Origin of the sequence: Pseudomonas sp. MWU12-3103b (assembly GCF_023100615.1) — a bacterium.
Classification (GTDB): Bacteria; Pseudomonadota; Gammaproteobacteria; order Pseudomonadales; family Pseudomonadaceae; genus Aquipseudomonas; species Aquipseudomonas putida_A.
In genome coordinates, this window is sequence record NZ_JALMEY010000002.1 from 225,777 (window position 1) to 456,462 (window position 230,686).

A 230,686-nucleotide genomic window follows, 5' to 3' on the forward strand; every position below is an offset into this window, starting at 1 on the left:
CCCAATCGGTTGGTGGTGCTGGCCTAGAAGCCCCTCACCCCAGCCCTCTCCCGGAGGGAGAGGGAGCCGACCTAGATGTCTTGCGCTCGACATCGGCCTTAGAAACCGAGTCGATTATGGATTCAAAGGCACTCTTTCAAGTCGGTGAACCTCTTCAATATCCCCCAATCAGTCCCCTCTCCCTCCGGGAGAGGGTTAGGGTGAGGGCGCTTTTAAAGCCGTTGGGTAAATAAGAACGTGTCCCCAACCCCCATCCCCCCTAAAATACTCGCCATTCCCGTTTCGCCCCGCCCGAGGCCGCTTGTTCATGTCCGTTACCGCCCCATCCGCGCCGTCTGCCAAACCCGCGCCCGATCATCACGCCCAGTTCATCGAGCTGCTGCAAACCAGCCTCGAACACAACGGCTTCATCAAACTGGTGCTGGCCAAGTACGTGGGTGAAGAGGCGGATCTGCAGCGGATCATCATCAAAGCGGTGACGGTCAAGGCGCAGCCACACCTGTCGTTTGTCTATCGCTACAAGACCCGCGACATCACCAAGAATCTGCCGCTGAGCGAAGGCGTGGCGGTGATTGCCGAGCTGTTGCCGGCCGCGTTCAAGAATGCGCATTTGCTGACCGTGACCGACGAAGCCCAGCTCGAATACAGCAAAAAGGGCAAGAGTTCACTGTTCAAGAGCAAACCTCAGCAATTGCGTGAAGCGCCGTCCGCCGAGCACAACCGTGAGAAAAACCGTTTTCTGGACTTGAGCCGACCGTTCCTCAAGGATCTGGGCGTGACCAACGCGCAGCATGAGCTGATCCCGGCGATGTCGCGCAAGTGGAAGCAGATCAACAAGTTCATCGAAGTCTTCAGCCACGCGCTGACCTCGTCACCGCTGGCGCTGGACAAACCGGTGCGGGTGGCGGACTTCGGTTCGGGCAAGGGCTATCTGACGTTCGCCATCCACGATTACCTGCGCAACACGCTCAAGGCCGAAGGCGAAGTCACCGGCGTCGAGCTGCGCGAAGAGATGGTCAACCTGTGCAACGCCGCCGCGGCCAAGTTGGAGCACCCGGGGCTGGTGTTCAAGTGCGGTGACGTGCGCAGCGTGGCGCCGAGCGAACTGGACGTGATGATCGCCCTGCATGCCTGCGACATCGCCACCGACTACGCGATTCACACCGGCATCCGCTCGGGCGCGTCGATCATCATGTGCTCGCCGTGCTGCCACAAACAGATCCGCCTGCAGATCCAGAGTCCGGCGCTGCTCAAGCCGATGCTGCAATACGGTCTGCACCTGGGCCAACAGGCGGAAATGGTCACCGACAGCCTGCGTGCACTGTTCCTCGAAGCCTGCGGTTACGAGACCAAAGTGTTCGAATTCATCTCGCTGGAACACACCAACAAGAACAAGATGATTCTCGCGGTGAAACGCGCCGAGCCGGTGGACCCGGCTCAGTTGCTGGTGAAGATTGCCGAGTTGAAGGCGTTCTACAACATCAGCGAGCACTGTCTGGAAACGCTGCTGCGTTCGGATGGCTACCTCTGATCCTGTGGGAGCGGGCTTGCTCGCGAAAGCGGACTGACAGTCAACGATGATGTCGACTGTTACGGCCCCTTCGCGAGCAAGCTCGCTCCCACATTTGATTTTACTGCGGTCTTGCGCCCTAGCATCACAGTGGCAATCACCCCGCAGGCAAACACCCAGGTAATCGGCTCGACATGTTCACCAAAGAACAGCGCCGAAAACGCTATGGTGAAGAAGATCTGCAGCAACTGGATCTGACTGACCCGCGCGATCCCGCCCATCGCCAACCCGGCGTACCAGGCGAAGAAACCAAGAAACTGCGAAAACAGCGCCACATAGCCGAACGCCCACCATGTCCTGGCCGATACCGCACCGTGATGCTGCAGCGCCAGATACAACACCGGGCCGATCAGCAGCGGCGTCGACAGCACCAGCGCCCAGCAGATCACCTGCCAGCCGCCCATCTCCTTGGCCAGCCGACCACCCTCGGCATAGCCCAGACCGCCGACGGCAATCGCCCCGAGCATCAACAAGTCACCGGCCTGAATGCTCCCGGCTCCGGTGTACAACGCGTAGCCGAGCACCAGCGCACTGCCCAGTGCGGCGCAGGCCCAGAAGGCTTTCGACGGCCGCTCGTGGGACAGCCACGCCGCATACAGCGCCACGCACAGCGGCTGCAACCCGTTGACCAGCGCGCCGTGGGACGCCGGCAAGGTCTGCATGGCCCACGCCGACAGCACCGGGAAGCCAAGAATCACCCCGGCGATCACCAGGCTCAGGCCTTTGATCTGCTGCCAGCTCGGCCACTTCTCGCGTCGCCATAACAACAACGCTGCCGCGGGAATCGCCGCGAACAGCGCGCGGCCGAGGCCGTTGAGCAGCGGATGCAGTTCCTGCACCACGATCCGGGTGAAGGGCAGGGTCAGGCTGAAAATCACAACCCCGAGCAGGCCGAGGGCCATGCCGGTGTTTTCGCGCGAGGACATGATGGGGAACCAGAATAGAGGGTGGCAGGGGATTGCCTTAATCAAGCCATAAACCGGGGCGCTCGGGCTGGTACAGCCAGGCACAGAGTTATCCATACAGTTGGATCCCCTGTGGCGAGGGAGCTTGCTCCCGCTGGGCTGCGAAGCGGCCCCCGCTTTTTTCAGGAAAACTGTGCAAACAGGTTTTGCGCCTGCTGCGCAGTCGAGCGGGAGCAAGCTCCCTCGCCACAAAGGCGGGGAGGCGTAGTAGCCGGTTGTTACCCGGCCCAACCGATAAGGTCTACCTTGAATACTCCTGCAAGCCCATTCCCAGAGGAGTCCTCCCCATGGCCGCGAAAAAAATCCTGATGCTGGTCGGCGATTACGTCGAAGACTACGAAGTGATGGTGCCGTTCCAGGCCTTGCAAATGGTCGGTCACACCGTGCACGCCGTGTGCCCGGACAAGGCTGCGGGCAAGACCGTGCGCACCGCGATCCATGACTTCGAAGGCGACCAGACTTACAGCGAGAAACCGGGTCACCTGTTTGCCCTCAACTTTGATTTCGCCAAGGTCGCCGAGGCCGATTACGACGCGCTGCTGATCCCCGGGGGACGAGCGCCGGAATATCTGCGCCTGAACGAAAAAGTTCTGGAGCTGGTGCGCGCCTTCGACAAGGCTGGCAAACCGATTGCCGCTGTGTGCCACGGCGCGCAGTTGCTCGCGGCGGCGGGTGTTCTGGAAGGTCGCGAATGCAGCGCCTATCCGGCCTGTGCGCCGGAAGTACGCCTGGCCGGTGGCACGTTCATCGATATCCCGGTGACCGACGGCCACGTTCAAGGCAATCTGGCGACTGCGCCAGCGTGGCCGGCGCATCCGAACTGGCTGGCCGGTTTCCTCGGCCTGCTCGGCACCAAGATCACCCTGTAACGAGGATCCGCCGATGTGCGAGCTCTACGTCAAGGCCGACCCGATTCTCTACGAATCCCGCTCGCGCTCGCTGCGCATCTGCGGCGTGGTGACGACGCTGCGCCTGGAAAACCAGTTCTGGGACATCCTCAGCGAAATCGCCGAAGTCGATGGCATGACCACCAATCAACTGATCGCCAAACTGTATGAAGAGGTGATGGATTATCGCGGCGAGGTGGTGAATTTTGCCTCGTTCCTGCGGGTGAGTTGTACACGCTATCTGAGTCAGCGGCGGGTGACGGAGCCGCAGTTGTCGGTGGTGCGGGCGGGGGTGAAATAGCCCCGACCGAGTTGACCCCATCGCGGGCAAGCCCGCTCCCACAGGTTTCTCTGGTGCTCACAAGTTTTGTGGCCGCTGAAGAACCCTGTGGGAGCGAGCTTGCTCGCGAAGAGGCCATTACAGGCGACAGAAATCTTGGGCTGGTCTTTACTCATTGGCGCAAAACCTTTCAACCGCCAAGGAGAAACGAGCATGTCCGGATGGTACGAAGTGAGCAAAAGCAGCAACGGCCAGTTCAGGTTTGTGCTGAAGGCCGCCAACGCCGAAACCATTCTCACCAGCGAGCTCTACACCACCCGCGCGGCAGTCGACAACCGCATTGCTTCGGTGCAGAGCAACAGCCCGCTGGATGAACGCTACGAGAAGAAATCGACGAAGGATGGCCACCCATACTTCAACCTCAAGGCCGCCAACCATCAGATCATCGGCAGCAGCGAGTCGTACTCCACGGACGCCGCGTGCGCCAAAGGCATCGCCAGCGTCAAGGCCAACGGGCCGAGCAAAGTGATCAAGGACAAGACGTTGCCGGTGCTTTGAAATAACTCCACGACTCAGTCGCCAAAACAATGGCGACTGAATTCTGGCTATGTGCCACTACATCGCTTATCCTTCGCGACCAATCCATGGAAGGGGCGGCGTTCAATACTCTTTCGTGTGTTTTTCAATGTTTACGCGAGAGTTTTTCCTTTGATGATTCGCTTTTTCGCTGTTCTGACGGCGCTGCTCGGCCTGAGCGGTTGCTACAGCATGTCACCCACCCACATTGACGATGAACTCAAGCCAACCGCCGATTCCGGCGTGGCTTATGTGGTAGGTGTGGTCGGCATCTGGCCCAAGACGAGGTTTTCAGCGAAGGAACAAATGCTGATGATCCGTAAGCGTGGAAGCGATGATTTCGCCACTGCACGCCTGCACAACGAGTTTTACGCCCGAACCGAGCGAGATGTACGCGAGACCGATCACGGCATCGGCACGTTGTTTGTGATGCCGCTCAAACCCGGTCGTTACGAGATCTACAACGTGCGTTTCGATCATGGGCAGTCGGTGACGTGGAGCCGTGAAGACTTCACCATCGGCATGCAACTCGAGGCGGGCAAGGCTTATTACATCGGCGATTTTCGCGCCGGGTGCCTGATCGGTCTTCAGCTGTCATGCCTGTTCCTGCACAGCGATCATCTTGAACGTGATGCGGCGCTGGTTCGTGCCAAATACCCGCAAGTACCAGGATTGCAGCGTCTGGACATGCCGAATCTGGACACCGCCACGCCGTTCATTCGCGAAGAAAACGGCCCCAGCGCCTCTGTCTATAAAGCCATGTTGTCAGGAAAACTCTAATGCGCCTCAAGCTTCTGTTTCTGGGATTGCTCATGTTGCTGGGTGGTTGTCAGGCGACCCACAGCCTCAAGGCCCCCGACGTCGACTACAGCCAGCAACTGCCGGCGATCAACGTCAATGTGCTCGGTCTGCCGAGCTGGATGTTGCGAGACGAACTGCGTCGGCGCGGCACTTTCGACGAAGTTCGCGCCGGTCGAAGCGAGGATGGCTACAACGTTCTGGTAGTCGCCAACAGCGATGTCGGCGCGCTTCAGCCTCAGTTGTTCCTGAGTGCCTTCACGCTGTTCCTGGTGCCGGTACCGGTGAGCTTCGACAGCACAGTGGTGTTCAGTCTCAGCCATGGCAAGGAGATACTGGGTGTCTATGCCGTGCACAATCACACTGAATCCTGGCGGGGCGCCTTTAACGCCTCGGGCGGGCAGTTCGAACATGTGCGCTTGATCACTGACACGTTCATTGCGCAGGTCCTGAAGGATCAGCCCTTCCACCGCGAAGCGATGAAGCACGCCGCCAGTCTTTGACCGACAGGCAGGAAAAATCCCGCCCGGAGTGTTCCGGGCGGGATTTTTTTCATCAGCGCAAAACGTCGAGCAGCGCTTTGAGGTGATGTCTGCCGGTGTCACTCAACGGAAACACTGGCAACCGCGGATCGCCGACCTCCAACCCCGTCTCGCGCAGCCCGGCCTTGATCGTCGCTGGCAAACCGCCCTTGAGAATGAAGTCCAGCAGCGGCAACTGGCGGTAGAACAACTCACGCGCCCGTTCCAGATCACCGGCCAGAGCGGCCGCATACAGATCCAGGTTCAACTGTGGGATCAGGTTCGGCGCAGCGGTGCACCAGCCCTTCGCCCCGGCGGCAAACGCCTCCAGCGCCAGCGGATTGCAGCCGTTGTAGAACGGCACCTGGCCGTCACCGAGCAATTGCAGTTTGTGCATGCGCTGAATATCGCCGGTGCTCTCCTTGACCATGGTCACGTTTTCCACGCCATTGACGATGCGCAGAATCAGCTCGACCGACATGTCGGTGCCGCTGGTGGCCGGGTTGTTGTAGAGCATGATCGGCACGCCGATGCTGTCGCCGATGGCGCGGTAGTGCGCGAGGATTTCCGCTTCAGTCAGCTTCCAGTACGACGCTGGCAGCACCATCACCACGTCAGCGCCGTGGGCTTCAGCGAAGCGTGCGCGGCGTACGGCTTTGGCGGTGGTCAGGTCGGACACGCTGACAATGGTCGGCACCCGTTTGCCCACGTGCTTGATGCTGAACTCGGCGACCTGATCCCACTCGGCGTCGCTGAGGTAAGCGCCTTCGCCGGTGCTGCCGAGCGGGGCTATGGCATGGACGCCGCTGTCGATCAGACGATCGATCGATTGGCCGAGGGCCGGCAGATCGAGGCCTTCGCCGTGGGTGCCGAACGGGGTGATGGTGTAGCCGATGATGCCGTGAATATTGGACATGATGAGTCTCCGGGAAAGGCTGAAATCAGTTCAGGCAATCGGCGTGTTGGCGCAGGTTCTGCCGGGCGTAGTAGTTGAAGGCGGCGGCGTGGCGTTTGGGTTTCGACACCCAGTCATGGGCCTCGCGCCCCAGTTCCGGGATGATCGGTTTGATCGTACCGGCGGCCATCGCCAGCAGCTGCAGTTTGGCGGCGCGCTCGATCAGTTGGGCGATGACACACGCTTCTTCGATCGTGCTGCCGGTCGACAGTTGGCCGTGGTGCGACAGTAGAATCGCGCGCTTGTCGCCCAGTGCACCGGCAATCAGTTCGCCCTCTTCGTTACCCACCGGCACGCCCGGCCAGCCTTCGAGAAACGCGCAGTCGTCGTACAGCGGGCACAGGTCCATGTGGGAAATCTGCAGCGGCACCTCCAGCATCGACAGCGCGGCAATGTGCGTCGGGTGCGTATGGATGATGCAGTTCACGTCCGGCCGGGCGCGGTAGACCCAGCTGTGGAAACGGTTGGCCGGGTTGGCCATGCCGTGGCCTTCGAGCACTTCCAGATCTTCGTTGACCAGCAGCAGATTGCTCGCGGTGATTTCATCGAAACCCAGGCCTAGTTGTTGAGTGTAATAGGTCCCCGGTTGTGGGCCGCGAGCGGTGATCTGTCCGGCCAGACCGGAGTCATGACCTCTCTCGAACAGGATCCGGCAGGTCAGCGCCAGCTTTTGCCGGTCAGTCCACGTATTATCCGCCAGTGTGTTCTGCATCTGGGTCAGCGCTTGCTTGACCAGTTGCTCTTTGGGTAGTGCTAATGTCTTGGCCATGTCTGTGTCCTTTGGGTGATTGCAAATGACACTAAAGAGCCTATATGACACAAAGTGTCATAAGCAAGCATCAATCGTCGTTTCCTTGATGGAATAACTGCTGCGCATGTCTATCCGTTTGAAATTGTTGAGAAAAAAACTTGGCGTGACACTTGAGGCGCTGGCGGAAAAATCCGGCATGACCAAGAGTTATCTGTCGAAGGTCGAGCGCGGGCTGAACACCCCGTCGATTGCGGCCGCGCTGAAACTGGCGAAGGCACTGAACGTGAAGGTCGAGGAATTGTTCTCCGAAGACAACGTCAGCCTCGACAGCTATAGCCTGGTACGCAGCCACGAACGCCAGTCACTGGCGGCCAACGATCAGAGCCCGGGGTATGCGGTGCTGGCGCATCAGGTCAGCGAACGCAATCTGCTGCCGTTCATCATCTACCCGCCGCGCGAGTTCACCGACAAGACCTTCAAGGAGCACTTGGGCGAGGAGTTTCTGTTCGTCCACGAAGGGCAGGTGGAAGTGGATTTCATGAACGAGCGGGTGCTGCTGGAGCGTGGCGATGCGCTGCACTTCAATGCGCAGAAGCCGCACCGGATCAGATCGGTGGGCGAGGTGCAGGCGCAGTTGCTGGTGGTGGTGCACAGCAGCGAAGAATGAGTTGGCCCCAAAAGCTTCGCGAGCAAGCTCGCTCCCACAGTAGTTCGCGTTCCAATGTGGGAGCGAGCTTGCTCGCGAAGGCGTCAGTCCGGTTACATCAAACCTCGACCGGCACCGAAAGCTTCGGATCCCCCAACGCATGCGTCTTCGCATCAAAAAACCGCAACGCAATCCCGGTGCCCTCGAACACCTTGGCGTAATGGCGTTTCTGATGCTGAATGAACGCCGCACTGCGCGGATAGATCGAGATGGCCACGCTCGCCGGTTTCGCCAGGCGCAGCGCCCTCACGATGTGAGCATCCTGCTCGCCCAGCGCATGCCCGAAGATGCACAGGTTATCCGCGTGTCCCAATAACTGCTCATAACAGAACGACAGATAATCCGAGCTGCGAATGGTCTTGAGCTTGTCTGCGCTCGGCCCTTCGTTGACGAACAGCGGCACGTCGTCGAGCGTCTTGATCGTGTTGTTGATGGCAAAACTGCCGAGCAGGGTGCCCTCGGTCGAGGTCAGTTTGCGCGCGGTGCCGTCCTGATTGCGCACCAGGTGCAGCCCGCCGTGCAGATACAACAGACGCGGTTTGGCGCTGCTGCTTGCGCTCAGATCGAAACTGGCGTCGGGACCGTTGAACAGGTCGTCGATCGCCTCGCTGCGGTGCTGGATCGCCCAGTAGCTGAGCAGGTCGTAATTGGTGGTGAACACCGTGCGATACCGCGCCAGTTCTTCATTGAGCGTGGCCAGAGTCGGGGCCTGCACCAGGCGCCAGGGAATGTGCACGGCGTGTACGGTGTTGATCAGCGCTTCCTTGATCGCGTAGTAGCGATTGCGCGGTGCCGCCGAACTGACGGCCAGGGCCTTGTTGACCCGGCTGGTGGTTTTCAGCGCACCGAGCACCTGCTCGAAGCTGCGCGTCTGCATCGCGTCGAACACGCTCAGTTCCGACGGGCTCAGTGGTTTCTCTTCCACGGTGCGCGCGTTTTCGAATAGCGAGTCATAGCCAAAATCGTCCCACACCGCGCGACTGGCGCCATTGCCCACCAGCAGACCATTGAAGTCGGCGGTGGCGCGCAGGGCGCTCCAGTCTTCGAGGGTGGCATCGACGTCCAGAAAATCGGTCATTGCGTGGGCAGTCTCAAAACAAAGGGCGGATGGACGGCGACTTTATCACGAGCGGGCATTGAGCCAGATCAACATCGGTGGTGACCGATCGGTCGATCCTGTGCACATCCGCCGGATCGGAGCAGTCGATTCGGCCCCAGTCAGGAGACGCGCATGAGCAGCACCTTTTTCATTCCGGCCGTAAACATCATGGGCAACGGATGCCTCGACGAGGCCATGGTTGCGATCCGCAACTATGGGTTTCGCAAGGCGCTGATCGTCACCGACGCGGGGCTGGCCAAGGCCGGCGTGGCGACCATGCTTGCCGAAAAACTGGCGATGCAGGACATCGATTCGGTGATCTTCGACGGCGCCAAACCGAATCCGAGCATTGCCAATGTCGAGGCCGGGTTGGCGCTGCTCAAGGACAGTCGCTGCGATTTCGTGGTGTCGCTGGGCGGCGGTTCGCCCCATGACTGCGCCAAGGGCATTGCTCTGTGTGCGACCAACGGCGGGCAGATCCGCGACTACGAAGGCGTTGATCAATCGAGCAAGCCGCAATTGCCGCTGATCGCCATCAACACCACCGCCGGCACCGCCAGCGAGATGACCCGTTTCTGCATCATCACCGACGAATCGCGCCACGTGAAAATGGCCATCGTCGACCGCAACGTCACGCCGCTGCTGTCGGTCAACGACCCGGCGCTGATGGTCGCCATGCCGAAAAGCCTGACTGCCGCCACCGGCATGGACGCGCTGACCCACGCCATCGAGGCCTACGTCTCGACCGCGGCCAACCCGATCACCGACGCCTGTGCGCTGAAGGCCATGGCCCTGATCAGCAACAACCTGCGCCTGGCCGTGCGCGACGGCAGCGACCTCGCGGCGCGGGAGAACATGGCCTACGCGCAGTTCCTCGCCGGCATGGCGTTCAACAACGCATCGCTCGGCTACGTGCATGCGATGGCCCACCAGTTGGGAGGTTTCTACGACTTACCCCATGGCGTGTGCAACGCCGTGCTGCTGCCGCATGTGCAGACTTTCAACGCGTTGATCTGTGCCGAACGCCTGACTGACGTCGCCCACGCCATGGGTGCGGACATCCGTGGTTTCAGCCCGGAAGAGGGCGCTCAGGCGGCGATCAACGCGATCCGTTGTCTGGCCAAAGACGTCGAGATTCCGGGCGGCCTGCGTGAACTCGGCGCCAAGCTCAGTGACATCCCGGTGCTTGCCACCAACGCGCTGAAAGATGCATGCGGCCTGACCAACCCACGGGCGGCGGATCAGCGGCAGATCGAGGAGATTTTCCGTAATGCGTTTTAAGGGCTGACGCGCGTCGGCGTGAATGTCACACAGAGCATCGCGCCGACTGCAAGCAAACTGCATAACAGTGCCAGCGGCCACGCCGAAGGGCTAGCGACAAGACTGGCAATCGCGCCGATCATTGCCGCCATCAGTTGATGAATAAATCCGCTCAACGCCATTGCGTAAGCACCCGCAATCGGTGCGCCATCGTTGGCCCGGGACAGGCTGATCGGGTAGTTCAGCGATTGTCCGAACACCGCTACGCAATAGGGCAGCCACAGCATCAGCGCGACGGAACTGGCTGTCAGACTGCCCAGCAGCATTACTCCGCACCCCGCCATCACCAGCACCACGCCCAACGTCATCAACCGGTGTTGACCCGTGCGCAGAACGAAGCGATTGACCACCAGTGCCCCGAGAAAGTATGCCGCACTGATCGGCCAGCCGAGCAGACCGTAATCCACCGTAGACCAATTGAACGGTCCTTGCAGGATCAGTGGCGCAGCCGTGTTGAAGGCGATGATCACCCCGTAGCCGAGGCCTCCGGCCAGTGCCGGCAACAGGAACGCGCGATGGATCAGGATGCGCCGGTAAATCAGCCATGCCGAAGCATTGGTTTGCGCCTCCTTCAATGTCGCAAAATTGACCCGGAATACGATCATGGCCATCAGCAGGCACGTGATGCCGAGCAAGTAGAAGATTGCCTGCCAGCCCAGCGTGACCTGAATGATCGAACCCAGGTACTGGCCGATGCCTAGAGCCACCACGAACGAAATCGAAATCCATGACAATGCCTTGGCCAGCAGGTCGCCGCGAAAACTGTCGCGAATCAGCACCCGTGCCATCACCGAAATCCCGCTGGCGCCGACGCCCTGAATCAGGCGCAGTAACAGGAACGACTCCAGCGTCGAACCCAGCGGCAACGCCAGGTTCGCCGCGCCATACAGCCCCAATGCTGCGAGTAACACAGGTTTGCGCCCGATACGCTGGGCCAGTGATCCCCAAAGCAGCATTGGCAGCGCCATGCCGACCAGATAAATCGATAAACCCCACGCCACTTGCGCAGGCCCTGCATGCAGATGGCCGGCAATCTCCGGCAGCGCTGGCAGGTAAATACTCATGCCCAACTGTGCGAGGAACACAGTGCAGCAGGTGATAAGAAGGGTGGCGCTGGCGTTCATCGATCGTCCCTGGCTCAGATGTCGAAATCGACGCGGTGTGTGCGCAACAATTCGCTGACTACATCGCAGAAACGTCGGATCAGCGACGGCTCCATATCAGCACGCAAGGTTACCCGAATGGCCGCTTTACCTTGGGCAACTACCGGGAAAAATACTGCGCTGGTGAAAAAGCCTTGCTCGGCCAGCTCGCTGGCGATGCGATTGGCCAGATCCGCCTGGCCGCAGTCGATCAAGCGGATTGCCATCGCGCTGTGGCATTGCTCTGTACTGATCAAACTGTCGAAGAGGCGGATATTAGCCTGGAGGCAGGCCTGTAGAGCGGCGAATTCGGCGGTGTAATGTAGACGAATTGACGCTCGTCCGGCGCCGATTGCCGCACAGTTGAGACTTTGTGACCAATTGCTCGGGCCGCCATAACGCTGGATGATTTTTTTCTGGCGCTGGTTGCCAAGCATCACCAGTCCACCACTGGCGCCAAATGACTTGGCCAGCGACGCGACGATCACGCAGTCATCTTCCAGCGTCTGGATTCTCGGGCGTATCAGACCGACGCCGTTATGGCCCACGGCTGACAACGCGTGTGAATCATCCAGATAAAGAAACAGCCCGTAACGATCCTTGAGGTACAGCAGGCCTTCCATGTTGGACACACCGCCCATGCTGTAGGCGCCATCGCCAATATAGGCCACACGACCATATTGCTGGCAGATCTTTTCTAGAAAATTCATATCGTTGTGCGGACAGGTCATCACACGGGTTTCGTCGGCGCATGCAGCTTTCAAGTGATTCATCGAGTAATGCGCCTGACGGTCAAAGACCATCACTGGCGGGCGATTCTCGGTCAATACACCGCTGGCCAGCAGCGGCAAGATCCCCGCACTTGCAGCGCTGCAGGACAGGGTCGTCAGGCACACTGCATCGAACAACTGCGAAAGCTCGGTTTCGTATTTTTCGAGAATCCCCAGCTTGCAGCGATTTTTCGAGTTGGCGACGCGCAGGGTGCCAGTTTCCTGCAGTGCGGCGATTGCACCTTGGAGCAGGGCTGGGTGGTGATCAAGGCCAAGGTAGGACGTGGTACAGAAGTGTTGTAACTCCCGTCCGTATTGATCGAGCAGGTGGTTGGAACCCATGACCTCGACATTGAGCCCGGCGACTTTGCCGAGCTCGGCGTTTTCCCAGTCCTGGTTCGCCAGGGCGATGACTTTTCGATAGTTGGAATAAAGGTTTGGTGCTTGCTGTATATGGTTCATCAGGGCATCCCTTGAGCGTGGCAATCCGTGGGTCGTTGCAATTTGTGTGTATTGCCAGACTTTACGGAACACGACTTCGGGCCTGAATCAGACACTTCCTGCAATACTGAGCGGAATTGGATATTTGCTTGTAGGGCGATGTTCTGATGCGGTGTCGGGCGCCTCCGAATCCTACCCGGCAGGTGCCAGATTCCTGCTCGCCGCCCCACCAAACTGAATCAACACCACCCCGCCAATCAGCAACAACGCGCCCAACACCCGCGACATCGACAGCTGTTTTTCCACCAGCCCGAACAACCCGAAGTGATCGAGCAGCATCGAAGCAATCACCTGCCCGGCCAACGCCAGCGCAACAAACCCCGAAGCGCCGAGCTTCGGCAGCAACATCACCGCCAGCGCCACAAAGCACACGCCGAACGCACCGCCAGCCCACATCCACAACGGCGCCTTGCTGATAAAACCCAGCGACGGCAGCGGCAGGCGCAACGCCAGAATCACCGGCAACAGCACCAACACACTCACCAGCAACGAGGCCAAGGTTGCCCATAGCGGATGGCCGAGGCCCCGCGCCAGATTGCTGTTGATCGCACTCTGAAACGGCACCACCGCCCCGGCAAACGCGGCCAGCAGCAAAAAGCCAACCCACTGCAACGTACTCATGCTCAGTCTCCAACAGGTTTTTCTGGACTCTAGAGTATTCGTCGCGCAGATTTAAATTCCGTTTTGTCATCCAGAACATGCACGAGATGAATGATCTACGCCGTATTGATTTGAACCTGCTGGTGGTCCTCGATGCCTTGCTCAGCGAGCAACACGTCACCCGCGCTGCTGAGCGGCTGCACCTGAGTCAACCGGCGGTCAGCCATGCGCTGGCGCGGCTGCGCGACTTGCTCGGCGATCCGCTGCTGGTGCGCGCCGGTTCGACCCTGGTACCCACGGCGCGGGCGCTGGAACTGGTTGCGCCACTGGCCGAAGCGTTGGCCCAGGTGCAGTCGCTGCTGGCGCCGAACACGTTCGATCCGGCCACTGCGCGGCGAACCTTTCGTGTGGCGATGTCCGACTACGGCGCGGCCATCATCCTGCCCGGGCTGATCCGCATCTTGCGCCGCGAGGCCCCGGGCATCGACCTGCAAATCAGCCACGCCAGCCGCGAGGGCATGTTGGAGGGTGTGCTCAACGGCGACATCGACGTGGCCGCCGGAGTGTTCCCGGAAATGCCCAACGAATTGCGCAGCACGTTGCTGTTTGAAGAACGCTACGTCTGCCTGCTGGATCGCCGCAGCTTGCCGGCCGACGGGGTTCTGGATTTGCCCACCTACCTGTCGCGCCCGCATGTTCTGCTGGAAATGCGCGGCAGCGGCACCCCGGAAATCGAGCGGGCGCTGACCTCATTGCGCGAACGCCGCCGCGTCGCCATCAGCCTGCCGCACTGGAACGTCGCGCCGCAGTTGATCAGCGGTACGGATCTGATTCTCACGGTGTCGTCACGCAGCGTGCGCGAGATTGATCAGCAGGAGCTGATTGTGCTGCCGCCACCGTTCGAGATTGCGCCGTTCACCTTTGTGCTGGCGTGGCATAAGCGCCGGGGTGGGGATCAGGCGTTGAACTGGTTGAATCGCCGGATTGAGGAGGGGATAGTGCGCGGCTGAAAACGTTATCAAGGAGTGGGATGTGACAGTGAAGTCTGGATGGATCGGCTGGGTGGCCCTGAGTGGGTGGTTGATGGCAGGTCAGGTATTGGCTGATTGCGTGCCAACACCGATGGCAGGAGATCTGGATCTTTCTGTCTGCAAGGAGTGGCCTGCATATCCAGGATTAACCATCAACGCCACTGCACAGTTTAAGCGCGGATCCCCATCTGATGACCCAGAAGCGCTGAGTACCTACGATTTCGACTTGTCCGTTCTGGACACCGCTCAATCGAAGCCCCTTGCGACTTATTACAAAGCGGCTGCATTTGTATTGGATGGCGTCAGTTTGCGAGAAATAACGCTCGATACGGCTCGCTACACACTGACTACCGATCTTCGTGCCTTTGGCGTACGTGCGTTATCCACTAACGGATCCCGGATCAATCCGATGGAAGAAAACCTGCTTTCGCTCTACGTGAAAGAGGGCGAAAAATTGCGCCCGGTATTGGATAAATTAGTGGTTTATCGGTATGGCGGCGAGTGGGATGGTGACTGCGAAGGCGAGCGATATGAGATTTCAAGAACGGTAGAAATCGCTAAAACGAGCTCTCACGGCTATGCAGATCTGATTGTCAAAACCTTGGAGAAAGACACAACAAGTGTGGGGACGGGAGACGCATGTAAAACTGAAACCACTGACAACAAACCCGTTTTGACAACATTGCACTACGACGGAAAATCCTACGTTTTGCCAAACGGTTTCCAAGGCCTGTAACCCGCCAGCCCAACACGACACTTATCAAGGAAGAACCATGCTTAACCCCACCAGACTCCTGATCGCCCTCGGTTTGCTGGCCATCACCACCCAAGCCTACGCCGCCTGCACCACCAAGAGTTTCGACGGCAAATCCATGTCGCGCTGCAACGTCTGGCCGGCGTTTCCGAGTCAGGCGATTTCGGTCAAGTCCACCTATCTGGCCGATTCTGGTGGTGACGATGCCGGGGCGTTCGATCTGGATCTGGCGCTGCTCAATGCGAGCAACGCCAAACCGATCGCCACTTACCACAAACCGGGCGCCTACAACTCCGATGCCGTACGCCTGGATGATGTGCGCATCGACACTGCGCGCTACCGACTGACGCCGGATGTACGGGCTTTTGGGCTGCGAGCCAAGTTCGTGCACAGTTCCCATGCCATTCCCTACGAGAAAACCGATCTGGCGCTGTATGTTCGCGAGGGGGACGGGTTACGTCCGGTGCTTGAAGGCCTGGTGGTCTTCAAGGACAACGGTGAGTTCGTGAATGACTGCGAGGGCTACAGCAAAAAAATCCGTCGGACCCTCGAGATCGCTCCAACGAGCCACAATGGTTTCGCCGATCTGATCGTCACCACCACCGGCAGCAAAATGAAAAACACCAAGTCCGGCAATCAGTGCGTTTCGACAAACACCGACCTGAAGAAAAAACAGATCACCCTGACGTACGATGGCCAGCAGTACAACGTTCCTGAAGACCTCAGAGGTTACTGACCCCATGCTTACCGGCCTCAACCACCTGACCCTCGCCGTCATTGATTTGCCCCGCAGCCTGGCGTTCTATCGCGATGTATTGGGTCTGCGCGTCGAAGCCTCGTGGGACGCCGGTGCCTATCTGTCGCTGCCGGGGCTGTGGTTGTGTCTGTCGCTGGATGCGCAGCGCACCACCGAGCCGTCCGTCGACTACACCCATTACGCATTCAGTCTGGCCGAGGCGGATTTTTCGTCGTTCGTGCAGAAGCTAAAAGTGGCGAACGTACGGGAATGGCGCGACAACCGCAGCGAAGGTGCGTCGTTCTACTTTCTTGACCCTGATGGCCACAAGCTTGAGGTTCACGTCGGTGATCTGGCTTCGCGACTGGCAGCCTGTCGGTTGAAACCGTACACGGGCATGCGTTTTTACGACGCGTCGTGATCAGACACATTGGGCTGATATAGACTGGCCATCATTTGTACTGGCGCCAGCAGGTTTTCCATGACTCCATCGCTGCTAATGGCCGTTCTGGCCTCGGGTTTCATATACGGCATCACGCCCGGGCCGGGTGTTCTGGCGGTGTTCGGCATCGGTGCGGCGCATGGGCGACGGGCCGGGGCCGGGTTTCTTTGTGGGCATTTGCTTGGCGATGTGGTCTGGTGCAGCACCGCGCTGATCGCCATCGTCGGTGCCCGCGAGATCGGCAGCACCGCATTCGATGTGCTGGGTGTGCTCAGCGGTTTGTACCTGTTCTGGCTCGGCTGGCGCGCAGTGCGAGCCCAGCGGCGCAGCGCTGATGAGCCACAGGGCGCCGCGCGTCAGCCGTTCTGGCACGGCATCCTGTTCGGCCTGACCAATCCCAAGGCGTATCCGGTAGCGGTGGCGACGTTTACCGCGCTGCTGTCGAGCCGCGCCGAACTGCTCAACTGGTCGATGTTGCCGACGCTGATCGCCCTGAGCTTTCTCGGCGGATTGCTGGCTTACGCTATCTTGATCGGCGTTGTCGGCGCCCGACGGGTGCGCACGCTGTATCAGCGCCACGAGCTGATGATCACGCGTTTGTGTGGCGTGATGTTCATCGGTTTTGCGATCAACGCACTGATGCACGCACTACCGGGATTGCTGCCGAACAAGGCTTGAAGTTGTGTGCAGGGATGCGTGAACAAAGGGTCAGGGATGGTTGAACAGTGCTGCATTGTCCGGACACCCACGCTGAACCATGGAAAGCCGAAATTCCGCGCCGTTGGCGAGTTATATGGACCTGTTGCTCGATGCCGTCTGCGCGGTGGACAGGCAGGGCCGTTTCGTTTTTGTCAGTGCTGCCTGCGAGCGTATTTTTGGTTATACGCCTGACGAGTTGATCGGCCGGTCGATGATCGAACTGGTGCATCCCGCAGACCGCCAGCGCACCTTGGCCGCCGCCCACGACATCATGAGCGGCGAACCCAAACACAACTTTGAAAACCGTTACGTGCGCAAGGATGGCCGCATCGTCAACATCCTCTGGTCGGCGCGCTGGTCGGAGGTCGATCAACTGCGCATCGCCGTGGCCCGCGACATCACCGAGCGCAAGCAGGCGGAATCGCGTCAGGCTGCGCTGTACGCGATTTCCGAGGCGGCGCATGTCGCCGAAGACTTGCTGGCGCTGTTCAAACGCATCCACCTGATCATCGGCGAATGGCTGCCGGCGCTGAATTTCTCCGTGGCGCTGTACGACGAGCACTGTGCGCAGCTGAATTTTCCCTATCACGTCGACGATCACGAATTGCAGCCCGAGCAACCTGGCACCGTTACCGGGCGTTTGTGTGCGGAGGTCATCCGCAGCGGTCAGCCGATTCTGCTGACGCCGGACAGCCCCGACGCCTCGCCCGACTTCGCCGCGCTGGTGGCGGGGCAGGACTCACCGTGCTGGCTCGGTGTGCCGCTGAATTCGAAGAACGGCACCATCGGTGCGCTGATCGTCAAAAGCCTGCCGGGCGGTGAGCGTTATACCGAGCAGGACAAGGAACTGCTGCAATACGTCTGCGCCCAGGTCGCCACCGCCATCGAGCGCCAGCAACTGCACGCGCGGCTCAAACGCATGGCGCAGTACGATCAACTGACCCAGTTGCCCAATCGCGGGTTGCTCAAAGACCGCCTCAAAGCTGCGCTGGCCGCTGCCCGCGAAACCTCGGGAAACATGGCGCTGCTGTACGTCGATCTGGATCGCTTCAAACAGGTCAACGACACCTTTGGCCATGCGGTCGGCGACATGCTGCTGCAAACGGTGGCGAGTCGGCTCAAGGGCTGCGTACGCGACACCGATACCGTGGCGCGCATCGGTGGCGACGAATTCGTGGTGCTGTTGCACAGCGTTCACGCCGCTGAAGACGCCGACATCGTGGCCGGAAAAATCCGCCATGTGCTGGTGCAGCCGATGCGCCTGGACGGTCACAACCTGTACATCGAACCGAGCATCGGCGTGGCCCGTTATCCCGAACATGGCAGTGAGGAGCAACAATTGTTCCGGCATGCCGACCAAGCGATGTACGCCGCCAAACGCCTCAATCATCGGGCGGTGGATAGCTGAAGCAGTGCGCGCCGTTCGTCGCGGCGCGGGCAACTTTTCTAAACCTTTGGCAGTCCGGCAATTCTCAATCTAGGCGGGCATCTGCTCGCCAACGATCAACACCAAGAGGAAGAGAATCATGCCTAATTCAAGAAACTCGAACTCGGGAAACTTCGCCAACGATCGAACCAAGGCCTCTGAAGCCGGTCGCAAAGGTGGGAAAACCACCACCACGACGGTCGACAAAGAGCCTGCGAAAACCGAAATGGGCCGCAAGCCAGCTCAGAAGTCGAAGTAGTCGGTGAGGTAGTTTTGATTGAGAGGCGGGGGCGCAAGCCCCCGCTTGAATTTGCAGAGATAGGAGGGCGCGACCATGAGCCGGATGGCCACCCAGATACGTCGTTTCAGTTTTGCCACGCTGTTGGGTTTGTTCGCGGGCACAGCATTCGCCCAGTCGCCTGCCGACTTCATCAACGATGCGTCCGCCAAAGGCATGGCCGACATTGAAGCCAGCCGGCTGGCGCACCAGAAATCCGAATCCAAAGAGGTCAAGGATTACACCATTGTCGTGATCAATGACCGCACCACGGCCAACCAGCATCTGGCGAAGATCGCGAAGAAACTCGATCTGCCGGTCGCTCCCCGTGAAGAAATTGCCGACAAGGCCAAGACCATGATCCCTCAGGTCAAGGACGGTGAAACCTTCGACCAGGCCTACGCCGCGAGCCAGGTGAAAGCGACCGAAGAGGCCATCCAGCAGATTCAGCAGGAAGCGCAGTCTACCGACGTGCCGGAAATCAAGGCATTTGCCGACGAGACGCTGCCAAAACTGCAAAGCCATCTGGAAATGGCCCGAGCTCTGCAAGCCAGTCGCTGACACCAACTGCCAATCAAAAGATCGCAGCCTGCGGCAGCTCCTACATAGAACGGTGTAGGAACTGCCGCAGGCTGCGATCTTTTGCTTTGTTCAACTTTACTTAGCAGTCATTCAAATCCTGCTTCGGCTTGCTCTTCTCCCCCAGCCCTTCAAGGTTGAACACCTCACTCTCGCCCAAGCTGCGGTAATGCTTGCGCAGCGCCTCGAGTTGTTTGAGATCCAGCGATTCCAGGCCGAGCATTGCGTTCTGCGCTTCCTTGTTCACCCGCAATAACTCATCGAGCTTCAGATGCAGGATGTCGGTATCACGGTTCTGCGTATTCTGGATCAGGAATACCATCAGAAAAGTGATGATCGTGGTCGAGGTGTTGATGATCAGTTGCCAGGTGTCATTGAAATCAAAAATCGGCCCACTCAAACCCCACAGAAAAATCAGGATCAATGCGCCCATGAAGGTTTTCGGGCTACCGGCCCAGAGGGCCAGGGTCTGGGAGATTTTCGCGAATTTCATTGCGGTGTTCCTTATTGGGAGAGCTTGAAATTCAGACATTCGGGGCGCGGTGAAAATTCTACTTACAAATGACGTCTGCCAATAATTGTGAGGGTGAAGACATCCCTTGCAATAAGCCTGTCTGGAACTGCGCGCAGCGCTGCCTGTATTGTGAGGAACCGCACGAATGTCCCGACAGGAGAACGCAATGAGTTGGTCCGCCAGACAATACGTCGCTTTCGAAGATGAACGCACCCGCCCGGCACGTGATCTGCTGGCGGCGATTCCCACGGTTCAGGCGCGATCGGTGGTCGATATCGGTTGCGGTCCGGGTAACTCCACCGAACTGCTGGTGCAGCGTTTTCAGCAGGCCCAGGTCAGGGGGCTCGACAGTTCGCCGGACATGGTCAACGCCGCGCGCAAGCGCCTGCCGCAGTTGCAGTTCGAGGTCGCAGAAATCGATAGTTGGGCGGATCAAGGGCCGTTCGATGTGATCTTCGCCAATGCAGTGCTGCAATGGGTGCCGGATCACGCGACATTGCTGCCGGCGTTGGCGGCTAAACTTTCGGACGGTGGCAGTCTGGCGATCCAGATGCCGGATAACCTCAACGAGCCTTCCCACCGACTGATGCGTGAAGTCGCCGCCAATGGCCCATGGTCCGCCAAACTGGCTGGCGCCGCCGGGCAGCGCACCGACATGGTGAGTGCCAGCGAATACTTCTCGATGTTGCGTCCGCACTGTTCGCGGGTCGATGTGTGGCGTACTACCTATCACCATCAGTTGTCAGGTGGAGCGGCGGGGGTGGTGGAGTGGTTCAAGGGCAGTGGCTTGATTCCGTTTCTGAGCCCGCTGACTGAAGAGGAACGGGCGCAATATCTCACGCAGTATATGGCGGTGGTTGCCGAGGCTTATCCGGCGTTGCCGGATGGTTCGGTGCTGTTGCCGTTTCCGCGGCTGTTCATCGTCGCGACTCGGTGAAGCCAGCCTTCAGCCACCTGTAGTGAGGGGATTTATCCCCGATGGACTGCGCAGCAGGCCCTTTAAGCGGTTGCTACGCAACCATCGGGGATAAATCCCCTCACCACATATTGTTTGCTCAGCTCAGATTAGCGCTGCACCGCCACCAACATCATCATCGGCCGCTCCCGCTCTTCAGCCAGCGCTGGTTGCGCCGCCACCTCCGCATCGCTCGGCCCCCATTCATTGACATGGCGAATGGCAAAACCCGCCGCGATCAACGAATTCAACAGCGTGCCCATCGTGCGGTGCTGCTTGATCACCCCGTCGGCCAGCCAGTGGGTCACTCGCTCGCCTTCCATCTGATAACTGTCCAGCGGCCAGCGCTTGCGACCGTCGCTGTCGACCAGCCAGCCTGGATTGCGCGGGGCCATGAAGATCGGGTGCTCGATGGAGAACACAAAATGCGAACCCGGTTTCAACGCCGCGTACAGACGAGCGAACAGCCCTGGCAGATCCTTGATGTAATGCAGCGCCAGTGAACTGTAGGCGAGATCGAAACTGCACGCTGGGAGATCGAGATGCTCAAGATCGGCGCGTTCATAGCGGATGTTCGCCGCCTCAGTGGTTTCGCGCGCGCGCTCCAGCATCTTTTCCGAGACATCCAGCCCCAGCACATTGGCGGCGCCGTGCTCACTGGCCCAGCGGCTGAACCAGCCATAGCCGCAGCCGAGGTCGACCACGTTCAAGTCGTGCATCGATGGCAGCAACGCCTTGAGCGCCGGCCACTCCGGCGCGGCATCGAGGCCACCGATGGAGCGGTTCATCTGGCTGTAACCCTGGAAAAACTCCGGATCGTCGTAAATATTTTGCGTCATGGGGGAAATACTCTTTTGAGTTCGGTCATCAGCGGCACAGAGGCCGCGCCATGGAGTCCCTCGAAAGTCAAAACGCGTATTCGTCGATGGCCGCGCAGGGGGAGGGTGGTGGGTGATGGGGAAATGCTAGCGGGTCGTGGGGAAGGTGAGAATCGTCGGTGTGTTGTGGATCTGTAATGTCGGAACAGTGAGAATAAAAAAGCCCGGCAAAGGGCCGGGCTTTTTGAATATCAGTGATGTGATCAGGTCTGCTTTTCACGCGCCGCCAACATCAGATCATTCTGTTTTTTGGTGGCTTCGCTCAGCACTTCGCTGTAAACGCGCTTTTTTTCTTCCGATTTCGCATTGCGAATGAAATCTGCGAATGGACTCGTGGACTCCTTTGTGGATCCGAGTTTCATGCGGTTGCTCCGTAATTGATCCCAAGCATGACCATCAGTTCGTGTCTCGTATGCTTCTCGGGGATATGGTAGTCAATCTTGTCGACACCAGCCTTGTAGAGGCGTCCAGAATTATCAATATGCATCACAAGCAGATCGACATGCAGGTCTTTGCCAAACTCTAGCTTAAGCGTGTTTACCACGTCACGCGCTGCAAAGTATTGGTCGACGAAATGCTCCGGTCGAATCCTGCGTCCTTCAACTTCCTCGCGGGCTCTGACAAAGGACCAGGCCAGGCTAGGGTCTTGGTAGACGTAGAGAATTTGCACAAATCTCCCTTTGTGGAGGCACCGCTGCACATTTTTCCTTGCGATTTCGATATTCGAAAGTGTTCCATCCAACAGGAAGGATTGCTTTCGATCCAGAGCCAGATCAATCAGCTTTCCAACCAGAATCGAAACGGCGCCTTGGAAAAGCCAGGCATTGCCACCTTGATAGGCTTCAAATTCATATCTGAGTTCGTCTGGATCAATTCGCAAGATGGGCGTATCGGAGAAAAGGTTCAGCAGAGCTAATGACGCCTCCGTTTTGCCAGCGCCCGGCGACCCCGCCATGAAAACCGAAACAGGTTCTTCTTCGGGTGGATACTTGGTTTGCGCCGTGAGCCGCTTGCCAATCGCCTTCTTGTTTGATCGAGCAAACCTGATCGCATCATTCCAGATAGCCTGCTCTTCCCCCGTCATTCCAGATTTTTTGTTTTCCTGCACTGATGGAAACCCTCTTGAGTGAAAGGTGATTTACCGGCGGTGCTTCGGACTTACCGAACTGCCGCGCCTTCCAATCAGTCAAAGCCCAAGAGCGGCTCTGCTAATACCGATTGGGAAGCCCATGCATGGGGATCATCCCTTTGAGCAGGCAGCGCTTCGTCGTTAGTAACGATCAAAGCGTAAAGAGGGCTGGTGCATCTGCAATAAACGGTGTGTTGCATAATGGTTCGGTGCCGACCAAGTAGCCGACATCAAATCCCGGACACAAAAAAACCGGCCCTGTAGGCCGGTTTTTTCTGTTCCTGCATCCCCCGTGATAACACGACGTGGGACCTGATTGAGTGGAGCGGGTAGAGGGAATCGAACCCTCAACTAAAGCTTGGGAAGCTTTCGTTTTGCCACTAAACTATACCCGCTCAGAGCGGCTGACTTTGTACCAGAGTCGGGCGCAGATTTGAAGTTTTTCTTTTGCTCGCAGCGCGTTACAGCATTGAAAACGGTCATTCGCGGGCAAATCTGCAGGGCAATCAATGCTGGTTTTTCAGCCCCACAGACTCGCTCGCGACGACGCTTTTTCAAATGGCCAATGCATGGTGATCCTGGACGAACGCGTAGCGCGTTCGGCTCGACTGCGGTGAGGGTTTCAGGAAACCCAGCAGGGCGTTCTGGCTATCGCGGCACGCAGCCTTGTGTTCCATGTCGAGGAAGTGGCCGGTGGCCTGCAGCGTGGTGAAGGTGCTGTGCGCCACATGGTTGCCGAATATCCGGGCGTCTTCGGCGGCGGTGTATTCATCCCATTCGCCGTTGAGGAACAGCACCGGCACGTTGATCTTTTTCGCCGCATTCAAATAGCACTGGCGATCGCTGTGCAGCACGTCACTGATGTGGAAGTGCATCTGCCCGTATTCGTGTTCGGCCAGGCTGCTGACGTGGCGATAGTTAAAGCGCTTGAACAGTGACGGTAGGTGTTTGCCGATAGTGCTGTTGACCAGGTGCCCGACGCGGTCGCCATCGCGCTGGCCGAGATAATCGACACCGCGCTCCAGGTAATCAAGCATGTGTGCGTTGATCACCGGCGAGAACGAGCTGATCACGGCTTTCTCGATACGCCGCGGCTGATGGGCCAGGGCAACCAGGGTGGCTGCGCCGCCCCAGGAAAACGACAGCACGTGTTCGGCGCCGAAGTGGTCGATCAGCTCCAGCAGGATCTGCCCTTCGACTTCCTTGGTCAGATGTTTCTCGTGACGGTTGTGGATTTTCGACCGGCCCGCGTAGGGCTGGTCGTAGCAAACCACGTTGAATTGCGGGTGCAGGTTTTTCACAGTCTGTGCAAACGACGCAGTCGTGGCCATCGAGCCGTTGACCAGGATGATGGTCTTTTCTGCGGCGTCTGCGCGATAGAACTCCGTGTAAACCCGATACTGACCCTGTATATCCAGCACAGCGATTTCTGGCCTCATGTCATAAGACTCCTGGCAAGCAAGCGGGTATGCGCGCAAATAGAGATTGCACGAGCTTTGTGACAGGTAGGCATACGCCTGGAATTTGCTTGGCCCATGTCGATCCATGACTGCGGTCGACGGGTGTTGTTATTGGCGGGCAGTCTGCCGGCTGAGGCGCAACCCAAGGGGCTGACGACCGGCAAAAAGTTTCTTGGAAGTATGTGGTGACTCATCGGTCACAATTTGGCCGACGTCCTGATTCAAGCAGTGGGATGGGGATCGCGCAAGTGCCGTTGGTAAATTGTTCGACAACTTCTGCTGAGCGGTCGCCGGCTTAGAACAAATGGATCTCTTCGGTGCGCAAAGCGCGGTACTCGCCCGGTTTTAGCGCGTTATCCAGCGACAGCGGGCCCATGGATTCGCGGTGCAGGCGCAACACTTTGTTGTTGAAGTGACCAAACATGCGCTTCACCTGATGGTAGCGACCCTCGACGATGCTCAGACGCGCCGCCCTCGGGCCGAGCACTTCGAGTTGCGCCGGTTGCGTGGTCAGGTTTTCGAAGGCGAAGTAGATGCCCTCGGCAAACCTCAGCGCGTATTGCGGCCCGATCTCCTGTTCGGTCTCGATGTAATAGACCTTCGGCAGTTTGGTCTGCGGTTGGGTCAGGCGTCGCGACCAGCTGCCATCGTTGGTGATCAGCATCAGCCCGGTGGTGTTGAAGTCGAGGCGCCCGGCGATGTGCAGGTCGTCCTTGTCCGGTTCATCGATCAGATCAAGCACGGTCGGGTGCTGCGGATCGCGAGTGGCACTGACGCACCCCGGCGGCTTGTGCAGCATGAAGTAGCGTGCCGGTTTGCCGAGTTGCAGGATTTCTTCGTCGACTTCGACGCGGCTGAATTCCAGCACCTCGCTGTGCGGGTCGCTGACGACTTTTCCGTCGATCCGCACACGCTTTTCCACCAGCAACAGGCGAACCTGCTGACGGTTGTAGCGGGGCAGGTTGCTGAGGAAACGGTCGACGCGCATGGTCAGGAATCGGCGGATAAAGGGGCGCGTATCTTACGGGATTGGCCGAGCCGCTGCTTGCAGTTGCGCTTCGACCTGAGCGCAGCGCGGGCACAGACAGGATTGATTGCGCAGCGCTGCGGGCAAGGCTTCAAGCACTGCCGGATCGATGCTCACGGCATAGCACCAGCAGGCCTGGTCGGCGGTGCGCGGGTCAGCCAGGCTGCAGTCGTTGCGCGCGCCGCAGGCCGGGCAGAGGTCGGGTTTGATGTCGGAATCAGGCATAGGACGAGTAAGGCATTTCCACGCAATTGCGGTTACGGCCAGTTTGTCTGGCCTGCTACATCGCATGATCGGCCCGAGACAGCAGGGTATGCAAGGTGTCATCAGCATGTACGGTGGTGGCACCGATGTATTCCTGGGCATTACGCAGGTCAACAGTGGGAGCGGGCTTGCTCGCGAAGGTGTCCTGTCAGTCAGTGATTCATCACTGACCCACCGCTTTCGCGAGCAAGCCCGCTCCCACAGAGGATTTTCAGTGTGACTGACACCGCTGATCTGAAGCCTTTGCGCGCCCGGCACTTGCCCCGGACCTGACAGTCAAAACTGTGTCGGCTGCGCTGTCCTGCTGCGGCCGTGGGTCTTTCAGGAGGCCGTCATGGGTATTTCAAAACTGTTACGTCGAGTGCTGCTGGGAGCGGTGCTCGGTTCATGCCTGTCCGGGTGTTATTACTATGCCGGTCCCTACGATGCTTATCCCGCCACGTCTTATTATCCCGGCTACTACTCGCCTTATTACTACGGCGGATATTACGGACCGCGTTACTACGGCGGTGCTCATTATTACTACGGCGGCTACGGACGCGGTTATCACGGTGGCGGCTATCACGGTGGGCACCACTGATCAGTAGCTGAATGACAGTGGTTTCCAAATGAACAGGATTTCATCAATCACATGTTTCAACTTGTTACGGAAGCGCACCAGATTCGGAAAACGCTGTCAGATGTTTCGTCAGTCACCGAATAAACGACTGATGCCTGCCAGCGTCGCTGGTGTGGCTACCCGCGGTCCAGGAGGCCGCCATGTATCGACGAATTCTTCTACTTGCTGCGATGATGTTTTCCGTTGCCGGTTGCGCTCCCTACTCCTACGCAGACAGTTATTACAGCTCGGAGGTCTACACCTCACCCGCTCCGGCGTACTACAACACTGGCGGCACCTATTACAGCGGCGGCAGCACCTACTACTCGGCCCCGCGCTACTACCAGGCGGCCCCGCGTTACTATCAACCGGCTCCGCGTTACTACTCGGCGCCGCGTTACTACCAGCCAGCGCCACGCTACTACGAGAGCCGCCGCTGGCACGACAACGATCGTGGCCGTTGGGACGGGCACCGTGGTGGGGGTTGGGATCGTGACCGGGGTGGCCGTGATCATCACGGTAACCGCGGTGACCACGGCGGTCGAGGCGGTCGCTGGTAATCATCCGCAAACAAAAAAGCGGCGCATTGAGCGCCGCTTTTTTTGTGCCTGCGATTTACCGGGCGTTCAGTATTGCGTCAGATCCGCCAACGGATGCCGACCTTCCCAGACCTTGTGAAAATGCGCCTCGACCACCGCGTCCGGGACGTTATTGATGTCCGGCCAATGCCAGTGCGGTTTCTGATCCTTGTCGATCAGCCGTGCCCGCACCCCTTCGCTGAATTCCGGGTGCCGACAGCAATTGAGGCTCAGTGTGTATTCCATCTGAAACACTTCGGCCAGCGACAGATAGCGGGCGCGGAGGATTTGTTCCCAGACCAGATGCGCGGTCAGCGGCGAGCCTTCGCTCAGGGTTTTCGCGGCGCGGGCGATCAGCGGGTCGCTGCTGTCGCGTTGCAGGCTGATGGCTTTCCAGGCACAGGTGACGTCGCTGACGTCGAGCAGTTCGTCGATCTGCTGGCGGCGCGGCAGCCATTGCGCCTCGGGCATCTGCCCGACGGCTTCCTGTTGCAGGGCTTTGAGCAGACTGTTGAGCTGCATGTCGGTCTGTTCCTGCCAGTTGAGTTGCAGCAGGCCTTCGATCAGTTGCGGTTGCTGCTCTTCAAGCAGGAAACGGTCGGCCAGATCCAGATCGATCGCATCGCGGCCGTTCATGTGCGCGCCGGTCAGTCCAAGAAACAAGCCGAGCTTGCCCGGCAACCGTGAGAGAAACCAACTGGCGCCGACGTCCGGATACAGACCGATGGTGATCTCGGGCATCGCCAGGCGACTGCTCGGCGTGACGATCCGCGTGCTCGCGCCTTGCAACAGGCCCATGCCGCCGCCGAGCACGTAACCGTGGCCCCAGCAAATCAGCGGTTTGGGGTAGGTGTGCAAGCTGTAGTCCAGGCGATACTCGGCGGCGAAAAACTGCGCCGCCAGTGGCGGGACTTCACCGGGGTGGGCCCGGCAGGCCTCCACCAGGCTGCGCACTTCGCCGCCGGCGCAGAACGCCTTGGCGCCATTGCCGCGCAGCAGCACGCAGACGATTTGTGGGTCCTTGGCCCAGGCGTGCAGTTTGTCGCTCAGGGCGTTGATCATCGGCAAGGACAGTGCGTTGAGCGACTTTTCAGCATCCAGGCTGGCGATCCCGAGGCGGGCGCCGTCGGTGCCGGTGAGTTCTTCGAAGTGCAGATTCATCGTGACCTCGATCGGGAATTTGAACGATCAGTATGATCGCTGTGTGGGAAAGTGCCGGATCTGTGTCAGATCAATTGACAAGCGTGGTCGGCTTTCCTAGGGTTCGCCCCATTGTTTTTGCCGGGTATGACCATGACTGCTGACGACCGTATCAAACTCGAACCAAGCTGGAAGGAGGCACTGCGTGCTGAATTCGACCAGCCTTATATGGCAGAGTTGCGCAATTTTCTGCAGCAGGAGCGGGCTGCCGGCAAGGAAATCTATCCGCCGGGGCCGCTGATTTTCAACGCGCTGAATTCGACGCCGCTGGATAAAGTCAAAGTGGTGATCCTCGGCCAGGACCCGTACCACGGTCCGGGCCAGGCCCATGGCTTGTGCTTTTCGGTGCAACCCGGCGTGCCGGCTCCGCCGTCGCTGGTCAACATCTATAAAGAGTTGAAGCGCGACCTGAACATCGACATTCCCAACCACGGCTACCTGCAGAGCTGGGCCGATCAGGGCGTGTTGATGCTCAACACCACCATGACCGTCGAGCGCGCCAATGCCAACGCGCACAAGGACAAGGGCTGGCAGTTCTTCACCGACCGGATCATCGAACTGGTCAGCGAACGCCAGCCGCATCTGGTGTTCATGCTGTGGGGGGCGCATGCGCAGAGCAAACAGAAGCTAATTGATGCGACCAAGCATTTGGTGCTGACCTCGGTGCATCCGTCGCCGTTGTCGGCTTATCGGGGCTACCTCGGTTGCGGGCATTTCAGCCGGACCAACAAGTTTCTCGAGCAAAATGGTGAAGCGCCGATCGAGTGGCGGTTGCCGCCGGTCTGATCGGCAGACCGGGCCGGCCCCTTCGCGAGCAAGCCCGCTCCCACATTGGTTTTGCGGCATGCACATAACCAATGTGGGAGCGGGCTTGCTCGCGAAGAAGGCAACTCGGTCTATCGGTGTTACTCGGGATTACGGTTCCAGTACTTGAACAACGGCTCCGCCAGAAACAGCACAAACAGCAACCGCATTACCTGCATCGCCGTCACCAGCGGCACCGACAGTTGCAGGGTCTCCGCCGTCAGGCTCATCTCGGCAATCCCCCCGGGCATCATGCCCAACGTCAGCGAACGCAGATCCAGATGGGTCAGTGCACTCAAACCTAAAGCCGCCAAGGTCGCGATCAACATGGTCAGCGCCGTGCCGATCAATGTACGCCCCATGAATGACGGCGCGCGGCGGAAGAACTGTCGATTGAAGTGACAGCCCAAGCCGCTGCCGATCAGCCACTGGCCGATCTGGCTTCCACCGTCCGGCAGGCCGATGTGCAAATCCCAGGCAATGCTCACCGTGGCACTGACCAGCAGCGGCCCGAACAGCCACGGATTGGGCTGACGCAAACGCTGCCAGAGCCAGGCGAGCAGGGCGCCCGTGGGAAACAGAATCGCCAGCCAGCGCCAATCGACGTTGCCGGCGTGGGAAATCGGTGTGCCATCGCCCAACAGATACTTGAACGCGGCCGGCACGCACAGCACCACCACCAGCACCCGCAGACTCTGCCCCGCCGCGACATGGCTGAGCAGCGCGCCATTGCGCGCGCCGAGGTTGACCATCTCCCCGGAGCCGCCGGGCATGCTTGAGAAAAACGCCGTGGCGCGATCTTCGCCGGTGCGGCGCATCAACCACACCCCGACCACCGCCGACAGGCTGGTGACCAGCGCACCGAAGAAGATCAATCCGAAATGACTCAGCACCTGCTCCATCACCAACGGGGTGAAGTGCAGGCCGATGCCGATGCCGACAATCCATTGGCCGCATTTGCGCCCGCCGGGGATTTCCGTGAGTTGCCACGGGGTCAGGCAGCGCACCAGGATGATCGCCAGCAGCGAGCCGACCATCCACGGTAGCGGCCAGCCGATCTGGCTGGCGATAAAACCGCCAAGCAGACCGACCAGCGGGGTCGCCCACCAGCTTCTGAGGGAGGAGCGATCAGACATCGGCGATGGCGCGTTGCGCCGCCGAACGTTTGCGCCAGATGCGCAGCAGCGGCATCAGCAACATGAACGCGGTCAGGATCCACACGCCGAAAGTGATCGGGCTCGACCAGAGGATTTCCAGCGCACCGTTGGAAATCGACAGCGCACGACGCAGGTTCTGCTCCATCAGCCCGCCGAGAATGAACCCCAGAAGCACCGGCGACAACGGGAAATCCAGCTTGCGCAGGATGTAGCCGAAGATACCGATGCCGACCATCAGGAACAGGTCGAAGGTGGTCGCATGCACGGCGTAGACGCCGATCCCGGTGATGATCGCGATCACCGGCACCAGTGCCCAGTTCGGCACGGCGAGGATGCGCGTGAAGATGCGGATCATCGGGATGTTGAGGATCACCAGCATGATGTTGGCGATGAACAACGACGCGATCAGGCCCCAGACGATGTCCGGTTGCTGTTGGAACAGCAGCGGCCCCGGGGTGATGTTGTACAGCGACAACGCGCCGATCATCACGGCGGTGGTGCCCGAACCGGGTACGCCGAGGGTCAGCATCGGCACCAGCGCGCCACACGCTGAAGCGCCGATCGCAGTCTCAGGAGCGGCGAGGCCACGGGCGTCACCCTGACCGAATTTGCCGCCGGCACCGGCGATGCGTTTTTCGGTCATGTAGGCCACGGCACTGGCGAGCGTCGCGCCGGCACCTGGCAACACGCCCATGATGAAACCCAGCAGGCCGCAACGGATGTTCACCACGAACACCGACGCCGCTTCCTTGAAGTTGAACATCATGCGCCCGGTGGCTTTCACCGCTTCCTGGCCGCGATGGGTTTTTTCCAGCAGCAGGAGGATTTCACTGACCGAGAACAGACCCAGTACCAGCACCACGAACTGGATGCCGTCGGTCAGGTGAATGTTGTCGCCGGTGAAGCGGTATACGCCGCTGTTGGCGTCGATGCCAACGGTCGACAGAAACAGCCCGATCAGCGCCGCAATAAAGGTTTTCAGTGGTCGATCGCCGGCCATGCCACCGAGGCAGACAATCGCGAACACCATCAACACGAAGTATTCCGCCGGGCCGAAGGCAATCGCCCATTTCGCCAGCAGTGGGGCGAACAGCACCATGCCGCAAGTGGCGATGAACGCACCAATGAACGAGCTCCACGCCGACAGCGACAGCGCCACCCCGGCCAGGCCCTGACGCGCCATCGGATAACCGTCGAGGGTGGTCATCACGGTGGAAGCTTCGCCCGGGATGTTGAGCAGGATCGAACTGATCCGCCCGCCGTATTCGCAGCCCAGATACACCGCCGCCAGCAGAATCAGCGCCGACTCCGGTGGCAGGCCGAGGGCGAAGGCGATCGGGATCAGCAGGGCCACGCCATTGATCGGACCCAGGCCCGGCAACAGCCCGACCACGGTGCCGATCAGCGTGCCGGTCAGGGCCGTGACCAGGTTGTACGGACTCAGCGCGACGCCGAAGCCCTGACCCAAATAACCGAGAGTATCCATATCAGTTCTCCAGAACGTCGAGCAGGCCCAGAGGCAGTGGAACGTCCATCAGACGGTCGAACAGCAGGTACAGACCGATGGCCATCAACGTTGTCACCACAATGCTCGGCAGCCAGCGACCGCCATACAGGCGCGCCATCGGGATGCCGATCAGGATGCTGCTGAGGATGAAGCCCAGCGGTTCGAACAGGCCGGCGAACACCAGCAGCAGGACGACGCAGATGCCGATCTTGGTCAGGGTTTGGCGATCCAGCGGTGGCTCGTCTTCGCTGTGTTTGATCGGTGCCGGGCGGAACACCATGTACAGCAGCGCCACGCCCATCAGGCCGAGCATCAGCAGAGGAAAGGCGCGCGGGCCGACCGGTTCATAAGAAAAAGCCGCTTGATACGGCCACGCCATCAGCGCCAGGCCAACGCAGGCCAGCAACAGCACCGAGGCGAAAATGCGTTGTAAGAGCATGGGAAACTCCTGTGCCGAGGCCTCGATGCGCGAGGCCGCAGCCGCTAGACAGAGACGATCACTGAATCAGGCCGAACTCTTTGGCCAGCACTTTGTAGTCCGCGACCTGCTTCTTCACGTAGGTGTCCAGCTCCGGGCCGGTCATGGCGAACGGGAACAGTTCACGTTGATCGCGCAGCTTGGCGAAGTCGTCCGAGGCCAGCAGTTTGTCGAAGGCGTCTTTCCACCAGGCGTAGTCTTCGTCGCTGACTTTTGGCCCGAGGTAGAAACCGCGAACTACCGGCCAGACGATGTCGTAGCCCTGCTCGCGCGCGGTCGGGATGTCCTTCATTTCCGGCTCGTCGATGCGCTTGTCGGCGAACACTGCCAGCAGGCGCATGTCACCGCTCTGGATGTGCGGCATGGAGTCGGAGATGTCGGTACTACCCACCTGGATGTGACCGCCGAGCAGTGCAGTAGCGATTTCGCCGCCGCCTTCGAGGGCGACGTAACGCAGGTCACGCGGGTTGATCCCGGCAGCCTTGGCGATCAGTGCGGTCTGCATCCAGTCCTGGCTGCCGACGGTGCCGCCGGAACCGATGACCACGGAGCTCGGATCTTTCTTCAGGGCTTTGACCAGATCGTCGAGGGTCTTGTAGGGCGAATCGCTTTTCACCGCGATGGCGCCGTAACTGGTGCCGACGGCGGCCAGCCAGCGCACATTGGTTTCATCGAAACGACCGAACTTGCCTTGCGCCAGGTTCAGCAACGAACCGCTGGACCACGCCACCAGCGTGCCTGCATCGGCCGGACGCTGGGCGACGACCGCGTTGTACGCCACTGCGCCGACACCGCCGGGCATGTAGGTCACGCGCATCGGTTTGGTCAGCAGTTTTTCGTTGACCAGCGCGCTTTGCGCCAGTTTGCAGGTCAGGTCGAAACCGCCGCCGGGGGAGGCCGGGGCGATGCATTCCGGACGTTTCGGTTCGGCCATCAATTGGCCGGCGAACAGCATGACGCTAGCGGCCAGAGCAACTTTACGCAGTGATAAGTTCATCTATGTCTCCTTGGGAGTTGTTGTTATGGACGTACTGAATTACCAAAGGGCAACGCTATAGCTCACCAGCAGACGCACTTCATCGGCATCGCGAGCGGAGTAGTTGGAACGGTAGGTGGCATTACGCAGGCGTACGGCAACGTCCTTCAGGGCGCCGCTTTGTACTACATATTTGATCTCGGTGTTGCGCTCCCACTCTTTGCCTTCTTCGCCATTCTTGAGCTTGATGTTGTCACCGCTCAGGTAACGGCTCATGAACGACAGGCCAGGGATGCCGAGGCGGGCGAAGTCGAAATCGTAACGCGCCTGCCAGGAGCGTTCTTCGGCGCCGGCAAAGTCGTTGATCTGCACGAAGTTGACCAGGTACGGGTCGCTGCCATCGACATAGGGGAACGCGCTGTCGCCGGACATGTGCTGATAACCGGCGCTGAACTTGTGGCCGCTCAGGGCGTAGCTGACCAGACCGTTGAGCGAGCGGTTGTCGATCTCGCCACCACGGGCCGCGCCCTGATCGTCACTGACCGCAAAGCGCAGGTCGGTGGCGAAGGTGCCCGGGCCCATCGGCCGCGAGGCGACCAGACCGAAGAAGTGCTGGTTATAGACTTCGTCGAGCTGGGCGAAGTGGTAACTGCCGGTGATCTTGTCGGTGAACTTGTAGTCCACGCCGGCAAAATCGAAATGCTTGCCGGCCACGGTGCCCGCGAAGCGGCTGTTCTTGTTGTTGAGGGCTATGTCCTCGAAATCGGTGCTGTCGCGATCCTTGGCTTTCTCCAGACGCCCACCGGTGAAGGTCAGGTTCTTGATCTCTTTGGAGGTCAGCAAACCACCTTCGAACGTCTGCGGCAGGATGCGCCCGTCATTCGGTTTGAGGATCGGCAGTTCGGGAATCAGGCTGCCGATTTTCAGTTCGGTGGCGGAGATTTTCACTTTGCCGGTCAGGCCGACTTTCGAGTATTCGTTCGCCGCGCGCCCGTCATCGTGGGTCGGCAACAGGCCGGTGCCGGTACGATCCGGGCTCGAATCAAGTTTGACCCCGAGCATGCCCAGCGCATCGACACCGAAGCCCACGGTGCCGTCGGTGTAACCCGATTGCAGGTTGAGCATGAAACCCTGCGCCCATTCATCACGCTTGCTTTGCTGGGCACTGGTGCCGTCGCGAAAGTCGCGGTTGAAGTACATGTTGCGGGTTTCGAAGGTGGCGGAACTGTCTTTGATGAAGTCGGCGTAGCTCAACGGTGAGAAACCGGCGAGGGCAGCGGTGCTGGCGAGGGTGGCGTGGCGCAAACGAGAAGGACGAACAGGCGTAGAAGCCTTGGTCTGCAAGGACGGCATGCGGGTGTACTCCGTTTATTGTTCTTATTGGTCGAAAACGCTTCGAGGCGTTTTTCGTATCGCTGTGTGGCAGCAGCGACGGCAGTCGAAACTGTCCGTGACCGGACTCTAACGGGCTAACCTTTCACTAACCTTTCAGCTGGATTTCGCGGGTTTCGGGCTTCACAGCGGCGGTTGCGGCTGTAAACTCCGCGGCAAAGAGTGGCGTCGGCCATCCCTGAATGAGGTAGAGATCCATGCGTGTTCTGCTCGTCGAAGACCATTTGCAACTGGCCGAAAGCGTCGCCCAGGCGCTCAAGAGCACCGGTCTGACCGTGGACGTGTTGCACGATGGCGTGGCCGCCGACCTGGCGCTGGGCAGCGAGGAATACGCGATGGCGATCCTCGATGTCGGCCTGCCGCGCATGGACGGTTTCGAGGTGCTGGCACGCCTGCGCGCACGTGGCAAGAACCTGCCGGTGTTGATGCTGACAGCGCGCAGCGATGTGAAGGACCGCGTACACGGCTTGAATCTCGGCGCTGACGATTACCTGGCCAAACCGTTCGAACTGACCGAGCTCGAAGCCCGGGTCAAAGCCCTGTTGCGGCGCAGTGTGCTCGGTGGCGAGCGTCAGCAGCGCTGCGGCGTGCTGGCCTACGATCTCGACACCCGGCGCTTTAGTCTCGGCGAAGAACTGCTGACTCTGACCTCCCGCGAACAAGCCGTGCTCGAAGCGTTGATCGCCCGCCCGGGCCGGGTGATGAGCAAGGAGCAACTCGCCGCACAGGTGTTCGGTCTCGACGAAGAAGCCAGCCCCGATGCCATCGAAATCTACGTGCATCGCCTGCGCAAGAAACTCGACGGCCAACCGGTGGCGATCGTGACCTTCCGTGGCCTCGGTTACCTGCTGGAAAGTCGCGATGCATAAGCCCAGCAGCCTGCGCTGGCGGTTGCTGTGGAACCTCGCGTTGTTGCTGGTGGTGTTGATGCTCGCCAGTGGTCTGAGCGCGTACTGGAACGGGCGCGAAGCTGCCGACACGGCTTACGACCGAACCCTGTTGGCCTCGGCGCGAACCATTGCCGCCGGCCTGTCGCAGCGCGACGGCACGCTCAGCGCCGACGTGCCCTACGTGGCGCTGGACACCTTCGCTTACGACAGCGCCGGGCGGATTTACTACCAGGTCAACGACATCCACCAGAAGCTGATTTCCGGCTACGAAAACCTGCCCGGACCACCACCCGGTACGCCAAGAACTGACGATTATCCAGCGCTCGCGCGCTTCTATAACGCGACCTATCGCGGGCAGAACGTGCGCGTGGTCAGCCTGCTCAAAGCGGTCACCGAGCCGAACATGAATGGCATGGCGGAAATCCGTGTCGCCGAAACCGACGAGGCGCGGGTCAGCATGGCCCGCAGTCTGGCGGCCGATACGCTGCTGCGTCTGGGCATGCTCGCGATCGGCGCCCTGTTGCTGGTGTGGTTCGCGGTGAGTGCCGCGCTGCGCCCGCTGGAGCGTTTGCGCACGGCGGTGGAGGAGCGTCAGCCCGATGATTTGCGGCCGCTGCCGCTGGTGGAAGTGCAACATGAATTGTGGCCGCTGGTGCGCGCGCTCAATCACTTCACCGAACGCTTGCGCGGGCAGTTCGAGCGGCAGGCGCAGTTCATCGCCGATGCCGCCCACGAACTGCGCACGCCACTGGCGGCGTTGAAGGCGCGGCTGGAACTGGGGCTGCGTTCGACTGAAGCGGAAACCTGGCGCAGCACGCTGGAATCCTCTGCGCAAAGCACTGATCGCCTGACCCATCTGGCCAATCAACTGCTGTCGCTGGCGCGGGTGGAAAACGGTGCCCGGGCGATTGCCGAGGGCGGCGCGCAATTACTGGATCTGAGTCAGTTGGCCCGCGAGCTGGGCATGGCCATGGCGCCGTTGGCTCATGCACGCGGGGTCGCGCTGGCTCTGGAGGCGGATGAGCCGGTGTGGCTGCGCGGTGAGCCGACGTTGCTCAATGAACTGCTGAGCAATCTGGTGGACAACGCACTGGCGCATACGCCACCGGGCGGCAACGTGATTCTGCGGGTCGCGGCGCCGGCGGTGCTTGAAGTTGAAGATGACGGGCCGGGCATTCCGCTGGAGGAGCGGGATCGGGTGTTTGAACGCTTCTATCGGCGCAATCAGCAGGTTGCGGGCTCAGGGTTGGGGCTGGCGATCGTCGGAGAGATCTGCCGGGCGCATCTGGCGCAGATCACCTTGCACGATGGAGAGCAGGCCGGTTTGAAGGTTCGGGTGAGTTTTATTGCTGGATAAATGTGGTGTTGGTGCGGGCCTCTTCGCGAGCAAGCCCGCTCCCACAGGGAATCCACGCCGTACACAAATCCCCTGTGGGAGCGGGCTTGCTCGCGAAGGCCGCGCCGCGGTTCCGGATCAGTAAAACATCGTCCGCGATTCTTCCAGATCCGCGCACAACTCCTTGTTCTCCGGATCGATCCCAAGCTTCCTGAACGCCGGCACGCTGAGTGGGTCAATCCGCGCAATCGGATGATCGCTGTCCTTGTGACAATACAGACTCGCCACCTGCACCAGATCGACGTAATCGAGGTGCGCCGAGTCGCGTTTGAAATCCAGATACAGCCCCGGTAACGCCACCAGTTGCTCGGGAAATTCCCAGACCCGCAACAGCTTGTCGCCCAGCAACGGGTGGATGTGGTCGATCACATGGTTGAGGCTGACCGGGTCTGACAGCAGTTCGTAGTGATCTTCGGCGTATGTGAGGATCGGCAATACGCCGATCTGATGCACCAGTCCGCCCAGCGCCGCCTGATCAGGTTTGAGTTGGGTGTGCCGACGGCACAGAGCGTAGCTGACGCCGGCGATCTCCAGGCTCTTGCGCCAGACTTCGCGCATCTTCTGTTCGACCACCTCGGAGCGGGCGTGGAAGATCTGTTCCATCACCAGGCCGATCGCCAGGTTGCTGCTGTAGTTCACCCCCAGTCGGGTGATCGCGGTGTGCAGGTCGGTGACTTCCTGGGTCGCGCGCAGCAACGGACTGTTGACCACTTTGATCAGGCGTGCCGACAGCGCCGTGTCGCGGCCAATCACTTTGCTCAGGTCGCTGACACTGATCTCCGGGTCTTCGGCGGCCTTGCGAATTTGCAGGGCCACTTCCGGTAACGTTGGCAGAACCAGGTCATCGTTATCGATGGCCTCAACCAAATCCTGTTGGACCTTATCCGCCAGCTCGCTCATGTAGATTCTCTAGGGTGTTGCAACAAAAGCTGCGATCAGCGCTGGATTTCGCGGTCGCGATCCAGTTCGTAGGGCAGGTCGAGCAAATGCAGGGCTGGCCCTTCAAGGGCGCCCAGGTGCAGATCACCCGCTTCGGCAGCTTCGGCCTGCAACACCGCCAACAGTTCAATCTTTTCTGCGGCGCGGGCGGCAATCACCACTTCGCCGATGGCGCTGCTGTGGCTTGGGGCGAACAGCGGGGTGCCCGGCTCTGGCAGTTCAGTCGCGTCAAGTTCTACGCGATAGAGGCGACGCTTGAGCTTGCCCAGGTACTGCATGCGCGCGACGATTTCCTGGCCGGTGTAGCAACCTTTCTTGAAACTCACGCCACCGACGGCCTGCAAGTTGAGCATCTGCGGGATGAACAGCTCGCGGGTGGTCGGCATGACCTGACCGATACCGGCGCGAATCTGCCCCAGCAGCCATTGGTTCAATTCGCCTTCAGGCAGGGCGGTGGCCAACTTGGCTTTGATGGCGTCGGCTTGATCGGCCGGTACCCAGAGTTCGGCGCGTTCCGGCGAGACGCGAAGCGCAATCAGGGCTGCGCTGCGCACTACGCTGTCGGTTTCGCTTGGCAGGCTCAGACCCAGGCTGGCCAACGCGGCGTCGCCGTGCTCCAGGCCAAAACGCACCCAGGCGGCGCTTTCGTCGGTCAGTTTGGACTTGGAGAACACCGCGTACTTTTTCAGATCCGCCAGTTGCGGCTCCAGCAGTTCACTGGCCATTGCCAGCAGCACGCCGTCACCTTCGAGCAGAATGCGGAAGCTCGACTGCATCCGGCCTTTTTGCGTGCAGCGCGCGCCCAGGCTGGCCTGGCTGTCGCTGAGGTAATTGATGTTGCAGGTCAATTGGCCTTGCAGGAATTTGCCGGCATCCACGCCGCGAACCGCGAGTACGCCTTCATGAGACAGGGTGCAGAAAAAAGCAGAATCGGCCATGGGTCATCGCAGGGTAAAAAAGTCTGGGGCACATCATAAGGGCGCGTTGTTGAAATGGGTAGTTGATAAAGGATCGGTGGTGCCCGACCAAAGCCGACTGTGCGACCCGCGCCGGGGCTGTATACTGCGCGCCTATTTGAGGAGGGCTCCATGGTCGAACAAGTTGAACTCAATCGCCTCTTCTGGCACAGCCGCCGCGGCATGCTGGAACTTGACGTACTGCTGGTGCCGTTCGTGAAAGAGGTCTATCCGCACCTCAACCAGGTCGATCGCGACTTGTATGTCCGTCTGCTGACCTGTGAGGATCAGGACATGTTCGGCTGGTTCATGGAGCGCAGTGAGTCCGAAGACCCTGAGCTGCAGCGCATGGTCCGGATGATCCTGGACCGTGTTCAGCCCAAGTAATACGTTCGAATGCCGCTGGCATGCCTCTCGGCAGTTGCTGGCGGCGTATCTGTTGACCCAGGCGTTCGCGCTGGGTGTGTTGTTTCTCCTGTCGATTCCACTCTGGGCCTGTCTGCTCGGGGCTTTCGCCTGTCTGCTGCACGCCGTGTGGGTGTTGCCACGGCAGATTCTGCTGACGCATCCGCAGGCTTTTTGCCGATTGCGCCGCGATGCCGATGGCTGGCAATTATGGAATCAGGCGGGCGGCTGGCAAGCAGTCCAGCTGCGCCCTGACAGCCTGGCGTTGCCGTTGATCGTGGTGCTGCGCTTTCGTTTGCGCGGGGAGCGGCGGGTGCGCTCGATCTGTGTACCGCGAGACTCGCAGGCAGCGGATGTGCACCGACGCCTGCGAGTGCGGCTCAAGTTCAGCCGGCGTAGGTGGGCGGCACCAGAATAGTGTCGAGCGCCTCGGGCAGCAGGTTCGGGTAGTCGAGGGTGTAATGCAGACCGCGACTTTCCTTGCGCTCCATGGCAGAGCAGATCATCAGTTCGGCGACTTGCGCCAGATTACGCAGCTCGATCAGGTCGCGGCTGACTTTATAGTTGCTGTAGAACTCGTCGATCTCGTCCAGCAACAGACGCACGCGGTGCTGCGCTCGTTGCAGGCGCTTATTGGTGCGCACGATCCCCACGTAGTCCCACATGAAGCGGCGCAGCTCGTCCCAGTTGTGGGCGATGATCACGTCCTCGTCGGAATCGGTGACCTGGCTGGCGTCCCACTCGGGCAGGGCGGTTGGCGCGGTGACGTCATCCAGTTGTGCAAGGATGTCCGCTGCCGCCGAGCGGGCATAAACGAAGCATTCGAGCAGCGAGTTGCTGGCCATGCGGTTGGCCCCGTGCAGGCCGGTGAAGCTGGTTTCGCCGATGGCGTACAGCCCCGGCACATCGGTGCGACCGTGTTGATCGACCATCACCCCACCACAGGTGTAGTGCGCCGCCGGCACGACCGGGATCGGCTGTTTGGTGATGTCGATGCCGAAACCCAGGCAACGTTCGTAGACGGTCGGGAAGTGGTTTTTGATGAAGGCTTCAGGCTTGTGGCTGATGTCGAGATACACGCAGTCGACGCCCAGCCGCTTCATTTCATGGTCGATGGCGCGGGCGACGATGTCGCGTGGCGCCAGTTCGGCACGTTTGTCGAAGCGCGGCATGAACCGTTCGCCGTTGGGCAGCTTCAGGTGCGCGCCTTCGCCACGCAAGGCTTCCGTGATCAGGAAACTCTTGGCCTGCGGGTGATACAGGCACGTAGGGTGGAACTGGTTGAATTCCAGGTTCGCCACTCTGCAGCCCGAGCGCCAGGCCATGGCGATGCCGTCACCGCAAGCGCCGTCGGGGTTACTGGTATAGAGGTAGACCTTGGCGGCGCCACCGGACGCGAGGATCACGAAGCGTGCGCCGTAGGTGTCGACTTCGCCGGTCGCGCGATTCAGCACATAGGCGCCGAGGCAGCGCTCGCCACTCATGCCCAGACGGCGTTCGGTGATCAGATCAACGGCAACTCGCTGCTCCAGCAGTTCGATGTTGCTGCGTTCTCTGGCCTGGGCGAGGAGGGTGGTGAAAATCGCTGCGCCGGTTGCGTCCGCGGCATGGATGATGCGCCGATGGCTGTGGCCGCCTTCGCGAGTCAGGTGGAATTCGAAACCGCCGTCTTCGGTGCCGGACTGTTCGTCGCGGGTGAACGGCACCCCCTGGTCGATCAGCCACTGGATGGCTTCGCGGCTGTGCTCGACGGTAAAACGCACCGCGTCTTCATGGCACAGACCGCCGCCGGCGTTCAGGGTGTCGTCGACGTGGGATTCGACAGTATCGGTATCGTCCAGCACGGCAGCGACGCCGCCCTGGGCCCAATAAGTCGAGCCGTTGGCCAGATCACCTTTGCTCAATACGGCAATGCGCAAATGACCCGGCAAGGTCAGCGCGAGACTCAAACCGGCAGCGCCGCTGCCAATGACCAGAACATCGTGTTGAAACTGTTGGCTCATTTCAGGATTCCGCTCAAAGCGACCCGGATCGGGGGTGGCGCAGGACAGCTGGATCGGCGAGTCAAGACAGCCACACAGCCCACTAGTATATAGAGGGGTGGAGCGGCACAATAGCCGAGCTCGTATGGCATTGTGAAACTACTGTGACGACAAAAGCTTGACGCTTCGTCGGACGTTTTTTTCTGTCGTTTTGGGAAAAGGCGACTGTATCGAGGATGAAACAGGCTTTTTCAGCGCACGGTTGCTCGATGTCGCTTCAGCGCGGCTATAAATAATTGGAACTTTTGCCAGAGGCCCAAGATCAATAGTCAGTTGCCAGAAGCACGGGACAGTGTCGGCTTCAATGCAGAACCTGCGATTGGGTTTTTGCCGGCGAACCGATGACAAGATTATTCGCGCAGCCGGTTTATCCCGCGCTGCGTTTTTCGTGCGTGCCAAATCAGAGCCCGCAGGAAACTTGCCTGGAGGGGGAGAACTTTTGCGAAAAGCCCGAGTCTATGTTTGCAAGTCTGGTCGTTTAGTTATGCAAGCCTCCTCCATGCTTATCGAGGAGTGTTCATGCTAACCCAGGAAGAGGATCAGCAGCTGGTCGAGCGCGTTCAGCGTGGCGACAAGCGAGCTTTCGATCTGCTGGTGCTGAAATATCAGCACAAAATTCTCGGGTTGATCGTGCGTTTCGTGCACGACACCCATGAAGCCCAGGATGTGGCTCAGGAAGCCTTTATCAAGGCCTACCGAGCGCTAGGAAACTTTCGCGGAGACAGCGCGTTCTATACGTGGCTTTACCGCATTGCCATCAACACGGCAAAGAACTATCTGGTTTCACGCGGCCGCCGGCCGCCGGATAGCGATGTAAGTTCCGAAGATGCAGAGTTCTACGACGGCGATCACGGCCTGAAGGATCTCGAATCGCCGGAACGCGCGTTGCTGCGGGATGAGATCGAAGGCACCGTCCATCGAACCATTCAGCAACTGCCAGAGGATTTACGTACGGCTTTAACTTTACGTGAATTCGATGGTCTGAGTTACGAGGACATTGCGAGCGTCATGCAGTGTCCGGTGGGTACCGTGCGCTCCCGGATTTTCCGCGCCCGGGAGGCCATCGATAAAGCCCTGCAGCCGTTGTTGCAGGAAAACTGAGACAGCGGCGACAGCCAAGAGAGGAACGCCATGAGTCGTGAAGCCCTGCAGGAATCGCTGTCCGCAGTGATGGATAACGAAGCGGACGAACTGGAATTGCGTCGAGTGATCAATGCACTGGACGATGTTGAAACCCGTGAGACCTGGGCTCGTTATCAGATCGCTCGGGCAGCCATGCACAAGGATCTGCTGCTTCCGCGTCTGGACATTGCTGCGGCAGTTTCTGCTGCGCTGGAAGACGAAACGGCTCCAGCCAAAGTATCCCGCGGCCCTTGGCGCAATCTGGGTCGTCTGGCCGTTGCGGCTTCGGTGACCGTTGCGGTACTGGCTGGTGTGCGCCTGTACAACCAGGACGAGATCGCTGGCGTCGAGCTGGCCCAGCAGTCCAATCAGCCTTCGCTGGTTGCGCCGCAGGTCAAAGGCCCGGCCGTCCTGGCTGGCTACAAGGAAAGCTCGGAAACTACGGGGCCGATGGCCAACGGCGTTCTGCAAGGTCAGCCAGGCTGGCACGATCAGCGTCTGCCAGGCTATCTGCGTCAGCATGCCCAGCAAGCTGCGTTGAAAGGTACTGAAAGCGCTCTGCCTTATGCGCGTGCAGCAAGCATGGAAAACCGTTAAGGAGGATCATGCGCGCCATACCTCTACTTTCGCTTCTGCTTAGCGGCTGGTTCATTGTTCCAGCCCATGCCGACGAGGCCCAGGACTGGTTGATCCGCCTGGGTCAGGCCGAGCAGCAGCAAAGCTTCCAAGGCACTTTCGTATACGAGCGTAACGGTAGTTTTTCTACCCACAATATCTGGCATCGTGTCCAGAGTGGTCAGGTCCGCGAGCGTTTACTTCAGCTCGACGGCTCGGCTCAGGAAGTCGTGCGTGTTGATGGGCATACTCAATGCGTCAGCGGCACTCTGATTGCGGGGTTGGGAGACTCTCCCAACTCGACCGCTCGTTCGCTTGATCCCCAAAAGCTGAAAAACTGGTATGAGCTTGCCGTCATCGGCAAGTCGCGCGTGGCCGGGCGTGATGCGGTCATCGTATCGTTGACGCCTCGCGACCAGCATCGTTATGGTTTCGAACTGCATCTGGATAAACAGACCGGATTGCCACTGAAGTCGTTGTTGCTCAACGATAAAGGGCAGCTACTCGAGCGTTTCCAGTTCACCAGCCTCGATACCGCTGATGTCCCGTCGGACAAAGACCTTCAAGCTGGCGCCGAGTGCAAGGCCGTCACTATTGATAGTGACAAGGCGTCTGCCGTGAAAACGGCTCAGGTCTGGCATTCCGACTGGCTGCCTCCGGGTTTCGTGCTGACCAGCAGTACTTCACACAAAGATTCCGAAACCAAAACTCAAGTCAGCAGCCTGATGTATGACGACGGGCTGGCGCGGTTTTCAGTGTTTCTTGAGCCGTTGAACGGTGCAACAGTGACCGATACCCGCACGCAGTTGGGGCCGACTGTCGCAGTTTCCCGCCGCCTCACTACGCCTGAGGGTGAGATGATGGTGACGGTGGTCGGCGAAATTCCAATCGGCACGGCCGAGAGGATTGCTCTTTCGATGCGTAACGATGGCGCTGCAACCAGCAAGCAGTGAGCTGATTTCAGTCATTTCCACTTCTTCTTTGAGACGTAGATGAAATGTTTGCTCAGCATTTTCATTTGCAAATCACCCGAAAGTTTTTTATAGGTCAGAGCCTCACGGCTCTGGCCTTGTCTGTTGTTCCCGGAACAAAAATACCGGCCCGCGGTTCCCGGTGTTCCTTGCTCCATATCGCTTAACCCTGCTCGTCGTAACGGGAGCTGTATGTCGATACTTAGCTTGAAGTCTTATCTCTCCATTTTCGCCACCGTGCTGGTGCTGGGTCAGGCTGTCCCCGCTGCCCAGGCGGCCGACCTGCCGGATTTCACCCAACTGGTTGAACAGGCCTCGCCTGCAGTGGTGAACATCAGTACCACGCAGAAGCTGCCGGACCGCAAGGTGAACCAGCAGATGCCTGACCTGGAAGGCTTGCCGCCGATGTTGCGCGAGTTCTTCGAGCGTGGCATGCCGCCTCAGCAGCGTTCGCCGCGCGGCGATCGTCAGCGTGAAGCGCAATCGCTCGGTTCGGGCTTCATCATTTCCTCCGATGGCTACATCCTGACCAACAACCATGTGATTGCCGATGCCGACGAAATCCTCGTGCGTCTGGCTGATCGCAGTGAAATGAAAGCCAAGCTGATCGGTACCGACCCACGTTCCGACGTGGCCCTGCTGAAAATCGATGGCAAGGATCTGCCGGTGCTCAAGCTCGGCAAGTCCCAGGACCTGAAGGCGGGTCAGTGGGTCGTGGCGATCGGTTCGCCGTTCGGCTTTGACCACACCGTGACCCAAGGTATTGTCAGCGCCGTCGGCCGTAGCCTGCCGAACGAAAACTACGTGCCGTTCATCCAGACCGACGTGCCGATCAACCCGGGTAACTCCGGTGGCCCGCTGTTCAACCTGAACGGTGAAGTGGTCGGGATCAACTCGCAGATCTACACCCGTTCCGGTGGCTTCATGGGTGTGTCGTTCGCCATTCCGATCGACGTGGCGATGGACGTTTCCAATCAGCTGAAAAGCGGTGGCAAAGTCAGCCGCGGCTGGCTGGGCGTGGTCATCCAGGAAGTGAACAAGGATCTGGCCGAGTCGTTCGGTCTTGATAAGCCGGCCGGTGCGCTGGTTGCGCAGATTCAGGATGACGGTCCGGCAGCCAAGGGTGGCCTGCAAGTGGGCGACGTGATCCTGAGCATGAACGGTCAGCCGATCGTCATGTCCGCCGACCTGCCACACTTGGTCGGTGCGCTGAAAGCGGGCGCCAAGGCCAACCTCGAAGTGATCCGTGACGGCAAACGCAAGAATGTCGAGCTGACTGTCGGTGCGATTCCGGATGAGGACAAAGAGCTGGCTGCACTGCCGAAGTCGGGTGCGGAAAGCAGCAGCAACCGCCTCGGCGTTTCGGTGGCGGAACTGACCGCTGAGCAGAAGAAAACCTACGACCTCAAGGGCGGAGTGGTGATCAAGGAAGTTCAGGACGGTCCTGCGGCTTTGATCGGTCTGCAACCGGGTGACGTGATCACTCACCTGAACAACCAGGCCATTGGCTCCACCAAGGAATTCGCCGAGATCGCCAAGGCGCTGCCGAAGAATCGTTCGGTGTCGATGCGCGTCCTGCGTGAAGGTCGCGCGAGCTTCATCACCTTCAAACTGGCTGAATAACCCGGTTGCGGTGAAATAAAAACCGCCTCGAAAGAGGCGGTTTTTTTATGCCTGAAATTTTTATGTCGCTGATGAAAACTCAGCCCATCATGTCCTTGATCATGCGTTCCTGCTCCATCAGCTCGCGCTGGCGTGCATCGATCCGCGAGGACAGCGGGAAGTTGCTGCCCGCCTTGCGCTTGGCAAAATCAAGCTGCTGGATCGCCTGACGATAATCGCCGACCAGCGCGAAGTACTCGGCGCGGGCCTGATGCAGACCAATGATGTTGCCAGAGAGGCCACGGGTTTCGGCGACCTGATACCACACGTCCGGATCATTCGGACGGGATTTGAGCAAGCTGTCGAGGGCTTTCTCGGCGTCGGCGGTGCGATTCTGTTTCAGCAACAGATCGACCCGAACCTGATTCAGTGGGTAGTTGCCCGGATACTGGGTGAGCATGCGGTCAACCCGCGTTTGCGCATCCGGCAGGCGGTTGTTGGTGATGTCCAGGTCGATCTGTGCGAGGTTGTAGATGATCTCGTTGGGTGACTTGGCCAGCAGCTGTTTGAGATTCTCCCTGGCTTCATTGAGCTGGCCGCCCTTGATCTGGGCGATCGCCAGGCCATAGCGCGCCACGTCGTTCTTCGGGTTCTCGTCCAGTTGTGCACGAAAGCGCTTGGCGCCCAGTCCCGGGGTTTCTTCGTAGATCAGCTGTACGCGGGCGCGGATCAACTGATAGCGCATGCTGTCTTCAATGCCGCCCGCTGGCGCTTGTTCTGCGCGGTTACGGGTGTCGGCGATACGCGATTCGGTCACCGGGTGAGTCAGCAGAAATTCTGGCGGCTTGGCGTCGAAGCGATACTGGCGCATCAGGCGTTCGAACATGGTCGGCATCGAGCGCGGGTCGTATCCGGCCTTTTCCAGATTGAGGATGCCGATACGGTCGGCTTCCTGCTCGTTCTGGCGCGAGAAGGTACGCTGCGACTGAATGGCTGCGGCCTGAGTACCGGCGATGGTCGCGATCCCGGCATCACCGCCACCGGCGGCGGCAATCACGATCCCGGCGAGCAGCGCCGCCATCATCGGCACCTGCATGCGCTGCGAAGCTTCGACGCCGCGCGCGAAGTGGCGCTGTGACAAGTGCGCCAGTTCGTGGGCCAGTACCGAGGCGTATTCGCCTTCAGTCTGCGCGTTGAGGAACAGGCCACCGTTGACCCCGACCACGCCACCCGGCGCCGCGAAAGCGTTGAGTTGCGGGCTGTTGATCAGAATGAATTCCAGGCGACGATCGGTCACCTGGCTGGTTTCCACCAGCTTGTAGACGCTGGATTCGACGTAGTCTTTGAGCTGCGGATCGTTGAGCTGTGCAACCTGACTGCGCAACATGGCCAGCCAGGCGCGGCCCAACTGGTATTCCTGTTGCGGAGAGACAATGGCAGAACTGGCGTCGCCAAGTGACGGCAGATCGTCGGCAAAGCCCGGTGAGGCGAGCAGGCAAGCGAGCGTCAGCAGGGTAGGGCGCAGAAATGTCATGCACAAAGCCTTAGAAGACAAAGACCTTACTGTAGCCGGACACCGGGCTTGCGACCAGATATTCTAGGCAGCTCAACCACCTGAACCGGAGTGACGCAATGACTGACGCTGTAGCCCATGACTGTGAATTGGATGCCAGTGGCCTGAATTGCCCGTTGCCGTTGCTCAAGGCCAAGATGGAACTCAACAAGCTGCCCAGCGGCGCGGTGCTCAAGGTGATCGCCACGGACGCGGGTTCGCAGCGTGACTTCCGCACCTTTGCCCGTCTGGCCGGTCATACGCTGCTGCGCGAAGAAGACGAAGCGGGCGTCTACCGTTACTGGTTGAAAAAAGCCTGAACCGACAGCGTAAAAGACCTAAGGATTATTGATGTTCAAAGTGTTACGCGACTGGATTCAGCGCTACTTTTCCGACGAAGAAGCGGTGGTGCTGGCGGTGCTGCTGTTTCTCGCCTTCACCGCGGTGCTCACGCTCGGTGGCATGCTCGCGCCGGTATTGGCGGGGATGGTGTTGGCGTATCTGATGCAGGGGCTGGTGCTCGCTCTTGAACGCATGCGCTTGCCTGGTGCGGCGGCGGTGGGGCTGGTGTTTGCGCTGTTCATGGGCGTGTTGCTGGTGTTCATCGTGGTGGTCTTGCCGTTGCTGTGGCATCAGTTGATCACGCTGTTCAACGAACTTCCGGGCATGCTCGCCAAATGGCAGTCGCTGCTGCTGTTGCTGCCGGAGCGCTATCCGCATCTGGTCTCTGACGAGCAGGTGCTGCAGGCCATCGAAGCGGCGCGTGGCGAAATCGGCAAGTTCGGCCAATGGGCGCTGACCTTTTCCCTGTCGAGCCTGCCGCTGCTGGTCAACATCATGATCTATCTGGTGCTGGTGCCGATTCTGGTGTTCTTCTTTCTCAAGGATCGGGCCATGATCGGCGAGTGGGTGCGCGGCTATCTGCCCCGTGAGCGAGCGCTGATCACCCGCGTGGCGCAGGAAATGAACCGGCAGATCGCCAACTACATTCGTGGCAAGGTCATCGAGATTGTGATCTGTGGCGGCGTGACCTACATCGCGTTCGTCGCGCTCGGCCTCAACTATGCGGCGCTGCTGGCGTTGCTGGTCGGGGTGTCGGTGGTGGTGCCGTACGTCGGCGCGGTGGTGGTGACCGTGCCGGTGTTGCTGATTGCGTTGTTCCAGTGGGGCTGGAGCGATCAGTTCATCTATCTGATGGCGGTCTACGGGATCATTCAGACCCTGGATGGCAACGTGCTGGTGCCGTTGCTGTTTTCCGAGGCGGTCAACCTGCACCCGGTGGCAATCATTTGTGCGGTGCTGTTGTTTGGCGGGTTGTGGGGGTTCTGGGGCGTGTTCTTCGCAATTCCGCTGGCGACGCTGTTCAAGGCCGTGCTGGATGCGTGGCCGCGCAAGGAGCCGGTTGTCGCTCCGTTGCTTTAAAGCCGGATTACTCGTTGCGGCTTATGGCCTCTTCGCGAGCAAGCCCGCTCCCACAGTTGACCGAGGTCTATGTGGGAGCGAGCTTGCTCGCGAAGGCGTCAGTGAAAACGACGCAGAAATATCAGGCCTTGTTCAGCGCCTGAGCCGCAGTCAGCACAGCATCCACATGTCCCGGCACTTTCACGCCGCGCCATTCCTGGCGCAGCACGCCATTCTTGTCGATCAGGAATGTGCTGCGATCAACGCCCAGATATTCCTTGCCATACAGTTTCTTCAGCTTGATCACGTCGAACAGCTGGCAGACGGCTTCATCCTTGTCGCTGATCAGCTCGAACGGAAATTCCTGCTTGCACTTGAAGTTCTCGTGAGACTTCAGGCTGTCGCGGGAGATACCGAAAATCTCGGTATTAGCGGCCTGGAACGCCGCGTACTGGTCACGAAAACCCTGGCCTTCGGTGGTGCAGCCGGGGGTGCTGTCCTTCGGATAGAAGTAGATCACCACTTGCTTGCCCTTCAGGGCGGACAAGCTGACGGTCTGCCCGCTGGTGGCAGGTGCTTCGAAATCCGCAACCGGTTGGTCGATGACAACGGCCATGAAAGCTTCCTTACATTGGGTTTTGTGGGCGCCAAGGTTCGATCAGCGCATCCAGGTTCATCGCGTCGGCGAAGTCCAGGAACTGGTCGCGCAGCCAGCTGATCTGGGTGCCGGCCGGCAGCGTTACGGTGAACGTGGCGTTGAGCATGGTGCCGCCAGTCTGCGGGGCCTGATAGGTATCGCAGGTCAGGTTTTCCAGCTCGACGTTGTGATCCATGAAGAACTGGCACAGCTCATTGATGATGTCCGGGCGATACGCCGAGCTGACATAAGCCACGTACGGCAGGGCCTGTGGACGATTTTCCAGGGCCGCGCTGCGTACCACGTTGACGGTGAATGCGTGGCGCTTGGCCAGGGTCGGCAGGCTGCCTTCGAGGCGGGCCAGCGCGTCCCAGCTGCCGGAGATTTCCAGCACCAGGGCGCTGCATTCGCCATGGCGAGTCAGGCGGGAGGTGACGACGGCGCAGCGATTTTCATGGCTGGCGCGGCACAGGACGTTAGTCAGCTCCATGGGGTTGGCGCCAAGGGCACTGATGACAAGGAATTGTTCGCGAACTGTGGGGGTGGACATGCAGCATTCCTAAAGCGATGAGCGGTCGGTAGGTCGATGGGCGTTGGCCGTCGGGAAGCGTCTGCGCGTGCCCGTTCAGAAAGCCCCGGGCCGTGGCTCGCAATTCGCTCCAATAAAGGCGGAGCGTGCAGCAGCGACACTGGAACGGGGCCTGGGAGGCCGAAAGGGGAGGCTGGAACCCGGCGTACAAGCTGATCTGTACCGATCAAAGTCTGAAGGGTAGCGAAAACCGACGCCAAGGGGAATGGCGGCGCAGTACTTCGCTTGTGCAAGCATCTTGGCGCCAGTACCATTACCGCTCTCTTTTTCCGGCAGGAGCGGTTTCATGATTGCGGGCAGTATGGTGGCACTGGTCACTCCCATGGATGCACAAGGGCGTCTTGACTGGGACAGCCTCAGCAAACTCGTGGACTTCCATCTCAAGAACGGCACCCATGCCATTGTCGCGGTCGGTACTACCGGCGAGTCGGCGACCCTTGATGTAGAAGAACACATCGCCGTCATCAAAGCCGTGGTCAAACAGGTAGCCGGGCGCATTCCGGTGATCGCCGGTACCGGCGCCAACTCGACCCGCGAAGCCGTCGAGCTGACCCGCAACGCCAAGGAAGCCGGCGCCGACGCCTGCCTGCTGGTAGTTCCGTACTACAACAAGCCGACCCAGGAAGGCCTGTACCAGCACTTCAAGCACATTGCCGAAGCCGTCGACATTCCACAGATTCTCTACAACGTTCCCGGCCGCACCTCCTGCGACATGCAGGCCGAGACCGTAATTCGCCTGTCCAGCGTGCCGAACATCATCGGCATCAAGGAAGCCACCGGCGACCTGAAACGCGCCAAAGCCATCATCGACGGCGTGAGCAAGGACTTCATCGTGCTGTCCGGCGATGATCCGACCGCGGTCGAGCTGATCCTGCTGGGCGGCAAAGGCAACATCTCCGTAACGGCCAACGTCGCCCCGCGCGAAATGGCTGACCTGTGCGAGGCCGCGCTGAACGGCGACGCCGAGACCGCACGGGCGATCAACGAAAAATTGATGCCGCTGCACAAGGACCTGTTCATCGAAGCCAACCCGATTCCGGTGAAGTGGGCTTTGGTTGAAATGGGCCTGATGCACGAAGGCATCCGCCTGCCGTTGACCTGGCTGAGCGCTCCTTGTCATGAAACGCTTCGCACGGCCCTGCGCCAGTGCAGCGTCCTGGTTTAATTGAGGAAGTACAACGCATGAAGCGAATGGCCGGACTTTCCGCACTTGCCTTGATTATCTCCAGCACCAGTGGCTGCGGATGGGTCTGGGGCCCGGAAGGTTATTTCCGTGACCGTGGTAGCGATTACCTGGAAGCGCAACAGACTGCACCGATGCAACTGCCACCGAATGTCAGCACCTCCAAGCGTCTGGATCCGCTGTTGCCGATCCCGCGCAACGTGGCCGATGACACGGCGAAGGGCGAATACGTGGTACCGCGCCCGCAACCGCTGACGGCGGTTGCCGAGGCGACCGACTACTCGCTGCAGAAGAGCGGTGACTCGCGTTGGGTCGTGGCCCAGCACCCGCCGGCCGAAGTCTGGCCAGTGGCGGTACAGTTCTTCCAGGACAATGGTTTTCGGCTGGATGAACAGCGTCCGCAAACCGGCGAATTCACCACCACCTGGCAGCATTCCGACGAACTGTCCGCCGCCATGGCCAAGCGCCTGAGCGCCGCCGGTGTCGGTGCCGACAGCGAAACCCGCGTGCGGGTGCGTATCGAGCCAGGCGTGCAGCGCAACACCAGTGAAATCTACGTGGTCAGCGCCGAGCGTCCTGCCGGCAGCACCGCCGACGTCGATTTCACCAACCGTTCGGTCAACACTGGCCTGGACGCCGCGCTGGTCGACGACATGCTCGCGAGCATGAGCCGGATCTCCGAGAAGGGTGGTTCGGTGTCGATGCTGGCTTCGCGCGATTTCGATACCCCGAGCCGTGTCAGCCTCAGCGAAGACGGCAGTGGCAACCCGGTACTGAACGTCGGTCCTGACCTGGATCGTGCCTGGTCGAGCGTCGGTCGTGCGCTGGAGCAAGGTCAGTGGCGCGTTGAAGACATCAACCGCAGCCTGGGCCTGTACTACATCAACCTGGCCGAGAAAGCCGAGAAGAAAGACGACAAGCCTGGTTTCTTCAGCAGCCTGTTCGGCAGTGCGCCGACCAAGGAAGAAGTTGAAGCCCGCGCCGAGCGTTATCAGGTTCGCCTGAGCAAGGTCGGTGAGAACGTTCAGGTGACCGTAGAGAAGAACATCAATACCGTTGCGCCGGCCGATGTGGCGCGCAAAGTGTTGAGCGTGATTCAGGACAACCTGGGCTGATCACATGCGCTTTGCCGTTCTCGGCAGCGGTAGCCAAGGGAACGGCACGCTGATCGCCAGCGCTGATACCTATGTGCTGGTGGATTGTGGTTTTTCCCTGCGGGAAACCGAAAAACGCCTGTTGCGTCTGGGGATTCACCCGGCGCAACTGAGCGCGATACTCGTAACCCACGAACATGCCGACCACGTGCATGGCGTGGGTTTGCTGTCTCGGCGCTACAATCTGCCGGTCTACCTCAGTCGCGGCACACTGCGCGGGATGCGCAAACCGATCGAACCCGCAGGCTTTCTGGCCGGCGGCGAGCAGCTGCAGATCGGCGCACTGAACATCGGGGTCATTGCCGTGGCCCATGATGCGCAGGAGCCGACCCAGTACGTATTCAGTGATAACGAGCAGCGGCGCTTCGGCCTGCTGACCGACCTGGGTTCCTATTGCGAGCGGGTGCTGGACGGCTATCGGGATCTCGATGCGTTGATGATCGAGTCCAACCACTGCCGCGACATGCTGGCCCGTGGTCACTATCCGTACTTTCTCAAGCAACGGGTGGGCGGCGAGCTGGGACATTTGAACAACCATCAGGCGGCATTCCTGGTGGCCGAGTTGGGGTGGCAGGGCTTGCAGCATCTGGTTCTCGCCCACCTGAGCAGCAAGAACAACCTGCCGCAGCTGGCCCGGCAATGTTTCGTCGACACCCTCGGGTGCGACCCGGACTGGCTGCAACTGGCCGATCAAGATTCAGGGCTCGACTGGCGCCATATCGCCTAGCCCATCTACTTAGCAAGCGGAGCCCATCATGGAAAAACGTGAAGAACTCTACCGCGGCAAAGCCAAATCGGTTTACAAGACCGACGACGCTGACCGTTTGATCCTGCTGTTTCGCAACGACACCTCGGCGTTCGACGGCAAGCGCATCGAGCAGCTCGACCGCAAAGGCATGGTGAACAACAAGTTCAACGCCTTCATCATGCAGAAACTCGAAGCGGCCGGCATTCCGACCCAATTCGACAAACTGCTGGGCGACAACGAGTGCCTGGTGAAGAAGCTGGACATGATCCCGGTCGAGTGCGTCGTGCGTAACTACGCCGCCGGCAGCCTGGTAAAACGTCTGGGCGTCGAAGAGGGCATGAAGCTCAACCCGTACACCTTCGAACTGTTCCTCAAGGACGACGCCAAGGGCGACCCGTTCATCAACGAATCCCACGTCGTGGCATTCGGTTGGGGCACCGCCGAGCAACTGGCACGCATGAAAGAGCTGTCGCTCAAGGTCAACGAAGTCCTGAGCAAACTGTTCGACGACGCAGGCCTGCTGCTGGTGGACTTCAAGCTTGAATTCGGCGTGTTCAGCGACGGCTCGATCGTCCTCGGCGACGAGTTCAGCCCGGACGGCTGCCGCCTGTGGGACAAGGACACCAAGAAGAAGATGGACAAAGACCGCTTCCGCCAGGGCCTCGGTGACGTCATCGAAGCCTACGAAGAAGTCGCCAATCGTCTGGGTGTACCGCTTTAATCGACGCAAGCATCTGATAGCACGAAGAAAATTTTCGAAAGAGGGTTTGCTTTCGGCAGAAGTGTTGTTATGATGCGCGCCGTTGGAGAGATGCCAGAGTGGCCGAATGGGACGGATTCGAAATCCGTTGTACCTTCACCGGTACCTAGGGTTCGAATCCCTATCTCTCCGCCATATATAGAAAAAGCCCCGTAGCTGAGAAGCTACGGGGCTTTTTTGTTTCTGCTCGCTTGAGTAATCAGCAAATCCTGTCGCCGGAACCCGAGGTTGAAAACTCGATAATCGGATGTGACTCGATTGATGCCGGTTCGTACGTAACTCTCGGAGTCTACCTACAGCTCTATTTCCAATCACTCCTTATCCTGACCTATGTGCCCAATATTGACCGGATTCGGATAAAAAGACGCCGTTTTCAAGCTTGGAGGGTGGCGTTGTCCGCTTGTTCAAGGGGGCGCTTCATGGATCAGCGATATGAATCGCGATTGTCAATTTTTCCTGCGCGGTATCATGGTGTAATACTATGAACAACAAACAACTCGGTACGCTCGCAGCTATATTTTCACGACCCACACCCGCCACGTTGGAATGGGCGCGCATCGAGTCTCTGTTCAATGCGGTCGGGGCCAGAACCGTGGAAGGCAATGGTTCGCGAGTTCGGTTTGAATTAAGAGGTGTGGTTGCTACGTTCCACCGACCTCACCCGGATAAAGAAGCAAAGCCCTATCAGGTTCGTGATGCTCGGGCTTTTCTTGAACAAGCAGGAGTCATTCCATGAACGTGATGAATTACAACGGGTATGCAGCCCGAATTGAATACAGTGATGAAGACGGTCTTTTTGTTGGTCATATCGCTGGGATCAAGGACGTTGTAGGTTTTCATGGCGAATCTGTAAAAGAGCTTCGGTCAGCGTTCGAAGAGGCTGTTACTGACTATCTGGAGACTTGCGCAAAACTGGGCCGTGCTCCTCAAAAGCCTTATTCGGGCAATCTCAGTCTGCGTTTGGCGCCAGCTCTTCATGCGACTGTTGCCGTAAAAGCGCAATTGGCTCAAAAAAGCATTAATCAGTGGGTTGCGGATGTTCTTGACCGAGAGGCCCATGCCTAGCTTGATTCTGGTCTGGAGGTTGTACGTCGTTCCCGAACAGAGCAAATAGCCCCGTAGCTGAGAAGCTACAGGGCTTTTTTGTATCTGCGAGTTTTACCGAGCACCCGCCTCAGCCACTCACGGCTGCGGATGCCCGAGCTTCTGTTTGATCAGGTCATACACTTCCTTGTGCGTCGAGTTGCGCAGGGTGTTGTCCTTGCAAGCCGAGGCCAGGAAGGTTTTCACTTCGTCCTTGGCGTGCGGATAGAGGCTGGCGACGTAGTCGGCTTCGTGTGTCTGGGTGCAGTTGAAGTGCTTGTCGTCTTTCGCTTTGTCTCTAGCCATGGTGCGGCTCCTTTTGAGTTTGAACGTCATTTGGCGAAACAGGGCTGGATGGCCCCGTACGCTGAACAGCGTAGGGGCGCAAAAGTGCTTTGCCAGTGCTTCAGACGAAAAAGGAAGAGGCTGTAGGACGCGGCGCCATCAGATTTCCTTCACCGGCGTCTCCCCCTGCACACCCTTGATCAACTCGATCACGTGTAAACAATCGGCCTTGTTCACATACGACTCGCCACTGGCAATCGTCTCGTGGTTCCCCGCCCGCAGCCTCCAGCGCCATTGGCCTTTGCCGGTGCTCGGGGTGCCTCGGGATTGCCTGTAGATCTCGAAATACATTCAGTTCGCTCCTTGCGATGGTGTTTGCGACAACCTGTGTGGCGCATCGTCGCAAGCCTAGCGGAGCGAGTTTTTTTCGCTATCGGGTATTTGTTTCCAATCGTTGGCAGATGTTTCTGAAGAGTGCGGGCTAGAGCGCACGCATCGGCGTCTGGATTGGCCAGAATGTCGCCCTTTGCACCTTGCAAGGCTATCGACGCTACTGCTTAATACGGGACGGCTCATGGCGTTGAAAATGCTTCGACGACCGACAAACACTATAAAAAGAGCACTCCATTGACTGAGCATGGAACGGCACAGGCCACACGGGCCACGTTATCGCTGGTTGTCCCGGTTTTTAACGAGGAGGACAGTCTCGACGCGTTCATTCTGCGCATCGATGAAGTCTTCCAGCACCAAGCCTCAATTGCTTTGGAGCTGGTGTTCATCAATGACGGCAGCACTGATGCCACACTTGAGCGGCTGCTGGATCGTCAGCGGCACGACTCGCGGCTGCGCATCGTCGATCTGAGCCGTAACTTCGGCAAAGAGGCGGCGTTGTCTGCGGGATTGCAAATCGCCAATGGGCAGATTGTGGTGCCTATCGATGCCGATCTGCAGGACCCACCCGAAGTCATTCTGCAAATGATCGAGCGATGGCGCGAGGGCTATGAAGTGGTGCTCGGTCATCGTGTCAGCCGCCGCAGCGACACCTGGGCCAAGCAGACGTCGGCGCATTGGTTTTACCGCCTGCACAACAAGATCGCCGAGCAACCGCTGCCGGAAAACGTCGGCGATTTCCGCCTGATGGACCGTTGTGTAGTCGATGCCTTGCTGACTTTGCCCGAGTCCCGGCGCTTCATGAAGGGCCTGTTCGCCTGGGTCGGTTTTCGGACTACCCACGTTGATTACGAGCGGCCCGAGCGCGTGGCGGGGCAGAGCAAATTCAACGGCTGGCGGCTGTGGAATTTTGCCCTGGAAGGCATCACCAGTTTCAGTACCGAACCGTTGCGGATCTGGACTTACATCGGCGCCGCGGTGTCGCTGGTGTCCTTTGCCTTTGCCATTTTTATCGTGTTGCGCACGCTGATCCACGGCGTCGACATGCCCGGTTATGCCTCGCTGATGGTGGCCGTGACGTTCCTCGGTGGCCTGCAATTGATTGGCATCGGCGTACTCGGCGAGTACCTCGGCCGCACTTATATCGAATCCAAACGCCGGCCGGTTTTTCTGGTGCGTCGCGTCTACGACCCCAAGGACTGAAACATGGATCTCAAGGAAACCGATATCCTCGGCGACAGCATCGGTGAGCATTGGTATTACTGCTCCAAAGCGGCGGCGACTCGTCGTCTGCTCGGTGATGTACCGATTACGCGGATTCTCGACGTGGGCGCCGGCTCGGGTTTCTTCTCCCATCACCTGCTGACTCAAACCGATGCGCGCGAAGCGTGGTGCGTCGACATCAGTTACCCCGCCGATTCCGATACGACCACCGTCGGCAAACCGGTGCATTACCGCCGCGATATCGACGCCATCGACGCTGATCTGGTGCTGCTCATGGATGTGCTGGAGCATGTCGACGATGACCTCGGTCTACTCAAGGCTTACGTTGACAAGGTGCCGTCCGGCAGCCGTTTCCTGATGACCGTGCCGGCGTTTCAGTTCCTGTGGAGCGGTCACGACGACTTCCTCGAACACAAGCGCCGCTACACCCTGCCGCAGTTTGAAACCCTGGCCCGTGATGCCGGTTTGAGCGTGCAGCGCGGTGCCTACTATTTCGGCGCGGTGTTTCCGATCGCGGCGGCGTTGCGTTTGCTGCCCAAAGGGCCGCAGGCCGCAGCGCCGCAGTCTCAGCTCAAACGCCATCATCCCATGGTCAACGGCGTGCTCAAGACGTTGTGCAGCCTCGAACTGCCGCTGATGAGCCACAACCGTCTGGCCGGGCTGAGCGTGTTCGTGCTGGCGCAAAAACCGTGACTTCAGTTGAAAGGAAAACGCTGATCCAGCGCGGTCTGCGCTTTGCCGTGACCGGTCTGTTCGTCACCGCGCTGCATGCGCTGGTGGCTGTGCTGTTCATCAATTTCGTTGCGCCGCAACCGCCGCTGGCCAACGGAGTGGCGTTTGCCGTGGCAACGGTGGTGTCCTACGTGATCAATACCACTTGGAGTTTCTCGGCTCGGTTGCACGGCAGAACGTTGCTGCGATTTCTATTGGTATCGGCGTGCGGTTTTCTGTTGGCGATGTTTGTCGCCTGGGCCGCGCAGGTGGCCGGGTTGAATTATCTGTTGGGCATTGTCGCGGTGGCGCTGACGATTCCGGCATTCACGTTTGTCTTGCACAACTTCTGGACGTATCGATGAAGCTCTCCGCAACACATCGGGCGACTGCGCTGCTGCCCGTGCTCTTGGGAATTCTGGCGTTTTTCATTGTGGTCGGCCCACGTGCCTTGAACCCGATGAACATTGCATGGCTGGGCGACGGCGACCCCGCCACGCACTATCAGGGTTGGGTTTTTTTTCGTCATTCGCCCTGGACGTTTCCACTGGGGCTTAACCCGAGCTATGGGCTGGAGTTGGGTAACGGGATAATTTTCTCGGATTCCAATCCGTTGTTCGCCTTTATCTTCAAACCGTTCTCAGCCCTGTTGCCTGAACCCTTCCAGTATTTCGGGCTGTGGCTACTGACGTGTTTCATTCTGCAGAGCTGGTTTGCCTGGAAGCTGATTGGCCTGTTCAGTCGCGACGTGGCGTTGCGTTTGCTTGGTGCCGGAATGTTTTTGTTCATTCCGGCGATGATCGTCCGCATGAGCGTACATCTGTCTCTGGCTGGGCATTTTCTGTTGCTGGCAGGGTTATATCTGGCATTGCGCCCCTTTACGCCGAAACGCCGCCTCGCCTGGGGCGCGCTGCTGGCGGCGGCTGCGCTGGTGCACGCTTATTTGCTGGCGATGGTTGCGTTGATCTGGCTTGCCGACCTTGCCGCGAAAACCCTTCAGCGGCGCCAGACGCCGGGTAAGGCCTTGATCGAGTTGATCGGTCTGTTTCTGCTGGTCAGTGTCTGCTGCTGGCAGGCGGGTTATTTCAGCATAGGCGACAGCGGTCTGGCGTTGATGGGGTATGGCCTGTTCCGGGCGAATGTGCTGACCTTTTTCGATGCGGGTGTCTGGTCCTATACCTTGCAGGACATGCCGGGTGTACTGGGCGACGGCGACGGGTTCGCATTTCTGGGCCTGGGCGTGATCTGCCTGGGGATCTTTGCCTTGGTGCCGGTGCTGCAAGGGACGACTGACCTGGGAGCCAAGGCTCGCCGTTACCCGTTGGTTTTGCTCGCGCTGGCAGGGCTGGCGATATTCGCCGTTTCCAACAATATCGGCATAGGGCCATTCGAATTCAGGATTCCGCTGCCGGATGCGGTGGTTGCCGTGGCCACGATTTTTCGTGGCTCGGGGCGAATGATCTGGCCGCTCATGTACATGGCCATTTTTGCGATCCTTTATGTGGTGATTCGCGGGCACTCCTCGCGCGTGGCGTTGATGCTGCTGAGTGTGGCGCTGGTGGTTCAGGTGGCAGACACGCGCGCCGGCTGGGCGGTGTCGCGCGGTTTCTTCATGGCCACGCCGTCGCCCACATGGAAGACGCCATTGGTCGACCCGTTCTGGGAGCAGGCGGCGAAGCGTTATCAGGCAGTGCGCTGGCTGCGACCGGAGAATTATCCGGAACAGTGGATGACCCTGGCCGACTACTCGGGTCGCCATCACTTGCCGACCAACGCGGTCTACCTTGGGCGCGCCAGTACGGTTGCCACTGAAGCCGCTCAAGCGGTGTCGGATCGAATGGTCAGTTCTGGAAACTATGCAGCCGATACCCTGTACGTGCTCAGTAACCGTACTGTGCTGGAAGCAGCTCTGACCTTGAATCGCGACACCGATGTGCTCGCCAGAATTGACGGGTTGAACGTCTTGGCGCCGGGCTGGAAGCGTTGCACCGACTGCCTGCCGATATCGGCCCCGGACCCATTGACGCTGATCCCGCCACTCAAGTCGGGCGAGAGAGTCGTGTTCAATCCCAGCAGTCTGGCGACGTTTTTCCTCGGTAAAGGGTGGGCGAACAATGAACCGTGGGGCACCTGGTCCGAGGGGAATGAGTCGCAAATTGCCCTGCGGCCGACTGCTCGGGTGCACTCGTTCTTGCTGGAAACCACTGCGCTGCTGGCCCCTTCACACACCGAGCAAGCAGTGGAAATTTTCGTAAACGATGTACGCGTGCTGTCCACCCGGCTGGTCAAGCCTGAAGCGAATCGCCTGAATGTCGAGTTGCCGGTCGAAGTGCAGCAGCGTGTCGAGCAACAAGGTGTGCTGAATATTCGTTTCAAATACGCCAACGCTATCAGTCCGGGGGAGTTGGGCATGGGCAAGGACATGCGCAAGCTGGCGATCGGGATACAGGCGTTGACGGTGAATTGAGCCGGTGTTGTTCCTTTCGCCCATAGACGCTGTCCATGGGCCTTTCTAAACTGCCCGCAGACCGGGGAGTAGGGGCAATGGATGAATCGAAATGAATTACGCAAGGCCGACATCAATCTGATGGTGGTGTTCGAGACCTTGATGCTCGAACGCAACGTGACCCGGGCGGCGGAGAAGCTGTTTCTCGGCCAGCCGACCATCAGTTCGGCGCTCAATCGCTTGCGCGCGATGTTCAACGATCCGCTGTTCATTCGCGTCGGCCATCGCATGGAGCCGACTGCCCGGGCCGAAGAGCTGTTCAAGTACCTGTCGCCGGCCCTCGACTCACTGTCGGTGGCGCTGAGCCTGACTCACGATTTCGACCCGGCCGTGAGCAACATGACGTTCCGGATCGGCCTGTCCGATGACGTCGAATTCGGCCTGCTGCCACCGTTGCTGCGGGCGCTGCGTCAGGAAGCACCCAGCGTAGTGTTCGTGGTGCAACACGTCGACTACTGGCGCATCCCCGACCTGCTGGCCGCCGGCGACATCACCGTCGGTATCAGCCAGACCCGGGGCCTGCCGGCCAATGCCAAGCGCAAACTGCTGCGGCATATCCAGCCAAGCATCCTGCGCGCCGACGCCTCGGATTCGCCGCTGACTCTCGATGAATACTGTTCGCGCCCACACGTACTGGTGTCGCACACCGCCAACATCAGCGGCTATGCCGATGAGTGGCTGGCGGAAATCGGCCGCACCCGGCATGTGGTGTTGTCGGTGCCGCAATACAGTGCGCTGCCGGCATTGCTGGCCGGCACCGACCTGATCGCCAGCCTGCCGGACTACACCGCCGAAGCCATGGCTGCCTCCGGGCTGTTGTTCAAGGAACCGTTTCCGTTCAAGACGCCGATGCTGGATCTGTCGATGGTCTGGCTCAGCCACGTCGACAGCGACCCGGCCGAGCGCTGGCTGCGTTCGCGGCTTGAGGCGTTCATGAGCGAACGGCCACTGACCGCCCCCTGAATCCCACCACAAATCTCCCCTGTAGGAGTGAGCCTGCTCGCGATGAGGGTGTGTCAGTCGACATTGATGTTGTCTGACACGACTCCATCGCGAGCAGGCTCACTCCTACAAGGGTTTGCGTTCGTCTGGTCGGGCTGCTTTGCTCAATGGCAATGACCCCGGCTGGAGACTTGTCCGATGAGCATTTCCCGATCGTTGCTGCGTGGGCGCGGCAGTCTCGACAGTGGCAAGGTCGGCATGGTCGAGTTGTTTTTCGATCTGGTGTTCGTGTTTGCCGTGACTCAGCTCTCGCATTCGTTGCTCGCGCAGTTGTCGATTCTGGGCGCGGTGCAGGTGGCGCTGTTGATGGTCGCGGTGTGGTGGGTGTGGATTTTCACTTCGTGGATCACTAACTGGCTCGACCCGGAAAAATTGCCGATCCGTCTCGGCCTGTTCGGGCTGATGATCGCCGGTCTGTTGCTGTCGTCCTCGATTCCCAAGGCTTTCACCGAGCGCGGGCTGATGTTTGCTTCGGCGTTCGTGTTCATGCAGGTCGGGCGCACGTTGTTTGCGATCTGGGCGGTGCGTGGCGAATCGCTGAGCATGACCCGCAACTTCCAGCGGATTCTGGCGTGGTTGATGTGCTCCGGCGTGTTCTGGATCGCCGGGGCCTTTCTCGACGGGCAGCAACGTCTGCTGTGTTGGGCGCTGGCGCTGCTGATCGAGCTGATCTCGCCTTCGCTGTATTTCTGGGTGCCGGGGCTGGGGCGTTCGTCGTTGAGCGACTGGAACGTCGAAGGCAATCACATGGCCGAGCGTTGCGCGCTGTTCGTGATCATCGCCCTGGGCGAATCGTTGCTGGTCACCGGCGCGACGTTCGCTGAACTGACGCTGAGCGCAACCGGGATCATGGCGTTTCTGGTGGCGGTGCTGGGCAGCATCGGCATGTGGTGGGTGTACTTCGACAGCGGCGCCGAGCGCGCGCATCACCGCATCGCGCATTCGAGCGATCCCGGGCGCCAGGCGCGCATCGCCTACACCTACCTGCACGTGCTGATTGTTGCCGGGGTGATTGTCAGTGCGGTGGCCGACGAACTGGTGCTGGTGCACCCGGATCACGCCAGTGACGCCGGGATCCTGGTGATCGTGGGCGGGCCATGGCTGTTTCTGTTGGGCAATGCGCTGTTCAAGTGGGTCATGTCCGACCGACCGCTGCCGCCGTTGTCGCATCTGGCGGGGCTGGTGTTGCTCATGCTGGCGCTGCCATTGGCGTTGAATCACTGGTTTTCGGCGCTGGTACTCGGGGCGCTGACCACGGCGATCGTGGTGCTGGTGGCGCTGTGGGAAAGCCTGGCATTGCGTCAGGCGTCGGCCTCGATAACCTCGGAAAAAGCCGCAGGAGAGTAGGGCAGCGCTGTGGTATATGTACGACCTTTCTGCCGACTGACTGGAGCACCCCATGCCACACCTGCACATGGAATACACCGCCAACCTGCCGCAGTTGAACGCTGATGTGGCGTTGATCCGGCTCAACAACGCCCTGGTGGGTTCCGGTCAGTTCGCTGCGGAGTTCGATATCAAGAGCCGGGCGGTGAAGGTCGAGACCTTCAAGGTCGGTACCGGCATGGGTGAGCGTGCTTTCATCCATGTGAAACTGGCGCTGCTCAGTGGTCGCTCGCCGCAGATCAAGAAGCAGCTCTCGGATAGCCTGCTGGCGGTGTTGCAGGATCTGTGCGAGTGGCCGGCCGGAGTTGAAGTGCAGTTGTGTGTGGAGTTGCTCGATATCGACCGCGATTCCTACACCAAGACCGCCATCGGCATGTAGGACTCAGGCCGTTTCCAGCTCACTGCACACCTTGATCACCTGCTCGCGCAGCCAGACGTTGGCGCTGTCCTGATCGGCGTTCTGGCTCCATTGCATGTCGAGGGTGAACCCCGGCAGGCCGTTCGGCGCCTCGCAATGATTGAACACCGCGTCGTTGGTCAGCAGGCGCTGGATGCGCCGGGGCAGGGTGAGGATGAAATCGGTGCCGGTGATCATCTTCAATGCCGCGCTGTAGCTGTTGGAACGCGCGACGATCTGCCGTTTCTGCGCCTGACGCGCCAGCCAGCCATCGACCATGTTGGTGGTGGAAGTCCACGGTGTCGGGAACACATGGCGCCGCTCGGTGAAGGCCTGCAGGCTCAGGCGCGGTTCCAGCGGCGTGGCGCGTTTGTCGAAGACACAGACCAGATCGTCCTCCAGCAGCATCCGCGATTTCAGGTCGGTGTGGCTGCGGTGGAAGTTGGGGCCGAAACAGATCACCAGGTCGAGGCTGCCGTCGCGCAGTTCGTCGGCGGGCACATCGGTCTCGAACTTGTGCATGTTGACCACCACCGGCAAATCGTCGAAGTCGAAACGCTTCAACAGCCGTGGCAGCACCAATTGCTCGAAGTATTCCGGGGCGCAGATATTGAAGGTCACCGCTTGCCGGGTCGGATCGAAGGCCGGGGCGCCGGCGTGGCACAGGTTGATGCTTTCGAGGATCTTCTGCACATGGCCGTACATGGTGCCGGCCTTGTAGGTGGGACGCATGCCCGTGCGGGTGTTGATGAACAACTCGTCTTCGAAACTGGTGCGCAATTTTTTCAGGCAATAGCTGACAGTGGACTGGCTGACGCACAGCGTCTCCGAGACATCCGTGACGCTGCTTTGCTCATACACGGCGATAAACACCATGAGGTCCTGCATGTCGAGCTTTCGAAGCAAGTTACTGTTCAGCATCCGTTCCGTCCCGCTGTGCTCCTTGCGCTGAATCCGCGCAAACGTGTGCGCATGATCGTAGCGGAACGATGGTGCCAGGACAAAGCCCTGTAGGACGTTTCGATGTCGCTAGTGGGACAGAAAGTTTTAGTAACACGACGTCGACAAATAAACCGCAAAAAGATGGCAACAGGCCTCTAGCCCGGCGGCGGCATTCGGCTTCAACGGATGTGTCGGGCGTACAGCCGAGGGTCGAAGCGCAGCACTATCAGCAGCATCACCACCATCACTGCGGTCAGCGACCACCAGGCCCATTCAAAGCTGCCGAGCCGGTCGCGGATGATTCCGGCCAGCAGCGGCGAAAGCCCGGCGATCAAGTAGCCGATGCCTTGCACGAACGCGGTCAGGCTGCCGGCGCGCTGCGGGTTGTCGAGGTGATCGAGCGAGACGATTAGACTCATGGGGAAGAGGCCGCCAATCCCCAGCCCCAACAGGCATGGCCACAACAGGCTGAGGTGTTGCGGGCTGAGGATCAATCCGCAGAAGCCGCCGATGATCAGCAACAGCAACGCTACGAGGACGGCACGGCGATCACGGCTACGGTTGGCGATGGCCGGCGTCAGCAGCCCGGAAATCACCTCCATGGCGGTCAGAAAACCTAGCAGCAGCCCGGCCTGCTGTTCGCTCCAGCCTTGCTCCACGTAGTACGGCGCCAGCCACGCGAGTACGCAGGTGTAGGACGCCGTGCCGAGGCCGAAGAAGATGGCGAGCAGCCAGGCGCGGGAATTACGCGTGAAGGACTCTTTTCCTACAGGCGTGATCTGGAGGGATGACGGGATCGACTGTGTCCACCAGACCAGCAACGCGAGCAAGGAAAGTGCCGCCCAGATCGCCAGCCCGATGCGCCAGCTGCCGGTCTGCCCCAGCACCAGCGGCGAAAATGAGGCGGCCAGCGCGGCGCCGCCCATGATCGATGTGACATACAAGCCCATGCACAGCGCCACATGGTCGGGGAAGCGTGACTTGATCAGCACCGGCATCAGCGCCTGAATCAGGGCGATACCCATCCCGGCCAGCACTGCGCTGCCAATCAACTGCGGTGCCGAATCGAGCACCAGCCGCGACAGCGTCGCCAGGCCGATGATCAACAACGACAGGATCACCGTGCGTTGCTCGCCCAGGCGCCGGCTAATGCCAATACCGAAAAACATCGCCAGCCCCATCGCCATCACTGGCAGCATGGTCAGCAGCGAAGCCACGCTGAAACTCAGCGGGATATCGCCACGAATTGCCGACAGCAACGGCCCGACGGCGGCCATGGATGGGCGCAGATTGAGTGCGACGAGAATGATCCCGAACATCAGCCAGGCAGCGGGGCGAGCGGGGGCGCGGACGTGTTCCATCGGCAGACTCTGGATTGCGGAGGCTGTCGATTAGGCGGCGCGCAGCACTTATCGGCAAATCAGATTTCCCGAGCATTATTTAAAAATTAAATATGGCTCTCCTACATGGGGAGGTTCGGATTCCTCTTGCTGACCACGCTGTAAGACTATTCTTTCTTTCTGGCAGGACATTTCGTTACAGCTCTGGCCCAGCGCAGGCGCGTAAAACGCCGGCGGCGATATATACTGCGCGCCATTCTTCAAGGGAGAGCCGTGTGGCCATCGATATTCACTGGATTCGCGACAACGAAAGCCTCGCGCAGTTTTGCGCCGAGTGGCAGCAACTGCCGTTCGTTGCCCTCGACACCGAATTCATGCGGGTCGACACCTTCTACCCGATTGCCGGTTTACTGCAGGTCGGCGACGGCAAACGCGCCTACCTGATCGATCCGCTGACCATCGACGCCTGGCAACCGCTGGCGGCGTTGCTGGAAAACCCGGCGGTGCTCAAAGTCCTGCACGCCTGCAGCGAAGACCTCGAAGTGTTGCTGCGCCTGACCGGCAGCCTGCCGGCGCCGCTGTTCGACACACAATTGGCAGCGGCCTACCTGAACCTTGGGTTCTCGATGGGCTATTCGCGGCTGGTGCAGGAAGTGCTGGGCATTGAGTTGCCGAAGGGCGAAACCCGTTCCGACTGGTTGCAGCGTCCACTTTCCGACACACAAATCAGCTATGCCGCTGAAGACGCAGTGCATCTGGCGGAAGTTTTCGTACAGCTGCGGCCGAAGCTGTCCGACGACAAATTCGCCTGGGTGCTGGAGGACGGCGCCGAACTGGTCGCCAACCTGCGCCGCGAGACCGACCCGTACGAGGTCTACCGCGAAGCCAAACTGGCGTGGAAACTGTCCCGTGCGCAACTGGCGGTGCTGCGTGAACTGTGCGCCTGGCGTGAAAAGGAAGCGCGTGCCCGTGATCTGCCGCGCAACCGCATCGTCCGTGAGCACTCGCTGTGGCCGCTGGCCCGCACGCAGCCGGACAACCTCGCCGCGCTGGGCAAGATCGAAGACATGCACCCGCGTACCGTGCGTCAGGACGGCCAATTTCTGCTTGATCTGATCAAGCGCTCTGGCAGTGTGGGCCCTGATCAATGGCCGCCGGCGGTGCCGGAGCCATTGCCGGTCGAAGCGGCTGCGCTGATCAAGCAACTGCGCGCCCTCGGCCAGGTCGAAGCCGAACGCCTGGGCATCGCCCCGGAACTGATGCTGCGCAAGAAAACCCTCGAAGCGCTGGTTAAAAGTGGCTTCCCCGAGGGTCCTTATCAATTGCCTGAGTCGCTGCGTGGCTGGCGCCGCGAACTCATGGGCCAGAAGCTGCTGGACAGCCTGGCCACCGCCGGAGAACAGCCTTGAAACGTATTTGCTCCATTTACCAAAGCTCGAAGAAACCCGGGATGTATCTTTACGTGCTCAAGAGCGATGCTCTGGAGCGTGTGCCGGAACCCCTGATGCTGGCGTTCGGCAAGCCGAAACATGCCTTCGATCTGGTGCTGTCGCCTGAGCGCAAGCTGGCCAGCGAGGACATCGTCGTGGTCCTGGAAAACCTCGACAAGCAGGGCTATCACCTGCAGATGCCACCGGCCGAGGACGAGTACATCGAACACCTGCCCGAAGAATTGCTACGACGCAACGACCCGGTCTGATCTGCGAGGCCCTGTTCTGGGCCTCTTGCCCCCCTGGAACTGATTTTACGGCGACGACCGCCACGAAGGAGCGCGACTCCTTCGGCGGTTGCCTGCACGGTTTGCGAAAGGTTTGAAGATGCGCGTTCTGATTGCTGAACACGACCACGCGGTGTACGCCCGGCTGCTGCGTCAGGCGGCCCCCGAGCTTGAAGTACTGACCAGTGGCGACTCCGCCGAACTGGCCCGGCAGGCGGCCGATTGCCCGGTGTGGCTGGGGCAGCCGGATCTGCTGGCGACCCTGCTGCGTCAGGGCCATCAGCCGCAATGGCTGCAATCGACCTGGGCCGGCATCACGCCGCTGCTCGCTGACGGCTTGCGCCGCGATTACCGCCTGACCCGCGCGGTGGGAATCTTCGGTCAGGTGATGGCCGAATACGTGCTGACCTACATGCTTGGCCACGAGCGTGAAGTGCTGGCGCGCCTGGTCAGCCAGGTCGAGCGCAAGTGGGACAACCGCACCGGCCAGAGTCTGGTCGGGCGCAAGGTGCTGATCGTCGGCACCGGCGATATCGGCCAGAGCGTGGCGCAGTTTCTGCTGCCGTTTGGCGTCGAGCTGTACGGCATCGCCAGCAGCGCGCGCGAGCAGGCGCCGTTCGTCGAAGTCGGCTCGATGGCGGATCTGCCACGGCTGGTGGGCGCGGTCGATTACGTGGTCAATCTGCTGCCGAATACCGAGCACACCCACGACATTTACGACGCGGCGCTGTTCAAGCAATTCAAGCCTACCGGGTTGTTCATCAACGTCGGGCGCGGCGTGGCAGTGGTTGATGCGGATCTGGTGGAAGCCCTGAAGGAAGGGCATCTGGCGGGCGCGGTGATCGACGTCTGCCGTCAGGAGCCGTTGCCGCAACGCCATCCGTTCTGGACCGCCTGGGGCCTGCTGCTGACCGGACACAGCTCGGCACCGACGTCGCCGGCGTTGATGGTGCAGTTGTTCGTCGAGAACCTGAAGGCGTATCAGGCGGGAGAAGCGTTGCGCGGGGAAGTGGATTTCAACCGCGGATATTAAATCCACCGCGATACCTGTAGGAGTGAGCCTGCTCGCGATGGCGTAGTGTCAGTCGACATTGATGTTGTCTGACACTACGCCATCGCGAGCAGGCTCACTCCTACAGTGGTTTTTGCATGGTGGCTTAGAGGGTGAAGTTGCCTTCTGCGGCCAACTCGCTCAGCGGGCGACGCGGGCTCGGCACTTCACGAGCCTGCAGGTATTCGGCCAGGGTCACCTTGTCACCCAGCTTGCCGATAGCGACCGCCGCATGCAGCGCATAACCTTGCGGAATGTTCAGCTCCTTGCGGGTCAGCTCCTGATCGAAACCGGCCATGCCGTGGGTGTGCCAGCCGCTGATGCTCGCTTGCAGCGCCAGGTGGCCCCAGGCCGAGCCGGTGTCGAAGGTGTGCCACAGCGCCGGGGACTCTTCGCTGGCACCGGGGGCGGTGAAGGTGGTTTTCGACATCACGATCACCAGCGCCGAAGCGTGTTGCGCCCAGCTGCGGTTGAATTCATTCAGCAGGCCCAGGAAGCGCTCCCAGTTCGGCGTGTCACGGCGCGCATACAGAAAGCGCCACGGCTGCGAGTTGTACGCCGAAGGCGCCCAGCGTGCGGCTTCGAAAAAGCTCAGCAGGGTTTCTTCCGGGATCGCTTCGCCGGTGAAGGCGCGGGGCGACCAGCGGTCGGTGAACTGCGGGTGAATGGCGTAATCGGCGACGCGAGGGTTGGCACTCATCGAAAGATTCCTTGCTGTGTTTGAGTCATGAATTCGTGGCAAAACCCTACTGGGCGGCGATTCGGCTGACAAGCGCGATTTACCGACAGTCGCCAGCGCTTGGCCCGCAAGGCCTTGGGCACTAGACTGGCGGCCTTTTCACCACCTGATGTTGATGCTTGAGCCATGGCCGCCAAAGTCGAACCGTTCTGGAAACGCAAAACCCTCGAGCAACTGGATCACGAGGAATGGGAATCGCTGTGCGACGGCTGCGGTCTGTGCTGCCTGCAGAAACTCGAAGATGAAGAAGACAACAGCGTCTATTACACGCGCATTGCCTGCAAACTGTTGGACCTGAAAACCTGCCAGTGCAGCGATTACCCGAACCGCATCAAGTTTGTCCCGGACTGCATCCAGCTCACTCCTGGCCAGGCCGAAGAATTCAAATGGCTGCCGCCGACTTGCGGTTATCGTCTGGTAAGTGAAGGCAAGGATCTGCCGCTGTGGCACCACCTGGTGTGCGGCGATCGTGACGCCGTGCACCACGAACGGATTTCCCAGTCCGGGCGCATGCTCGCCGAAGGCAGCGTGCCGGAGGACGACTGGGAAGATCACCTGATTTTCCGGGCTGGTTAAGCACCAAGGGTTTCCAGGATTCAACAAGGAGTGTGTATGGCTGGGGGATTGCTGCGGGCATCGCTGATCGGCCTGCTGGCGCTAAGCGCACCAGTGTGGGCGGCGAAAAAAGTCGACCTCGATTACCACGTACGCCTGTTGCCGCAAAGCGATCAGGCCGAAGTGCGCCTGACCCTGGCCAAAGGTGAAGCGGTGCGCAGTCTCGACTTTGACCTCGGTGACGGCAGCCATTACAGCGACTTCAAGGCCGATGGCCAGTGGCAACTGACCCCGGGCAAACAGACCCGGGGCCTCTGGCGCCCGATCGGCGACAAGCCCAGCCTGACTTATCGCGTCACCATCAGCCACGGCCGCAAGAGCGGTAGCTTCGACACGCGCATGACCCCGAGCTGGGCGCTGCTGCGTGGTGATGATCTGGTGCCGCCGGCCAGGCTCGATCAGCAGGATGGCATCGAGCTGGTGTCGCGTCTGCAATTCGAACTGCCCAATGGCTGGCAAAGCGTTGAAACCGCCTGGCCGCGCATCGGCAAGAACAAATTCCGCATCGACAACCCGTCACGCCTGTTCGACCGCCCGACCGGCTGGATGCTCGCCGGTCACCTCGGCAGCCGCCGCACGCGCCTGGGCGAAACCGAAGTCACCGTGGCCTCACCGCAAGGGCAGGGCATGCGGCGCATGGATGTGCTGACCTTGCTGACGTTCGTCTGGCCGCAGGTGCAAGCGGTCTATCCCCGGCATCCGAAAAAACTGCTGATCGTCGGTGCCAACGACCCGATGTGGCGCGGCAGCCTCGGTGCGCATGAGTCGATTTACCTGAACACGCGTTTGCCGCTGGTCAGCGAGAGTGGCAGCAGTGCGCTGGTGCGTGAGCTGGCGCAGGTGTTCGGGCGCATCAATGACGAGCAGCGCAGCGACTGGATCAGCGAAGGCTTTGCCGAGTACTACGCGATCGAACTGGTGCGCCGTGCCGGTGGCATGAGCGATGAGCGCTATCAGGCGTTACAGGCGAAGCTGAACAGGGACAGTCAGAAAGTCACGACCCTGCGCGGCGAGCAGATCAGCCCGGCGCAAATTGCCAAAGCGGTGGTTGTGCTGCAGGAACTCGATCGCGAGATTCGCTTGAAGACGCGCAACAAGCGTTCGCTGGATGATGTGTTGCGTGGGGCGATGCATCTCGGGACGGTGGACACCAAGGCGTTTGTGCAACTGGCCGAGAGTGTTCTGGGCGAGTCTTCCAAAGTCCTCGATAGCGCATTACTTCAGTAATACCGCCTTCGCGAGCAAGCCCGCTCCCACTTTTGATCGCATTCCAGCTTTCAATGTGGGAGCGGGCTTGCTCGCGAAGAGGCCAGAAGCCTCACCGAAAATTCAGGCTCAAACCCCGGCCTTCGGCGATTTCACCGAATCATTGCCGGTCACTGTCGCGGTGCTGGTCGCCGCCTCGGCATTGGCCTTGAGCTTGCTCAGTTCTTCCCCGGCCCGTTCGATCTTCGCCCGCACGTTATTCATGTCCTCACGGCTTTTCTCCAGCAGGCTTTTCACCGAGCTGTGCCCGGTGATGCCACGGGCCATCGCCACGCCGCCAATCGCCACCTGAATCAGACCGAACACGCCGCCACGGCGCAGGCCCTTGCCGACCATGATCACGCCACCGGCCAGCGAGCCGATGCGCTCCCAGCCCTGGACGTTCTGCTCGGTCTGGCTCTGGAACGGGGTGGAATCGATACGTTGGACGCGTTTGAGTTCGGTCATGATCTGTCTCCCAGGCAATGTGCAATAGATAGATAAGCTGACTGCCGCAGCGGCCGGCTCGTTCCATCGGATGTGCGACGTTTCAGCGGAATTTCGGCCCGGAGCGGGTATTCAGGCCCTTGGCCATGCGGTCGTAGAGCACGACGTTGACCGTGGCTGCCAGATTCATGCAGCCGGTGGTCGGGATGTACACGACGTCTTCGCACCAGTCGCGGATCTCTTTATCCAGCGAGCCGTCTTCCGGGCCGAAGATGTAAAGGGCGCGATCCGGATGGGTGTATTCCGGCAGCGGGCGGGCGCCCTCGACCAGTTCCACGGCGACCGGGACGCAGTTGAGCGGGAGGATCTTTTTCAGGTCGTCGATGCCGATCAGCGGAATGTCGTAGTGCACGCGCTTGGTGTCGGTGACGAAATCGGCGGCGCGCTCATAGCGCTTGCCGGTGTAGAACACCGACGCCACGCCGTAACAGCCTGCGGCGCGCATCACCGAACCGACGTTCTCCGGTGATTTGGGGTTGTACAAACCAATGCAGCTGTAACGTTTGTCTGCCACGAGCGGGGTGCCTTCGGGAAAAAGAGGGCGATTATACGGGGATTGGGGGAGAGCGGGCAGATTCGAGATCTGTTGTGTCTGGCCGGCCGCCTTCGCGAGCAAGCTCGCTCCCACAGTGGTTTTGTGTATGACACCGATCCAGTGTGGGAGCGAGCTTGCTCGCGAAGGGGCCAGTCGGGCCAATGAAGAACTTCAGTCTTCTTTTTTCATCAACCCGGCGAGGGCAGCAAACGGGTTATGCGTGGCCTTGGCGATTTTCGGCGTGCTCAGCGAGCCGTCGCCGAAATATTGCTGGTCGGTGTAGCGCGAGTGTTCGTTGTCGTGGCAGTACAGGCACAACAGCTCCCAGTTCGAGCCGTCCTGCGGGTTGTTGTCGTGGTTGTGATCGCGGTGGTGCACGGTCAGTTCGCTCAGGCGCTTGCCGGAAAACTCACGGGCGCAGCGGCCGCAGACGTGCGGGTACATCTTCAGGGCCTTGTCGCGGTAGCCCATTTCCTTGTCGCGCTGGTTGTCGGCAAGGATGCGATCGAGCTTCGACGTGTTGGTCGGGGTGGACGAACTCATGGGTTCACCTTTGTAAAAAGACTAATGACGGTTATGTGCAGAGTTTAGCTCAGCCCTTGAGCTTCTCGGCAATCCAGATCGTGTGGCGGGTGCCCTTGTTGCCGTGGGCGAAGACCTGGACTTCTTCGGCCTTGAACCCGGCCTTCTTCAATTTGTCGGAAAACTGCCGGTCAGCACTGGCCGACCACACCGCCAGCACACCTTTGGGTCGCAGGGCCTTGGCGCAGGCGTTGAGGCCAGCGGCGGAGTACAGCCAGCTGTTGGCCTTCTGGGTCAGGCCTTCGGGGCCGTTGTCGACGTCGAGCATGATCGCGTCGAAGCCGTTCGGCTCGCTTTGCAGGACCTTGGCCACGTCGTCCTGACGGATCACTGTGCGCGGGTCGAGCAATGGTCGTCCGGACTTTTCACCGAGCGGCCCGCGATTCCACTCGACCACGCCGGGCACCAGTTCGGCGACCACCACCTCGGCACCCTTGCCCAGATGCTTGAGCGCCGAGGCGAGGGTGAACCCCATGCCCAGACCGCCGATCAGCACCCGTGAATTCGGCCGGCCGGCGACCTTGCGGCAAGGGATTTCGGCCAGCGCATCTTCGGAACCGTGCATGCGCGTGTTCATCAATTGCCCGCCGTCGCCACCCTGGATCTTGATGACGAAATCCTCGCCATACTCGAACAGGCACAGGGCGCCACCGTTGTCAGGGATCGGCGTGGTGTCGAGCAGAACGAAACGTTTCATGGAAATCTCTACAAGGGGGAAGGCAAGCAGGCCCGTTGGGAGTAGCCTGAGCGCAGACTAAAGGCCAAACGGAGCCCTTGATGAAGCGCACCATTCTAACGGTCATTGCCCTGGCCGCGCTCTCGATTACTGCAGTGCAGGCGCAGCAGACCATTCCGGTCAGCCCGACGCCGCAACCCGGCTCGCCGGGAACCGCCACGCCGACCCCGTATCCGCAAATCACCCCGATCAGCGCACCGAAGGCCGGTGCCGGCAGTGGTAGCCCGCCGCTGGTGCCGATCGAAATGCCCAGCCCGCCGAGCAAGGATCAACCGGTGCCGGGCATCGAGCCGAGCGGCACCAAGGTCAAATCCCCCGGCGGTTAAACCTGTTGCGCCGCCAGTTGGCCGTCGGCCATGCGCAGGCGTTTGGAGAGGGACACGGCGAGGGCGCGGATGATCTTGGCGGCGATCTTCGGCGCGTCGTTGAGCATTTTTTCCAGCGAGTCCTTGCCCAGGTTGAGCAACTGACAGTTGCTCGCCGCGACGCAGGTCGCCGAACGGCGCTCACCATCCAGCACCGCCATTTCGCCGAACGCCCGACCGCTGCGCAGGGTGGCCATGGTGATGACCTGGCCGTCGGGGCCAGTCTTTTGCACCGCGACCTGGCCGCTGTGGAGGATGCACATGAAACTGCCGGCATCACCCTCACGGAAGATCGCTTCGCCCTCCGCCACGGTGCTGATGCTGAAGTAGCCCGAGGCTGCGGCAAAGTCCGCCAGTTGCAATTGATCGAACAGGCCACAGTCCATCAGCCAGTCGCGAATTTCGTTGTTCAGCAGGGTGGGTTCTGACATGTCGTTGCGGTCTTTATTGTTTTCACGGTTTTCAGGCACTACACGAACCCCTGTGGGAGCGGGCTTGCTCGCGAATGCGGTGGTTCAGTCAATATCAGTGTCGACTGACCCACCGCATTCGCGAGCAAGCCCGCTCCCACAATGGGATTTGTGGTGTATCGACCACCGGGGTCTGGAATTAAGACCCAAGTGACCGACGGAGTTCCTCAGGCCAGGCCCAAAACCTTGAACACAAATGCATATTCGAGCGCTACGTCACGTAATCCCTGATAACGCCCGCTCATCCCGCCATGCCCGGCGCCGAGTTCGGTCTTGAGCAGCAGCAGGTTGTCGTCGGTCTTGGTCGCGCGCAGTTTCGCCACCCACTTGGCCGCTTCCCAGTACTGCACGCGGCTGTCGTTGTAGCCGGCGATGACCAGGGTTGCCGGATAATCCTGCGCGGTGACATTTTCGTACGGTGCGTAGGCCTTGATCCGCTCGTAGACGTCCGGCTCTTCGGGGTTGCCCCACTCGTCGTACTCAGTGACGGTCAGCGGCAAGTCCGGGTCGAGCATGGTGTTGAGCACGTCGACGAACGGCACTTCGGCAATCGCCACGCCGAACAGGTCCGGGCGCTGATTGAGCACCGCGCCAATCAACAAGCCGCCAGCGCTGCCGCCGCTGATCGCCAGTTTCTCGGCGGTGGTGATGCCGTTGAGGATCAGGAATTCGGCGCAGGCAATAAAGTCGCTGAAGGTATTGTGTTTGTGTTCCTGTTTGCCGGCGCGATACCAGGCTTCGCCCAGCTCACCGCCGCCACGCACGTGGGCGATGGCGAAAGCCATGCCGCGATCCAGCAGGCTCAGGCGTGCGTGGGAGAACCACGGGTCGAGGCTGGAACCGTAAGCGCCATAACCGTACAGGTACAGCGGCACTGGTTTGCCGACCATTTCGCGTTTCATCACCAGACTGATCGGCACCTGCGTACCGTCCGGCGCGGTGGCCCACAGGCGTTGGCTGACGTAGGCGTCGGCGTCGAACGGGCCGAGCACCGGGGTTTCTTTCAGGACGGTTTGCTCGCCGCTGGCCAGCAGCAATTGGCGCACCTGTGCCGGACGATTCAGCGCCTCGTAACGCAGACGGATGCGGTCGCTCTCGAACTCCAGGCTGTTCTGCACATAGAGGCTGTAGGCCGCGTCCGGCAATTGCACGCGATACGGCGTCTGGCCCTGTGGGTGAACTTCGATGATCGGCAGACCGCCTTCGCGCAGGCTCAGGGTCATGGCCGCGGTGTTCAGCGTCACGCCGTCGAGCATCACCGTGTCGCTGTGCGGGATCAGGTTCTGCCAGTCGGCTTCGCTCGGTACCACACCGGTGTCCGGCGCCTGATACAGGGCGAAATTGATGCCGTCACGGTTGGTGCGGATGAACCAGGTCCACACGCCATCCAGCGCGCCGTGATCGACATCGTATTCGTGATCCTCGACCCGTGGCGCCAGGCAAGTGAAGGGCAGGTGCGGCTGATGCGCGTCCAGTGCCCAGACTTCGCTGGTGGTTTTGCTGCCCAGGGTCAGCAGCAATTGCTGCTCGGAACTGGAGCGGTAGCAATGCAGGAAGAAGCGTCCGTCCGGCTCGTGGAATACCTCTTCGGCAGCGGTGCCATCGAGGCGATAGCGAAACAGCTTGTGCGGGCGGTGAGTGTCGTCGAGCACACCGAAGAACAGCGTCAGGCTGTCGTTGGCCCAGGTCATGCTGCCGTCGCAGTCCTGAAACTCCAGTTCGCTGACCTTGTCATTGGCCAGTTCCTTGACGAACAGCGTGTAGATCTCGTCGCCCGAGGCGTCGACGCTGTAGGCCAGACGCTGGTGATCCGGGCTGATGCTGAACGCGCCGAGCGAGAAGAAGCCGCCATTGGCCAGCACGTTCGGGTCGAGCAGCAGTTGCTCGCGGCTTTCGTCGAGGGTCAGGCTGTCGTCGGCCGGACGCGGGCAACGGTAATGGCGGGCGTATTCGTCACCCGCCGTGGTGCGCGTGTAATACAGGTACGGGCCCCATGGCGAGGGCAGGGACAGATCGGTTTCGAGGATCCGGCCCTTGATCTCTTCGAACAGGCTCTCGCGCAGGCCGGCCTGATCGGCGGTTTGCGCTTCCTGATAGGCATTTTCGGCCTTGAGGTAGTCGAGCACCGCGTCGGTGTCGCGTTCCTGCAGCCAGGCATACGGGTCGGCACCGGCTGCCTTGCGGGCGATCGGGGAGCGGATGACGTGGGCGGATTCGGGCATGGAAGGCTCTCGGACAAATGACGGAATAGGTTTTTCGCAGGTCTCGCTGGCACCGCAAATCCTGTGGGAGCGGGCTTGCTCGCGAAGGCGTCCTGTCAGTAAAGACTTATTTGGCTGACACACTGCTTTCGCGAGCAAGCCCGCTCCCACAATGATTGCGGCGGGCCGTCTGGCATTGGGACAAGCCTGACGGGCGAAAAGTCGTTACTATAAGCGCCTCTTTGCCTGCCTTGCCATGGACACCATGACCGAGAACGACTATCTGATCGCCTGGGGCCTCTACGCCTTTGCCGCTGTGGGCTGCCTGTTGGTATGGATGCGCCTGACCCGCTGGATGTGGCGCTGGCTGCGCGAGCCGCTGCGGGTGCTGATGGCCGTGTTGCTGTTCAGCCCGACCATCATTGACCCGGTGAAAGCCAAGGTCGCGCCGTCGATCGCCATCACCGCGCTGGATCTGGCCTTCAAGGTCGGCAACAACGCCTGGCGGGCGATTTCCGATCTGTTCATGTACGGCATGATTGCGTTCGGCATCTACCTGATTTTCGTGCTGATCCGCTTCCCGATCGAACGCGCCTCGCGCGCCCGCCGCGAGCAGGCCGAGGCCGCCAAAGCGGCGGCGCGTGCCGATGATCGCGACGACGATCAGCCGTTCGGCGCTGCCGGTGATGACCGTTACGGTCGCCCGCCATTGCCGAACAATCCGCAGCGCATGCGCGTCGAGCCGCGCCTGTAATCACGAGAGTCAGCACATGTGTGAACTACTGGGCATGAGTGCCAACGTGCCGACCGATATCGTGTTCAGCTTCACCGGCCTGATGCAGCGCGGCGGGCGTACCGGCCCGCACCGCGACGGCTGGGGCATCGCCTTCTATGAAGGTCGTGGCTTGCGCCTGTTTCAGGATCCGGCCGCGAGCAGTGAGTCGGAAGTCGCCAACCTGGTGCAGCGCTATCCGATCAAGAGCGAAGTGGTCATCGGCCACATTCGTCAGGCCAACGTCGGCAAGGTCTGCCTGTCCAACACCCACCCGTTCGTGCGCGAACTGTGGGGGCGCAACTGGTGTTTTGCGCACAACGGCCAGCTCGCCGATTTCACCCCGATCAAGAGTTTCTACCGCCCGGTGGGCGATACCGACAGCGAAGCGGCGTTCTGCGATTTGCTCAACCGCGTGCGTGCAGCATTCCCGGAACCGGTCGATATAGAAGTGCTGCTGCCGGATCTGGTCGCTGCATGTGCCGAATACCGCAGCAAAGGCGTGTTCAACTGCCTGCTCAGCGACGGCGACTGGCTGTTCTGCTATTGCTCGACCAAACTGGCACAGATCACCCGGCGCGCACCGTTCGGCCCGGCGCGACTCAAGGATGTCGATGTGATCGTCGATTTCCAGGCGGAAACCACGCCTAACGACGTGGTCACGGTGATCGCCACCGAGCCTTTGACCGAAAACGAAACCTGGACCCGTTACCAACCGGGCCAATGGAGCCTGTGGCGACGCGGCGAATGCGTCAGCCAGGGCACGACCGAATAAAGGATCTCTCCCCGATGTTGCTCAGTTATCTACGGCTGGTGTTGTTTGCGGCGGGCCTGTTGATCGGTGTCCAGGTGCCGGGTTTCATCAACGATTACGCCAAACGCGTCGAAGCCCATCTGATCGAAGCGCAGACCGGTCTGCGCGGTTTTCAGGGCACCGCCGAGCAGTTCTTCAAGGGCGACTTGCAGGCGCTGGTCGCGCATTACCGCGCCAGTGACGACCCGGTGTTTCGCAGCGATGCCGACAGCCTGAGCACTTTGCTCAACCGCCAGATAGCGCTGGATAAACAGTTCCAAGCGATGCAGGGGCCGTGGTACATCCGCTTCCTGCAAGTGGTGCTGGCCGCCGACCCGGACATTCGCAAGGAAACCTGGAACGGCTACAGCTACCAGATCCTGCTGACTCCGGAAGCGATGATCTGGGGCATGAGCGGCGCGTTGCTGCTGTCGTTCGGCATCGAGTGCCTGATTCGTCTGATTGACTGGGTGGTGCTCGGCGGCCGGCGTTTGCGCCAGAGCCGGCCGATTGAAGACCGCGACGTGCGCGGCTTGTAAGGCTGGCCAAATTCCGTGGCGAGGGGATTTATCCCCGATGGGGCGCGAATCGGCCCTCAATGGTGTGTCAGATCATCCTGATTGCTCAGGTTTCAGGACTGCTGCGCAGCCATCGGGGATAAATCCCCTCACCACAGGTGTGATTACTGAGTGAGGGTGATGTACTTTTCACCGACCTTGCGCGCATACCCCTCCAGCACCTGCTGACACAACGTCACCATCTCCTCGACCCACTCCACGCCAACTCGCCACGACACCACCACCTGCAGATTCGGCGGTCGTTGGTCGATGTCGAGCAAGGTCAGTTCACCCCGCGCCAGTTCCTCGGCCACCAGCACCGGCGGCAGCACGCCGATGCCAAAACCATCGCGCAACAGCCGAGTGATCGCCGACACCGAATTCACGCAGTTCAGGCGCGGCGCCAACACACCGTTGGCCTGCATCAATGCCAGCAGATCCTGATGCGGTCGGGAGTTCTTCGAGTAGGTGATGATCCGCTCCTGCGCGAGTTCGCCGAGGTCAGCGTACTCGCGGTTGTAGATCGAATTGCTCGCAACGATCCAGCCCAGCGGATGGCTGGCCAGCTCAAGGCTGCGCACACTTTCGTGGCGCACCAGATCGGTTTGCAGAATGATGTCGAGAAAGCCTTTTTGCAGCTGATCGCAGAGGTTCAGCGAGGTATCCGCCACCAGCTCGATCTCCACCCGCGGATACAGATCGGTCATCTGCGCCACCAACGGGCTGAGCCAGGTGTGGATCACCGTGTCCATTACGCCGATGCGCACCCGCCCGACCTTGCTCGAACGGGTTTCGATCGATTGCTTGAGCGCCGACATGGTGTCGAGCATCTGCTCGGCATAATCCAGCACTTTCAGGCCTTCGGGCGTCAGGCTGACGCCGCGTGAATCGCGCAGAAACAGCTTCACCCCCAGCTCGCCTTCGAGCACCGCGATGCGGCTGGAAATCGACGCCTGGGTAGTGAACAGCTTGTCGGCGGTCAGGCGAAAACTCTTCAGCCGGGCGACCCAGACAAAGGTCTCGAGAAACTTCAGGTTCATGGCAACGGCTCGGGTGACAAATTTTTCTTATGCCTAAGGCGGGTTTTTATTCGTTGGACGCAGCAGGGCCGGGCGACGAAAAATCGGCGCATCCGGTTCCCACGATAGGCGTCGTCGGAACTTCGAACAAGACCAATAAAAGCCTGCGGAGACTTGCCATGCGTGCGCCCGACACCCTCGACCTCCCCAAGAACACGGCCCGCCCCGGACCGTTCGACTGGTATCGCAACATCAATCAGCAAGAGCGTCGCACCTTCTGGAGCTGCAAGATCGGCTATGGCCTGGACGGCATGGACACGCAGATGCTCAGCTTCGTGGTGCCGACCCTGATCGCCATGTGGGGCATCACCACCGGACAGGCCGGGCTGATTCACACCAGCACCCTGATCGCCTCGGCCATCGGCGGCTGGGTGGCGGGGATTCTCTCCGACCGCATCGGCCGCGTGCGCACTCTGCAACTGACGGTGCTGTGGTTCGCCTTCTTCACGTTCCTCTGCGGTTTTGCGCAGAACTACGAACAACTGCTGATCGCCCGCACCCTGATGGGCTTCGGTTTTGGAGGCGAATGGACCGCCGGCGCGGTGTTGATCGGTGAAGTGATCCGCGCCAAGGATCGCGGCAAAGCGGTGGGCATGGTGCAGAGCGGTTGGGCCTTGGGCTGGGGGCTGACCGCGATTCTGTATGCGCTGCTGTTCTCGGTGTTGCCGCCGGAAGATGCCTGGCGTGCGCTGTTCATTCTCGGCATCGTCCCGGCAATTTTCGTGATCTTCGTCCGGCGTCTGGTGAAAGACCCGGAGATCTATCGCGAAGCCAAGGCTGCACAAACTCCGCAGAATCCGGCGAAGTTCTACGAGATCTTTGCCCCCGGCATGCTGTTCACCACGTTCCGTGCTTCCTTGCTGACCACCGGTGCGCTCGGCGGTTACTACGCGATCACCTCGTGGCTGCCGACCTTCCTCAAGAATGAACGCGGCTTGAGTGTGCTCGGCACTGGCGGGTATCTGGCGATGGTGATTGTTGGCTCCTACGTCGGCTATGTGATCAGCGCTTATCTGACCGATCTGCTGGGACGTAAAAAGAACTTCATCCTGTTTGCGGTCGGTTCGTTCACCATCGTCTTGCTGTACACGCAGATGCCGGTCAGCAACGGGGTGATGCTGTGGCTGGGCTTTCCGCTGGGCTTCTTCGCCTCAGGGATTTTCAGCGGCATGGGCGCGTTTCTCACCGAGCTGTTTCCAACGCGGATTCGTGGCTCGGGGCAGGGCTTCTGCTACAACATCGGTCGGGCGCTGGCGGCTTTGTTTCCGCTGCTGATCGGCTTGCTCAGCCAGAAGGTGCCGTTGAGCGTTGGGATCGGTGCGTTTGCTGCGGTGTCCTACGGCGTGGTGATTCTCGCGGCGTTGAGCCTGCCGGAAACCCGTGGCAAGCAACTGGATGCGCAGTAACTGATAACCTGCCGGGCAAGCGTCCTACAGACAAAAAGACAAGAAGCTACAGGAGTGTTCACCGTGAGCCGCCTGCTATTGAATTGCGACATCGGCGAGAGTTTCGGCAGCTGGACCATGGGTCTGGACGCCGAGGTCATGCCCTTCATCGACTGCGCCAACGTGGCCTGCGGCTTCCATGCCGGTGACCCGAGCATCATGCGCAAGACCGTCAGCCTGGCCCTGAGTCACGGCGTGCAGATCGGCGCGCACCCGGCCTATCAGGATCTGGTCGGTTTCGGCCGGCGTTCCATGGCCTATTCCGCCCAGGAACTGCAAGACATCCTGCATTACCAGATCGGCGCGCTGGACGGCATCTGCAAGGCGCAGGGCGGGCGAGTCAGCTACGTCAAACCGCACGGCGCGATGTACAACGACATGATGGCCAACCCGGCGCAATTGCGGGCGGTGATTCGGGCCGTTGCCGCCTACGATCGCAGCTTGCCGTTGATGCTGATGGCCACCCGCGACAACTCGGCGGCGCAGCAGCTCGGTGACGAATACGGCGTGACCCTGTGGTTCGAAGCCTTTGCTGATCGCGCCTACGACAGCGCAGGTCGGCTGGTCTCGCGGCAACTGCCGGGTGCGGTGCATCACCAAGCAGAAAAAATCATCGAACAGGCCCTGACCATCGCCCGTGGCGGTGACCTCGTCGCCAGTGACGGCAGCGCGCTGCACCTGCAGGCCAACACCTTGTGCGTGCATGGCGACAACGCCAGTTCGGTGGCCGCCGTGCAGCGCATTCGCGAGGCCCTGAATCAGCAGAGCGCGCCATGAACCCACGGATTGAAGTGGTGGCCCTCGACTGCCTGATGCTGCGCCTGTTCGATGAAATCGCCGAATCCAACATGCCGTGGATGCTCGCCGCCAGTGAGCGCTTGCGCGCGGTGTTTGCCGCGCAGTTGATCGACTTGGTGCCGTCCTACACCACGTTGATGGTGCATTACGACCTGACTGCGTTGAGCCCGAGTCAGGCCCGTGAATTGATCGCTGAAGCCTTGATCGACCTGTCGCCGAATGCGCGCACCGGCGGCCAGTGCCATGTGTTGCCGGTCTGGTACGACCTGAGTGTCGGCCCCGAACTGAGCCTGCTGGCGCAGCGCAGCGGGTTGGCGGTGGAGGAGGTGATTCGGCGGCACAGCGCTCGTGAATATCAGGTGTTCGCCCTTGGCTTTGCACCGGGATTCGCCTTCATGGGGCTGGTGGAAGAAATCCTCGCTGCGCCACGCCTGGACACCCCACGCAAGAAAGTTGCGGCCGGCAGCGTCGGTATCGCCGAACGGCAGACCGCTGCTTATCCGGTGGTGTCCCCCGGCGGTTGGAACCTGATCGGCCGCACCCCGGCGAAACTGTTCGACCGCCATCGCGACGGCTACAGCCTGATGCAACCCGGCGACACCGTGCGTTTCGAAGCGGTGAGCCACACCGAGTTCGTCAACCTGGGCGGCGATGACACACCACTGGAGGCGCTGGCATGAGCCGACTGACGATTGAAGCCAGCACGCCGCTGTGTTTGTTGCAAGACGCCGGGCGTTTTGGCGTGCGCCATTTGGGCGTGACCCAGGGCGGTGCCGCGGACTGGTGTTCGATGAGTTGGGGCAATTGGTTACTCGGCAATGCGCTGGATCTGCCGGTGATCGAAATCACCCTCGGCGGGTTTGCCGTGGTGGCGCAGGAGGATTGCCTGCTGGCACTGGCCGGCGCTGATCTTGGTGCGCAGATCGATGGGCAGGCGCTGGCGCCGTGGCGCAGTTTCAAACTGGGCAAAGGCCAGACATTGAAGTTCACTCAACCGCTGCTCGGCGCCCGGGCTTATCTGGCGGCACCCGGCGGTTTCGACGCGCCGCAGGTGCTGGGCAGCAGTGCCACGGTGGTGCGCGAAGAACTTGGCGGGTTGGATGGCATGGGGTTACCGCTGACCAAGGGCGCGACATTGAGTTATCGCGGTGCGGCTCTGCAGGCGCGTGAAGTGCCGCTGGCGCATCGACCTGATCTGCGCCTCAATGCGCCGCTGGATCTGGTGCTTGGCGCACAGATCGGCCAGTTCAGCGGGCAGAGTCTGTTCGATGTGTTCAACAGCCCGTGGACGCTCGACAGTCGCGCTGATCGCATGGGCATTCGGCTGTTGGGCAAGGCGTTGCAGTATCAGGGCCGGCCGATGATTTCCGAAGGCATTCCGCTGGGTGCGGTGCAGGTGCCGCCGGATGGACAGCCGATTGTGCTGCTCAATGATCGGCAGACGATTGGTGGCTATCCAAGGTTGGGAGCGTTGACGCCGTTGGCGCTGGCGCGACTGGCGCAGTGTCTGCCTGGGGCGCAGGTGCGGTTGAGGCCGGTGTTGCAGGACGTGGCGCACCGGGAGCATTTCGAGTATTTGCAGCGCTTTCGAAATAGCTGAGAGCTTCGCGAGCAAGCCCGCTCCCACAGGGGAATGCATTCCAAATGTGGGAGCGGGCTTGCTCGCGAAGGGGCCATCACGGCTAACGAAGATTATTTCGACAGAAATCGCATCCCTTCCTCAAGCCCACGCAACGTCAGCGGATACATCTGATCCTCGATCAGATCGCGCACGATATTGGTCGACGAGGTGTAGCCCCAGGTGTCCTTCGGGTACGGATTGATCCAGATAAGCTTCTTGTACTTCTCCATGAAGCGCTGCATCCACAGGTAGCCCGGCTCTTCGTTCCAGTGCTCGACGCTGCCGCCGGCCTGGGTAATTTCGTAGGGCGCCATGGCGGCGTCGCCGATGAAGATCACTTTGTAGTCGGCGCCATACTTGTGCAGCAAATCCTGCGTCGAGAAACGCTCGGACGTGCGGCGCAGGTTGTTCTTCCACACCGACTCATAAATGAAGTTGTGGAAGTAGAAGTACTCCAGATGCTTGAACTCGGTCTTGCAGGCCGAGAACAGTTCCTCGCAGATCTTCATATGCGCGTCCATCGAGCCGCCGATGTCGAACAGCAGCAACAGCTTCACCGTGTTGCGCCGCTCCGGGCGCATCTGAATGTTCAGCAGGCCGGCGTCCTTGGCGGTGTGGTCGATGGTGCCGTCGATGTCCAGCTCTTCCGCCGCACCCTGACGGGCGAATTTGCGCAGGCGACGCAGGGCGACCTTGATGTTGCGCGTGCCCAGTTCCACCGAATCGTCGAGGTTCTTGTACTCGCGCTGATCCCAGACCTTGACCGCTTTGCCCTGACGCTTGCCGGCATCGCCGACCCGAATGCCTTCCGGGTTGAAGCCGCCGGAACCGAACGGGCTGGTGCCGCCGGTGCCGATCCATTTGTTGCCGCCGGCATGGCGTTCCTTCTGTTCTTCCAGACGCTTCTTGAACTCTTCAATCAGCTTGTCGAGACCACCGAGGGACTGGATCTGCGCGCGTTCCTCGTCGGTCAGCGAACGCTCGAATTCCTTGCGCAACCAGTCTTCGGGAATCAGCGCCTGCAAGTGATCGTCGAGCTTTTCCAGGCCATTGAAGTAGGCGCCGAACGCACGGTCGAACTTGTCGAAATGCCGTTCGTCCTTGACCAGAATCGCCCGCGACAAGTAGTAAAACTCGTCCATGTCGGCGAAGGTCACGCGCTGCTTCAGCGCGTTGATCAGGTCGAGCAGCTCGCGCACCGACACTGGCACCTTGGCGGCACGCATTTCATTGAACAGGTTGAGCAACATGGCATCAGCCTCTTAGCGAGAACCGCGACGGCTCATGAACGCCAGGCGCTCAAGCAACTGCACATCCTGCTCGTTCTTCACCAGCGCACCGGCCAATGGCGGAATGGCCTTGGTCGGATCGCGCTCGCGCAGCACCGCTTCGCCGATGTTGTCGGCCATCAACAGCTTCAGCCAGTCGACCAATTCGGAGGTCGACGGCTTCTTCTTCAGGCCCGGCACCTTGCGCACGTCGAAGAACACGTCCAGCGCTTCGCTGACCAGATCCTTCTTGATGTCCGGGTAGTGCACGTCGACGATTTTCTGCAGAGTGTTACGGTCGGGGAAGGCGATGTAGTGGAAGAAGCAGCGGCGCAGGAAGGCGTCCGGCAGCTCTTTCTCGTTGTTCGAGGTAATGATGATGATCGGGCGTTTCTTGGCCTTGATGGTCTCGTCGATCTCGTAAACGTAGAACTCCATCTTGTCGAGTTCTTGCAGCAGGTCGTTAGGGAACTCGATGTCGGCCTTGTCGATTTCGTCGATCAGCAGAATCACCCGCTCTTCGGACTCGAAAGCCTCCCACAGCTTGCCCTTCTTCAGGTAGTTGCGCACGTCGTGGACTTTTTCGTTGCCCAGTTGCGAGTCGCGCAGACGGCTGACCGCATCGTACTCGTACAGGCCCTGATGGGCCTTGGTGGTGGACTTGATGTGCCAGGTGATCAGCTTGGCGCCGAACGATTCGGCCAGTTGCTCGGCGAGCATGGTCTTGCCGGTGCCGGGTTCGCCCTTGACCAGCAGTGGCCGCTCCAGGGTGATGGCGGCATTGACCGCCAGCTTCAGGTCATCGGTGGCGACGTAGGCCTGGGTGCCTTCGAACTTCATCTGCTAATCCTCGAACGGTAACGCCGACCTGCACGGGCAGGGCGGGGGCGAAAAAATCGGATGCCCCGACTATAACGCGCAGCCCGGTCGACTGTGAACGCAGACGGCTTATTCAGTCTCTGAATGGGGCGTCACATGTTGACTCGGTTTCGGCCAGAGGCCAGTATTCAGGTATCGCCGATTTGGCGATAGCCTGTCGGGCATGACGACTAAATACCGATTTCGCGACAAATACCGCATTCAGTTACGTGAGAAGGATCACCCGCCACCCCATGTCCACTTGATCGGTGGCGGAGTGGACGTGATGCTGAGCCTTGAAACCGTCGAAGTCATGACGGGCAAGGCACCGCCGCTGATTATCAAGGAAGCGCTGGCTTGGGTTGCGGCTCATCAAGTGCAACTGCTGGAGGACTGGAAACGATGTTACCCATGAAAAGGCCTCGTCTGACGGCTGTGCAGGCGCTGTCAGGTTTTCGATTGAAACTGACCTTTATTGATGGTCAGGATCTGACCCTTGACCTGAGCCGAGACATCCACGCTTATCCAGGTCTGCAACCATTGCTTGATCCCGAAGTGTTTGCGGCTGCGACCCTTGACGACAATGGCTGGACGGTCGAATGGCTTGAGCCCGATATACAGATTGGCGCAGACACGCTTTATATGGATGCGCTGGCCCAAAACACTGTCGATGAAAACACTCGGATTTTCATCGATTGGCGTGCACGTACCGGACTCTCACTGAATCAGGCAGCCGAGGCGCTGGGTGTCAGTGCCCGCAGCATCAGCCGATACAGTAATGGGCGGGAGGCGGTGCCAAGGTCATTAGCCTTGGCTTGTCTTGGTTGGGACTCATTGCAGCAAAAGTCCACGCTGGCGGCTGAAGAATCTGGTCGATATGTCGTTAATCGTAAGAATTAGCCCGCATCCGGCTTCGGCCGCTCATACCGCGCATTGAAAGCCTGAATGAAGCCATTACGCAAAATCTGCAAAAACGCTTCGAACGCGCTGATGTTTTGCTGATGCACGTTGCCACTGAGTTCGACCTTGGTGGCGAACTGGTTTTTGGCCTGGTTCTTCAGCACGGTTTCCGTGCCGCCGACGATGGCCTCCCAGACTGAGCGGAAGATGCTCTTGTCCTTGTTCTCCACGTCCTGCTGCCAGTTGAACACTTCGACGTCGCGCAGCAGCGGTTTGATGTAGCCAGTGACCTGGGCTTTTTTCGCCTGGGCTTCGATGACCACGTCGCCGTGGCCGGCGTTGAAGTCGAACTTGCCGTAGGCCGAGGCGAAGTCGTTCATGCGCTTGAGTTCGATGTCGCGGGCGCGCAGGCGGAACTGGAAGTCCTCGAAATTGCTCAGCGGATCGAAAGTGGCCGTGGTTTCCAGTGGTGCGTGGCCGAGCAGCTTGGCCTTGCCTTCGAAGCGGGCATCGCGCTTGCCCTGTTTGTCGACCACGTTGGTCAGGTTGTAGATGCTCGCCTCGACGTTGCTGGCGTTCATGTTGACCGGCGGTTTGGAGTTGAAATTGCGGAAAGTGATCTTGCCGTCGTGGATCTGCACCTCGTCGAGAGTGATCGGCAGTAACTTGCCCAGTTGCGCCCGCCAGTCGGTGCCTTTACCAGTCTGCGAGTTCTGCTTGTTGGGGCCGCCATCGACGAAGTTGATCTCGGGATTGAAGAATTGCACCTGCGCCACCACGGCATGGTCGTACCACAGCGAATGCCAGCTGACCGCCAGATCGATCACCGGCGCGTTGACGAACGGCACCGGCACCTTGCCGTCGACCTTGACGATCTTCAGGCCGTTGATCCGGTAGGCGCCGCGCCACAGGGCCAGATCGACGTCGGTGACCTGGCCGCGGTAGTCACCCATGTCGGCCAGTTTGCCGTTCAGGTAATCGCGCACCACGTAGGGCAGGGCGATGTGCAGGGCGATCAGCAGCACAACCACGACGGCAAAAATCCCTATTGGCCAGCTATAACGACGCTTCATGGCAACAATTCCCGAACGATGTAAGCGATTGACTGTGGCGCGGCGCAGACGTTCGACCCGACTGGACTGCGCCAGGCAACAGGCATACCTTGGAACGCTGAATTCAACGCTGCATAAGGACCCAGCCATGAGCCGTATTTTCGCTGACAACGCCCATTCCATCGGCAACACGCCGCTGGTGCAGATCAACCGTATCGCGCCGCGTGGCGTGACCATTCTGGCCAAGATCGAGGGGCGCAACCCCGGTTATTCGGTCAAGTGCCGGATCGGCGCGAACATGATCTGGGACGCCGAAAGCAGCGGCAAACTCAAGCCGGGCATGACCATCGTCGAACCGACGTCGGGCAATACCGGCATCGGTCTGGCCTTCGTTGCCGCCGCCCGTGGTTACAAATTGATGCTGACCATGCCGGCATCAATGAGCATCGAGCGGCGCAAGGTGCTCAAGGCCCTCGGCGCAGAGCTGGTCCTGACCGAACCGGCCAAGGGCATGAAAGGCGCGATCGAGAAGGCTGCCGAAATTGTTGCCAGCGACACTGGCAAATACTTCATGCCGTCGCAGTTCGATAACCCGGCCAACCCGGCGATCCACGAAAAAACCACCGGCCCGGAAATCTGGAACGACACCGATGGCGCCGTCGATGTGCTGGTGGCTGGCGTCGGGACCGGTGGAACCATCACCGGCGTTTCGCGGTATATCAAGAATACCCAGGGCAAACCGATTCTGTCGGTGGCAGTGGAGCCGGTGTCTTCGCCGGTCATCAGCCAGGCGCTGGCGGGTGAAGAGATCAAGCCGAGCCCACACAAGATTCAGGGGATTGGCGCGGGTTTCGTGCCGAAGAACCTCGATCTGTCGATGGTCGACCGGGTGGAGCAGGTCACTGACGACGAGTCCAAGGCCATGGCGCTGCGCCTGATGCAGGAAGAAGGAATTTTGTGCGGTATCTCTTGCGGCGCGGCCATGGCCGTAGCGGTGCGCCTGGCCGAGAAACCGGACATGCAGGGCAAGACCATCGTGGTGATTTTGCCGGACTCCGGTGAGCGCTATCTGTCGAGCATGCTGTTCAGCGATCTGTTCACCGAGCAGGAGAATCAGCAGTAGTCGAATTGACTCAGATCAGCCAGGGTTCAGGATCGTTATGCTAATAAATGCTTTGTTGCGCAATTCTTAACACTGAATCTTGGGTTCAGCGGGTTTTTCCCGAGGCCGGTAGTGTTTATCATGGCCGGCTGCCATGCCGGGTAATGGGCATTGCGCAGCGTTGTCTTTATTCAAGGAGTCGTTGATGACCTTTTCGTTAGCCGCCAAGGTGTTGGTGTTGCTGCTGTTTGTGGGCAGCATCCTCTATGTGCATTTGCGCGGCAAGGCGCGTCTGCCGGTACTGCGTCAGTTCGTCAACCACTCGGCGCTGTTCGCCCCGTACAACGCGCTGATGTACCTGTTCTCCGGCGTTCCCTCCAAACCGTATCTGGATCGCAGCAAGTTTCCGGAGCTGGATGTGTTGCGCGATAACTGGGAAACCATTCGCGACGAAGCCATGCACCTGTTCGACGAGGGCTACATCCGCGCCGCCGAGAAGAACAATGACGCCGGTTTCGGCTCGTTCTTCAAAAAAGGCTGGAAACGTTTTTACCTCAAGTGGTACGACAAACCGCTGCCGTCGGCCGAAACCCTGTGCCCGAAGACCGTGGCGCTGGTCAGTGCGATCCCTAACGTCAAAGGCGCGATGTTCGCGCTGTTGCCGGGTGGCAGCCATCTGAACCCGCACCGTGACCCGTTTGCCGGCTCGCTGCGTTATCACTTGGGCCTGTCGACACCGAACTCCGACGATTGCCGGATCTTCGTTGATGGTCAGGTCTACGCCTGGCGCGACGGTGAAGACGTGATGTTCGATGAGACCTACGTGCACTGGGTCAAGAACGAGACCGAACAAACCCGCGTCATCCTGTTCTGTGATGTCGAACGCCCGCTGAGCAACCGCCTGATGACCCGCATCAACCGCGCCATCAGCGCCTGGCTGGGACGTGCCACCGCCCCGCAGAACCTTGATGACGAACGTGTCGGCGGTATCAATCAGGCTTACGCCTGGAGCAAGAACTTCAGCGACCGGTTCAGCGGCGTGGTCAAACAGTGGAAACGCCGCAATCCCAAGGCCTACCGCATCCTGCGTCCGGTATTGGCAGTGGTAGTGTTGACGTTGCTGGGGTATTGGCTGTTTGGTTGAAGCCGGATGTTGAAATGAAAAAACCGCTCCTTGTGAGCGGTTTTTTGTTTGCTGATAAGTCTACAGTCGGCCAGCGGCGAGTACACTCGGCTCTTCGCTTTCAGTGCCTGTTATCAGTAACTGCAGCAGACGCCTCTGACTCGCAGTGAGCATTACCTCACCGGTTTTTTTGACGAGAGGAAGTGTGTCTTTTCTGGAGGAAGGCTTTTTGGTTGATTTGCTCATTTCTCCACCAGTGTTGATCGTTAATTGAACAGTTTTCACGATACTAGGTTCTCCAGGGTTTTGACAAGGCGGCCACCAGCGTCGAAGCCGAAGCCAAGCTCTTGATAGTGGGAAATCGCGCCCTTCAAAGGTTCTTGGATCTCGAGAACCTTGCTGCCAATGAGTTGGGCGTATTGTTCAATCACAATCATCGCCAGCGCCCCGATACGTCTTTTTAACGGATGGAACTCATAGGGGCGTCCCTCCAGACGCACAATTCGAATTCTGTTTTTGCTGGCATTTGGATTTGCGAAACACAGCCCGCAAAGTTCCTCTCCAAACCAGATAGCGATGTCCAGAGATAAGGGCTCTCGACCTTTCCACTCAATGACCTCATTCCAGCAAAAGTGCTGGTCTCTCCAGAGAGTTGATGCCTGTAGTGCTTGTTGGTCGATAGGTTCGAAACGTACTTTCGACAAATCGATGGCAGTCGGACCATGGTTTTCCAACTGAAGCTGTAGTTGAAGAGTAACGAAAGCAGCCTGCTTCCTCGCCTCTGACCGATACAACTGATACCGCAAATTCGTCCGTTCCCTTGGCATGTGATCCCGAGCATTCCCTGTCTCCCCATCAATTGGCCTATCCGTTGCTCATCAGCCTATGCGCCTGCCATCGAGCTGTCCCTGCTGACCCTTTGTCCAAATCATTGCAATCCATGTCCCGCGCTGGTTATAGTCGACGCTCGTGAACCCAGTGATTCACGTTTCAAACCCTTCAAAAAAGATCAGTCCCAATGCCTGCATCCCTCATCAACGCGGTAGTCGATTCAGCGGTCAACGCTGGCGTCGTGCCGTGCGGGAATCAGCAGCCTGGGCAGATCAGTCATTACCCTCCACCTGTCAGTAGCACGCCGGTGTGCGCCGTCGTATCACCGCCGGGCGTTGGCGTTTCGGGCTGATCGGCATTCTCTGCTGACCCCTGCGCCCGCCAGAACAACTACTGAATTTCAGCTACGGCTGAGTTGGCTATTTGCCTGACTACAGGTGGTATTCATGTTTGTCCTTTCGAAAAAGTCCGCGCTCGCGGCGACGTCCACGAGCCTGTTCGTTCTGCTGTGGAGCAGCGGGGCGATCTTCTCCAAATGGGGCCTGGCCCATGCGTCACCTTTTGCCTTTCTGCTGATGCGCTTTGTGATCGCACTGTGCGGGCTGCTGTTGTTGACGCCGCTGCTCAAGTTGAAGCTGCCCAAGGGCGGTCGGCCGATGCTGTTTGCGATTGCAACGGGCGTGGTGTTGTTGGGGGCGTATCAGATTTTCTATCTGCTGGCCCTGAACACCAGAGTCACGCCGGGGGTGATGGCGACCATCATGGGCGTACAGCCGATCCTCACTGTCGTGTTGATAGAGCGGCAGCGCTCGGCGAGCCGGATGCTCGGCCTCGCGCTGGGGCTGGCCGGGCTGATCATGGTGGTTTATCAGGGGATCGGACTGGCGGGGATGTCCTGGGCAGGGATGCTGTTCGGTCTGTTGGCGCTGGCGAGCATGACGGTGGGCTCGATCATGCAGAAACGCATCACCGACAATCCCCTCGGCACATTGCCGGTGCAGTATCTGGCCGGGCTGTTGTTGTGCGGGATATTTGTGCCATTTCAGCCGTTCCACTTTGAACAGAGCACGGGTTTCATCGTGCCGGTGTTGTGGATGGGACTGGTGGTGTCGGTGTTGGCGACACTGTTGCTGTATCGCCTGATCGCCCGGGGCAATCTGGTGAATGTCACCAGTCTGTTCTATCTGGTGCCGGCGGTGACGGCGGTGATGGATTACCTGATTTTCGGCAATCGTCTGGCGGCGTTGAGTGTGCTGGGGATGCTGTTGATCATCGTCGGGCTGGCGTTTGTGTTCCGTAAAACTGCTTGAAAACCTTCAGGCCAACCCGGGCATTTTCAGTGTCTGGGCCGGCCTCTTCGCGAGCAAGCCCGCTCCCACAATTGGAATGCATTCCTCCTGTGGGAGCGGGCTTGCTCGCGAAGACTGACTTGTTAACGCCGCAAATCAGCGGACGGTTACGGCAGCGGGCTTCACCACCGCAGGCTTCAACACCAGCCACAACGCCAGCGCAATCAACACCCCGCCATACAGGTGCGCCATCGACAACGGCTCATCCAGCAGCAACGCGCCCCACAACACGCCGAACGCCGGGATCATGAAGGTCACGGTCATCGATTTGACCGGGCCGATGGAGCTGAGCAGGCGGAAATAGATGATGTAGGCGAACGCCGTGCAGCCCAGACCCAGGCCCAGCAGCGACAGCCAGACATTCCACCCACCCCAGCTTGCCGGAGGGGCGGTGATCACGCTGTAGCCGAACAGTGGCAACAGAAACAGCGAGGCGCCGAGCATGCTGCCCACGGCCGAGAGACGACTGTCGAGCCCGCCGCTGTGATCCAGCCAGCGCCGCGTGAGGAACCCGGCGAAGCCGTAGCAAGTGGTAGCGAGCAGGCAGGCGAGGGCGCCCATCAGCAATTGCAGATCGAACGCGACCGGACCTGCGCGCGTCAGCACGCCGACACCGAACAAGCCGAGAAACACTCCGGTCAGCTTCGCGACAGTGAGTTTTTCGCTGAAAAACAGCCCGCCAATCAACACGCCCATCAACGGCGTGGTGGCGTTGAAGATTGCCGAGTAACCGGCCGGCAACACCTGCGCTGCCACTGAATACAACGTCGCCGGAATCCCCGAGTTGATAACGCCCAGCAACATCACCGTTTTCAGTTTGCCCTTGAAATCCCAGCTGATGCGCATCAGCCCGAGAATCACCAGCAGACCGACGGCAGCAATCGACACCCGAAAGAACGCGGTCGGAATAGTGCCGATCACCGGCGCAATAATGCGCATGAACAGGAAGCTCGCGCCCCAGATGGCTGCCAGCGACAGCATGCGGAAAATATCGACAGCGCTCACGATGGCACTCCTTCCTTGATCGGGACGAGAGTGTTGCCGAGCGCCCTGTCGATGGCAACCGTCAATCGGGCATTTAATTTTTCATTCAGAGCACGAAGCGCGTCACCAGGCCGTTGAGGTCGATCGCCAGGCGCGACAGTTCCTGACTGGCAGCGGAGGTCTGGGTAGCGCCGGCGGCGGTCTGGGTCGAGAGATCGCGGATGGTCACCAGATTCTGATCAACCTCGCGCGCCACCAGCGCTTGCTGCTCGGCCGCGCTGGCGATCACCAGGTTGCGCTGGTTGATCTGCGAGATCGACGCGGTGATTTTCTCCAGTGCCTGACCGGCACTGTTCGCCCGGCGGAGTGTGTGGCTGGCTTGCTCGGCACTGCTTTGCAAGGCGCCGACGGTGGCGCCGGTGCCTTGCTGGATGCTGCTGATCATCAGCTCGATTTCTTCGGTGGAGTTCTGCGTGCGTTGCGCCAGCGAACGCACTTCATCGGCGACCACCGCAAAACCGCGTCCGGCCTCACCCGCGCGCGCCGCTTCGATGGCGGCGTTGAGCGCCAGCAGGTTGGTTTGCCCGGCGATGCCGCGAATCACCTCCAGCACCTTGCTGATGTCCTGAGCCTGAGTGGCGAGGCCTTCGGCCTGCTCCGACGCACCGAGCACCGCGCTGACCAGTTCCTGAATCGAGCTGATGGTCTCGCTGACCTGCACATGCCCGTGTTTGCTGTCCTCGTTCGAGGCTTCGGAGGCCTCGGCGCTGGACACTGCGTTGGCCGCAACTTCATCCACCGCCGTGCTCATCTCGGTGACGGCGGTGGCGGCCTGTTCGATCTGATCGTTCTGCTGCTGCAGGCCACGGGTGCTTTGCTCCATCACCGAGCTCATTTCTTCGGCGGCGGAGGCCAGTTGCTGCGCCGATTCGCTGATGCCACGGATGGTCGAGCGCAGGTTGTTCTGCATCTCGGCGAGGGCGCTGAGCAACTGCGCCGCCTCATCGCTACCGTGATCGGCAATCTGGCCGCTGAGGTCGCCGGCGGCAATTTTTTGCGCGACGGACAGGGCCTGATTGATCGGTGCGGTGATGCTGCGGGTCAGCAGCCAGGCCAGCAGCAGGGTAGCGATCAGGGCGACAACGATGATGGTCGCGACAATCCACAGCGCCTGCTGATAAACCCCGGCAGCAGCTTCGGCGGCGCTGTCGGCGCCTTGCTGGTTGAAGCTGATGATCTGCTCCAGCGCCTTGTCGAGGATCCGGCCCTGTGGCGCCAGTTCATTGTTCAGACGGGCATAGGCCTGTTCACTTTGCCCGGCGTCGATCTGAGTGATGATCTGGTCCAGGATGCTCATGTACTTGGCGACGTCGCTATTCAAACCGTCGAGCATCGCCCGTTCCGCATCGCTGGCCAGTAGAGCGGTGTGGTCCTTCAGGCGCTTCGACAATTCTTCGCGTTGCACCTTGATGATGCCTTTGCTTGTGTCGCGTACCGCCGGCTGGGTGCTGGTGATCAGGCGCAGGGATTCGAGGCGGATGTTGGCGATGTTCGCCGCCGCATCGTGAATGCTCTCGATGCTGGGCATCCACGATTCCTCGATCACCGTTGCGCTCTCACGCAGATTTTTCATCTGGCCCAGACCGAACAGGCCGACCACCACCAGCAGGGCGGCCAATACGGCAAAACTCAAACTGGCGCGCAAACCGATGCGCAGATTGCGGATAGACATCAATGTGCTCCTTGATCTATGAGGGAGAGGTCGTCCTCGTGGGCCGAGGATCTTGTTGTGAGGCGGGTGCTGGCGGGCTGTATATCAAAGTGCCACTATTTTGGTAAGACCAATCTGTGAGCAGTTCATCTCTTTCATCGACAGGCAGGAACGCAGCGGTAAAACCGCGAGCCAGAGCGGCGGGGCATTGATTGGATCCGAATCCCAGTGAATTCGCGGGCTGGCGCGGTGCGTCAGGCGAGACCGGCAGGGCGGTTAATTGACCGAACGGTCGACTCAAAAAACTTTGATAAAAACTGTGTCTCTGTACAACCCTGCCGCGCTTTTGGCAGAAATTGCACTTCTCCTGCGCGTGCATCCGTGGCTAAGCTCAGGCACAGATTTCCACTTGCACGCCGAGGTCTCATCTATGCCGCAGCAATGGCCAGCCACCGACATCGCCCGCATGATCCTCGATGGCTTTGACGATTACCGCGAGCATTTCCGGCGGATCACCGACGGTGCGCGCGAGCGCTTCGAGCAGGCGCGCTGGCAGGAGACGCAGACCGCGTCGGCAGCGCGGATCAATCTCTACGAAGAAAAGGTCGGCGAAACCATCGCCCGCCTGCGCGAGCATTTCGACGACGAGACGCTGATGAATGTCGGCAGTTGGCCGTTGGTGAAAAGTGCTTACATCAGTGTCATCGACCTGCGCTTCGACGATGAACTGTCCGAGACCTGGTACAACTCGATTTTCTGCGGGCTGTTCAGTCACGACCTGATCAGCGACGGCTGCATGTTCATCCACACCACCCGGCCGAGCCTGCGCCGCGCCCGGGCCGCACAAACCCGCACCTACAAGCCGCAGGGCCAATTGTCATCAATGCTCGCCAGCATCTTTGCCGACTACCGCTTCAGCGAGGATTACGCCGATTTGCCCGGCGACCTGCAGCGCCTCGAGTCGCAACTGCGCGAGAACCTGCCGGACTGGGTGTGCAAGGATCCGGAGCTGAGCGTCGAGCTGTTTTCCTCGGTGCTGTACCGCAACAAGGGCGCGTATCTGGTCGGGCGTATCTACACCCGCGACGAGCAGTGGCCGCTGGTGATTCCATTGCTGCACCGCGAGGGCCGCGGGATTCAGATCGATGCGCTGATCACCGACGAAGCCGATGTGTCGATCATCTTCTCCTTCACCCGTTCGTATTTCATGGTCGATGTGCCGGTGCCGGCGGAGTTCATCGGTTTCCTGCGGCGTATCCTGCCGGGCAAGCACATCGCTGAGCTGTACACCTCGATCGGTTTCTACAAGCACGGCAAATCCGAGTTCTACCGGGCGCTGATCAATCACCTGGCCAACACCGACGACCAGTTCATCATGGCCCCCGGCGTGCGCGGCATGGTCATGAGCGTGTTTACCCTGCCGGGCTTCAACACCGTGTTCAAGATCATCAAGGACCGTTTCTCGCCGTCGAAAAACGTCGACCGGGCGACGGTGATCGAAAAGTACCGACTGGTGAAAAGTGTCGACCGGGTCGGGCGCATGGCCGATACCCAGGAGTTCGCCGACTTCCGCTTTCCGCTGAGCAAGTTCGATCCGGCGTGCCTGGAAGAACTGCTCGAGGTCGCGCCGTCGACGGTCTCGGTCGAAGGCGATACGGTGCTGATCCGCCACTGCTGGACCGAACGCCGCATGACCCCGCTCAACCTCTATCTGGAAAACGCCAACGAAGCCCAGGTGCGCGAGGCACTGGAGGATTACGGCCTGGCGATCAAACAACTGGCAGCGGCCAACATCTTTCCCGGCGACATGCTGTTGAAGAACTTCGGCGTCACTCGTCACGGCCGAGTGGTGTTCTACGACTACGACGAGATCTGCTTCCTGACCGAAGCGAACTTCCGCCACATCCCCGCGCCGCGCACCCCCGAAGACGAAATGGCCTCGGAACCGTGGTACTCGATCGGGCCGCTGGATGTGTTCCCGGAAGAGTTTCCGCCGTTCCTGTTCGCCGATGCCGGGCAGCGCAAACTGTTCGATCAACTGCATGGCGAGTTGTACAACGCCGATTACTGGAAGGGCCTGCAGGAGGCGATTCGCGCCGGCAAAGTCATCGATGTCTTCCCATACCGTCGCAAAGGCCTCGATAACGAGTAACTCCCAGTGAACACATTGTGGTGAGGGGATTTATCTTGTGGCGAGGGGATTTATCCCCGATGGGGTGCGAAGCCCCCCCAAAAAACCATTCAACTCAGACGCTTCAGAGCGACTTTCATATCCAGTCGGCGACTGCTGCGCAGCCGATCGGGGATAAATCCCCTCGCCACAAGAGCACCTCGCAGTCGTGTTCAGTGATGCAAATCTGCGACAATCGCCCCCCTGCATAAACAGACGACCGAATTGCGTACCCGATGACCGACGAATCGCCCTCCATCGACAAACTGCTGAAAAACCTCGATCACGCCATGCTCGCCGACCGTCACCGGCTGCGGCGGCAGTTGCTCGAGCTGCGCAAGAAACCCGACGAGGCCAAACTGGCCCAGTGGTTGGCGCGCATGCAGGCGTCCTGTGATCAGGTGCTGGCGCGCCGTGCCAGCCTGCCGGTGATTCGTTACGACGACAGCCTGCCGATTGCCGCCAAGCGTGACGAAATCAAGGCGGCGCTGGAGAAGCATCAAGTGCTGATCATCGCCGGCGAAACCGGCTCGGGGAAAACCACCCAGTTGCCGAAAATCTGCCTGGAAATCGGTCGCGGCCAGCATGGCTTGATCGGCCATACCCAGCCACGCCGAATCGCTGCGCGCAGCGTCGCCAGCCGGGTGGCCGAAGAACTCGGCACACCGCTCGGTTCGCTGGTCGGCTATCAGGTGCGCTTCGAGGATCAAAGCGATTCCAACACCCTGATCAAGCTGATGACCGACGGTATTTTGCTGGCGGAAACCCAGAATGATCGTTATCTGGAACGCTACGACACGATCATCGTCGACGAAGCCCACGAGCGCAGTCTCAACATCGACTTCCTGCTCGGTTACCTGAAAACTCTGCTGCCGCGTCGCCCGGACCTGAAGGTCATCATCACTTCGGCGACCATCGATCTGGAGCGCTTCTCCAAGCATTTCGATGATGCGCCGATCGTCGAGGTGTCCGGTCGCACCTTCCCGGTAGACACCTGGTATCGCCCGCTGACCCTGGAGCAGGATGAAGAGGGCAACCGTGTCGAAGACGACCTGACCGTGGATCAGGCGATCCTCGCCACCCTCGATGAAATTGCCGCCTACGAGCGTAGCGAACGCCGCAGTCCCGGCGATGTGCTGGTGTTCCTGCCCGGCGAGCGCGAGATCCGCGATGCCGCCGACATGCTGCGCAAGGCCCAGCTCAAACACACGGAAATCCTGCCGCTGTACGCGCGCCTGTCGCCGGCCGAACAGCAGCGGATTTTCCAGTCGCATCCGGGGCGCCGCGTAGTGCTGGCGACCAACGTCGCCGAGACCTCGCTGACCGTGCCGGGCATCCGCTACGTGATCGACAGCGGCACCGCGCGCATCAGTCGCTACAGCTACCGCGCCAAAGTGCAACGTCTGCCGATCGAGGCGATTTCCCAGGCCAGCGCCAATCAGCGTAAAGGTCGTTGCGGCCGGGTCGAGCCGGGCATTTGCGTGCGCTTGTACAGCGAGGAAGATTTCCTCGGTCGTCCGGAATTCACCGATCCGGAGATTCTGCGCACCAACCTCGCCGCCGTTATCTTGCAGATGCTGCACCTGCGCCTCGGTGAGATCACCGCGTTCCCGTTCATCGAGCCGCCGGACGGCAAGGCGATCAGCGACGGTTTCAACCTGCTGCAAGAGCTCTCGGCGGTGGATCGCAACAGCCAGCTGACCCCGCTCGGTCGCCAACTGGCGCGTCTGCCGGTGGACCCGCGCATGGGCCGCATGCTGCTGGAAGCGGCAAAACTCGGCAGCTTGCAGGAAGTGCTGATCGTCGCCAGCGCCATGTCGATTCAGGACCCGCGCGAGCGTCCGCCGGAGCGTCAGCAAGCAGCCGATCAGGCCCACGCACAATGGAAAGACAGCGATTCGGACTTCGCCGGACTGGTCAATCTGTGGCGCGGTTTTGAAGAGCAGCGTCAGGCGCTGACCGCCAGTCCGCTGCGTAACTGGTGCCGGAAGAATTTCCTCAACTACCTGCGTCTGCGCGAGTGGCGTGATTCCCATCGTCAGTTGAGCCTGATCTGCCGCGACATGCAGCTCAGCCTCAATAAAGAGCCGGCGGATTACCCGAAACTGCACAAGGCGGTGCTGGTCGGCCTGCTCAGCCAGATTGGCCAGAAAACCGAGGACGGCGATTACCTTGGCGCCCGTCAGCGGCGCTTCTGGATTCATCCGTCATCGGGCATTGGCAAGAAGCGTCCGCAGTGGCTGATGACCGCCGAACTGGTGGAAACCACCAAGCTCTACGCGCGCATGGTCGCCAAGATCGATGCCGACTGGATCGAGCCGCTGGCCGGGCACCTGATCAAGAAAAACCATTTCGAACCGCACTGGGAGAAGAAGCGCGGCCAGGTCGTGGCCTACGAGCAGATCACCCTGTTCGGGCTGATCGTGGTGGGTCGCCGCCCGGTGCATTACGGCCCGGTGGATCCGCTGGTCTCGCGCGAGCTGTTTATCCGTGAAGGTCTGGTGCGTGGCGAGATTCAGTCGAAAGCCAAGTGCCTGACCGCCAACAAGCAGTTGCTCGAACAGCTCGACGAACTGGAAGCCAAGGCTCGGCGCCGCGACATTCTCGCCGACGAAGAAACCCTCTACGCGTTCTACGATGCGCGCTTGCCGACGGAGATTCATCAGACCGCGACGTTCGACAGCTGGTATCGGGTCAACAGCCAGAAAGACCCGCAATTGCTGATCATGCGCGAAGAAGACGTGCTGGCCCGCGAGGCCAGTGAGGTCACCGCGCGCGACTACCCGGACACGCTGCACATCGGTGATCTGGAACTGGCGCTCAGTTATCACTTCGAACCCAATCACCCGCGCGACGGCGTGACCCTGCGCGTGCCGGCACCGCTGCTGCCGATGCTGCCACCGGAACGTCTGGAATGGCTGGTGCCGGGGCTGATCGAGGCCAAGTGCATTGCGCTGGTGCGCAATCTGCCGAAAGCCTTGCGCAAGAACTTCGTGCCGGTACCGGATTTCATCAAGGCGGCGTTGCAGCGCATGACCTTCGCCGAGGGCTCGCTGCCGCAAGCGCTCGGTCGCGAGTTGCTGCGCATGACCGGTGCACGCGTCAGCGATGAAGCATGGGCGGAAGCGGCGCAGCAGGTCGAAGGCCATCTGCGGATGAACCTGGAAATCGTCGACGGCCAGGGCAAGTTCCTCGGCGAGGGCCGCGACCTGGCCGAGCTGACCGCGCGTTTTGCCGAAGCCAGCCAGGCGGCTTTGGCGGTGCCGCAGAGTGCGAAAAGTCAGCAACCGGTGGAGGCCAAGGTCTTCGCCCCGGTGGCGGAAAAGACCCAGCAGAAGATCGCCGGATTGTCGATGACGGTCTATCCGGCGCTGGTGGAGGAGGGCGGCACGGTCAAGGAAGGGCGGTTCTCGACGCCGGCCGAAGCCGAGTTCCAGCATCGTCGCGCCTTGCAGCGGCTGCTGCTGCAGCAACTGGCGGAACCGGCAAAATTCCTGCGCAGCAAACTGCCGGGCATCACCGAGTTGGGCCTGCTCTATCGCGAGTTGGGCCGAGTGGATGCGCTGGTCGAAGACATTCTGCTGGCCAGTCTCGACAGCTGCATTCTGGACGGCGAAGACCCGTTGCCGCGTGACGGCGCCGGGCTCGCCGCATTGGCCGAACGCAAACGCGGCAGCTGGACCGAGCATGCCGAGCGCGTGGCGCGGCTGACGCTGGAGATCCTCAAACTGTGGCACGGCCTGCAAAAGCGCTTCAAGGGCAAGATCGATCTGGCGCAGGCTGTGGCGCTGAATGACATCAAGCAACAAATCAGCAATCTGGTGTACCCGGGGTTCGTCCGGGAAACGCCGATGCAATGGCTCAAGGAGTTGCCGCGCTATCTGAAGGCGGTCGAGCAACGTTTCGAGAAACTCGGCGCGCAGGTGCAGAAGGACCGGGTCTGGAGCGGTGAACTGGCCGGCCTCTGGGCGCAATACCAGACCCGTGCCGCCAAGCATGCCCAGGAAGGCAAACGCGATCCGCAGCTTGAGCTGTACCGCTGGTGGCTGGAAGAGTACCGGGTATCACTGTTCGCCCAGCAATTGGGGACAAAAGTGCCGATCTCGGACAAACGGCTGAGCAAGCAGTGGAGTCAGGTCGAGGCCTGACAGTGAGCCTTACACAATCCCTTGTAGGAGTGAGCCTGCTCGCGATTGCGGTGTGTCAGTCACCGTAATACTGACTGACACACCGCAATCGCGAGCAGGCTCACTCCTACAGGGAAATGGGGTGGTGCTTGAGAAAGGCGCCAAAACCTTGGGTTTATGGCAAACTTCGCGACCATAAATGCCGGTTTCGTGACCCAGAGCCTTCGGCTGGGTCACGTGGCGGAATAAAGCGATGCCAGGTCAGCGTCCCCGGACGGGAACAGACCCTTTGTGTGTTGGTACGTCGGTGCCAGCGCTTTCTGCCTGAACAGATTAGAGAAACGACCATGCATAACGTCGTCATCAGCGGCACCGGCCTGTACACCCCGGCCAACAGCATCTCCAACGAAGAGCTGGTGCAGTCTTTCAATACCTACGTCGCGCAGTTCAACGCCGACAACGCCGACGCCATCGCCAGCGGTGAAGTCCAGGCGCTGACCGAATCCAGTGCCGCATTCATCGAAAAAGCCTCGGGCATCAAGAGCCGCTTTGTCATGGACAAGGACGGCATCCTTGATCCTGCGCGCATGGCCCCGCGTCTGCCGGAGCGTTCCAACGACGAATGGTCGGTGCTGTGCCAGATGGCCATCGGCGCCGCTGAACAGGCGCTGCAACGTGCCGGCAAGACCGCCGCCGACATCGACGGCGTGATCGTTGCCTGCTCCAATCTGCAACGCGCCTACCCTGCGATCGCCATCGAAGTCCAGGAAGCACTGGGCATTCAGGGTTTCGGTTTCGACATGAACGTCGCCTGCTCCTCGGCGACCTTCGGCATTCAGGCCGCCGCCAACAGCGTGCAACTGGGCCAGGCCCGGGCGATCCTGATGGTCAACCCGGAAGTCTGCACCGGGCACCTGAACTTCCGCGACCGCGACAGCCACTTCATCTTCGGTGATGCGGCGACGGCGGTGATCATCGAACGCGCTGACCTGGCGACGTCCAAGTACCAGTTCGACGTGGTCAGCACCAAACTGCTGACCAAGTTCTCCAACAACATCCGTAACAACTTCGGCTTCCTCAACCGCGCCGCGGAAGAGGGCATCGGTACCCGCGACAAGCTATTCGTGCAGGAAGGCCGCAAGGTGTTCAAGGACGTCTGCCCGATGGTCGCCGAGCTGATCGGTGAGCACCTGGAAGAGAACAAGCTCAACGTCGGCGACGTCAAGCGCTTCTGGCTGCACCAGGCCAACCTGAGCATGAACCACCTGATCGTGCGCAAGCTGCTGGGCCGTGAAGCCACCGAAGAAGAGGCGCCGGTGATTCTCGACACCTACGCCAACACCAGCTCTGCCGGCTCGGTGATTGCCTTCCACAAATATCAGGACGATCTGGCCGCCGGTTCGCTGGCCGTGCTGAGCTCGTTCGGCGCCGGTTACTCGATCGGCAGCGTGATTCTGCGCAAGCGCTGAGTGCGCCTGAAAAGATCGCAGCCTGCGGCAGCTCCTACACTGATCTCTGTAGGAGCTGCCGCAGGCTGCGATCTTTTGCTTTCGACCATCTGAAAACGAGGCGTGCATGGCCGCAACGGACGACACTCAACTGCTCGAACGCCTGCTCGCCGGTGAGCAAAAGGCGTTCAAGGAACTGGTCAGCACCTACCAGAGCGCGATGCGCGCCGTGGCTTACGCGATTGTCGGCCAGCGCCATGTCGAAGAAGTGGTGCAGGACGCCTGGCTCTCGGTGGTGCGCCATATCGGCAGCTTCGAGGGTCGTTCCAGTCTCAAAACCTGGCTGCTGACCATCACCGCCAACTCGGCCAAGAGCCGCTACAAACAAAACCGCCGCGAAGTATTGATGGATGATCTGCCGTCACCCCACGGCACCATCGATGACGACCGTTTTTCGCCCGGTGACGGCCATTGGCTGGTGGCGCCATTCGCCTGGCATCAGGACACCCCGGAAGCCTTGCTCACCGAAAGCGAACTGCGTGATTGCCTGGAGCACACCTTGCTCAGCCTGTCGGAACTGCAAAGCAGCGTGTTGCTGCTGCGCGAACGTCAGGGTCTGGAGCTGGAAGAGATCTGTAATCTTCTGGAGATCTCGCTCTCCAATGTCCGTGTGCTGCTGCATCGGGCGCGGCTGAAAGTCTTCGCCACGGTGGAGCATTTTGAGGAGACCGGCGAATGCTGACCTGCAAGGAACAAGTAGCGCGCTCCAGCGATTATCTCGATGGCCAATTGAGCTTTCGCGAGAAACTGCTGGTGCGCCATCACCTGATGTTCTGCCCCAACTGTCGGCGGTTCATTCGTCAGATGCGTTTGATGCAGGCCACGTTGAAGGCGATGCCGGAGAAGCCGCAAGAGGGTGTGGATGCGCTGGCCGAACGCCTGGCCGAGCAACGCCGTAAGGAAAAATAGAATTCCACCTGTAGGAGCTGCCGAAGGCTGCGATCTTTTGATCCTCAAAAACAAGATCAAAAGATCGCAACCTCCGGCAGCTCCTACTGGTTTTTTTGCTTCCTGCAGAAATAGCCCGACGCGGACGAAACGAACGGATGATGGGGATCGTCCCGCCCACGTCAGGCTATAGGGTGACGCGTTTTAGAACTTGGCTTCGGCATCCAATTGCAGCGTATTGATGTCGGAGTCGGTCTTCTTCAGGCTGGCGTTGGTGTAGTCCGAGTTGGCCATGAAGTAGGTGGCACCCAGGGTGAAGTTCTTGTCCAGCTCGTAGCTGACTTTCAGCTTGCTGCCGCGCGAACCGGTGTAGCCGTTGGCGAAGTCGGAGTCGGTGAAGGCACCGACCACCGCGTTACGCTGTACGTCGCGGTAGTTGTAGTCGATCCCGAAGCCATAAACCTTGGTTTTCACGCCGGCTAGCCAGCCAGTGTCCTGGTCGTTGCTGGCGTCTTTGTTGTTGACGTACTGACCGTAGATCGACAGCGGTACTGGCAGGTTGGCGATGTCCAGTTGACCAAAACCTTCATACAGTTTGAAGGTTTCGTTCGGGCTGTTGCCGTTGACGGCCAAGGCACATGGCGCAGTGACGGTGCCGGTGGTCGGGCAGGCGCTGTCCTTGTCATTGTCGTAGGAATAGAGGCTGCCACCTAGGGTCAGTTTCAGGCTGTCGGTCAGTGCGAAGCGACCGCCCAACTGGCCAGCGTACAGACGCAGGTCGTGCTTGAACTGCACGCCTTCGCCGTCGACGTTGTCCTTGAGGGTGTAGTGGCCGGCGCTACCGAACAGCTCGGTGCTGCCGTTCAACGGATACTTGTAGGTGACGGCCAGACCCTCCGGGTTGATGTCGCTGTCCCAGATGATGTCGCCCATGCTCACCCACGGCTGGTTCATTTTACCGGCGATCAGGTGCAGGTTCTTGATTGCGTCAGGGTGGTAGTCGACGTAACCCTGGTCGAGCCAGATCTGCTTCTTGTCGAAGTAGTTGTTCAGGTCCTGGTTGGTGGAGCGGGCGTCGTCGCTGCTGCCGGTGGCAATACGGATACCGGTGTCCACCTGCGGGTTGATTTCGGTGTAGGCACCCAGACGGGCACGAATGCGCTGACGGTCCTGGTCCTTGCTGTTCGGCACGCCATCGTTCTTGACGGTCTCCTGACGGAAACGCACGTCACCCTTGAACTGGGTCTTGGCGGCCCAGGCGAGTTTCTGGTCGAAGGAGCTCAGCTCATTGGTTTTCTTCGCGGTCGCCGCGATCTGCTCGTTGGTCTCTTGCTGCGCCTGCTGCGCGATTTGCTGAGCCTTCTGATCCTTGGCCAGTTCAGTTTGCAGTTCGATGTACTGCGCCTGGGAAATGGAACCGTTGGCCTTGAGCATGTCGAGCAGTTTGGCGTCGACTGCAGCACTGGCCGGAACGCTCATGGCCAGCAACAGGCCACCGCACAAGGCCGCCGCAGTTTTCGTGGAAGCAAGACGCATAGCAATCTCCGAAGATGAAAGGGATGGCAGAACCATCCGGGGCACACCGACGCGCACGTCGGAAAACAGTGTCCGGGTAGAACCCGGCGCTCTAAAAACAGGAGCGAGTATCGCGATGGTTTATGACAGAGCAGTGGCTAAGTGATGTCATGTCGATGACGATACAAAGTTGTCCTGAACTATTGATCTAGAGCGCTGTCGTCCGATTGCTCGTGTGCAAAGGGCAGCGATAAGCGATACTCGCGGGGCTTTGAAGCCCGGAAGTGGAGAGTCAGTTGATGCCGTTGCAACGCCTGCAAAGCCTGTCAGAATTCGCCCCGGCGACCTGGGATGCACTGGTGCCCGAGAACCAGCCGTTTTTGCGGCACGCCTTTCTCTCGGCCCTTGAAGACAGCGGCAGCGTTGGCCCGCATACGGGGTGGCAAGCCGAGCACCTGCTGCACGTCGAAGACGATCGGCTGATCGCGGCGCTGCCCAGTTATCGCAAGTGGCATTCCTACGGCGAGTACGTGTTCGATCACGGCTGGGCCGATGCCTGCGCCCGGGCCGGCATCGATTACTACCCCAAACTGCTGACGGCGGTGCCGTTCAGCCCGGTCAGCGGGCCACGCTTGCTGGCCGCCCGGGTCGAGGACGGTTTCGAACTGCTCAAGAGCCTGCCGGGTTATCTGGAAATCGAAGAGCTTTCCAGCGCGCACATCAATTTCACCGACCCGTTCACCGATGCCGCCATGGCCGAGCAGCCGGGCTGGCTGCAACGTATCGGCTGTCAGTATCACTGGCAGAATCGCGGTTACCGGGACTTCCAGGATTTTCTCGACGCGCTCAGTTCGCGCAAGCGCAAGCAAATGCGTAAAGAGCGCGAGCAAGTGGCGGGGCAGGGCTTCGAGTTCGAATGGCTGGAAGGGCGTGAGCTGGACGAGGCGCAATGGGATTTTGTCTACGCCTGCTATGCCAACACCTACGCCGTGCGCCGCCAGGCGCCGTACCTGACGCGCGAGTTTTTCAGTCTGCTGGCTGCGCGGATGCCGGAGGCGATTCGGGTGGTGCTGGCCAAACAGGGTTCACGTCCGGTGGCGATGGCCTTCAGTCTGGTCGGGGGCGACAGCTTCTATGGACGCTATTGGGGCTGTCTGGCCGAGTTTGACCGGCTGCATTTCGAGACGTGTTTCTATCAGGGCATGGACTATGCGATTGCCCAGGGGTATCAGCGCTTTGATGCCGGCGCTCAGGGCGAGCACAAGCTGATTCGCGGCTTTGAACCGGTGATCACCCACTCGTGGCACTACCTGCGTCATCCCGGTCTGAAAGCCGCAGTCAAAGACTTCCTGCAACAGGAACGTGCTGGCGTCCTTGCGTACGCCGAGGAAGCCAGAACAGCCTTGCCATACCGCCAGGCCTGAGCTTGCCTTTAAACGGGGCCGACATCGATTCTCGGGCGTGGTTGATTTGTTACTGTGGGAGGGGGCTTGCTCCCGAATGCGGTGTGTCAGTAGGGTAAATATGACTGACACGACGCCTTCGGGAGCAAGCCCCCTCCCACAGGGATTTCCAGTAGTTTCAGATATCCTCTTTACCTAACCAACGATAAATCGCCCCGCCTGCCACAGCGCCAATCAGCGGCGCGACCCAGAACATCCACAACTGCGCGATCGCCCAGCCGCCGACCATCAGCGCCGGCCCGGTGCTACGAGCCGGGTTGACCGAGGTGTTGGTGACCGGAATCGAGATCAGGTGAATCAGCGTCAGACCCAGGCCGATGGCAATCGGTGCGAGGCCCGCCGGGGCGCGTTTGTCGGTGGCGCCGAGGATGATGATCACGAACATCCCGGTCATCACCAGCTCGGTGACAAAGCCTGCCGCCATCGAGTATTTGCCGGGCGAGTGCTCGCCGTACCCATTGGACGCCAGACCTGCTGCGATGTCGAAACCTTCCTTGCCGCTGGCGATGTAATAGAGCAGCGCGGCGGCGAGTATCCCGCCGAGCACCTGGGCGATGATGTAGGCGGGTAGCTCTTTTGCTGGAAACCGTCCGCCGACCACCAACCCGACCGATACCGCCGGATTGAGATGACATCCGCTGATGTGGCCAATGGCGAACGCCATGGTCAGCACCGTCAGACCAAACGCCAGGGCTACCCCCAGCACCCCGATGCCCAGAGGCGAAGACGCGGCGAGCACCGCACTGCCACAACCACCCAGAACCAGCCAGAACGTACCCAACAACTCAGTAACTGAACGTTTGAACAGAGACATGAGAAAGTCCTTGATAGCCCATGCTATCGAGACTGTATTGCGTTGTGCTTCCCTGCAAATTTACGACAGGTTCCGTGCTGGAACCTTGGCTGAGTACAGCACGCTTTGGATGGATTTCCAGCAGCCATGAAAAAACCGCCAGAGCCCGTGGTTAGAGGGCTGTGGCGGTTCCCAATATATTGTGGGAGGGGGCTTGCTCCCGAATGCGGTGTGTCAGACAAATGTTCGGTACTGACACCCCGCTTTCGGGAGCAAGCCCCCTCCCACATTGGAGTTGTATTGATTCAATGATCAATCGATCCCGACAAATCCCCCGGTCTGGTGCGCCCACAACCGCGCATACAATCCGCGATGCGCCAGCAGTTCGGCGTGGGTACCGCTCTCGGCGATCTTGCCGTTTTCCAGCACTACCAGCCGATCCATACGGGCAATGGTCGAGAGACGGTGAGCAATGGCGATCACGGTTTTGCCTTGCATCAGGGTTTCCAGGCTTTCCTGGATCGCCGCTTCGACTTCCGAGTCGAGTGCCGAGGTTGCTTCGTCCATGATCAGGATCGGCGCGTCCTTGAGCAGCACCCGGGCAATCGCAATGCGCTGGCGCTGACCGCCGGACAGTTTCACCCCGCGTTCGCCGACGTGCGCGTCGAAACCGGTACGGCCCTCAGCGTCCGACAGCAGCGGAATGAACTCGTCGGCGCGAGCCTTGTGCGCCGCGTCCCAGAGCTCGGCGTCGGTGGCGTCAGGCTTGCCATACAGCAAGTTGTCGCGGATCGAGCGGTGCAGCAGGGAGGTGTCCTGCGTGATCATGCCGATGCGTGCGCGCAGGCTTTCCTGGCCGACTTCAGCGATGTTCTGCCCATCGATCAGGATCCGTCCGCCCTCTACGTCATACAGGCGCAGCAGCAGGTTGACCAAGGTCGATTTGCCGGCGCCGGATGGCCCGATCAGACCGATTTTCTCGCCGGGTTTAATGGTCAGGTTGAGGTCGCCGATGATGCCTTTCTTCTTCCCGTAGTGAAAATCCACGTGCTCGAAACGCACTTCGCCACGAGCCACGGCCAGCGGTTTGGCCTGCTCACGATCGGTGACGCTGACCGGTTGCGAGATGGTCTGCAGACCATCCTGCACCATGCCGATGTTTTCGAAAATGCCGGTGACCACCCACATGATCCAGCCGGACATGTTGACGATGCGGATCACCAGACCGGTGGCCAGGGCAATCGCGCCGACGGTGATCAGCGACTGCGTCCACAGCCACAGCGCCAGCGCGGTGGTGCCGACGATCAGCAGGCCGTTCATGGTGGTGATTGCCACGTCCATGCTGGTCACCACGCGGCCGGCCATCTGCGCCTTGACCGTCTGTTCTTCGATGGCTTCCCTGGCGTAGTGCTGTTCGAAATTGGTGTGGGCGAACAGCTTGAGGGTGGCGATGTTGGTGTAGCCGTCAACGATCCGTCCCATCAGTTTCGAGCGCGCGTCGGAAGCTTCCACCGAACGCTCTTTCACCCGTGGCACGAAGTAATACAGCGCACCGATGTAGGCGACGATCCACGTCAGCAGCGGAATCATCAGGCGCCAGTCGGCTTCGGCGAACAGCACCAGCGAACTGATCGCGTAGATCACCACATGCCACAGCGCATCCACAGCTTGCACCGCCGAATCGCGCAGCGAGTTGCCGGTCTGCATGATGCGTTGGGCGATACGCCCGGCGAAGTCGTTCTGGAAGAAATTCAGGCTCTGCTTGAGCACGTAACTGTGGTTCTGCCAGCGGATCATGCTGGTCATCCCCGGGCTCAGGGTCTGGTGCACCAGCAGGTCGTGCAGGCCGAAAAAGATCGGCCGCAGCACCAGGGCGACCACCACCATCCACGTCAGTTCGAGGGCGTGGTCGCTGAAGAAATTCGGGTTGGGCGTGCCCTGGGCCAGGTCGATGATGCGGCTCAGGTAGCTGAACAGCGCCACTTCGATCAACGCGGCAAACAGGCCGACGACGAGCAGGGCGGCGAAACTCGGCCAGACCTGCTTGAGGTAATAGGTATAGAAGGGCCAGACACGATCCGGCGGGGAGGCCGTGGGGGCGTCGCGGAATATGTCGATCAGTTGTTCGAAACGGCGATAGAGCATCAGATAACCGCCCGGATGCCGGGCTCTCCTTTTATCGGTGTGAGCGGCGTGGCTTCAGGCCAGCGCCGCTCGAAATGCCCTGTACAGCTTAGTCGATGACTTTGGCCGACTTGATGATCACAGGGTCGACAGGCACGTTTTGCATGCCCTGTTTGGTGGTGGTCTGCGAGTTGACGATGATGTCGACCACGTCCATGCCTTTGACCACTTTGGCGAATACCGCGTAACCGGCGTCACGGCCCGGATCGAGGAAGGCGTTGTCGGCGACGTTGATGAAGAACTGGCTGGTGGCCGAATCCGGGTTGGAGGTACGGGCCATCGACAAGGTGCCGCGAACGTTGTGCAGGCCATTGCTGGCTTCGTTCTTGATCGGCGCCTTGGTTTCTTTCTGCTGCATCTGTGGCGTGAAACCGCCGCCCTGAGCCATGAAGCCCGGGATCACGCGGTGGAAAATGGTGTTGGTGTAAAAACCGCTGTTGACGTAATCCAGAAAGTTTTTGGTACTGATCGGCGCTTTGACCGGATCCAGTTCGATTTCGATCTGGCCGTTGGTGGTGTCCAGCAGCACGTGCGGTGCTTTGGCCGGAGTGGCAGCCATCAGGTTGGCAGCAAACAGCACGGTGCCGGCGGCGAGGGCGAGTTTTTTCAGCATGGGTCAGTGATCCTGAGATTGAGTATCGGCTGCGGCGAGAAAATCCAGCAGCGTTTGATTGAAGCGTTCGGGTTGATCGAGCGGGGTGGCGTGGCGCGAATCGGCGATGACCACCAGCCGCGCATCGGGCAGCAGTTTTACATAGGTTTCTTTCAGTGCTACCGGTGTGTAGTCTCGGTCGGCAGTCACGATGAGGGTTGGACAGGTCACCCGGGAAAGTCGTTCCTGAACGCCCCAGCCAACAATCGCATCGAAGCTGGCGAGATAAGCACGTTTGTCGTTTTTTGCCCAGCGTTCGGCCATTTTCTGCCGCAGATCAGCTTGTTCAGGCTTGGGAAAAAGTTTGCCGCCCAGCGCCTTGCCGATGGTCGCCAGACTCAGCACGCGCATCAGGCTCCAGCGCTTGAACCACTGCCAGTAATCGTCGCGGCTGCGCAGTTTGACCTCGGGGGCGCTGTTGACGATGGTCAGGCTTTTCAGCATTTGCGGCTGATCGACGCCGAACTGAAAGCCGATCATCCCGCCCATCGACAGCCCGACGTAATGCACCGGGCCGAGTTTCAGGTGTTCGATCAACGCCAGCAGATCGGCGCTGAACCCGGCGATGCTGTAGCGCTCGCGTGGTTTGTCCGAGCGACCGTGACCGCGTATATCCGGAACGATCACCCGGTAGTGCGCCGACAGCGCCGGGATCTGCATTTCCCAGTCCAGGGTGCTCGAACCCAGTCCGTGAACCAGTAGCAACGGGGTGCCGTGGCCATATTCCTCGTAGTGCAGGTTGCAACCTTCATGTTCGAAATAGGCCATCGGTGAACTCCGTGTCAGGCTTGCTCGGGGGCGGCGAACGGTGCGTCAAGCGGCAAAGTGTCGAAGGTGCGCAACAGTTCGATGAGGATTTGTGTGGCCGGGCCCAGCGGTTTGTCCTTGTTCGAATACAGATAGAAGCTCGGGTTGCGGCTGCCACCCTGATCCAACGGTAGCAGCTTGAGCGTGCCTTCCTTCAATTCCCGTTCGATCATGTGCCGTGGCAGCCAGGCAAAGCCCAGGCCGCTGCTGACGAACGTGGCAGCCGTGGCGAGGCTGCCGACGGTCCAGCGCTGTTCGGCGCCGAGCCAGCCGACGTCGCGTGGTTGCTGGCGGCCGGAGTCGCGAATCACCACCTGCATCTGGGTTTCCAGGTCCTGGAAGCTCAGTTCGCGGTTGAGCCGATGCAGCGCGTGATCAGGGTGGGCGACCGCGACAAATTCGACGTCGCTCAATTCCGCTCCGAGGTAGCCGGGGATGCTCAGGCCGGTGATTGCCAGATCGGCCACGCCTTCGAGCAAGACCTCCTCGACCCCCGACAACACCTCCTCGCGCAGACGCACGCGGCAGCCGCGGCTCTGCGGCATGAACGCGGTCAGCGCGCGCACGATGCGTGCGCTTGGGTAAGCCGCATCGACCACCAGCCGCACTTCGGCTTCCCAACCTTGCTCCATGTGGTGGGCGAGGTCTTCCAGTTGGCTGGCCTGTTTCACCAGTTGTCGCGAGCGGCGCAGCAGTACGCCGCCGGCTTCGGTGAGCACCGCTTTACGTCCGTCGATGCGCAGCAAAGGCACGCCGAGCTGGTCCTGCATGCGGGCGACGGTATAACTCACCGACGATTGCGAACGGTGCAGAACCTCGGCGGCCTGGGCGAAACCACCGTGGTCGACCACGGCCTGCAATGTTCGCCATTGATCAAGGGTCACGCGGGGCGCTTTCATCAATAGCTCCTCTTGTCCTAAGCTGGCCGTCCCTCATGGAGACTGGCGAATGAAAAAATTCTGTTGTGTGGTGCTCGCGTTGCTGCCGCTGACTGCGTTTGCTTACCCGATCGATGTGCAGAAGAACCTCAATGGCTTGAAGATCGACTACGAGACCTTCGACACCGACAAAGACATCGGCTCCATCCGGGTCGCCAACTACGGAGATGTCGACGCGACCTGCAGAGTCGTTTTCAACAATGGTCCGGAAGCACCGCGTACGCGAAACATCGAAATCCCGGCCCGCAAGCATACGAATGCCACGGCCAAGTTCTCCCGCGAGATCATCAGGCTGCGCATCGACCTGAGCTGCAACTCGAAATAACACCGTCAATCCCTTGTGGGAGCGAGCTTGCTCGCGAATTGGCCGTTTCAGTCGGCATCATTGTTGAATGACACACCGCTTTCGCGAGCAAGCTCGCTACCACAGGGGGTAAGTGCATCTAAACGAATTATTCGATGCTTTGCAGCAATTATTTGCGCTTTTTCATCGATACGACCCTGTTTAACCTTCACTCCATCGACCTACAACATTCTCGGATGGAGACTACACACCATGTCCCGCGTTCTGATCATCGAAAGCAGCGCCCGCCAGCAAGATTCGGTTTCCCGTCAACTGACCCAGACCTTCATTGGTCAGTGGAAAGCGGCGCATCCCAACGATCAGATCACCGTGCGTGACCTCGCCGTGAACCCCGTTCCGCACCTGGACGCCAACCTGCTGGGCGGCTGGATGAAGCCTGCCGAGCAGCGCAACGCCAGCGAACAATCGTCGCTGGAGCGCTCCAACGAATTGACCGACGAGCTGCTCGATGCCGACGTACTGGTGATGGCGGCGCCGATGTACAACTTCGCGATCCCGAGCACCCTCAAGGCCTGGCTCGACCACGTGCTGCGTGCCGGCGTGACCTTCAAGTACACCGAAACCGGCCCGCAAGGCCTGCTCAGCGGCAAACGTGCCTACGTGCTGACCGCTCGCGGCGGGATCTACGCCGGCGGCCCCGCCGACCATCAGGAACCGTACCTGCGTCAGGTCATGGGTTTCATCGGCATCCACGACGTGACCTTCATTCACGCCGAAGGCATGAACCTGGGCGGCGACTTCCAGGAGAAGGGCCTGAATCAGGCCAACGCCAAACTGTCCCAGGTCGCTTGATATGTTAATCGCCAGATAATCGCCGCTTGTTTAAGTGACCTGGCGCAACCCCTTCAAGGCTCTACGCGCATCGAACCTCCCTTTGCACTTGTTGCTCCTGAGTGCTGTAGCCCGATTGAACGCTTTAGCGAGATCGGGCTTTTTTTTGCCTGGGATTATCTGAGCAACGTGTAACCCCTGTGGGAGCGAGCTTGCTCGCGAAGGCGGTGTGTCAGTCAACTATTCGTCGACTGACACGATGCCTTCGCGAGCAAGCTCGCTCCCACAGGGTTCAGTGTTGCCTGAGGTTCGCGGTCTGGCGCAAAAACCGCTATCGTCGCCGCCATTCGAAACAGAGGCGACCATGGGCTATCTACTTTTTGTCACGCTGATCCAGGCGTTTTCCTTCAGTTTGATCGGCGAATACCTCGCCGGGCATGTCGACAGCTACTTTGCAGTGCTGGTGCGCGTGGTGCTGGCCGGGCTGGTGTTCATTCCGTTGACCCGCTGGCGCTCGGTGGAACCGGCGTTCATGCGCGGCATGCTGCTGATCGGCGCGTTGCAGTTCGGCATCACCTACGTTTGCCTGTACCTGAGCTTCCGTGTGCTGACGGTGCCGGAGGTGTTGCTGTTCACCATCCTCACGCCGCTGCACGTGACGCTGATCGAAGATGCGCTGAACCGCCGCTTCAATCCGTGGGCGCTGGTGGCCGCGTTGGTAGCGGTGGGCGGTGCGGCGGTGATTCGTTTTGACCGGATCAACCCGGATTTCTTCATGGGCTTTTTGCTGCTGCAACTGGCCAACTTCACCTACGCCGCAGGGCAGGTGATGTACAAGCATCTGGTGGCAAAACACCCGAGTGATCTGCCGCATTACCGGCGTTTCGGCTTCTTCTATCTCGGCGCGTTGGCGGTGGTATTGCCGGCATTCCTGCTGTTTGGTAAAGCCAACTTTCTGCCGGAAGCACCGCTGCAATGGGGCGTGTTGCTGTTCCTCGGACTGGTCTCGACGGCGCTGGGGATGTACTGGTGGAACAAGGGCGCGTGCATGGTCAACGGCGGCACGCTGGCGGTGATGAACAACCTGCATGTGCCAGTGGGCTTGCTGCTGAATCTGCTGATCTGGAATCAGCATGAGGAACTGGGACGGTTGTTGCTGGGCGGGAGTGTGATTCTGGCGGCGGTGTGGATCAGCCGGTTGGGCATCCGCAAAACTCAAGCCACCGCATAACCCCTGTGGGAGCGGGCTTGCTCGCGAAAGCGGTGTGTCATTCAACGATTATGTTGACTGACCTGACGCCTTCGCGAGCAAGCCCGCTCCCACAGTTTTGATCTGTGGGGTTACAGGAGGTGTTTTTGTGGTTCTGGTATGTGCGCTGAGCCGAGTACAGCCGGCAACAACCCCGAACGCAAATCCCCGCCACTCGGCTGCTGATACAGGCTCAAACCAAACTCCGGCAGCACCGCCAGCAGATAGTCGAAAATATCGCCCTGAATCCGCTCGTAGTCGGCCCACACCGTGGTGGTCGTGAAGCAGTAGATTTCCAGCGGAATGCCCTGCGCCGTAGTCTGCATCTGCCGCACCATGCAGGTCATGTTCGGCTGCACCTCCGGGTGACTCTTCAAATACGCCAGCGCATAAGCGCGGAAGGTGCCGATGTTGGTCATGCGCCGGCGGTTGGCCGACATCGCCGCGACGTTTCCTTGCGCCTCGTTCCACGCCTTGAGTTCGGCTTTCTTGCGGCCCATGTAGCCGGTCAGCAGGTGCACTTGGCTCAACTTCTCTTCTTCATCGTCACGAATGAAGCGCACGCCGCTGGCGTCGATGAACAGGCTGCGCTTGATCCGTCGCCCGCCGGACTGTTGCATGCCGCGCCAGTTGCGGAACGACTCGGACATCAGGCGCCAGGTCGGGATCGAGACGATGGTCTTGTCGAAGTTCTGCACCTTGACCGTGTGCAGGGTGATGTCGACCACGTCGCCATCGGCACCGACTTGCGGCATTTCGATCCAGTCGCCGACCCGCAGCATGTCGTTGCTGGTCAGTTGCACGCTGGCGACGAACGACAGCAGGGTGTCCTTGTAGACCAACAGAATCACCGCCGACATCGCACCCAGACCGGAGAGCAGCAACAGCGGCGAACGGTCGATGAGGGTGGCGACGATGATGATCGCTCCAAACACGTACAAGACCATTTTCGCCAGTTGCACATAGCCCTTGATCGAGCGGGTGCGGGCGTGTTCGGTGCGGGCGTAGATGTCCAGCAGCGCATTGAGCAGGGCGCTGACCGACAGCAGCAGGAACAGGATGGTGAAGGACAGCGCCACGTTGCCGAGGAAGGTCATCGCGGTTTTGCTCAGTTCCGGCACCAGGTGCAGGCCGAACTGGATCACCAGCGACGGCGTCATCTGCGCCAGGCGCTGAAACACCTTGTTGTGGCGAAAGTCGTTGATCCAGTGCAAGGCCGGCTGGCGCCCGAGCATGCGGCTGGCATGCAGGATCAGATAGCGTGCCACTCGTCCGAGGACCAGCGCGATCACCAGTAGCAGCATCAGCGCCAGACCGGATTGCAGGAACGGGTGCTTTTCGAGGGCACCCCAGAGGTCTTGGGCGTTGAGCCAGAGCTGTTTGAAATCCATGTGAGCAACGATTCTTCTGTAAGACGCGATGGGCGATTAGAGCATTTAAGACGCTGTGTATTACCGTTGGAGACAAATCGAGCAACAAAAAAGCCACTGATTACGCCCGTTTGTATAAAGAAACTCGGCCTGAGCGCTCGAAACCGGTAACCTATGCAGCTGTTTTTTTGCATATCTTCGAGGTAGCACCCGTGTTTTCCCAATTCGCCCTGCACGAACGCCTGCTCAAAGCCGTGGCCGAGCTGAAATTTGTCGAGCCAACGCCTGTGCAAGCAGCGGCCATTCCGCTGGCGCTCCAGGGGCGTGACCTGCGGGTGACGGCGCAAACCGGTAGCGGCAAGACCGCCGCTTTTGTCCTGCCGATCCTCAATCGCCTGATCGGCCCGGCGAAGATCCGCGTCAGCATCAAGACTCTGATCCTGCTGCCGACCCGCGAACTGGCCCAACAGACCCTGAAAGAAGTTGAACGCTTCTCGCAGTTCACCTTCATCAAGTCCGGCCTGATCACCGGCGGTGAAGACTTCAAGGTGCAGGCCGCGATGCTGCGCAAGGTGCCGGACATCCTGATCGGTACGCCGGGCCGGATGATCGAGCAACTCAACGCCGGCAACCTCGACCTCAAAGAAGTTGAAGTGCTGGTGCTCGACGAAGCCGACCGCATGCTCGACATGGGTTTCGCCGAAGACGTGCAACGTCTGGTCGACGAATGCCCGAACCGTCAGCAGACCATGCTGTTCTCCGCCACCACCGGCGGTTCCGGCCTGCGCGAGATGATCGCCAAGGTGCTGAACAACCCTGAGCACCTGCAGCTCAACGCGGTCAGCCAACTGAACTCGACCACCCGTCAGCAGATCATCACTGCCGACCACAACCAGCACAAAGAACAGATCGTCAACTGGCTGCTGGCCAACGAGACCTACCAGAAGGCCATCGTCTTCACCAACACCCGTGCCATGGCCGACCGCATCTACGGCCGCCTCGTGGCTCAGGAATACAAGGCGTTCGTGCTGCACGGCGAGAAAGACCAGAAGGATCGCAAACTGGCGATCGATCGTCTGAAGCAGGGCGGCGTGAAGATTCTGGTAGCGACCGACGTCGCGGCCCGTGGTCTGGACGTTGATGGCCTGGATCTGGTGATCAACTTCGACATGCCACGCAGCGGCGACGAATACGTGCACCGCATCGGTCGTACCGGCCGCGCCGGCAACGACGGTCTGGCGATCTCGCTGATCTGCCACGGCGACTGGAACCTGATGTCGAGCATCGAGCGCTACCTCAAGCAGAGCTTCGAGCGCCGCACCATCAAGGAAGTCAAAGGCACCTACGGCGGGCCGAAGAAGGTCAAGGCCTCGGGCAAAGCCGTCGGCGTGAAGAAGAAAAAGACTGACGCCAAGGGCGACAAGAAGAAAACAGCCGCCAAGACCCCGACCAAGCGCAAGAGCGCCAACCGTCCGAAGCCGGATTCTCTGGTGAGCAGCGACGGCATGGCCCCGCTCAAGCGCCGCAAGCCGGCCGAGCCTGCGGCTGAATAAATCGCCACAAATGGCCAATAAAAAACCCGGACAGTGTCCGGGTTTTTTTTGCGCAGGGTTTGTCAGCTCCCCAACTGTCCGCTGGTGTCTGCGTCAAAGCGCTGTCTGGCGCGATCTGCCGCCGGTTTGAGCTGCGCGAGCAACGCGGCTTCGCTGTACAGCCGCGAGTTCCCGAGCTCTTTCGGCGTCGGCTCGATCGGGATCAGTACATCTTCACCGTCAGCGTGCAGCCAGATCGCCACGACGTGCAGTGCCGAGACAAACAGCACGCGCAATTCAACGCTTTTGCCCTGCAATTGCGGCGCCTGTTCCGCCAGTTTCAACGCGCCCACGGTGTCGGCGGCCCGGGTGCCGTGGTTCAGCGAAGCGAACTCGACATGGCCACGCACCTCGGCCAGTTGCGCATCGGCAATGCTTACGCCGTCGGCAAATACCAGGTAATGCCAGTCGCCGATGCGCGCGTCCTTCAGACCTTTGCCCTGGCTCAGATCGTCCAGCGTCAGCGAGTAGCCGCGATAGGCTTCGCTGAGGCTGACTTTGGCCGGTGTCGCGTTGGCGAACTGGCGGTTGATGCCGAAGCCCTGGTTTTGCAGCGCGGCTTGCAGCACCGGACGCAAAGTCTGTACGCCGTTGGAAGGCGCCTTTGGATAAGTCAGTTGCATGATTTCGCCCTCCTAGTTTTTCGCGGTGAAGTAAGTGTGAGTCCAGTTGCCGCCGCCGTTGTACGAACCGGGGAATGAGTTCAGCGCGCGGGTCGAGTAACCGTAGATCGAGTCGGCGATCAGCACGTAGTTGCCGTTGGTGCCGTAGATCGCCAGGAAGTGCGCACCGCCACCATACCAGGCACAACGCAGGCCGACCGGGCGGCCCATGTTGATCTGGTTCTGAATGGCCGACATCTGCAGCGAACCCTGATTCATCCCGTTATAGCTGTGGGTGGTCTGCAGGGCTGAATCCAGATAGCCGTAGACGTTGCACGGCCCCGGCTGGCTGCAGCAATTGCGGTCCAGTTGGGTGCTGGCGACGCCGCACTGGGTCCAGTTTCCAGTGCCGTAATAATTGCCGACCGAAGCGGAAACAGCGGCCCAGCACCAGTTGGTCTGAGTCTGTTTCTGCATCGTGAAGTTAAGGTTGGCAGCGGCCAGTGCCGCCGTTTGCGCAGTGGCTTCAACCTCGACCAGTTGCGGGTCGATCAGGTGGCCAACAAGGCATCTTGGCAGGCTCTCGCCGGTGAACGATGTTGCTTGAGTGGTTAACATTTTTTCAGTCCTCCATGAATGAAAACAAGCGTCCAGCTTGTGATTGTGTTGCGGTATTGCCGAGCGATCGGTGGGTAACGGTTTTCATCTGCGATGAACGGTGCCGATCTCCTTGCTCGATGTAACCTTAGTCTGGATATGCGTTTATGCAAGAAAATAAATGCACAAATGCATTTCTAAGATCAAAAGATCGCAGCCTGCGGCAGCTCCTACAGGGTCTGGCGTAGGAGCTGCCGCAGGCTGCGATCTTTTGATCTTGCTTTTAGCTGTCGGCTTTTTTCTCAGCCGAGTCCAGTTCCTTCAAGCGCTGATCAATCAACTGGCACTTGTCCGGCAGATCGGCGCTGGCCGTGCCCAAGTCCATCTTCTGCAACTCGGCGTTGATCTCCTTGGCCTTGGCCGGATTCTGTTGGGTGAGCTTGGCCACTTCCTTGGCCAGTTGTTCGCGTTTGGCGGTGGCCTCTTCTGGCGTGCAGGCCCAGACTGGCAGGGCGCAGGCTAGGGTGGCGGCGAGGGTGAGCTTGAGCAGGGTTTTCATGGGGGCAGGCCTCCGTTCCGGGTAGGGCGGGTTGATCGGTGGAGGGTTTCGGGCGGTGAAAAGTTCAGTTCCAGTGTTTTTACCAGTCCATTTAGAGTGACCGAACGGTCGCGATCTTCCCCTGAAAAGCAGACCTCTTGAGGAAAAGTCACGGGTTAGAGCGGTTGTTGTAAAAGACGCTGTACGACTTATTGACGCCAGAATGATGGCAATCTACCATCGCGCCATCACATTGATATCAAATTGTGATTTCGAGGGATCGAACAAACTATTCGCCAGCGGTTCTGCGATCGTTTTTGCCACGCTTTGGACGTTCTGACCGAGGCGCGCATTTATCCCCCTTTTGCTTGTTCTCTCACCTGGCCCCGTGTTTTGGCCAGGCGGGGATCGCTTTGCCTGTTGATTACCCAGACCTCACTCGCCTGTCGCAACGAGAGCTCAAACATGGACGTTCGCCAATACGCCTTCCTCGCTGGTCAGCCTTCTGCTGACGTGAAAACCCGTGAGCATTTCTGGGGCATGCCCAAGCGCGGTCTGGCGTTTCTATTGGCGAACGTGATGTTCTGGCAACCGATGTGGGCGCAGGCCGACGGCATTGTCGTGGCCAACCCGAATACCGGGCTGGATCGGGCCGGCAATGGCGTGCCGATCATCAACATCGCCACGCCTAACGGCAGCGGGCTGTCGCACAACCAGTTCCACGATTACAACGTCGGCGCGCAGGGCGTCATCCTCAACAATGGCTCGGCGCAAACCTCGAACACCCAGTTGGCCGGGCACATCATCGGCAACCCGAACCTGAAAAACAGCGGCTCGGCGCAAGCGATTCTCAACGAAGTCATCAGCGGCAACCCGAGCCAGTTGCGCGGTTACACCGAAGTGGCGGGGCAGTCGGCGCGAGTGATTGTCGCCAACCCGTATGGCATCACCTGTAATGGTTGCGGCTTCATCAACGCGCCGCGCGTGACGCTGACCACCGGCAAACCGGTGCTGGACAACGGTCGCCTCGATCGCTTTCAGGTCGATCAAGGCTCGGTCGCCATCGAAGGCGCCGGGCTTAACGCAACCAATATCGACCGCTTCGAAATCATCACCCGCACCGCGAAGATCAACGCCGAGATCCAGGCGAAAAACCTGACCATCGTCGCCGGGCGTAACGACGTCAACGCTGAACATCTCAGCGCCACGGCCCGCGCCGATGATGGCAGCGCCAAACCGCAACTGGCGATTGACTCCTCGGCACTCGGCGGGATGTATGCCGGGGCGATCAAACTGGTCGGCACCGAGGCCGGGGTCGGGGTGAAGCTCGACGGTAAACTGATCGCCAGCGGTGGCGATATTCAGCTTGATGCCAATGGTCAATTGAGCCTGGCCGATACCTCGGCGACCGGTGCGGTCAACGTCAAGTCGGCCAGTCTCGATGCGCGCGGGCCGGTGTATGCCGGCACGACATTGAACGTGCAGACCCAAGGCAATCTGACCAACCGCCAGACCCTGGCTGCCCGCGACAGTATTGCCCTGAGTGCCGGTGGGCAATTGACCAACGCCGGAGTCATCGAGGCCGGGGTCAACGCCGACGGCAGCCGCAACGCCAACGGTGATCTGAGCCTGAGTGCGCAAAACCTCGACAACACTGGCAAAAGCCTCATCGCCGGCCGCAATCTGACAGTCAGCACTGCGCAAACCCTGAGCAACCAGGGCGGCACCCTCAGCGGACAAACCACGGCGATCACGGCGGGCACCCTGGACAACCGCAATAGCGGGCGCGTACTGAGCGGCGGCACGATGAACCTGAATGCCGCTCAAGTGCTGAACAACAAAGGCGTGATCAACAGCCAGACCAGACTGACCGGCAACATCGGTCAATTGATCAACCGCAATGGCGAACTCAGCGGCCAGACCGACGCAGTGTTGACGGTCACTTCGCTGGATAACGTCGCCGGCGTGATGAGCGCCGGGCAGTTGCTCGACATCACCGCCCTCAGTGCGATCAACAACAGCAACGGCGGCCGGATCGGCGCCAGACAAGCGCTGACCCTGCGCGCACAGCAATTCGACAATAGCCAGCAAGGCCAGTTGACCAGTGAAGGCACGCTGACCACGCGCATCAGCGATCGCCTGGACAACCAGAACAAAGGCCTGATCCAGGCCAACGCAGCGATGGACCTGCAAGCCACGCGCCTGGATAACCGCGCCGGCAAGATTTCCAGCCTCAACACCCTGACGGTTACCAGCGCCAATACGGACAACCGCAGTGGCACGATTCGCGCTGATCAGGCGGCGAAACTGTTGATCGGTGAACTGGATAACGGCGACAAGGGCCGCGTTGAAAGCAAGACCACACTGACGTTCGAGGGCAACACGCTGGACAACCGCAATGGCGGTCAGCTCACCTCGACCGGTTTGCTGAGCCTCAAGGCCAACAATGTCACCAACGATGGCGGACGGATTTCCGGCAAGGGCGATGTCGACGCCAACATCGACAGCCTGAACCAGCAGGGCGGTGAACTGGTTGCCGAAGGCAACCTGTTGCTGACCGGCAAGACGCTGCAGAACCATCAGGACGGTCTCGTCGGGTCGCTCAAGACCCTGACGGTCAACGTCGACCAGATCGACAACCGCGGCGGCTCGCTCTCCAGCCAGCAGGACCTGCACATCAACGGGTCGCGCCTGGACAACAGCGAGGGCGGCAAGGTGTTGTCCGACACCACGCTGGAGGCGAAAGTCGCGCAGATCATCAACGCCAGCAACGGCCTGATTTTCAGCAAGGGCGCGAGCACCCTGAGCGGCATCGGGTTGAGTAACGTCGCAGGGCGGATCGTCAGTCAGAACAGTCTGGGGCTGACCTTCGACGGCGCGATGGATAACCAGCAAGGCCTGATCAGCAGTGAAGGGCAGATGACCCTCAGCGCCGGCAGTCTCGACAATCGCTTGGGCAAACTGTCGAGCCTTGAAGCAATGGCGCTGACCGCCACCGGTGAGGTACTCAGCCAGGGCGGCCTGATCGTCTCGCAGAAAGGCCTGACCTTCAAAAGTGGCAGCCTGGATAACAGCGCCAACGGCATCATCAGCGCCAAGGCCGATTCGACCCTGACTACCGGCGAGTTGAAGAACCGTCAGAGCGGCAGTATCGCCACCGATGGCTCGTTGTTGTTGATCGCCGGGCACCTGGACAACTCCGGGGGCACCATCGGTAGCCAGCAGAAACTTCAGGCTTCGCTGACCTCGCTGGAACAGGACGGCGGCGAGCTGTTCAGCAACAGCGACCTGACGCTGGACATGAACAACGGCCTGCTCAACAACCAGCGCGGCAATATTCATACGCCGGGCCAGTTGCTGCTGAAAAACCTCAAGGACGTCGACAACAGTGCCGGTGAAATTTCCGCTGCGAAGGCCTGGAGCCTCAATGCGCAAAGCCTGAACAACGACGGCGGCAAATTGCTCAGCAATGAAAAGCTCACCCTCGTCATCGACCGCGCCCTGAGCAACGTCAAAGGGGTGATTGCTTCCGCCAGCCTCGACAGTCGCAGCGCCAGTCTAAACAACAACAGCGGCGACATTCGCGTGCGGGGTGATGTCGATTTCAGCGTCACCGGAATGTTCGATAACCAGAACGGTGTGGTCATCGCCGACAACGGCCTGACGATTACCGCCGCCAGTCTGGATAACCGTCAGGAAGGCCTCATCGGTTCAACAAAAGCGCTGAAGCTCAGCGTCGACCGTATCGACAACCGCAGCGGCGAACTGTCGAGCAAGGCCGATGTGAGCCTGATCGGCGCCTGGCTCGACAACAGCGACAGCGGTTACATGCTCGCCGGCGGCAATCTGGCGCTGACGGTTAATGACGTCATCAACCGCAACAAGGGGCTGCTGTCCGGTGACAGCGGCTTGACCCTGACGGGCAAGACCCTGGAAAACAGCGGACGTCTGACCAGCCAGAAAGATATCGCAATCAACCTCTCTGCGGGGCTGAACAACGGGCAGGGCAGTGTCGTCGGTGAAGGGGCTCTGGCGATCAACGCCGACAGCCTTGACAACAAGGCCGGCACGGTCTCCAGCGCCAAAGCGCTGACCATCGACACCCGTGGCGCCGTCAGTAACCAGGGCGGCAAACTACTGACCGACAGCGACCTCACGCTCAACAGCAGTGCGCTGGATAATCAGCAAAAAGGCGCGATCAGTGGCAAAGGCAAACTGAGCATCACCACCGGCGACCTCAACAACAGCCAGGCCAGCATTTACTCCGCCGATCAATTGCACATCGCGGCCGGCCAGGTGACCAACACCGCCGGCAGTCTCGGCGCGGCCAATTCGCTGGTGGCCAATGTTCGTGGTCTCGATCAGCAGGGCGGCAAGCTGTTCAGCAGCAATGCTGATGTCAGCGTCGATCTGAACGGCGGCGCGTTGAACAACCAGGGCGGCGTCATCAGTGCGCCGGGTCAGTTGTTGTTGAAGAATCTGGCTGACGTAAACAACCGTGGCGGCGAGATTTCCAGCGAGCAGGCTTTCGAACTGCTCGCCAAGTCATTGGATAACAGCGGCGGCCAACTGCTGAGCAATCAGAAACTCACCCTGCAGATCGACAACGCGCTGACCTCGATCAAAGGCAAGATCGCGGCGGCGGCGCTGCAGGTTCGCGCGGCGAGTCTGGATAACAGCGGCGAAGGTGTTTTGCTCAGTGACAGCGATATCGACGTCAAGGTCGATGGCCTGCTGAACAACCAGAACAAGGGCAGCATCAAGGCCGCGCAACAACTGACCCTCAACAGCACCGGCCTGAATAATCAGGGCGGCACGCTGGTGGGTGTTGCGGGCGTGGCGATCGATCTGGGCGCCACCGCACAGGATCTGAATAACCAGGACGGCCTGATCAGCAGCAAGGGTTTGCTAAGCATCGCCCACCTGCGTGACCTCAATAACCAGAACGGCGTGATCAACAGCAAAGGCGTGTTGAGCATCGATACGCTGCGCAATCTGAATAACCAGAAGGGCGAGATTTCCAGCGTCAACAGCTTCAGTTTGAAAGGCAACAGCCTGGACAACCGTGGCGGCAACCTGATCAGCAACGATCAACTGACTCTGACCGCTGCAGAGCTGAAAAACCAGGGTGGTCTGGTCTCCGGCTGGAACGGCGTGAGCGTCACCGGTGGCACCCTCGACAACAGTCAGCAAGGCAGTGTTTCCAGTCTGCTCGGCAACACCAGCATCGACCTCAGTGGTGCGCTCACCAACCACAGCAAAGGTGGCGTGGGCGCGAAGGGCGAAGTGAGTATCAAAGCGGCCAGCCTCGATAACAGCAACGGCACGGTCAGCAGTGGCGGCAAACAGACGCTGGCCCTGACTGGCGGCACGCTCAGCAATGCTTCCGGCGGCTTGATCGAGAGCGGTGACGCGCTGGACGTCCGCGCCGCATCGCTGGACAACAGCGGCGGCAGAATCACCGCGAAAAAAGCCCTGGCCTTCACCGGCACGCAACTGAACAACAGCCATGGCAGCCTCGTTGGCGATGACAGCGTCAGCCTCGACCTGCTCGGCGCTCTGACCAACGTCAATGGCGCGTTGGGTAGCAACGGCCCACTGCTGATCAAACGCTCCGGCAGCATCGACAACCGCGGCGGGCAACTGATCAGTCAGAGCTTGCTGAGCCTGCTCACCAGCGGTGATCTGAACAACAGCCAAAGCGGCACCGTGTCGGCCAACAGCCAACTGGATCTCACCGTTGGCGGCACTCTGCACAACGACACCGATGGCCTGATCTCCAGCCGCGATGCCGGGGTGAACCTCACCGCTGCGGCGCTGAACAACGCCAAGGGCGCTGTGCAAAGCATGACAGCACTGACCGTGAATGCGGGCAGCGGCGCCATCGACAACCAGGGCGGCAAGATCATCGCCCAGAACGGCGACCTGACCCTCACCGCCGCCAGCCTCGACAGCCGTGGCGGTGTGCTGTCGAGCCTCAAGGGTTTGCTGCAGACCCGCCTGACCGGCGTGTTGCGCAACGGCCAGGGCGGCAAGATCGAAGGCAGCCGCCTCGACCTGCGCGCACTCGGTGGTATCTACAGCGACGGCGGGCGTATCGCCGCCAACAGCGGTGACATCCTGCTCGATGCCGGTGTCGGCACGCTCGACAACAGCGGCGGCGGGATCTACGCCCGGGGCAAGGTGAAAGCCACCGCCGGCTCGATGAGCAACAACGCCGGCCAGATCAGCGGCAATGGCATCGACCTGGGCGTCAACGGCAACCTCAGCAACCGCAGCGGCCTGATCGAAAGCGCTGGCACACTGACGATTCGTGCTGCCAACCTCGATAACCAGGGCGGCAAACTGCGCGCGCTGGGCGCTGGCGGCAAAACCGATTTCCAGATCGGCAGCCAGTTCGATAACCGCAACGGTCTGGTGGAAACCGCCAACAACGACTTCAATCTCGCCACGCCGAGCCTGCTCAATGCCGGCGGCTCGATCACCCATGTCGGCGTCGGCGAATTCGGCATCTCGACCGCCAACGTCATGAACGCCGGCGGCTCGCTGGTGACCCTCGGCGGCCTGACGCTGAACGCGGACAGCTGGACCAACAGCAGTGTGATTCAGGCGGGGCGGCTGACGGTTAATGTCGGCAATTTTGTGCAGACTGCAAGCGGCCAGTTGCTTGCGTCGAACCAGTTGGTGGCGCGTGGCGGCAACTGGACCAACGAGGGTTTGATCGCCAGTGATGGTGGCATGGACTTCCTGATAGGCGGGACTTACGGCGGGAATGGTCGTGTCAGCAGCCTGGGTGACATGACCTTCAACGCGGCGCAACTGGGCCTCACCAGCGTCGCCAGCATCGGCAGTGGCGGGCAGGGTACCTTCAACATTGGCGGGCTGTTGAACAATGCCGGAGGTCGACTGACTTCCAACAACGGCCTGACGATCAATGCGGGCGCCGTGAGCAACACCGGTACGCTGGGTGCCGCGCAGGACCTGACGATCAGGACGGCTAACCTGGTGAACGACCACGGGCTGGTCTTCAGCGGCGGCAACATGAATCTGCTGGTCAATGATTTCACCAACCAGACCGGGGACGTTTACGGCATTGGCAACCTGACGATTGCCGGTATGGCTGGCGGTCGTGCGAACAGCGTCAACAACCTCGCGGCTTCGATCAATGTGGACGGTGATTTTTCGCTGTCGGCCAACAGTTTCAATAACAAGACTGAAGGTGTGATTGGCGAGGAGAAGTTTCTCTCCGGCGACATTACGTTCAGCGGTACCACGTTCTACGTCAACGAGAACTTTGAGTCGACCTCGAAGATCACCGGGCCGCAATCATCGCTCTCGGTGGCTGGCAATCTGAACGCGAATGTTGGGGCCTTCACCAACACGGCGTCACTGATTTCCGCGGGCAAGAACATCACTCTCGACGTTGATAGCTTCGATAATTTCAGCTTGCAGTCGGGCACCTTTACACGGATGCGCACCTACAAACTCGGCGGGCTTCCAAACAAACCCCAATCGAGCTGGGTCAGCACGGATCTGCAGGCTTATGCCGACCGAAACTCAAAAAATCAATATGACTATATTGATAGCTGGCACGAGCCTGACAAGGGCGGGATGCATTGGGATTACCAGGCGCTGAACAAGCAGTTGCTCAACAAGGTCAACACCAAGTTCGGCATCGGGCCCGAGGTCGCAGTGCCGGCACAGATTCTGGCAGGCGTGAAGCAGCGCGATGACCGGGTTTTCACCAACGGCGGCGGCAGTGTTCCTTCGATCATTCAGGCCGGACAAGCGGTACAGATCAACGCCAAGACCACCATCAACAACGGCAACCTGAACCCATATACAAACTTTGACGGCACCACTAAGGGCGGTGCCGATACCGGGGTGAAAAACGCGGCCAAACCGACGGTGGTTTTCTTGAACCCGCAGTTGCCGCCGGATCTGGCGCAACAACAGGTCAACCCGCTGGCACTGCCAGGCTTCACGCTGCCGACCGGTGACAATGGCCTGTTCCGTCTCAGTGGCAAGGGCGGCACGGAACAAGCGGTGGTTGCCGGCAAGGACTGGACGATTGGTTCCATAGCCGCAAGTACTACAGAGCGCTCCGATGGCATGCCGGTCAGGCACGCCACTGACTTGCAATTCGACAAGAACGATCCGGTCTCGGTGAAAAACCGAGAGCTGGCATTGGCCAGTCGCCCATCGTTGAACCTCAACGACAAGACGGCCGTGATCAACGTCAACGCAGCCGCGGGTGATGGTCCGGTCGGCGTACTGTTGCCCAATCGGGGAAGCGCTTCATTCAATGTTCCGCGCGTTCAAGGCTTGCCTGACACCAGCGTGCGCTCCAATCCGCACAAATACCTGATCGAGACCAACCCGGCACTCACCGATCTCAAGCAGTTCATGAGCTCGGACTATCTGCTCGACAAACTGGGGTACGACCCGGACAACAGCGCCAAGCGTCTGGGCGATGGCCTGTTTGAACAGCGCCTGGTTCAGCAGGCTGTCGTTGCCCGCACCGGCCAACGTTTCATCGACGGCCAGACCTCCGACGAAGCGATGTTCAAGTACCTGATGAACAATGCTGTCGCCAGCAAGAATGAACTCAACCTGTCGATGGGCGTGACATTGACGGCGCAACAAGTGGCGGCATTGACCCATGACATCGTCTGGCTCGAAGAGCACGAAGTGAATGGCGAGAAGGTGCTGGTGCCGGTGCTTTACCTCGCCCAGGCGAATAACCGCCTGGCACCCAACGGCGCATTGATCCAGGGCGGTGACGTGACCCTGATCGCCGGTGCGGACCTCAATAACGCCGGCACGCTTCGCGCCTCGAACAACCTGTCGGCCGAAGCCGGCAACAACCTCACCAACAGCGGTTTGATCGAAGCCGGTGAGCGTCTGACGCTCAAGGCTGGCAACAACATCGTCAACAAGGGCGGCGGCGTTATTTCGGGCAAGGACGTCAGTCTGACGGCCACCCACGGTGACGTGATCAACCAGCGCGATGTTTATGGCTACGACACCAACTATGGCGGCACGCTGCAGCACCGCGACGTCCTGAACAACGCGGCACGGATCGAAGCGGCCAATGATCTGACGATCAATGCCGGGCGTGATATCAGCAATATCGGCGGTGTGCTGAAGAGCGGTGGGGAAATGACGCTCGATGCCGATCGCGATGTGAACATCACCTCGGTTCAGGATCGCCGCACGGATTCGCGTGGCAGCAGCTTCCTGAATCAGACCATTACCCAGCTCGGCGCAGAAGTGACGTCCGGAAGGGATCTGTCGATCAGTGCCGATCGGGATGTGGCGATTGTGGCCAGTCGGCTGGATGCCAAGCGTGATCTCAAAGTTGATGCCGGCCATGACATCGTTATCACCTCGGCGGCCGATGAAAGTGACTACGTCGCGCGTAGCAAGAAGCGCGCGAACGAGACTCACAGCATCACGCAACAATCCTCCGTACTGAACGCCGGGCGCGATATTGCGCTGAGCGCGGGTAATGATCTGGGCATCATCGCCAGTCGGATCAAGGCCGAAGAAGATGTCAGCCTGAAGGCCGTTCAGGACATCACCATCGCCTCTGCCCAGGATGAAAGCTCTACCTATAACTACAGGAAGAAAAAGGGATCGTTCGGGCGCAGCAAAACTAGCGAAAGCGCGACTTACGACAGCACCAACGTGGCCTCGGTCGTAGAGGCCGGGCACGACCTGACCGTGAACGCGAAGCTGTCGGACAAGGGCGGTGTTTCTCTCGAGGGGGGGCGCGATCTCACCGTGATCGGTAGTCAGTTGAAGGCCGGTAACAATCTGGTCCTGGGCGCGTTGAATGATATCTCGGTGCTCTCGGGTACTGATGAACACAGTGATTTCAGCAAGACAACCAAGAAGGGCTCCTTTGGCCTCTCAAAAAGTGGCAAAAGTGCCGTCAACACCAGCAGCACCCAAATCGCTAGCGAGTTGCAAGCGGGCAATGACGTCGTTATTGCTTCGGGTAAAGACGTCCTCGTGCAGGCCAGCGCTGTTACTGCGGGCAACGATGCCGAGCTCCGCGCCGGTCTGGTGGATGACACGGGTGACATTAATCTGATATCGGCCAACGACACCCATTACAACCGAAGTGAAGCCTACAAAAAGAAAACCGGTCTCTCAGTCTCGGGTGGCTTTCTGTCTCTCACCTCCGCCAAGGAAGCGGGGCGGCAGGGCGACGGTAATACCAGTGTGGGCAGCCTGGTAAGTGCCGGGCGTGACACGATCCTCAGCGCCGAGCGCGATATCAATGTGTTGGGTAGCGGTATCGATGCCGGCCGTCACGTCAGCATGGACGCGGGCCGGGACGTCAACGTCATGGCCGCTGCCAATGAAAGTGCCGAGCAAGCGTGGTCGAAGTCCAAACAGACGGGGATCGGCTTTTCCAGTGATGACAATGGCGTGGGCGTCTTTGTCGGCGTCGATGGGCTCAAGGAAAAAAATCGACGTGAACAGCAGAGCGGCGCTGCCAGCCAGATCAGTGCAGGTCAGGATCTGACCATCAACGCCAAGCGCGATATCAACCAGATCGGCTCGGATCTGGCGGCCAATAACGATATCGAACTGAATGCCGACCGCAATATCAACATCGACGCCGGCCGTGAAACCCTGTTGGTGGAGCAGCAGCGCGAAACCGAGCGCAATGGCCTTGGCGTGCGCATCGACCACAACTATGGCCAGACGAAAGACGCCGTCAATGGTGCGGGTAAAGGTGAGGATAACGTCAGCAAGGGCTCAAGCACCCTCAAGGCTGTGGACGGCATCAGCCAGTTCCTGTCCGGACCGACAGCGGACGTCAAGTTCGGTAACAGTAAACAGAGCAGCAGTCAGCAAACTATCGAGCAAAGCAACCGATCTTCGACGCTGAATGCAGGCCACGATCTGAGCCTGAATGCGAAGAATGATGTAACGGTAAAGGGATCGAAATTCCAAGCAGGACGCGACATCAACATCGTCGGTCGTGATGTCACCTTCGATGTCGCCAAAGGCGCTGTCAGCCAGGACAGCACCCAGCGCGACAGCTGGGGCGGAATTCATGGCGGCACCAGTGGCGGCTTCAAGATCGGCATTGGTGGCAGCTATGGCGTAGCCACTGAAGACGGGACACGTGGCTCTTCTACGCCCACTCAACTGGGCGCCGGCCGGGATGTCAATTTGCAAGCTGACCACGATCTCAATCTGATCGGCACACAGGTCACCGCCCGCCGGGATATCGAACTCAACGCCTTCAACGATCTGAACATTCGTTCGGCACAGAACGACAGCGACAGCACAAGTAACCGGCACAACGGTGGCGGTGAAGTGGGGCTGGTCTTTGGTTCCGAGGGTGTTGGTGTCTACGCCAGTGTCAGCATGGGCAAAGGCAATCTGGAGCGCGAGGGCGAGCGGCAGCAAGAGGCTTACCTCTACGCCGGAGACCGGTTGGGCTTCACCAGCGGCAAGGACACCAATATCGCCGGCGCAACACTGCGGGGCGATGAGGTCAATGGTCGCGTGGGTGGTGACCTCAATGTGTCTTCTGTAGCCGACACCGGAAAGGTGAAGGGCAAAGAGTTTGATATCAGCGTTACTGCCACTATTGGCCCGGGCGCTGGCGTCAGCGGTTCGGTGGGCTACGGCCAGACGACAGGCAAGACCAACTGGATCGAACAGCAAACCACCATCACCGGTAAAAACAAGGTTGATATCCGCACCGAAAATCACACCCAACTGGACGGTGCGCTGATCGCTGCGGACAACGGCAATCTGAAACTGGATACCGGCACACTGGGCTTCAGTGATATTGCCGGTTCAGACAAGGAACACGGCTACTACCTTAACGTCGGCGGCAGTTACACGGCGGGTAAAGGCAGTGGCGCTCAGGACGCCAGCCAGACGGGCAAAGGCAAGGAGGGCGAGAGCGGCTGGAGCGTCAGTGGCTGGAAGTACGACAAGGATCGCGAGCAGATTGTGCGAGGCACCGTCGGGGCCGGGGAAATTGTGGTTCGCCAGGACGCCGAGACCGGCAAGGATTCGACTGTCGGGTTGAACCGTGATGTCGACAAGGGCTACGAAATTACCAAGGACAAGGAGTCTCGTACCGATCTGTACGTGAGTAAGTCCTCGCTTGAGGCTGTAGCGGATCCTTCCGGTACGTTGAAGGCCTGGGCCGACAAGATAGAGAACTACGCGGACGCTACTCAAGGTTCCTTTGAGGCTGCGCTCAGTCTGATTACCGGACCGGTCAACGTTGTCGGTCAAGCCTGGAATAATCTTCAGGCACAGCGGGTATCGCTGGATGAAGTTCCTGAGACAGCGCGCAAGGATCTTGGTGATGACCTGGCCCTCAACATCGCGAAAAATCTGGTTCGAAATGGCGGGAAGCCGGGAGATATCAATAATCTGAAACCGGAGGATGTCGCGGTCATCCGTAAATACGCGAAGGTGTTTGCCGAATTTGCCAGGTGTAGCGACTCAGGCGGGTGTGGTGCTGATGGTGATAAACCGGGGAATCCGGACGTTAACAAGTACCGTGATAACGACAAAAAAAACCTGACCACCTTGCTCAAGGATTTGCAACCAGGCACCCCTGGCGGCAAGTTATTGGCTGAGACTGAGCGGTTGCAGAGCTTCATGGACGGACTGCCCAAGGAGCAGGCCCAGTTGCTGGCTCTGGGTATCCAGGCAGCGATGGGCCCGGCAAAAATGGCCCTTGGTCTTGCAGGAAATGTTCTGATCGCCAAGTTGTTTGGCGACAAAATAGACGCGGCCAAAGACGCAATTTCCAAAGGCATTGCCAGTGAACTGAGCGGTGAGGACAAAGACTGGCTAGAGCACAGTGATAACACCTTTAAAACGATGTTTGCCGCTGGAGCGACCGAACAGCAGGGCGACATCTATGTACGCGGCGCCACTACTCTTCTGAACATCGCCTTGGGCACTGCGGCTAACATGGCAGGCAGTGTCACTGGCAAGGTCTTCAGTGTCGCGGGTGGAAAGGGAACCACAGGCGGTAAACTTACCGATCCGATTGATCCCAAACACCCGGGTTGGGCAAATGAATTCGGCGATACATCGGGCAAGGGATGGGTTGACGGGCCACCGGTCAAACCAACTGTTGCGCCTGTGCACACCGACGTGCCGAAGCCTCATGTCGAGGCGGTGGTAAAAATCGAGACTGCGAAATCCGTCAAAGGCAGTCATGAATATGAACTGCTTAACAACCCTGCTGCGAGAAGCCCCAACACCCGGTATGAGCTGGATAATGGCAATACCTTTACGACCAACAGTAAGGGTATGGTAGAAGAGCTGACGTTCACCCCGACCAAAGAGAAAGTGCCTCGGGATTCCAGGCAGACGGAGGCTGGTAAAGAAGGCCGTGACACTGACGTGGGCGGGCACGTTCAGGCGTGTAGCAATGGCGGGACATGCGATAAATACAATCTTTTTCCTCAGGACAAGAATTTCAACAATTCAGCCTACAAAGTGTTTTATGAGAATAGAGTGAAGGAAGCGCTCGACGATCCATCAAAAACAGTGGGTGTAACAACCGTCAGGTTCGTGCGTGAAGACCCAGGCTCAGTCCGTCCTGACGCGATGAGAGTTACTTACATAGTTGATGGGAAGGCTAAAACCGTAGTCTTTAAAAACGAGCCTCATCAAATTCCGGAGGTTATATAGTGATTACTGAAGATATAAAAATCGTCCAGGAAATTTTCCAGGAAGTCGAAGCCGGTATCGTTCATGGCTACGATGCATTCAGCTACGGCGTGGAATTGGGGGAGGGATACATTGAGACGGAACTAGGCGTTGAGAAAGACGGCGTGGAGGACTGGAACGTCGAGACCGACATAAATGACGCGAAAATTCTGCGTCTTGTAGGCGAGTTACAGGCTAACGCAGACAAGCGCGGTGAACCATGGAAGTCATTTGTCCTGTCTTATCGCGAAGGCGAACAGGTCAAAACAAAATTCAACTATTAGACGGTGATGCGTATTCCAGGCATCCAGGATGCAGCGGGCGGTATTGCCGGCCGCTGCCTTTCCTCTGATTTACTGATTATCTCTGGTGGCAGCAACTCGAGGCCTTTTCATTTTCATACCGATCATGATGCCGCACCCACTCCATGATCTCGTCCTCATTCCTGCCCTTGGGCGTGAGGTCGAGGTAGTTGTAGGCGCCCACCAACATGTCCAGACCGCGGGCATAGGTTGAGTAGGTGTGGAAAATGTCGCCCTTTGCATCACGATAAAACACGCTCAGGCCGGGCATTTCTTCCTCGGCACTGTCAGTCTTTTCGTAGTTGTACGTAGCCTTACCTGCAGCAACATCTTCAGCGCGGGCGCAAACACCAGAGTCGTAGTTGAAATCGGAACCGTCTGACGACACCCAGTCGAATTTCCAGCCCATACGCCGCTTGAAGGCCTGGAACTGTTCAAACGGGGCGTGGGAGACCGCGACCATTGCGATGTCGTGATGCGCCAGGTGCAGATTGGCGCCGTCGATGTGGTCGGACAGGAACGAGCAGCCCTGACACCCTTCTTCCCAGTCCTTGGCGAACATGAAGTGGTAAACGATCAATTGACTGTGTTGGCCGAACAGGTCGGCCAGTTTCAGCTCGCCGTGCGGGCCGTGGAAGCGGTAGTCCTTGTCGACTTTGACCCAGGGCAATGCGCGGCGTTTGGCGCTCAAGCGGTCGCGCTCACGGGTGAAGGCCTTTTCGTCGGCCAGATGTTGTTTGCGCGCAGCGAGCCATTCTTCTCGCGATACGACCGGATGATTCTCGACGTTCATGATGATTTCTCCTGCGGGGTTGAAACCGTCTTTGTCAGACTAGTCGTTTAACCCTCGATCAATTCGACAGACCGCCGGTCGGTCTCTGCGGAAAATGCCGCTGAACGGCTGCGATGCGTCCGGGTCACAACCTATGACAGCGCCCCAAATCACGCGCACCGGAGGTTGAATCAGGATGACGACTTATAACTGGGATTTGATTGAACGCTTGCTGCATGAAGTGCAGAACAGTGCAGGCGAAAGTTTCGCGCCGCGAAAATATGCCGAGGACTATGCGGCGCAGAAAGCCAGTGCAGGCGAGCCGATCGAGAATCTGGATCACCTGAAAACGGTGGCCTGCGAATATGAAGGCTTGTTGCTTGATCGTGGATTTATCGAACCGCGCCCTGATCATATGGGCAGTACCGGCAGCAATTTCATTCTGACGCCACGCGGATCAAGCCTGCTGAGCCTGATCGACAGCAGCATTCCCGGAAATGATCATCCGCGGCAGGTGCTGGACGAGCAGGAAGATGCGCTGGATGAGGCGACGTTTGATGAGGTGGCTTCAAAGGCGCAGATTGCCTGACAGGCCTTTTGTGGGAGCGGGCTTGCTCGCGAATGCGCTGTATCAGGCACATAGATGGTGAATGATCCACTGCATTCGCGAGCAAGCCCGCTCCCACATTGGATTGGCATCCTACTAAGGTTTCTGTGCAGCTTTCAGGCACTTCAGGTCATTGAAGTCTTTACGCACCCCTTCGATTTTCTTCAGCAACCGCTGACGCTGCTGCGGCGTACTTTCGGCCATCAAATCCACTGCCAGCGAGCGCGCCTGTGCTTCGGTGTTGGCGTAGGCCTTCTGGTAATCCGATGTCCATAAACGCTCGCGGTTGACCAGAAGTGTCTCGATCCGATGTGGGAATTCCGGACTTTTTCGCTGGGCAACGGCGTTACTGAACTGCTGCTGCCAATGTGCGCGGTTGGCGATCCATTGAGTGTTCTGATCGCCCAGAGCGGTCGACCAGGCCATCACCCGTTGTTCCTGAGTGGCGCTCAACGGGCCAAGCCAATCGGTCAGGCGCTTGTCCATGCGCGCGCCGCGCTCGGCGATCTGCTGCGCCAGTGGCGGTTGGACGTATTCCTTTTCACGTTTGCGCAGATCCTTGGCAAACGCATCGTTCATCTCGGCGACTTGCTTGTCGTCCAGCCCTTGCAGCAGCTCGATGGCCGACGGTGTGATCTGCCGTGCAGTTTCGGCAATGGCTTTTTTCGCTTCCTCGGTTCGTGCTTGCAGCGCAGCGTCGGTCACCTGATTGCTTTCGACCATTGCCTGCAAGCGATCCAGCCAGTCGAGGTAGCCCGGCAATTGCGTGGTGCAGTGCCAGTTCAGGTGCTCCTTGAGGCGATCGTTGAACCAGTCTTTTTGCTCGCTGGTCATGTCCAGATAGTCGCCAAGCGTCCATGGAATGATCACGTCGAGATTGCGGTAGGCCAGGCCGACGCGGCTGCAGGCGCCGAGGGCGAGGGTGAAGATCAGCAGGGTGGCGAGGTGTTTGAACCAGCGAGACATGAGCGAATCCTTGCGAGAGCCTGACGTCTGATTCTCATGTGAACGCAGGAAGCTCCCGGCAGTTCAGCCGATCAATAGAATGCGCGCTCGGCCTTGAGCGTCACCAGCCCGTCACACTGACTGTTGTGCCCCGAGTACGCCGAGCATTCGCTGCCGCTGAGGTTGGAATTGCTGTAGATCAGATCGAGATCGACGCCCATGAATGGCCGGGAAAATTTCACCGACCAATCGGTAAAACTGCTGACATAACCACCGTCCACCGACACCGGCGTGTTCAGTTGGTGGGTGGTGTATTTCATGCTGATCCCGATGCCGAACGGCTGATTGCCGCCGAGGTCGGCGAACAGCGTGTTGTTCTGTTTGTCCGGGTCGTTGCTCACGGCCACGCCGAAGCGGCTGCCGAGCAGGGTCAGGCCACCGAACAGCTCTTGGCTGTCGAGGGTGTCGACCTTGGGATAGCTGTAATGGATCATCCCGACTTCGTAGCCGAGGGTCTGATCGAAAGGTTGTTTGAAACCGACGTAGGAGTCGATTTCCAGATTCTTGCCCGGGGTCAGGCCCATGCTCGGTGCATACTGGCCGACATACAGGCCGCTGTCGTGGCTGAGATCGAGGCCGCCGTGAAACGAGCCGACGGCTGACGGCTTGACCAGTCCCTGAGCCATGCTGCGGCTGGGCGTGGTGCCGAGTTTGAGGTCGAAGTCGCCGAGCTCGCGCTGGAAAATTTGCGCGTGCGCCGATGAGCAGGCCATAAGGCCCACAAACAATAAACAGAAAGTTGATTTGAGCATGCGTCACTCCATGAACAGCGAGGGCAGGGCTTGGCCTGCTGAAACGCTTGATCCAGACGCGTGCAAGGATACCGGCGAATGCTCGGCAATGATGGCCGTTCGTCGATTTTCAAAGGATTTGGTTAAACAGAAGGAGGGTGTAACGCGGGTGCCAGTCCAGACGCTTCGAAGCTCAAAGCGTCTCAGGACGGGTGTATTACCGGGTGTTACTTCTTGCCCAGGCTGATCTGCTTGGAAGGACCGAACGTCTGGCCGCTGACGCCTTTGGCAATTTGCTGGATTTCGCCGCCGGACTTGAGGAACGCTGCGATCTGATCGTTGATCGATTCGCTGGTTTCAACGGCTGGAGCTGGCTTTGCTTTGCTGGTGGATGCTTTTACACGCATGGCGGCCATTAACCTGTAGAAAAGTAACTCGGCCAGGCATCGTACAGGAATAACTTGACAATTGCTTGATAAATATCCCCGGGAATAACTGAGTGCGTGGGTGGATTATCCTCGATTAAATAATCGGAATATTCCCCTAAGCCACTGTTTTAAATAACAACATTTATTCTTCATTGGCGCAAATGTCCGCCGTGAAACGGCACAGCAGGCTTCGCGCTGGCCTGACGAATGGCAAGCCGCCTGCGCAAACCAAGGAAAATCAAGGCTTCCGCAGATTTTCTGCGGCAGGCTGCTTGCCCAGCGAACGAGACCGGCAAAACCGGGTAGAATGCCGCCCACGCAATGAGGGTTTTGGAAAATGGCTTTAGTCGGGCGTTACAACAGTTTGCAAGTGGTTAAACACACTAACTTCGGTTTATATCTGGACGGCGGTGCCGACGGCGAAATTCTTTTGCCCAACCGCTATATCCCTAAAGATATTCCCAGCGAAGATGAAGACTGGCTCAACGTTTTTATTTATCTGGACAGCGATGACAAACTTATCGCTACCACTGAAAAACCAAAAGTTCAGGTCGGCGAATTTGCCAGCCTGAAAGTTGTTGAGATCAACAGCATCGGTGTGTTCCTCGATTGGGGCCTGCCCAAAGATCTGTTGCTGCCGTATTCCGAAGAAAAGCGGCAGATGACCGCTGGTGAGTACTGCGTGGTGCACGTCTACCTCGACAAACACACCCGCCGCATCACCGCCACCGCACGTCTGGATCGCTATCTCGACAAGACCCCGGCCAACTACAGCGCCGGTCAGGAAGTTGATCTGCTGGTGGCCGAAGCCACCGACATGGGCTTCAAGGCGATCATCAACAACAAGCACTGGGGCTTGATCCACAAGAATGAGATCTTCAAGTTCATGCGTTCCGGCATGCGCGAGAAGGGTTTCATCAAGGAAGTGCGCGCCGACGGCAAGATCAGCCTCAGCCTGCAACCGGTTGGCCAGGAAGCGGCGAGCAGCCTGAGCTCGAAGATCCTCGCCAAGTTGCGCGAAAACAATGGCACGCTGGCCGTCAGCGACAAGAGCGATCCGGCGTTGATCAGCAGTCTGTTCGGTGTCAGCAAGGGCAACTTCAAGAAGGCCATCGGTTCGCTGTACAAGGAAGGCAAGATCGTCATTCATGCCGATCGCATTGAACTAACCTGAGCCTTCCGGGGCCCATGTTGCATGGGGTCACTTGAGGTCGGGTAAATGAAAAAGCCGTTGCTTGCTTATATCGCCACTCTGCTGGCGTTTCTGTTGCTCGACGGTATCTGGCTCGGCGTGCTGATGGCGCCAACCTACCGCGAACTGCTCGGTTCGCTGATGCTCGAAAAACCGCTGCTGGTTCCGGCAGCGGTTTTTTATTGTCTGTATGTTTTTGGCTGCGTGCTGTTTGTGGTGTTGCCGGCACAGAGCTGGCAACGTGCGGCAAAGATGGGCGCGCTGCTGGGGCTGGTGGCGTATGGCACGTATGACCTGACCAATTGGGCGACATTGCGCGGGTGGTCGGTGCAGGTGAGTTTGCTGGATTGGGCGTGGGGGACGTTTGCTACGGCTGTGGCGTGTACGGTCGGCTTTTTGGCGGCAAAGCGATTTGTGAAGTCAGCCCCGTAATCTTTGTTGTCTGGGGCGACGCCTTCGCGAGCAAGCCCGCTCCCACAGGGGGAATGCGATCATCCTATGGGAGCTGGCTTGCCAGCGAATGGCGGCGCAGCCGACAACCATTCGCCTGTGACGTTACTGACGCAGACAAAGTCTTTTTCAGACGGCTTTTTTTGCCCGAGTGATTGATAATCCCCGACACTGATTTCTGACCATTGGACGGCTGCCATGTTGTGTGTGTTTGAGGTGTTGCGGTGAGTGTCGAGCGGCGCAATGCCGATGGGTTTGCCTTGCAGGTGATGATCGGCCTGTGCCTGATCTGGGGCGTGCAGCAAGTGATGATCAAGTGGGCCGCGCCCGACATCGCGCCAGTGATGCAGGCGGCCGGGCGTTCGGGGATTTCCGCGTTGCTGGTGGGTTTGCTGCTGTGCTGGAAGGGCGGCTGGGATCAGGTCGGCAACACCTGGCGTGGAGGGCTGCTGGCCGGTGCGCTGTTCGGTCTGGAGTTCTTCTTCATCGCCGAAGGTCTACAACTGACCACCGCCGCGCACATGTCGGTGTTCCTCTACACCGCGCCGATTTTCACCGCGCTCGGCGTGCATTTTCTGTTGGCCAGTGAACGCCTGCGGCCTTTGCAATGGCTGGGAATTCTGCTCGCCTTCGTCGGTATCGCCATTGCCTTCGCCGGCGGCGTGTCGTGGGATAACCTCGACCGGCGCATGCTGCTGGGCGATGCGTTCGGGGTCATTGCCGGTGCCTGCTGGGGCGCGACCACTGTGGTGGTGCGCGCCTCGCGTCTGTCGGAAGCACCGGTGACGTTGACTCTGTTCTATCAGCTGATCGTCGGCTTCGTCGGCCTGCTGTTGATCGCGCTGTTCAGCGGCCAGATCAGCCACGTCAGCCTGACCAGCGTGGCGGTGGCCAGCGTGCTGTTCCAGGGCCTGGTGGTGTCGTTCTTCAGTTACCTGACCTGGTTCTGGCTGCTGCGCCGCTATCTGGCGGCTAACCTTGCGGTGTTTTCGTTCATGACGCCGTTGTTCGGCGTCACGTTCGGCGTGGTGCTGCTTGGTGAAGAGTTGAGCGTGAACTTCGTCATCGGCGCGGTGCTGGTGTTGCTTGGCATTACCTTTGTCAGCGCTGAGCAGTGGGTGCGTCGGCGTTTGCGCAAAGCCCTCGGCCAGCACTGACCGATTGCAGCGCAAGCCCGCCGGCAATCAGCAGACCGCTGCCGGCAATGATCAGCGCTGGTTGCAGACCACCGCTGAAATGGCTGCTCAGCGCCGCCAGTAACGGGCCGCTGAGCTGGCCGACGGCGAAGCATGCGGTCAGCAGTCCGGCGTTGCGCTGAGTTGTGTGCGGCGCCAGTTCTCGCGAGCGTTGCATCACCAGTTGCATGCAAGCCAGGAACGGCATGCCGCACAACACCACCCCCAGCGCCAGGCCATAACCGCTGCCCAACAGACAGGCGAAGACCCCGAGCGCCTGCAACCACAGGGTGGCGGTCAGCCAGTGCCGTGTGGTGTTCGGATCGTGGCGACGCAGGCTCACCAACAGCACGCCAATCGCCGCGCCAAGACCGAAGCACGGCCAGAACAGGTCGGCCTGCCATTGCCCGTGAAATTGCGCGTTGGCCATTTGCGAGAGAAACGTGGCCGGGATGATGTAACCCACGCCATATAACGCATACACCGCCGCCAGACGCGGGATGCCGCGATTCGAATGGTTGACGTTGAGGGTGGCGACCGGTGTGTGCAGGCCCGGTTGCGGCAGGATCCGCACGATCCCCAGCAACATCACCAGCGCCACGGCGGCATAGATCAGCCACAAGGTGGCAGAGGTCTGATTCAGTAGATGTGAGAACAGTGCCAGTAACCCGGTCAGAAAAATTCCCAGTCCGGGACCGGCAAATACCAGTGCCCCCAGCCGTGGCCGGCCTGCCGCCGCTGCCAGCGGCTGACTCAATGCGGTGATCATCACCAGCACCCAGGCACTCGCCACCCCGGTACCGAAGCGCAGCAGCAAATGCGCCCAGAAGCCGTTGGCCCAGAACGATGCCAGGGTCAGCAGCACACACAGCCACAAACCGCCATGCAACCGGCGCTGCACTTGCTGCGGACGGTGGGCGAACATCGCGTCCACCGCGCCCAGCAGGTAACCGAGGTAGTTGGCCGCAGCAATCAGACCGGCGGCCGTCAGGTCGACCTGGCCTTCGCTGAGCAAGTGCGGCAATTGCGGGGTGAGGGCGAAACGCCCGATGCCCATGGCCATCATCAGGGCGACGAAACAGGCGGATAAGCGAATCAGTGGCGACATGGTCGGGATTCCTTTGAAGGAGCAATGACCGTCAGGCTAGAAGCGATTGACTTTCTTTAAAATTGAATAATAGTGAGTAACTTGTTCTGTTATGGAGAAAGGTCGTGGAGTTCAGCCAGTTGCGGATCTTTCAGGCAGTCGCCGAGGAAGGTTCGATCACCCGCGCAGCAGAACGCCTGCACCGAGTGCCGTCCAACCTGTCGACCCGGCTCAAACAGCTGGAAGAGCAATTGGGCGTCGAACTTTTCGTTCGTGAGCGTCAGCGTTTGCAGTTATCGCCTGCGGGAAAGGTCCTGCTGGACTACACCGGCAAGCTGTTCGCCCTGCGCGATCAGGCCAGTGCAGCGGTGATGGGCGGGCAGCCGGCCGGGGATTTTGTCCTCGGCACGCTGTACAGCACCGCGGCGATCCATTTGCCGGCGTTGCTGGCGCGCTATCACAAGCAATACCCGGCGGTGAATCTGCAAGTGCAGTCCGGACCCAGCGGCGAGTTGCTCGAAGGTCTGGTCTCCGGGCGTCTTGATGCGGCGTTGGTGGACGGCCCGCCACAATTGGCGGGGATCGACGGCGTGCCGCTGTGCGACGAGCGTCTGGTGCTGATCAGCGAAGCCGACCATCCGCCGATCCGCAGCGCCAAGGAGGTCGAGGGCAGGGCGGTATTCACCTTTCGTCATGGTTGCGCCTACCGCGCGCGGCTGGAGGCGTGGTTCGTTCACTATCAGGCGGCGATGGGCCGGGCGATGGAGATCGAGTCGTATCAGGGCATGCTTGCCTGCGTGATTGCCGGCAGCGGTGTGGCATTGATGTCGGAGTCGATGCTCGCCAGTCTGCCGGGGCGCGAGAGCGTTGCAGTGCACCCGTTGGCCGAACCGTTTGCCAGTGCGACAACGTGGCTCATGTGGCGCAAGGGCATGGTCGGGGCCAATCTCAATGCCTGGATTGAACAGCAGCAAGCGCTCTATCCCGTGGCATCGAGTGAAACCCGGCAGACGGCGTGAACCAACCAACCGTAATTCTGTTCAATTCAGTAACAGATCATTGCGGATTTGGCCGAGCATTGCGTAGGACTTCGGACTATTATCAGTGCGAAGCGGCCTCAGAATTCCGGCCGCTCAGCACTACCCTGAAGGGGGCATGACGATGAAAGAGAAAATTCAGAACTGGCTGCACGATTTGGGTGTTGCCCTCGGCTTGATCGAACCGCCTCTGCAACCCGTACCGATCCGCACCGATGACGAACAGCGCCGGCGTCAGCCTCGCCGGCGGTAAGTACGGCTCCATGTGAGTGACGCTTGTTGTGGCGAGGGAGCTTGCTCCCGCTCGGCTGCGCAGCAGTCGTAAGGTCACTGAACAAGGTCCGTCTGACACAACCGGGCTGAATGGTTTTGGGGCTGCTTCGCAGCCCAGCGGGAGCAAGCTCCCTCGCCACAGGGTTTCAGCTCACCCTGATGGTTGTATTTGGCAAACCCTCTCAATGCCTTCCAATCTCTAGCAGAAATCGACTCAGGTCATTCGCGGTCTTCGCGGTCTTGAGTATGTGATCCTCTTCGGCCGTGAACGCCGTCAGTCCGAACTCATCTTCCAGATGAAATATCAGATCTTCGATATCTGCCTTCTCCAGCCCTAACTGCACCAGACTGGTGTCGTCGTTGAATTCGCGGGATTCCAGCAGGCGCCGAATGTATCGGTGCACGGCAGCACGCACGGCAGCTCTTCTCATGGCAGATGATTTCGTTGTTGTTTTGACTGATTACAGCAGGACTCAAGCGTGTCGACGCAACCATTCGTCAATCATCGAACGCAAATGCCCGCCGGAAAAACTGCCGAAATGTCCGCCATGCACGGTGCGGATCGGCAGCGCATGCAAGCGTCGCAGACTGGCGGCGTAATCCTGCAGATTGGAGTGGTAGGCGTCCTCGATCAACGGCCCGTCGTAAATGATGTCGCCGCTGAACAACGTTTCGGTCGCCGCTTCATACAGGCTGATCCCGCCCGGTGAGTGCCCCGGCGTGTGCAGCACCTGCAAGGTGCGATTGCCCAGATCCAGCACATCGCCATCCTCGACAAAACCGGTGGCCGGCGCGGCCTTCACCCGGTATTCGGCGTAGCACAGCGGGCAGTCCGGGTGCGCCTCGAACATGTCGTCGCCGACGAAGGCCCGGCTCAGGTCGTTCTCTCCGTCCGGCGCGGCGAGGATGTCGGCCTCGGCGCGATGCACCAGGCGTTCAGCAAATTCGTGATGCCCGGCGATATGGTCGAAGTGGCAATGACTGGCCACTGCCACCAGCGGTCGCTCGGTAATCCACGGCAACTGCTCGCGCAGGCTGACCAGCCCTGAGCCACTGTCGAGCAGCAGATCCTTGTCGCGGCCCTGAATGTGCCAGAGGTTGCAGCGATAGAACGGGCGGATGTACGGCTCGTGAATCAACCGAATGCCATCGCTCAGATTCTGAACTTCAAACCACTGATTGCGAGAAACAATCTTCATCAATCATTTTCTCCAGACGAAAAAAACGGGTGTGGCAACCGACGCCACACCCGTCGAAGAAAGCATCAAGTCGTTACATCAAAGCTTAGATCGCACTCGCCACCGTCGCCGGGCGAGGGGAGACCAGGCTGACCACCACAAAACTCACCAGCCCCACAGCCAGGCTGTAGTAGATCGGCGTGTTGGCGTCCAGACCATCCTTGAACATGAACAGCAGCGCGGTGGCAAAACCCAGGCCCATGCTGGCGATGGCGCCGGCGGTGGTCGCACGTTTCCAGAAGATCGCACCGATCAGCGGAATCAGCATGCCGCCCACCAGCAGGTTGTAGGCCAGGGTCAGGGCGCTGATCACGTCATTCACCACCAACGCGATACCCAGCACCACGACACCGGTGAGCAGGGTGAACAGGCGGTTGATCGCCAGGCTCGACTGTTTGCCGCCGCGCAGTTTCGGCAGCAGGTCTTCAGTCAGCGTGGTGGCAGCAGCCAGCAGGCCGGCGCTGGCGGTGGACATCATCGCCGCCAGAGCAGCAGCGATCACCAGACCACGGATGCCGTCCGGCAGCGACAGTTTGACGATGGCGGCGAAGGCGTTGTTGACGTTGTCCAGATCCGGGATCAGTACGTGCGCGGCCATGCCGATCAGCGCGCAGGCCAGACCGTAGAGGATGCAGTAGATACCGGCGATGCTGCCGGCGTACTGGGCGACTTTGGCGGTCTTGACGGTGAACACCCGTTGCCAGATGTCCTGACCGATGAGGATGCCGAAGAAGTAGATCATGAAGTAGGTGATGATCGTGTCCCAGCCGATGGTGGTGAAGTTGAACGCCGCTGCCGGCAGCTTCAGCACCAGTTCGTCCCAGCCGCCGACGCGGTACAGGCAGATCGGCAACAGGATGAACATCAGGCCCACGGTCTTGATGATGAACTGGACGATGTCGGTCAGGGTCAGCGACCACATGCCGCCGATCGCCGAGTAGATCACCACCACGCCACCGCCGAGCAATACCGAGATCCAGAACGGCAGGCCGAACAGCACTTGCAGCACGGTGCCGATCGCCAGGATCGAGGTCACGCCGATCATCAGCGCGTAGGCCAGCATGATCGCCGCGCTTGCCGAGCGGGCCATCGGGTTATAGCGTTTTTCCAGCACCTGGGTAACGGTGTAGATCTTCAGTTTCAGCAGCGGTTTGGCGAGGAACAGGTTCAGCGCAACGATGCCGCAACCCAGAGCCGCGCACAGCCAGAAACCGGAGATGCCATGCACGTAACCCAGGCGTACGGTGCCGACGGTGGACGCGCCACCCAGTACGGTCGCGGCCATGGTGCCCATGTACAGGCTTGGGCCCAGGTTACGCCCGGCGACCAGAAAATCCTCGTTGGTCTTGGCCTTGCGCATGCCGTAGTAGCCGAGCAACAGCATGCCGGCGGCGTAGATGAGGACGACGAATAAATCCAAAGCCATGATGGCGTGTCTCCGATTGTCTTTTTTATGGTGAGGCTGAATTCGATTTGCCCTTGTGGGAGCGGGCTTGCTCGCGAAGGCGTCGGCACATTCAAAAGTGATGTGACTGATAGATCGCTTTCGCGAGCAAGCTCGCTCCCACAAGGTTTTGCGTTTAATCAGGCGACCTGACGCAGTTCAGGTTTTGCTACGCCTTGGCTGCGTGCATCCTTGGGCCCGAACACCTCCCGCGGTTCCGGGAACAGGCTCAGCAGCGTCAGATACACCACCGACGCCAGGCCCAGAGTCACCGGCAGGCTGATGTCGATGCCGCCGGCCAACTCACCCAGCGGGCCGACGAACTGCCCCGGCAGGTTGACGAAGCACAGGCCGACCGCCGCGCTCGGGATCCATGCGCCCAGGCCACGCCAGTTCCAGCCGTGGTTGAACCAGTAGCGTCCGCCTTGCTCGCCGCGAGTGAACACTTGCAGGTCGTCCGGGCAGTAGAAGCCGCGACGCACCAGCAGGCCGATGATCATGATCACCATCCACGGGGTGGTGCAGGTGATGATCAGCACGGCGAAGGTCGACACGCTCTGCACCAGGTTCGCCGCGAAGCGTCCGATGAAGATGAAGGCAATCGACAGCACGCCGATCAGCAACGTTGCCTTGACCCGCGACAGCACCCGTGGGAACACGCTGGACATGTCCAGCCCGGTGCCATACAGCGAGGTGGTGCCGGTGGACATGCCGCCGATCACCGCAATCAGGCACACCGGCAGGAAGAACCAGCTCGGCGATACCGCCAGCAGGCCGCCCACATAGTTGTTCGCCGCGATGTAGTCCGGCGCCTTGATCGCGACGATGGTCGCGGTGCTCAGGCCGAACAGGAACGGGATGAACGTGGCGATCTGCGACAGCACCACAGCGGCCATGATCCGCTGCTTGGAGGTGTCACGCGGAATGTAGCGCGACCAGTCGCCGAGGAACGCACCGAACGAGATCGGGTTGCTCATCGCGACCAGCGCCGCGCCGATGAACGCCGCCCAGAAGCCCGGTTGACCGAGGTTCACGGTGCCGGCGTAGTTGACGTCGAAAGGACCGGCGAAGGCGAAGATGCCCAGCAGGAACAACAGGCTGGCGCTCCACACCGCGATCTTGTTCACCCACAGCAGAAAGCGGAAGCCGTAGATGCACACGGTCAGCACCAGAATCGCGAACAGGCCGTAGGCCAGGCCCAGGGTCAGGTCGGTTTCCGGCAGACCAATCAGGCGTTTCGCACCCCCGATCAGCGCATCGCCCGAACTCCACACCGAGAGCGAGAAAAATGCGATGGCGGTCAACAGCGACAGGAACGAACCGACGATCCGCCCGTGCACGCCGAAGTGAGCACCCGAGGACACGGCATTGTTGGTGCCGTTGAGCGGGCCGAACAGGCCCATCGGGGCGAGGATCAGCGAGCCGAGCAGCACGCCCGACACAATCGCCCAGACAGCGGCCTGAAACGACAGACCGAACAGCACCGGGAAACTGCCGAGCACGGCGGTGGCAAAGGTATTGGAACCACCGAAGATCATCCGGAACAAGTCCGTCGGGCCTGCGGTGCGTTCGTGGTCCGGGATCTGTTCGACCCCGTGGGTTTCAATTTGCGTAAGGCTTTGGTCGTTGTTGTTGTTGTTATTCATGATCTGCTCCGATCATAAAGGCGCGCCTCATCGTGTGTGAGGCGTCACCTGTTTGGCTAAGGGGATGGCAGCCCTTCCGGCATTGCGGACAAATGTTCGTGGCAGGCCAGCCAATGGCCTTGTTGTTCTAGGCTCGACGCTTGTTTCTTGAAAACAATCGTCTCGCGCTCCTGGCTGAAATGTTGCTCCCCTTGCATGCGCAGCTCGGTGGCCACGTCATGGATAAACACCGCCACGTCACCTTGCAGGCTGACGAAGGCGTTGCTCGAAGTGCACGACAGCACTTCAAAGCCATCCTCGGCGCGCCAACTGTCCCACAAGGCCTGATAGGCATCGCGCGACAGCAGCGGCTGTTCGAGGGTGTAAAACACGAAACTTGCATCGGCGCTGAACGCGCCGAAATAAGCCTCGCGATCGTTACGAGCGAAGGCGGACACCAGATCGGCAGCCGCTTTCAACACCTGATCACGTTCGTTCATGGCCGAACCCTCAGCGGTGAACCACGCCAGGCAGTACGCAGAGCATTTCGTACAGCAGGTTGGCGGCCAGCAGCGAGGTGTTGCCGGTGGTGTCGTAGGCGGGCGAGACTTCTACCAGATCGCAGCCGATCAGGTCGAGGCCCTGACAGCCGCGAACGATTTCAATCGCCTGAATGGTCGTCAGACCACCGATTTCCGGGGTGCCGGTGCCGGGCGCCCAGGCCGGGTCGATGCCGTCGATGTCGAAGCTCAGGTACACCGGGCCGCCGCCGACTTTCTCGCGCACTTCGGCCATCAGCGGCGCCAGCGACTTGTGCCAGCACTCTTCGGCTTGTACGACGCGGAAGCCCTGATCGCGGCTCCAGTTGAAGTCGTCAGCGGTGTAGCCCTGCGCGCGCAGACCAATCTGCACCACGCGGTCGCAGTCCAGCAGACCTTCTTCGACGGCGCGACGGAAGGTCGTGCCGTGGGCAATCTTCTCGCCGAACATGTGATCGTTGACGTCAGCGTGGGCATCGATGTGCACCAGACCGACCTTGCCGTGCTTCTTATGGATCGCACGCAGGATCGGCAGGGTGATGGTGTGGTCGCCACCCAGGGTCATCGGGATCACGTTGTGCTCGAGGATGTTGTCGTAGGCTTCTTCGATGATGCGCACGGCGTCGAGCAGGTTGAAGGTGTTGATCGCCACGTCACCGATGTCGGCAACCGACAGCGAGTCGAACGGCGCGGCGCCGGTGGCCATGTTGTACGGGCGGATCATCACCGATTCGGTGCGGATGTCGCGCGGCCCGAAGCGAGTGCCGGGGCGCAGCGAAGTACCGATATCCAGTGGCACGCCAACGAAGGCAGCGTCCAGGCCGGCAGCGGTCGGTACATGGGGGAGTCGGAGCATGGTGGCGATGCCGCCGAAGCGCGGCATTTCGTTGCCGCCCAGTGGTTGGTGAAGAATCTTGTCCACGGGTAGGGCCTCATCGTCTTTGTTTTATTTATGTCGGCGCACCGTTGAGCACAGGTTCGGACGCCGCTGTGGGGCCGATTCTGCGAAATGTAGTGGCGGGGAAGAATCGCTACGGGCAAAAACTTAGTTCAGATTTTTCTAAACTAATGGTGAGGCCCGGGATAGACTTCCCGAACCCGTACCGATACCCCTGTGGCGAGGGGATTTATCCCCGATCGGCTGCGCAGCAGTCGTAAATTCGTTGCTCGCGACTTCCCGGATGGATCGGTTTGCAGGCTTGGGGCGGCTTCGCCACCCATCGGGGATAAATCCCCTCACCACAAAGTCATCAGCGTTCGACAGATGTTTGGAGAGCCGCATGGCCAACGCTTTACCCGACCTGAAACTATTGCGCATCTTCGTCAGCGTGGTTCGCCATCAGGGTTTTGCCAATGCGCAGCAGGAACTCAACCTGTCGACCTCGGCGATCAGCACTTACATGAGCCAGCTCGAAGCGGCGCTCGGTCTGGTGCTGTGCCATCGCGGGCGCGGCGGGTTCAGCCTGACCAGCAAGGGTGAGCTGTTCCATCAGGAAACCCTGCGCCTGCTCGCCGAGCTCGAAGGTTTCGAGCAATACGCCGCGGCGCTCAAGGGCGAACTGCGCGGCACGCTCAATCTCGGGGTGATCGACTCCACCGTCAGCGACAAGGCCTTGCCGTTCGCCGAGGCCATTGGCGCCTACAGTCAGGAACACCCGGCGGTGCATTTGCATCTGTCGGTGATGAGCCCGTACGAACTGCAACTCGGCGTGCAGGACAATCGACTCGATCTGGCCATCGGTGCGTTTTCCACGCGCATGAGCGGTCTGGTGTACATGCCGCTGTACCGCGAGCAGCACTGGCTGTATTGCAGCAGCCGGCATCCGCTGTTCAACGAGCGGCGGATCCCCGAGCAGGTCATCACTCAGCAACGCATGGTCGGCCGTGGTTACTGGAGCCAGGCCGAGCTGGCACGGCACGGTTTCAAACACAGCGCGGCGACTGTGGAAAGTATGGAGGCGCAACTGATTCTGGTGCTCTCCGGCGCCTACATCGGTTACTTGCCAGAACACTACGCCCAGGCCTGGGCCGACAAGGGCGACCTGCGTGTGTTGCTGCCGGCGACCTTTGGTTATCAGGCTCCGTTTTCGATGATCATGCGCCGTGGCCGCAGCCGCGAGCCGCTGATCCAGACCTTCCGTGATTTGCTCAAAGCACAGCTCAATCAGGCATAAGAACCATGTCCAGACCCCAATGCCCGCGCTGCCTGCGCCCCCAAACCCATTGCCTGTGCCCGCTGATCCCCAGCCTCGACAGCCGCACCCGGGTGTTGCTGTTGCAGCATCCGAGCGAGGTCAATCACGCGCTCAACACCGCGCGACTGGCAGCGCTGGGTTTGACCAATGCCGAGTTGATTGTCGGTGAAGTGTTCGAGGATCTGCCGACGCTGCTCAATCGGCCGGGGTATCAGGCGCGGTTGCTGTTTCCCGCTGACGATGCGCAGCCGCTGCAGGCTTACCGCGAATCCGCTGAACCGTTGTTGCTGGTGGTGCCGGACGGCACCTGGCGCAAGGCACGCAAGATGCTTCATCTCAACCCGCTGCTGGCAGCGCTGCCGCGGGTGACGCTGGCGCAGGGCGGGGTGTCGCGCTACCGGTTGCGCAAGGCACCGGGGCCGGGGGCGTTGTCGACCATTGAGGCGATTGTGCAGGCGCTGGAAACTCTGGAAGCGCCGACCACGTTTGCGCCGTTGCTCAAACCGTTCGAGGCGTTGATCGAGGGGCAGATTGCGGCGATGGGGGAGGAGGTTTTTCAGCGTAATCATTCAAAATAATGGGTGTTGGTGCGGGCCTCTTCGCGAGCAAGCCCGCTCCCACAGGGGAATGCATTCCAAATGTGGGAGCGGGCTTGCTCGCGAAGGCGCCGGATCAATCAGCGCCAATCTCAACAGTGCCCACATTAGGGTTCTTCCAGCAGGAATGCGATCACTTGTGGGAGCGGGCTTGCTCGCGAAGGCGTCGGATCAATCACCGCAAATCCCAACAATGCCTACCGCTCGCGCATCGCCTCGGTCCGCGCTTTCAACACCGGTTTTAGCAGGTAATCCAGCACACTTTTCTCCCCGGTAATAATGTCCACCGTCGCCACCATCCCCGGGATGATCAGCAGCGGTTTCACATCCCCGCCCAAATGGTTTTTATCGGTGCGTACCTGAATCAGGTAGAAGCTGTTGCCCTTGTCATCGGTGATGGTGTCGGCGCCGATCAGTTCCAGTTTTGCGCTCAGGCCGCCGTATATCGTGTAGTCGTAAGCGCTGAACTTGACCATGGCTTTCTGGCCCGGATGGAGGAACGCGACGTCTTGCGGACGGACCTTCGCTTCGATCAGCAGGTTGTCTTCCAGCGGCACGATTTCCACCATGTCGCTGCCCGGCTGCACCACGCCGCCGATGGTGTTGACCTTGAGTTGCTTGATCACCCCGTGCACTGGCGAAGTCACGGTGGTGCGGCTGACGCGGTCGTCGATGGCGATGCTCGACGCGGTGATTTTCGACAGATCGGTGCGCTTCTGATTGAGGTCCTTGGCGGCGTCGGAACGGAAAGTCTGTTCCGATTCGTCGATCTTGCTCTTGATCTCGTTGATTGCCGATTCCGCCCGTGGGATGGCCAGGGTCGTTGCGTTCAGTGAACCGCGAATTTCCACCGCGCTGCGTTTCAGTCGCAGGATCTCCACCGGCGACACCGCACCCGTGCCGACCAGCGGCGCGGACATGTTCATCTCTTGCTGCAGCAGCGCCAGGCTGGAACTGTACTGGCCTTGCTTGGAGCGGAATTCCGCCAGCTCCTGAGTCTTCTGCCGCAGCTGTTCGGTGAGGGTGCGTTGTTCGCTGGCCAGACGCCGTTGGCGCTGGTCGTAGAGCGCGCGTTCGTCTTCGGCGACCTGTGGCGCCTTGGCGATCACCTCGTCAGACAGCTTGAACGGACGGCCCTCGGCTTCGGCGGAAAGGCGCTCGACTTGCGCGGTCAGCGCGTAACGATCGGCCTCGCTCTCACCCTTGTTCGACAGGAAGCGTGTGTCATCCAGGCGCAGCAGCTTGTCACCCTTGTTCACCATCTGTCCTTCACGGACAAAAATCTCGGTGACGATCCCGCCCTCCAGGTTCTGGATGACCTGGACCTTGCTTGACGGAATCGCCTTGCCTTCGCCCATGGTCACTTCTTCCAGCACGGCGAACTTGGCCCAGACCAGCGCACTGATCAACAGCGCTGCCGCCAGCCACACGGTGATCCGCGACCAGCGCGGCGAATCCTGCAACGAAGCGCCGGCGGTTTCCGGCATGAACTCGGCTTCGGCGCTTTTGCCGAAACTGTCGAAGTAGCCGCGTGATTTGCTATCTGAAGATGCAGCCATGGGGCGATACCCCTCAGTTAAGAAACATCAAACCGCACAACCCATGCGTCGCCCGTAACACTTACTTGTGGTGAGGGGATTTATCCCCGATAGGGTGCGAAGCGCCCTTAGAGTCTTTGGGGCTGCTGCGCAGCCCATCGGGGATAAATCCCCTCGCCACAGGTTTTGTGAGAGCCATAAATTATGTGCACGCATCTAAACCGCCGCCGAGCCGACGCGGCCCTTGCGCAGTGCATCGATGACCGCTTCTTTCGGGCCGTCGGCGACGACCCGGCCGTTGTCCAGTACCAGCAGCCGATCGACCAGGCTCAGCATTGAGGTGCGGTGGGTGACCAGCAGCAGGGTCTTGCCTTGCACCCAACCGTGCAGCTTCTGGCGCAGCAGGTCTTCGCTGCTGTTGTCCATGGCGCTGGTGGGTTCGTCGAGCAGCATGATCGGTGGGTCGAGTAACAATGCTCTGGCGAGTAAAACTGCTTGGCGCTGGCCGCCGGAAAGTAGCTGGCCGCGTTCGCCTACCGGCCGGTCGAAGCCTTGCGGATGCTGCCGCGCCAGCTCGGTGACGCCGGTCAGCTCGGCAACTTCGAGCATGCGTGAATCGCTGATGTAGCGTGCGCCGAGGGTCAGGTTGTCGCGCAGGCTGCCGGCCAGCAGCGGCAGGTCGTGCGCGACATAACCGATCTGCTGGCGCAGGTCGGCGACATCCAGTTGCCGCAGGTCGAGGCCGTCGAGCAGCAACTGGCCTTCCTCGGGTTCATAAAAGCCCATCACCAGCCGCGCCAGGGTGCTTTTGCCCGAGCCGCTGCGGCCGATGATGCCGATCCGCTCGCCGGGTTTCATGCTGAAGCTGACGTTGCTCAGCGCCGGTGCGTTCTGGCCGTTGTAGTGAAATGTCACGCCGCTGACGTCCAGCGCACCTTGCAGTTGCGTGCGTTCCAGCGGTCGCTGTTTGCCGTCGCGTTCCTGGGGCAGGCCCATGAGTGCGTCGGTGCTTTTCATGGTCAGTTGCGCTTGCTGGTAGCGGGTGATCAGCCCGGCGATCTGCCCCAGCGGCGCAAGAACCCGGCTGCCGAGCATGTAGCTGGCCACCAGCGCACCGACGCTGAGGTTGCCGGCGATGATGCTGTAGACCCCGGCGACAATCGTCGCCATCCCCGAGAACTGCTGGATGAACAGCGTGCCGTTGGTCGCCAGTGCCGAGAGGTTGCGTGCGTGGCTGTCGAGGCGGGTGAGGGCGCCGTGGGTGCTTTCCCATTTGTGCTGGCGCTCGCTCTCGGCGCTGCAGGCCTTGAGGGTTTCCAGGCCGCCGAGTGTTTCGATCAGCAACGCCTGTCGTTCGGCACCCAGGCTCAGGCTTTTCTGCACGGTGTCACGCAGGCGCACCTGAATCGCCAGAGCAAATATGATCGTGATTGGAAACGCCAGCAGCGGAATCACCACCAGCCAGCCGCCGAGCAGTCCGATTACCACCAGCATCAACACCACGAAGGGCAGGTCGATCAGGCTGGTCAGGGTCACCGCCGTGAGGAATTCGCGCAGGCCCTGAAAGTCATGAATGCTCTGGGCGAAACCGCCGATGGTTGCCGGCCGCGCCTTCATCGCCATACCGGTGATGCGTTCAAATAAAGTCGCAGAAAGGATCACATCGGTTTTCTTCCCGGCGGTGTCCAGCAGGTGCGCGCGCACCACCCGCAGCACCAGTTCGAAACCGGTACCGATCAGCAGGCCGATCGCCAATACCCACAGGGTCGAGGTGGCCTGATTGGGCACCACGCGGTCGTAGGTCTGCATGACGAACAGCGGCACCATCAGGCCCAGCAGGTTGATCAGGAAACTGGCGAGGATCGCGTCGCTGTACAGCCATTTCGACAGCTTGAGGGTATCGCGAAACCAGGCGTGGACCCGCGGCACCAGCGGTGAACGCAAGTCTTCGAGTTCGTGGCGCGGACGGGCGAACAAGGCCTGACCGTTGTAGTGTTCGGCGAGTTCTTCGCGTTCGACCCATTGCTCGCCGCCATCGGCTTCGCTGGGCAGGATCAGCGCCTTGCCGTCGTCGGCGAAACGCCGCAGGACGGCGGTGCGCCCATCCTTGAGCAGCAACAGAATCGGCAGATTCAGCGCGGAAATATCCTTCAGTTCGCGGCGCAACAAGCGCGCCTGCAAACCGGCCCGGGCCGCCGCACGGGGCAGCAGATCCAGGCTCAGACGTTGCTTGTTCAGGGGCAGCCCGGCACTCAGGCTGGCGCGACTGACCGTCGCGCCGTGGAGTTTGCAGAGGATCAGCAGACCGTCGAGTAACGGGTCATCGAAGCTCAGCCGCGGATCGATCCCGGAGTGTCCGCCTTCGGCCATGCTGGTCATATTGATCGCCCCTGTAATGACTGGTCCAACCTGTGGCGAGGGGATTTATCCCCGATGGCTGCGCAGCAGCCCCATGGATCTCATTGCTGCTCAAATCTTTGGGGTCACTGCGCAACCCAGCGGGAGCAAGCTCCCTCGCCACAAAGGGTCGTGGGACTTACTTCAGTTCGGGCAGGCGCGCCTCGTTTTTGACCTCGGTCGCGGCGATCGCATCCGCCGGCAGCACCACCCGTTGCTTGCTCAGCAACTGGCCCATGTTCGCCAGCACGCGGTACATCGAATATTCCTCGGTGTAGCGGATTTCGGTGTAGCGACGGTTGGCGTTGTAGAGCTCGTTTTCACTGTCGAGCAAGTCGAGCAGGGTGCGTTGGCCGAGACCGAACTGATCCTGATACGCCGCGCGCACACGCTTGGTGGTCTCGGCGTATTCGCGGGCGGTCGGGGTCTGTTTGTTCGCGTTGACCATCGCGTTCCAGGCCAGGTGAATGTTCTCGTTCAACTGGCGCAGGGCGTTGTTGCGGATGTCCATCGCCTGATTGATCTGATGCGCATCGGAGGCCAGACGAGCCTTGTCGCTGCCACCACGGAACAGGTTGTAATTCATGATCACGCCGACGCGCCATTCGTTGTCGTGGCCTTCATCGCCTTGCACGTTGTTGTTCGCACCCACCGCCGCTTCGGCGTCAAAACGCGGGTAGAACGGCGACTTGGCGACTTCATACTGGCTCTCGGCCGACTGCACGTCCGCCTGCGCGGATTTCAGGTACGGGTTGTTCTCGACCATGCTCTGCTGGGCTTCCGGCAGGCTGGCAGGAACCTCGCCGCGGGTCGACGGTGGCGCTTCCAGTTCATCGGGCATGCGCCCGACCACAGCGTAGAAGTTCGATTCGGCGTCGGCCAGATCGACTTCGGCGGTGTCGAGGTTGTTCTGCGCCAGCGCCTTACGGGCCACCGATTGATCGGAGTCGGCGGTGCTGCCGATGCCGCGCTGGGTGCGCAGGCCGATCTGATCGTTGACGCGCAAGTGCGCTTGCAGGTTGTTCCGGGCCAGGGTCACCAGTTCACGGCGCTTGAGCACTTCGAGGTAGACCTCGATGGTGCGCAGGGCCAGATCCTGAGCGGTGCCTTGCGCGTAGTAAGCGCGCGAGTTTGACACGCCCTTGGTGCGCTCGACCTCGTTGGCGGTGTTGAAGCCGTCGAAGATCATTTGCCGCAGCCGTAGCTCGGACTGGGTGTAGTTGAGAATCGAAGTGTGGTGATTACCCAGCGCCCGGGTATTGGTGTTGTCGCTGTAACCGCGCCCGTAAGCGGCATTCAGATCGACGGAAGGATAGAAGCCACCCTTGGCCACTTTCACTTGTTCATCGGCGGACAGTTTGGCGTCCACGCGCGAGGCGAGATCCGGATGGGTGGCGATGGTGCTTTGAATCGCTTCGGTCAGATTCATGGCCTGGGCTTGGGAAGTGCAAGCCATGGCCAGCAAAACCGCGCTGCAGAGGGGGGTTAGTACGCGCATGGGGTGCATCTCCCTGATCCTGATGGTGCGTTACTGTCGCCAAATATTTGACGATAAATTGAGGTGTAAGCGTTTCACTCTTGTAACAACAGAGCTAAGAACATCCTGAAGCGTAGCTAAGAAAAAATTTTCATAAGGCTTATGCCGAAAAAAACTTATGCGCTTGGCGAAAAGCGGCACATTGTTCAGGGCGAAAGCCTTTGTTTCATGCGCTTTAGGGAGCACAAAAAGGCTTGAGGAAAGTTCCATTCACTTTGCGACATACGGCGAAGTACTGCTGAAGGGGAGGGACGCGTAGCGGCAGATGAGCGACAGATTTTTGTCACTCGGGTGATTCACCACCGTTACGTAGCGTTAGTGGGTGTGCTGCATCGATCAGGACGCGGAAGTGCTTGAAAGCACTGAAGTTTCCTCGTTTGCGCAACCTGCGAAACGAACTGTCGAGGTGCGAGCGTCGCCCCGACAACCCGATTGAGCCATGGGCTGCTTCGCGAACCAGTGCCGACGGTGGTCGGCAGCGGAGGAATTCACATGGCAACGCTCATCGGGATCGTCACTAAAGTCATTGGTCAGGTTTTTGCGCAGGGCACCGACGGCACGCGCCGCGCCCTGGTCGAGGGCGACCGCTTGTTTGCCGGCGATCAAGTGATCACCGGCGCAGAAGGTGCCGTCGCCATTAATCTGCAAAATGGCCACGAGTTGACCCTGGGCCGCGACAGCAGCATGACCATGTCCGGACAACTGCTGGCCAATCAGGCAGTGCATGTCGATTCCCCTGAAGCGCTGACCCCCAGCGAAGCACAACTGACTGACGTCGAGCAGATTCAGAAAGCCATCGCTGCCGGTGAAGACCCGACCAAAGCGGCAGAGGCCACCGCCGCCGGCCCGAATGCACCGGGCGGCGCGCCAGGTGAGTTGGGTGGCGGCCACAGTTTTGTCCTGCTGACGGAAGTCGGTGGGCGCGTGGATCCGGTGATCGGCTTCCCGACCGCCGGTTTCAACGGTATTCCCGAGTTTCCCGAAGAGCGCCATAACGCAGTCATCGACAATGGCGACAACACGCCGATCGTGCCGCCGCCGGTCAACAACCTGGTGACCCTCAGTGGCCTCGCCGTGCCTGGCGGTGAGCTGACCCTCAACGAAGCCAACCTGCCTGCCGGCTCCTCGGCCAACCCCGGCGCGCTGACCCAGAGCGGCAGCTTCACGGTGTCGGCGCCGGACGGTCTGAGTAGCCTGAACATCGGCGGTATCAACGTGATCAGCGCTGGCGTGGCAGCCGGTTTCCCGCAGTCGATCACCACACAACTGGGCAACACCCTGACCATCACCGGGTATAACGCCAGCATCGGCGTGGTCAGCTACAGCTACACCCTCAACGGCAACGATGCCCATCCGGCCGGTGACGGCGCCAACAGCCTCAGTGAACATTTCACGGTGACCGCAAGCGACAGCAATGGCGACAGCGCCACCGGCTCGCTCGACGTCAATATCATTGATGACGTGCCCAAAGCGGCGAATGACAGTAACGCCAATACCGCCTCGGAAACCCAGTTGACCTTGACCGGCAACGTCCTGACCAACGACGTGCAAGGCGCCGACCGCGTGCCCACCGGCCCGGTCACTGCCGGCACCTTTACCGGCACTTTCGGCACCCTCGTATTGAATGCCAATGGCACATACACCTACACCCTGAACACCAGCGACGCAGACTTCAAAGCGCTGCACGGTGGCGGCAATGGCACCGAGACTTTCACCTACACCCTCACCGATTCGGACGGCGATACCAGTACCGCGAATCTGGTTTTGCAGATTCACAACAACGACGATCCGGTGGTGATCAACGGCTTGAACGTTGAGGGTGGCGAGCTGACGGTTTATGAAAAAAACCTCGGCAGCGGTAGCGAGCCGGATGCCAATGCGCTGACCCAGAGTGGCACGTTCACTATCACCGCACTGGATGGCGTTACCACGCTGACCGTCGGCGGTATTGCTGTCGTGACCAATGGCGTGGCAGGAGGCTTCCCGCAATTGGTGACCACACCGTTGGGCAGCACGCTAACCATCACCGGTTTCAATGCCACCACCGGCGTGGTGAGTTACAGCTACACCCTCGATCACAATGACGCGCATCCAACCGCCAATGGCGCAAACAACCTGCCCGAGCAGTTCGCGGTCACCGTGGTCGATGACAACGGCACCACCGCCAACGCAACCCTCGATGTGAACATCATCGACGACCTGCCAAAAGCGGTGAACGACAGCAACGCCAATACCGCTTCAGAAACCAACCTGACCCTCACCGGCAACGTGCTGACCAACGACGTGCAGGGCGCTGACCGTGTACCGACCGGCCCAGTCACCGCCGGGACTTTCACCGGTACCTACGGCACCCTCGAACTGCACACCGACGGCACTTACACCTACACGCTGAACACCAACGACGCCGACTTCAAAAACCTGCACGGCGGCGGCAATGGCACCGAGAATTTCACCTACACCATCACCGATTCTGACGGCGATACCAGCACCGCCAACCTCGTTTTGCAGATCCACAACAACGACGATCCGGTGGTCATCAGTGGCCTCGACGTGAACGGCGGCGAGCTGACGGTTTACGAAAAAAACCTCAGCACCGGTAGCACTCCGGATGCCAACGCGCTGACACAAAGCGGCACCTTCACCATCACCGCTTTGGACAGTGTTACCACGCTGACAGTGGGTGGCATCGCTGTCGTGACGAATGGCGTGGCGGCAGGCTTCCCACAATCGGTCACTACACCGTTGGGCAGCACGTTGACTATTACTGGTTTCAACGCAGCAACCGGAGTGGTCAGCTACAGCTACACCCTCGATCACAACGATGCGCATCCGACTGCCAATGGCGCCAACTCGCTTTCCGAACAGTTCGGCGTCACGGTGGTCGACGACAATGGCACTACCGCCAACGCAACGCTTGATGTGAATGTGGTCGATGATCTGCCCAAGGCGGTGGATGACAGCAACACTGGCACCGCGTCAGAAACCAATCTGACCCTCACCGGCAACGTCCTGACCAACGACGTGCAAGGCGCCGACCGCGTACCCACCGGCCCAGTGACTGCCGGGACTTTCACCGGCACCTACGGCACCCTCGAACTGCACACCGACGGCACCTACACCTACACGCTGAACACCACCGACGCCGACTTCAAAAACCTGCACGGTGGCGGCAATGGCACCGAAACCTTCACCTACACCATCACCGATTCGGACGGCGATACCAGCACCGCCAACCTCGTCCTGCAGATCCACAACAACGACGATCCGGTGATCATCAACGGGCTCGACGTCAATGGCGGTGAACTCACCGTCTACGAGAAAAATCTCACTGACGGCAGCGCACCGGATTCCACTGCGTTGACCCAAAGCGGCACGTTCACCATCACTGCGCTGGACGGCGTGACGACCCTGACCGTCGGTGGCATCGCCGTGGTCACCAACGGTGTAGCCGCAGGCTTCCCGCAATCGGTCACCACACCGCTGGGCAGCACGTTGACCATCACCGGATTCAACGCGACCACCGGTGTCGTCAGCTACAGCTACACCCTGGTCGACAACGAGGCACACCCAACCGCCAACGGCGCCAACAATCTGCCTGAACAGTTCGCCGTCACCGTAGTGGACGACAACGGCACCACCGCTAACGCAACCCTCGATGTGAACATCATCGACGACCTGCCAAAAGCGCTGAACGATTCCAACGCCAACACCGCGTCAGAAAGCCAGTTGACCCTGACCGGCAACGTCCTGACCAACGACGTGCAGGGCGCCGACCGCGTACCCACCGGCCCGGTCACCGCCGGCACGTTCACCGGCACCTACGGCACGCTGGAACTGCACACTGACGGCACTTACACCTACACCCTCAACACCAGCGACGCCGACTTCAAAAACCTGCACGGCGGCGGCAACGGCACCGAAAATTTCACCTACACCCTCACTGATTCCGACGGCGATACCAGCACCGCGAATCTCGTCCTGCAGATCCACAACAACGACGATCCGGTGATCCTCAACGGTCTCGACGTGAATGGTGGCGAACTCACGGTCTATGAGAAAAACCTCAGCGACGGCACCAGTCCCGATGCATCGGCGCTGACTCAGAGCGGTACCTTCACCGTGACCGCGCTCGACGGTCTGCAAACCCTGACCGTGGGCGGCATCAACGTCGTCACCGGTGGTGTGGCCGCAGGCTTCCCGCAATCAACCGTCACGCCGTTGGGCAGCACGCTGACCATCACCGGCTACAACCCGGCGACCGGCGTGGTCAGCTACAGCTACACCCTGGTCGATAACGAAACCCATCCGAACGGCAATGGCGCCAACAGCATCACCGAGAACTTCAACGTGGTGGCGACTGACACTGACGGCAGCACCGCCAGCGGCCAGATCAACGTCAACATCATTGATGACTTGCCGAGCGCGCACGCCGATGCCGCGTCGGTGGCGGAGGGCGGCACCGTCAGCGGCAACGTGCTCGACAATGACATCGGCGGCGCCGACGGCCCGGCGGTGACCGGCGCGGTGGTCGGTGTGCGCGCCGGCTCCGACACCTCGACCTCGGCCATTGGCGGCCTCAACAGCAACATCAATGGCACCTACGGTTACCTGACGCTGGACGCCAACGGCAACGCGGTCTATCACAGCAACCCCAATGCCGTGAACGGCCCCGGCGCGGTGGATGTGTTCACCTACACCGTGCGCGATTCCGATGGCGATGAAAGCACCACCACCATTACCATCGATGTCGCCAACAGCAAGCTGTATGCGACCAGCGACACCGACGTCACCGTCTACGAAAAAGCCCTCGACCTGACCAAGGACGGCGCCGATCTGGCCCCGGGTACGGTCATCGGCAGCGATCCGGCCAACACTGGCGAAACCGCCTCCGGCACACTGGTCGGTTCGGTCACCGGTGCGGTCGGCGCCATCAGCTATGCGCTGGTCGGCAGTGCCACCGGCAACTACGGGCAGATCGTGCTCAACCCCAACGGCACTTACACCTACACACTGACCTCGCCGGCGACCACCACACCGCACGCCGACGACGGTGCCAACACCCTGACTGAAACCTTCACCTATCAGGCCACCGATTCGCTGGGCAATGTGGTCACCAGCACCATCGTTGTCAGCATCGTCGATGACGTGCCCAAAGCCCTCAACGACAGCAACGCCACCAGCGCCTCGGAAACCCAGCTGACCCTGACCGGCAACGTGCTGACTAACGACGTGCAAGGCGCGGACGTGGTCGCCACTGGACCGAATGCCGGGCCGATCACTGCCGGTACGTTCACCGGGACTTACGGCACGCTGGTGCTCAATGCCAACGGCACTTACACCTACACGCTTAACCCGGCCGGTGCCGATTTCAAAGCACTGCACGGCGGTGGAAACGGTACCGAAACATTCACCTACACGCTCACCGATGCCGACGGCGATACCAGCACCGCCAACCTGGTGCTGAACATCCACAACAACGACGATCCGGTGGTGCTCAACGGCCTCGACGTCAATGGCGGCGAACTCACCGTCTACGAGAAAAACCTCAGTGACGGCACCAGCCCCGATACTCCGGCGCTGACCCAGAGCGGTACGTTCACCGTCACGGCCCTGGATGGCCTGCAAACCCTCACTGTCGGTGGCATTGCCGTCGTGACCAACGGGGTCGCCGCAGGCTTCCCGCAATCGGTGGTGTCGCCGCTGGGCAGTACGTTCACCGTCACCGGTTACAACCCTGCGACCGGCGTGGTCAGCTACAGCTACACCCTGGTGGACAACGAAAACCACCCGACCGGTAACGGCGCCAACAGCCTCACCGAAAACTTCAACGTGGTCGCGACCGACACCGATGGCAGCACCGCCAGCGGCCAGATCAACGTCAACATCATCGATGACCTGCCGACCGCCAAGGCCGACACCGGCTCGGTGGCGGAGGGCGGCACGGTCAATATCAGCGTGCTCGGCAACGACGTCACCGGCGCCGATGGCGCAGCGGCAGGCGGGGCAGTGGTCGGCGTGCGCGCCGGCAGCAACACCGCGACCTCGGCGATCGGCGGCCTCAACAGCAACATCAACGGCGCCTACGGCTACCTGACTCTGGACGCTGCGGGCAACGCCATTTACCACAGCAATCCGAATTCGGTGAGCCCGCCGGGCGCCACCGACACGTTCACCTACACCATCCGCGACGGTGACGGCGACGAAAGCACCACCACCATCACCATCAACGTCGCCGACAGCAAACTGGTGGCCTCGGTCGATCAGGACGTGACGGTGTATGAAAAAGCCCTCGACCTGACCAAGGACGGCCAGGACCTGGCCCCCGGCACGGTCACCGGCAGCGATCCGAGCAACACCGGCGAAACCGCCACCGGCACCCTGGTCGGCGCGGTCACCGGCGGCAGCGGGGCGCTCACCTACACCCTGGTAGGCAGCGCAACCGGCACCTACGGGCAGATCCAGCTCAACGCCGACGGCACTTACACTTACACCCTGACCTCGGCACCGAAAACCACGCCGAACGCCAACGACGGCGCCAACACCCTGAGCGAAAGTTTTACCTACAAAGCCACCGATGCGCTGGGCAACAGCACCACCAGCACGATTGTGGTCAACATCGTCGACGACGTGCCCAAAGCCGTGGCATCGGATCGTTCGGTGGCGGCGGTGGAGATCGATTCCAACCTGCTGATCGTCCTCGACATCTCCGGCAGCATGGTCGACCCGTCCGGCGTGCCGGGCCTGTCGCGACTGGATCTGGCGAAACAGGCGATCAGTGCCTTGCTCGACAAATACGACGACCTCGGCGATGTGAAGGTGCAACTCGTCACCTTCAGCAGCAGCGCCACCGACAGGACCTCGGTGTGGGTTGACGTGGCCACCGCCAAGTCGCTGCTCGCCGGTCTCACGGCGGGTGGCGGTACCAACTACGACGCGGCCGTGGCAACGATGCAGACCGCGTTCAACACCTCGGGCAAACTCACCGGGGCGCAGAACATCGGCTACTTCTTCTCCGACGGTAAACCGACCACTGGCCAGGAAATCGGCACCGCCGATGAGACCGCACTCAAAGCCTTCCTCGATGCCAACAACATCAAGAACTACGCCATCGGTCTGGGCAGCGGCGTGAGCAACGCCAACCTCGATCCGCTGGCCTATGACGGCATCAGCCACACCAACACCAACGCGGTGGTGGTCACCGACCTCAATCAGCTCAACTCGGTGCTGTCGGGCACCGTCGAAGGCGCCCCGGTCACCGGTTCGCTGCTGGGCGAGGGCGGTACCTTCGGCGCCGATGGCGGTTTCATCAAATCCATCGTGGTCGACGGCACCACTTACACCTATGACCCGCGCGCCAACAGCGGCCAGGGTTCGTTGACCGCATCCGGCGGTACCAACCACGGTACGTTCAACACCGTGAACAACACGATCAGCATTGCCACCAACAGCAGCGGCACGCTGGTGATCAACCTCGACACCGGTGACTACAGCTACACCTCGCAGAAAACCACGACCACGGTGATCACCGAGAACATCGGCTTCACCCTCAGCGACAACGACGGCGACCTCGCCAGCTCGACGCTGACCGTGAAAGTGATCCCCAACTCGCCACCGGTGGCGATGGACGACCACGTCATCACCAACGTGCTGTCGAGCAACATCACCGTGCCGGGCGAACTGTTGCTGGCCAACGACACCGATCCGGACGGCGACACGCTCAACGCTTCGCCGACCAGCTTCAACACCGGTTGGGTGGCCAAGGGCGCGGACTTCACCGGTACCGGTGCGATCAACTTCGCCGGCACCGGCAACACCGCCGCCAACCAGAACCTGGCCGACGTACGCGCTGCGTTCGCCGCCAACACCGCAGCGATGACCGCCGTGCTGGTGGTCAGCGGTTACCTCGGTGCGGTGACCAGCGCCAATGCCAACGATGAAGACCTGATCACCGTCAAACTGAAACAGGGCGAAACGCTGAACCTGGATCACAACCTCGCGGCCGGCCACGTCACCATGGAGTACTCGGTCAACGGCGGCGCGTTCGTCAGCATCGCCGACGGCGGCACCATCACTGCCGGTGCCGATGGCACCTACCAGATTCACGTGACCAACATCAGCAACACCAGTGGCAGCAATCCGACGGCAGCGGAAAACTATCAACTGACCATGACGGTTAACTACGCCGGCGCCCACGACGTGACGCCGGACTTCCACGGCACCTACACCGCCAATGACAACCATGGCGGCAGCGACACGGCCAACGTCAGCATCACCTATCAGGATGGCCACACCCTCACCGGTACCGCCGGCGACGACATTCTGGTGGCGGGCACCGGCAACAACATCCTCAATGGCGGCGACGGCAACGACGTACTGACCGCCGGTTCCGGCAACAACGAGATGCACGGCGGCGCGGGCAACGACTTGCTCTACAGCGGCCCGGGCAACGACATTCTCGACGGCGGCACCGGCATCGACACGGTCAGCTATGCCCATGCCACCGCCGGGGTCACGGTCAACCTCGGTCTGCTCGGTGCGCAAAACACCATCGGCGCCGGCACCGACACGATCAGCAATATCGAAAACCTGGTCGGCTCGAACTTCAACGACACCCTGACCGGCGACAACAATAACAACGTGATCAACGGCGGCCTGGGCAATGACATCCTCAACGGTGGTGGCGGTGATGACCTGCTGATCGGCGGCATGGGCAACAACACCCTGACGGGCGGGGCAGGCGCGGATACCTTCCAGTACCTCAAGGGCAACAGTGGCCACGACACCATCACCGATTTCACTCCCGGCACCGACAAGCTCGACCTGTCGCAACTGCTGCAAGGTGAAAACGGCACCACCGCGTCGCTCGACGATTACCTGCACTTCACCGTCACCGGCAGCGGCGCCTCGGTGCTCACCAGCATCGACGTCAGCGCCCTGGCCGGCGCCACGCCGAACCAGACCATCGACCTGGCCGGCGTCAACCTCGCCAGCCACTACGGCGTGACCCCGGGAGCGGGCGGGGTGGTGGCCGGCGGGCACGACACGGCGACGATCATCAGCGGCATGCTCAATGATCATTCGCTGAAAGTGGACACGGTGTGATCAAGGCCTGAAACGACAAAACCCGCCGCTCCGGTTGATCGGGGCGGCGGGTTTTTTCTGTCTGGAGAACTGTGTTGCCAGTGAGTCAGCCTTCGCGAGCAAGCTCGCTCCCACATTGGATTTAGGGTGCTCAGCATTTTGTGAACAACAAAGCTCCCCTGTGGGAGCGAGCCTGCTCGCGAAAGCGGCCTCCCAGCCGACCAATCCCCACCTGAATGCACTCGGTCAAATTGTGGGAGCTGGCTTGCCAGCGAAGGCGGCCTACCCGCCCACCAACCTCCCACCTGAATGCACTCATTCCAACTGTGGGAGCGAGCTTGCTCGCGAAAGCGGCCTCACAGTCGACCAATCCCCAACTAAATGCACTCAGTCAAATGGTGGGAGCTGGCTTGCCAACGATGGCGGCCTCCCAGCCGACCAATCCCCACCTGAATGCACGCATTCCAACTGTGGGAGCGAGCCTGCTCGCGAAAGCGGCCTCACAGTCGACCAATCCCCAACTAAATGCACTCAGTCAAATGGTGGGAGCTGGCTTGCCAGCGATGGCGGCCTACCAGCCGACCAATCTCCCACCTGAATGCACGCATTCCAACTGTGGGAGCGGGCTTGCTCGCGAAAGCGGCCTCCCAGCCGACCAATCCCCAACTGAATGCACTCGGTCAAATTGTGGGAGCTGGCTTGCCAGCGATGGCGGCCTACCAGACAAAATCAAAACAACAGAGCAAACCCCGCAAATAAACATCACCCCGCAACCGCGTTTAAAGTACACGAACCGTTACGCCATACCGGCTACAACGCCTTGCGCCGTTACCTACGCGTACGCCAGAATCCGCCGGCTTACACGGCTATGGGGCGGGCTATATCGTATCCCTGTCACTGAAAATCAGTGATCGGGTTTGGTAGCCCGTTTCATTACAGTCGTGCGCCACATTACAGATCCGTTTTTGGGACTCTGCTTTATGGTGGCCATGCGTGGGGCTCCTTCGGGAGCGCCGGGTTTACTGTTTTGACCGGTCTACCAACCCACAAATGGCCGCCACCCTTCGTTTGGTAGCGAGAGTGATGGCTCCTCACTTATTCAAAACAGCGAGTCACCTATGTTCAAAGCCACACCCAACCCCCCAGACACCTCAATCCCGTACGACCCGGCCCTCGACCCGCAGAAGATAAAAGCGGCAACCGACCGCGCCATCAACTTCTACCTCAACCCCGGCGCCCTGAAGATCTCGATCCCTTCAACCTCGTCATGCAAGGCGAACAGAATCTTCCTCATCGACCCCACCGTGGACGAAGAAACCTTGCTCGTCGAAGCCTGCGAATCTTTAGCGGCCGCCAGTGACATGGCCCGCGATATCGGCGACTCCATCGACAACCCACAGCGCCGGGCGATGCTGATGCTGCATCAGGTGATCATGCTCAGTGAACTGATGGTCAACCGGGTACTGGACGGCCGCCGCGTGCCGAACTAGTAGCCCGGCCCCCCTGTAGGAGCTGCCGAAGGCTGCGATCTTTTGATGTTGCTTTTAAAAAACAAGATCAAAAGATCGCAGCCTTCGGCAGCTCCTACAGGAAGTCATTCTTCCAAAGTGCCTCGATCGGAGTTCCATCTGATGTCCGAAACCCCACCCAATCCGCCAGTCACAGACCCGCTATCACCCTACGAATCCCTCAACTCCAGAAAACTCCACGAAGCCGCCGAACGCGCCCTCGACCACTACCTCGCGCCCGCAAACATCATGGCAACGCCGTACACCCCCAGCAGCATGTTCATGGTCAACCCGCAAACCGACACCGAATCCCTGCTGGCCAACGCCTGCGAATCCCTGGCCTCGGCCACGGTCATGCTCGGCGATTTCGCCGGGACGCTGGAGGGGCCGAGTCGTAATACGGTGTTAGGCATTGCTCAAGTGGTGATGCTGGGGGAGTTGGCGGTGAATCAGGCGCTGGATAATGTTGTGCCAAAGGAATAGGCGCTGACAGTTCTGGCCTCTTCGCGAGCAAGCCCGCTCCCACAGTGGATCTGCGTTGGTCACTGGTTAAGTGCCCGGCAAGATCCATTGCATGAGCGAGCCTGCTCGCGATTGCCATCAGATAAATCCCTATCCTTATCCGTTGTATTCAGATTGTCCTGAGTAGGTGGCTGTTGCGGGGTATCAAGCCCGGATTACCTGATGCCGTACCCGTTTGCCGTGTCGCCTCCAAAACCCAGATCTCTTAAAGCCTTCGTTTCTCCTGTGGCCGGATAAATCGCCCAGCGTTTGCCAGTGCCGGCCGAATCAGCCGCCCAGCACCATGCACTTTCTGTCGCTAAGCCCGCATAGGTGCTGATATATGAATGCCACTCCGCCAAGGACGGAATTCGCCCACCCTGATTAGCCGCCGCATTGCTGCATTGGGTATAGGTATTGAACGCGCCGGTTCCGAAGATTCGATACACATTCGAGACTGAAACAGGGTAGGACACCGTCTGGTTTGCACTATCTCGAACCGTAACGACAGCGGTACCGTTGCCTTTGGAAATCACCCGACCATTGGTGATATTCACTTCTGCGGCCGCTGAGTTGCTTGATGAGTATTGATAGGGTGGGACGCCCCCGCTTGCCTGCCTGTCGACAAAACTGCCACCCGGAGGATTTGTGGGGGTGTGATCGGACCGGAAAATCCAGCCGCCAAGCGATACAGGCTCGGTATTGATAACCAGAGCAAGAGCCGCTTTGATCGTGTAGGTGCGCACAGGGAATACCGCCGCTTCATCCTCATCCGTGCTCTTGCCGAAAGCAGCCTTGAATTCCATCCTCAGCGGGCTGCCATCCTTGAGGTTTCTCAAGCCTGCAAAGGCGATGCTCCGCTCGTAATAACCTTGATTGATCCACTGGGCGCTGACCATTGAGCCTGGTGCCGTATGAATCTGCAGGTTGTAGTCGCTGCCATCAGCGTTCGTCCCTTTCAGACGCAGCCAGACATATTGGCCTGTGGCAATCAACGGCCAGACGCCCATGCGATAGGTGGCATTAGCGGTCAATTTACTCACATCGAACTGTGAACCGGCGCCGTTATTGTCGGCGTCCATGATCACCGGCAGGATCAAGCTTGAGCCCGGCAGGGGGCCGACATTCAACAACAGCGGCAACGAGGTGCGGGGCACAGCGTTGCGGATGACGGTGTACGTCACGGTGACGGTTTTGCCCAGGTTGAATGCCAGCACGGTGACCGGCAGTTCGATTGTCAGTGTGGTTTCACTGATGGGTCTTGCCGGGGTGGTGTGCGAGCCGCCGGCGGCAGTGCCGGGTGCGCCGGTCCAGGTCACGCTGAGCAGATCGCTGGGCAGCAAGTCTTGCGAATCGATGTTGACGGTCAGGGCTTCCACGGCCTTGATCGGCTGCAAGGTAGTGCCATCGGCCTCGGCCTGCTGAACCTTCGGCCGGGTCAGCAGCACGGCTTCGCCGACAGTGAAATTCAACGTCCGCGAGTAGCTGACACGTTCCGGCGTGGTGCCTGCCGCCACCCTGAGGATTTCATACATCGCGTCCACAGTGCCGCCGCGATTGGGTTCGATGTGGGTCTGGACGAAGGTCGGGTTCAGGGTGAAATCGATGGCTCTACCGGCATTGAGCGAATTGATCGGCACCGAGTCGCTGGTCTTGCCGGTTTTCGAGCCGCGCCAGGTATAGGTGACCTTGTCTCCCGCTTTGGTGGGTTCGGCGGCAGCCGGGGCGGTCAGTTTGCTCGAACCGCCGGGCAGGTCGTCGGGTTCGAGTGTTCCGCCGGCCTCACCGAGGACGATGGGCGCGACCAGTTCCAGCAGCGGTTCACCCACCCGCAACAGAGCATGGTGCAGTGACTCGCGCTGAATGATGCCTCCATCGCTGCCCTCGGCCATCAGCACGTAGAACAAATCCAGCGTACCGCCCTCGATGGCTTTGAGGTGTTTGCCCTCGACGATGATCGGGATCGGTTCTTTGTCGTCGATATCGCGCTTGCTAAGGGTGCGCCAGTCCAGTTCCGGGTCGTAGACGCCGAAATCCTGGCGGGTGCCGACCCAGCGCAGAATGATGACCATGCCCTCCTGCATCATCGGGTCAAAGGGGATGACGGCGGTGGTGTACACCCGGTCAGGGTCGAGTGCCCCTTGTTGCGCATCCACGGCAATCGGCGCGAGCAGGCGTCGGGTTGCTCCGATGATACTGACGAAGCGCCGCTTGGAGGAGCGATCATCAGACCCGCTGCGTTCCACGCGATAACTGAACACGGCCTGGGTTTTGGCCAGCAAACGTATGTCGGCGCTTGGCAGGGCCAATTCGTAGATGTTGCCCACGCTGATGAGCGGCTCGCCGCGGACTTCAACGCTGATCGGTTCGCCGTCCAGCGTGGTGCCCTTGCCCAGACCGATGATCACATCACCGATCCGGAAGTCGGGTGCGTCGACCAATACCTGCAAGGTCAGCGGCGCATCCCCCAGTTTGTCCATGTCCACAATGCTATTGAAGGCCTCTTTGACCATGGGAGGCGACAGCCGCGTGTTGCCGGTATCGACGGCAATCTCTACTGCGGCGCACCAGTCTTCGGAGCGGTTGTCGACAATGTCGTGTACTTCAAAGGCTACGGCCAGGCTATCGGTATCGCCGGCGTCGAGGATGGTGGCCTTGTCGACATGGATGACCAGTGGATGGCCTTGCGGGTTATCGATGTGATCCTGGGTCACCCGTGGCGAATACACAAACCAGCCACCCCAGGTCAATTTGCAGCGGTCACCCACGGCCATGTTGGGGTAGGGCAACAGGCTGCTGCCGGGTTTGGCCTGGATGATGATGTCGAGGCCGGTTTCGGCGGTTTCCTTGTCCACGCCATCGTTGATGATCCGCGGATCGATGTACATGTTCAGCTCGGAATGCCCCGGGGCACTGCCGTTTTCATCCTTGCCGCCGGGCCGGTCGAGTTTGACGAAGATATTGACCGGAGGCAGCGAAATTTCCGAAGACTGGCCGAGTATCCTGACCCGATACTGCAGCGTATAGGCCCCGGTCACGAACCGCGTGGGTGGGACATACAGCGTGACACGCTCGCCGACATCCCCTGGCTTGACGATGATGGTCTGGTCGACCTGAATGCCGTCGAGCAGCAGCTCGATGTGGTCACCTAAACCCATAAGGTTCCAGGGTGGACAATAGACTTTCAGCCCCTTGTCGGGCGCCAGCAACTGCGCGGCGGCAATATTGATTCCCCACACCCCCCCCTCCAGGGCCGGCTGCGTACGGTCGGGTATTTCCAGTTGCCGCAGAGACTTTGGGGCCGGGAGGCGAGGGCGCTGAATAAGCATGCTGAAGGCTCCAGAGTCGTGGGGGGCAAAGGCTCTGGGTTATTTAGGGGCAGGTGGCGAGCGTTGGCTACTGTCAGAAATTACAGGTATGGAGGTATTTGCGATGAACGGTCGTGAGCCCTGGCCACTGGCTCGCCGCATATCAATGTAGGAGCGGGCTTGCTCGCGAACAGGCCGGCACATTCAACATCTCAGGTGTCTGAACCGACGCTTTCGTGAGCAAGCTCGCTCCCAAAGGGGGATTGTCGTCGGACACAACACTGTGCCTACACGACTACGCGGTGGGCACGAACTTCGTATCGGATAAACGCCACTGCATTTTGCGTCGAACACCATGGTCGTTTCCGACGGGCGGTAGCAATACCTGTAATTTCTGACAGTAGGCAGGGCTTTTTACCCGGCATTAAATGAAGCCATCACCCAGGCAGCCCCACCGCGCTGCCGTCAATGTCGAAAAGGAAGGCCGGAGATGGCGAAGTCCAAAGAACCTGGCGAACAGGCATCCGTTGACGATGCGACTCTGGAGGCTGTGCAGATCGACGCGCCGAAGGTGCCTGCCGTGCTGGATCCCGATGACCCGTGGGGGCTGCTGCCATTGTCGGCACTGGGTGATGATCTGGCTGTCACGTTCATGGATTTTCAACAGGGGGTTCCTGGGCCGGGCGAGGCCGATCTGGTCGAGCTGGGATTCATGCCTAAAGGTGCGGCTTTTGAAATGGTCGATGAAAAGTGGTATCCGACCAGCGATCCCATTGATTTTCCGCAAACACTGAAAGTGCCGAGTTATCGGCTCAAGGAAGGTGTTTACGAGGTGGCGATCCGGATTTCCAGGTACGGCAACAATCCGGTCGAAGGTGATCGCAAAACCCTGACCATCGATACCAGCAAACCCAATTTCGGCAACACACCAGGCCCGGTGGTATTCCCTGCCGAGTTGGGCGGAGTCATTACCGAAACCTATCTCATCCAGGAGGGCGAGGTCAGTGTGCTGGTGCCCTGGTATATCGATGCAGCAGTGGGCGACCGTGCCGAGTATTACTGGACCGATAACGCCAGCCCGCCGGACTCTGAAGTGCCGATACGCGAGCAAGAGTTCAGCCCGGAAGATATCGCCGACAAACGCCTGCGCATCACCGTGTATGCCGATGAGATTCGTGTCTGGGGCCCGGGTCGTCGCGCCCTCTATTACTATCTGAGGGACCGGGCCGGTAACGAAGGGCCCCGCTCCATTCTTTCGTGGATCGAGGTTGACCTGTCGCCCGCACCGGGTGCGCTGCAACCGCCCAAAGTGCCGCTGTCCGACCGGGGAGTGCTTGATCGGCAACAGGCGCGTGACGGTGTGGTCGTGGAAATCCCCGAGTACGACTTTGCAGACGCTACACACTGCGCCGCTATCTTCTGGGATGACATTCCGGTCGATGAAATTCCAATCGATCCTGCGGACTTTCCGGCAATTGTCCCGGTGCCATGGATGAACTTGCACGCCAGGGGCGACGGACCGCGCCAGGCCAGTGTCTATTACCGGATTCGCCAAGGCTCGACGTATGGGCCTCCTTCTCCGTCGACTTTGGTTGCCGTCAACTTGACGCTGGCAGGACAGGACCATGCCAACGCACCGGCGCTGATCAACGCAGACCTGGCGATGGTTGAGGTGTATGGAGAAAAAACTCTCACCCTCAATACTTTGCTCAGCGCCGATTACGGTTATCCGGCCACGGTAAAACTGAAACTGTATGACGCCCCACAGGCCTGCCAGGTACTTGAGCTTTATTGGGGAAGCTACCCCGGTTTCGTTGCCCGCTATGTGGTCAAGGCTTCAGATGTGGCCGGCAATACAATCAGGTTTTCAGTGCCCTGGAATGTCATCGATACCGATAAGGAGAATCCGGCACTGCCCGTTTATTACACCACCAGTAATGGCGTGAATCAGCAGCAGTCGCTGCCAACTCCGGTCAGGGTGCAAATCGTTCCGATAACGGATCTGAAAGAGCCGGTCTTTCCAGATGCGGGAAAAGAAGGGGAGCTTCATTGCTGCTCCAGACCCCGACTCTGGGAGGGCGTCAAAGTCAGAGTCCCGGCCGATGTACGCATCGAACAGGGCGATGTCATCACCCTGGTCTGGCAAGGCTGTGCCGGGCCCAACGGCACCCGGCCGATTGAAGGTACTTACGCAGAAATAAGAAGGGAGCTGACGACGTACCAACCCGGGGAGGATGTCGACATAGTCGTTGACGACTACGACACCCTGATAGCACCCATGGTCAATCGAGGTTCTGCACTGGTTCATTATCGGTTGAAAAAGCGCAATGGTGACCGAGGTAACTCGCTTGCAGACTTCGTGATCATCAATCGCAAAATGCCCAGCGGTGAAATATGTTCACCCACCAACGATTTATGTAACAAAAACTGACGAGTTCGCTTTTGTGCAAGTGCAGTAAATGCCGGGTGTCTGTCTGGAAATCTGTAGTGGGAACAGATGGCCTGGCGAATCCATTTGATCAGGAGAACAGGCAATGACCAACTTGAAGATGTTATCCAAGGCAGAGGCTGCCCGTAGAAAACTGTATGTGTTGCGCCAGTCGCTGAAGAATCGGGCGATCACAGCGCCGGAGGTCGTAAATTTATTACCTGCACTTCCAGGCGATCAAAACGTGAAGAAGTTGCAGTTATCTCGTCAGGGACAAGACTGCGATGTCCAAGTCGTCGATGTAGAAAGGCCTGAGGGTTCCAGGCCGGATGAATTATGGATCGCTTTGTACAAAGGAGACCAGGTCGTGTCAGAGGAATGGGAGCAAGTACCTACAACGAATGATGATTTTATATTGAAATTATCAGGGCTTCATACCGCTAATCCTGGCCTGTTTGATTTGAAATACGTAGTTAACTACGGCGGTCTTGAAACTTCATCTGACGTGTCGCGGTTTTATATCGATATTAAGGCTCCCAATCATAATAATCCGGGGGAGGCTCCGGTGCCTCCCGCCGAAGTAATTGATGGAGTGTTGACGCGTGAATATCTGGACAGTATTCCTAATATAGTTATGTCTATCTCTACGCCAGATGATATCGCGACGGGTGATAGTTATGCTGGTTATTATGATGGTATTCCTGTGCCGCCGTTTATTGTTGGAGATGATTTGACTGTTCCTATCGAGCTAAATCTTTCTACGGCTACGGTTAAGGGTGTGGGGGAAGGACAGCATAGATTTTATTGTAAGTATCAAGATCGAGTCGGGAATATCGGGCCCGAGGGAGATTCCTTTACATTCACTGTGCAGCTGACACCAACCCCCAGCGGTCTGCAGCCACCCGAGGTACCAGTGAACGAAGACGGTGTAACCGATCTGAAGGATGCCTACCCTTTTCTGGATGTGGTCGTCCCAACATTTGATAATGGCTTGCCAAATGACAAGGCCGTGGTCACTTTCGATGGGAAAGAACAGACTGGCAAGACTACCGACGGCACGAGTGCAGTGATCGTCAGCGTTCCTTTTGCAGATGTGGCGGCCGGTGGCGACGGACCTCGGGAGGCAACGGTGACTTACGCCATCGTTCGCGATGGCAGGGCGTTCCCGGCACCATCAGGGGTGACAGTCGACATCGATTTTACTATTCCCGGCCCCGTTAATCCGGAACCCGACCCGGAAGTGGGCAACCCGAACCTGGGCAAACTGGTCGTCAAGGGCTCGAGCAAAGATGATGAATTGGTGGAAGCAGACATTGGCACTGATGTCGATATAGATCTGGACTTTCCAGATGGGCTTAAGGCCACCGATGTTATCACCCTGGTCTGGGAAGGCCAGAAAGTTGCCGCACCCGAAGGTGTGTATACAGTGGATGGAACGGAAGACCCTGATTTCAAGGTCCCATTCACACTTAAATCGGCGGTGTTCGAAGCAACCAAAAACGGCAGGAAAACAGCTCGTTATGTGATTACCAATCCGAACAATGGTGAAAATGAAAATCCATCCCTGCCTACCCCAGTCAAAGTCGCTATATATCCCGTGACCTTGCCTGATCCGGTCATCCAGCATCTTTATACCAATCCGGGGAATATCAAGTATCTGAATTGCGATTCGCTCCGGGATATACCCGTCATTGGGTCGGCTGCAGTTGTCCGGGTCGCTGGCGGTGGCTCTCTTGAAGCGGAAATGAAGTTGGAGTTTGTCTGGTCGCGAAGCAAGCTTGACCCGGGGGCGCCTGGTATTGAGGATTATACGTTCGAGAAGGTATTGCAGGGCAGTGAACATTTAAATGGGTTTGAGGTTTACTTGCCATTCGCTGCTGCACTTCGCCCGATCAAGGACGGGAACGGCGAAATTGTATATTCAACGGTTATCGATGGGGACACTCATTCCTCTGCAGAACAAGCGGTCAGGGTTGTTGTAGCGGATTTCAACGATAGATATTGTGACGGATCCACAGACGCGTAAAAGCGTCTTTTGAAGGGCGGAGGCGTGTATTGCGCTTCCCTCCTTCTGTCTGTCCGCGTACTGGGTATTAATCTCTATCAAGTTAAGGATTATTCCTACAGAAAGAATAATGGGCTCCTTGTACATTGCCCCGCAGTTTTGCTGGTAATTCAGCGCAAGCATTTCCCTCGTAAAGTGGTAAGGAGGTCATATGGGTTGTCGTACATATCTGTTTTCATCAACGTGGTCAAGAACACATCTGGCATGGTTGTCCCTGGTGCCAGTTTTCTCTACCAGCCCTCTTGTTTTTGCCTTGACGTCGGTTGGAGCAGGGCAAACGCTGAATATCGATCAGAACACTGCGCAGGATAATTACATTGCCCGCGATGGCGGCGTATTGAACGCCAGTGGTGCGAGTACTTTTGAGGTATCGATCAACACGGGAGCGCAGTTCAATGCCTTGGGCGGGACTTATTCGGGCAGGCTTGGCAGCGCGGGCATTGCCGTCACCAACGCCGCCGCCAATGTGTCTGATGCCACAGTGACGGGCTCGCGCATGGGCATGTTCATCGGACGCAACAGTGGTACCACCACCGGTTCAACCGCTGTGATCAGCGGCAGTCGGATCACTGGCCAGACGGCGGGGATCGAAACCAGTGGCGGCAGTGATATTCAACTGACCGATACCCACCTGAGCGCCACTGGGGCAAACGGCGTGGGCCTGAGCGCCTTCGGTGCAGAGGTCCGGGCGGCGGGGGGCAGCATGACGGGGGGCATGAACGGAATCCGGTTGCGTCCGGATATCGCTGGGGTCGGCAATGGCGCCAATGTGTCGCTGGATAATGTCCTGGTGCAAGGGCTCAGCGGGGCAGCGATCCTCGCGAATTCCGGAGTCAATGCGCAGATACGGGTGCTGAACGGAACCCAACTGCTTGCCGGCAATAATGTGCTGCTTGACGTACAGGATGCCTCGACCGCGACCCTGTCCGTGGAGGGCAGTACGCTGGAAGGCAATATCAACATTGCCGGCAGCAGCACCGGCAACCTGACCTTCGATCAAGGGCAAATGACCGGCGATGTGCTGGTCGAAAACGGTTCGACCGCCAATGTCACCCTGCAGAACAACTCGCAACTGACCGGCCGTCTCGACAAGGTCAACGGCGTGACCGTCAACAGCGGTTCGAGCTGGACCCTCACAGGCGCTGACACTGTAGGAACACTCGCCATGAATGGCGGGACGGTGCGCTTTGGTGCGCAGGATGTGCCAGATACGTTCTACCAGTTGAACGTCGGCACGCTGGCCGGCTCGCCGGATGGTTCCAGTACGTTCGAAATGAAGGGCAATTTCGCCACCGGTCAGCACGACTTCCTCAATGTCACGGGCGTTGCCAGCGGACAATTCGGATTGCTGGTGGACGCTTCCGGTCTGGACGCGCTGAACCCGCAACAGTTGACCCTGGTGCACACCGCCGCGGGCGACGCGCAATTTGCCCTGAGAGGCGGGCATGTCGATCTGGGTACCTGGTCTTATAAACTTGATCGGCGAGAAGTGGGGGAGAGCGGTACGGAATGGTTTCTCGACCCGACCACCAAGACCATCAGCCCCGGGGCGAAATCGGTACTGGCGCTGCTCAACGCTCCAGTGACGCTGTTGTATGCCGAGGCGGCAACATTGCGCAGCCGCATGGGCGAGTTGCGTTTCAATGGGGGTGACACCGGCCTGTGGATGCGCACCTACGGCAACAAGTACAACATCAACGCCGCTTCCGGCGAGGGTTATCAGCAGACCCAGCAAGGGCTTTCTCTGGGGGCGGATACGCACCTGGGCGACAGTCTGTGGGTGGCCGGGATCATGGGCGGCTACAGCCATACCAACCTGGACGTCGCACAGGGGACTTCGGGTACGGTTGACAGCTACTATCTGGGCCCTTACGTGACCTGGATGGACAAGCAAAGCGGTTACTACTTTGATGCGCTGCTCAAGTTCAACCGCTTTCAGAACGATACGAAAGTCGGCATGAGCGATGGCACGCGGGCCAAGGGCAGTTATGACAACTCCGGCATAAGCGCTTCGGCGGAGTTCGGGCGCCAGATCACCCTGGGTAACGGCTACTACATCGAGCCGTACGGCAAACTGTCGACGGCGGTGATTCGGGGGCGCAACTTTGATCTGGACAATGGCATGGAGGCCGACGGCGATCGCAGCCGCTCGGTGCTGGGTGAAGCGGGAACCACTGTGGGCCGCAACTTCAACATGGGTAATGGCATGGTCGCCCAGCCTTATGTGCGTGTTGCGGTGCAGCACGAGTTCATCAATAACAACCGCGTGACGGTCAACGCTGATAATCAGTTCAACAACGACTTGTCTGGCACCCGTGGTGTGCTGGGAGCAGGCATTGCAGTGGCATTGACCAAGGACCTGCAGGTGTATGCCGGTTACGACCACAGCCATGGCAAGTACATCGAGAAGCCGTATGACTTGAATGTCGGAGCGCGCTGGACCTGGTAAGCCGCGTCATGATGTGAATATCTGAAAAACGCCTCGCACCTGCCGGGCGTTTTTTTGTGCCGGCCTGCCGGGCAACCCGCTGTCCTGGCCGGCGGGTTGACCTGACACCTGCGACTCAGGTGAATCGCAACACTTTGATTTCCTGATGCCCGGACTCATGCGTGCCCCGCGAGTGCGGCCCGTCACGGGAAACGCGGTAGAACAGATTCAGTGCACCGTTCTCCAGCACCCGCAGATGCTTTCCCGGCACGTACAAGGTCACGAGATGATTTTCCACGTCCTGCGGGCTGACGATGTGCCGAGCCTCATAAAAGTAGGGAATGCCATTGGCCTTGGTGCCCAGCCAGGCCATGTCGACGATATCGTCCGTGGTCATGCCCGGGTACTGAATGTTCACGGTGGCCGATGTGATATCGGCGCTCACCGTATTGCCCGCGGCTTCGCTTAAGACCGGCGCGGGGATCCGGCCTTCCACCCTGGCGAGTTCGTGCCTGGAGGGGAGCGCGGAGCCATCGTCCTTTTTGTAGCGCACATACGTTACGTCTACGTTTCCCATGGCAATCGCCCGGACCTGCGCATTCGGAATCTGAAACATGAGGATGCTGGGAAAGCTTTCCACCCTCTGGGATTGTCGGTTGGGCAACGGAGCACCGGTGGGTGGTGTGCCTACCCAGGTCATGGTGACGGTGTCACCCACCTCGAAATCGCTGGTGGAGGCGTGAACATGCACGTTGACATCGCGATTGTTCAATTTGTCGAGATCGATAATGCCGTTGACTGACTCCTGGATAATCGGCTCACCCAACTGCCGGATTCTGGACATGACTTTGACTGGGGTCCTCAGCGACCACTTCTCGGAGTGGTTGAATACCTCGTCATGGATCCCGTAATGCACCACCTGCGCGTCGCCGTCGCCACCGGCCACAATATCGTCCTTGTGTGCGGTGATCTCGATAGGTGCCGTGCCGGCTGCTTCATCGGCGCTGACGGTATGAGGTGGCAAGAAGGCATTGCCCCATTGCACCTGGATAACGTCGCGCACGGCGATGTTCGGGTAGCGAGGAATACCCATCGGCACACCCGCGGCTGCCGAAACCGCATCCACACCGTTAACGATGACGTCGGGCGGCAGCTGCACGATGTGCAATTTTGCATGTCCGGGCAAATGGGGTTCATCGTCTTTGCCGCCCGGCAGATCCAGCTTCACCAATATTCGCAAGGGCGTGGCGGGCTCGTCGGGGATGGTGCTGCCTGCGCGGGTCAGTACGTAGTAGACCTCGTCGACCCAGCCGGGAAGGATGTTCGTCACAGGCAGGAAGAAAAACACCGGTTGGTTGCTGTCGTCTTCGTCATCCTGCAGCACCCGGGTAAAGATCTTGTGGTCCTTGCCCCAATAGATATCGAGCGTGTCACCTTTGCGCATGGGTTCGGCGTAGGCATCGACGGCGCAGAACAAACCGTCGGGAAACTGGTAGTAGGTTTTGCAGTTGATACCGCCGTCCCCATCGACGATCGGCTCTATCATGGCAAAAATCCGCAAGGGACGCAGTTTCAGCCCCGGAACTTCAGTCTGCAAGCGTGGAAACAGGAAGGAGTGAAAGTGCGTCATGACGAAAAACCTCGGCGAAGGACAGGTGGCTCTGCGAGGAAGGCGTTGATTGATTGGGCCTGATATGGCGAGTATTGCCTACTGTCAGAAATAACAGGTAAGAGGTTTTTTCCGACGAGCGGTCAGTGGCAGGGCACTTGGATAACTGGCTCGAAACACACGAAACAGACAGCCTGAGGCGCTGTATCGGGAGTAAATGCAGATGTAGCGGGGGCGGCGGTATTCAGGACTTATCCAAAGTCTTTTGCCGAAGGATGTACACCGTCACCAACACCGCGCTGGTCAACATGAACCCCCGTGCCCACGGCAGCGGCACCAGGTAGCACGAGAACAGAATGCTCGCCCACATCAGCCCGATCGCGTAGACCTTGCCCTTGAGCGGAATGCCGTTGCCGTCGAGGTAGTCGCGGATCCATGGCCCGAGCTTCGGGTGCTCGACCAGCCATTGATAGAAACGCGGAGAGCTGCGCGCGAAGCAGGCTGCGGCGAGCAGCAGGAAAGGGGTGGTGGGCAGAACCGGCAGGAAAATCCCGATCACCCCCAATGCCACGCTGAGCCAGCCGACGGCCAGCAGGAAGTAGCGCAACATCAGGGAGCGGTTGCCTATGGGGTTGTCCATAGGCCGGATCTTAGTGGTGACGTGGCTTGAGGATCGCCGGTTTTTCGTCTGGCGCCTGGCACAGCAGGTACAGCGCGGTCAGGGCTTCCGGGATCTGCACGATCATGTCATCCATCAGGTTGGCGTCCTTGGCGATGTCTTCGAACTCTGGCTGCTCGTCGAACAAGCCCGAACCGACCATGATCGGCAGGAGCATTTCGCTGACTTCTTCTTCAGCGGTTTCGAACCAGGCCGCTTCACGCAGGAATACGCCTTCCATGAAGCCGATGCACCAGCCGCGCAGTTCGGAGTCGTCCGGCTCGTCGCCCAGGTCCAGTTCGCACGGCAACTCGAATTCTTCGTCGGACGCCAGTTGACGGGCGATGTGTGCCTTGAGACCAATCAGCGTGGCTTCGATTTCTTCACGCTGGGCTTCGCTGCTGTAATGCGGCTCTTCGGCGAACAGGGCGTCGATCCACTCACGCTCCGGTACGTCTTCTGCACAGATTGACAGGGCGGTCAGGTAACCGTGGGCGGCCACGTAATCCAGCGCCTCTTCGTGCAGCTCGTCGGCGTCGAGAAAGACTTGCAGGCGGGTTAGTTGCTCAGCGAAGGACATTACGGGGCTACCTTGGGGGAATAAACAATGCGGGAATTCTAGGCCTTCTTGAGCGCTCAAGCCAGCCGCACGGCAGATTTGCCGCAATTACAGGCAACACGAATATCCCTGTGGGAGCGGGCTTGCTCGCGAATACGGTGTATCAGACACTTTTGCATCGACTGGCACGCCGCCTTCGCGAGCAAGCCCGCTCCCACAGGGTTTTCGTGTTGGCGGCTAGCGGAGTCTTATCAGCGGCACCCTGTGCCGGGGAACGCTCGGGTATACTGCCGCGTTTTGCGCTCCCTGCTCGTATTGCGGTGGTCTGGCAATGCGCTCTTACGTTTTGTTTAAGCAGCTGTGGCTGTCCTGAACCAGCCTGTGCAGGGATGTTTCGGTAGATTTTTGGAGTTTTTATGCTCGAACAGGCTCAACGCGTCCTCAAGGACATCTTCGGCTACGACAGTTTCCGTGGCCGTCAGGGTGCAATCATTGAGCGCGTGGCCAGCGGCGGTGATGCGCTGGTGCTGATGCCTACCGGTGGCGGCAAGTCCTTGTGCTTCCAGGTCCCGGCGTTGCTGCGCGAAGGCCTGGCGGTGGTGGTGTCGCCGTTGATCGCCTTGATGGACGATCAGGTTGCCACCCTCGAAGAGCTCGGCGTGGCTGCGGCGGCGCTGAACTCCACGTTGAGCGCCGAGCAGCAGCGTGACCTCGCCGCACGAATCAAACGTGGCGAAGTGAAAATGCTTTATCTGGCGCCGGAGCGTCTGGTGCAGCCGCGCATGCTGGCCTTCCTGCAAAGCCTCGAGATCGCCTTGTTCGCCATCGACGAAGCGCACTGCGTGTCGCAATGGGGTCATGACTTCCGTCGTGAATACCTGCAACTGGGGCAGTTGGCGGAGTTATTCCCGAATGTCCCGCGTATCGCCCTGACGGCCACGGCTGACAAGCGCACCCGCGAAGAAATCGTCGAGCGCCTGCACCTGCAGAACGCCGAGCGCTTCCTGTCGAGCTTCGACCGGCCGAACATTTTCTACCGCATCGTGCCCAAGGAGCAGCCGCGCAAGCAGTTGCTCGCGTTCCTTGCCGAGCGGCGCAGCGATGCCGGCATCGTCTACTGCCTGTCGCGCAAGAAGGTCGAGGAAGTCGCCGCGTTCCTCAGCGAGCAGGGCTTCCCGGCGCTGCCGTATCACGCCGGTCTGCCCAATGATCTGCGCGCCTACCACCAGAAACGCTTCCTCAACGAGGAAGGCCTGATCATGGTCGCCACCGTGGCGTTCGGCATGGGCATCGACAAGCCCAACGTGCGTTTCGTCGCGCACCTCGATCTGCCGAAATCCCTGGAAGCCTATTACCAGGAAACCGGGCGCGGCGGCCGTGATGGCCTGCCGGCGGATGCGTGGATGGCGTACGGTCTGCAAGACGTGGTGATGCTCAAGCAGATGCTGCAGAACTCCGAGGGCGACGAGCGCCACAAGCGTCTGGAGCAGCACAAACTCGATGCGATGCTCTCGCTCTGCGAAGAAACCCGCTGCCGCCGGCAGACGCTGTTGGCGTATTTCGACGAAGACATGCCCGAGCCGTGCGGCCACTGCGACAACTGCGTCGACGGCGTGCAGACCTGGGACGCCACCGAGCCGGCGCGCCAGGCACTGTCGGCGATCTATCGCACCGGCCAGCGCTATGGCGTCGGCCATCTGGTGGACGTGTTGCTGGGCAAGGACAACGAGAAGGTCCGCAGCTTTGGCCATCAGCACCTGTCGGTGTACGGCGTCGGCAAGGCGCTGAGCGAGAGCGAATGGCGCTCGTTGTTCCGGCAACTGGTGGCGCGTGGTCTGGCCGACGTCGATCATGAAGGCTACGGTGGCCTGCGCCTGAGCGATACCTGCCGGCCATTGCTCAAGGGCGAAGTGAGCCTGGAGCTGCGCCGCGACCTCAAGCCGCAAGTCACCGCCAAGACCGCCAGCAAGAGTCCGGCCAGTCAACTGGTGCGTGGCGAAGAGCGCGAACAGTGGGAAGCCTTGCGTGCACTGCGCCGCAAACTCGCCGAAGAGCATGGCGTGCCACCGTACGTCATCTTCCCCGATTCGACCCTGCTGGAAATGCTCCGCAGCCAGCCGACCTCGCTGGCCGACATGGCGCGGGTCAGCGGTGTTGGTGCGCGCAAGCTGGAACGTTACGGCGAAGCCTTCCTCGAAGTGCTCGGCGGCGAGGCCGAGGCGCCGAAAGTGGTGGCCGATGTGCGTCACGAACTGATCACCCTGGCCCGCGCCGGTATGACCCCGATGCAGATCGCCGGGCAGTTGCAGTGCTCGGAAAAGAACGTCTACACGATGCTCGCCGAGGCCATCGGCAAGCAACAGTTGTCGCTGGAGCAGGCGCTCGATTTGCCTGAAGAACTGATGGGCGAAGTGCAGGACGCGTTCCTCGACGGCGAGGGCGAGTTGCCGTCGGTCGCCGAAGTGGCCGAACTGTTCGCCGGTCGCGTTCCGGAGGGTGTTCTTTACTGCGTAAGGGCTGCGCTGCAATCTGAATTCGAAATGTAAGACGGCGATTGCGCCAACCGTCAGGCAGTTGTAACGATTCAGTACAGGTCGGCTCTTGCCTATAGCCAAATGTCATGCTTAGCTGACTAATAATTAGTTTTTCTCTATTTGTCAGTCTACTCATGAGTGTTTTATGCCGTTAACCGATCAACACCGCTTTGGCATGCAATTGGCCCAGATGTCTCGTGGCTGGCGTGCCGAACTGGATCGCCGGCTGGCCGGTCTGGGCTTGTCCCAGGCGCGCTGGCTGGTGCTGCTGCATCTGGCGCGTTTTGAAGATGCGCCGACCCAACGCGAGCTGGCGCAAAGCGTCGGTGTCGAAGGGCCGACCCTCGCGCGCTTGCTCGACAGCCTGGAAAGCCAGGGCCTGGTGCAACGTCAGTCGGTGATGGAAGACCGCCGGGCGAAAAAAATCGTGCTCTGCGCTCCGGCGCTGCCGCTGATCGAACAAATCGAAACCATCGCTACACAGTTGCGTCACGAATTGTTCGAAGGCGTCGACGAGGCGGATCTTAAGGTGTGCATGCGCGTTCACGGGCACATTCTGGGCAACCTGGAAAAATCTTGAGGCATAAACCGCGCGCCGGTTTTTTGAGGGATCGCGCAGAGCAGACTATAAGAACTACTGGGCAATATCGTGTTCGTACCGGATGTGCGAACGCATAGAAACCGGTTTTGCTTATTTAAGGGATGCTCATGCTCGCAAGTCGGCACGTTGTACTGCGCGGTGGCGCCAGATGGCTGCTGGTCGCTGGTGTATTCAGCTATTCGACCTGGTCGATGGCGCTGGGGTTGGGGGACATTACCGTCCATTCGGCCCTCAATCAGCCGCTCAAGGCCGACATCGCCCTGGTGGATGCCGCGGGCCTCAGTGCCAGCGACCTCTCGGCCAGCCTGGCCACCGCGGATGAATTCGCCCGGGCCGGGGTCGAGCGGGTGTTCTTCCTCAATGACCTCAAGTTCACCCCGATCCTGCATGGCAATCGCCAGATGATCCGGGTGACCTCGCGCAAACCGGTCAATGAACCCTTTCTGAATTTTCTGGTGCAGCTCAATCAGCCCAATGGCCGCCTGCTGCGCGAGTACACGCTGCTGATCGATCCACCCGGATCGCCGAGTATCGTGCCGGCCACCGACGAGCCCGATCCACGTCCGCAATCTTCTGAATTTCCCACCGTCGAACCCGCCACGGCGGCGCCTCAGGCTGCTCAGGGCAAACGCGACGCCGCCCCTTCAGCGCCACCCGCTCCAGCGGCGGCGCCAGCCAACGATGCCGTGGCCGAGCAATTGGCGGCCAGCGCGTTACTCAATCAGCAGCTGCAAAAGACCGTCGAGGAACTCAACACAAAACTGCAGGCGCAGGATATCCAGCTAGCCGACGGCAAAAAGCAGATCAGTGATCTGCAAACGCGTTTGAGCGAACTGCAACAGCCGCCGGCACCGGCCCTCACGCCGCCAACTCCCGCGCCAGTCACCACTGCGCCTGAAGCTACCGACGATGGTCTCAACTGGCCGCTGCTCGGTGGCTTGCTGATGCTGCTGGGATTATTGGGTGCCGGGCTGTTCGTACGACGTCGGCGGCAACTGGTGGAGGGCGCGGCGCCACTGGCAGCTCTGCCGGCAGATCGGCAAACAGATCCTGAAGACCCGCCAACCACTCAATCGGCGAGCATCCGCGCAGCCACCGAACACCGTGAAGAACCGGCGGCCGGCGATGTGCTGGAGGCGGTGGGGATCTATCTGGCTTATGGTCGTTTGAGTGAGGCGGTCGGGTTGTTGCGCAATGCCATGGACAAGGAGCCCGAGCGCACCGAATTGGGTGTGCAATTGCTCGAAGTGCTGGGGCGGCAGGGCGACAGCGCTGCTTATGAACAACAGGAACATCGCCTGCGTGATGCCGGGGTGGATCCTCAGCAACTGGCCGCGATCCGTGAACGGCATCCAAAATTGACCGGCGCTGCGCCGATAACCCCGGCAGTGGCGACGGCCGCTGCCGCAGCGGTGGCGCCTGTACCACCGCCGCCCGAGGATGATTTCGAATTGAATCTGGGTGAGCTGTCGATGGCGTCCAGTTGGGATCTTGAGGGCAGTCGCTCTGCACCTGAGCAGCCCGTAGAACGATCTGCATCGAACTCCGGCCTGGAAATCCTGCCAGCGGACTTCGAGTTACCCGAAACCGGGGCCAGCGAAGAGGCGGAGCTGGAGTGGATCCCCGAACCGGACGCGCAGCCGCTGGACGATGACTTTCTCAATGCGTTCGACGATCCTCCGTCCACTCTGGCGCTGGAGCCGCTGAGCTTGCAGGAGCCGGAACCTGCTGTCGGGTCAGTGAAGCTCGAACAGGCGCAGACCTGCATTGATGACGGGGATATCGACAGCGCGATTGCCTTGCTCAACGAATTGCTCAAGGAAGGGGATGAACCCCTCAAGCAAACGGCGCGGACGTTATTGGCGGGGATTCGCTGAAGGTTGAGTCAGCGGAATTGTTCGCTGACTGAACTATCGCCTTCGCGAGCAAGCCCGCTCCCACAATGGAACGCATTCCAACTGTGGGAGCGAGCTTGCTCGCGAAGGCGTCAGGGCCGACAACATCAATCCACCTGAATGTTCAGAACGTCTGCCCCAGATTCAGATAAACCGCCTGCTCGTTCGCATCATTCAAGCCATACGTGAAATTCAACGGCCCCAACGGCGTATCGAAGCCGATAAACACGCTGGCGGCATTGATGTAGCCGCTGTCGAATTCATTGTCGTTGTTCCACGCCCGCCCACGCTCCAGCGAAGCCCCGGCATACAGCGGGAAATCGAGCGGCAAATAAGAGCGTGGCGTCAACCGGCGGTAGTACACGGCGCGCATCAGGCTGACGTTTTGCCCGGAAATCGAATCCTCGCGAAAGCCCGATAACTGTCGCGCACCGCCGAGCAGGAAGCTCGACGTCACCACGTTGGCGTCGTCCAGCGTTCGGCCATAACGGCCGCCGAGAATCAGCGTATCCGGGCCATGGCTCATGGCTTTATCGAGCTTGAATTCCCACTGCCGGTAGCGCGTGTCCGAGCCGAGGCCCGGTTCGAATTGCATCAGGGTCAGGCTGACGTCCTTGCCCTCGTGGGGGAAGTAGACATTGTCCAGCGAGTCGAACGAGTACTTCAGCGAGTAGAACCCTTCAGTGAAGTTTTCTCTCGGCAAGTCCTGATCGCCGATGCGCACATCCGCTTTGCCCCAGGCCTCGCCGACCCCGAAGCGGATTTCACCGTTGTTGCCGATCTGCCGGCCGAAATTGAGGCCGAAACCGTAGCGTTCGACGCGGTATTGGGCGATCGGGTCGTTGTCGAGCACAGCATCGACGTTCTGCGCTTCAAACGCAGCATACGGGGCGACGAAGTAGCGCGAGCCGACGTCCAGCGGCTGATAGAACTCGGTGTAGAGCTCCTGTTTGTCGCCGATCTGCGCCCGGGTCAGCCATTCCGCGCCGAGGCGGTTGATGCCGTTGATGCGGTAGCTGGCGCCGAGGTTGAAGGCGCTGTCACCGCGCATGTCGTCTGACAGGTTCAGGCCGACCCGCAGGTAATCGGTGCCGCTGCGTTTGCCCCGGGCGCTGATCACTAGCGTGTGATCCTGGCCCTTGTGCACTACGCGGTACTGCACCTGTTCGAAGTAATCGAGGCCGTACAGCGTGCCCATGTCCGAGTGCAGTCGGCCCAGGTCCAGCGGCTCGCCGATCGGCTGACGGATGTAATAGCGAATCACCTCATCGCCGACTTTCGAATCGTTCTCGACCCTGATCGCGGTGATGATGGGCGTGCGCTGCCCCGGGGCGCGGGCCGCATTGAGTTCGGCGTCTTGTGATTCGTGAGGTTTGAGCTGAGCGAGGCGGGCGTCGAGAATCCGCGTGGCGCGGTAACCGGCGTCAATCATTTCCTGGGCCTTGCCGAAATCGGTGACGCCGAATGCCGCCAGCGCCGGCTGGATCAGCACGTCGGTGGGTTTGAGGGCGGCCAGTTGCTCTTCGGAGTTACGCCGGGTCATCAGGGTGATCGACTGGTTTAGCACATCAACCACGGTCGTCAGTTGTTTGCGGTTGCGCAGTGGCGTACCGATGTCGACCACGATTGCCACGTCGACGCCCATCTCCCGAGCGACGTCGAGCGGGATGTTGTCAGTCATGCCACCGTCCACCAGCAGCCGTCCGTCCAGTTCGACCGGGGCAAACACCGCCGGAATCGACATGCTGGCGCGGATCACCTGCGGCAGGTGGCCTTTGCGGAACACCACTTTTTCGCCATTGGCGATGTCGGTGGCCACGGCGCGGAAGGGAATCGGCAGTTTGTCGAAGTCGCGGGTGTCACTGGTGTGCGCCAGCAGGCTTTCCAGCATCAGCGCCAGGTTCTGGCCCTGAATCACCCCCAGCGGCAGGCCGAGGCTGCCATCATCGCGAAAACTCAGTTGCTGTTTCACCAGAAAATCGCGGTCGTCCTGCTTGCGGCGAAACGGCACGTCTTCGCGTGGCGGCGCGTCGGACAGCGCCTGCTGCCAATCGATGTTCAGCGCGAGTTTTTCCAGTTCATCGATCTTGTAGCCCGAGGCATACAGGCCACCGACCACCGCGCCCATGCTGGTACCGGCAATCGCATCGATCTTGATCCCTTGCTCCTCAAGCGCCTTGAGCACGCCGATGTGCGCCAGGCCACGGGCGGCGCCACCGGACAGCACCAGGCCGACTTTCGGGCGGGGCGCTTCGGCGGCATGCACGGTGACATTAGCAAAGAGGGGCAGGAAGCCAAGCAGCAGGCAGAACAGCAAACGGCGCATGGTGAGTCTCGGGGCAAGCGATAAAGCCGGCTATTATAGCGGCGCCCTCTGTCTCAGGAGTTTCAGCGCACATGAGCGTGAAAAAAGCGGAAGTCGTCATCACCTATTGCACCCAATGCCAGTGGCTGCTGCGCGCCGCGTGGCTGGCGCAGGAGCTGCTCAGCACCTTCGGCGACGACCTCGGCAAGGTGTCGCTGGTGCCGGGCACCGGCGGGGTGTTTCATATCAGCTGCGACGACGTGCAGATCTGGGAGCGCAAAGCCGACGGCGGCTTTCCCGAGGCCAAGGTGCTCAAGCAGCGGGTGCGCGATCAGATCGACCCTGCGCGCGACCTCGGCCACAACGACCGCACTCAGTGAGACGCGGCTTCGGCGGCGACGGTTTTCTTGTCGGCGCTGCCTGACATCCGCGCCGAGACCACGATGGCGATAATGATCAGCGCGCCACCGATCAGCATGCGCACGGTCGGGTTTTCATCGAACAGCAGCCAGGCGATGGTGATGCCGTAGACCGGCTCCATGGCGAACACCACGGCGGCGGTGCGCGCCTTGATCACCGCGAGGCTGGCGACGAACAGGCTGTGGGCGACGCCGGTGCAAAACACCCCGAGCAGGCCGATCCACAGCCAGTCCAGCGCGCGCACTTCGCTCAGTTGCGGCGCAGCCACCGGCAGCAGACACAGCGCCACCACCACGTTCTGGCACAGCGCGGCCTGCACCGCCGGGATGCATCCGGAGCTGGCGCGGTTGGTCAGCGACAGCAGGGCGAACAGCAAGCCCGACAGCACCGCCCAGAGCAACCCGGTGGTGGCGCCGCTGGCCAGATCGAACGCCGGGGTCACCAGCACCAGACCGACGCTGACCAGCACTACCAACACGATTTCATTGGCGCGGATGCGTTCGCGGAAAATCAGCCCTTCGAGAATCACGGTGAACGCCGGGAAGCTGGCAAAACCCAAGGTCGCGATGGCGACGCCAGCGACCTTCACCGCGATGAAAAAACTCACCCAGTGCCCGGCCAGCAACATGCCGCTGAGCGCCAGGCGCCGCCAGTCGACCGCCTGCAGTGTCCGCCAGCCGTGCTGACTGGCGAAGCGGGCGAAAAAGGCCAGGGCGAGCACGGCAAACGCCGCACGCCCGAAGACGATCACCGCCGGCGAGGCGGCCGCGAGTTTGCCGAACACACCGGTCAGGCCGAACATCAGAGCGCCAATGTGCAGGGCGCCGAGGGCGGTACGCGGAGTCATTGCAATCCTTAATCCGAACACAGTTTCAATGTTGCCCATTGAAACGTGTTGCGGCGCAGAAGTCTGTCGGCGAACTAGCGTTTTTTGTCGCAGGAGTCGCGGCGCAACTGCCCCGGTGACGCGCCGAACTCGCGCAGCACCGCCGCCGCGAACGCGCTCTGCGAGCTGTAACCGACCCGACTGGCGATCTCGCCGATCGGCAGTGCCGTGTCGCGCAGCAGGCAGACTGCCTTGTGCAGGCGCCGGCTGCGAATGTAGTCCATCGGCGTCTGCCCGCATTCCGCCATGAACCGCGCGTGCAGGCGGGCGCTGGACAAGCCGGCGATCTGCGCCAGATCGGCCACTTGCAGCGGGTAGGCGGCGTATTGTTCGATGTGCGCATCCAGCGCCGCGTAGGGCAGGCGCCGCGCCGAATGTTCGGCAGGTCTGGCGTGATTCAGGCTGGCCAGCAGCAACACCGCGCCTTGCTGCGCGATCAGCGGATCCGTGACCGGGCTGTTCGCCAGCCAGTTGACCAATTGGCTTTGCCCGGCATCAAGCGACAATCGCGCAGGCTGGTCGAGCAAGCGCTGACTGGCGTCGGCGTGCTCGCCCAGCGAATCGTTCAGCCATTGCCCGTCGGGTACGTCCAGCACCAGACAACGGCTGCCATTGGGGCTGCCGCAGGCGTGATGCGCGCCGCCGGGGACGACCACGAAACTCTGCTGGCGCACCTGGCTGCCCTGACCCTCGACTTCGAAATCCAGCGCGCCGGACAGCCCGAACACCAGTTGCGCGTGGTCGTGGCTGTGGACGATCAGGTCGTGGGTGTATTGGCGCAGAGTGAGGATCGGGCGCATGGAAGAAGTCTCCGAAGTGAGCGCCAGTCTACACCGGGGCGACGGGCTTGCGCGCTGTCACACGACTGACGCCTGTCTGTCATGGTCGATTCACCCGGCACGTGCACAGTGGCGAAAACATCGCAGAGGGTTGCCCATGACCAGCGCCGAGCTCGCCAGACCCAGCCGCAAACAACGGGTGCGTACCTTGTGGATTTCCGACGTGCACCTGGGCACGCGGGATTGCCAGGCCGAGCACTTGTCGCAATTTCTCAAGGGCTACCACGCCGACAAGATCTATCTGGTCGGTGACATCATCGACGGCTGGAAGCTGCGCGGTGGCATGTACTGGCCGCAGGCGCACACCAACGTGATCCGTCGCCTGCTGACCATGAGCAAGCGCGGCACCGAGGTGATCTACGTCACCGGCAACCATGATGAATTCCTGCGCCGTTATTCGAAGCTGATCCTCGGCAACATCCAGTTGGTCGACGAGGCCGTTCACGTCACGGCGGATGGCCGGCACCTGCTGGTGATCCATGGCGACCAGTTCGACGTGATCACCCGCTACCACCGCTGGCTGGCCTTCCTCGGCGACTCGGCCTACGAATTCACCCTGACCCTCAACCGCTGGCTCAATCACTGGCGAGCGCGTTATGGCTACGGCTACTGGTCGTTGTCGGCGTACCTGAAACACAAGGTGAAGACGGCAGTGAGCTTCATCAGCGACTTCGAAGAAGCCATCGCCCACGAATGCGTGAAACGCGAATTGCACGGCGTGGTCTGCGGGCACATTCACCATGCCGAGATCCGCAAGGTCGGCGAGGTGGATTACCTCAATTGCGGCGATTGGGTGGAGTCGTGCACGGCGTTGATCGAGCACTGGGACGGCACGATCGAGCTGTATCGCCTGGCGGATGCGCAGGCGCGGGAGGCACAGCTCAAGGCGGCCAAGGTTGCCGAGATTGCCTAGACCCCAGATATATCCTGTGGGAGGGGGCTTGCTCCCGAATGCGGTGTATCAGTAAGTACATGTTTATCTGACACACCGCCTTCGGGAGCAAGCCCCCTCCCACATTGATCTGTGGTGTTCTCAGGCCGGGCTGTGTTCTTCCATCGCCGCCTTGTAGATCGAGTGCTTCGGCTGGGCAAACAACCGCTCCATCATCGGCTCGAAGAAGCTCAGCGGCAGGGTTTCATAGGCCGGGTCGAACGCCGCCGCATCGTACCTGGCGCAAAATTCCGCCGTCGCCTGATACTGCGGATGCGCGGCGAATTGCTCGCGCAGATGCCGATCCATGCCCAGGTGATGGAAGAAGTAATAACCCTGAAAGATCCCGTGCTTCTCGACCATCCACAGATTCTCGGCACTGACGAACGGTTTGAGAATCGCCGCCGCGATGTCCGGGTGGTTGTAGGAGCCGAGGGTGTCGCCAATATCATGCAGCAGCGCACAGACCACGTATTCCTCGTCACGACCATCGCGATAGGCGCGGGTCGCGGTTTGCAGCGAATGGGTCAGGCGATCCACCGGGAAGCCGCCGAAGTCACCTTCCAGCAACTTCAGGTGCGCGACGATCCGCGACGGCAATTGCCGAGCGTAGGCGCTGAAGTCCGCGGCGATGATCGCCCAGTCTTCCTGCGTGCCGTCCTGCATGTGAGTGAAGCGGGCATTGGCGTTCATCGGCAAGCCTCCAGGTGTGTCGGGGTTCAGAACGCCACGCGGCCGAGGATCATGTCGCGGTACATGACGAAATCGCCGAGCAGGCTGTACAGCGGATGCTGGAAAGTCGCCGGACGGTTCTTTTCAAAGAAGAAGTGGCCGACCCAGGCAAAGCTGTAACCGGCCAGCGGCAGGGCCAGCAACAGCAGCCAAGCGCCTTTGGCGATGGTCATGGCCAGAATGAAAATCACCAGCGTGGTGCCGATGAAATGCAATCGTCGGCAGGTACTGTTGGCGTGTTCGCTGAGGTAATACGGGTAGAACTCGGCGAAAGTGTTGAATTGCTTGATGTTTTCCACGACTGCGATCTCTGTGGTTATTGTTCTGACGGCAAGTTGTTCGGCGGGTAGCTTATTTGAGTCTAGAGTGAACACTGGCATCAGCCAGTGACAATGGGCGCCACTTTAGTATCCTTCGCAAATCGGGTCGTAACATGCGATCCATCATGTAAAAGAATAACGCCATGAGCGAACGAACGACTTCTGCAAGCTGGGCGATGGGGATTGTCAAAGCATTGGAGATGGACGGCCTGGATTGCCGGGTACTGTTCAAGCAACTGGGGCTCGATTACGCGGCCCTGGATGATCCGGATGCGCGCTTCCCGCAAGATTCCATGACCCGCCTCTGGCAACGGGCGGTCGAGCTGTCCGGCAACCCGGCGATCGGCCTGAACATGGGCAAGGTGGTACGCCCGGCGTCGTTCCACGTTGCCGGCTATGCCTTGATGTCGAGCAACACCCTGGCCGAAGGCTTTCAACGCCTGGTGCGTTATCAGCGGATTATCGCCGAGAGCGCCGACCTGAGTTTTCGTCTGCTCGAAGAAGGCTATGCGCTGATTCTGACGGTGCATGGCGATCACCTGCCGCCAACCCGGCAGAGCGCAGAAGCCTCGCTGGCCTGTGCGCTTGGCCTGTGCGGCTGGTTGACCGGACGCACCCTGCACCCGGTCAAAGTGCTGTTTCAGGGTGACGAACCCGCAGACCTGCAACCCTACCGACAAGCCTTCCACGCGCCGCTGATGTTCAACGCGCCGTACGATGCGCTGATTTTCGAACGCGCCGACATGGAAGCACCGCTGCCCACCGCCAACGAAGCCATGGCGCTGCTGCACGACCGGTTTGCCGGGGAATACCTGGCGCGATTCTCTGAAAGCCGCGTGACCCACAAGGCGCGCCAGGTGTTATGCCGTTTACTGCCGCAGGGCGAACCCAAGCGCGATACCGTGGCGCAGACCCTGCATCTGTCGCAGCGCACCTTGCAGCGCCGGTTGCAGGAGGAGGGCACCAGTTTTCAGCAGTTGCTCGACGACACCCGCCGCGAACTGGCCGAGCAGTATCTGGCGCAGCCGAACATGACCTTGCTGGAGATTGCCTATCTGCTGGGGTTTGCCGATCCGAGCAACTTCTTCCGCGCGTTTCGCCGCTGGTTCGACACCACGCCCGGCGATTACCGGGCGCGGCTGTTGCAGGCGCCGGTCAGTGACGCCAAAAGGCTGGAATACACAGCACAAACACCGTAATGATCTCCAGTCGGCCGAGCAGCATGCCGAACGACAGAATCCACTTCGCGGCATCCGGCAAGGTGGCAAAGTTGCCCGCCGGGCCGATGGTCTCGCCCAGGCCCGGGCCGACGCCGGACACGGTGCTGGCAGCGCCGGTCAACGCGGTCATCCAGTCGACGCCGAGCAGCGACAGCAGCAGGGCGATCACGCAGATGGTGATGGCGAAGAAGAACGAAAAGGTCAGGATCGAACGCACGATCTCTTCGTCGAGACGGTGACCGTTGTACTTCTGCTTGATCACCGCGCGCGGGTGAATCAGCTGGTTAAGGTTGGCCTTGAGCAGGATGTAGGCGACCTGGAAACGGAAGATCTTGATCCCGCCCGCCGTCGAGCCGGAGCAGCCGCCGACAAAGCCCAGATAGAAAAACAGCATCAGCGAGAAATTGCCCCACAGGCTGTAGTCGCCGAGGGCAAAACCGGTGGTGGTGACCACCGACGTTACGTTCAGCGCCACGTGCCGCAGCGCTTCCAGCCAGTGCAGCTTGGTGGTCCACCAATACCAGGTGCCGAGCACCAGCCAGGTCACCAGCAACATGCCGAGCAAACCCTGCACTTGCTGATCCTTGATCAGCGCACGACGGTTGCCGCGCATGGTCGCCACGTACAGCGTGAACGGCAGGCTGCCGAGAATCATCACGACCACCGCGACCCAGTGCACCGCCGGTTGCGTCCACTTCGCCAGGGACTGGTCGGAGGTCGAGAAACCGCCGGTGGAAATCGCCGACATCGCGTGGTTGATCGCATCGAACGGGCTCATCCCGGCCCACCAGAACGCCAGGCTGCCGAGGATGGTGATACCGACGTAGGCCGCCACAATCAGGCGCGCCACCATGTGCGAGCGCGGCATGACCTTTTCCGAGCGGTCGGATGACTCGGTCTGGAACAGGCGCATGCCACCGATGCGCAGCAACGGCAGAATCGCCACCGCCATGCCGATGAAGCCGATGCCGCCGAGCCAGTGCAGCAGCGAGCGCCACATCAGAATGCCGGGGGACATGGTGTCGAGCCCGCTGAGCACGGTCGAGCCGGTGGCGGTGATGCCGGACATGCTTTCGAAGAACGAGTCGGTGTAGCTGATGTGCTGGGTCAGCAAAAACGGCAGCGCGGCGAAAATGCACACCACCAGCCAGCTGCTGACGGTCAGCAGGTACATGTCGCGCGGGCGCAGGTGAATGTGCTCGGGGCGGCCGGGGATCACCAGCGCGAGGCCGGCGAGGAAAGTGATCATGCTCGCCCAGAGGAACGACGGCAGATCGCCGGTGCGCTCGAAAATCACCAGAGTGGCCATGGGCACAACCATGGCGATGGCCAGGGTGATCAGGAAGATGCCGATGATGAAACCAATGATCCGTAAGGTCGGCAACGCCATGAAGTCCGCTCGGGCTGATGTAGGAAGGGCGCCATTCTACCCGTGGGGCAGGGCATGTAAACCGGCACCCTGTTGCCGGATACCGCTAGAATAGCCGCACATTTTTCTCAGGAGGTGGCCGATGCAGGCTCTCGACGCTTTGCTCAACCGTGTTTCCGTTCCACGCCTGGTCGAACCGGCCCCTACCGCCGAGCAGCGCGAAGCCCTGTTTGGCGCAGCCCTGCGCGCACCGGATCACGGCCACTTGCAGCCGTACCGTTTCCTCACCGTCGAAGGCGCGGCACGTGAGCAAATGGGCGAGTTGCTGGCCGAAGCGGCGCAGATGCAGGAAGGCGAAGTCACTGAAGCGATGATCGACAAGGCGCGCAACGGCCCGCTGCGGGCGCCGCTGGTGGTCGTGGTGATCGCGAAACTGCAGGATCACGTCAAGTATCCGAAGGCCGAGCAGTTGTTGGCGGCGGGGTGTGCGGCTCACGGGATTCTGCTGGCGGCGTACGCGCAGGGGATTGGTGCGGTGTGGCGTACCGGTGATCTGGCTTATTCGGCGCACGTGGCCAAGGGGCTGGGCCTGGCTGAAGACGAACAAGTGATTGCCTTTCTGTACCTCGGCACGCCGCAGAAAGAACCGCGTGTGGCGGAGAAGGTTGATCTGACCGAATTCGTCAGCGCCTGGCCTTCCAAGGCCTGAACATCAAAAGCCCCTCACCCTAACCCTCTCCCTCCGGGAGAGGGCTGGGGTGAGGGGCTTTTAAGGCTGGACAATTGCCCCTGGCACCAACGGCAATTCCAGGCTGGCGACAAACCCGCCCTCAGGATGATTGGCCAGCAGCAGACTCCCGCCATGCCGCTCCGCCGCGCGCTTGGCAATCGCCAGGCCCAGACCATGCCCGGCCGCCGTCTGCCCCGGCGCCCGGTAGAACGGTTCGCCCAACTGGCTCAGATGCTCGGCCTGCACACCCGGCCCGTGGTCGCGCACACTCACCACAATTCGTTCGCCCTGACGTGTGGCCTGCAATTCGATTGCCTGCCCCACCGGGTTGAAGCGTTGGGCGTTGCGCAGCAGGTTGTCTACGGCGCGCTCGATCATGGTCGGCCAGCCGGTCAGTGTCAGGTGTGGTTCGGCATCCAGGCGCACGGTCTGCTCCGGCGAGCCAAGTTGCGCGTCTTTCTGCAAGGTGCCGAGCAGCGCATTCAGGTCTACCGCTTCGGCACTGGCGTTGTCGGCATCGACCCGTGCCAGCACCAGAATCTCGCTGATCAGCGCTTCCAGCCGATCACATTCGCGGGTCAGGCGTGGCCAGAGCTTTTCCCGTTCTTCCGGGTTGGCCCGTTCCGCCAGTGCCAGCGCAATCCGCAGTCGCGCCAAAGGTGAGCGCAGTTCGTGGGACACATCGCGCAGCAACTGGCGCTGACTGCCGATCAGGCTTTGCAGGCGCGCGCCCATGCGGTTGAAGTCGTTGGCCAGCACGCCGAATTCATCGCGACGGTTGGCCAGTTTCGCCAGGCTGTTCTGCTGATAGGTGGTCTGCCCCAGATCATGCACCGCACCGCGTAAACGACTGAGCGGGCGGGTGATGGAGAAGGTCACCAGCAGGCTGAACAGGGTCAGCACCACCAGCGCAATGCCCAGCGCACTCAGCGGCCAGAGCAGGCTTTCGCGGTGCCAGGCATCGAGTTCCGGGTGCGGGATGCGGAAGATGAACAGGTAGGTGTCGCCGGTTTTTTCGCTGGTGAATTCGTCGGTCAGGCGCCGCCAGGGCAGGCGTCGGTCATCGTTGTTCTGCCGGGCTTCGAAGGCGGCGGCGCGACGCGGGAAGGTGCCACGCACCACCGGGTCGCCGCTTTCGTTCAGCACCTGGACATCGATGTGATATTGGCGTTTGCGCTGTTCGAGGATGTCCTGCGCGGCGTCTTCGCCCTGGGCTTCGTAGGTTTGCGTCCATTCGGCGGCCAGGGTGTTGAGGCCGGGATGGCGGCTGAGGATCCACGCGTCCTGGTTGAGCATGTGCCCGAGCAGAATCGACAGCCCCGCCACCAGAGCAATGGCCAGCCAGAAGCTCGCGAGAATACGCCAGAACAATGAACGCACAGAAAATCCTCAATCAAACAAAAAACTCAACAATGTGGGAACGGGCTTGCTCGCGAATGCGGTGTGTCAGTCAACATTACTTTGTCTGATACACCGCATTCGCGAGCAAGCCCGCTCCCACATTTGGATTGAGTGGCAACAGAACCGACGGCGCTTAGCCGTCGGATCCGAGGTTATCGCATTATTGCGCTTTTTGCGGTTGTTGCGCTTTCCACGCTTTGAACTCGGCCCATTCGGCGCGGCGTTCAGCCTGTTTCTTCTGGATCTCGTCGAATTTCTTCTGTTGATCCGGTTTCAGCAGGTTGCGTACGTCAGCTTCGGCTTTCTTGTGGTTGGCGGCCATCTCGTCTTTCATGGCTTTCTGGTCAGTCGGCGAGAGTTTTTCCAGGTACTTCTCGACTACCTGGCGACGCTCATGCATCTGCTCGCCCATGATCTTGCGGATCTGATCACGTTGTTCACGGGACAGGTCGAGTTGGCTGTACGGGCCTTTGCCGTGCTCGCCGTGCATCTGACCGCCGTGGCGTGGGCCGTCGAGCGGGCCACCCATCGGGCCACCATCCTGTGGCATGGCCATGGCGACGGTTGGCAGAGCGGCAGCGAACATCAGAGCGATAAGAGTCTTGCGCATGGTGTATCTCCTTGTCTCGTTCCCGGTACGTTCCGGATGAGTTCAGATTACGGAGATCAAGGTCAGCGGCGGTCAGCGCTGCGTAAAGCTTGGGTAAAGACGCTTCGTACCCTGCCTGACAAATATCACTGGCACTGCGCCTGTGGCGAGGGAGCAAGCTCCCTCGCCACATATAGCATTCAGGCAGGTATTCCCCGATTTACAGGCTGTAGTAGTAACCGCGGCTGCGCAGGGCGACGATTCGCGGGCGACCGTCGGGGTGGGGGCCGATCTTCTTGCGCAGGTTGCTGACGTGCATGTCGAGGCTGCGGTCGTACAGGGTCAGTTTGCGGCCGAGGGCCAGTTGCGCCAGTTCCTGTTTGTCCAGCGGCTCGCCGGGCTGCTTGAGCAGGGCTTCGAGCAAACGACTTTCGGAAACGGTGAGAGTCAGTTCTTTCTCGTCGATGCTGACCACGCCACGCACCGGGCTGAAGCTCAGGTCGCCGAGTTCGAGCTGGGTCGACACGGCAGCCGGGTGACTGCGGCGCAGCACGGCGCGCAGGCGCGCGGTGAGTTCACGCGGATCGCAGGGTTTGGCCAGGTAATCGTCGGCGCCCAGCTCCAGACCGAGGATGCGATCCAGCGGTTCGCCCCGGGCCGAGAGCATCAGCACCGGCAAATCGGCGTGTTCGCTGCGCAATTGCTTGAGCAGTTCCAGACCGCTGCCGTCGGGCAGCATCACGTCCAGCACCACCGCCGCCGGGGCGGATTCGGCCAACGCTTTGCGCGCGCTCTGGCCATCGTGGCAGGCGCGTACCTGGAAGCCTTCCTGGCTCAGCCAGCTACTCAGGAGTTCGCACAACTCCTGGTCATCATCAATCAGTAACAGCTCGCTCATGACTCACTCAATTTAGCCATTGCCGACGTTTTCGGCTTGCTCCACTGGCAAAGATACCGCACAGCAGCGCCAATAGCGCTACCCCGGCGCCGGTGACGAACCATTGCTGCTGTTCGGTCAACAGACGCGGCAAGGGACTGGCCTGGGCTTCCTTGAGTTGCAGCTTCAGGCGCTGGTTCTCCTGACGCAACCGGGCAAGCTGGGCGCTTTCGCGGGTGTTATCGGCATTTTGCAGTTGTTTGCTCAGTTCTTCCCGCTGCTGCTCGCTGGCCTTCAGGCGCTGCTGCAGTTCGGTAATCTGACTGCCGGCACTTAACGACAATGGCGTGGAGCTGCCGCTTTCGGTGGTTTCCTCACCATGGGCGGGCGCCATGATCGACAACGTGACCCACATCAGACACAACGGACCTTTGCGCATTGCGATTCCTGCTTGCAAATGGATATTGGGCAGGTTGTCGGCAGGCAAACGAGAATAATGAGCGATTGAGAGCGGTTAGAACCGGGAAGGTTCAGTGCTTGGAGTGGGTTGAGTGTGGCGAGAGAGCTGTTGTGGTGAGGGGATTCAGCGAAACGTCGCACCGCCCCGATGGGCTGCGAAGCAGACCTGAAATGGGAGCATGCGGTGTGTCAGGCACACCGCATTGGATGGCTTTGGGTTGCTGCGCAACCATCGGGGATAAATCCCCTCGCCACAGAGCCCCTCCACATTCCTTGGTTACGGCAAAACTTGCTTGAACGGCTTGACGATCACGTTGGCGTACACGCCGGCGGCGATGTACGGATCGGCGTCGGCCCAGGCCTGGGCGGCGCTCAGGGAGTCGAATTCGGCGACGATCAGGCTGCCGGTGAAACCCGCAGCGCCCGGATCATTGCTGTCGACCGCCGGGTGCGGGCCGGCCAGTACGATGCGGCCTTCGCCCTTGAGCACTTGCAGGCGTTCGAGGTGGGCCGGGCGCGCGGCGAGGCGGGCTTCGAGCGAGTTGGCGACGTCGGTGGCAATGATTGCGTAAAGCATGTCAGTCCTCGGTTTTTGGCGTTGTGGTATCGGCGTCATGCAGATGGCGGGACAGGTAGATGCCCTGACCGACCAGGAACAGCACGGTCATGCCCAGGCTGCCGAACACCTTGAAGTCGACCCAGATGCTCTGGAAGGTGAACGCCACGAACAGGTTGGCAGCCCCGCAGAACAGGAAAAAGGCGATCCAGGCGATGTTCAGGCGGGTCCAGACCGGATCCGGCAGGGTCAGCGCGTGGCCCATGATGCGTTTGATCAGCAGGCGGTCACCGATGAAGTGGCTGCCGATGAAGGCCAGGGCGAACAGCCAGTTGACCACCGGGGCTTTCCATTTGAGGAAGGTCTCGCTGTGGAAGGCCAGGGTCAGGCTGCCGAACACCAGGCAGGCGATCAGGGTCAGCCATTGGCTCTTTTCCAGCTTGCGCTGTTTGATGAACAACGCGCCGTAGACCACCAGGGAGCTGATGATCAGCATCGCCGTGGCGCTGTAAATACCGCCTACAGTGACCTCGTGGCCGGCGATATCGACAACCCGTGGATCAAGTTTGTAAACGATGAAGAACAGCAGAAGCGGGATGAAATCGATGAATTGTTTCACAGTGAGAGCCAGAAGCTGGATGTGGCGGCATAATAACAAACATATGGGCGCGCGATAGCGCCAGCTGATTTGAGGTTACAACTCCCCGTGAATGTTGATTTGCACTGCCACAGCACGGCCTCCGATGGCGCCCTGGCGCCGGCGGTTCTGGTTGCGCGTGCGTTCGAAAACGGCGTGCGAGTCCTGGCGTTGACCGATCATGACACCCTCGAAGGCCTCGCCGAAGCGCGCAGCGCCGCCGAAGAACTGGGCATGCAACTGGTCAATGGTGTCGAACTGTCCTGCACCTGGGGCGGCGCGACCATCCATGTACTGGGCTACGGTTTCGACGTCAACGCCGCGCCATTGGTCGAGGCGATCGCCAGATTGCACGATGGCCGCTGGCTGCGGTCGGAAGAAATAAGCCGCAAGCTCGGCCTCAAAGGTATGCCCGGTGCCCTCGACGGTGCCCGGCAGATCCAGCAGGAGCTGGGCGACAGCGGCAACGCCCCGGCCCGTCCGCATTTTGCCGACTGGATGGTGCGTGAAGGTTTTGTAAAGGATCGCGCCGAGGCGTTCCGTAAATGGCTCGGCGCCGGCAAGCTGGGTGACGTCAAGCAACACTGGCCGACGCTGGAAGACACCGTCGGCACCCTGCGCGCCGCCGGAGCGTGGGTCAGTCTGGCGCATCCATGGCACTACGATTTCACCCGCAGCAAGCGCCGAAAGCTGATTGCCGACTATATTCAAGCGGGCGGGCATGCAATCGAAGTGGTCAATGGCCATCAGCCCGCGGAACAGGTCGGCAGCCTGGCAATCCTTGCCCGCGAGTTCGGTCTGCTGGTCAGCGCCGGCAGTGATTTCCATGGCCCTGGAGGCTGGTCCGAGATTGGCCAGTACCGGCCGGTTCCCGAGGACCTTCCACCCCTGTGGTGTCGGTTCAAACATGACACAGATATTGCCGCCGTCTGAACAGGTAGAAAACGTGAGTCAATTTTTCCAGATCCATCCGGAAAACCCGCAAGCGCGCCTGATCAAACAGGCAGTCGAGATCATCCGCAAGGGCGGGGTGGTGATTTATCCCACGGACTCTTCCTACGCCATCGGTTGCCAGATCGGCGACAAGACCGCGATTGAGCGCGTGCGACGCCTGCGTCAGCTCGACGAGAAGCACAACTTCGCGCTGATCTGCAGCGACCTGTCGCAACTGGGCAACTACGCCAAGATCGACACCGGCACCTTCCGCATTCTCAAGGCGCATCTGCCGGGGCCTTACACTTTTATCCTCAACGCCACCCGTGAAGTGCCGCGCCTGTTGCTGCATCCGAAAAAACGCACCATCGGCCTGCGGGTGCCGAGCCATCCGATAGCCCTGGCGTTGCTGGCCGAACTCGGCGAGCCGCTGATGAGCGTGACCCTGATCATGCCCGGCGATGAAGATCCATTGAGCGACCCGTACGAAATGCGCCAATTGCTCGAACACCAGGTGGACCTGATCATCGACGGCGGTTTTGGCGGGATCAAGGCGTCCACCGTGATTGACCTGACCGGCGACGACCCGGAAGTGATCCGCGTCGGTTGCGGCGACCCCGCGCCGTTCATGGTCGAGGCCTGAATGTCCGCAGTGGAAACCGTTGTCGATCCCCAGGCCGGCGCCCAGCAGGAACTGCCGTTTGCCATGGTCTATGGCCAGGCGGTCACGGAAATGCCGCTGGACCTGTACATCCCGCCGGATGCGCTGGAAGTGTTTCTCGAAGCCTTCGAAGGCCCGCTCGACTTGCTGCTGTACCTGATCCGCAAACAGAACATCAACATCCTCGACATCCCGGTGGCGGAAATCACCCGCCAGTACATGGGCTATGTCGAATTGATGCAGTCGGTGCGTCTGGAGCTGGCCGCCGAGTATCTGGTGATGGCGGCGATGCTGGCCGAGATCAAATCACGGATGCTCTTGCCGCGCGCCGAAACCGTCGAAGACGAAGAGGATGACCCGCGCGCCGAACTGATCCGTCGCCTGCAGGAATACGAGCGCTTCAAGGCTGCCGCCGAAGGCATCGATGGCCTGAGCCGGGTCGGTCGCGATGTGGTCGTGCCCAAGCTCGACGCCCCGGAAGCCCGGGCGCGCAAGCTGTTGCCGGATGTCGCGCTGGAAGAGATTCTGATGTCCATGGCCGAAGTGCTGCGCCGGGGCGACATGTTCGAGAGCCACCAGGTCAGTCGCGAGGCACTGTCGACCCGCGAGCGCATGAGCGATGTGCTGGAACGGCTCAAGGGCGGCGGTTTTGTACCGTTCGTCGAGCTGTTCACCGCCGAGGAAGGTCGCCTCGGCGTGGTGGTGACCTTTATGGCGATCCTTGAACTGGTCAAGGAATCCTTGGTCGAGCTGGTGCAGAATGAGCCGTTCGCCGCGATCCACGTGCGAGCCCGAGCCGAATAACGAGTCGAAACATGAACCTGACTGAACCCCGCGAGCTGGCGCCCCTGCTTGAAGCCTTTCTGTTGGCCTCGGGAAAACCGCAATCGCTTGAACGCCTTTACGAACTGTTCGAAGAAGGCGAACGACCGGAACCTGCGGTCTTCAAGAAAGCCCTGAGCCTGCTGGCCAAGTCCTGCGAGGGCCGCGCGTTCGAGCTCAAGGAAGTCGCCTCCGGCTACCGCCTGCAGATCCGCGAGAAGTTTTCGCCGTGGGTCGGACGTTTGTGGGAAGAACGTCCGCAGCGCTATTCCCGGGCACTGCTGGAAACCATGGCGCTGATTGCCTATCGCCAGCCGATCACCCGCGGCGAGATTGAAGACGTGCGGGGTGTGGCGGTCAATACCAACATCGTCAAGACGCTGATCGAGCGCGAGTGGATCCGCATCGTCGGTTACCGCGATGTGCCGGGCAAACCGGCGATGTTCGCCACTACCAAGGCGTTTCTCGATCACTTCAACCTGAAGAACCTCGAAGACCTGCCACCGCTGGCTGAGCTGCGCGAGATGGAAACCGAGCCGGTCCTCGATTTTGACGACGCACCGGTACCGCAGGGTCTGCAGGAACAGGCCGACGCCAGCGCCGAGCCGGAAGAACCGAAGGAAGAAACCAGTTTCCACACGCTGTTGCTGGAGCTGGACAGCATGGAGGAGGGGATCAAGACCGACTTCGACGATCTGTTGCGCGATGCTGCGGATGGTGAAGCGTCGACGACTGAGCCGGAAGCCGAGACCGTCGAACCGGCGATTGACGTTGAACTTGAGGCCGAGCCTGAAGCCGAACCGGAAGAGGACGTGCTGGGCGTTGCCGAGGCCCGGGAAAAACTCCTGGCCGCCGTCGCCGCCCTCGAACAACCGGTGCCAGAACCTGAACCCGAGCTGAGCGAAGAAGAAGCCGAAGCCCGTGCGCTGGCGGAAGCCATCGAAGCCGAACGCCGCGAGTTCGAGGACTGACCGAGGAGCAATGAGGCCCCTGTGGGAGCGAGCTTGCTCGCGAAAGCGGAGTGTCATTCAAAGATGATGCGTCTGACATGCCGCCTTCGCGAGCAAGCTCGCTCCCACAGGGCTCAGCGTAAGCCAGGAATATCAAATGAGTTCCACCAAAGACCCGTGCATCAGCCTGTGCAAGTTCAGCGACGACATCTGTCTCGGCTGTGGCCGCAGCAAGCGCGAGATCCGTGCCTGGAAGAAACTCGACAAGGACGACAAGCGCACGGTGCTGGCCGAAGCCGCGCTGCGCCTGATCAAACTTGGTGGCGCCGGTCGGCGGAAAAAGAAATAACTGGCGATCGATCAGCTAGTCTCTGATGCGCGATGGCGCACATCCGCGTATGATTCGCGACCCTTCGGCGATCCCTTCGCCCGAAAACCAGATTTCAATGCTTCAGGCGTCGCCTGAACAGACCACACCGGGAGGTGCCCAGATGAGTGACATCAATCAGCAAGACGACCAGGAAATCGGCCCAGCAGGCGAAAAACTGCAGAAAGTCCTCGCCCGTATCGGCGTTGGGTCGCGCCGTGACGTCGAAGCCTGGATCAGCCAGGGCCGGATCAAGGTCAATGGCAAAGACGCCACCCTCGGCCTGCGCGTCGACATGCACGACGCCATCACCATCGATGGCAAGGTGATCAAGCGCGAAGAGGCTGCCGAGTCGGTACGCCGCGTGATCATGTACAACAAGCCCGATGGCGAAATCTGCACCCGTGACGACCCGGAAGGCCGTCCGACCGTGTTCGACAAGCTGCCGCGTCCGAAAGAAGGCCGCTGGATCAACATCGGTCGTCTCGACATCAACACCACCGGTCTGCTGATGTTCACCACCGACGGTGAGCTGGCCAACCGTCTGATGCACCCGTCCTACGAGATGGATCGTGAGTACGCCGTGCGCGTCCGCGGTGAAGTCGACGACGAAATGATCGAGCGCCTGAAGGCGGGCGTGGTGCTGGAAGACGGCCCGGCACGTTTCACCGACATTCAACAGGCACCGGGCGGCGAAGGCTTCAACCACTGGTATCACTGCGTGGTGATGGAAGGCCGTAACCGTGAGGTTCGTCGTCTGTGGGAATCTCAAGGGCTGGTGGTCAGCCGTCTGAAGCGCGTGCGTTTCGGTCCGGTGTTCCTCAATTCTGACCTGCCGATGGGCCGCTGGCGCGAAATGAGCCAGTACGAAGTCGATGTACTGAGTGCTGAAGTCGGCCTGACGCCAGTAGCGATGCCGCAACTCAACGCCAAGAGCAAGGACAAGCTGGAACGTATGCAGCGCAAATCGTCGCGGCCGATGGCCAAGACCGAGCGCGTGCGTACCCTGCGTCCTGCCGCTGGCGCGCCGACCGGTCCGCGTCCGAGCCGTGAGCCGCAGATCGAAGGCGAGCGTCCGGGTCGCAAGCCGGCTGCACGTCCGGATGGCGAGCGCGCTTCGCGTGGTCGTACCGAGCGTGGCGAAGGTCGTGCTCCGGCCGGTCGTGGTACGCCGGTAGCGGATCGTCCTGCCGACACCACCAACAAGCGTCCGGCCAAGCCTGCACCGAAGCGTCCGGGGATCAAACTGGTCGACGGCGACAAGCCGTCGGGCAAGCGTCGTGGTGCTCCGGCCGGTTCCGGCCAGCGTCCGGGCTTCGGTCGCAAGAAGCCGGAATAAGGCAGCTGTGAGCTTTGAGCGGCAAGCTTCGAGCTAAAGCAAAAACGCCAACCGCAGGGTTGGCGTTTTTTTTCGTCTGGCGAAAGTATTGTGTTGCCTGAGCCGGCCTCTTCGCGAGCAAGCCCGCTCCCACATTGGATCAGCGTCGAACACAAATCCTACTGTGGGAGCGGGCTTGCTCGCGAAGAGGCCAGTGGCTTCAATAAAGAAAAATCAGGCTAGAACACAAACCGCCCATCAAACACCGGCTTGTCATCCAGCGCCAACACCCCGCCAGAGAAGATCAGGTCCAGGTGATGACTGCCCTTGGCCCCACCGCCCAGTCCCAGATGCAACCCACAATGCCGCTCTTCGAACCCGGCATTGCGCGCATACAGATCTTTCACCCCTTCATTGGTACCAATCCCCAATTCCTCGATGCGTCGGTTTGACGGGTTGGCGTCCAGGTATTTGTTGAAATCGTGTTCCAGCCCCGGCACATCGGTGGCGATGCGGCTGATGGTCGAGTTCTCGATCCACAGTTCCAGTGGCGACTCCAGCACGCCGTACTTGCGTGCAAACGGGATGGTGCTGAGGAACGTGCCCTTGAATTTCACATGGCCGTTGATGGCTTCGCTGTGGGTGGCGATTTCGCCGGGGGCCAGGTCGAAGTTGCCGACACCGTTGATGTCGGTCCACTTCTTGATGCTGCTCAGCGGCGTTTCAAACCAGGAGCCGTGGTCGTCCTTGAAGCTCAGCGTCGTCGCTTGGGACATGCGCTGGATCAAGTGGCTGTTGAGCCCGGCGATGCGCTGCGGGGTGACGCTGAAAGTGTCGTAGAAATAGTCGCCGTAATCCTTGAACAGCAGCGACTTCTTCCAGTTTTCCGCCATCACGCCCTGCAGGGCGCGAACGAACTCCGGGCCGTCGGGGCGCGGGTTGGGCAGGGTGGAAGAGTCGTAGAAGAAAATGTACAGATCGCTGTCGGCAATCGCCGCGGTCAGCGTTGCGGTGCTTTCCAGGTCCAGGCGACGGGCACTGAACGTGAAGCGGGGATGATCGCCGGCCTGTTCGGCGATGGCGCCGGTCAGGGCTTCGTAATCGGCGGTATGGCCGAGCAGTACCTTCGCCGAATCGAGACCGGCAAGGGCAGGGTGATGTTCGAGGTAGTAAAGGAAATGCGAGATCGCGCGGGGCTTATCCATGAGTCCTCCCTGACTGACCGTGAAGAAAGCGGCAGGCACGACCGGCCGGATCGTGCCTGCCCGGGGATGTCTTACAGAGGCCACATCGCCGTGCCGAACGGAACCACCGCGTCGGCTTGCATCATTTCCACAGCCGCCTCATGGGTCGGTGCTTCGAACCATTCGTCCAGTTGCAGTTCGGTGTCCAGGTCTTTTTCCAGTGCTTGCATGGTCGATCTCCTAGATGACTTTCGCGGTTATGACTGGCCGGTCGAGTTGGCCGGCAAGACGTGAAGAACCTAGTTCAGGGTGTTTTGTAATGCAAAAAATTATTTATTTAAAATTTAAATAAACTTTTTATTCTGTTTTCAAGCGGCGATTTTCTTATTTGAAAACAAAAAAGTAAGCGGCAACTTTCGTTAGCAAGCTTGCTACCGTCAATTTGCAGACGTCCTACAGAATTTTCCGAAATGGAAAATCTGCGTTACGCGTCGTAAAGAAAAGTTTACGAAAACCCCGGTAAAGCCCAGTGGATTTACCCCCTTGCCGAGGCTGTAAGGAAAACCTGCCGAAGCCCGGCTGCAAAGGCGTCGCGCAGGGCTCTGGCGCGCTTGTTTCAGCGCTGTTTGCAGGGTGAGATGCGCCTCATGCCTGTCGTGCAGGTGCATAACAAGAAGGAGGCGCAATGAACGCCGTGATCGATCTCCACTTCTCTGCGCGGGACGTTTTTTTCCTCGTCCCCGTCGATGGCCTGCAAAGGCCTGACTCAATTTTTGCAGCCGCCCGAGTGTCTCGAGGCGGACCCACGCAATCCCGGCAAGCGCCACGCTGATCCAGCGGGGTCTGGCAGCAGGGGGTTAGCGGTGTACAATGCGCCGCGTTTTAACTGTGACCCTCTGCGTAATCGCGCAAACCTCAAGGTTATCCGCCTTGTTCACTCCGCCACGTCACAAGCGTGTCGGGTTCGATTTCGTCACAGATAAAAACAAACAGGTGACGCATGACCGTTGTAAAAACGCTGAATTCCTGGTGCTTGCGCTGGGGTTTGATCGGGGTTGTCTGAAATCGCAACCTTGCAGCAACGTCTACTGAACATCATCAAACCTTGCGTGAGACCTTTTTCATGAGTGGACAACCCTCGCAATCAGGCGAGCTGAAACGCGGCCTGAAAAATCGCCATATTCAACTGATCGCCCTCGGTGGCGCGATCGGTACCGGATTGTTCCTCGGCTCGGCCGGGGTCCTGAAATCCGCCGGCCCGTCGATGATCCTCGGCTACGCCATCTGCGGCTTCATCGCCTTCATGATCATGCGCCAGCTCGGCGAGATGATCGTCGAAGAGCCGGTGGCCGGTTCCTTCAGTCATTTCGCGCACAAGTACTGGGGCGGTTTTGCCGGTTTCCTGTCGGGCTGGAACTGCTGGATTCTGTACATTCTGGTGGGCATGTCGGAGCTGACTGCAGTCGGCAAATACATCCATTACTGGGCGCCGGACATCCCGACCTGGGTCACCGCCGCCGCCTTCTTCGTGCTGATCAACGCGATCAACCTGGCCAACGTCAAAGTCTTCGGGGAGGCCGAATTCTGGTTCGCGATCATCAAAGTCGTGGCGATCGTCGGCATGATTGCGCTGGGCAGCTACCTGCTGGTCAGCGGCCATGGCGGCCCGCAGGCCTCGGTCAGCAACCTGTGGTCGCACGGCGGGTTCTTCCCCAACGGCGTCAGCGGTCTGGTGATGGCCATGGCGATCATCATGTTCTCCTTCGGTGGCCTGGAAATGCTCGGTTTCACCGCAGCCGAAGCCGACAAGCCGAAGACCGTGATCCCGAAAGCGATCAACCAGGTGATCTACCGCATCCTGATTTTCTACATCGGCGCGCTGGTGATCCTGCTGTCGCTGACTCCTTGGGACAGCCTGCTGGCAACCCTCAACGCGTCCGGCGATTCGTACAGCGGCAGCCCGTTCGTGCAGGTGTTCTCGATGCTCGGTAGCAACACCGCCGCGCACATCCTCAACTTCGTGGTGCTGACCGCGGCGCTGTCGGTGTACAACAGCGGCACCTACTGCAACAGCCGCATGCTGCTGGGCATGGCCGAGCAGGGCGATGCGCCGAAAGGTCTGGCGAAAATCGACAAGCGCGGCGTGCCGGTGCGTTCGATCCTGGCGTCGGCAGCGGTCACGCTGGTGGCGGTGTTGCTCAACTATCTGATCCCGCAGCAGGCGCTGGAACTGCTGATGTCGCTGGTGGTTGCAACGCTGGTGATCAACTGGGCGATGATCAGCTTCTCGCACTTCAAGTTCCGTCAACACATGAACAAGACGCAGCAGACACCACTGTTCAAGGCGCTGTGGTACCCGTACGGCAACTACATCTGCCTGGCGTTCGTGGTGTTCATCCTTGGCGTGATGCTGCTGATCCCGGGCATCCAGATCTCGGTGTATGCGATTCCGGTGTGGGTCGTGTTCATGTGGGTCTGCTACGTGATCAAGAACAAGCGTGGAGCGCAGCAGGCGCTGCACGCGGCGGGTTCTGCCGCGAAGTAAGCCAGACGCAGAAAGTGAGAAACCCGGCCAATGTGCCGGGTTTTTTATTGGTCGTCAGACGTATTCGGCGATGGGATGGGCTGTGCAGAACGCTTCGGTCTGCAACCGGAATTGCTCGCGCAAGGCCGGTTCCAGCAGGTAATCCTGCTCGCTGATCGGTCTCACACTGTCGAGGATCCGGCAGATCAGATCGACGATCTGGCGACATCCCCGCGGATCGATTCTGCGCTGCGCGATGGAGCCCGTGCCGATGCGCAGACCGCTGGTAATGAGTGAAGGGCGTGTCTCGCCCGGTACACGATATTTGTCCACGATAATTGCGCAACGCTCCAGCGCCGACTCGGCAATGGCGCCGGTGATGCCGCCACGCAACCGAATCAATACCGTATGGTTTTCACTGCCCCCGCCGACGACTTCGTAGTCGTGAGCCTGAAAGGCGCTGGCGAACTCGTCAGCCGTGCTACGAACCCGCCCCATGCTTCTGTCGAACTCCGTGGACTTTGCGTAAGCCAGAGCCGCCGCCTTCGCAGCGATCATGTTGACGGCAGGCGCACCCTGCATTCGCGGATAAACGGCCTGGTCGAGGGCGCGGCTGAATGTCGTCCTCAAGCCGGGCACCTTGGTGTTCGCCGCTTGACCCGAAAGGATCAGACCGCCACGCGGGCCCATGAGTTGTTTGTGGGTGCAGGTGGTGGTGACGTGTGCGACGTCGATCGGACTGGGATGCCGCCCTGTGGCAACCAGTCCGGCGATATGCGAAATATCGGCGAGCAGGATGGCGCCGGCTTCATCGGCAATCTCGCGAAATCGTTGGAAATCGATGACCCGTGAGTACGCCGTCGCGCCGCACATGATGATGCGTGGGCGATGGGCGAGCGCCAGTTTGCGCACCTGGTCGTAATCGATGACCCCCGCTGAAGTCGTGCCGTACCGAATCGCCTTGTAGTAAATGCCGGCGAATGAGGTGGAACTGCCATGGGTATGATGGCCGCCGTATTTGACGCCCATTCCCAGCAAGGTATCGCCTGGTTCGAGCAGGGCGGTCAGCACGTGGTAATTGGCGTTTGATGCCGAATGCGATTGCACGCTTGCGTACTGGGCATCGAACAGTTCCCGCGCTCTGCGGATGGCAAGCGCTTCGACCAGATCGACGTTTTCGCACCCGCCGCCGTAACGTCTGCCGGGCAACCCCTCGGCCGTCACATTGACCAGTGCCGAAGCGGAGGCGGCCAGGGTCATGGGCCTGACGGCGCAAGAGGAGGAGACCAGCGACAGCACCTGGTGCTGACGGGCAACTTCCGCGTCGAGGATCCCTGCCAGTTCGGCGTCTTGCGCCCACAGATCCGCCAGGCCCCGTTGCAGCAGATCGGCCTGGTTCATGAGCGGTTCGGTATGGACTGCCATTGTCTGTATTCCTTCCCTGTGTGCAGCGCGCTGCGAACGAGCGCGACTTCCTTGGTTTTACCGGAGGGTGCGTGCGTTTCTGCCCTTGCCCGACCGGATACAGCGGATTCCTTGTTTTCGCGGCAGTGCGCGCAAACTAATCTCTGTATCGACGGCCCGTTTTCTGCTGACTGCGGTCGCTGCCGACAGCCCGGTTGCCCGACGCATCATAGGTTTTTCACGGCGGAACACCAGAAAATTAATCAGAAAAATGAACATTGTTCAAATAAAATGATTCTTTTCGCCGGGCCTCAGGGTGTAAAACTGCAGGCGGGAAGGATCGCTATTCACGAGATTCTGCTGGCCGATAAGCAGAACTGACGGGTCAGTACAGAATTCGAATTGTTCTTTCTGGTTAACACCAGCGGTGTTGTTGACACTATGTTTATGCCGAAATCAGGGAGGGGGAATGCTATGATCTGCCGCGGCTCTAATACCCGTATAACTATTTCCTAGTGGACCTGTTGAGTCCCTGAATGATGATTCGAGGGGTATTTTCAAATTGCCTTTATAAAAGACGGTAAGCATTCCATGCACAGAAGAGAACGATCGGAGAATCTGAAGAACAATATCAAGTACCTGATAAAGAGTCGTGGGGAAACGCAGCTGTCGTTATGTAATTCCAGTGGACTGACCCGAACCACGATCTACAACATTCTTGAAGGTAAAGTGGTCAACGTACAGCAGTCCACTGTGCGCAAGATTTCCGACTTTTTCGGAGTGTCCTACGAAGAGATAGAGACGATCTCGTTTGAAGAAAAGGAAATCATCGACAGCAGCATCTCGCCGCAGGGCAACATGAACCCGGCGGCAGTGCCTGTCATCAAGGAAAGTCTGCTTCTGCAGAATCTGGATAAGCGAATCGGCGAGTTGGCGACGATTTTTCCACTGACTTACTATTTTGGAACGTCCTTCAATTTGATAGGCGTCCTGCTGGAAAATGAAGTCAGTGGCATGAATGAACCGGGCGACCTGCTGATCGTGCAGAAGGGCGCGGCAAGTATCGACAAGGAAAAACTGGTGTATGACAAAGTCAGCAAAAGGTTATTCATAACGACTGATGTTGATCTTGCGCTGGAGAGTGTTTGTGTGATCGGGGATGTAATCGAGGAACGATTTAATGGATTGCAGCGTTGAAAGGGAAAACACCAAGTATAAGTTGTTGGGGTTCGAAAACGGAAAAAGCCTGGCGGTGATCATGGTCATTGCGACAGGCAAGATAATTAAAATAAAGCTGAGTGAAGTGTTGAATAGTGAGATTATGGATAATCTGAACAAGATAGAAGTAAAGAATCTGTACAAGAAATTCTACTCCCAGGGAGGGTCGCTTACCGCTTATGAAATAAATGATCGCCACGAGAGTTCCTGGATGATTTATATCATTCTGAACCTGATGCTGTTCACGCTTTATATTTTTACCAGCATTGCGGCGACCAAGCCTATCTATCTGGAATATTTTGATATTGTCGTAACGCCGGGTACTTTCCTGTATCCGCTGACGTTTTTGATCGTCGACTTGCTGAATGAAACCTTCGGCCTCCGGTTGGCGCGCAAGGCGATACTCTTCGCGTTCATCAGTAATGCGGCCATTATCATTTTGCTGGCCATGACTACCTACCTTCCCGGGCTACCCGGGTGGAAACTCGACGGGCCTTACAATGATGTGATCAGTCAGTTGTCGTCGGTGCTGATAGCTTCGTCTGTATCGTTTCTGGTGTCGGAAAATATAAACTCTTATCTGTTGTGCAAAATCAAAGAACTGACCAACTCCCGATTTCTCTTCTTGCGGGTGTTTCTGAGTACTTTGTTTGCGGTGATAATCGACAGTTTTCTTTTCTGCTACATCGCCTTTTACGGGACGATGGAGAACAGCGCGATACTCAGCATGATTTACGTCCAGATCGCGATAAAGGTCGGTTTTGCGTTCTTCAATATCATGCCGGCATACGGTGCCAGGTCATTGTTCAAGAGGTATCTGACGGGTAGTCAGGCTTGATGGATTAAATAATGCGCTCACTCGACATTTTCGAGTGAGCGCATTTTTATATGCTCGGTGCTTTATTGCAGATTCAGCTTCACTTCCAAGCTGTTCATCACCTCATCCTTGTTTTCCAGAAACTCATTGAGGCCTTTTGCGCGAAGATTGCAAGCGTCGCAATTTGCACATCCGCTACCGGTTATGCCGTTGTAGCAGGTCAGTGTCTGGTGGCGAACCAAATCAAGCTGATGGTAATGATCGGCCAATGCCCAGGTTTCCGCCTTGTTCAGCCACATCAGCGGAGTATCAAGTTTCAATGGGTAATCCATGCCCAGCTCAAGGGCTTTGTTCAGTGCCTTGACGAACTCGTCCCGGCAATCCGGATAGCCCGAGAAGTCCGTTTCGCAAACCCCGGTGATGACCGTTCTGGCTTGTACCTGATAGGCGTAAATAGAGGCGAGGGTCAAAAACAGGATGTTTCTTCCCGGCACAAAGGTGCTTGGCAGACTTTCGCCAGAACTATTAACCGTCGGAACCGGGATGTTGTCGCGAGTCAGGCTGCTGATGGCCAGCTCATTCAGCAAAGATACATCCATCACTTTATGCACGGTCACGCCGAGCTGTTTGGCCAGTTGCTGCGCGACTTCGATTTCCGCGCGATGACGCTGACCATAGTCAAACGTGATGCAATGAATTTCGTCATAGTGGCTCAGTGCATGGATCAAACAGGTCGTCGAGTCCTGTCCGCCACTAAAAACGATAACTGCTTTATTGCTCATGCTTATGCTTCCTGCATTGAACTGGTAAATTTTCGCTGGGGATCATAACGCGAAACGATTGATGCAAGAAGTTGCGCATGGCCGCAGGAGACCTGCTTTGTGGCTAATCGCGGTATCCTGCACGCTCTGAATTCGGACTTTTTTCCATGCTGGTGATTTCCAACAACGTGCATCTGCCGGATGCCGAGATCGAATTGACAGCCATCCGCGCGCAAGGCGCCGGTGGGCAGAACGTCAACAAGGTCTCCAGCGCCGTGCACCTGCGCTTCGACATTCCGGCCTCGTCCTTGCCCGAGTTCTACAAGGAACGGCTGCTGGCGCTGCGTGACAGTCGCATCACCAGCGATGGCGTGCTGATCATCAAGGCTCAGCAGTACCGCACGCAGGAAGCCAACCGGACCGATGCGCTGGAGCGCCTGACCGAGTTGATCCTCAGCGCCACCAAGGTTGAAAAGAAACGCCGCCCGACCAAACCAACCCTCGGCTCGAAGAAGCGCCGGCTCGAATCCAAGACCAAGCGCGGCAGCATCAAGGCTGGGCGCGGCAAGGTGGATTTTTAAGAATTGGCGTCTTGAAATTGTTCCATTTCAGCAGGCGCGAGCAATGTATCCATTACGCGCCACTCAATTTAAATCAATTTCCGGATATCGAACGACTCTCTTATTGCTAATTGGTCTACCTGACTGTCATATCTGACAGGTGTGCCGGATTGCTGTTACACGTTTACTGAGCTCTCTTTTTATTGATTGAGCAAACGCAAATGAGTAACTTAAATGTTGTGCGTGGTACTCCTGATACTGATTTTGGTGTGCGCGGTGAGGTCGTTTTATATGGAAAAGAACATCAGAGACTTCAATCTCGGGTCGTCACCCTTCTCTCAGAACCGAACAGGATTCTTTGCGCCGCAACTGACGAGGAGCGGCAAGAGATTTACCTGTGCATGCTTGATGAGGAAGGAGGTATCGACGAGAGTTTCGGAAAAGCGGGTAGTGTTTTTTTCAAACTCTCGGAGTTTTTTCCTGGGTGGGATTTGCCGCAGCCCTATAGCGTGAAGTTTGATAGTGTTCATGGCAAGTATGTGTTGGGGTTCTTCGCTCGTAAAGACGGCTTTAATCGTGCTACCGGTCTGGCTCGATTCGATTTGAATGGGGGACTTGATGAAGGGTTTGGTAGCAAAGGAGTCATGTTGTGGAGTCTAGATGTGAAAGAGGTTGTTCCTGCAAGTTCAGATGTTCCAAAGGTGAAGCAACCTCTGGCGGATAAGGGGCGCGACTACCACGGAACTATGGAATTATTGGACGATGGCGGCGTTTTGCTTCTGACCACGCTTGATGAAAGAGGACTTTTCGATAGTGCGATCCTGGTCAAGTTAAAAAATAACGGTAGTTTGGACGGAGCGTTCGGTAATGGTGGGTACCGATTGGTTTTTCGAGGTCCGTCTGTTTTAGTCATAGGACAGGATATGTTTCGCCAAGACGATGGTTATATTGTCGCCGCTTCAGAGGGCCTGCGTGATAAAAGTTGGTTTGTTGGCCGGTATGATGCCCGTGGTGATCTTGACGCCAGTTTTGGGGTCGGAGGATATTATGATGGAGCACCTTCGGTTAAAAACTTCATTCTGAAACGCGACGATCGTTCTCAGTTTTATATTATAGGTACTTCGGATAATGGAGCTCGGCAGTATCTGTTTCTCCAGCTTCAACGTCGCGGGCTCAAAGGCGAGGAAGATCCACTTTTTGGCAAGCAAGGGTGGGGGGGATTTATCACTGATGATTTCAGCGATATCTATATGACGAAAGCAGCACTCTATAATTTGAAATCAACCGTTGTGGTAGCAGGTTATGCTTATTTGCGTAGCGGGTCGGATAGTCAGGCATTTATTGCCAGTCTTGAACAAGACATGGGTTGGGACGAGGGGTTTGGTAATGTTGGAAAGGTTGTATTTCAAAAAGACCAGATTATTCACGATCTCGCTGTTCAGGAAGATCGAAAAATTGTGTTTGTATCCAGTAAAAATAGAGAGAACGGTAGTTTCGCCATTTTCCGTTTGCATGGTTAGCGTATAGAAGCCGCAGTTGTTTATTGGCCATTCGGAACCAATGAATGGCCAATATTGGGCGATCAATGAAAGTGGTGTTTTGGTGTAATGCGGTACAAATACACACTCAGCATCAGGCCGCTCAGTGAGGCAATGGCGGCAAACAGAAAGATCGAAGCAAAACCGAAGCCCGCGGCAATCGCCCCCGCCAATGGCCCGGTGATCCCCAGCGACAAATCGATGAACAACGAATACGCGCCGACCGCCGCGCCACGGCTGGAGGCTGGCACTAGGTTCACCGCTTCCACGCCCAGCGCCGGGAATACCAGCGAGAAGCCGAAACCGCTCAACGCCGCCCCGGCCAGCGCCCAATGCGCATCCGGCGCCAGCCACAGCAGTAATAGGCCGAGGGTTTCCACCGACAGGCAGGCGATCGCCACGCGGAAGCCGCCGAGGCGGTTGATCAGGTTGCCGAACAGCAGTCGCGCGCCGATGAAGCTGGCGCCGAACAGGCTCAGGCACAGCACCGCGTTGTCCCAGTGCCGGGTGGCGTAATACAGGGTGATGAAAGTGGCAATGGTGCCGAAACCGATCGAGCCCAGCGCCAGACCGCAGCCGTGGGGGAACACGCGACCGAGCACATGCATGAACGGCAGACGCTCACCGGCGACAATCGGCGCCGCGGTTTTCGGCCAGGCCAGCAGCAGGCCCAGCGCTGCCAGCAGAATGATGCTGACGCCCATGCTCCACAATCCCAGCTGGCCGACCAGCCACACCCCGAACGGCGCGCCCACCGCGAGCGCGCCGTAACTGGCGATGCCGTTCCACGAGATGACTTTGGCGGTGTTCGCCGCGCCAACGCGGCCGATGCCCCAGCCGATCGAACCGGAGCCCACCAGACTTTCCGCGCTGCCCAGCACCAGACGCCCGATCAACAGGCTGATCAGGCTGAACATCGGCAAGTTGGGTGTCCACGCCGAAATCAGCATAAACACACCACTCAAGCCGCATCCAGCCAGACCGATCATCACCGCGCGCTTGCTGCCCTGGTTGTCGATGATCTTGCCGGCGTACGGGCGGCTGAGCAGGGTGGCGAGGTATTGCACGCTGATCACCAACCCGGCGATCACCGCGCCAAAGCCCAAATCACTGTGGACGTAACCCGGCAGCACGGCGAGCGGAATGCCGATGTTCAGGTAGCCGATGAAGGTGAAGAGGACGATGGACACGACTTGCAGCGTGACCGCCAGGGGGCGCTGGGGTTGTGGCATAGAGGACGACATGAGAAACGATCCACGGCAAAGCAGGATTAGATAGGCTGCTTATGATACCGGCGCGCACGCGTCAGGGGCGGGGAAAAGTAAAACTATTTGCCGGGAGGGTGGAATCACGGTTTGGCCGGGGCGACCAGTTGCGTGGTGACGAGGGCGGCGAGGGCGTTTTCTTCGCTGCCGAAACGGGCGAGCAGGGCGGCCTGTTTTTCCGGGGAGAGACGGTTCCAGATCTCGATCATTTTCTCGGTGGCGCCGATCAGGACGGCAGCTTGGCTTTCAGAGAATTCGTCGGTCATGGCGGGCTCGGTTTCAGGCAGTGTGGAAAGCGCATCTTAGCGCTTTCCACACGGTCTGTACGGCGGGGTTTTACTCTTCGCTGTCGGCCTGGCGGCTCTCAACGGCTTCTTTCGGCTCGGGCTGCTGGGCGCCGGCTTGTTGCGTGGTCGTCTGCTCAGGTACGTGCAGGCTTGGGAAGGGGAGATTAGGAATCTCGTGCATGGTTGCGCTCCTCGCTAAGTCTGTTGATAGATCTGGTAGATCCGCGCTTCTTGAAAGCCTGCGCAGGATACAGCAGGAAAAATGACAATCAGACTTTTAATTGAAAATAATGCGACAGATGGCCGCAGGGGAGGGCGTATTCCAAGTGTGGGTGTGAATGAACCTGTGGCGAGGGGATTTATCCCCGATCGGCTGCGAAGCAGTCGTAAAACAATTGCACGCGCCATGTCAGACATTTCGCGATTGCAGTGTTGGGGCCGCTTCGCTGCCCATCGGGGATAAATCCCCTCACCACAGGGCTCACTCCTACAAGGGGGGGGGGCGGGGTTATTTGCAGGCGTTGGCGATGGCCTCGGCCAGCAATGCCAGGCGCGTGGCGTCGATCCCGGCGACGTTGGCCCGGCCCGAGCTGACCATGTACACGCTGTGCTGCTCACGCAGTTGTTTGACCTGATCCGGTGACAGCCCGGTGTAGGAGAACATCCCGCGTTGCACGCCAATGTGCGCAAAGCGCTCGCGCAGACCGTGCGGCTCCAGTGCTTCGACCAGACCGCTGCGCAACTGGGCGATGCGCAAGCGCATGGTTTCCACTTCATCGGCCCAGCGCGCTTTCAGCTCCGGGTCGGCGAGGATGGTCGCCACCACGGCCGCGCCGTGATCCGGTGGCGTCGACCACAGGTTGCGGGCGATGTTGGCCAGTTGGCTGCGGATGTCGATCAGCTTGTCGGCGGTTTTCGCGCAGACAATCAGCGCGCCGGTACGGTCGCGGTACAGGCCGAAGTTCTTCGAGCAGGAGCTGGTGATCAGCAGCTCAGGCACCTCGGCGGCGAACAGTCGGGTCGACCACGCGTCCTGCTCCAGTCCGTCGCCAAAGCCCTGGTAGGCAAAGTCGATCAGCGGCAGCAGGCCACGGCGGCGCACGACGTCGAGCACACGCTGCCAGTCGTCATGGTTCAGGTCGAAACCGGTCGGGTTGTGGCAGCAGGCATGCAGCAGCACCACGTCGCCTTGCGGCACTTCGTTGAGTGCGGCGAGCATCGCATCGACGTCGAGGCGGTTGTCGCTGCCCACGTAGGGGTAGTGACTGACCTTGACCCCGGCCGCGGCGAAAATCGTTTCGTGGATCGGCCAGGTCGGGTTGCTCAGCCACACGCCTTTGCCCGGCAGGCACTGGGCGATGAAGTCGGCCGCCAGACGCAGGGCACCGGTGCCGCCCGGAGTCTGGGTGGCGCCGGCGCGCTGTTCGGCGATCAGCTTCGAGTCGGCGCCAAGCACCAGTTCATTGATGACTTTGCCGAACAGCGGATTGCCGTGACCACCGATGTAGGTCTTGGTGTCCTGGCTTTCGACCAGTCGCGCCTCGGCGATTTTCACCGCTTCGGGGATCGGCGTCAGGCCCTGGGCATCCTTGTAGACGCCAACGCCGAGGTCGAATTTGCGCGGGTTAGTGTCCTGCGCATAGGCCTCCATCAAACCGAGGATCGGGTCGCCGGGTACCCGGCCGATGGCGTCGAAGTGCATTACTTGCGTCCTTCTGCGGTCTTGGCCACTTCGTCAGTGCGCGCGGCCATGATGAAGTCGTTGCGGTGCAGGCCCTTGATCGAGTGGCTCCACCAGGTCACGGTGACTTTGCCCCACTCGGTCAGCAGACCCGGGTGGTGACCTTCGGCCTCGGAGATCTCGCCGACGGCGTTGGTGAAGGCCAGTGCGTGTTTGAAGTTCTTGAACAGGAAGACTTTCTCCAGTTGCATGATGCTGTCGCGTACTTCGATGTTCCAGTCAGGGATCTGCTTGATCAGGATCGGCAGTTCTTCGTCGCTGACTTGTGGCGCATCGGCACGGCAGGCTTCGCAGTGGGCTTGGTTCAAAGTGGACATGGTGTGATTCCTGAAATCGAGTGTGTTTTTTTTATAGAAACTATCGGCCCGTCAATGCCGTCACGCTAAACCAAAGTGACGGCGACTGACAGACTCAATTCTCAGCAAAAGTCGCGGATCACGCGGCTTTCGGTTTTGGCGGAAACTTCGGAGCGTGCAAACCCAGCTGCATGCCTTGGCGAACCATGGCCATGATGTCTTCATGGGCGACGTCGAACAGGCGCTTGAGGTTCGGCAGGACAAAGTACAGCGGCTGCAGAATGTCGATGCGATACGGTGTGCGCATGGCTTCCAGCGGATCGAAGGCCTGATGCTCGGGTTCATCCGACAGCGAGTAAACGGTTTCTTTTGGCGAGGACAGGATGCCGCCGCCGTAGATGCGTTTGCCTTGCGGGGTGTCGACCAGGCCGAACTCGATGGTCATCCAGTACAGGCGCGCCAGATACACGCGTTCTTCCTTGGTGGCCTGCAGGCCGAGTTTGCCGTAGGTGTGGGTGAATTCGGCGAACCATGGGTTGGTCAGCAGCGGGCAGTGGCCGAAGATCTCGTGAAAAATGTCCGGCTCTTGCAGGTAGTCCAGTTCTTCGCGGGTACGAATGAACGTGGCCACCGGAAACTGTTTGCTGGCGAGCAATTCGAAGAAGGTCTGGAAGGGGATCAGTGCCGGGACGCGGGCAACCTGCCAACCGGTGGTCTCACCGAGCACCTTGTTGATCTCGCCCAGCTGCGGAATGCGGTCGTGGGGCAGACCGAGTTTTTCGATACCGTCCAGGTACTCCTGGCACGCCCGACCCTCGATCACTTTCAGCTGGCGAGTGATCAGCGTGTTCCACACCGCATGCTCTTCGGCGGGGTAGTCGATAAAACCTTGCGCATCGGGCTCGCGGGCCACGTATTGCGTCTGCTTCATACTGCTCTCCTGCTAGGGGAATTCGTTCTTGTTATGTCCAGCGATGGACTGAGAATTACCCGAGAGTGCGGCGTGATGCAGCAGGTTGAGTGCGTTCCTAGTAGGAACAACCACTGCATTTCGTAAAAAAATCGTTACGCTTTGACTGATATCACGCATTTGCGGTGATTTGCAGGTTTGAAAAGGGCTGTGGCTGTCACATAATCTTGACAACTATCTGCGCGCCTCGACAGAAAAGTCAGGCCAAACCGCAGCGCAAATCTCTTGTGGGAGCGGGCTTGCTCGCGAAAGCGGTGTGTCAGCTGAATGAATGGCGACTGACACACCGTCTTCGCGAGCAAGCCCGCTCCCACAGGGATTGTGTTCAACCCCTCATCCTTGTCGGGCCTCTTTTTATGCGTATCAAAGTCCACTGCCAAAACCGCATCGGCATCCTGCGCGACATCCTCAACCTGCTGGTGGAGTACGGGATCAACGTTGCACGCGGCGAGGTCGGCGGCGAGCATGGCAACGCGATCTATCTGCATTGTCCGAACCTGATCAACATCCAGTTCCAGGCGCTGCGACCGAAGTTCGAGGCGATTGCCGGGGTGTTTGGGGTCAAACGCGTCGGGCTGATGCCCAGCGAGCGTCGGCACATGGAGTTGAACGCGTTGCTCGGCGCGCTGGAATTCCCGGTGCTGTCGATCGACATGGGCGGCTCGATCGTTGCGGCCAACCGCGCGGCGGCGCAGTTGCTCGGAGTGCGCGTGGATGAAGTGCCGGGGATTCCGCTGTCGCGCTATGCCGAGGATTTCGATTTGCCGGAACTGGTGCGCGCCAACAAGTCGCGAATCAACGGCATGCGCGTCAAGGTCAAGGGCGACATCTTTCTCGCCGACATCGCGCCGCTGCAATCGGAGCACGACGATAGCGAAGCCATGGCCGGTGCGGTACTGACCTTGCACCGCGCCGACCGCGTCGGTGAGCGCATCTATAACGTGCGCAAACAGGAATTGCGTGGCTTCGACAGTATCTTCCAGAGTTCGAAAGTGATGGCCGCTGTCGTGCGTGAAGCGCGGCGCATGGCGCCGCTGGATGCGCCGCTATTGATCGAAGGCGAAACCGGTACCGGCAAAGAATTGCTCGCCCGCGCCTGTCACCTCGCCAGTCCGCGTGGGCAGTCGCCGTTGATGGCGCTCAACTGTGCGGGGCTGCCGGAGTCGATGGCCGAGACCGAACTGTTCGGCTACGGCCCCGGCGCGTTCGAAGGTGCGCGCGCCGAAGGCAAGCTTGGTCTGCTGGAACTGACGGCGGGCGGTACGCTGTTCCTCGATGGCGTCGGTGAAATGAGCCCGCGCTTGCAAGTGAAGTTGCTGCGCTTTCTGCAGGACGGCTGTTTCCGCCGGGTCGGCAGTGATGAAGAGGTGTATCTGGATGTGCGGGTGATCTGCGCCACTCAGGTCGACTTGTCCGAGTTGTGCGCGCGCGGCGAGTTTCGTCAGGATCTGTATCACCGCTTGAACGTGCTGTCGCTGCACATCCCGCCGCTGCGCGAATGCCTCGACGGTTTGACCCCGCTGGTCGAGCACTTCCTCGATCAGGCCAGCCGCCAGATCGGTTGCTCGCTGCCGAAACTGGCGCCGGCAGCAATGGATCGCCTCAGTCATTATCACTGGCCGGGCAACGTGCGGCAGCTGGAGAACGTGCTGTTCCAGGCGGTTTCACTGTGCGAGGGCGGCACGGTCAAGGTCGAGCACATCCGCCTGCCGGATTACGGCGTGCGTCAGCCGCTTGGCGATTTCTCGCTGGAGGGTGGGTTGGACGAGATCGTCGGGCGTTTTGAGAAAGCCGTACTGGAGCGGCTGTACTCCGAACACCCGAGCAGTCGGCAACTGGGTAAGCGGTTGGGGGTTTCGCATACCACCATCGCTAATAAGCTCCGCCAATACGAAGTTGGTAAAGACCCCGAGAGTTAACAGCAACACTGTGGTGAAAAGAGCTTTTGTGGTGAGGGGATTCATCCCCGAAGGGTGGCGAAGCCGCCCCAAACCAGCGAATGCGGTTCATCTGTTACACCACCATGTATGGATTGGGGGGCTGCTGCGCAGCCCATCGGGGATAAATCCCCTCACCACAGGTTCTTTTTCCATCTGCAAAAATCGGGATTGCCGCCTAGCGGCATAACACCGCCGGTTTTTCGACTTCGATACATTTCCAATTCCCCCGCAAAACCCCGCAAGTCCTTTGTTTACCGGGCCGCAAGCCGCCAGAAAAAAGTTGGTCTGCAAATTGCTTATGGCTCAGCAGTACAGCGGTGGGCGGCAAACGTCCGGCATGCAGAGGAAAGAGTGTGGACAAGTACCTTTATGTGGCAATGACCGGCGCCAGTCAGAACGCACTGGCGCAAAAGGCCCATGCCAACAACCTGGCGAACATCTCCACCAATGGTTTTCAGCGCGACCTGGAGCAGGCGCGTTCGATGCCGGTGTTCGGTGACAGCTTTCCGGCGCGTGCGTTTGCCATGAGCGAGCGGCCCGCCACCGACTTCACCGCTGGTTCGCTGGTGCAGACCGGGCGTGACCTCGACGTCGCCGTGACCGGCAACGGTTTTATTGCCGTGCAGAACCCTAACGGTGGCGAAAGCTACGTGCGCACCGGCAGCCTGAACATCGACGCCCTCGGCGTATTGCGCGCCGGCAACGGCATGCCGGTACTCGGCAATGGCGGTCCGATCGCCGTGCCGCCGGAGCAGCAGGTCGAAGTCGGTGAAGACGGCACCATCAGTATTCGTGCGATGGGCGAAGGCCCGCGCGTCATGGCGGAAGTCGACCGGATCAAACTGGTCAACCCGGACATCAAGAACCTCAATAAAGGCCTCGACGGCTCGATCTACACCAAGGATGGCCAGCCGGCGCCGGCCGATGCCAACGTCAAACTGGTGTCGGGTTTCCTTGAGTCGAGCAACGTCAACGCCGTGGAAGAAATGACCTCGGTGCTGGCCCTGGCCAAGCAGTTCGAGTTGCACGTCAAGATGATGAACACCGCCAAAGACGACGACCAGGCCATGGCTCGGGTCTTGCAGATCAGCTAATTATCAGAACGTCGCGCCGTAAAACAGGCGCACGAGGAGAATCGAATGCTTCCGGCTCTATGGGTTGCCAAAACCGGTCTGTCCGCCCAGGACACCAACCTGACCACCATTTCCAACAACCTGGCGAACGTCTCGACCACGGGTTTCAAACGTGACCGTGCCGAGTTCCAGGACCTGCTGTATCAGATCAAGCGTCAGCCAGGCGCCCAGTCGACCCAGGACAGCGAACTGCCGTCGGGTCTGCAACTGGGTACCGGTGTGCGCATCGTCGGCACCCAGAAAAACTTCACCGCCGGCAGCCTGCAAACCACCGAGCAGCCGCTGGACATGGCCATCGACGGTCGCGGTTTCTTCCAGATCCTGCAGCCGGACGGCACCACATCCTATACCCGTGACGGTACTTTCCACCTCGACTCCAACGGCCAGATCGTCAACGCCAGCGGTTTCGCCCTGGAGCCGGCCATCGTCATCCCGAACAACGCGCAGAGCTTCACCGTCGGCACCGACGGCACCGTGTCGATCACAGTGCCAGGCAACCCGGCCGCTCAGGTGATCGGCAACCTGCAAACCGCCGACTTCATCAATCCGGCCGGTCTGCAAGCAGTGGGCAACAACCTGTTCCTGGAAACCGCTGCTTCCGGCGCGCCGCAAATCGGCACCCCGGGCCTGAACGGTTTCGGTACCACGCTGCAGAACACCCTGGAAGGTTCCAACGTCAGCACCGTTGAGGAGATGGTCAACATGATCACCACTCAGCGCGCTTACGAGATGAACTCCAAGGTGATCTCCACCGCCGACCAGATGCTCTCGTTCGTAACGCAGAATCTGTAATCAAGTCTATGGGGCGGCCTGAGGCCGCCAGCAACACCGTGAGGTAGGGTCATGAAACGCTTCGTATCTGTTCTGGCATTGGGTGGGGTCGTCTCGCTCGCGGGCTGCGTCGCACCGACGCCCAAGCCCAATGACCCTTATTACGCTCCGGTGTTGCCACGCACGCCATTGCCGTCTGCGGCCAACAACGGCTCGATCTATCAGGCCGGCTTCGAGCAGAACCTGTACAGCGACCGCAAGGCATTCCGGGTCGGTGACATCATCACCATCACCCTGAACGAGAAGACGCAGGCCAGCAAAAACGCCAACTCGCAAGTGGCCAAGAACAGCAAGACCGGCATCGGCCTGACTTCGCTGTTCGGCGGCAGTGGCACCACCAACAACCCGTTGGGTGGCAATGACCTGAGCCTCGACGTTGGCTACAGCGGCGACCGCGCGACCAAGGGCGACAGCAAGGCGGCGCAGGGCAACACCCTGACCGGTTCGATCACCGTGACCGTGGCCGACGTGTTGCCCAACGGCATCATCGCCGTGCGCGGCGAGAAGTGGATGACCCTCAACACCGGCGACGAGCTGGTGCGGATCGCCGGTCTGGTGCGTGCCGATGACATCGCCACCGACAACACCGTGTCGTCGACCCGTGTCGCCGATGCGCGCATCACCTACTCGGGCACCGGTTCGTTTGCCGATGCGAGTCAGCCAGGCTGGTTCGACCGTTTCTTCCTCAGCCCGCTGTTCCCTTTCTAGGTGGCGACTTTGAATTTCAAGAGCCTCATGCTGGCTGCGGCCCTGTTGTCCGCAGCCTTTGGTGCCCACGCCGAGCGGCTGAAAGATATCGCCAGCATTTCCGGCGTGCGTTCCAACCAGTTGATCGGTTACGGCCTGGTGGTCGGGCTTAACGGCACCGGCGACCAGACGACGCAGACCCCGTTCACCCTGCAGACCTTCAACAACATGCTCTCGCAGTTCGGCATCAAGGTGCCGCCGGGATCGGGCAACGTGCAGTTGAAAAACGTCGCGGCGGTGTCGGTGAGTGCCGATCTGCCGGCGTTCGCCAAACCGGGTCAGCAGGTCGACATTACCGTTTCTTCGATCGGTAACTCCAAGAGCCTGCGCGGCGGCACCCTGTTGCTGACCCCGCTCAAGGGTATCGACGGCAACGTCTACGCCATCGCTCAGGGCAACCTGGTGGTCGGTGGTTTCGATGCCGAAGGTCGTGACGGTTCGAAAATCACCGTCAACGTTCCGTCGGCCGGTCGCATCCCGGGTGGTGCGTCGGTGGAGCGTTCGGTACCGAGCGGTTTCAACCAGGGCAACAGCCTGACGCTGAACCTCAACCGTTCCGACTTCACCACCGCCAAGCGCATCGTCGACAAGATCAACGACATGCTCGGCCCTGGCGTGGCGCAAGCCATCGACGGCGGTTCGATTCGTGTGACGGCGCCGCTCGATCCGAGCCAGCGCGTCGACTACCTGTCGATCCTCGAAAACCTTGAAGTCGATCCGGGTCAGGCGGTGGCGAAAGTCATCATCAACTCGCGCACCGGCACCATCGTCATCGGCCAGAACGTGAAAGTTTCGCCGGCCGCCGTGACTCATGGCAGTCTGACCGTGACCATCACCGAAGACCCGATCGTCAGTCAGCCGGGTCCGTTGTCCAATGGGCAGACGGCCGTCGTGCCACGTTCGCGGGTCAACGCCCAGCAGGAAGCCAAGCCGATGTTCAAGTTCGGCCCGGGCACCACCCTCGACGAAATCGTGCGGGCGGTGAACCAGGTTGGCGCGGCACCGGGTGACCTGATGGCCATTCTCGAAGCACTGAAGCAGGCCGGCGCGTTGCAAGCCGACCTGATCGTGATCTGAGGACGGCGACCATGGATATGCGCAAAGGCAGTCTGGTGGGCACGGGCGATTCGGGTTCGTACTCCGACCTCAATCGTCTGAACCAGCTCAAGGTCGGCGACAAAAACAGCGATGCGAACATGCGCAAAGTGGCGCAGGAATTCGAATCGCTGTTCCTTGGCGAAATGCTCAAGTCGATGCGTTCGGCCACTGAGGCATTGGGTAAAGACAACCCGATGAACACCCCGGCGGCCAAGCAATATCAGGAAATGTACGACCAGCAACTGGCGGTGTCGCTGTCCCGCGAGGGCGGTGGGATCGGGCTGGCCGACGTGCTGATGAAGCAGATGTCGAGGAATAAACCGCTGGCACCGGGTGAGGCTGCAGCCGCGTCCGCCGCCAAGCAAGAGGCGGCGAAAGCCGCTGCGGTGCAGACCCCGATTGCCGCCGGCACCACCGCCACCAATGGGCCGTTATCACGGCTCAATGGCGAGCGTCCGTTGTGGGCCTCGCGTTCCGGGCGTGTGGCTACTACCGAAGCCTCGCACAGCAATGACATGGCAATGATCAACAAGCGTCGTCTGGCATTGCCGCCGAAACTGGCCGATCGTTTGCTCGCCGGTCTGGTGCCGTCCGCCACGCCGACCGCCACCAATGCCTTGCCACAACGTGCCGTGACCACGGCCGCCACCGGCGCCGGCCCGCTGTACAACGGCGACTGGCTGAGCCGTGCCGAAGACGCCAAGGCGTCCGGCGGGCAGATGCAGATTTACGGTCGGGCGATGGCGCAGATTCCGCTGGCGCCGGCCAAGCGCGCCTTCAGCTCCGCCGACGAATTCGTCAACACCATGCTGCCGATGGCCAAAGAAGCCGCCGCGCGTATTGGCGTCGATCCGCGTTATCTGGTGGCGCAGGCCGCGCTGGAAACCGGCTGGGGCAAATCGGTCATGCGTGCCCAGGATGGCAGCAGCAGTCACAACCTGTTCGGCATCAAGGCCAGCAGCAACTGGACCGGCGATTCGGCCCGGGCAATCACCAGCGAGTTCCGCAACGGGCAGATGGTCAAGGAGACGGCGCAGTTCCGTTCCTATGCCTCGTACAAGGACAGTTTCCACGATCTGGTGACTTTGCTGCAGACCAATAATCGCTATCAAGATGTGGTGAAGTCGGCCGATAACCCAGAACAGTTTGTACGCGAGTTGCAAAAGGCCGGTTACGCGACCGACCCGAACTACGCGACGAAGATTTCGCAGATAGCCAAGCAGATGAACAGTTTCGAAAACTACGCTGCGGCCGGCGTTTCAACAACGCCTCTATAAACACACGGTAAGGTTTGAATCATGAGTTTGCTCAATATCGGGATGTCGGGGTTGTCCGCGAGTTCTTCCTCTCTCGCGACCACAGGTAACAACATTGCCAACGTCGACACCGCCGGTTATTCACGCCAGCAAACCGTGCAGAGCACCAAGGCCTCGCAGCAGTTCGGCAACGTCTTCATCGGTACGGGGACGACCCTGGCCGATGTGCGCCGGGTCTACAACTCTTACCTCGAAAACCAGCTGCATACCGCCACCTCGCTCAATAGCGAAGCGGCTGCGTACGGTGCCCAGGCCACTGCGCTGGATGCCTCGATGTCCGATACCAACACCGGCCTGACCGGTGTGCTGCAAAAGTTCTTTACCTCGATGCAGGGCGTGGCGACTTCTGCCACTGATGACACCTCCCGTCAGTCGGTGCTGACCGGTGCGCAGGCCCTGACCAGCCGTTTCAATGCGCTGGCCAAACAGCTGAACGATCAGAACACCACGATCAATGGCAACCTGGGCGACATGACGTCCCAGGTCAACAAGCTGGCGACTTCGATTGCCAACCTGAACCAGAAGATCGGCGAGATTTCCACCAGCGGCGGCCAGCCGAACGATCTGCTCGACAGCCGTAACGAAGCGGTGCGTCAGCTCTCCGAGCTGACCGGTGCACAGGTCGTCGAGCGTGGCACCAGTTTTGACGTGTACATCGGCACCGGCCAGCCGCTGGTGATCGGCAACACCACCAACACCCTGAGCACCGTGCCGAGCAAGGACGATCCGACGCGCATGGCGATTCAGCTGGACCGCGGCTCAAGCGTGATCGATATCACGTCGGCCATGAGCGGTGGCGAAATCGGTGGCCTGCTGACCTATCGCAAAGAAGTGCTCGACCCTTCGCTCAATGAGTTGGGGCGTGTCGCGCTGGTGGTGGCCGATCAGGTCAACAGCCAGCAAGCCCAGGGCATCGACAAGAACGGTGACTTCGGCGCAGCGATCTTCAACAACATCAACAGTGCCGCTCTGGTCAGTCAGCGCAGCATTGCGCAGTCGACCAATAGCGCCGGCTCGGGCAACCTCGATGTCACCATCAAGGACACCGGCAAGCTGACCACCAGCGATTACCAGGTGACCTTCACCAGCGCCACCAACTATTCGGTCAAGCGCTCCGATGGCACCGACATGGGCTCGTTCAGCACCACGACCACGCCACCGCCGGTGATCGACGGCTTCACCCTGGCCCTCAACGGCGGCGCCCTGAGCGCTGGCGACACGTTCAAGGTGACACCGACCCGTAACGCGGCAAGCACTATTCAGACGGTACTGACCGATCCGAAGAAAATCGCTGCGGCAGCACCGCTGACCGGCGTGGCCAGTGCCAACAACTCCGGTACCTACACCCAGCCGACGCTGACCGATTCGTTCAACATCTACAACCCGGCGTCGCAGACCGAGTTGCAGAATGCGCTCAAATATTCGACGCCGGTCAAATTGGTGTTTGGTGCGGTCGCCAGCGGCAGCCAGTCGTACAACATGGTTGACGCCAAGGGCAACACCATCGGTTCGGGCACCATCGTGCCGGGGCAGGCCAACACCTTGAACCTCAAGGTCGGCATGGTCGACTCCACCGGTGCTCCGGTGATGGACACCACGGTCACGCCGAACGTGCAGAAGACCTTCACCGTACAGACCACCGTGGGCGCGACGCCGAAGTCCGGCGAAACCTTCACCATCAACCTGACCGGCGCGGCGTCTTCGGATAACCGCAACGCACAGACACTGGTTGGCCTGCAGACCAAGCAGACCGTGGACACCGGCAGCGGCAGCAAGGGCATCAGCCTGACCGACGCCTACAACAAACTGGTGACCAACGTCGGTACCAAGGCTGCACAGAGCAAGTCCGACAATGACGCCACCTCGGTGATCCTCGATCAGGCCAAGGGCGCGCGTGATTCGCTGTCCCAGGTCAACCTCGATGAAGAGACCGGCAACCTGGTCAAGTATCAGCAGTACTACACAGCGTCTTCGCAGATCATCAAAGCTGCGCAGGAAACTTTCGCCACGCTGATCAACAGTCTTTAAGGAGTCGTAATTCATGCGCATTTCCACCGCCCAGTATTACGCGACGCAAGCTGCTCAATATCAGCGCAACTACAGCAAGACGGTCGCGACCGCCAACGAAGCGAGCAGCCTGCAGCGCATCAACACCGCTGCCGACGATCCGATCGGCGCCGGTCGCCTGCTCAAGCTGGGTCAGCAAAGTGCGATGCTCGACCAGTATCAGGGCAACATCGACACCACCAAGAGCTCGCTGACCGTGCAGGAGTCGACGTTGAACTCCATCACCACGGCTCTGCAGCGCGCCAAGGAAATCGGCCTGGCCGCCAACAACGGTATCGCCACCGACGACAACCGCAAGGCGTACGCGGCGGAACTGAGCCAGATCCAGCAACAAGTGCTGGGCCTGATGAACTCCAAGGATGCCAACGGCAACTACCTGTTCTCCGGTTCCAAGACCGATACCGCGCCGTACTCGCAAAACGTCGACGGCACCTACACCTATAACGGTGACCAGACCCAGATCAACCTGGGCATTGGCGACGGTATGTCGGTCGCGACCAATACCACCGGTTGGGACGCCTTCCAGCAGACCATCAACACCAGCCGCACCCAGACCAGCATGACCGCTCCGGCGCTGGATGACGGTCGTGTGGTGCTGTCCAACGGTACGGTCGGCACCGCAGCGACCTACAACGCCAAGTTCACGGCGGGCCAGCCATACACCGTGGATTTCATCAGCAGCACGCAGTTGAAAATCACCGATGCCCTGGGCAACGACGTGACGTCCGAGGCCAGCCAGAACGGCCTGATCAGCAACAGCAATGGTGCCAACCAGACCGTCAGCTTCCGTGGCGTCGACATGAAGTTGAACATCAACCTCAAGGCCGGCGACACCAACCCGGATGCGGTCATCGCCGGTCACAGCTTCCAGCTGTCGGCCACGCCTGATTCGTTCACTACCGCGCGCAGCCCGGGCAACCCGTCGACGGCGGTCATCACCGGCTCCAGCGTGACCAACCAGGCGGCGTACAGCGCGGCGTTCCCGTCGGGCGGCGGCGCGGTGCTGAAGTTCACCAGTGCCACCGATTTCGACCTGTACGCGGCACCGGTGACCGCTGACAGCAAGCCGGTGTCGTCGGGCACCATGGTTGGTGGCAACGCCACGGCTGCCGGTGTGACCTTCGCCATTGGCGGTACGCCGGGCGCGGGCGATCAGTTCTCGATCCAGTCCAACAACCATCAGACCCAGAACGTGCTCGACACCCTGGGCCAGATGGTCACGGCGCTGAACCTGCCGGTCGACGGTGATCCGGTGGTCAAACAGAAATTCCAGGGGGCCATGGAGGCGGCGCTGGGCAACATCGACAGCGCGTCCAACCAGATTGGCGCTGCGGTGACCTCGATCGGTGCTCGCGGCCAGTCGCTGGATGACCAGACTACCACCAACCAGAGCCTGATCCAGGCCAACACCACGACCCAGGGTTCGATCCGTGATTCGGATCCGGCCGAGGTGATGACCCGCCTGACGTTGCAGCAGACCATGTTGCAAGCCTCGCAACTGGCGTTCAGCAAGATCAGTCAGTTGGGTCTGTTCAACAAGATCTGACGTTGGACGGGCGCCCCGGCGCCCGTTTGTCTCGTCCCTCAGTTAATGTTTTTTTGCGGTTTCATGGGCTCGCTTTACCGAGCGGGCTCGTACCGCCTGTGAGTCCGCCGTGAATCCACTTCTTCTCGTCAGTCTGGTCATTCCCGCCTTCAATCCGCGCTTCTTCGAGCGGACCTTGAACAGTGCGGTGAGCCAGACTTATGGCCAACTCGAAATCATTGTGTGCGACGACAGTCGCGGCAGCGAGATCGAAGCCATCACAGCGTCTGTGACCGAACAGACGGGTGTGGCCGTACGCTACGTGCGCAATCCACGGACGCTGGGACTGGTCGACAACCTCAAGGCTTGTCTCGAGCAGGCGCAGGGCGAGTACATCAAATTTCTGTGCGATGACGATCTGCTCTATTCCGCCTGCATCGAGCAGCAGGCCCATGAGATGCAGCGTGCAGAAGTCAGCCTGGTGGTGGCGCAACGGCTGCTCTGGGACGCAAACGACATCATTCTGCCGGCGCGCATCGAAAACACGCCGTTGTCGCCAGTCAGTGGCTTGCTCAAGGGCGACGACGTACTGGGCATCTTTGAAAAATTCCCGGTCAACGTGCTCGGTGGATTCAGCAATGCGCTGATGCGTCGTGCCGACGTCGTCGAGCTGTTGCCAGCATTGACCGAGGATGGCGCCTGCTTCGTCGCAACGCTGGATTTTGCCCTGTATGTCTGCCTGCTGCGGCGCGGCAATCTGGCGGTGTCCAACAGCGTACTCAGTGCCGAACGCCTCTACCCGGAGCGTCTGAGTGCACAGCAACCGATGAAGGATGCTGCGCAAGTCGAGCGCGAGTGGATTTCGCAAATGCTCAAGGCGCGCAGCGGTGAATCGGCGCCTGCGCCGGGATGGGTGCGTTATGTTCCGTTGTCCCGCGCTGATGAGTTGCCCCGGGTCTGGCAAGAGTTGCCCCTGAGTCGAACCCTGGGTACCAAGCAGAGCCGTCAGGAGTGGGGAGTCGGCGTCAACAGCTTCAGCTTCGGCGAACTGTACGCGCAGTGGCTGGCATGCCGGATGCTCACCGAGCAGCAACGCCACTGGTTGCCGGAAACGCTTGCCAATTGGCCCTGCCAGCCGCGCATCGTGCCGATCATCATTGACCGGCAGGGCAGTCGCGATGGCCTGGAGCGCACATTGGAGGCGCTCGCCGCGCAGGATTATCCGCCAGAGCTGATCCTGGTCCTGTCCGCTTCGTGTACCGAGGCGCGCCTTGATGGGCGCGTGTTCCACATGCCGTTGCAGGATGACGGGCTGGAGCAGATCAATACGTTGCTGCCGCAACTCGAAGGGGCCGACTGGTTCTATCTGTTGCAGCCAGGCGATCGCCTGGTGGCGCCGGCGTTGCTGGTCATGGCCGACCGGATCGCGCACACCCCAACCCTGACATGTCTGTACAGCGACGAAGGCAGCCTGCGCAGCGGCGAGTCGGCAGAGCCTGCGTTCAAACCGGATTTCAACCTCGACCTGATGCGCAGTTATCCCTATGTCGGGCGCGCCCTGGCATTCAAGCGCGAGCGGTTTCTGGCGCTCGGCGGCTTTGCGCCGACGTTTGCCGAACTGGCACCGCATGATGCGCTGTGGCGGATGGTCGAGAACGACGGCTTGCACGTCGTGGGACACATCGCCGAAGTGTTGCTCGAGTCCAAATTTGACCTCTCCCAGTGGCTGACCGAGCCCGGTGTCGTGGCGCAAAGCCCGCGGATTCTCGAAGCGCATCTGCAACGCCTGGGGATTGCCCATGACATCCGCCGTGGCGGCAGCGAACTGCTCAACCGCGTGGATTATCAGCATGCGCGACGCCCGCTGGTGTCGGTGGTGATTGTCACTCAAGACCAGACGGCTGCATTGCAGCGCTGTGTTGAAACGCTGCTGGAAAAGACCGCTTACACCGAGTACGAATTACTGTTGGTCGACAACGGCAGCGAAAGCGCCGAGGCGCGGGTGTGGCTGGACGGCATGGCGCAACTGGGCAGCGAGCGAATTCGTGTGCTGAGCTATGCGCAAAAGGGTAATGCGGCGGCCGCGCACAACTTTGCGGTCAGCCATGCGCGTGGCGAGTATGTGTTGCTGCTCAATGCTTTTGCGGTGATCACTCAGGCCGACTGGCTCGACGAACTGCTCAATCATGCGCAACGCCCGGAAGTCGGCGTAGTCGGTGCGAAGCTGTTCAACCCGGACGGTGGTGTGCTGCACGCGGGGCTGATTCTCGGTTTGAACGGCCCGGTCGGTCTGCCGTTCTATGGCCAGCCCGTGCAGTCGGACGGGTACATGTTCCGCCTGCAAGCGGTGCATGACCTGAGCGCGGTTGGCGGCGATTGCCTGATGATTCGCAAGTCGGTCTTCGAGGTTGCCGGTGGGCTCGACGAACAGGATCTGAAGCAGACGTTGAACGTCGTGGATCTGTGTTTGCGGGTCGGCCGCGAAGGCTACCTGGTGGTATTGAATCCCCACGCCATGCTCGCAGTGGGCGCACGCCCGAGCGCCGCGGCGACGACTGAAGACGAAGCGCTGTTCGCCGAGGAAAGGGAAACCTTCTACCAGCGCTGGTTGCCAACCATCGCCCGCGATCCGGCCTACAACACTAACCTGACTCTGCAGGGGGTCGGTGCCACCAACTTCAGTCTTGAGCCTGGCCTGCGAACCGGTTGGAGTGCCTTTTTCAAAGCGCAGTTGCCGAATGTGCTGGTGGTGCCGATCAACGCCTCGGCCATCGGTCATTACCGCATGAGTCAGCCGATGATCGAGTTACAGGCGGCTAACAGAGTCGAAGGGCGCATTTGCTACGGTTTGCCGTCGATCATTGATATCGAGCGCCAGTCGCCTGATGTGATCGTGCTGCAGGGGCGCTATTCGGAACACGCCATCGATGAAATCCCGCCTCTGAAAAAATACTTCAATGCGCGGCGCATCTTCGAGCTCGATGACTACGTCATCGACGTTCCCCATCGCAATGCGCACATCCGCAACATGCCGAGCAAGCAGGACATGGAGCGTATGGTGCGACGTGCCATCGGTCTGTGTGATCGTGTGGTCGTATCGACCCAGCCTCTGGCTAACGTGCTGTCCGACATGCACCACGACATTCGTGTCGTACCGAACATGCTGTCCAAGGACTTGTGGAGCCACTTGCGCAGTCAACGCCGCACCTCGAAGAAACCCCGGGTCGGTTGGGGCGGCGGGACCAGTCACCACGGTGATCTGGCGGTGATCGCCGATGTGGTGCGCGAACTGGCCAACGAAGTCGACTGGGTTTTCTTCGGCATGTGTCCGGACGATCTGCTGCCGTACATGCATGAGTTCCACGGCGTGATCGATCTGGAGGTCTACCCGGCGAAGCTGGCCAGCCTGAACCTGGACC

Annotated in this window: 209 protein-coding genes and 2 tRNA genes (2 of these 211 only partly in view); 116 read left to right on the forward strand and 95 right to left on the reverse strand. The window is 59.9% G+C overall.

Going from position 1 to position 230,686, the window contains the following annotated elements:
- Both M0808_RS04775 and M0808_RS04780 read left to right on the forward strand, forming a co-directional pair.
- Positions 1–27: the 3' portion of a hypothetical protein gene (locus tag M0808_RS04775; protein WP_095138499.1), read on the forward strand. 591 nt of this gene lie to the left of the window's left edge; 27 of the gene's 618 nt are visible here — the last part of the coding sequence; its start codon lies off the left edge, out of view; its stop codon occupies positions 25–27.
- Between the two features lie 280 nt (positions 28–307).
- A complete protein-coding gene (locus M0808_RS04780) occupies positions 308–1,531 on the forward strand; it encodes an SAM-dependent methyltransferase (protein ID WP_098967616.1) in 1,224 nt (407 codons plus the stop codon).
- A gap of 59 nt (positions 1,532–1,590) precedes the next feature.
- Here the strand turns inward: M0808_RS04780 and M0808_RS04785 are convergent, their stop codons facing one another.
- Entirely contained in the window at positions 1,591–2,496 is a 906-nt protein-coding gene (locus M0808_RS04785; protein WP_247840114.1) for a DMT family transporter, read from the reverse strand.
- A 326-nt stretch (positions 2,497–2,822) separates the two neighbouring features.
- Here M0808_RS04785 and M0808_RS04790 point away from each other — a divergent pair, with 326 nt between their 5' ends.
- The 5 genes from M0808_RS04790 (at position 2,823) to M0808_RS04810 (ending at position 5,579) form a co-directional block, all read left to right on the forward strand.
- A complete protein-coding gene (locus M0808_RS04790; RefSeq protein ID WP_095138502.1) occupies positions 2,823–3,404 on the forward strand; it encodes a DJ-1/PfpI family protein in 582 nt (193 codons plus the stop codon).
- A 13-nt stretch (positions 3,405–3,417) separates the two neighbouring features.
- On the forward strand, positions 3,418–3,723 hold the full coding sequence (locus M0808_RS04795) for a ribbon-helix-helix domain-containing protein (RefSeq protein WP_098967621.1): 306 nt from the start codon (positions 3,418–3,420) through the stop codon (positions 3,721–3,723).
- 192 nt (positions 3,724–3,915) lie between these two features.
- Positions 3,916–4,260 carry a YegP family protein gene (locus M0808_RS04800; RefSeq protein ID WP_247840116.1) on the forward strand — a complete coding sequence of 115 codons (345 nt, stop codon included), beginning with the start codon at positions 3,916–3,918 and terminating at the stop codon, positions 4,258–4,260.
- 153 nt (positions 4,261–4,413) lie between these two features.
- Complete coding sequence (locus M0808_RS04805; protein WP_098967624.1) at positions 4,414–5,058, forward strand: hypothetical protein; 645 nt, start codon at positions 4,414–4,416, stop codon at positions 5,056–5,058.
- Entirely contained in the window at positions 5,058–5,579 is a 522-nt protein-coding gene (locus tag M0808_RS04810) for a hypothetical protein (RefSeq protein ID WP_098967625.1), read from the forward strand. Before M0808_RS04805 ends, M0808_RS04810 begins: the two co-directional genes overlap by 1 nt.
- A 52-nt stretch (positions 5,580–5,631) precedes the next feature.
- Here M0808_RS04810 and M0808_RS04815 read toward each other — a convergent pair whose 3' ends face one another.
- Together M0808_RS04815 and M0808_RS04820 are read right to left on the reverse strand one after the other, a co-directional pair.
- Complete coding sequence (locus tag M0808_RS04815) at positions 5,632–6,516, reverse strand: dihydrodipicolinate synthase family protein (RefSeq protein ID WP_247840296.1); 885 nt, start codon at positions 6,514–6,516, stop codon at positions 5,632–5,634.
- A gap of 22 nt (positions 6,517–6,538) precedes the next feature.
- Entirely contained in the window at positions 6,539–7,321 is a 783-nt protein-coding gene (locus M0808_RS04820) for an aldolase (RefSeq protein WP_247840118.1), read from the reverse strand.
- A 106-nt stretch (positions 7,322–7,427) separates the two neighbouring features.
- On the opposite strand from M0808_RS04820, the gene M0808_RS04825 reads away from it, so the two are divergent.
- Positions 7,428–7,970: an XRE family transcriptional regulator gene (locus M0808_RS04825; protein ID WP_027614428.1), complete on the forward strand. Its 543-nt coding sequence runs from the start codon at positions 7,428–7,430 to the stop codon at positions 7,968–7,970.
- Positions 7,971–8,067: 97 nt separating this feature from the next.
- Here M0808_RS04825 and M0808_RS04830 read toward each other — a convergent pair whose 3' ends face one another.
- Positions 8,068–9,087 (reverse strand): DUF4917 family protein, encoded by a 1,020-nt coding sequence (locus tag M0808_RS04830; RefSeq protein WP_247840120.1) that lies wholly within the window; start codon positions 9,085–9,087, stop codon positions 8,068–8,070.
- A 153-nt stretch (positions 9,088–9,240) separates the two neighbouring features.
- On the opposite strand from M0808_RS04830, the gene yiaY reads away from it, so the two are divergent.
- Positions 9,241–10,389, forward strand: coding sequence for an L-threonine dehydrogenase (yiaY, locus tag M0808_RS04835; RefSeq protein WP_247840122.1), 1,149 nt, complete (start codon positions 9,241–9,243; stop codon positions 10,387–10,389).
- On the opposite strand, the gene M0808_RS04840 is transcribed toward yiaY, so the two are convergent.
- The 3 genes from M0808_RS04840 to M0808_RS04850 all read right to left on the reverse strand — a co-directional run bounded on the left by M0808_RS04840 (position 10,386) and on the right by M0808_RS04850 (position 13,462).
- Positions 10,386–11,552: an MFS transporter gene (locus tag M0808_RS04840; protein WP_247840124.1), complete on the reverse strand. Its 1,167-nt coding sequence runs from the start codon at positions 11,550–11,552 to the stop codon at positions 10,386–10,388. The genes yiaY and M0808_RS04840 overlap by 4 nt on opposite strands.
- 14 nt (positions 11,553–11,566) lie before the next feature.
- Positions 11,567–12,802 carry an aminotransferase class I/II-fold pyridoxal phosphate-dependent enzyme gene (locus M0808_RS04845; RefSeq protein ID WP_098967635.1) on the reverse strand — a complete coding sequence of 412 codons (1,236 nt, stop codon included), beginning with the start codon at positions 12,800–12,802 and terminating at the stop codon, positions 11,567–11,569.
- A 171-nt stretch (positions 12,803–12,973) separates the two neighbouring features.
- The gene (locus M0808_RS04850) at positions 12,974–13,462 is read right to left on the reverse strand and encodes a DMT family transporter (RefSeq protein ID WP_247840126.1); all 489 of its coding nucleotides are present in this window, start codon (positions 13,460–13,462) and stop codon (positions 12,974–12,976) included.
- Between the two features lie 77 nt (positions 13,463–13,539).
- On the opposite strand from M0808_RS04850, the gene M0808_RS04855 reads away from it, so the two are divergent.
- The 8 genes from M0808_RS04855 to M0808_RS04890 all read left to right on the forward strand — a co-directional run bounded on the left by M0808_RS04855 (position 13,540) and on the right by M0808_RS04890 (position 19,367).
- Complete coding sequence (locus M0808_RS04855) at positions 13,540–14,451, forward strand: LysR family transcriptional regulator (RefSeq protein WP_247840128.1); 912 nt, start codon at positions 13,540–13,542, stop codon at positions 14,449–14,451.
- 22 nt (positions 14,452–14,473) lie between these two features.
- Positions 14,474–15,208 carry a hypothetical protein gene (locus M0808_RS04860; RefSeq protein WP_247840130.1) on the forward strand — a complete coding sequence of 245 codons (735 nt, stop codon included), beginning with the start codon at positions 14,474–14,476 and terminating at the stop codon, positions 15,206–15,208.
- Between the two features lie 37 nt (positions 15,209–15,245).
- Positions 15,246–15,962, forward strand: a complete 717-nt coding sequence (locus tag M0808_RS04865; protein ID WP_247840132.1) for a hypothetical protein — start codon at positions 15,246–15,248, stop codon at positions 15,960–15,962.
- A 4-nt stretch (positions 15,963–15,966) separates the two neighbouring features.
- The gene (gene fos, locus M0808_RS04870; protein WP_247840134.1) at positions 15,967–16,383 is read left to right on the forward strand and encodes a fosfomycin resistance glutathione transferase; all 417 of its coding nucleotides are present in this window, start codon (positions 15,967–15,969) and stop codon (positions 16,381–16,383) included.
- A 60-nt stretch (positions 16,384–16,443) separates the two neighbouring features.
- Positions 16,444–17,082 (forward strand): LysE family translocator, encoded by a 639-nt coding sequence (locus tag M0808_RS04875; RefSeq protein ID WP_247840136.1) that lies wholly within the window; start codon positions 16,444–16,446, stop codon positions 17,080–17,082.
- Between the two features lie 79 nt (positions 17,083–17,161).
- On the forward strand, positions 17,162–18,511 hold the full coding sequence (locus M0808_RS04880; protein WP_247840138.1) for a sensor domain-containing diguanylate cyclase: 1,350 nt from the start codon (positions 17,162–17,164) through the stop codon (positions 18,509–18,511).
- 118 nt (positions 18,512–18,629) lie between these two features.
- Positions 18,630–18,788 (forward strand): KGG domain-containing protein, encoded by a 159-nt coding sequence (locus M0808_RS04885; RefSeq protein WP_003222499.1) that lies wholly within the window; start codon positions 18,630–18,632, stop codon positions 18,786–18,788.
- 75 nt (positions 18,789–18,863) lie between these two features.
- Entirely contained in the window at positions 18,864–19,367 is a 504-nt protein-coding gene (locus M0808_RS04890) for a DUF4142 domain-containing protein (RefSeq protein WP_027614439.1), read from the forward strand.
- A gap of 100 nt (positions 19,368–19,467) precedes the next feature.
- Here the strand turns inward: M0808_RS04890 and M0808_RS04895 are convergent, their stop codons facing one another.
- Entirely contained in the window at positions 19,468–19,878 is a 411-nt protein-coding gene (locus M0808_RS04895) for a low affinity iron permease family protein (protein ID WP_047598058.1), read from the reverse strand.
- Between the two features lie 187 nt (positions 19,879–20,065).
- Here M0808_RS04895 and tam point away from each other — a divergent pair, with 187 nt between their 5' ends.
- Positions 20,066–20,836, forward strand: a complete 771-nt coding sequence (gene tam, locus M0808_RS04900) for a trans-aconitate 2-methyltransferase (protein ID WP_247840140.1) — start codon at positions 20,066–20,068, stop codon at positions 20,834–20,836.
- 128 nt (positions 20,837–20,964) lie between these two features.
- Here the strand turns inward: tam and M0808_RS04905 are convergent, their stop codons facing one another.
- From M0808_RS04905 to M0808_RS04935, 7 genes are all read right to left on the reverse strand, one after another.
- On the reverse strand, positions 20,965–21,693 hold the full coding sequence (locus tag M0808_RS04905; protein ID WP_247840142.1) for a class I SAM-dependent methyltransferase: 729 nt from the start codon (positions 21,691–21,693) through the stop codon (positions 20,965–20,967).
- A 242-nt stretch (positions 21,694–21,935) separates the two neighbouring features.
- Positions 21,936–22,094 (reverse strand): hypothetical protein, encoded by a 159-nt coding sequence (locus M0808_RS04910; RefSeq protein WP_167734096.1) that lies wholly within the window; start codon positions 22,092–22,094, stop codon positions 21,936–21,938.
- Positions 22,091–22,816, reverse strand: coding sequence for a zeta toxin family protein (locus M0808_RS04915; RefSeq protein WP_247840298.1), 726 nt, complete (start codon positions 22,814–22,816; stop codon positions 22,091–22,093). Before M0808_RS04915 ends, M0808_RS04910 begins: the two co-directional genes overlap by 4 nt.
- Before the next feature lie 366 nt (positions 22,817–23,182).
- Positions 23,183–23,256: transfer RNA gene (locus tag M0808_RS04920), tRNA-Gly, on the reverse strand.
- A 159-nt stretch (positions 23,257–23,415) separates the two neighbouring features.
- Positions 23,416–24,300: an alpha/beta hydrolase gene (locus tag M0808_RS04925; RefSeq protein WP_098967651.1), complete on the reverse strand. Its 885-nt coding sequence runs from the start codon at positions 24,298–24,300 to the stop codon at positions 23,416–23,418.
- 316 nt (positions 24,301–24,616) lie between these two features.
- The gene (locus M0808_RS04930) at positions 24,617–25,309 is read right to left on the reverse strand and encodes a pseudouridine synthase (protein ID WP_247840144.1); all 693 of its coding nucleotides are present in this window, start codon (positions 25,307–25,309) and stop codon (positions 24,617–24,619) included.
- 33 nt (positions 25,310–25,342) lie between these two features.
- The gene (locus M0808_RS04935) at positions 25,343–25,573 is read right to left on the reverse strand and encodes a cysteine-rich CWC family protein (protein WP_139055270.1); all 231 of its coding nucleotides are present in this window, start codon (positions 25,571–25,573) and stop codon (positions 25,343–25,345) included.
- A 373-nt stretch (positions 25,574–25,946) separates the two neighbouring features.
- Here M0808_RS04935 and M0808_RS04940 point away from each other — a divergent pair, with 373 nt between their 5' ends.
- Both M0808_RS04940 and M0808_RS04945 read left to right on the forward strand, forming a co-directional pair.
- Complete coding sequence (locus tag M0808_RS04940) at positions 25,947–26,192, forward strand: hypothetical protein (RefSeq protein ID WP_247840146.1); 246 nt, start codon at positions 25,947–25,949, stop codon at positions 26,190–26,192.
- A 179-nt stretch (positions 26,193–26,371) separates the two neighbouring features.
- Positions 26,372–26,770: a hypothetical protein gene (locus M0808_RS04945; protein ID WP_007963255.1), complete on the forward strand. Its 399-nt coding sequence runs from the start codon at positions 26,372–26,374 to the stop codon at positions 26,768–26,770.
- A gap of 66 nt (positions 26,771–26,836) precedes the next feature.
- Here the strand turns inward: M0808_RS04945 and M0808_RS04950 are convergent, their stop codons facing one another.
- Complete coding sequence (locus tag M0808_RS04950; RefSeq protein ID WP_247840148.1) at positions 26,837–27,949, reverse strand: enoyl-CoA hydratase/isomerase family protein; 1,113 nt, start codon at positions 27,947–27,949, stop codon at positions 26,837–26,839.
- Positions 27,950–28,081: 132 nt separating this feature from the next.
- Here M0808_RS04950 and ung point away from each other — a divergent pair, with 132 nt between their 5' ends.
- Positions 28,082–28,774 carry a uracil-DNA glycosylase gene (gene ung / locus M0808_RS04955; RefSeq protein WP_247840150.1) on the forward strand — a complete coding sequence of 231 codons (693 nt, stop codon included), beginning with the start codon at positions 28,082–28,084 and terminating at the stop codon, positions 28,772–28,774.
- A 119-nt stretch (positions 28,775–28,893) separates the two neighbouring features.
- Here the strand turns inward: ung and M0808_RS04960 are convergent, their stop codons facing one another.
- Genes M0808_RS04960 through M0808_RS04980 form a run of 5 tightly spaced genes read right to left on the reverse strand, consistent with a single transcriptional unit; the run spans position 28,894 to position 34,263 of the window.
- Complete coding sequence (locus tag M0808_RS04960) at positions 28,894–29,928, reverse strand: AbrB family transcriptional regulator (protein WP_027614451.1); 1,035 nt, start codon at positions 29,926–29,928, stop codon at positions 28,894–28,896.
- The gene (locus M0808_RS04965) at positions 29,921–31,435 is read right to left on the reverse strand and encodes a tripartite tricarboxylate transporter permease (RefSeq protein WP_247840152.1); all 1,515 of its coding nucleotides are present in this window, start codon (positions 31,433–31,435) and stop codon (positions 29,921–29,923) included. Before M0808_RS04965 ends, M0808_RS04960 begins: the two co-directional genes overlap by 8 nt.
- A gap of 1 nt (position 31,436) precedes the next feature.
- On the reverse strand, positions 31,437–31,895 hold the full coding sequence (locus M0808_RS04970) for a tripartite tricarboxylate transporter TctB family protein (protein WP_201135575.1): 459 nt from the start codon (positions 31,893–31,895) through the stop codon (positions 31,437–31,439).
- Between the two features lie 58 nt (positions 31,896–31,953).
- Positions 31,954–32,931 (reverse strand): tripartite tricarboxylate transporter substrate binding protein, encoded by a 978-nt coding sequence (locus M0808_RS04975; protein WP_169841079.1) that lies wholly within the window; start codon positions 32,929–32,931, stop codon positions 31,954–31,956.
- A 39-nt stretch (positions 32,932–32,970) separates the two neighbouring features.
- Positions 32,971–34,263, reverse strand: coding sequence for an OprD family porin (locus tag M0808_RS04980; protein ID WP_097086665.1), 1,293 nt, complete (start codon positions 34,261–34,263; stop codon positions 32,971–32,973).
- 236 nt (positions 34,264–34,499) lie between these two features.
- On the opposite strand from M0808_RS04980, the gene M0808_RS04985 reads away from it, so the two are divergent.
- Complete coding sequence (locus M0808_RS04985; protein ID WP_003222545.1) at positions 34,500–35,171, forward strand: response regulator; 672 nt, start codon at positions 34,500–34,502, stop codon at positions 35,169–35,171.
- Positions 35,164–36,549, forward strand: coding sequence for a sensor histidine kinase (locus M0808_RS04990; protein ID WP_247840154.1), 1,386 nt, complete (start codon positions 35,164–35,166; stop codon positions 36,547–36,549). Before M0808_RS04985 ends, M0808_RS04990 begins: the two co-directional genes overlap by 8 nt.
- A gap of 117 nt (positions 36,550–36,666) precedes the next feature.
- Here the strand turns inward: M0808_RS04990 and M0808_RS04995 are convergent, their stop codons facing one another.
- Both M0808_RS04995 and M0808_RS05000 read right to left on the reverse strand, forming a co-directional pair.
- Positions 36,667–37,488, reverse strand: coding sequence for an HDOD domain-containing protein (locus M0808_RS04995; protein WP_027614457.1), 822 nt, complete (start codon positions 37,486–37,488; stop codon positions 36,667–36,669).
- 35 nt (positions 37,489–37,523) lie between these two features.
- A complete protein-coding gene (locus M0808_RS05000; protein WP_247840156.1) occupies positions 37,524–38,465 on the reverse strand; it encodes a folate-binding protein YgfZ in 942 nt (313 codons plus the stop codon).
- 150 nt (positions 38,466–38,615) lie between these two features.
- Here M0808_RS05000 and M0808_RS05005 point away from each other — a divergent pair, with 150 nt between their 5' ends.
- Together M0808_RS05005 and M0808_RS05010 are read left to right on the forward strand one after the other, a co-directional pair.
- The gene (locus M0808_RS05005) at positions 38,616–38,870 is read left to right on the forward strand and encodes a succinate dehydrogenase assembly factor 2 (protein ID WP_003222550.1); all 255 of its coding nucleotides are present in this window, start codon (positions 38,616–38,618) and stop codon (positions 38,868–38,870) included.
- Entirely contained in the window at positions 38,854–39,306 is a 453-nt protein-coding gene (locus tag M0808_RS05010; protein WP_097086670.1) for a protein YgfX, read from the forward strand. The genes M0808_RS05005 and M0808_RS05010 overlap by 17 nt, the downstream gene beginning before the upstream one ends.
- On the opposite strand, the gene nadB is transcribed toward M0808_RS05010, so the two are convergent.
- Positions 39,275–40,891, reverse strand: coding sequence for an L-aspartate oxidase (nadB, locus tag M0808_RS05015; protein WP_098967664.1), 1,617 nt, complete (start codon positions 40,889–40,891; stop codon positions 39,275–39,277). The genes M0808_RS05010 and nadB overlap by 32 nt on opposite strands.
- 558 nt (positions 40,892–41,449) lie before the next feature.
- Here nadB and rpoE point away from each other — a divergent pair.
- From rpoE to M0808_RS05035, 4 genes are all read left to right on the forward strand, one after another.
- Positions 41,450–42,031, forward strand: a complete 582-nt coding sequence (gene rpoE, locus M0808_RS05020; protein ID WP_003172477.1) for an RNA polymerase sigma factor RpoE — start codon at positions 41,450–41,452, stop codon at positions 42,029–42,031.
- A gap of 30 nt (positions 42,032–42,061) precedes the next feature.
- A complete protein-coding gene (locus M0808_RS05025; RefSeq protein WP_003222558.1) occupies positions 42,062–42,649 on the forward strand; it encodes an RseA family anti-sigma factor in 588 nt (195 codons plus the stop codon).
- A gap of 8 nt (positions 42,650–42,657) precedes the next feature.
- Entirely contained in the window at positions 42,658–43,620 is a 963-nt protein-coding gene (locus M0808_RS05030) for a MucB/RseB C-terminal domain-containing protein (RefSeq protein ID WP_098967666.1), read from the forward strand.
- 210 nt (positions 43,621–43,830) lie between these two features.
- A complete protein-coding gene (locus M0808_RS05035) occupies positions 43,831–45,261 on the forward strand; it encodes a DegQ family serine endoprotease (protein ID WP_123586894.1) in 1,431 nt (476 codons plus the stop codon).
- Between the two features lie 79 nt (positions 45,262–45,340).
- Here the strand turns inward: M0808_RS05035 and M0808_RS05040 are convergent, their stop codons facing one another.
- Entirely contained in the window at positions 45,341–46,774 is a 1,434-nt protein-coding gene (locus M0808_RS05040) for a M48 family metalloprotease (RefSeq protein ID WP_007963277.1), read from the reverse strand.
- 98 nt (positions 46,775–46,872) lie between these two features.
- Between M0808_RS05040 and M0808_RS05045 the strand changes: the two genes are divergently transcribed.
- Both M0808_RS05045 and M0808_RS05050 read left to right on the forward strand, forming a co-directional pair.
- Positions 46,873–47,112: a sulfurtransferase TusA family protein gene (locus M0808_RS05045; protein WP_007963279.1), complete on the forward strand. Its 240-nt coding sequence runs from the start codon at positions 46,873–46,875 to the stop codon at positions 47,110–47,112.
- 31 nt (positions 47,113–47,143) lie between these two features.
- A complete protein-coding gene (locus M0808_RS05050; protein ID WP_003222568.1) occupies positions 47,144–48,214 on the forward strand; it encodes an AI-2E family transporter in 1,071 nt (356 codons plus the stop codon).
- A 121-nt stretch (positions 48,215–48,335) separates the two neighbouring features.
- Here the strand turns inward: M0808_RS05050 and M0808_RS05055 are convergent, their stop codons facing one another.
- A complete protein-coding gene (locus tag M0808_RS05055; protein ID WP_134785624.1) occupies positions 48,336–48,809 on the reverse strand; it encodes a peroxiredoxin in 474 nt (157 codons plus the stop codon).
- Positions 48,810–48,819: 10 nt separating this feature from the next.
- Positions 48,820–49,380 (reverse strand): glycine cleavage system protein R, encoded by a 561-nt coding sequence (locus tag M0808_RS05060; RefSeq protein ID WP_007963284.1) that lies wholly within the window; start codon positions 49,378–49,380, stop codon positions 48,820–48,822.
- A 325-nt stretch (positions 49,381–49,705) separates the two neighbouring features.
- On the opposite strand from M0808_RS05060, the gene dapA reads away from it, so the two are divergent.
- The 7 genes from dapA to M0808_RS05095 all read left to right on the forward strand — a co-directional run bounded on the left by dapA (position 49,706) and on the right by M0808_RS05095 (position 54,329).
- Entirely contained in the window at positions 49,706–50,584 is an 879-nt protein-coding gene (gene dapA, locus M0808_RS05065) for a 4-hydroxy-tetrahydrodipicolinate synthase (protein WP_098967670.1), read from the forward strand.
- Positions 50,585–50,601: 17 nt separating this feature from the next.
- On the forward strand, positions 50,602–51,717 hold the full coding sequence (gene bamC, locus M0808_RS05070) for an outer membrane protein assembly factor BamC (protein ID WP_027614466.1): 1,116 nt from the start codon (positions 50,602–50,604) through the stop codon (positions 51,715–51,717).
- A 4-nt stretch (positions 51,718–51,721) separates the two neighbouring features.
- Positions 51,722–52,483: an MBL fold metallo-hydrolase gene (locus M0808_RS05075; RefSeq protein WP_247840157.1), complete on the forward strand. Its 762-nt coding sequence runs from the start codon at positions 51,722–51,724 to the stop codon at positions 52,481–52,483.
- Between the two features lie 28 nt (positions 52,484–52,511).
- On the forward strand, positions 52,512–53,225 hold the full coding sequence (gene purC, locus M0808_RS05080; RefSeq protein ID WP_007963288.1) for a phosphoribosylaminoimidazolesuccinocarboxamide synthase: 714 nt from the start codon (positions 52,512–52,514) through the stop codon (positions 53,223–53,225).
- An 84-nt stretch (positions 53,226–53,309) separates the two neighbouring features.
- A tRNA-Ser gene (locus tag M0808_RS05085) sits at positions 53,310–53,399 on the forward strand.
- A 346-nt stretch (positions 53,400–53,745) separates the two neighbouring features.
- The gene (locus M0808_RS05090) at positions 53,746–54,000 is read left to right on the forward strand and encodes a type II toxin-antitoxin system HicA family toxin (RefSeq protein ID WP_247840159.1); all 255 of its coding nucleotides are present in this window, start codon (positions 53,746–53,748) and stop codon (positions 53,998–54,000) included.
- On the forward strand, positions 53,997–54,329 hold the full coding sequence (locus M0808_RS05095) for a type II toxin-antitoxin system HicB family antitoxin (protein WP_047598089.1): 333 nt from the start codon (positions 53,997–53,999) through the stop codon (positions 54,327–54,329). The genes M0808_RS05090 and M0808_RS05095 overlap by 4 nt, the downstream gene beginning before the upstream one ends.
- 117 nt (positions 54,330–54,446) lie before the next feature.
- Here M0808_RS05095 and M0808_RS05100 read toward each other — a convergent pair whose 3' ends face one another.
- Both M0808_RS05100 and M0808_RS05105 read right to left on the reverse strand, forming a co-directional pair.
- Positions 54,447–54,653: a hypothetical protein gene (locus M0808_RS05100; RefSeq protein ID WP_027614505.1), complete on the reverse strand. Its 207-nt coding sequence runs from the start codon at positions 54,651–54,653 to the stop codon at positions 54,447–54,449.
- A 138-nt stretch (positions 54,654–54,791) separates the two neighbouring features.
- Complete coding sequence (locus M0808_RS05105) at positions 54,792–54,983, reverse strand: DUF1508 domain-containing protein (protein WP_007963291.1); 192 nt, start codon at positions 54,981–54,983, stop codon at positions 54,792–54,794.
- Positions 54,984–55,259: 276 nt separating this feature from the next.
- On the opposite strand from M0808_RS05105, the gene M0808_RS05110 reads away from it, so the two are divergent.
- From M0808_RS05110 to M0808_RS05140, 7 genes are all read left to right on the forward strand, one after another.
- A complete protein-coding gene (locus M0808_RS05110) occupies positions 55,260–56,225 on the forward strand; it encodes a glycosyltransferase family 2 protein (protein ID WP_247840161.1) in 966 nt (321 codons plus the stop codon).
- Positions 56,226–56,228: 3 nt separating this feature from the next.
- Complete coding sequence (locus M0808_RS05115; protein ID WP_247840163.1) at positions 56,229–56,939, forward strand: class I SAM-dependent methyltransferase; 711 nt, start codon at positions 56,229–56,231, stop codon at positions 56,937–56,939.
- Positions 56,936–57,322, forward strand: coding sequence for a GtrA family protein (locus M0808_RS05120; RefSeq protein WP_096796603.1), 387 nt, complete (start codon positions 56,936–56,938; stop codon positions 57,320–57,322). Before M0808_RS05115 ends, M0808_RS05120 begins: the two co-directional genes overlap by 4 nt.
- Complete coding sequence (locus M0808_RS05125; protein ID WP_247840165.1) at positions 57,319–59,424, forward strand: DUF6311 domain-containing protein; 2,106 nt, start codon at positions 57,319–57,321, stop codon at positions 59,422–59,424. Before M0808_RS05120 ends, M0808_RS05125 begins: the two co-directional genes overlap by 4 nt.
- A gap of 81 nt (positions 59,425–59,505) precedes the next feature.
- A complete protein-coding gene (locus M0808_RS05130; protein ID WP_027614510.1) occupies positions 59,506–60,426 on the forward strand; it encodes a LysR substrate-binding domain-containing protein in 921 nt (306 codons plus the stop codon).
- 177 nt (positions 60,427–60,603) lie between these two features.
- Positions 60,604–61,812, forward strand: coding sequence for a low temperature requirement protein A (locus M0808_RS05135; RefSeq protein ID WP_247840167.1), 1,209 nt, complete (start codon positions 60,604–60,606; stop codon positions 61,810–61,812).
- A 52-nt stretch (positions 61,813–61,864) separates the two neighbouring features.
- Complete coding sequence (locus tag M0808_RS05140) at positions 61,865–62,230, forward strand: 5-carboxymethyl-2-hydroxymuconate Delta-isomerase (protein ID WP_027614512.1); 366 nt, start codon at positions 61,865–61,867, stop codon at positions 62,228–62,230.
- Between the two features lie 3 nt (positions 62,231–62,233).
- On the opposite strand, the gene M0808_RS05145 is transcribed toward M0808_RS05140, so the two are convergent.
- Positions 62,234–63,169: a LysR family transcriptional regulator gene (locus tag M0808_RS05145; RefSeq protein WP_098967678.1), complete on the reverse strand. Its 936-nt coding sequence runs from the start codon at positions 63,167–63,169 to the stop codon at positions 62,234–62,236.
- A gap of 200 nt (positions 63,170–63,369) precedes the next feature.
- A complete protein-coding gene (locus M0808_RS05150; protein WP_247840169.1) occupies positions 63,370–64,551 on the reverse strand; it encodes a cyanate transporter in 1,182 nt (393 codons plus the stop codon).
- 254 nt (positions 64,552–64,805) lie between these two features.
- Between M0808_RS05150 and rnd the strand changes: the two genes are divergently transcribed.
- From rnd to M0808_RS05165, 3 genes are all read left to right on the forward strand, one after another.
- Positions 64,806–65,939 carry a ribonuclease D gene (gene rnd / locus M0808_RS05155; RefSeq protein WP_027614515.1) on the forward strand — a complete coding sequence of 378 codons (1,134 nt, stop codon included), beginning with the start codon at positions 64,806–64,808 and terminating at the stop codon, positions 65,937–65,939.
- A complete protein-coding gene (locus M0808_RS05160) occupies positions 65,936–66,229 on the forward strand; it encodes a YcgL domain-containing protein (RefSeq protein ID WP_247840171.1) in 294 nt (97 codons plus the stop codon). The genes rnd and M0808_RS05160 overlap by 4 nt, the downstream gene beginning before the upstream one ends.
- Before the next feature lie 118 nt (positions 66,230–66,347).
- Positions 66,348–67,280: a D-2-hydroxyacid dehydrogenase gene (locus M0808_RS05165; RefSeq protein ID WP_003222601.1), complete on the forward strand. Its 933-nt coding sequence runs from the start codon at positions 66,348–66,350 to the stop codon at positions 67,278–67,280.
- 124 nt (positions 67,281–67,404) lie between these two features.
- Here M0808_RS05165 and M0808_RS05170 read toward each other — a convergent pair whose 3' ends face one another.
- A complete protein-coding gene (locus M0808_RS05170) occupies positions 67,405–67,998 on the reverse strand; it encodes a nitroreductase family protein (RefSeq protein WP_247840173.1) in 594 nt (197 codons plus the stop codon).
- A gap of 165 nt (positions 67,999–68,163) precedes the next feature.
- Between M0808_RS05170 and M0808_RS05175 the strand changes: the two genes are divergently transcribed.
- Both M0808_RS05175 and M0808_RS05180 read left to right on the forward strand, forming a co-directional pair.
- The gene (locus tag M0808_RS05175) at positions 68,164–68,613 is read left to right on the forward strand and encodes a YcgN family cysteine cluster protein (RefSeq protein WP_027614519.1); all 450 of its coding nucleotides are present in this window, start codon (positions 68,164–68,166) and stop codon (positions 68,611–68,613) included.
- 36 nt (positions 68,614–68,649) lie between these two features.
- Entirely contained in the window at positions 68,650–69,879 is a 1,230-nt protein-coding gene (locus M0808_RS05180) for a hypothetical protein (RefSeq protein WP_247840175.1), read from the forward strand.
- A gap of 108 nt (positions 69,880–69,987) precedes the next feature.
- On the opposite strand, the gene M0808_RS05185 is transcribed toward M0808_RS05180, so the two are convergent.
- The 4 genes from M0808_RS05185 to M0808_RS05200 form a co-directional block, all read right to left on the reverse strand.
- On the reverse strand, positions 69,988–70,365 hold the full coding sequence (locus M0808_RS05185; protein ID WP_135295152.1) for a DUF2892 domain-containing protein: 378 nt from the start codon (positions 70,363–70,365) through the stop codon (positions 69,988–69,990).
- An 82-nt stretch (positions 70,366–70,447) separates the two neighbouring features.
- Entirely contained in the window at positions 70,448–70,918 is a 471-nt protein-coding gene (locus M0808_RS05190; protein WP_007911337.1) for an RNA methyltransferase, read from the reverse strand.
- Between the two features lie 192 nt (positions 70,919–71,110).
- Positions 71,111–71,482 carry a YajD family HNH nuclease gene (locus M0808_RS05195; protein WP_003222612.1) on the reverse strand — a complete coding sequence of 124 codons (372 nt, stop codon included), beginning with the start codon at positions 71,480–71,482 and terminating at the stop codon, positions 71,111–71,113.
- A gap of 49 nt (positions 71,483–71,531) precedes the next feature.
- The gene (locus M0808_RS05200; protein ID WP_003222615.1) at positions 71,532–72,218 is read right to left on the reverse strand and encodes a spermidine synthase; all 687 of its coding nucleotides are present in this window, start codon (positions 72,216–72,218) and stop codon (positions 71,532–71,534) included.
- Between the two features lie 80 nt (positions 72,219–72,298).
- Here M0808_RS05200 and M0808_RS05205 point away from each other — a divergent pair, with 80 nt between their 5' ends.
- Complete coding sequence (locus tag M0808_RS05205; RefSeq protein WP_003222617.1) at positions 72,299–72,583, forward strand: hypothetical protein; 285 nt, start codon at positions 72,299–72,301, stop codon at positions 72,581–72,583.
- On the opposite strand, the gene M0808_RS05210 is transcribed toward M0808_RS05205, so the two are convergent.
- Both M0808_RS05210 and M0808_RS05215 read right to left on the reverse strand, forming a co-directional pair.
- Entirely contained in the window at positions 72,580–73,053 is a 474-nt protein-coding gene (locus tag M0808_RS05210) for a cyclic nucleotide-binding domain-containing protein (RefSeq protein ID WP_097086754.1), read from the reverse strand. The genes M0808_RS05205 and M0808_RS05210 overlap by 4 nt on opposite strands.
- Positions 73,054–73,259: 206 nt before the next feature.
- Positions 73,260–75,314 carry a S9 family peptidase gene (locus M0808_RS05215; protein WP_247840177.1) on the reverse strand — a complete coding sequence of 685 codons (2,055 nt, stop codon included), beginning with the start codon at positions 75,312–75,314 and terminating at the stop codon, positions 73,260–73,262.
- A gap of 235 nt (positions 75,315–75,549) precedes the next feature.
- On the opposite strand from M0808_RS05215, the gene M0808_RS05220 reads away from it, so the two are divergent.
- The 3 genes from M0808_RS05220 to M0808_RS05230 are packed head-to-tail and all read left to right on the forward strand — an operon-like array spanning position 75,550 to position 77,397.
- Positions 75,550–76,047 (forward strand): MFS transporter, encoded by a 498-nt coding sequence (locus M0808_RS05220; protein WP_086791999.1) that lies wholly within the window; start codon positions 75,550–75,552, stop codon positions 76,045–76,047.
- A gap of 16 nt (positions 76,048–76,063) precedes the next feature.
- Positions 76,064–76,840, forward strand: coding sequence for a class II glutamine amidotransferase (locus M0808_RS05225; RefSeq protein ID WP_007969599.1), 777 nt, complete (start codon positions 76,064–76,066; stop codon positions 76,838–76,840).
- Between the two features lie 14 nt (positions 76,841–76,854).
- Positions 76,855–77,397: a DUF2937 family protein gene (locus tag M0808_RS05230; protein ID WP_064586452.1), complete on the forward strand. Its 543-nt coding sequence runs from the start codon at positions 76,855–76,857 to the stop codon at positions 77,395–77,397.
- Positions 77,398–77,540: 143 nt separating this feature from the next.
- Here M0808_RS05230 and M0808_RS05235 read toward each other — a convergent pair whose 3' ends face one another.
- Complete coding sequence (locus tag M0808_RS05235; RefSeq protein ID WP_247840179.1) at positions 77,541–78,455, reverse strand: LysR family transcriptional regulator; 915 nt, start codon at positions 78,453–78,455, stop codon at positions 77,541–77,543.
- Between the two features lie 158 nt (positions 78,456–78,613).
- Here M0808_RS05235 and M0808_RS05240 point away from each other — a divergent pair, with 158 nt between their 5' ends.
- From M0808_RS05240 to M0808_RS05255, 4 genes are all read left to right on the forward strand, one after another.
- The gene (locus M0808_RS05240; protein ID WP_096796615.1) at positions 78,614–79,900 is read left to right on the forward strand and encodes an MFS transporter; all 1,287 of its coding nucleotides are present in this window, start codon (positions 78,614–78,616) and stop codon (positions 79,898–79,900) included.
- A 63-nt stretch (positions 79,901–79,963) separates the two neighbouring features.
- Positions 79,964–80,716: a 5-oxoprolinase subunit PxpA gene (locus M0808_RS05245; RefSeq protein WP_247840181.1), complete on the forward strand. Its 753-nt coding sequence runs from the start codon at positions 79,964–79,966 to the stop codon at positions 80,714–80,716.
- Positions 80,713–81,417, forward strand: a complete 705-nt coding sequence (locus M0808_RS05250) for an allophanate hydrolase subunit 1 (RefSeq protein WP_247840183.1) — start codon at positions 80,713–80,715, stop codon at positions 81,415–81,417. The genes M0808_RS05245 and M0808_RS05250 overlap by 4 nt, the downstream gene beginning before the upstream one ends.
- Entirely contained in the window at positions 81,414–82,337 is a 924-nt protein-coding gene (locus M0808_RS05255) for a biotin-dependent carboxyltransferase family protein (protein WP_247840185.1), read from the forward strand. Before M0808_RS05250 ends, M0808_RS05255 begins: the two co-directional genes overlap by 4 nt.
- 92 nt (positions 82,338–82,429) lie before the next feature.
- Here M0808_RS05255 and M0808_RS05260 read toward each other — a convergent pair whose 3' ends face one another.
- Together M0808_RS05260 and M0808_RS05265 are read right to left on the reverse strand one after the other, a co-directional pair.
- The gene (locus M0808_RS05260) at positions 82,430–83,608 is read right to left on the reverse strand and encodes a VWA domain-containing protein (protein WP_247840187.1); all 1,179 of its coding nucleotides are present in this window, start codon (positions 83,606–83,608) and stop codon (positions 82,430–82,432) included.
- Positions 83,609–83,620: 12 nt separating this feature from the next.
- Positions 83,621–84,466 carry a MoxR family ATPase gene (locus M0808_RS05265; RefSeq protein ID WP_098967703.1) on the reverse strand — a complete coding sequence of 282 codons (846 nt, stop codon included), beginning with the start codon at positions 84,464–84,466 and terminating at the stop codon, positions 83,621–83,623.
- Positions 84,467–84,668: 202 nt separating this feature from the next.
- Between M0808_RS05265 and M0808_RS05270 the strand changes: the two genes are divergently transcribed.
- Positions 84,669–84,899 carry a DUF4160 domain-containing protein gene (locus tag M0808_RS05270; RefSeq protein ID WP_097086717.1) on the forward strand — a complete coding sequence of 77 codons (231 nt, stop codon included), beginning with the start codon at positions 84,669–84,671 and terminating at the stop codon, positions 84,897–84,899.
- Positions 84,887–85,384, forward strand: coding sequence for a helix-turn-helix domain-containing protein (locus M0808_RS05275; RefSeq protein WP_041070304.1), 498 nt, complete (start codon positions 84,887–84,889; stop codon positions 85,382–85,384). The genes M0808_RS05270 and M0808_RS05275 overlap by 13 nt, the downstream gene beginning before the upstream one ends.
- On the opposite strand, the gene M0808_RS05280 is transcribed toward M0808_RS05275, so the two are convergent.
- Positions 85,381–86,457: a DUF748 domain-containing protein gene (locus M0808_RS05280; protein WP_098967705.1), complete on the reverse strand. Its 1,077-nt coding sequence runs from the start codon at positions 86,455–86,457 to the stop codon at positions 85,381–85,383. The genes M0808_RS05275 and M0808_RS05280 overlap by 4 nt on opposite strands.
- A 127-nt stretch (positions 86,458–86,584) precedes the next feature.
- Between M0808_RS05280 and cysK the strand changes: the two genes are divergently transcribed.
- Positions 86,585–87,559 (forward strand): cysteine synthase A, encoded by a 975-nt coding sequence (gene cysK / locus M0808_RS05285; RefSeq protein WP_247840189.1) that lies wholly within the window; start codon positions 86,585–86,587, stop codon positions 87,557–87,559.
- A 184-nt stretch (positions 87,560–87,743) separates the two neighbouring features.
- A complete protein-coding gene (locus M0808_RS05290; RefSeq protein WP_027614536.1) occupies positions 87,744–88,682 on the forward strand; it encodes an aspartyl/asparaginyl beta-hydroxylase domain-containing protein in 939 nt (312 codons plus the stop codon).
- A 260-nt stretch (positions 88,683–88,942) separates the two neighbouring features.
- Here M0808_RS05290 and M0808_RS05295 read toward each other — a convergent pair whose 3' ends face one another.
- A complete protein-coding gene (locus M0808_RS05295; RefSeq protein ID WP_348773033.1) occupies positions 88,943–89,467 on the reverse strand; it encodes a hypothetical protein in 525 nt (174 codons plus the stop codon).
- A 471-nt stretch (positions 89,468–89,938) separates the two neighbouring features.
- On the opposite strand from M0808_RS05295, the gene M0808_RS05300 reads away from it, so the two are divergent.
- Positions 89,939–90,802, forward strand: a complete 864-nt coding sequence (locus M0808_RS05300; RefSeq protein ID WP_247840193.1) for a DMT family transporter — start codon at positions 89,939–89,941, stop codon at positions 90,800–90,802.
- Between the two features lie 135 nt (positions 90,803–90,937).
- On the opposite strand, the gene M0808_RS05305 is transcribed toward M0808_RS05300, so the two are convergent.
- Together M0808_RS05305 and M0808_RS05310 are read right to left on the reverse strand one after the other, a co-directional pair.
- Entirely contained in the window at positions 90,938–91,846 is a 909-nt protein-coding gene (locus M0808_RS05305; protein WP_098967709.1) for a DMT family transporter, read from the reverse strand.
- Between the two features lie 85 nt (positions 91,847–91,931).
- Positions 91,932–93,557 (reverse strand): methyl-accepting chemotaxis protein, encoded by a 1,626-nt coding sequence (locus tag M0808_RS05310; protein ID WP_247840195.1) that lies wholly within the window; start codon positions 93,555–93,557, stop codon positions 91,932–91,934.
- A 409-nt stretch (positions 93,558–93,966) separates the two neighbouring features.
- On the opposite strand from M0808_RS05310, the gene aceK reads away from it, so the two are divergent.
- The 5 genes from aceK (at position 93,967) to M0808_RS05335 (ending at position 102,250) form a co-directional block, all read left to right on the forward strand.
- Positions 93,967–95,688, forward strand: coding sequence for a bifunctional isocitrate dehydrogenase kinase/phosphatase (gene aceK / locus M0808_RS05315; protein WP_095138571.1), 1,722 nt, complete (start codon positions 93,967–93,969; stop codon positions 95,686–95,688).
- 254 nt (positions 95,689–95,942) lie between these two features.
- The gene (gene hrpA, locus M0808_RS05320) at positions 95,943–99,854 is read left to right on the forward strand and encodes an ATP-dependent RNA helicase HrpA (protein WP_247840196.1); all 3,912 of its coding nucleotides are present in this window, start codon (positions 95,943–95,945) and stop codon (positions 99,852–99,854) included.
- Positions 99,855–100,180: 326 nt separating this feature from the next.
- Positions 100,181–101,302, forward strand: coding sequence for a beta-ketoacyl-ACP synthase III (locus M0808_RS05325; RefSeq protein WP_247840198.1), 1,122 nt, complete (start codon positions 100,181–100,183; stop codon positions 101,300–101,302).
- A gap of 106 nt (positions 101,303–101,408) precedes the next feature.
- Complete coding sequence (locus M0808_RS05330; protein WP_003222662.1) at positions 101,409–102,023, forward strand: RNA polymerase sigma factor; 615 nt, start codon at positions 101,409–101,411, stop codon at positions 102,021–102,023.
- The gene (locus M0808_RS05335) at positions 102,017–102,250 is read left to right on the forward strand and encodes a zf-HC2 domain-containing protein (RefSeq protein ID WP_098967716.1); all 234 of its coding nucleotides are present in this window, start codon (positions 102,017–102,019) and stop codon (positions 102,248–102,250) included. Before M0808_RS05330 ends, M0808_RS05335 begins: the two co-directional genes overlap by 7 nt.
- A gap of 183 nt (positions 102,251–102,433) precedes the next feature.
- Here M0808_RS05335 and M0808_RS05340 read toward each other — a convergent pair whose 3' ends face one another.
- Positions 102,434–103,765 (reverse strand): putative porin, encoded by a 1,332-nt coding sequence (locus tag M0808_RS05340; protein WP_103484437.1) that lies wholly within the window; start codon positions 103,763–103,765, stop codon positions 102,434–102,436.
- A 278-nt stretch (positions 103,766–104,043) separates the two neighbouring features.
- On the opposite strand from M0808_RS05340, the gene M0808_RS05345 reads away from it, so the two are divergent.
- Complete coding sequence (locus M0808_RS05345; protein WP_247840200.1) at positions 104,044–105,168, forward strand: GNAT family N-acetyltransferase; 1,125 nt, start codon at positions 104,044–104,046, stop codon at positions 105,166–105,168.
- A gap of 157 nt (positions 105,169–105,325) precedes the next feature.
- Here the strand turns inward: M0808_RS05345 and aqpZ are convergent, their stop codons facing one another.
- From aqpZ to M0808_RS05370, 5 genes are all read right to left on the reverse strand, one after another.
- Positions 105,326–106,021 (reverse strand): aquaporin Z, encoded by a 696-nt coding sequence (gene aqpZ / locus M0808_RS05350; RefSeq protein ID WP_098967720.1) that lies wholly within the window; start codon positions 106,019–106,021, stop codon positions 105,326–105,328.
- A gap of 291 nt (positions 106,022–106,312) precedes the next feature.
- The gene (locus M0808_RS05355) at positions 106,313–108,145 is read right to left on the reverse strand and encodes an ABC transporter ATP-binding protein (RefSeq protein ID WP_247840202.1); all 1,833 of its coding nucleotides are present in this window, start codon (positions 108,143–108,145) and stop codon (positions 106,313–106,315) included.
- 88 nt (positions 108,146–108,233) lie between these two features.
- Positions 108,234–108,797, reverse strand: coding sequence for a peptidylprolyl isomerase (locus M0808_RS05360; protein WP_095138580.1), 564 nt, complete (start codon positions 108,795–108,797; stop codon positions 108,234–108,236).
- 3 nt (positions 108,798–108,800) lie between these two features.
- Entirely contained in the window at positions 108,801–109,604 is an 804-nt protein-coding gene (locus M0808_RS05365) for an alpha/beta hydrolase (RefSeq protein ID WP_139055241.1), read from the reverse strand.
- A 14-nt stretch (positions 109,605–109,618) separates the two neighbouring features.
- The gene (locus tag M0808_RS05370) at positions 109,619–110,542 is read right to left on the reverse strand and encodes a LysR family transcriptional regulator (RefSeq protein ID WP_027614550.1); all 924 of its coding nucleotides are present in this window, start codon (positions 110,540–110,542) and stop codon (positions 109,619–109,621) included.
- Between the two features lie 49 nt (positions 110,543–110,591).
- On the opposite strand from M0808_RS05370, the gene M0808_RS05375 reads away from it, so the two are divergent.
- From M0808_RS05375 to M0808_RS05385, 3 genes are all read left to right on the forward strand, one after another.
- Complete coding sequence (locus M0808_RS05375; RefSeq protein ID WP_247840204.1) at positions 110,592–110,906, forward strand: 3-phosphoglycerate kinase; 315 nt, start codon at positions 110,592–110,594, stop codon at positions 110,904–110,906.
- 231 nt (positions 110,907–111,137) lie between these two features.
- Positions 111,138–111,737, forward strand: coding sequence for an FMN-dependent NADH-azoreductase (locus tag M0808_RS05380; RefSeq protein WP_247840206.1), 600 nt, complete (start codon positions 111,138–111,140; stop codon positions 111,735–111,737).
- 343 nt (positions 111,738–112,080) lie between these two features.
- Positions 112,081–112,947 (forward strand): carboxylate/amino acid/amine transporter, encoded by an 867-nt coding sequence (locus M0808_RS05385; RefSeq protein WP_225137887.1) that lies wholly within the window; start codon positions 112,081–112,083, stop codon positions 112,945–112,947.
- A 110-nt stretch (positions 112,948–113,057) separates the two neighbouring features.
- Here M0808_RS05385 and M0808_RS05390 read toward each other — a convergent pair whose 3' ends face one another.
- Positions 113,058–114,356 carry a mechanosensitive ion channel family protein gene (locus tag M0808_RS05390; protein WP_098967728.1) on the reverse strand — a complete coding sequence of 433 codons (1,299 nt, stop codon included), beginning with the start codon at positions 114,354–114,356 and terminating at the stop codon, positions 113,058–113,060.
- A gap of 191 nt (positions 114,357–114,547) precedes the next feature.
- Here M0808_RS05390 and M0808_RS05395 point away from each other — a divergent pair, with 191 nt between their 5' ends.
- The gene (locus M0808_RS05395) at positions 114,548–115,888 is read left to right on the forward strand and encodes a DEAD/DEAH box helicase (RefSeq protein WP_041070247.1); all 1,341 of its coding nucleotides are present in this window, start codon (positions 114,548–114,550) and stop codon (positions 115,886–115,888) included.
- A gap of 62 nt (positions 115,889–115,950) precedes the next feature.
- Here the strand turns inward: M0808_RS05395 and M0808_RS05400 are convergent, their stop codons facing one another.
- The 3 genes from M0808_RS05400 to M0808_RS05410 all read right to left on the reverse strand — a co-directional run bounded on the left by M0808_RS05400 (position 115,951) and on the right by M0808_RS05410 (position 117,685).
- Positions 115,951–116,550: a hypothetical protein gene (locus tag M0808_RS05400; protein ID WP_247840208.1), complete on the reverse strand. Its 600-nt coding sequence runs from the start codon at positions 116,548–116,550 to the stop codon at positions 115,951–115,953.
- A 12-nt stretch (positions 116,551–116,562) separates the two neighbouring features.
- Positions 116,563–117,147 carry a papain-like cysteine protease family protein gene (locus tag M0808_RS05405; protein WP_247840210.1) on the reverse strand — a complete coding sequence of 195 codons (585 nt, stop codon included), beginning with the start codon at positions 117,145–117,147 and terminating at the stop codon, positions 116,563–116,565.
- 262 nt (positions 117,148–117,409) lie between these two features.
- Entirely contained in the window at positions 117,410–117,685 is a 276-nt protein-coding gene (locus M0808_RS05410) for a hypothetical protein (protein ID WP_247840212.1), read from the reverse strand.
- A gap of 444 nt (positions 117,686–118,129) precedes the next feature.
- Between M0808_RS05410 and M0808_RS05415 the strand changes: the two genes are divergently transcribed.
- The gene (locus M0808_RS05415; protein WP_247840213.1) at positions 118,130–131,362 is read left to right on the forward strand and encodes a hemagglutinin repeat-containing protein; all 13,233 of its coding nucleotides are present in this window, start codon (positions 118,130–118,132) and stop codon (positions 131,360–131,362) included.
- Complete coding sequence (locus tag M0808_RS05420) at positions 131,362–131,664, forward strand: hypothetical protein (RefSeq protein ID WP_096797480.1); 303 nt, start codon at positions 131,362–131,364, stop codon at positions 131,662–131,664. Before M0808_RS05415 ends, M0808_RS05420 begins: the two co-directional genes overlap by 1 nt.
- A 76-nt stretch (positions 131,665–131,740) precedes the next feature.
- Here M0808_RS05420 and M0808_RS05425 read toward each other — a convergent pair whose 3' ends face one another.
- On the reverse strand, positions 131,741–132,475 hold the full coding sequence (locus tag M0808_RS05425; protein ID WP_098967739.1) for a thioredoxin family protein: 735 nt from the start codon (positions 132,473–132,475) through the stop codon (positions 131,741–131,743).
- A 175-nt stretch (positions 132,476–132,650) separates the two neighbouring features.
- Between M0808_RS05425 and M0808_RS05430 the strand changes: the two genes are divergently transcribed.
- Positions 132,651–133,043, forward strand: coding sequence for a transcriptional regulator (locus M0808_RS05430; RefSeq protein ID WP_096797478.1), 393 nt, complete (start codon positions 132,651–132,653; stop codon positions 133,041–133,043).
- A 114-nt stretch (positions 133,044–133,157) separates the two neighbouring features.
- On the opposite strand, the gene M0808_RS05435 is transcribed toward M0808_RS05430, so the two are convergent.
- The 3 genes from M0808_RS05435 to M0808_RS05445 all read right to left on the reverse strand — a co-directional run bounded on the left by M0808_RS05435 (position 133,158) and on the right by M0808_RS05445 (position 135,213).
- Entirely contained in the window at positions 133,158–134,027 is an 870-nt protein-coding gene (locus M0808_RS05435) for a DUF6279 family lipoprotein (RefSeq protein ID WP_247840215.1), read from the reverse strand.
- 71 nt (positions 134,028–134,098) lie between these two features.
- A complete protein-coding gene (locus M0808_RS05440; protein WP_247267760.1) occupies positions 134,099–134,818 on the reverse strand; it encodes a TorF family putative porin in 720 nt (239 codons plus the stop codon).
- Between the two features lie 206 nt (positions 134,819–135,024).
- Positions 135,025–135,213 (reverse strand): hypothetical protein, encoded by a 189-nt coding sequence (locus M0808_RS05445; RefSeq protein WP_016985943.1) that lies wholly within the window; start codon positions 135,211–135,213, stop codon positions 135,025–135,027.
- A gap of 349 nt (positions 135,214–135,562) precedes the next feature.
- Between M0808_RS05445 and M0808_RS05450 the strand changes: the two genes are divergently transcribed.
- The 3 genes from M0808_RS05450 to M0808_RS05460 all read left to right on the forward strand — a co-directional run bounded on the left by M0808_RS05450 (position 135,563) and on the right by M0808_RS05460 (position 138,024).
- The gene (locus M0808_RS05450) at positions 135,563–136,399 is read left to right on the forward strand and encodes a S1-like domain-containing RNA-binding protein (RefSeq protein ID WP_027614566.1); all 837 of its coding nucleotides are present in this window, start codon (positions 135,563–135,565) and stop codon (positions 136,397–136,399) included.
- Between the two features lie 45 nt (positions 136,400–136,444).
- Positions 136,445–136,849: a DUF2177 family protein gene (locus tag M0808_RS05455; protein WP_027614567.1), complete on the forward strand. Its 405-nt coding sequence runs from the start codon at positions 136,445–136,447 to the stop codon at positions 136,847–136,849.
- A 242-nt stretch (positions 136,850–137,091) separates the two neighbouring features.
- On the forward strand, positions 137,092–138,024 hold the full coding sequence (locus tag M0808_RS05460; protein WP_027614568.1) for a DMT family transporter: 933 nt from the start codon (positions 137,092–137,094) through the stop codon (positions 138,022–138,024).
- Here M0808_RS05460 and M0808_RS05465 read toward each other — a convergent pair.
- Positions 137,969–139,150 carry an MFS transporter gene (locus tag M0808_RS05465; RefSeq protein ID WP_027614569.1) on the reverse strand — a complete coding sequence of 394 codons (1,182 nt, stop codon included), beginning with the start codon at positions 139,148–139,150 and terminating at the stop codon, positions 137,969–137,971. The two genes, M0808_RS05460 and M0808_RS05465, sit on opposite strands and share 56 nt — an antisense overlap.
- A 104-nt stretch (positions 139,151–139,254) precedes the next feature.
- Here M0808_RS05465 and M0808_RS05470 point away from each other — a divergent pair, with 104 nt between their 5' ends.
- Both M0808_RS05470 and M0808_RS28465 read left to right on the forward strand, forming a co-directional pair.
- On the forward strand, positions 139,255–140,148 hold the full coding sequence (locus M0808_RS05470; RefSeq protein ID WP_027614570.1) for a LysR family transcriptional regulator: 894 nt from the start codon (positions 139,255–139,257) through the stop codon (positions 140,146–140,148).
- Between the two features lie 142 nt (positions 140,149–140,290).
- A complete protein-coding gene (locus M0808_RS28465) occupies positions 140,291–140,419 on the forward strand; it encodes a PA1414 family protein (RefSeq protein WP_003184145.1) in 129 nt (42 codons plus the stop codon).
- A 202-nt stretch (positions 140,420–140,621) separates the two neighbouring features.
- Here M0808_RS28465 and M0808_RS05475 read toward each other — a convergent pair whose 3' ends face one another.
- From M0808_RS05475 to speB, 6 genes are all read right to left on the reverse strand, one after another.
- Positions 140,622–140,870 (reverse strand): acyl carrier protein, encoded by a 249-nt coding sequence (locus M0808_RS05475; RefSeq protein ID WP_139056008.1) that lies wholly within the window; start codon positions 140,868–140,870, stop codon positions 140,622–140,624.
- Positions 140,871–140,912: 42 nt separating this feature from the next.
- Positions 140,913–141,638 (reverse strand): MBL fold metallo-hydrolase, encoded by a 726-nt coding sequence (locus M0808_RS05480; protein ID WP_247840217.1) that lies wholly within the window; start codon positions 141,636–141,638, stop codon positions 140,913–140,915.
- Positions 141,639–141,723: 85 nt separating this feature from the next.
- Positions 141,724–143,103: a sodium:solute symporter gene (locus M0808_RS05485; RefSeq protein WP_047598203.1), complete on the reverse strand. Its 1,380-nt coding sequence runs from the start codon at positions 143,101–143,103 to the stop codon at positions 141,724–141,726.
- A gap of 158 nt (positions 143,104–143,261) precedes the next feature.
- Positions 143,262–144,767: a cytosine permease gene (locus M0808_RS05490; RefSeq protein ID WP_247840219.1), complete on the reverse strand. Its 1,506-nt coding sequence runs from the start codon at positions 144,765–144,767 to the stop codon at positions 143,262–143,264.
- A gap of 56 nt (positions 144,768–144,823) precedes the next feature.
- Entirely contained in the window at positions 144,824–145,246 is a 423-nt protein-coding gene (locus tag M0808_RS05495; protein WP_027614575.1) for a nuclear transport factor 2 family protein, read from the reverse strand.
- Between the two features lie 10 nt (positions 145,247–145,256).
- The gene (gene speB / locus M0808_RS05500) at positions 145,257–146,207 is read right to left on the reverse strand and encodes an agmatinase (protein ID WP_003222717.1); all 951 of its coding nucleotides are present in this window, start codon (positions 146,205–146,207) and stop codon (positions 145,257–145,259) included.
- Between the two features lie 358 nt (positions 146,208–146,565).
- Between speB and M0808_RS05505 the strand changes: the two genes are divergently transcribed.
- Both M0808_RS05505 and M0808_RS05510 read left to right on the forward strand, forming a co-directional pair.
- Positions 146,566–147,459: a LysR family transcriptional regulator gene (locus M0808_RS05505; protein ID WP_007956593.1), complete on the forward strand. Its 894-nt coding sequence runs from the start codon at positions 146,566–146,568 to the stop codon at positions 147,457–147,459.
- Between the two features lie 5 nt (positions 147,460–147,464).
- The gene (locus M0808_RS05510; protein ID WP_134785701.1) at positions 147,465–148,058 is read left to right on the forward strand and encodes a DTW domain-containing protein; all 594 of its coding nucleotides are present in this window, start codon (positions 147,465–147,467) and stop codon (positions 148,056–148,058) included.
- Positions 148,059–148,273: 215 nt separating this feature from the next.
- On the opposite strand, the gene M0808_RS05515 is transcribed toward M0808_RS05510, so the two are convergent.
- The 3 genes from M0808_RS05515 to M0808_RS05525 form a co-directional block, all read right to left on the reverse strand.
- On the reverse strand, positions 148,274–149,635 hold the full coding sequence (locus M0808_RS05515; RefSeq protein ID WP_134785702.1) for an HlyD family type I secretion periplasmic adaptor subunit: 1,362 nt from the start codon (positions 149,633–149,635) through the stop codon (positions 148,274–148,276).
- A 195-nt stretch (positions 149,636–149,830) separates the two neighbouring features.
- Positions 149,831–151,993: a type I secretion system permease/ATPase gene (locus M0808_RS05520; protein ID WP_247840221.1), complete on the reverse strand. Its 2,163-nt coding sequence runs from the start codon at positions 151,991–151,993 to the stop codon at positions 149,831–149,833.
- 157 nt (positions 151,994–152,150) lie between these two features.
- Positions 152,151–153,509 carry a TolC family outer membrane protein gene (locus tag M0808_RS05525; protein ID WP_098968485.1) on the reverse strand — a complete coding sequence of 453 codons (1,359 nt, stop codon included), beginning with the start codon at positions 153,507–153,509 and terminating at the stop codon, positions 152,151–152,153.
- A gap of 531 nt (positions 153,510–154,040) precedes the next feature.
- On the opposite strand from M0808_RS05525, the gene M0808_RS05530 reads away from it, so the two are divergent.
- From M0808_RS05530 to M0808_RS05540, 3 genes are all read left to right on the forward strand, one after another.
- Positions 154,041–162,650, forward strand: a complete 8,610-nt coding sequence (locus M0808_RS05530; protein WP_247840223.1) for a retention module-containing protein — start codon at positions 154,041–154,043, stop codon at positions 162,648–162,650.
- Between the two features lie 1,097 nt (positions 162,651–163,747).
- Positions 163,748–164,119 carry a hypothetical protein gene (locus M0808_RS05535; protein ID WP_115987986.1) on the forward strand — a complete coding sequence of 124 codons (372 nt, stop codon included), beginning with the start codon at positions 163,748–163,750 and terminating at the stop codon, positions 164,117–164,119.
- A 141-nt stretch (positions 164,120–164,260) separates the two neighbouring features.
- On the forward strand, positions 164,261–164,620 hold the full coding sequence (locus M0808_RS05540) for a DUF6124 family protein (RefSeq protein ID WP_247840224.1): 360 nt from the start codon (positions 164,261–164,263) through the stop codon (positions 164,618–164,620).
- 194 nt (positions 164,621–164,814) lie between these two features.
- Here M0808_RS05540 and M0808_RS05545 read toward each other — a convergent pair whose 3' ends face one another.
- On the reverse strand, positions 164,815–167,877 hold the full coding sequence (locus M0808_RS05545) for a hypothetical protein (protein ID WP_247840226.1): 3,063 nt from the start codon (positions 167,875–167,877) through the stop codon (positions 164,815–164,817).
- 559 nt (positions 167,878–168,436) lie between these two features.
- Between M0808_RS05545 and M0808_RS05550 the strand changes: the two genes are divergently transcribed.
- The 3 genes from M0808_RS05550 (at position 168,437) to M0808_RS05560 (ending at position 174,888) form a co-directional block, all read left to right on the forward strand.
- Positions 168,437–170,377 (forward strand): hypothetical protein, encoded by a 1,941-nt coding sequence (locus M0808_RS05550; protein ID WP_247840228.1) that lies wholly within the window; start codon positions 168,437–168,439, stop codon positions 170,375–170,377.
- A 103-nt stretch (positions 170,378–170,480) separates the two neighbouring features.
- Positions 170,481–172,400 carry a hypothetical protein gene (locus M0808_RS05555; protein ID WP_247840230.1) on the forward strand — a complete coding sequence of 640 codons (1,920 nt, stop codon included), beginning with the start codon at positions 170,481–170,483 and terminating at the stop codon, positions 172,398–172,400.
- A gap of 292 nt (positions 172,401–172,692) precedes the next feature.
- Positions 172,693–174,888 (forward strand): autotransporter outer membrane beta-barrel domain-containing protein, encoded by a 2,196-nt coding sequence (locus M0808_RS05560; RefSeq protein ID WP_247840232.1) that lies wholly within the window; start codon positions 172,693–172,695, stop codon positions 174,886–174,888.
- Positions 174,889–175,003: 115 nt separating this feature from the next.
- Here the strand turns inward: M0808_RS05560 and M0808_RS05565 are convergent, their stop codons facing one another.
- The 3 genes from M0808_RS05565 to M0808_RS05575 all read right to left on the reverse strand — a co-directional run bounded on the left by M0808_RS05565 (position 175,004) and on the right by M0808_RS05575 (position 177,714).
- Positions 175,004–176,497 carry a hypothetical protein gene (locus tag M0808_RS05565; RefSeq protein ID WP_247840234.1) on the reverse strand — a complete coding sequence of 498 codons (1,494 nt, stop codon included), beginning with the start codon at positions 176,495–176,497 and terminating at the stop codon, positions 175,004–175,006.
- A gap of 223 nt (positions 176,498–176,720) precedes the next feature.
- A complete protein-coding gene (locus tag M0808_RS05570) occupies positions 176,721–177,116 on the reverse strand; it encodes a YbaN family protein (RefSeq protein WP_098967773.1) in 396 nt (131 codons plus the stop codon).
- 10 nt (positions 177,117–177,126) lie between these two features.
- Positions 177,127–177,714, reverse strand: a complete 588-nt coding sequence (locus tag M0808_RS05575; RefSeq protein ID WP_115987067.1) for a YecA family protein — start codon at positions 177,712–177,714, stop codon at positions 177,127–177,129.
- A 395-nt stretch (positions 177,715–178,109) separates the two neighbouring features.
- On the opposite strand from M0808_RS05575, the gene recQ reads away from it, so the two are divergent.
- From recQ to M0808_RS05590, 3 genes are all read left to right on the forward strand, one after another.
- Positions 178,110–180,239: a DNA helicase RecQ gene (gene recQ, locus M0808_RS05580; RefSeq protein ID WP_247840236.1), complete on the forward strand. Its 2,130-nt coding sequence runs from the start codon at positions 178,110–178,112 to the stop codon at positions 180,237–180,239.
- 133 nt (positions 180,240–180,372) lie between these two features.
- The gene (locus M0808_RS05585; protein WP_027613988.1) at positions 180,373–180,807 is read left to right on the forward strand and encodes a MarR family transcriptional regulator; all 435 of its coding nucleotides are present in this window, start codon (positions 180,373–180,375) and stop codon (positions 180,805–180,807) included.
- Between the two features lie 128 nt (positions 180,808–180,935).
- Positions 180,936–182,705, forward strand: a complete 1,770-nt coding sequence (locus M0808_RS05590) for a FimV/HubP family polar landmark protein (RefSeq protein WP_247840238.1) — start codon at positions 180,936–180,938, stop codon at positions 182,703–182,705.
- A 142-nt stretch (positions 182,706–182,847) separates the two neighbouring features.
- On the opposite strand, the gene M0808_RS05595 is transcribed toward M0808_RS05590, so the two are convergent.
- The gene (locus M0808_RS05595) at positions 182,848–185,049 is read right to left on the reverse strand and encodes a patatin-like phospholipase family protein (protein ID WP_225137927.1); all 2,202 of its coding nucleotides are present in this window, start codon (positions 185,047–185,049) and stop codon (positions 182,848–182,850) included.
- A 71-nt stretch (positions 185,050–185,120) separates the two neighbouring features.
- Between M0808_RS05595 and M0808_RS05600 the strand changes: the two genes are divergently transcribed.
- Positions 185,121–185,408 (forward strand): SelT/SelW/SelH family protein, encoded by a 288-nt coding sequence (locus M0808_RS05600; protein WP_247840240.1) that lies wholly within the window; start codon positions 185,121–185,123, stop codon positions 185,406–185,408.
- Here M0808_RS05600 and M0808_RS05605 read toward each other — a convergent pair.
- Together M0808_RS05605 and M0808_RS05610 are read right to left on the reverse strand one after the other, a co-directional pair.
- The gene (locus M0808_RS05605; RefSeq protein ID WP_247840242.1) at positions 185,402–186,295 is read right to left on the reverse strand and encodes a DMT family transporter; all 894 of its coding nucleotides are present in this window, start codon (positions 186,293–186,295) and stop codon (positions 185,402–185,404) included. The genes M0808_RS05600 and M0808_RS05605 overlap by 7 nt on opposite strands.
- A gap of 74 nt (positions 186,296–186,369) precedes the next feature.
- Complete coding sequence (locus M0808_RS05610; RefSeq protein WP_247840244.1) at positions 186,370–187,134, reverse strand: AraC family transcriptional regulator; 765 nt, start codon at positions 187,132–187,134, stop codon at positions 186,370–186,372.
- 136 nt (positions 187,135–187,270) lie between these two features.
- On the opposite strand from M0808_RS05610, the gene M0808_RS05615 reads away from it, so the two are divergent.
- On the forward strand, positions 187,271–188,086 hold the full coding sequence (locus M0808_RS05615; RefSeq protein ID WP_041073087.1) for a UDP-2,3-diacylglucosamine diphosphatase: 816 nt from the start codon (positions 187,271–187,273) through the stop codon (positions 188,084–188,086).
- Positions 188,087–188,206: 120 nt separating this feature from the next.
- Here M0808_RS05615 and M0808_RS05620 read toward each other — a convergent pair whose 3' ends face one another.
- Entirely contained in the window at positions 188,207–188,797 is a 591-nt protein-coding gene (locus M0808_RS05620) for an HD domain-containing protein (protein ID WP_247840246.1), read from the reverse strand.
- A 26-nt stretch (positions 188,798–188,823) separates the two neighbouring features.
- Positions 188,824–189,135, reverse strand: coding sequence for a DUF962 domain-containing protein (locus M0808_RS05625; RefSeq protein ID WP_003222750.1), 312 nt, complete (start codon positions 189,133–189,135; stop codon positions 188,824–188,826).
- Positions 189,136–189,299: 164 nt separating this feature from the next.
- Between M0808_RS05625 and M0808_RS05630 the strand changes: the two genes are divergently transcribed.
- Complete coding sequence (locus tag M0808_RS05630; RefSeq protein WP_209318229.1) at positions 189,300–190,355, forward strand: AraC family transcriptional regulator; 1,056 nt, start codon at positions 189,300–189,302, stop codon at positions 190,353–190,355.
- Here M0808_RS05630 and M0808_RS05635 read toward each other — a convergent pair.
- A complete protein-coding gene (locus tag M0808_RS05635) occupies positions 190,312–191,766 on the reverse strand; it encodes a TrkH family potassium uptake protein (protein WP_097090175.1) in 1,455 nt (484 codons plus the stop codon). The genes M0808_RS05630 and M0808_RS05635 overlap by 44 nt on opposite strands.
- 121 nt (positions 191,767–191,887) lie before the next feature.
- Here M0808_RS05635 and M0808_RS05640 point away from each other — a divergent pair, with 121 nt between their 5' ends.
- Positions 191,888–192,454, forward strand: a complete 567-nt coding sequence (locus tag M0808_RS05640) for a nitroreductase family protein (RefSeq protein WP_139054138.1) — start codon at positions 191,888–191,890, stop codon at positions 192,452–192,454.
- 60 nt (positions 192,455–192,514) lie between these two features.
- On the opposite strand, the gene M0808_RS05645 is transcribed toward M0808_RS05640, so the two are convergent.
- The 6 genes from M0808_RS05645 to M0808_RS05670 all read right to left on the reverse strand — a co-directional run bounded on the left by M0808_RS05645 (position 192,515) and on the right by M0808_RS05670 (position 196,976).
- A complete protein-coding gene (locus M0808_RS05645; RefSeq protein ID WP_098967782.1) occupies positions 192,515–193,855 on the reverse strand; it encodes a HAMP domain-containing sensor histidine kinase in 1,341 nt (446 codons plus the stop codon).
- A gap of 181 nt (positions 193,856–194,036) precedes the next feature.
- On the reverse strand, positions 194,037–194,486 hold the full coding sequence (locus M0808_RS05650) for an LTXXQ domain protein (protein WP_098967784.1): 450 nt from the start codon (positions 194,484–194,486) through the stop codon (positions 194,037–194,039).
- A gap of 199 nt (positions 194,487–194,685) precedes the next feature.
- The gene (locus M0808_RS05655; RefSeq protein ID WP_007966021.1) at positions 194,686–195,363 is read right to left on the reverse strand and encodes a response regulator transcription factor; all 678 of its coding nucleotides are present in this window, start codon (positions 195,361–195,363) and stop codon (positions 194,686–194,688) included.
- Between the two features lie 7 nt (positions 195,364–195,370).
- On the reverse strand, positions 195,371–195,781 hold the full coding sequence (locus M0808_RS05660) for a translation initiation factor 2 (RefSeq protein WP_027613976.1): 411 nt from the start codon (positions 195,779–195,781) through the stop codon (positions 195,371–195,373).
- Positions 195,782–196,078: 297 nt separating this feature from the next.
- On the reverse strand, positions 196,079–196,378 hold the full coding sequence (locus tag M0808_RS05665) for a YciI family protein (RefSeq protein WP_007966019.1): 300 nt from the start codon (positions 196,376–196,378) through the stop codon (positions 196,079–196,081).
- Between the two features lies 1 nt (position 196,379).
- Entirely contained in the window at positions 196,380–196,976 is a 597-nt protein-coding gene (locus tag M0808_RS05670) for a septation protein A (RefSeq protein WP_027613975.1), read from the reverse strand.
- 87 nt (positions 196,977–197,063) lie between these two features.
- Between M0808_RS05670 and M0808_RS05675 the strand changes: the two genes are divergently transcribed.
- The 6 genes from M0808_RS05675 (at position 197,064) to rluB (ending at position 202,066) form a co-directional block, all read left to right on the forward strand.
- A complete protein-coding gene (locus M0808_RS05675) occupies positions 197,064–197,927 on the forward strand; it encodes a PHP domain-containing protein (RefSeq protein WP_027613974.1) in 864 nt (287 codons plus the stop codon).
- A 13-nt stretch (positions 197,928–197,940) separates the two neighbouring features.
- Positions 197,941–198,570 (forward strand): L-threonylcarbamoyladenylate synthase, encoded by a 630-nt coding sequence (locus M0808_RS05680; RefSeq protein WP_007966016.1) that lies wholly within the window; start codon positions 197,941–197,943, stop codon positions 198,568–198,570.
- A gap of 123 nt (positions 198,571–198,693) precedes the next feature.
- Positions 198,694–199,392 carry a ScpA family protein gene (locus M0808_RS05685; protein WP_171061841.1) on the forward strand — a complete coding sequence of 233 codons (699 nt, stop codon included), beginning with the start codon at positions 198,694–198,696 and terminating at the stop codon, positions 199,390–199,392.
- An 11-nt stretch (positions 199,393–199,403) separates the two neighbouring features.
- Entirely contained in the window at positions 199,404–200,381 is a 978-nt protein-coding gene (scpB, locus tag M0808_RS05690) for an SMC-Scp complex subunit ScpB (RefSeq protein ID WP_247840248.1), read from the forward strand.
- Positions 200,382–200,517: 136 nt separating this feature from the next.
- Complete coding sequence (locus tag M0808_RS05695; RefSeq protein WP_047292462.1) at positions 200,518–200,709, forward strand: DUF1289 domain-containing protein; 192 nt, start codon at positions 200,518–200,520, stop codon at positions 200,707–200,709.
- Between the two features lie 142 nt (positions 200,710–200,851).
- Entirely contained in the window at positions 200,852–202,066 is a 1,215-nt protein-coding gene (gene rluB / locus M0808_RS05700; protein ID WP_247840250.1) for a 23S rRNA pseudouridine(2605) synthase RluB, read from the forward strand.
- A 218-nt stretch (positions 202,067–202,284) separates the two neighbouring features.
- Here rluB and M0808_RS05705 read toward each other — a convergent pair whose 3' ends face one another.
- Positions 202,285–203,250, reverse strand: coding sequence for a hypothetical protein (locus M0808_RS05705; protein WP_041073062.1), 966 nt, complete (start codon positions 203,248–203,250; stop codon positions 202,285–202,287).
- Positions 203,251–203,321: 71 nt separating this feature from the next.
- Positions 203,322–203,459, reverse strand: coding sequence for a hypothetical protein (locus M0808_RS05710; protein ID WP_003222780.1), 138 nt, complete (start codon positions 203,457–203,459; stop codon positions 203,322–203,324).
- 893 nt (positions 203,460–204,352) lie between these two features.
- On the opposite strand from M0808_RS05710, the gene M0808_RS05715 reads away from it, so the two are divergent.
- A complete protein-coding gene (locus M0808_RS05715; RefSeq protein ID WP_135295198.1) occupies positions 204,353–205,774 on the forward strand; it encodes an amino acid permease in 1,422 nt (473 codons plus the stop codon).
- 54 nt (positions 205,775–205,828) lie between these two features.
- On the opposite strand, the gene M0808_RS05720 is transcribed toward M0808_RS05715, so the two are convergent.
- The gene (locus M0808_RS05720; RefSeq protein ID WP_098967790.1) at positions 205,829–207,178 is read right to left on the reverse strand and encodes a serine hydroxymethyltransferase; all 1,350 of its coding nucleotides are present in this window, start codon (positions 207,176–207,178) and stop codon (positions 205,829–205,831) included.
- A gap of 570 nt (positions 207,179–207,748) precedes the next feature.
- On the opposite strand from M0808_RS05720, the gene M0808_RS05725 reads away from it, so the two are divergent.
- A complete protein-coding gene (locus M0808_RS05725; RefSeq protein WP_247840252.1) occupies positions 207,749–208,354 on the forward strand; it encodes a helix-turn-helix transcriptional regulator in 606 nt (201 codons plus the stop codon).
- Positions 208,338–209,213 carry a queuosine precursor transporter gene (locus M0808_RS05730; protein WP_139054133.1) on the forward strand — a complete coding sequence of 292 codons (876 nt, stop codon included), beginning with the start codon at positions 208,338–208,340 and terminating at the stop codon, positions 209,211–209,213. The genes M0808_RS05725 and M0808_RS05730 overlap by 17 nt, the downstream gene beginning before the upstream one ends.
- A gap of 62 nt (positions 209,214–209,275) precedes the next feature.
- On the opposite strand, the gene queC is transcribed toward M0808_RS05730, so the two are convergent.
- Entirely contained in the window at positions 209,276–209,974 is a 699-nt protein-coding gene (gene queC, locus M0808_RS05735; RefSeq protein ID WP_247840254.1) for a 7-cyano-7-deazaguanine synthase QueC, read from the reverse strand.
- 146 nt (positions 209,975–210,120) lie between these two features.
- Here queC and arfB point away from each other — a divergent pair, with 146 nt between their 5' ends.
- Both arfB and M0808_RS05745 read left to right on the forward strand, forming a co-directional pair.
- Positions 210,121–210,534, forward strand: a complete 414-nt coding sequence (gene arfB, locus M0808_RS05740; protein WP_098967796.1) for an alternative ribosome rescue aminoacyl-tRNA hydrolase ArfB — start codon at positions 210,121–210,123, stop codon at positions 210,532–210,534.
- 200 nt (positions 210,535–210,734) lie between these two features.
- Positions 210,735–212,033, forward strand: coding sequence for a hypothetical protein (locus M0808_RS05745; protein WP_247840256.1), 1,299 nt, complete (start codon positions 210,735–210,737; stop codon positions 212,031–212,033).
- Between the two features lie 62 nt (positions 212,034–212,095).
- On the opposite strand, the gene M0808_RS05750 is transcribed toward M0808_RS05745, so the two are convergent.
- From M0808_RS05750 to phhA, 6 genes are all read right to left on the reverse strand, one after another.
- Positions 212,096–213,295, reverse strand: a complete 1,200-nt coding sequence (locus tag M0808_RS05750; RefSeq protein ID WP_183781825.1) for an MFS transporter — start codon at positions 213,293–213,295, stop codon at positions 212,096–212,098.
- Positions 213,296–213,399: 104 nt separating this feature from the next.
- Entirely contained in the window at positions 213,400–213,582 is a 183-nt protein-coding gene (locus tag M0808_RS05755) for a hypothetical protein (protein ID WP_003222790.1), read from the reverse strand.
- Between the two features lie 70 nt (positions 213,583–213,652).
- A complete protein-coding gene (locus M0808_RS28470) occupies positions 213,653–213,784 on the reverse strand; it encodes a hypothetical protein (RefSeq protein ID WP_256214475.1) in 132 nt (43 codons plus the stop codon).
- A gap of 327 nt (positions 213,785–214,111) precedes the next feature.
- Positions 214,112–215,305: an amino acid aminotransferase gene (locus M0808_RS05760; protein ID WP_247840258.1), complete on the reverse strand. Its 1,194-nt coding sequence runs from the start codon at positions 215,303–215,305 to the stop codon at positions 214,112–214,114.
- Complete coding sequence (locus M0808_RS05765) at positions 215,305–215,661, reverse strand: 4a-hydroxytetrahydrobiopterin dehydratase (protein WP_003222798.1); 357 nt, start codon at positions 215,659–215,661, stop codon at positions 215,305–215,307. The genes M0808_RS05760 and M0808_RS05765 overlap by 1 nt, the downstream gene beginning before the upstream one ends.
- A 118-nt stretch (positions 215,662–215,779) precedes the next feature.
- On the reverse strand, positions 215,780–216,571 hold the full coding sequence (phhA, locus tag M0808_RS05770) for a phenylalanine 4-monooxygenase (protein ID WP_007965510.1): 792 nt from the start codon (positions 216,569–216,571) through the stop codon (positions 215,780–215,782).
- A 395-nt stretch (positions 216,572–216,966) separates the two neighbouring features.
- Between phhA and M0808_RS05775 the strand changes: the two genes are divergently transcribed.
- The 9 genes from M0808_RS05775 to M0808_RS05815 form a co-directional block, all read left to right on the forward strand.
- Entirely contained in the window at positions 216,967–218,529 is a 1,563-nt protein-coding gene (locus tag M0808_RS05775; protein ID WP_096796287.1) for a sigma-54-dependent transcriptional regulator, read from the forward strand.
- Positions 218,530–218,903: 374 nt separating this feature from the next.
- Positions 218,904–219,644 carry a flagellar basal body rod protein FlgF gene (locus M0808_RS05780; RefSeq protein WP_007965507.1) on the forward strand — a complete coding sequence of 247 codons (741 nt, stop codon included), beginning with the start codon at positions 218,904–218,906 and terminating at the stop codon, positions 219,642–219,644.
- A gap of 45 nt (positions 219,645–219,689) precedes the next feature.
- Positions 219,690–220,475 (forward strand): flagellar basal-body rod protein FlgG, encoded by a 786-nt coding sequence (gene flgG / locus M0808_RS05785; protein WP_003222804.1) that lies wholly within the window; start codon positions 219,690–219,692, stop codon positions 220,473–220,475.
- Between the two features lie 51 nt (positions 220,476–220,526).
- Complete coding sequence (gene flgH, locus M0808_RS05790; RefSeq protein ID WP_027613958.1) at positions 220,527–221,222, forward strand: flagellar basal body L-ring protein FlgH; 696 nt, start codon at positions 220,527–220,529, stop codon at positions 221,220–221,222.
- A 27-nt stretch (positions 221,223–221,249) separates the two neighbouring features.
- On the forward strand, positions 221,250–222,338 hold the full coding sequence (locus M0808_RS05795) for a flagellar basal body P-ring protein FlgI (protein WP_161794916.1): 1,089 nt from the start codon (positions 221,250–221,252) through the stop codon (positions 222,336–222,338).
- Between the two features lie 11 nt (positions 222,339–222,349).
- Positions 222,350–223,636, forward strand: a complete 1,287-nt coding sequence (gene flgJ, locus M0808_RS05800) for a flagellar assembly peptidoglycan hydrolase FlgJ (RefSeq protein ID WP_098967804.1) — start codon at positions 222,350–222,352, stop codon at positions 223,634–223,636.
- Between the two features lie 21 nt (positions 223,637–223,657).
- The gene (gene flgK, locus M0808_RS05805; RefSeq protein ID WP_098967806.1) at positions 223,658–225,703 is read left to right on the forward strand and encodes a flagellar hook-associated protein FlgK; all 2,046 of its coding nucleotides are present in this window, start codon (positions 223,658–223,660) and stop codon (positions 225,701–225,703) included.
- Between the two features lie 13 nt (positions 225,704–225,716).
- Entirely contained in the window at positions 225,717–227,288 is a 1,572-nt protein-coding gene (locus tag M0808_RS05810) for a flagellar hook-associated protein 3 (protein ID WP_247840260.1), read from the forward strand.
- Between the two features lie 109 nt (positions 227,289–227,397).
- Positions 227,398–230,686, forward strand: the 5' portion of a protein-coding gene (locus tag M0808_RS05815; RefSeq protein WP_247840262.1) for a glycosyltransferase. Its footprint extends 305 nt past the window's final position; only the first 3,289 of its 3,594 coding nucleotides appear in the window; its start codon is at positions 227,398–227,400; the stop codon falls past the right edge of the window.

Bases quoted from the DNA above. Each gene is read 5' to 3' on its own strand.
- M0808_RS04780 (WP_098967616.1), top strand. From the start codon at position 308: ATGTCCGTTACCGCCCCATCCGCGCCGTCTGCCAAACCCGCGCCCGAT.
- M0808_RS04785 (WP_247840114.1), bottom strand. From the start codon at position 2,496: ATGTCCTCGCGCGAAAACACCGGCATGGCCCTCGGCCTGCTCGGGGTT.
- M0808_RS04790 (WP_095138502.1), top strand. From the start codon at position 2,823: ATGGCCGCGAAAAAAATCCTGATGCTGGTCGGCGATTACGTCGAAGAC.
- M0808_RS04795 (WP_098967621.1), top strand. From the start codon at position 3,418: ATGTGCGAGCTCTACGTCAAGGCCGACCCGATTCTCTACGAATCCCGC.
- M0808_RS04800 (WP_247840116.1), top strand. From the start codon at position 3,916: ATGTCCGGATGGTACGAAGTGAGCAAAAGCAGCAACGGCCAGTTCAGG.
- M0808_RS04805 (WP_098967624.1), top strand. From the start codon at position 4,414: ATGATTCGCTTTTTCGCTGTTCTGACGGCGCTGCTCGGCCTGAGCGGT.
- M0808_RS04810 (WP_098967625.1), top strand. From the start codon at position 5,058: ATGCGCCTCAAGCTTCTGTTTCTGGGATTGCTCATGTTGCTGGGTGGT.
- M0808_RS04820 (WP_247840118.1), bottom strand. From the start codon at position 7,321: ATGGCCAAGACATTAGCACTACCCAAAGAGCAACTGGTCAAGCAAGCG.
- M0808_RS04825 (WP_027614428.1), top strand. From the start codon at position 7,428: ATGTCTATCCGTTTGAAATTGTTGAGAAAAAAACTTGGCGTGACACTT.
- M0808_RS04830 (WP_247840120.1), bottom strand. From the start codon at position 9,087: ATGACCGATTTTCTGGACGTCGATGCCACCCTCGAAGACTGGAGCGCC.
- yiaY (WP_247840122.1), top strand. From the start codon at position 9,241: ATGAGCAGCACCTTTTTCATTCCGGCCGTAAACATCATGGGCAACGGA.
- M0808_RS04840 (WP_247840124.1), bottom strand. From the start codon at position 11,552: ATGAACGCCAGCGCCACCCTTCTTATCACCTGCTGCACTGTGTTCCTC.
- M0808_RS04845 (WP_098967635.1), bottom strand. From the start codon at position 12,802: ATGAACCATATACAGCAAGCACCAAACCTTTATTCCAACTATCGAAAA.
- M0808_RS04850 (WP_247840126.1), bottom strand. From the start codon at position 13,462: ATGAGTACGTTGCAGTGGGTTGGCTTTTTGCTGCTGGCCGCGTTTGCC.
- M0808_RS04855 (WP_247840128.1), top strand. From the start codon at position 13,540: ATGCACGAGATGAATGATCTACGCCGTATTGATTTGAACCTGCTGGTG.
- M0808_RS04865 (WP_247840132.1), top strand. From the start codon at position 15,246: ATGCTTAACCCCACCAGACTCCTGATCGCCCTCGGTTTGCTGGCCATC.
- fos (WP_247840134.1), top strand. From the start codon at position 15,967: ATGCTTACCGGCCTCAACCACCTGACCCTCGCCGTCATTGATTTGCCC.
- M0808_RS04875 (WP_247840136.1), top strand. From the start codon at position 16,444: ATGACTCCATCGCTGCTAATGGCCGTTCTGGCCTCGGGTTTCATATAC.
- M0808_RS04880 (WP_247840138.1), top strand. From the start codon at position 17,162: ATGGAAAGCCGAAATTCCGCGCCGTTGGCGAGTTATATGGACCTGTTG.
- M0808_RS04885 (WP_003222499.1), top strand. From the start codon at position 18,630: ATGCCTAATTCAAGAAACTCGAACTCGGGAAACTTCGCCAACGATCGA.
- M0808_RS04890 (WP_027614439.1), top strand. From the start codon at position 18,864: ATGAGCCGGATGGCCACCCAGATACGTCGTTTCAGTTTTGCCACGCTG.
- M0808_RS04895 (WP_047598058.1), bottom strand. From the start codon at position 19,878: ATGAAATTCGCGAAAATCTCCCAGACCCTGGCCCTCTGGGCCGGTAGC.
- tam (WP_247840140.1), top strand. From the start codon at position 20,066: ATGAGTTGGTCCGCCAGACAATACGTCGCTTTCGAAGATGAACGCACC.
- M0808_RS04905 (WP_247840142.1), bottom strand. From the start codon at position 21,693: ATGACGCAAAATATTTACGACGATCCGGAGTTTTTCCAGGGTTACAGC.
- M0808_RS04910 (WP_167734096.1), bottom strand. From the start codon at position 22,094: ATGAAACTCGGATCCACAAAGGAGTCCACGAGTCCATTCGCAGATTTC.
- M0808_RS04915 (WP_247840298.1), bottom strand. From the start codon at position 22,816: ATGACGGGGGAAGAGCAGGCTATCTGGAATGATGCGATCAGGTTTGCT.
- M0808_RS04925 (WP_098967651.1), bottom strand. From the start codon at position 24,300: ATGAGGCCAGAAATCGCTGTGCTGGATATACAGGGTCAGTATCGGGTT.
- M0808_RS04930 (WP_247840144.1), bottom strand. From the start codon at position 25,309: ATGCGCGTCGACCGTTTCCTCAGCAACCTGCCCCGCTACAACCGTCAG.
- M0808_RS04935 (WP_139055270.1), bottom strand. From the start codon at position 25,573: ATGCCTGATTCCGACATCAAACCCGACCTCTGCCCGGCCTGCGGCGCG.
- M0808_RS04940 (WP_247840146.1), top strand. From the start codon at position 25,947: ATGGGTATTTCAAAACTGTTACGTCGAGTGCTGCTGGGAGCGGTGCTC.
- M0808_RS04945 (WP_007963255.1), top strand. From the start codon at position 26,372: ATGTATCGACGAATTCTTCTACTTGCTGCGATGATGTTTTCCGTTGCC.
- M0808_RS04950 (WP_247840148.1), bottom strand. From the start codon at position 27,949: ATGAATCTGCACTTCGAAGAACTCACCGGCACCGACGGCGCCCGCCTC.
- ung (WP_247840150.1), top strand. From the start codon at position 28,082: ATGACTGCTGACGACCGTATCAAACTCGAACCAAGCTGGAAGGAGGCA.
- M0808_RS04960 (WP_027614451.1), bottom strand. From the start codon at position 29,928: ATGTCTGATCGCTCCTCCCTCAGAAGCTGGTGGGCGACCCCGCTGGTC.
- M0808_RS04965 (WP_247840152.1), bottom strand. From the start codon at position 31,435: ATGGATACTCTCGGTTATTTGGGTCAGGGCTTCGGCGTCGCGCTGAGT.
- M0808_RS04970 (WP_201135575.1), bottom strand. From the start codon at position 31,895: ATGCTCTTACAACGCATTTTCGCCTCGGTGCTGTTGCTGGCCTGCGTT.
- M0808_RS04975 (WP_169841079.1), bottom strand. From the start codon at position 32,931: ATGAACTTATCACTGCGTAAAGTTGCTCTGGCCGCTAGCGTCATGCTG.
- M0808_RS04980 (WP_097086665.1), bottom strand. From the start codon at position 34,263: ATGCCGTCCTTGCAGACCAAGGCTTCTACGCCTGTTCGTCCTTCTCGT.
- M0808_RS04985 (WP_003222545.1), top strand. From the start codon at position 34,500: ATGCGTGTTCTGCTCGTCGAAGACCATTTGCAACTGGCCGAAAGCGTC.
- M0808_RS04990 (WP_247840154.1), top strand. From the start codon at position 35,164: ATGCATAAGCCCAGCAGCCTGCGCTGGCGGTTGCTGTGGAACCTCGCG.
- M0808_RS04995 (WP_027614457.1), bottom strand. From the start codon at position 37,488: ATGAGCGAGCTGGCGGATAAGGTCCAACAGGATTTGGTTGAGGCCATC.
- M0808_RS05000 (WP_247840156.1), bottom strand. From the start codon at position 38,465: ATGGCCGATTCTGCTTTTTTCTGCACCCTGTCTCATGAAGGCGTACTC.
- M0808_RS05005 (WP_003222550.1), top strand. From the start codon at position 38,616: ATGGTCGAACAAGTTGAACTCAATCGCCTCTTCTGGCACAGCCGCCGC.
- nadB (WP_098967664.1), bottom strand. From the start codon at position 40,891: ATGAGCCAACAGTTTCAACACGATGTTCTGGTCATTGGCAGCGGCGCT.
- rpoE (WP_003172477.1), top strand. From the start codon at position 41,450: ATGCTAACCCAGGAAGAGGATCAGCAGCTGGTCGAGCGCGTTCAGCGT.
- M0808_RS05025 (WP_003222558.1), top strand. From the start codon at position 42,062: ATGAGTCGTGAAGCCCTGCAGGAATCGCTGTCCGCAGTGATGGATAAC.
- M0808_RS05030 (WP_098967666.1), top strand. From the start codon at position 42,658: ATGCGCGCCATACCTCTACTTTCGCTTCTGCTTAGCGGCTGGTTCATT.
- M0808_RS05035 (WP_123586894.1), top strand. From the start codon at position 43,831: ATGTCGATACTTAGCTTGAAGTCTTATCTCTCCATTTTCGCCACCGTG.
- M0808_RS05040 (WP_007963277.1), bottom strand. From the start codon at position 46,774: ATGACATTTCTGCGCCCTACCCTGCTGACGCTCGCTTGCCTGCTCGCC.
- M0808_RS05045 (WP_007963279.1), top strand. From the start codon at position 46,873: ATGACTGACGCTGTAGCCCATGACTGTGAATTGGATGCCAGTGGCCTG.
- M0808_RS05050 (WP_003222568.1), top strand. From the start codon at position 47,144: ATGTTCAAAGTGTTACGCGACTGGATTCAGCGCTACTTTTCCGACGAA.
- M0808_RS05055 (WP_134785624.1), bottom strand. From the start codon at position 48,809: ATGGCCGTTGTCATCGACCAACCGGTTGCGGATTTCGAAGCACCTGCC.
- M0808_RS05060 (WP_007963284.1), bottom strand. From the start codon at position 49,380: ATGTCCACCCCCACAGTTCGCGAACAATTCCTTGTCATCAGTGCCCTT.
- dapA (WP_098967670.1), top strand. From the start codon at position 49,706: ATGATTGCGGGCAGTATGGTGGCACTGGTCACTCCCATGGATGCACAA.
- bamC (WP_027614466.1), top strand. From the start codon at position 50,602: ATGAAGCGAATGGCCGGACTTTCCGCACTTGCCTTGATTATCTCCAGC.
- M0808_RS05075 (WP_247840157.1), top strand. From the start codon at position 51,722: ATGCGCTTTGCCGTTCTCGGCAGCGGTAGCCAAGGGAACGGCACGCTG.
- purC (WP_007963288.1), top strand. From the start codon at position 52,512: ATGGAAAAACGTGAAGAACTCTACCGCGGCAAAGCCAAATCGGTTTAC.
- M0808_RS05090 (WP_247840159.1), top strand. From the start codon at position 53,746: ATGAACAACAAACAACTCGGTACGCTCGCAGCTATATTTTCACGACCC.
- M0808_RS05095 (WP_047598089.1), top strand. From the start codon at position 53,997: ATGAACGTGATGAATTACAACGGGTATGCAGCCCGAATTGAATACAGT.
- M0808_RS05100 (WP_027614505.1), bottom strand. From the start codon at position 54,653: ATGGCTAGAGACAAAGCGAAAGACGACAAGCACTTCAACTGCACCCAG.
- M0808_RS05105 (WP_007963291.1), bottom strand. From the start codon at position 54,983: ATGTATTTCGAGATCTACAGGCAATCCCGAGGCACCCCGAGCACCGGC.
- M0808_RS05115 (WP_247840163.1), top strand. From the start codon at position 56,229: ATGGATCTCAAGGAAACCGATATCCTCGGCGACAGCATCGGTGAGCAT.
- M0808_RS05125 (WP_247840165.1), top strand. From the start codon at position 57,319: ATGAAGCTCTCCGCAACACATCGGGCGACTGCGCTGCTGCCCGTGCTC.
- M0808_RS05130 (WP_027614510.1), top strand. From the start codon at position 59,506: ATGAATCGAAATGAATTACGCAAGGCCGACATCAATCTGATGGTGGTG.
- M0808_RS05135 (WP_247840167.1), top strand. From the start codon at position 60,604: ATGAGCATTTCCCGATCGTTGCTGCGTGGGCGCGGCAGTCTCGACAGT.
- M0808_RS05140 (WP_027614512.1), top strand. From the start codon at position 61,865: ATGCCACACCTGCACATGGAATACACCGCCAACCTGCCGCAGTTGAAC.
- M0808_RS05145 (WP_098967678.1), bottom strand. From the start codon at position 63,169: ATGCTGAACAGTAACTTGCTTCGAAAGCTCGACATGCAGGACCTCATG.
- M0808_RS05150 (WP_247840169.1), bottom strand. From the start codon at position 64,551: ATGGAACACGTCCGCGCCCCCGCTCGCCCCGCTGCCTGGCTGATGTTC.
- M0808_RS05165 (WP_003222601.1), top strand. From the start codon at position 66,348: ATGCGCGTTCTGATTGCTGAACACGACCACGCGGTGTACGCCCGGCTG.
- M0808_RS05170 (WP_247840173.1), bottom strand. From the start codon at position 67,998: ATGAGTGCCAACCCTCGCGTCGCCGATTACGCCATTCACCCGCAGTTC.
- M0808_RS05175 (WP_027614519.1), top strand. From the start codon at position 68,164: ATGGCCGCCAAAGTCGAACCGTTCTGGAAACGCAAAACCCTCGAGCAA.
- M0808_RS05180 (WP_247840175.1), top strand. From the start codon at position 68,650: ATGGCTGGGGGATTGCTGCGGGCATCGCTGATCGGCCTGCTGGCGCTA.
- M0808_RS05185 (WP_135295152.1), bottom strand. From the start codon at position 70,365: ATGACCGAACTCAAACGCGTCCAACGTATCGATTCCACCCCGTTCCAG.
- M0808_RS05195 (WP_003222612.1), bottom strand. From the start codon at position 71,482: ATGAGTTCGTCCACCCCGACCAACACGTCGAAGCTCGATCGCATCCTT.
- M0808_RS05200 (WP_003222615.1), bottom strand. From the start codon at position 72,218: ATGAAACGTTTCGTTCTGCTCGACACCACGCCGATCCCTGACAACGGT.
- M0808_RS05205 (WP_003222617.1), top strand. From the start codon at position 72,299: ATGAAGCGCACCATTCTAACGGTCATTGCCCTGGCCGCGCTCTCGATT.
- M0808_RS05210 (WP_097086754.1), bottom strand. From the start codon at position 73,053: ATGTCAGAACCCACCCTGCTGAACAACGAAATTCGCGACTGGCTGATG.
- M0808_RS05215 (WP_247840177.1), bottom strand. From the start codon at position 75,314: ATGCCCGAATCCGCCCACGTCATCCGCTCCCCGATCGCCCGCAAGGCA.
- M0808_RS05220 (WP_086791999.1), top strand. From the start codon at position 75,550: ATGGACACCATGACCGAGAACGACTATCTGATCGCCTGGGGCCTCTAC.
- M0808_RS05225 (WP_007969599.1), top strand. From the start codon at position 76,064: ATGTGTGAACTACTGGGCATGAGTGCCAACGTGCCGACCGATATCGTG.
- M0808_RS05230 (WP_064586452.1), top strand. From the start codon at position 76,855: ATGTTGCTCAGTTATCTACGGCTGGTGTTGTTTGCGGCGGGCCTGTTG.
- M0808_RS05235 (WP_247840179.1), bottom strand. From the start codon at position 78,455: ATGAACCTGAAGTTTCTCGAGACCTTTGTCTGGGTCGCCCGGCTGAAG.
- M0808_RS05240 (WP_096796615.1), top strand. From the start codon at position 78,614: ATGCGTGCGCCCGACACCCTCGACCTCCCCAAGAACACGGCCCGCCCC.
- M0808_RS05250 (WP_247840183.1), top strand. From the start codon at position 80,713: ATGAACCCACGGATTGAAGTGGTGGCCCTCGACTGCCTGATGCTGCGC.
- M0808_RS05255 (WP_247840185.1), top strand. From the start codon at position 81,414: ATGAGCCGACTGACGATTGAAGCCAGCACGCCGCTGTGTTTGTTGCAA.
- M0808_RS05260 (WP_247840187.1), bottom strand. From the start codon at position 83,608: ATGTTGCTCAACCTGTTCAATGAAATGCGTGCCGCCAAGGTGCCAGTG.
- M0808_RS05265 (WP_098967703.1), bottom strand. From the start codon at position 84,466: ATGAAGTTCGAAGGCACCCAGGCCTACGTCGCCACCGATGACCTGAAG.
- M0808_RS05270 (WP_097086717.1), top strand. From the start codon at position 84,669: ATGACGACTAAATACCGATTTCGCGACAAATACCGCATTCAGTTACGT.
- M0808_RS05275 (WP_041070304.1), top strand. From the start codon at position 84,887: ATGTTACCCATGAAAAGGCCTCGTCTGACGGCTGTGCAGGCGCTGTCA.
- M0808_RS05280 (WP_098967705.1), bottom strand. From the start codon at position 86,457: ATGAAGCGTCGTTATAGCTGGCCAATAGGGATTTTTGCCGTCGTGGTT.
- cysK (WP_247840189.1), top strand. From the start codon at position 86,585: ATGAGCCGTATTTTCGCTGACAACGCCCATTCCATCGGCAACACGCCG.
- M0808_RS05290 (WP_027614536.1), top strand. From the start codon at position 87,744: ATGACCTTTTCGTTAGCCGCCAAGGTGTTGGTGTTGCTGCTGTTTGTG.
- M0808_RS05300 (WP_247840193.1), top strand. From the start codon at position 89,939: ATGTTTGTCCTTTCGAAAAAGTCCGCGCTCGCGGCGACGTCCACGAGC.
- M0808_RS05310 (WP_247840195.1), bottom strand. From the start codon at position 93,557: ATGTCTATCCGCAATCTGCGCATCGGTTTGCGCGCCAGTTTGAGTTTT.
- aceK (WP_095138571.1), top strand. From the start codon at position 93,967: ATGCCGCAGCAATGGCCAGCCACCGACATCGCCCGCATGATCCTCGAT.
- hrpA (WP_247840196.1), top strand. From the start codon at position 95,943: ATGACCGACGAATCGCCCTCCATCGACAAACTGCTGAAAAACCTCGAT.
- M0808_RS05325 (WP_247840198.1), top strand. From the start codon at position 100,181: ATGCATAACGTCGTCATCAGCGGCACCGGCCTGTACACCCCGGCCAAC.
- M0808_RS05330 (WP_003222662.1), top strand. From the start codon at position 101,409: ATGGCCGCAACGGACGACACTCAACTGCTCGAACGCCTGCTCGCCGGT.
- M0808_RS05335 (WP_098967716.1), top strand. From the start codon at position 102,017: ATGCTGACCTGCAAGGAACAAGTAGCGCGCTCCAGCGATTATCTCGAT.
- M0808_RS05340 (WP_103484437.1), bottom strand. From the start codon at position 103,765: ATGCGTCTTGCTTCCACGAAAACTGCGGCGGCCTTGTGCGGTGGCCTG.
- M0808_RS05345 (WP_247840200.1), top strand. From the start codon at position 104,044: ATGCCGTTGCAACGCCTGCAAAGCCTGTCAGAATTCGCCCCGGCGACC.
- aqpZ (WP_098967720.1), bottom strand. From the start codon at position 106,021: ATGTCTCTGTTCAAACGTTCAGTTACTGAGTTGTTGGGTACGTTCTGG.
- M0808_RS05355 (WP_247840202.1), bottom strand. From the start codon at position 108,145: ATGCTCTATCGCCGTTTCGAACAACTGATCGACATATTCCGCGACGCC.
- M0808_RS05360 (WP_095138580.1), bottom strand. From the start codon at position 108,797: ATGCTGAAAAAACTCGCCCTCGCCGCCGGCACCGTGCTGTTTGCTGCC.
- M0808_RS05365 (WP_139055241.1), bottom strand. From the start codon at position 109,604: ATGGCCTATTTCGAACATGAAGGTTGCAACCTGCACTACGAGGAATAT.
- M0808_RS05370 (WP_027614550.1), bottom strand. From the start codon at position 110,542: ATGAAAGCGCCCCGCGTGACCCTTGATCAATGGCGAACATTGCAGGCC.
- M0808_RS05375 (WP_247840204.1), top strand. From the start codon at position 110,592: ATGAAAAAATTCTGTTGTGTGGTGCTCGCGTTGCTGCCGCTGACTGCG.
- M0808_RS05380 (WP_247840206.1), top strand. From the start codon at position 111,138: ATGTCCCGCGTTCTGATCATCGAAAGCAGCGCCCGCCAGCAAGATTCG.
- M0808_RS05385 (WP_225137887.1), top strand. From the start codon at position 112,081: ATGGGCTATCTACTTTTTGTCACGCTGATCCAGGCGTTTTCCTTCAGT.
- M0808_RS05390 (WP_098967728.1), bottom strand. From the start codon at position 114,356: ATGGATTTCAAACAGCTCTGGCTCAACGCCCAAGACCTCTGGGGTGCC.
- M0808_RS05400 (WP_247840208.1), bottom strand. From the start codon at position 116,550: ATGCAACTGACTTATCCAAAGGCGCCTTCCAACGGCGTACAGACTTTG.
- M0808_RS05405 (WP_247840210.1), bottom strand. From the start codon at position 117,147: ATGTTAACCACTCAAGCAACATCGTTCACCGGCGAGAGCCTGCCAAGA.
- M0808_RS05410 (WP_247840212.1), bottom strand. From the start codon at position 117,685: ATGAAAACCCTGCTCAAGCTCACCCTCGCCGCCACCCTAGCCTGCGCC.
- M0808_RS05415 (WP_247840213.1), top strand. From the start codon at position 118,130: ATGGACGTTCGCCAATACGCCTTCCTCGCTGGTCAGCCTTCTGCTGAC.
- M0808_RS05425 (WP_098967739.1), bottom strand. From the start codon at position 132,475: ATGAACGTCGAGAATCATCCGGTCGTATCGCGAGAAGAATGGCTCGCT.
- M0808_RS05430 (WP_096797478.1), top strand. From the start codon at position 132,651: ATGACGACTTATAACTGGGATTTGATTGAACGCTTGCTGCATGAAGTG.
- M0808_RS05435 (WP_247840215.1), bottom strand. From the start codon at position 134,027: ATGTCTCGCTGGTTCAAACACCTCGCCACCCTGCTGATCTTCACCCTC.
- M0808_RS05440 (WP_247267760.1), bottom strand. From the start codon at position 134,818: ATGCTCAAATCAACTTTCTGTTTATTGTTTGTGGGCCTTATGGCCTGC.
- M0808_RS05445 (WP_016985943.1), bottom strand. From the start codon at position 135,213: ATGGCCGCCATGCGTGTAAAAGCATCCACCAGCAAAGCAAAGCCAGCT.
- M0808_RS05450 (WP_027614566.1), top strand. From the start codon at position 135,563: ATGGCTTTAGTCGGGCGTTACAACAGTTTGCAAGTGGTTAAACACACT.
- M0808_RS05455 (WP_027614567.1), top strand. From the start codon at position 136,445: ATGAAAAAGCCGTTGCTTGCTTATATCGCCACTCTGCTGGCGTTTCTG.
- M0808_RS05465 (WP_027614569.1), bottom strand. From the start codon at position 139,150: ATGTCGCCACTGATTCGCTTATCCGCCTGTTTCGTCGCCCTGATGATG.
- M0808_RS28465 (WP_003184145.1), top strand. From the start codon at position 140,291: ATGAAAGAGAAAATTCAGAACTGGCTGCACGATTTGGGTGTTGCCCTC.
- M0808_RS05475 (WP_139056008.1), bottom strand. From the start codon at position 140,870: ATGAGAAGAGCTGCCGTGCGTGCTGCCGTGCACCGATACATTCGGCGC.
- M0808_RS05480 (WP_247840217.1), bottom strand. From the start codon at position 141,638: ATGAAGATTGTTTCTCGCAATCAGTGGTTTGAAGTTCAGAATCTGAGC.
- M0808_RS05485 (WP_047598203.1), bottom strand. From the start codon at position 143,103: ATGGCTTTGGATTTATTCGTCGTCCTCATCTACGCCGCCGGCATGCTG.
- M0808_RS05490 (WP_247840219.1), bottom strand. From the start codon at position 144,767: ATGAATAACAACAACAACAACGACCAAAGCCTTACGCAAATTGAAACC.
- M0808_RS05495 (WP_027614575.1), bottom strand. From the start codon at position 145,246: ATGAACGAACGTGATCAGGTGTTGAAAGCGGCTGCCGATCTGGTGTCC.
- M0808_RS05505 (WP_007956593.1), top strand. From the start codon at position 146,566: ATGGCCAACGCTTTACCCGACCTGAAACTATTGCGCATCTTCGTCAGC.
- M0808_RS05510 (WP_134785701.1), top strand. From the start codon at position 147,465: ATGTCCAGACCCCAATGCCCGCGCTGCCTGCGCCCCCAAACCCATTGC.
- M0808_RS05515 (WP_134785702.1), bottom strand. From the start codon at position 149,635: ATGGCTGCATCTTCAGATAGCAAATCACGCGGCTACTTCGACAGTTTC.
- M0808_RS05520 (WP_247840221.1), bottom strand. From the start codon at position 151,993: ATGACCAGCATGGCCGAAGGCGGACACTCCGGGATCGATCCGCGGCTG.
- M0808_RS05525 (WP_098968485.1), bottom strand. From the start codon at position 153,509: ATGCGCGTACTAACCCCCCTCTGCAGCGCGGTTTTGCTGGCCATGGCT.
- M0808_RS05530 (WP_247840223.1), top strand. From the start codon at position 154,041: ATGGCAACGCTCATCGGGATCGTCACTAAAGTCATTGGTCAGGTTTTT.
- M0808_RS05535 (WP_115987986.1), top strand. From the start codon at position 163,748: ATGTTCAAAGCCACACCCAACCCCCCAGACACCTCAATCCCGTACGAC.
- M0808_RS05540 (WP_247840224.1), top strand. From the start codon at position 164,261: ATGTCCGAAACCCCACCCAATCCGCCAGTCACAGACCCGCTATCACCC.
- M0808_RS05550 (WP_247840228.1), top strand. From the start codon at position 168,437: ATGGCGAAGTCCAAAGAACCTGGCGAACAGGCATCCGTTGACGATGCG.
- M0808_RS05555 (WP_247840230.1), top strand. From the start codon at position 170,481: ATGACCAACTTGAAGATGTTATCCAAGGCAGAGGCTGCCCGTAGAAAA.
- M0808_RS05565 (WP_247840234.1), bottom strand. From the start codon at position 176,497: ATGACGCACTTTCACTCCTTCCTGTTTCCACGCTTGCAGACTGAAGTT.
- M0808_RS05570 (WP_098967773.1), bottom strand. From the start codon at position 177,116: ATGGACAACCCCATAGGCAACCGCTCCCTGATGTTGCGCTACTTCCTG.
- M0808_RS05575 (WP_115987067.1), bottom strand. From the start codon at position 177,714: ATGTCCTTCGCTGAGCAACTAACCCGCCTGCAAGTCTTTCTCGACGCC.
- recQ (WP_247840236.1), top strand. From the start codon at position 178,110: ATGCTCGAACAGGCTCAACGCGTCCTCAAGGACATCTTCGGCTACGAC.
- M0808_RS05585 (WP_027613988.1), top strand. From the start codon at position 180,373: ATGCCGTTAACCGATCAACACCGCTTTGGCATGCAATTGGCCCAGATG.
- M0808_RS05590 (WP_247840238.1), top strand. From the start codon at position 180,936: ATGCTCGCAAGTCGGCACGTTGTACTGCGCGGTGGCGCCAGATGGCTG.
- M0808_RS05595 (WP_225137927.1), bottom strand. From the start codon at position 185,049: ATGCGCCGTTTGCTGTTCTGCCTGCTGCTTGGCTTCCTGCCCCTCTTT.
- M0808_RS05600 (WP_247840240.1), top strand. From the start codon at position 185,121: ATGAGCGTGAAAAAAGCGGAAGTCGTCATCACCTATTGCACCCAATGC.
- M0808_RS05605 (WP_247840242.1), bottom strand. From the start codon at position 186,295: ATGACTCCGCGTACCGCCCTCGGCGCCCTGCACATTGGCGCTCTGATG.
- M0808_RS05610 (WP_247840244.1), bottom strand. From the start codon at position 187,134: ATGCGCCCGATCCTCACTCTGCGCCAATACACCCACGACCTGATCGTC.
- M0808_RS05615 (WP_041073087.1), top strand. From the start codon at position 187,271: ATGACCAGCGCCGAGCTCGCCAGACCCAGCCGCAAACAACGGGTGCGT.
- M0808_RS05620 (WP_247840246.1), bottom strand. From the start codon at position 188,797: ATGAACGCCAATGCCCGCTTCACTCACATGCAGGACGGCACGCAGGAA.
- M0808_RS05630 (WP_209318229.1), top strand. From the start codon at position 189,300: ATGAGCGAACGAACGACTTCTGCAAGCTGGGCGATGGGGATTGTCAAA.
- M0808_RS05635 (WP_097090175.1), bottom strand. From the start codon at position 191,766: ATGGCGTTGCCGACCTTACGGATCATTGGTTTCATCATCGGCATCTTC.
- M0808_RS05640 (WP_139054138.1), top strand. From the start codon at position 191,888: ATGCAGGCTCTCGACGCTTTGCTCAACCGTGTTTCCGTTCCACGCCTG.
- M0808_RS05650 (WP_098967784.1), bottom strand. From the start codon at position 194,486: ATGCGCAAGACTCTTATCGCTCTGATGTTCGCTGCCGCTCTGCCAACC.
- M0808_RS05655 (WP_007966021.1), bottom strand. From the start codon at position 195,363: ATGAGCGAGCTGTTACTGATTGATGATGACCAGGAGTTGTGCGAACTC.
- M0808_RS05660 (WP_027613976.1), bottom strand. From the start codon at position 195,781: ATGCGCAAAGGTCCGTTGTGTCTGATGTGGGTCACGTTGTCGATCATG.
- M0808_RS05665 (WP_007966019.1), bottom strand. From the start codon at position 196,378: ATGCTTTACGCAATCATTGCCACCGACGTCGCCAACTCGCTCGAAGCC.
- scpB (WP_247840248.1), top strand. From the start codon at position 199,404: ATGAACCTGACTGAACCCCGCGAGCTGGCGCCCCTGCTTGAAGCCTTT.
- M0808_RS05695 (WP_047292462.1), top strand. From the start codon at position 200,518: ATGAGTTCCACCAAAGACCCGTGCATCAGCCTGTGCAAGTTCAGCGAC.
- rluB (WP_247840250.1), top strand. From the start codon at position 200,852: ATGAGTGACATCAATCAGCAAGACGACCAGGAAATCGGCCCAGCAGGC.
- M0808_RS05705 (WP_041073062.1), bottom strand. From the start codon at position 203,250: ATGGATAAGCCCCGCGCGATCTCGCATTTCCTTTACTACCTCGAACAT.
- M0808_RS05710 (WP_003222780.1), bottom strand. From the start codon at position 203,459: ATGCAAGCACTGGAAAAAGACCTGGACACCGAACTGCAACTGGACGAA.
- M0808_RS05715 (WP_135295198.1), top strand. From the start codon at position 204,353: ATGAGTGGACAACCCTCGCAATCAGGCGAGCTGAAACGCGGCCTGAAA.
- M0808_RS05720 (WP_098967790.1), bottom strand. From the start codon at position 207,178: ATGGCAGTCCATACCGAACCGCTCATGAACCAGGCCGATCTGCTGCAA.
- M0808_RS05725 (WP_247840252.1), top strand. From the start codon at position 207,749: ATGCACAGAAGAGAACGATCGGAGAATCTGAAGAACAATATCAAGTAC.
- M0808_RS05730 (WP_139054133.1), top strand. From the start codon at position 208,338: ATGGATTGCAGCGTTGAAAGGGAAAACACCAAGTATAAGTTGTTGGGG.
- queC (WP_247840254.1), bottom strand. From the start codon at position 209,974: ATGAGCAATAAAGCAGTTATCGTTTTTAGTGGCGGACAGGACTCGACG.
- arfB (WP_098967796.1), top strand. From the start codon at position 210,121: ATGCTGGTGATTTCCAACAACGTGCATCTGCCGGATGCCGAGATCGAA.
- M0808_RS05745 (WP_247840256.1), top strand. From the start codon at position 210,735: ATGAGTAACTTAAATGTTGTGCGTGGTACTCCTGATACTGATTTTGGT.
- M0808_RS05750 (WP_183781825.1), bottom strand. From the start codon at position 213,295: ATGTCGTCCTCTATGCCACAACCCCAGCGCCCCCTGGCGGTCACGCTG.
- M0808_RS05755 (WP_003222790.1), bottom strand. From the start codon at position 213,582: ATGACCGACGAATTCTCTGAAAGCCAAGCTGCCGTCCTGATCGGCGCC.
- M0808_RS28470 (WP_256214475.1), bottom strand. From the start codon at position 213,784: ATGCACGAGATTCCTAATCTCCCCTTCCCAAGCCTGCACGTACCTGAG.
- M0808_RS05760 (WP_247840258.1), bottom strand. From the start codon at position 215,305: ATGCACTTCGACGCCATCGGCCGGGTACCCGGCGACCCGATCCTCGGT.
- M0808_RS05765 (WP_003222798.1), bottom strand. From the start codon at position 215,661: ATGTCCACTTTGAACCAAGCCCACTGCGAAGCCTGCCGTGCCGATGCG.
- phhA (WP_007965510.1), bottom strand. From the start codon at position 216,571: ATGAAGCAGACGCAATACGTGGCCCGCGAGCCCGATGCGCAAGGTTTT.
- M0808_RS05775 (WP_096796287.1), top strand. From the start codon at position 216,967: ATGCGTATCAAAGTCCACTGCCAAAACCGCATCGGCATCCTGCGCGAC.
- flgG (WP_003222804.1), top strand. From the start codon at position 219,690: ATGCTTCCGGCTCTATGGGTTGCCAAAACCGGTCTGTCCGCCCAGGAC.
- flgH (WP_027613958.1), top strand. From the start codon at position 220,527: ATGAAACGCTTCGTATCTGTTCTGGCATTGGGTGGGGTCGTCTCGCTC.
- M0808_RS05795 (WP_161794916.1), top strand. From the start codon at position 221,250: ATGCTGGCTGCGGCCCTGTTGTCCGCAGCCTTTGGTGCCCACGCCGAG.
- flgJ (WP_098967804.1), top strand. From the start codon at position 222,350: ATGGATATGCGCAAAGGCAGTCTGGTGGGCACGGGCGATTCGGGTTCG.
- flgK (WP_098967806.1), top strand. From the start codon at position 223,658: ATGAGTTTGCTCAATATCGGGATGTCGGGGTTGTCCGCGAGTTCTTCC.
- M0808_RS05810 (WP_247840260.1), top strand. From the start codon at position 225,717: ATGCGCATTTCCACCGCCCAGTATTACGCGACGCAAGCTGCTCAATAT.